Below are 193052 nucleotides of genomic sequence, written 5' to 3' on the forward strand. Positions count from 1 at the left end.
GCTCGGTCACGGGGGAAGCCTTCGGACATCGCCAGAAGGAGTCCGTCGGCGGAGACCACCACCGTGTGCGACACCCCGGGGGTGTTGTCCACGAAGTTCGTGATCAACCAGTTCAGATTCTGCGCCGCCTGGCTCATCGGGCTCAACTAACGCTCCTGCTGGTAAGTCGGGCCTACGCCGCGATCGTGATTGCCGTCCGGACCGGTTCCGGCCTGGCGGCCCTGCTGGATCCCCCGGCGGAGGTTGGTCAGCCTCCCGCGCACGTCATCGGGCGCGCGCGAAACCTGCGGTCCGATCGGACCGGATTGCTGCTGTGGCTGTGCGGCGCCTTCCACGAGATTCGCGCGCGGTACGCGGCGTGGCAAGCCGGACGACGTTATGCCGCCCGCCGCGGGCCCCTCGCGGAGCTGCTCGGCGCGGCGCCAGCGCTCGTCGTTCGGCGACGTACGCCAGTTGGACGCCGGGCTGGTGCCGTTCGCCCCGGGGCCGAAGCCGTTCGCGTTGGTCCCGGCGCCGTTCGCCGTGGTGCCGGCGCCGGATCCGGCGCCGATCCCCTGGCCGTCGCCGCTGTCCCGCCGCGGGGCGGGGGGCACGGCGGACGCGGGGCGGCCGGACTCCGGCGGCTCGGGGGCGAGCCGTTGGCCGCGGCCGAGGGACCCGCCGTCCTGCGAGCGGAACCAGTCCGACTCGATGGTGTCGAAGATCGGCGTCCGGCCGTCGCCGGGCCCCGCGGGCGGGAGCGAGCCGGGCGTCTCGGCGCCCCGGCCGCCCGGCCGCTGCGGCAGCGGGAACTCCCCGGTGCCGGAGTTCTGGTCGCGCCCGACGCCCGGACCGCCCTGGCGGTACGAGCCGGTGTCGGCCCCCGGCCGCGGGGCGCCCAGGTCGGGTCGGGCGAACTGGCCGGTGTCGCCGGGTCCGCGGCCGCCCTGTCCGGCGGGTTCGTTGAACCGGGGCTGGGGGAACTCGCCGGTGTCGCCCGGGCCGCGGCCGCCCTGCCCTGCCGGTTCGTTGAACCGGGGCTGCGGGAACTCTCCCGTGTCGCCCGGGCCGCGGCCGTCCATCCGGCCCGGCATGGCGTATTCGCCGGTGTCGCCGGGGCGGCGGCCGCCCTGCCCTGCGGGCTCGTTGAACCGGGGCTGGGGGAACTCTCCCGTGTCGCCCGGGCCCCGACCGAGGTCGGGTCGGGCGAACTGGCCGGTGTCGCCGGGTCCGCGGCCGCCCTGTCCTGCGGGCTCGTTGAACCGGGGCTGGGGGAACTCTCCCGTGTCGCCCGGGCCGCGGCCGCCCTGTCCTGCCGGCTGGCCGAACCGGGGCTGCGGGAACTCGCCCGTGTCACCCGGGGCGCGCCGCGGCTCGAACATGCTCGGGCTCTCGCCCAGCTGGGGCCGGGCGAACGGGCCGGTGGTGTCGTTCTCCTCGTGCCCGCGCGGCGCGTCCATCGCCTCGCGCGTGGTGGGCCAGTCGTCCTCGCCCGACCGGCGAGCGCCCCAGCTGGTGCCGGGCTGCTGCGGGCCGGGGAGTTCGGGCGCCGCGCCACGCGAGGGCAGCTGCGGACGGCCGCCCTGGTCGCCGGGGGAGTCCGCGCGCATCGGGGCGCCGGTCGGCGGGGCCACGGTCGGGCCTTCGCCGCGTCCGCCGCCGAACCCGTCCGGGCGCGCGTCGCCGCGCTGGGGGAGCGGGGGACGGCCGGCGAAGTCGCCGGGCGGGCCCGCCGGGGCGTTCCGCTGGGCCGGGGGCCGGTTGCCGCCCTCGAAGAGGTTCTGGCCGGAGGGGGCGCCGCCCGAGGGGGGCGCGCCCGCGCCCGCGCCGACGGGGCGGGTGGGCAGCCCACCGCCCCCGCTGCCGGGCAGCGCGGCCCGCGAGCCGGAGCCGGGAACCTGCCGCCGCGACGGCAGGGAGCCCAGCATTCCGGCCGAGCCGCCGCCAGGGACGCCGGGACCACCGGGACCACCAGGACCGCCGGGACCACCGGGGCCGCCCGGGCCACCCTGGCCCGCGTTGCCCGGCGCCGGAGCGCCCGGCTTGCGGCCGCCCTGGGCGACGTCCACCGGCAGCATGACCAGCGCCGTGGTGCCGCCCGAGTCGGACGGCCGCAGCTGGATCCGGATCCCGTGGCGCAGCGACAGCCGGCCGACCACGAACAGGCCCATGCGCCGGGAGACCGACACATCGACCGTGGGCGGGCTGGCCAGCCGCTCGTTGATCGCCGCCAGATCCTCGGGCGAGAGCCCGATGCCGGTGTCGTGGATCTCGACCAGCACCCGGCCGTCGGGCAGCGCGTGACCGGTGACCTTGACCTTGGTCTGCGGCGAGGAGAACGAGGTCGCGTTCTCCAGCAGCTCGGCGAGCAGGTGGACCAGGTCGTTGACGACCCGGCCGGCCACCTCGTTCATGGGGACGGAGCTGAGCTCGATGCGCTCGTACTGCTCCACCTCGGACGCCGCCGCGCGCAACACGTCGACCAGCGGAACCGGCCGGGTCCACCGGCGGCCGGGCTCCTCGCCCGCGAGGACCAGCAGGTTCTCGCCGTTACGGCGCATACGGGTCGCGAGGTGGTCGAGCTTGAAGAGCGAGGACAGCTGGTCCGGGTCGGCCTCGCGGCTCTCCAGCTCGGAGATGAGCGAGAGCTGGCGCTGGATGAGGCCCTGGCTGCGGCGCGAGAGGTTGGTGAACATCGCGTTGACGTTGCCCCGCAGCAGCGCCTGCTCGGCGGCCAGCCGGACGGCCTCGCGGTGCACGTCGTCGAAGGCCGCGGCCACCTTGCCGATCTCGTCCCGGCTGTGCACACCGACCGACTCGACGGAGGTGTCCACGTCCTGCGGGTCGGACTCGGACAGCTGCTTGACCAGCTCCGGCAGCCGCTTCTGGGCGACGTCCTGGGCGGTGTCCTGGAGCCGGCGCAGCGAGCGGACCATGGACCGGGCGACGACGAACGCGCCGACCAGCGTGACGCCGAGGACGAGCAGGATCAGGGCGCCGTTGAGGATCGCGTCCTGCTGGGCTTCCGCGCGTAGATCGCGGGCCTTCTGCTTCATCTCACCGAGCAGCGTCTGCTCGATCCGGGCCATCTCATCGATCTTGATGGAGTCCTGGTCGTACCAGTCGATGGCGGTGCGCTTCTCGGCCTGGAGCCCGTTGGGGTCGCGCACCGCGCGGTCGGCGTACAGCGTCGCCGCCTTGATGTCCGCGCGGCTGTCCAGCGGCTCCAGCAGGTCCTCGGAGTTGCCTTCGCGGATCTGGTTGAACCGCCGAAGCGCCTCCTCCTCCTTGTCCACCGCGGTTCTGGCGAAGCGGCGGTCGTTGGCGGAGAACTCGGCGCCCTTGGGGTCGGCCAGCGCGGCGCTGATGAGCGCGCGCTGGATCGAGGCGTACTCCTTGGCGGAGGAGAAGGTGGCCAGCGCACGGGTACTGTTGATCATGTCGCTGTTGCTGGTGGCCTGGGCCATGTCCTGGGACAGCAGCAGCAGTGAGTCGATCAGTTCGTTGTAGTCCTGGGCGGTCAGCGAGTAGTACTGATCGTCCTGGTAGGCGCCGTCGCGGATCTGGCTGATCTTGCCGAGCTGCTTGCTGATGTCCACGAGCGTGGACTGCACGCCGGCCAGCGCCTTGTCGCCCGGATCGAGGTCCTGGGTGGCCCGGTTGAACGCCGCCACCTCGCGGTCGGTCTTCTCGCGGGTGGCGACGATGCGGTCGTCCTTGGCGCTGGCCTTGCCGGCCAGCGGCGCGGCCGACTTGTCGCGCTCCTCCTGGAGCGCGCTCGCCAGCTGGGTCGCCTGCTGCGTCATCTCGGTGAGCAGCTTCATCCGGTCGAGCTGCTCGATGTTGTCCAGCGAGCTGTTGATACGCAGCGCGCCGAGGGTGGTCGCGGCGACCACGGGCAGCGCCAGCAGCGAGACCAGCCGGGTACTGATGCGCCAGTTGCGCAGGGCGAGCCGGGTGCCCGGTCCGCTGGGGGCCTTCGGCTTGGGTTGGTCTGTCGGCGCGGCCCCGGCTGAGACGCCGGTCTGCGCACCGGAATCCGGGCTCTGGTGGTCGGCCGGGGCTCGTCCGGTGACTTGGGCGCGCTGGGGCGAGGAGCCGCGGTCGGTCCCTCCGCGCGGCTCCGGGTCCGCCGAAGCTTCCCCTCGGCCCTGGTGGGCTGGGGGAGACCCCTTACCTTCCCTCTTGAAACGTCCCTGCACTAGTGTCGCAACCTCTGGACCAGGCGCTTCACCGGCGGTGCGGTGAAACGGTGTCGAGTCACGGGGGACGGTCAGGCCCCCCTGGCGGTCGTGAGTGACCGGCGCGCTTCCTTCCGTTCGAGAAGAGGAGCCACCGCCGCTCGGCGTCTCCCTCTCCTTGTGCCCCCTGCGCGCCGGCTGTGTCCGCGGCGGTCCCGGGAATTCCAGCACAGTGCCGGATGCTGCAACAAGGGCAAGCGAAAATGCTGTGACGGGTGTGACGCTCAGTACGGGATTTATTACCGGATGTAGAAAGCCATCTTGTCGATAACGGACTTTTTTCTGCGAGTTGCCCGCAAAGTGCTCGTGTCCGGGTGGCGATGATCAAGATCGGAACGTCGCATTCCGGGTGGCAATGTCCGTTTCGGGGAGTTGTGGGGGGTGTCGTCAATGCGGCATTTGCCCGGTGGCTGGTGAGGAAACTCACAGACCGATCGTGACTTCTTTCCCGGATCGGTGGGCAAAGGGGCCTCTAGCCTGACGCTTTACACAGCCGGTCAAAACGACAACAACACGAGGCATGACTCACGTGAAGACGACGATGATGGTCCGCACCATAGCCAACCCGCGGCGCACCACCCTGGCGCATCTGAAGGACGCCGGCGAGCTGAAGTCCGCGGCCGAGGAGCGGCCGGAGCACTCCGTCGACCTCCCGACGCAGACCGCGAACCCCAAGCGCACCATCCTGAACGAGGCCCCCAACAGCTGAGCCTGTCGCCCGCCCCGGGGGAAATGGGCGGGGATGCGCGGGACACGGAGCGATAGCCTGGAGCGTCAGTCTCCAGCCAGTCCAGTGAAGAGGCAGCAGCTTCCCGTGCGCATCGCCAGGTTCTCCATCGACGGCAGCGTCGCCTTCGGCGTGGTCGAGGACGGACCGTCCGCCCAGGACGGTCCCGTGATCGACATCATCAAGGGCCACCCCTTCGCCGAATTCGAGCGCTCGGGCCGGACGGTCCCGCTGAGCGAGGTCCGGCTGCTGCCGCCCGTCCTGCCCAACAAGATCGTGGCGATCGGCCGCAACTACGCCGAGCACGCCGCCGAGCTGGGCAACGAGGTCCCCGACGTCCCGGTCGCCTTCTTCAAGCCGTCCACCTCCGTGATCGGCCCCGGCGACCCCATCGTCTACCCCTCCTTCTCCGAGGACGTGCACCACGAGGCCGAGCTGGCCGTGGTCATCGGCCGGATGTGCAAGGAGGTGCCCCGGGAGCGCGTCAAGGACGTGATCCTCGGCTACACCTGCGCCAACGACGTCACCGCGCGCGATGTCCAGAAGCGCGAGAAGCAGTGGGCGCGGGCCAAGGGCTTCGACACCTCCTGCCCGCTGGGCCCCTGGGTGGAGACCGGCATCGACCCCGCCGACATCGGCGCGGGCCTGGGCATCGGCTGCACCGTGAACGGGGAGCAGCGCCAGCTCGGCCGCACGAGTGAGATGGTGCGTCCGATCGAGGATCTGATCGTGCACATCACCGAGGCGATGACGCTGCTCCCCGGCGACGTCGTCCTCACCGGCACCCCGGCGGGCGTCGGACCGCTCAGCGTCGGCGACGAGGTCGCCGTCACCATCGAAGGCATCGGCACTCTCACCAACAAGGTGATCAAGCGTGGCTAGCGCAACCCCCTCCGCTCCCGTGCGGGTACGTTTCTGTCCCTCGCCGACCGGCAACCCCCATGTCGGCCTGGTCCGTACCGCCCTGTTCAACTGGGCGTTCGCCCGTCACCACGGCGGCACCCTGGTCTTCCGTATCGAGGACACCGACGCCGCCCGCGACTCCGAGGAGTCCTACCAGCAGCTGCTGGACGCGATGCGCTGGCTGGGCCTCGACTGGGACGAGGGCCCCGAGGTCGGCGGCCCGCACGCCCCGTACCGCCAGTCGCAGCGCATGGACCGCTATCGCGAGGTGGCGGACCAACTGCTGGAGAGTGGTCACGCCTACCGCTGCTACTGCACCGCCGAGGAGCTGGAGGAGCGCCGCGAGGCGGCCCGAGCGGCCGGTCGGCCCTCCGGCTACGACGGCAAGTGCCGCACCGTGACCGCCGAGCAGCGCGCCGCGTACGAGGCCGAGGGGCGCTCGTCCATCGTGCGCTTCCGGATGCCGGACGAGCCGATCACCTTCACCGACCTGGTGCGCGGCGAGCTCACCTTCACGCCGGAGAACGTGACGGACTACGGCATCGTGCGGGCCAACGGCGCCCCCCTCTATACGCTCGTCAACCCGGTGGACGACGCGCTGATGGAGATCACGCATGTGCTGCGCGGCGAGGACCTGCTGTCCTCCACCCCGCGCCAGATCGCGCTCTACCGCGCCCTCGCCGAGATCGGCGTCGGAAGCGGCACCGTGCCCGCCTTCGGTCATCTGCCGTATGTGATGGGCGAGGGCAACAAGAAGCTCTCCAAGCGCGACCCGCAGGCCTCGCTGAACCTCTACCGGGAGCGCGGCTTCCTCCCCGAGGGTCTGCTCAACTACCTCTCCCTGCTGGGCTGGTCGCTGGCGCCCGACCGGGATGTCTTCCCGCTGGACGAGATGGTCGCCGCGTTCGACATCGCGGATGTGAACGCCAACCCGGCGCGGTTCGACCTCAAGAAGGCCGAGGCGATCAACGCCGACCACATCCGGCGGCTGGATGTGAAGGCGTTCATCGAGGCCTGCGAGCCCTGGCTGAAGGCGCCGCACGCGCCCTGGGCCCCGGAGGCCTTCGACGCGGAGGCCTTCGAGACGCTGGCCCCGCTGGCCCAGACCCGGCTGACGGTGCTGTCCGACATCACCGCGAACGTGGACTTCCTCTTCCTCGACGAGCCGGTGGCGGACGAGGCGTCCTGGACGAAGGCGATGAAGCCGGGCGCCGACGCGCTGCTCGCCTCGGTCCGCACCCGACTCGCCGAGGCCGACTGGAACGCCGAGACCCTGAAGGCGGCGGTCCTGGCGGCCGGCGAGGAGCACGGCCTCAAGCTGGGCAAGGCCCAGGCGCCGGTGCGAGTCGCCGTCACCGGCCGCACGGTCGGCCTGCCGCTGTTCGAGTCGCTGGAGGTCCTGGGCCGCGAGCGCACCCTGGCCCGTGTCGACGCCGCGCTGGCGAAGCTGACGGCGTAGGGCGGCAGCTCACGCGCGTACGAGGGCGGTCACCGGGCTCCGGTGGTCGCCTTCGGCGTCCGCGACGCGTCGATACTCGTTTTGGTGGCCCGTCCACCATCGGGTAATGTTCTTCCTGCGCCGCCCGGGCGGGCCGAGAGGCCGGACCGGGGCGCAAAACCAGACAACACCCCTCAAAGGGTGGAGTTTTGGTGGGGTATGGTGTAATTGGCAGCACGAGTGATTCTGGTTCACTTAGTCTAGGTTCGAGTCCTGGTACCCCAGCAAGGGATCTTTTCGGTACTTCCGTAAGTCTCTTGATCAGCAGGACCAAGCCCCCGTTGTGTAGCGGCCTAGCACGCTGCCCTCTCAAGGCAGTAGCGCCGGTTCGAATCCGGTCGGGGGTACGGATCTCTTCTTTACGGAGACGGAGATCGCTAGGGCCCCCGTTGTGTAGCGGCCTAGCACGCCGCCCTCTCAAGGCGGTAGCGCCGGTTCGAATCCGGTCGGGGGTACTGGTCTATACCATGGGCTATGGTGTAATTGGCAGCACGAGTGATTCTGGTTCATTTAGTCTAGGTTCGAGTCCTGGTAGCCCAGCGCAGTACTCAAGCCCCCGTTGTGTAGCGGCCTAGCACGCCGCCCTCTCAAGGCGGTAGCGCCGGTTCGAATCCGGTCGGGGGTACTTTATTGCGAAAGCCCTGCGTGTTTTTCACGGAGGGCTTTTTCGTGTCAGGAATCGGTGAAACGGCGGCCGGATTCCTCGGTTTCCGCGAGTCGCCGCAGGGCCAGCAGTACGGGTTCGTACAGCACCGTCAGCGCGACGACCGCCTCGATCCGCTCCGTGGGGGAGCCGCCGTACTTCTCGACCAGATCCAGGTCCGCGACGGCCAGTTCGGCGGCCAGGCGGGCATGCAGCAGCAGATGGTCGGTCTCGTGCGGATAGCCGAGACGGGCCAGCGAGGCGATGGCCGCCACCAGCATCCCGTACGCGGGAGAGGTGTCGCCGAGCTCCTGGCCGTACGTCCAGCCGAGCCGCTCCAGCAGGGTGTCGACCTGGTGCCGGGCGTCCGCCGTCTCGGGGTCGTCCTCGGCCGGCTCCGGGCCGTGCGGCAGCGCCCAGACCGCGGCACCCATGCGGGTGTTCTGGGGCAGTGACTCGTCCTCCGCGGTCTCCAGTACCTCCCGGGCCGTTGCCACCGGCACCCGGCCCACCTGGATCAGCGCCCGCACCAGCCGCAGTCTGCGCAGATGCTCCTCGCCGTACTCGGCCTGGGTGGCGCTGACGCGCTCGCCGGGCGGCAGCAGCCGCTCGCGCAGGTAGTACTTGATCGTCGCGGTGGGCACCCCGCTGCGCTGGCTCAGCTCCTTGAGACGCATCCACTTGCCTTCCTGGTTGGAGAGTGACACTATCCAATCATTGGATAGTGCCGCTATCCGAGATTACCGCGTTGTGAGGGATGAGGGGATCGCCATGGGTGCCAAGCCGATAGCCGGGCGCATGACCGCCGACGCCGAGGGCGGGGTGACCGTCTTCATGATCGGCATGCGGATCAACCGCTTCCGGGCGCTGCGCAGCTGGTGGCCGGTGTTCCGGGCGATGCCGCGGATGCTGCGCGAGCTGTCGCGGGACAAGGACAGCGGCATGCTGGGGTACCAGCTGCTGTTCGGCCCGCCGCGGCTGATCTACGTCGTCCAGTACTGGGAGTCGCACGAGAAGCTGCTGGCGTACGCGGCTGACCAGGGCAAGGCGCACCGGCCGGCCTGGGCGGCGTTCAACCGGCGGATGCGGGAGGGCCGGGGCAAGGTCGGCTTCTGGCACGAGACCTTCGTCGTCCCGGCCGGTGCGCACGAGGCCGTCTACATCAACATGCCGGAGTTCGGCCTGGCCAAGGCCACCGGCGTCATCCCGGTCGGCCGCCGCGGTGACCGCGCGGCCGACCGGCTCGCTCTTTGAAGGGCTCGGTTCTCCCCCGGCTGCCACCGGGCTGAGCGCCCGGCCGGGGGTCAGGCGCCCCGGCGGAGGGCGTCCGTCAGGCGCGCGGCCGCGTCGATGACCGCCTGGGCGTGCATCCGGCCCGGGTGCCGGGTCAGTCGCTCGATCGGCCCGGACACCGAGACCGCCGCGACCACGCGGTTGGACGGGCCTCGTACGGGCGCGGACACCGAGGCCACGCCGGGCTCCCGCTCGCCGATCGACTGGGCCCAGCCGCGCCGCCGTACGCCCGACAGCGCGGTCGCCGTGAAACGGGCCCCCTGGAGCCCGCGGTGCAGCCGCTCCGGCTCCTCCCAGGCCATCAGGATCTGGGCAGCGGAGCCGGCCTTCATGGGCAGCGTCGAGCCCACCGGCACGGTGTCCCGCAGTCCGGACAGCCGCTCCGCCGCCGCCACGCAGATGCGCATGTCGCCCTGGCGCCGATACAGCTGCGCGCTCTCCCCGGTCACGTCCCGCAGATGCGTGAGGACCGGGCCCGCCGTGGCGAGCAGGCGGTCCTCGCCCGCCGACGCGGCCAGCTCGGCCAGCCGCGGGCCGAGGATGAAGCGTCCCTGCATGTCACGCGCCACCATCCGGTGGTGCTCGAGCGCTACCGCGAGCCGGTGCGCCGTGGGGCGCGCGAGACCGGTGGCCCCGACCAGCCCGGCGAGGGTGGCCGGACCGGACTCCAGAGCGCTCAGTACCAGAGCCGCCTTGTCGAGAACGCCGACGCCACTAGAGTTGTCCATGAAACGATATTCGCGTCTCACACTGTGAAACGCAAGTTCAATTTACGAGGCGACGCGCCACTCTGTAATGGCGGGCCCATAGACCAGGGTGCGCAGCCACACGAGCAGGGCCGGCGATGTTGCCGGCCGGAGGGAAAGCGATGGGACGGACACTCGCGGAGAAGGTCTGGGACGACCATGTCGTCCGGCGCGCCGAAGGCGAGCCCGACCTCCTCTTCATCGATCTGCACCTGCTCCACGAGGTGACCAGCCCGCAGGCCTTCGACGGCCTCCGCAAGGCCGGCCGCCAGGTCCGTCGCACCGACCTCACCATCGCGACCGAGGACCACAACACCCCCACCCTGGACATCGACAAGCCGATCGCCGACCCGGTCTCCCGGGTCCAGTTGGAGACGCTGCGCAAGAACTGCGCGGAGTTCGGCGTACGGCTGCACCCGCTCGGCGACGTCGAGCAGGGCGTTGTCCACGTGGTGGGCCCCCAGCTGGGACTGACCCAGCCGGGCACCACCGTGGTCTGCGGTGACAGCCACACCTCCACCCATGGCGCCTTCGGCGCGCTCGCGTTCGGCATCGGCACCAGCCAGGTCGAGCATGTGCTGGCCACCCAGACGCTGCCGCTCGCGCCCTTCAAGACCATGGCGATCACGGTCGAGGGCGAGCTGCCCGAGGAGGTCACGGCCAAGGACCTGATCCTGGCGATCATCGCGAAGATCGGCACCGGCGGCGGCCAGGGCTATGTCCTCGAGTACCGGGGCTCCGCCATCGAGAAGCTCTCGATGGAATCCCGGATGACCGTTTGCAACATGTCCATCGAGGCCGGCGCCCGGGCGGGCATGATCGCCCCGGACGAGACCACCTTCGCGTATCTCCAGGGCCGCGCCCACGCCCCCCAGGGCGCCGACTGGGACGCCGCCGTGGAGTACTGGCGCACGCTGCGCACCGATGACGACGCGGTCTTCGACCGCGAGGTGGTCATCGACGCCGCCGAGCTCGCGCCGTTCGTCACCTGGGGCACCAACCCGGGCCAGGGCGCGCCGCTGTCGGCCCGCGTCCCCGACCCCGCCTCCTACGAGGACGCCAGCGAGAAGCTGGCCGCCGAGAAGGCCCTGGAGTACATGGGTCTGACGGCTGGTCAGGCGCTGCGGGACATCAAGGTCGACACCGTCTTCGTCGGCTCCTGCACCAACGGCCGTATCGAGGACCTGCGCTCCGCCGCCTCCGTCCTGTCCGGCCGTGCCGTGGCCGACGGGGTGCGGATGCTGGTCGTCCCCGGCTCCGTGCGGGTCGCCCTCCAGGCCGTGGAGGAGGGGCTTGACAAGGTGTTCACCGCGGCCGGCGCCGAGTGGCGGCACGCGGGCTGCTCGATGTGTCTGGGCATGAACCCCGACCAGCTGGCGCCCGGCGAGCGGTCGGCGTCCACCTCCAACCGCAACTTCGAGGGCCGGCAGGGCAAGGGCGGCCGCACCCACCTGGTCTCGCCGCAGGTGGCCGCTGCCACCGCGGTCCTCGGCCATCTGGCCTCGCCCGCCGATCTGTCCGACGCCGACGCAACCGTTCCCGTGGGGGCCTGAGCAGTCATGGAAGCATTCACCACGCACACCGGCCGGGCCGTCCCGCTGCGCCGCAGCAACGTCGACACCGACCAGATCATCCCCGCGCACTGGCTCAAGAAGGTCACCCGCGACGGTTTCGAGGACGGGCTCTTCGAGGCCTGGCGCAAGGACGCGGACTTCGTGCTCAACCGCCCCGAGCGCAAGGGCGCGACCGTGCTGGTCGCCGGCCCCGACTTCGGCACCGGCTCCTCGCGTGAGCACGCGGTGTGGGCGCTTCAGAACTACGGCTTCAAGGCCGTCATCTCCTCGCGCTTCGCCGACATCTTCCGTGGCAACTCCCTCAAGAACGGCCTCCTGACGGTGGTGCTGCCGCAGGAGACCGTGGACCGGCTGTGGAAGCTGGTCGAGGCCGACCCGTCGGCCGAGGTCGCCGTGGACCTGGTCGACCGCCAGGTTCGAGCCGAGGGAATCACGGCTGATTTTGAGCTTGACGAGAACGCCCGATGGCGACTCCTGGAGGGGCTGGACGACATCAGTCTCACCCTCCGGCAGGAGGCCGAGATCGCCGCGTACGAGGCCCGGCGGCCGACCTTCAAGCCGAGCACGGTTGAGGTCTGAGCCCCCTGGGTCTTCCCTGGACAGAGCATGTTTGACACGATGCGTCGCCGGTCCCCGGACCGGCGGCGCATCGGCATGTTGAGGCCCCCTGAAGCGACAACTCGCCTCAGATGGCACAATCAGTGCATGGAACGCGACGGCCAACTCGAGCTCTACGGGCTTGTCGCGGACCGGCTCAAGGAAGCGCACACAAGGGTGCGCTCACTGCAAGTCCCGGAGGGCGTACGGATGGCGCTGTCCCGGAAGCTGCTGGTCATCACGGCGGCGGCGAAACACGATCTCGCGGACGCAGCGCGGCGTCTCGAGCGGTTGATGAACGACCTCGACGAGGGACGTTTCCCCCAAGATCCCGACTCCGACGGACATCCATGACATCCGAGTGCGTTGCGGCACAAGGGTGATAAGCCCGTTTCGTGTTTGATTTGCGGTATATATCTGCCTAACGTGCGAAAAAGCTTGAACACATTCGTTCTGGCAATGTCTCCGAAGGGGAAGACGTGAACAAGGCGCAGCTCGTAGAAGCGATTGCCGACAAGCTCGGCGGCCGTCAGCAGGCGGCGGAGGCGGTTGACGCGGTACTGGACGCGATGGTCCGTGCGGTCGTCTCCGGGGAGCGAGTTTCGGTCACCGGATTCGGCTCGTTCGAGAAGGTCGAGCGTCCGGCTCGTTACGCCCGCAACCCGCAGACCGGGGAGCGCGTCCGGGTCAAGAAGACCTCGGTGCCCCGCTTCCGCGCGGGCCAGGGGTTCAAGGACCTGGTGAGCGGCTCGAAGAAGCTCCCGCGGGGCGGCGAGGTGGCCGTGAAGAAGGCCCCCAAGGGCAGCCTCCAGGTCGCGGCGAAGAAGGCGGCGGCCAAGAAGGCCGCGGCGAAGAAGGCCGCGCCCGCCGCGAAGAAGGTCGCCGCCAAGAAGGCCCCCGCGAAGGCGGCGGCGGCGAAGAAGGCGCCGGCGAAGGCCGCGGCGAAGAAGACCACGGTCAAGAAGGCGGCCGCCACGGCGAAGAAGGCGGCGGCGAAGAAGGCCCCGGCGCGCAAGACCACCGCGCGCAAGACCACGGCCAAGAAGGCCACCACCGCCCGGAAGCGCTGATCCGCGGGTCAGCGGCACGCAGGGCGGCGTCACGCGCCGGGCCGGGCTCCCAGGAGGAGCCCGGCCCGCGGTGTGTTCGGGAGGCTGGAGCGTCAGAAGGTGTGCAGGGTCACCAGGACGACGCGGCGCGCCTCGCTCTCGCCCTCCACCTCGATCCGCACCCGCTGCCCGGGGCGCAGCAGCCGCAGCCCTCCGGCGTCGAAGGCCGCCGCGTCGAAGGGCAACGGGGTCCCGTCGTCCAGCAGCACGCTGCCGGAGCGGGTCTCGGAGTCGTATGTGTACGCGGTCGCCTGCATACAACCAGCGTAGCGGCGGGGTTTTCCGGGCAGATCAAGCCCGTCCGGCGATTGAGGACCGGGGTCCGGGGCGGAGCCCCGGTTGTGGGCAGCCGCGCCGCGGGCTACGCGGGGCCCGGGACGGGGTGGCGCGCGGTGTGCGGGCCCACCCCGAGCGCCAGCGCGGCCCGCAGGTCCGCGCCCGTATCCACGTCGCGCCGCACCGAGTCGACCCCCCGCAGCCATATCTCCCGCGCCCCCGACGCCCGGTGCCGGGCCCGGGAGGGCCCGCCGAACGCGGGGGACAGCTCCACCCCAGGCGCCGCCGCGAGCAGCGTCGTGCCCACCCCCGCCGCATCCGCCAGAAAGGCCCGTGGAAAGGCGGAGGCGGCCTCGAGCACCTGCTCGAGCTCCTCCGGCCGCAAGGCCGGGAGATCGGCGTTCAGGGCCGCCACGGCGGCCGTGGGGAGCTGCTGCCGCACGGCCAGGGCGCCCTGCGTGAGCGCCGCGTTCAGGCCGCCGCCCGGCGGGTCCGGGAGGATCCGGGCGCCGAGGGCCGACAGCTCCCGCGCCGCGAGCGGGTCGTCCGTGACGACCGTCACCCCGCGCACCGCCCGGCACGCCAGGGCGGCGGCCACCGTGTCCTGCGCGAACGCCAGGGCGAGCCCCGGCCGCAGAGCGTCCCCCGCGGCGTCGGCGAGCCTGCTCTTGGCCTGGGACAAGGGCTTCAGCGGCACCACCAGCGTCCACGCCCCACGGACTCCATCGCTTCCCACGGGCCTCATTCTCGCCTGCTGTCGGAGCCGCCGGGGACGTGCGGGGTTACGGTGTGCTCGACAGACCGGGTGTCTGGGGCGACACTTGTGCGGCTGCCCGGACGGGCAGCAAAGCCAGCAGGTCAGCAGGGTCCAAGAGGAGGATGTTCCGAGTGTCCGGCCGCAGAATCGGCTTCTGGTACCGCTTGGCGGCGGTCCTGGTGAAACCGCCGCTCGTGGTCCTCTTCAAGCGGGACTGGCGCGGAATGGAGCACATTCCCGTCGACGGCGGATTTATCACCGCGATCAACCACAACTCACATCTCGATCCCTTCTCGTACGCCCACTTCCAGTACAACACCGGGCGCATGCCGCGCTTCCTGATCAAGGCCGGCGTCTTCAAGGGCGGCTTTGTGGGCGCCTTCCTGCGCGGGACCTCGCAGATCCCCGTCTACCGGGAGTCCACCGACGCGGCCAACGCCTTCCGGGCCGCCGTGGACGCCGTCAACAGGGGCGAGTGCGTGGCCTTCTACCCCGAGGGCACCCTCACCCGCGACCCCGGGCTGTGGCCCATGCGCGGCAAGACCGGCGCGGCGCGCGTCGCGCTGCTCACCAAGGCGCCCGTGATCCCCGTCGCGCAGTGGGGCGCCAACCAGGCGCTGCCGCCGTACGCCAAGCGGCCCCGGTTCTTCCCCCGCAAGACGCTGACGGTGCACGCGGGCCCGCCCGTGGACCTGTCCGCGTACTACGGCAAGGAGCCCACCGCCGAGGTGCTGCGGGCGGCCACCGACGACATCATGGCGGCGGTCGCCGAACTCCTCTCCGAGGTGCGCGGGGAGCCCGCGCCCACCGAGCGCTACGACTACCGGGCCGGTAAGTCCCGCGCCGCCGGGGAACCCCCCGCGGCCGAAGAGGAGAGCAAGTGACGCGCTGCGCCGTCTACGGCACCGGCTCCTGGGGCACCGCCTTCGCGATGGTGCTCGCCGACGCGGGCTGCGAGGTGACGCTGTGGGGCCGCAGGCCCGGCCCCGTGGAGGCCATCAACACCACCCGCGCCAACCCCGACTATCTGCCGGGGACCGAGCTGCCGCGGTCGGTACGGGCCACCACCGACCCGGCGGAGGCGGCCCGGGGCGCCGAGTTCACCGTGCTCGCCGTGCCCTCCCAGACGCTGCGCGGCAACCTCGCCGAGTGGGCGCCGCTGCTGCCCGCCGACACCGTGCTGGTCTCCCTGATGAAGGGCGTGGAACTGGGCACCGCCAAGCGGATGAGCGAGGTGATCGGGGAGGTCGCCGAGGCGCCCGCGGAGCGGGTCGCCGTGCTCACCGGGCCCAACCTGGCCAAGGAGATCGCGGCCCGCCAGCCCGCCGCCTCGGTGGTCGCCTGCCGCGACGAGGCCGTGGCGCGCCGCCTCCAGGCCGCCTGCCACACCCCGTACTTCCGCCCGTACACCAACACCGACGTGGTCGGCTGCGAGCTCGGCGGAGCGGTCAAGAACGTCATCGCGCTCGCCGTGGGCATCGCCGACGGAATGGGGCTCGGCGACAACGCCAAGGCGTCGCTGATCACCCGGGGACTGGCGGAAACGACCCGGCTGGGGCTCGCCATGGGCGCCGACGCGCACACCTTCGCGGGCCTGGCGGGCATGGGCGACCTGGTCGCCACCTGCTCCTCGCCGCTGTCCCGGAACCACACCTTCGGCACCAACCTCGGCCGGGGCATGACGCTGGAGGAGACCATCGCGGTCACCAAGCAGACCGCCGAGGGCGTCAAGTCGTGCGAGTCCGTGCTCGATCTCGCCCGGCGGCACGACGTCGACATGCCGATCACCGAGACCGTGGTGAGCGTCGTCCACGACGGCAAACCGCCGCTGGTCGCGCTGAAAGAGCTGATGTCGCGCAGCGCGAAGCCCGAGCGACACTGACCACGCCCGGACCGCAAGGTAATCTCAACGCGTTATGAGCAGCCAGAGCCCCGCCCCCAGCCCTGTCCCGCCCCCTTCCGGAGGGGAGCCGCGGAAGCTGCGCGTCGCCGTCGTGTTCGGCGGCCGCAGCTCCGAGCACACCATCTCGGTGGTCACCGCCGGCGCGGTGCTGCGCGCCATCGACCGCGAGAAGTACGACGTGCTGCCGATCGGGATCACGGGCGACGGGCGTTGGGCGCTGACCGTCGACGAGCCCGACCGGATGGCCATCGCGGACCGGGTGCTGCCCAGCGTCGAGGGGCTCGCCGAGTCCGAGGAGGGCTCGGTCCTGCTCCCGGTCGAGCAGGGCAACCGCGAGGTGGTCTACGCCGAGCCGGGCGCGGTGCCCAAGGCGCTCGGCGAGGTCGACGTGGTCTTTCCCATGCTGCACGGCCCCTATGGCGAGGACGGCACCCTTCAGGGGCTGCTCGAGCTGTCCGGCGTGCCCTATGTGGGCGCCGGAGTCCTCGCCTCCGCCGTCGGCATGGACAAGGAGTACATGAAGCGGGTGTTCGTCTCCTTCGGGCTGCCGGTCGGCCCGTACGAGGTGATCCGCCCCCGCGAGTGGGAGCAGGACCCCGCCGCCGCGCGCAAGAAGATCGTCGACTTCGCCGGTGAGCACGGCTGGCCGGTCTTCGTGAAGCCCGCGCGCGCGGGTTCCTCCATCGGCATCTCCAAGGTCGACGACATCTCCGGCCTGGAGGAGGCGATCGAGGAGGCGCGGCGCCACGACCCGAAGATCGTCGTCGAGGCGCTGCTGCGCGGCCGCGAGATCGAATGCGGTGTGCTGGAGTTCGAGGACGGCCCGCGGGCCAGCGTGCCCGCCGAGATCCCGCCGGTCTCCGCCCACGACTTCTACGACTTCGAGGCGAAGTACATCGACTCGGCGGACGGCGTGGTGCCCGCGCCGCTCACCGCGGAGCAGACCGAGCGGGTGCAGGAGCTCGCGGTGCGGGCGTTCGAGGCGACGTCCTGCGAGGGCCTGGTCCGCGCGGACTTCTTCCTCCAGGACAACGGCGAATTCGTGATCAACGAGATCAACACCATGCCCGGCTTCACGCCCATCTCGATGTACCCGCGGATGTGGCAGGAGAGCGGCGTGAGCTACCCGGAACTGGTGGACCGGCTCATCCAGGCCGCGCTGCGCCGCCCGACGGGGCTGCGCTAGGCGACGACGACGCCATGGCCCCGGGCGGCGCGCCCGGGGCCGGTGCGTACGGGGCCTCTCAGACCACGCCCTCGGGCACGCTCTTCTCGACGGCGCTCGCCAGATCGACGAGCGGGTTGACCTCCGGCGCGTACTTCCCGGGCACCGTCACCTCCACATACGCCCGGCGCAGCACGGTCGTGAAGCGGTAGCCGTCGTCCAGCTGCTCCGGCAGCCACTTCACGCCGTTGACCTCGGCCGAGTTGACGTACGGGTCGTAGTGTTCGGTGCCGGGTGTGAGCTTGAGGGGCTTCGCGACCCCGCAGCGCAGCTTTATGGCGGGGTCGCCCCAGGCGGCGGTGAGGTCCGAGGCGGGCTCGGGGGTGCGCCGCTTCAGCCCCTCCAGAGTCTTCGGCAGTTCCTTGTGCAGCGCCCGGCAGAGCCTGGCCGCCTCCGCCGTCGGCTTGGGAACCGAGAGGGACAGTGAACCGTCGGTGTCTCCGACGAGGGAGCAACCGGCCGCCGACAGCACGAGCAGCGCCACGGCGGCGGGCGTGGTGACGGCCCTGCGGCGGGGGCTACGGTGTGCGCAATTCACGGGCCGAGCATACGGGGAGTCACAGATGGACGACCGGGCAGGTCAGGGTGCGGGTGATGCCGTCCACTTGCTGGACCTTCGCGACCACCATGCGGCCGAGTTCATCGACCGTCTCCGCTTGTGCGCGCACGATGACGTCATACGGGCCGGTGACGTCCTCGGCCTGTATCACTCCGGGGATCTTGGCGATGACGTCGGCGACGGTCGACGCCTTGCCGACCTCGGTCTGGATCAGGATGTACGCCTGTACCACGGAACCTCCAGGGCGGCTACGAGGATCATGTGGGGAGAAGGGACGCCACGGTACCGCGTCGCCGAGCGACGCGGGGAGACCCGCGCGGCGTGCGCGGCGCGGCGGGCAGCGAGCGACAAGTGCGAAGGGGCAATGGGATGAAGGGCACCGTGGGCGAGTTGGGGGAGTTCGGGCTCATCAGAGAGCTCACCTCCCGGCTCACCACCACCCCGGCGGTACGGCTTGGGCCCGGCGATGACGCCGCGGTCGTGGCCGCGCCGGACCGGCGGGTCGTGGCCAGTACGGACGTACTGCTGGAGGGCCGGCACTTCCGCCGCGACTGGTCCACCGCCTATGACGTCGGCCGCAAGGCCGCCGCCCAGAACCTCGCGGACATCGCGGCCATGGGCGCGGTGCCCACCGCGCTCCTGCTGGGCCTGGTGGTGCCCGCCGAACTCCCGGTGACCTGGCCCGCCGAGCTGATGGACGGCATCCGCGACGAGTGCCAGGTGGCGGGCGCGGCCGTGGTGGGCGGCGATGTGGTGCGCGGCGACACCATCACCGTGGCCATCACCGCTCTGGGCGATCTGCGCAACCACGAGCCGGTCACCCGATCCGGTGCCCAGCCGGGCGACGTGGTCGCGGTCACGGGCTGGCTCGGCTGGTCGGCGGCCGGACACGCGGTGCTCTCCCGCGGCTTCCGCTCGCCGCGCGCCTTCGTGGAGGCGCACCGCCGCCCGGAGCCGCCGTACCACGCGGGGCCCGCAGCCGCCGGGCTCGGCGCGACCGCCATGACCGACGTCAGCGACGGGCTGGTCGCCGACCTCGGGCATATCGCGGAGGCCAGCAAGGTCCGGATCGATCTGCGCTCGGGGGACATCGACATCCCCTCCCAGATGTCCGACATCGGGCAGGCGGTGGGCGTCGATCCGCTTCAGTGGGTGCTCAACGGGGGCGAGGACCACGCGATCGTGGCCACCTTCCCGCCGGACGCGAAGCTGCCCGCCCGCTGGAAGGTGATCGGCGAGGTGCTCAACCCCTCGGCGCTGCCGCAGGTGACCGTGGACGGCGCGCCCTGGCCGCACGCGGGCTGGGACCACTTCGGCAAGGACAAGAGCGCCGACTAGAAGCGCCGACGGGAAGCACCGGCCGGAAGCACCGGCCGGAAGCGCCTTCGGGAAGCGCCCATCGGAACGCCGAGTAGATTCGGCGACATGGCGACTTCCCCCGCACCACCGCCCACCAGGCCCATGGCCCCGCCCCGCGTCCTCACCGTCGCCGGATCCGACTCCGGCGGCGGTGCCGGTATTCAGGCCGACCTGAAGGCGATGCTGGCCCTCGGCGTGCACGGCATGAGCGTGATCACGGCCGTGACGGCGCAGAATTCGCTGGGCGTGAGCGGTGCGTGGGAGCTGCCCGCCGAGGCCGTACGGGCCCAGTTCCGCAGCGTCGTCGACGACATCGGGGTGCAGGCGGTCAAGACCGGGATGCTGGCCACCGCCGAGCTGGTCGAGACCGTCGCCGGGCTGCTCGCGGACGTCTCCGCCCCGGTCGTGGTCGACCCGGTCGGGGTCTCCAAACACGGCGACGCCCTGCTCGCCGCGGAGGCCCTCGGCTCGGTCCGCACCCGGCTGCTGCCGGTCGCGACCGTGGCCACGCCCAACCTGGACGAGGTCGCCCAGCTCACGGGTGTGACGGTGGCGGGGGAGGGGGATCTGCGGCGGGCCGCGGGCGCGGTTCTGGAGTTCGGCCCGCGATGGGCGTTGATCAAGGGCGGCCATCTGGACGGCGACGCGGTCGACCTGCTGACCGACGGCACCGAGGAGCACTGGCTGCGCGCGCCCCGGCACGACAACCGCCATACGCACGGCACGGGCTGCACCCTCGCCTCGGCCATCGCCTCGCATCTGGCGCTGGGGGCCGGGGTGCCGGAGGCCGTCGCGGCGGCCAAGGAGTACGTCACGGGCGCGATCGCGGCCGGATTCCCGCTGGGCCGGGGGATCGGCCCGGTGGATCACGGCTGGCGGTGGCGCTGACCTCGGAGACGAGCCCGGGACTGGACCGGGAACTCAGGGCATGCGAAAAGCCGGTCCACCACGAGGTGGACCGGCTCGGCAACCGGAAGGGTCGCACTCGGCACGCGCACGGGGTCGCCCCCGCCCGCGCGGGAGATTCAGCGCGAAACCTTGCCGGCCTTGATGCACGAGGTGCAGACGTTGAGCCGCTTCGGGGTCCGACCGACCACAGCGCGCACCGTCTGGATGTTGGGGTTCCAACGACGGCGGGTGCGGCGGTGCGAGTGCGAGATGTTGTTGCCGAAGCCCGGCCCCTTGCCGCAGACGTCGCAGTTGGCAGCCACGGGTTACTCCAAAGACGGGTCAACCCCGCTGGCGCGAGGAGACAGACACTTACGGTGAACCCCGGCGCGCCGGGATCGTGAACGATCGGCGGTGATGCCAGGGGAATGGCCCGATTTTCATCGGGCAACCGGAGCAATATACAACGCCTGCTCCGCTACCCCGAAATTACCACGGTCGCCCGGGCCTGCGCCGGGGGTGGCGACTACCCTGCGATAACGGTCCCGCCCCCTGCCCTCCCGAGGAGGACGTACGTGCCGCACACGCTCGACGCCGATGCGGTACGCACCTGGTGCGCCCTGGCGCTGGACGCGCTCGGCCGCGCTCGCGAGGAGATCGACGCGATCAACGTCTATCCGGTCGCGGACGCGGACACCGGCACCAATCTCTATCTGACCGTCGAGTCCGCCGCCCAGGCCGTCGCCGCCGCGTTCGACGGCCACGCCGCGGCCCAGGGGACCGCCGCCCGCCCGAGCCTGCCCGAGGCGGTGCGCGCCATGGCCCACGGCGCCCTGATCGGGGCGCGCGGCAACTCCGGCACCATCCTGGCGCAGCTGCTGCGCGGCATGGCGGACGTCCTCGCGGACGGCGACGGCCCCAGCGGCGACGGAGGTGGCGACGGAGGCGGCGACGACGGTGGGGCGGACGGCCTGCGCCGGGCCCTGCGGCGCGCGGCCGAGCTGGCGTACCTGGGCGTGGCCCACCCGGTCGAGGGCACCGTGCTGACCGTGGCGCGGGCCGCGGCCGACTCCGCGGGGCGCGCCGAGGGAGACCCGGCCGCGGTGGCCCGCGCGGCGTACGAGGGCGCCCGGACCGCCCTGGAGGCCACCCCCGCTCAGCTCGGGGTGCTGGCCCGCGCGGGCGTCGTCGACGCGGGCGGCTACGGGCTGGTGGTGGTACTCGGCGCCCTCGCCGAGGCCACCTCGGGCCGGGCCCCGGCCGACGGGCCGGTCACGGCCCCCGGATGCTGCCCGGCCCCCGGGCCCGCGGCCGCCGCCGACGCCGGGCCCGACGGCGAGGGCGCCGACTGCGGACCCGCCTTCGAGGTGATCTATCTGCTGGAGGCGGACGAGCCGGCCGTCGCCCGGCTCCGTGAGCGGCTGGACGCGCTCGGCGACTCCCTGGTGGTCGTCGGCGGCGACGGGCTGTGGAACGTACACGTCCATGTGGACGACGCGGGAGCGGCCGTGGAGGCGGGCGTCGAGGCGGGCCGCCCGCACCGCATCCGCATCACCCACTTCGACACCGCCGCCGCCCGCCGGGCCCACGCCGACCAGCCCTACCCCCGGCCCCGCACGGCCGACACCGCCCGCCCGGACCGGCCGGGCGCCGCCGAGCCCCAGGGCGCCCGCGCGGAGCGCGCACCGCGCGCCGTGGTCGCGGTCGTCCCCGGCGAGGGCCTGGCCGCGCTGTGCGCCGAGGTCGGCGCGACCGTGGTCGCCGCGCGCCCCGGGGAGCGGCCGGCCGCGGGCGAGCTGACCGAGGCCGTCCGGCGGGCCGGCGCCCAGGAGGTCGTCCTGCTGCCGAACGACACCGAGCTGCGCCACACCGCCGCGGCCGCCGCCGCCCAGGCCCGCGCCGACGGCGTACGGGTGGCGGTCATCCCCACCCGCTCCCCGGTCCAGGGCCTCGCCGCGCTCGCCGTGCACGAGCCGGGCCGCAGCTTCGACGAGGACGTCGTGGCCATGACCTCCGCCGCGGGCGCCACCCGCTACGCCGAGCTGGCCGTCGCCGAGCGCCAGTTCTGGACCATGGCCGGGGTGTGCCAGGCGGGGGACGTACTCGGGCTCATCGACGGCGATGTGGCGGTGATCGGCGACGGCCTCGCGGGCACCGCCGAGACCGTGCTGGACCGGATGCTTGCCGCGGGCGGCGAACTGGTCACGCTGGTGCTGGGCGCGGACCTGCCCGACGGTGTCGCCGAGCACCTGGAGCGCCACGTACGGGAGGGGCACTTCGCCGTCGACACGGTGGTCTACCCGGGCGGCCAGTCCGATGTGCCGCTGATCATAGGCATCGAATAGCCCCGCACAGCAGGCGTCTCGTCGGACTCAATGGCCCCGCTTGTCGGTGCCGTGGTGTGCAATGGACTGCGTGCCCGCGCTGGATGAACCCCTGAAGAAGGTGCTCGGCGGCAACACCGCGAAGGTGATGGCCGACCACCTCGACCTGCACACGATCGGCGATCTGCTGCACCACTACCCCAGGCGGTACGCCGAGCGCGGCGAGCTGACCCGGCTGTCCGAGCTGCCCCTGGACGAGCATGTGACGGTCGTGGCGCAGGTCGCCGACGCCCGTGTGCACAAGTTCGACCGCGGCACCAAGCAGCGCCTGGAGGTCACCCTCACCGACGGCAGCGGCCGGCTCCAGCTGGTCTTCTTCGGCCGGGGCGTCTACGGGGCGCAGAAGGAGCTGCTCCCCGGCCGCCGGGGCATGTTCGCGGGCAAGGTCGGCGTCTTCCGCAATGTGCGCCAGCTCGCCCACCCCGCGTACGAGATGCTCGGCAAGGAGGACGGCGCGGAGGCCGTGGAGGCCTGGGCCAACCAGCTGCGGCCGCTGTATCCCGCCTGCGCCCAGCTGGAGTCCTGGAAGATCGAGAAGGCCGTCGGGACGCTGCTCGACAGCCTGGCGGCCACCGGCTGGGACGGCCTGGTCGACCCGCTGCCCGAGAGCCTGCGGCAGGGCCGCGGGCTGGCCGAGCTCCCCGAGGCGCTGCTGAAGATCCACCGGCCGCGCACCAAGACGGACATCGCCACGGCCCGGGACCGCCTGAAGTGGGACGAGGCCTTCGTGCTCCAGGTGGCCCTCGCCCGGCGGCGGCACGCCGACGCCCAACTGCCCGCGGTGCCGCGCGCCCCGGCCGAGGACGGTCTGCTGGACGCCTTCGACGCCCGGCTGCCGTTCACCCTCACCGACGGCCAGCGGAGCGTCAGCCGGGAGATCTTCGCCGACCTCGCCACCGAACACCCCATGCACCGGCTGCTCCAGGGCGAGGTCGGCTCCGGCAAGACCATGGTCGCGCTGCGCGCGATGCTGGGCGTCGTGGACAGCGGGGGACAGGCCGCGATGCTCGCGCCCACCGAGGTGCTCGCCCAGCAGCACCACCGCTCGATCACCGAGATGATGGGCGACCTGGCCGAGGGCGGCATGCTGGGCGGCTCCGAACAGGGCACCAAGGTCGTGCTGTTGACCGGCTCCATGGGCGCCGCGGCCCGCCGCCAGGCGCTGCTGGACCTGGTCACCGGCGAGGCCGGGATCGTGGTCGGGACGCATGCGCTGATCGAGGACAAGGTCCAGTTCCACGATCTGGGCCTGGTCGTGGTCGACGAGCAGCACCGCTTCGGCGTCGAGCAGCGCGACGCCCTGCGCTCCAAGGGCAAGCAGCCGCCGCATCTGCTGGTGATGACGGCCACCCCCATCCCGCGGACCGTCGCCATGACCGTCTTCGGCGACCTGGAGACCTCGGTCCTGGACCAGCTGCCGGCCGGGCGCTCCCCGATCGCCTCCCATGTGGTGCCCGCGAAGGACAAGCCGCACTTCCTGGCGCGGGCGTGGGAGCGAGTGCGCGAGGAGGTGGCGGCCGGGCACCAGGCCTATGTGGTGTGCCCGCGGATCGGCGACGACATCGGCGACGAGGGGGACGAGGGGGACGGGCCCAAGGGCGCTGCGCGCAAGCCGGCCAAGTCCGCGGCGAAGCCGTCCGCCAAGTCCTCCGCGGCGTCCCCCGAGGACGAGGCCGAGAAGCGGCCGCCGCTCGCGGTCCTCGACATCGCCGAGCAGCTCGCCAAGGGCCCGCTGCGGGACCTGAGCGTGGAGGTGCTGCACGGCCGGATGCAGCCGGAGGCGAAGGACGACGTGATGCGCCGCTTCGCCGCGGGCGAGGTGGACGTCCTGGTCGCCACGACGGTCATCGAGGTCGGGGTCAACGTCCCCAACGCCACCGCCATGGTGATCATGGACGCGGACCGCTTCGGCGTCTCGCAGCTGCACCAGCTGCGCGGCCGGGTCGGCCGTGGCTCGGCCGCCGGGCTGTGCCTGCTGGTGAGCGAGATGCCGGAGGGCAGCCCCGCCCGCGCCCGGCTCGGCGCGGTCGCGGCCACGCTGGACGGCTTCGAGCTGTCCCGGATCGACCTGGAGCAGCGGCGCGAGGGCGATGTGCTGGGGCAGGCCCAGTCCGGGGCGCGCTCCTCGCTGCGGGTGCTCGCGGTCATCGACGACGAGGAGGTCATCGCGGCGGCCCGGGAGGAGGCGGCGGCCATCGTCGCGGCCGACCCCGAGCTGACCGCCTTCCCCGAGCTGCGCACGGCGCTGGACGCGTTCCTGGACGAGGAGCGCGAGGAGTACCTCGACAAGGGCTGACAAGGGCTGAGTCGCGGGTGCCGGGCCTGGGCGGGGCCAGGGCCCCGGACGCCATATGGTGAAGGGGCAGCGGCTTCGTACGGCCCGCCGCTGCCCCCTCCCATCGCGAAGGACTGCGTCACCGATGACCCGCGTGATCGCCGGAGCCGCCGGCGGCCGCCGCCTGGCCGTGCCGCCGGGAAACGGCACCCGCCCCACCTCGGACCGGGCGCGCGAAGGCCTCTTCTCCACCTGGGAGTCGCTGCTGGGCTCGCTGCGCGGGGCCAGGGTGCTCGATCTGTACGGCGGCTCGGGCGCGGTCGGCCTGGAGGCGCTCTCGCGCGGCGCGGAGCATGTGCTGCTGGTGGAGTCCGACGCGCGCGCCGCCCGCACCATCCGGGCCAACATCCGGGCGCTGGACCTGCCGGGCGCCGAACTGCGCACCGGCCGGGCCGAGCAGACGATCGCCGGTCCGGTGCCCTCGACCGGCCCGTACGACGTGGTGTTCCTGGACCCGCCGTACGCGGTGGCCGACGACGAGCTGCGGGAGATTCTGCTCACACTCGCCGGTAACGGGTGGCTCGCGCCCGACGCGCTGGCCACGGTGGAGCGGAGCACGCGAGGCGGGGATTTCGGGTGGCCTGCCGGTTTCGAGGGCTTGCGGGCCCGTCGATACGGCGAGGGCACGCTTTGGTACGGTCGCGCCGCCTCGACGTGCGACAACGCGTCATGACCGGACCCGAGAGCGAGGAACCACCAGTGCGCCGCGCAGTCTGTCCGGGGTCCTTCGACCCCGTCACCAATGGGCACCTCGACATCATCGCCCGTGCGTCCAAGCTGTACGACGTCGTCTACGTCGCCGTGATGATCAACAAGTCCAAACAGGGGCTGTTCACCGTGGACGAGCGGATGGACCTGCTCCGCCAGGTCACCGCCGAGTACGGGAACGTCCGGGTGGAGTGCTTCCACGGCCTCCTCGTGGACTTCTGCAAGGAACGCGAGATCCCCGCCATCGTCAAGGGGCTGCGGGCGGTCAGCGACTTCGACTACGAGCTCCAGATGGCCCAGATGAACAACGGCCTCTCCGGCGTGGAGACGCTGTTCGTACCCACCAACCCCACCTACAGCTTCCTCTCCTCCAGCCTGGTCAAGGAGGTGGCGGCCTGGGGCGGCGACGTCTCCCACCTGGTGCCCCCGCTGGTGCTCGAGGCGCTGACCGAGCGGCTGCGCAAGCGCTGACCCGATGACGGCCGGGCCGGCGGGTTTTGGGCGGGGCCCGCTGGCCGTACAGTCGTCCCCGGTCGTTCCCGCCCGTTGCAGTTCTTTCCGTCAAGTTCCGTCAAGTCCCGTCAAGAGAGAGTGGCGAGCACCCAAGGTGGACGTGCAGAAGAAGCTCGACGAGATCGTCGACACCGTCGGCAGCGCCCGGTCCATGCCCATGTCGGCCTCGTGCGTGATCAACCGCGCCGAGCTGCTCGCCATGCTCGAAGAGGTGCGCGCCGCTCTCCCTGACTCCCTGGCCCAGGCGCAGGACGTGATCGGCGGCCGCGACCGCATGGTCGAGCAGGCCCGCCAGGAGGCCGACCGGATCATCGAGACTGCGCACGCCCACCGGGGCTCGCTGGTCTCGGACACCGAGGTGGCCAGAAAGTCCCAGGAGGAGGCGGACCGGATCCTGGAGGAGGCCCGCCGGGAGGCCGAGGAGATCCGCGCCGAGGCCGACGACTACGTCGACAGCAAACTCGCCAACTTCGAGGTCGTGCTGACCAAGACCATCGACTCCGTGGACCGGGGCCGGGGCAAGCTGCTGGGCCGTCCCTCGGACGGGGCGCCGGACGAGGTGGGGCAGCTGGAGGACGGTCCCGAGCGCAGCGCCGACCCCCAGACGCTGCGGCACCGCGCCGACGAATACGTGGACACCAAGCTCGGCGCGGTCTCGGCGGTGCTCACCAAGACGCTGGAGGCGGTAGGCCGGGGCCGCCAGAAGCTGCTCGGGGCCCAGGCGATCGATGAACTGGGCGCGCACCTGGCCGCCCAGGACGCCGCCGCCTCGCTCGGCCACCAGACCAGCGACGACGACTACCTGGCGGACCTGGCCCAGTCGCAGGCGCAGGTGACGGTGGCGCGGCCCGAGGCGGCGCCCGACGCCTCGTACTACACGGCCACGGCCGGCTATCAGCAGCAGGACGCGTACGGCTATCAGCAGCAGGGCTATGTGCAGCAGCAGGACCCGTACCCGGCCCAGGGCGGCTATCAGCAGCAGGACGCGTACGGCTGGCAGCAGCAGCCCCAGGGCTACGACCCGAGCGGCTACGCCCCCGAGCAGCAGCAGCAGCCGCAGCAGCTGGCGCTACCCCCGGCGCACCACCAGCCCCAGCAGCCCGCCGCGGCCCTCGACGAGACCAGCCTGTTCGACACCAGCATGATCGACCTGGATCAGCTGCGTCAGTACGAGCAGGGCCGCTGAGCCCGGCCTGACCTCAATCCACCGCCCCGGGGGCGGATTGGGTCTACGGCGGCCGGTCCAGTATCCTGGCTCTTCGGTCGCGTGTACGTCCGCGATCTCGGCTGCCCGTTTCGTAGTTTCGCGTCGGGTGGCCCGCCGCAGCCGTAGAAAGCAGGAAGCCCTGAACGCCCGCCTCGACCACCGTGCCCCTCTCGTGTTCGATACGCGCGAGCTGGGTCGTCGTCCCGGCGCGCTCAAAAGGCTCTCCCGCTCGGTCCCGGCCCCCAAGGACCTCGGTATCGAGGTCATCGGGGTGCGGGAGGGCGTGACCGTCGAGCTCGACCTCCGCCTGGAGTCGGTCATGGAGGGGGTGCTTGTCACAGGCACCGCCCTCGCACCGCTGACAGGGGAGTGCGTAAGGTGTCTGGAGCCGCTGGAGCGGGAGCTCGAAGCGGACTTCCAGGAGATGTACTCCTACCCCGACGCCGACGACCGGAGCCGCCCCGCGGACACCGGCGACGACGCCGAGGAGGAGGACACGCTCTTTCTCGAGGGCGATCTGTTCGACCTCGAACCCGTGCTGCGTGACGCGGTGGTGCTCGCACTGCCGCTGCAGCCGGTGTGCCGGGAGGACTGCCCCGGGCTGTGCGCCGAGTGCGGCGCGCGGCTCGAGGAGGACCCCGACCACCATCACGATGCCGTCGACATCCGTTGGGCGGCGCTGCAGGGACTCGCCGAGGCCGATTCGGGCGGCGAGAAGGACAACGCACCCCGCGAACGCGGGGATGACTCACAGGAGAAGTAGCCGTGGCTGTTCCGAAGCGGAAGATGTCGCGCAGCAACACGCGCCACCGCCGGTCGCAGTGGAAGGCTGCGGTCCCCACCCTGGTGGCGTGCGAGCGCTGCCACGAGCCGAAGCTGCAGCACATCGCGTGCCCCAGCTGCGGCACCTACAACCGCCGCCAGGTCCTCGAGGTCTGATCGGCGGGTGACAGGCTCTATGTCGGACGCCAACACGACTCCCCGTAAGCGTGCGGGAGAACCGGCCCAGGCGGACACGGCCTCGTCCCACACGATCCTGGAAGGGCGGCTCGGGTATCAGCTCGAGTCCGCCCTTCTGGTGCGTGCGCTCACCCACCGCTCCTTCGCGTACGAGAACGGCGGGCTGCCCACCAACGAGCGTCTGGAGTTCCTCGGGGACTCCGTGCTCGGTCTGGTGGTCACCGACACGCTGTACCGCATCCACCCCGACCTGCCCGAGGGCCAACTGGCCAAGTTGCGGGCCGCCGTGGTCAACTCGCGCGCGCTGGCCGAGGTGGGCCGCGGCCTCGACCTCGGCGCCTTCATCCGGCTCGGCCGGGGCGAAGAGGGCACGGGGGGCAGGGACAAGGCCTCGATCCTCGCCGACACTCTTGAAGCGGTCATCGGCGCCGTCTACCTCGACCAGGGGCTGGACGCCGCCGCGGAGCTGGTGCACCGGCTCTTCGATCCGCTGATCGAGAAGTCCTCGAACCTGGGCGCCGGCCTGGACTGGAAGACCAGCCTCCAGGAGCTGACCGCCACCGAGGGCCTCGGGGTTCCGGAGTATCTGGTCTCCGAGACCGGACCCGACCACGAGAAGACCTTCACGGCTGCCGCCCGCGTCGGTGGTGTCGCGTACGGCACCGGCACCGGCCGCAGCAAGAAGGAAGCCGAGCAGCAGGCGGCCGAGGCCGCCTGGCGCGCGATCCGCGCGGCGGCTGACGAGGCGGCCAAGGCCAAGGCCGAGGCCGAATCGGCCACCGCCGGGGGCACCGCCGCCGGCTCGGACGGCGAGGCCGCCGACACCGCCTCGCCGGCACACTGATCACACCCCTCGCCCTCCCTGCGACCGAGCGCGGCCCCGGCCGCCAGGGCCGCCGGGAGGGCGAGGGCTTTTGCCAAGGAGGCCCCCGTTGCCCGAGCTGCCCGAGGTCGAGGTGGTCCGCCGCGGTCTGGAGCGCTGGATCAGCGGCCGTACGGTCGCCGAGGCGCAGGTGCTGCACTCGCGCGCGGTACGCCGTCACCTCGGGGGCGGCGAGGACTTCGCCGCCCGCCTCAAGGGGCGCCGCGCCGGGGTGGCCCGCCGCCGCGGGAAGTACCTGTGGCTGCCGCTGGACGACGGCGATGAGTCGGTGCTGGCGCACCTCGGCATGAGCGGCCAGCTGCTCGTCCAGCCGCATGCCGCGCCGGACGAGAAGCACCTGCGCATCCGGGTGCGCTTCGCCGACTCCATAGGCACCGAGCTGCGCTTCGTCGACCAGCGCACCTTCGGCGGCCTCTCGCTGCACGAGGCCGAGCCCGGCGCGGCGGACGGGCTACCGGCGGCGATCGCGCACATCGCCCGCGACCCGCTGGACCCGGCGTTCGACGAGGCCGCCTTCCACACCGCGCTGCGCCGCCGCCGCACCACCCTCAAGCGGGCGCTGCTCGACCAGTCGCTGATCAGCGGGGTCGGGAACATCTACGCCGACGAGGCGCTGTGGCGCGCCCGGCTGCACTACGACCGGCCGACGGCCACCCTCACCCGCCCGCGCAGCGCCGAACTCCTCGGTCATGTGCGCGACGTCATGAACGCCGCGCTGGCCGTCGGCGGCACCAGCTTCGACTCCCTGTACGTCAATGTGAACGGCGAGTCGGGCTACTTCGAGCGTTCCCTGGACGCGTACGGCCGGGAGAACGAGCCCTGCCGCCGCTGTGACACGCCGATGCGGCGCCGCCCGTGGATGAACCGCTCCAGCTACTTCTGCCCGCGCTGTCAGCGCCCGCCGCGCCCGGTCGCGGCGCCCCGTACCGCCGTACCGCGCTCCTCGTCGTAGCGCGCCTGGGCGGTCAGCACCTCAGGCATCCGCTCCTCGACGAGGCCGATCAGCGCCAGCAGCCGCTCGGCGACGGCGTGGCCCAGCGGGGTCAGTTCGTAGTCCACGCGCGGCGGGTTGGTCGGCTGTGCCTCGCGGTGCACCAGGCCGTCGCGCTCCAGCGCGTGCAGCGTCTGGGACAGCATCTTCTCGCTGACGCCGTCGACCCGGCGGCGCAGCTCGTTGAAGCGGAGACTGCCCTGCTCGAGAGCGCCCAGGGTCAGGCCGCCCCACTTGCCGGTGATGTGCTCCAGCGTGCCGCGGGAGGGGCAGACGCGGGCGAACACGTCGAAGGCCAGGTCGTCATGTGCCGTTTCGGCGCCTGTCGGCGTGGCGCGGTCGCTCTCCATGCCATGACCATACTCCAGCGCAGCGCTGACCACCGGGTTGCGCTTTCGGAAAGTTAGTTAAGCGCCGGGCCGGGTACGGCGCACTCGCCGCCTGACGGGGAAGGGGTGAGGGCGCCGCACCCGGTGTGCGGCCCGGGCCTCAGGAACGGCTCAGTAGCCGAAGTCCTGGGTCCACCACGGGCCGTCCGCGCCGAAGTTCGCGCCGACGCCGAGGGTCTTGTAGCCGCAGTTGAGGATGTTCGCCCGGTGGCCGGAGCTGTTCATCCAGGAGTCCATCACCGCCTGCGCGTCCTCCTGGCCGCGGGCGATGTTCTCCCCGCCCAGGTTCACGATGCCGACCTGCTCCGCCCGCTCCCAGGGGGTGTCGCCGTCCGGGTCGAGGTGGTCGAAGAAGCCCCGCAGCGCCATGTCGTCGCTGAAGTCCTGGGCCAGCTGGGTCAGTTTCGGGTCGGCGGTCACCGGCGCGCAGCCGGCCTTCGACCGCTCCTCGTTGACCAGCGCCAGCACCTGCCGCGCGGCGGCCTTCTCGGCCTTGTCGGGGTTTCCGGGCGTGGTGTTGGAGTTTTCGCTCTGGCCCGGGGGCGTGGTGGGCTTCTGGGACGAGCCCTTGCCGTTCGAGCCTCCGTTCCCGTTTCCGTTGCCCCTGCCGTTCGCGTTGCCCTTCCCGTTTCCGTTCCCGGGGGCGGTGTCCGAGGAACCCGGCTGGGTCGAGGGGGTGGTGGAGGGCGTGGGGGAGGACTTGCCCGGGCTCTTCGAGGGTGTGGTGGACGGCGCCTGCGGCCGGTCCTCGCCGCGGTCCGCGGGGGTCGTGCCGCGGTCCACTGGCGAGGCCGAGGGGGAGCCCTGGGTCTCCAGGGACGGGCCGGACGGGCCGTCGGCGATCACCCCTCCGGCCGGGTCGTTGCTTCCGCTAAGGGTCGGTCCTCCCGGCAGCAGCCCGGTGGCCATGGCCACCGCACCCACCGCGACAGCGGCGGAAACACTCAGCAGTCCGGTCCGCACCGGTGCCAGGTGGCTCCGGCGGGCTCCCCGGTGGCGCCCGGCGCCGAGGGGTGTCGGCGCGGATCCGGGGGCAGATCGTCGATGGCGGCCCATCTCCTGCCTTCCTTGCAAGATCGGGGTCACATGCGTCACTCGTACGGGTGAGTATTGCGTTTGAGCCGGGACTGTACGCCATGACGGAGGTGGCTGAGGCGCCAGGGAGCGAATTGCTTGGTTTGCGTTCAGCTAGCGTGCCACTCATGAACGAGAGAGTGCGCCTCACCGCGTGGGTCCGCGGCCGGGTCCAGGGAGTCGGTTTTCGCTGGTTCACCAGGGCAAACGCACTGCGCATCGGAGGGCTGGCCGGGTTCGCCTCGAATTTGTCCGATGGCCGGGTCCAGATCGTCGCAGAAGGCGAACGCATGAACTGCGAACAGCTGCTCGACTGGCTGCGGGGTGACGACACGCCCGGCCGGGTCGAGGGTGTGACCGAGATCTGGGACACACCTCGGGGCGGCTACGAGAGCTTCGAGATCCGCTGAGAAACCCCGCCGCACCCGCCCGCCGAGAGCCCTCGCCGGGCGGGCTTTTTGCACCGCGCGTGAGCGGAAACAAGCTGATGGTTGCCAATGCGGGCGGTCCGTGGAAGGCTGCGGCGTAAGGGATGATCTCCTCGCTCCGACGGCCTGATCAATACGGGCTCGGCGGCATTCGCCGCCCGGTAAGCCCCCGGCCGCTGGGCCCCGTCGGCCTGTGATCGTGTTGACCCTCAAACCAATTGGTGAGACGCTGGAAGCCCCGCGCACCTTAACTGTTTGCCACTCAGCACGGTAGTAACGGCAGGCATCGCGGGTGCGAAATCCCTCACGACCCACCACCGCTTCGGTCGGTCACTCAGTGTGGAGGACCATCCATCATGGCAAAGGCGCTTCTCGGTTACGTCGGCGGCTCCGACCCCCGAGTCCTCGCCGAGATGCGACGGCTTCAGCAGCGCGTCCAGGACCTCGAATCCGAGCTCATTCGGATCCAGGCCGAGAACGACGCTCTGTCCGCCGCCGCTCACCACGGCGACTCGCTGCTCGAAAGCATCGACGTATCCCAGGCGGAGCCTGCGCTCGCCTGACCCGGCTCACGAGCCGGTCGGGCTGCACCGTCAGCCGCTTGAGAATCTGCAAGGGACGCCCATGGCGTCCCTTCGTCGTTTCCGCGGCGACCGACCGCGTTTCCCTTACCGTCTGATGTGCCCCTCCCCCTCACCGGTGAAACCGAGAAAAAACTCGAGAAACACCGAGCGAAGCAGAGGCGAGCGGAGACAGGCAGAGACAAGCGAAGACCCGCCTCGCGGCGCCACGGCCGAAGGACGGTGTCGTGTGAGACAGGGGAGGTAGAGTCCAAAGGCGTGCATCTCAAGAGCCTGACCCTCCGAGGCTTCAAATCCTTCGCCTCCGCCACGACGCTGCGCTTCGAGCCGGGTATCACCTGCGTCGTCGGCCCCAATGGTTCGGGCAAGTCCAATGTCGTGGACGCGCTTTCCTGGGTCATGGGGGAGCAGGGCGCGAAGTCGCTGCGCGGCGGAAAGATGGAGGACGTCATCTTCGCCGGCACCACCGGCCGTCCCCCGCTCGGCCGCGCCGAGGTCTCCCTCACCATCGACAACTCCGATGGCGCCCTGCCCATCGAATACGCCGAAGTCACCATCACGCGGATCATGTTCCGTAACGGCGGCAGCGAATACCAGATCAACGGCGACACCTGTCGTCTGCTGGACATCCAGGAGCTGCTCTCCGACTCCGGCATCGGCCGTGAGATGCATGTCATCGTCGGCCAGGGCCAGCTCGACTCCGTCCTGCACGCCGACCCGACCGGGCGCCGCGCCTTCATCGAGGAGGCCGCGGGCGTACTCAAACACCGCAAACGCAAAGAGAAGGCGCTGCGGAAGCTGGACGCCATGCAGGCCAACCTCGCCCGCGTCCAGGACCTCACCGACGAGCTGCGGCGCCAGCTCAAGCCGCTCGGGCGGCAGGCCGCGGTCGCCCGGCGGGCCGCCGTCATCCAGGCCGATCTGCGCGACGCCCGGCTGCGGCTGCTCGCCGACGACCTGGTGACCATGCGCGAGGCACTGCGCACCGAGATCGCCGACGAGGCCGCGCTCAAACAGCGCAAGGAGACCGCCGAGGCCGATCTGCGCGCCGCGCAGCAGCGGGAGGCGGCGCTGGAGGAGCAGGTCCGGCGGCTGGCGCCGCGGCTGCGGGACGCCCAGCAGACCTGGTACGAGCTCTCACAGCTCGCCGAGCGGGTGCGCGGCACCATCAGCCTGGCCGACGCCCGGGTCAAGAGCGCCGGCTCCGCCCCCGGAGAGGAGCGGCGCGGCCGGGACCCGGAGGACATGGAGCGCGAGGCGGCCCGGATCCGCGAGCAGGAGGCGGAGCTGGAGGCCGCGCTGGAGGCGGCGAGCCGGGCGCTGGACGACACCGTCGAGCACCGCGCCGAACTGGAGAGGGAGCTGGCGCTCGAGGAGCGCCGGCTGAAGGACGCGGCCCGCGCCATCGCCGACCGCCGCGAGGGGCTGGCCCGGCTCCAGGGCCAGGTGAACGCCGCCCGGGGCCGGGCGGGTTCGGCGCGGGCCGAGATCGACCGGCTGGCCGCCGCCCGCGACGAGGCCCGGCAGCGGGCGGTCGCGGCGCAGGAGGAGTACGAACAGCTCCAGGCCGAGGTCGACGGACTCGATGCGGGCGACGCGGAATTGGCGGAGCGCCATGAGGCCGCCAAACGGGAGCTGGCCGAGGCGGAGACCGCGCACCGGGCGGCCCGCGAGGCTCTGACGGCCGCCGAGCGCGAGCGCGCCGCGACCTCCGCCCGCCATGACGCGCTGGCCCTGGGCCTGCGCAGAAAGGACGGCACGGGCGTACTCCTCGGCTCCGCCGACCGGCTGACCGGCCTCCTCGGCCCGGCCGCCGAACTCCTCGACGTCGCCTCCGGCTTCGAGGTCCCCGTGGCCGCGGCCCTGGGCGCCGCGGCCGACGCGATCGCCGTCGCGGACCCCGGCACCGCGGCGGAGGCCATCCGCCTCCTCCGCAAACAGGACGCGGGCCGCGCCGCGCTCCTGCTCGGCGCCCCGGCGCCCGGGCGCCCCGACTCCATCGCGCCGCCGGGCGCGCCGGCCGGAGCGGACCCGTCCGCGCCGCGCCCGGACGCCCCGGCAGCCGGGGCTCGCGACCCGGGCGGTGCAGGCGGCGCCTTTGCGTCCGGGACCGCGGCGCCGGGCGCGCCCGGCGGCCCGATGGCCGGTCAGACCGGCTCCGTACGGCTGCCGCACCCGACCGAAGGCGGCGCGGACGGCGAGCGGGAGCGCGCGGACGCCTCCGGCGACTCACCCCTCGGCCTGGGCCCGTCGGGGCCGCCGCCCGGGCCAGAGCCCGGCGCGGCAGCGGCCGAATCTTCGGCGGGCGGCGGGGTTTCCGCCGACACGAGCATCATCGTTCCCGGCGCCAGACCCGGGGAGGCCGGAGGCGCGGTCTCCGGCGACGGCGCGCGCGGAGGGGGTCCAGCGGGCGCGGTCGGCCCGGTCTCCCGCCCCGAAGGCCGGGCGGCGGCGGTGGCCGAGGCCGGGCCCGTCGGCGAGCCCGGGCTGCGCCGCGCGGCCGAGCTCGTGGGTGGGCCCGCGGGGTTGCTGACCGCTGTGCGGTGGCTGCTGCGGGACGTCGTGGTGGTCGCGACGCTGGAGGACGCCGAGGAACTGGTCGAGCGGCGGCCGGAGTTGACGGCAGTGACCGCCGAGGGCGATCTGCTCGGGGCGCACTTCGCCCAGGGCGGCTCCGCCGGGGCGCCCAGTCTGCTGGAGGTGCAGGCCTCGGTCGACGAGGCGGCCGCGGAGCTGGAGGAGCTCGCGGTGCGGTGTGAGGAGCTCACCGCCGCGCAGCGGGCGGCGGCGGAGCGGCGGGCCGAATGCGCGGCGCGGGTCGAGGAGCTGGCGGCCCGGCGCAGCGCGGCCGACCGGGAGAAGTCGCAGGTGGCCCAGTCGCTGGGGCGGCTGGCCGGGCAGGCGCGGGCCGCGGCAGGCGAGGCCGAGCGGATGACGGCGGCCGCGGCCAAGGCGGAGGAGGCGCTGGCCAGGGCCACCGAGGAGGCCGAGGAGCTGGCGGAGCGGCTGGTCGTCGCGGAGGAGGAAGCCACCTTTGGTGAAGGAGGGGCTGAGGAGCCGGACACCTCCGTACGGGACCGGCTGGCGGCCGACGGGGCGAACGCCCGGCAGACCGAGATGGAGGCGCGGCTCCAGGTCCGTACGCACGAGGAGCGGGTCAAGGGGCTCGCGGGGCGGGCGGACGCGCTCGACCGGGGCGCGCGCGCCGAGCGCGAGGCGCGGGCGCGCGCCGAGCAGCGGCGGGCGCGGCTGCGGCACGAGGCGACCGTGGCCTCGGCGGTGGCCTCGGGCGCCCGGCAGCTGCTGGCGCATGTCGAGGTGTCGCTGGTGCGGGCCGAGGAGGAGCGGGACGCGGCCGAGCGGGCGAAGGCCGAGCGGGAGCGCGAGCTGGTCGCCGAGCGCAACCACGGGCGTGTGCTCAAGGGCGAGCTGGACAAGCTGACCGACTCGGTGCACCGGGGCGAGGTGCTGGGCGCCGAGAAGCGGCTGCGGATCGAGCAGCTGGAGACCAGGGCGCTGGAGGAGCTGGGCGTCGAACCGGCCGGGCTGATCGCCGAGTACGGACCTGACCAGCTGGTCCCGCCGTCCCTTCCTGCGGAAGGGGAGGTCCTGCCCGAGACTGCATCGGATAGCGGCTCCGCCGCGGGGGAACACCCGCGCAATCAGCCGGTGCCCTATGTCAGGGCGCAGCAGGAGAAGCGGCTGAGGGCGGCCGAGCGGGCGTATCAGCAGCTGGGCAAGGTCAACCCGCTGGCGCTGGAGGAGTTCGCGGCGCTGGAGGAGCGGCACAAGTTCCTGAGCGAGCAGCTGGAGGACCTGAAGAAGACGCGGGCCGATCTGCTCCAGGTGGTCAAGGAGGTGGACGAGCGCGTCGAGCAGGTGTTCACGGAGGCCTACCGGGACACGGCGCGCCAGTTCGAGGGCGTCTTCTCGCGGCTGTTCCCGGGTGGCGAGGGCCGGCTGGTGCTCACCGACCCGGAGAACATGCTGACCACGGGCGTGGATGTGGAGGCCAGGCCGCCGGGCAAGAAGGTCAAGCGGCTGTCGCTGCTGTCCGGCGGGGAGCGGTCGCTGACCGCCGTGGCGCTGCTGGTGTCGATCTTCAAGGCGCGGCCGAGCCCGTTCTATGTGATGGACGAGGTCGAGGCCGCGCTGGACGACACCAATCTCCAGCGGCTGATCCGGATCATGGAGGAGCTACAGGAGAGCTCCCAGCTGATCGTGATCACTCACCAGAAGCGCACGATGGAGGTCGCCGACGCGCTGTACGGCGTCTCCATGCAGGGCGATGGGGTGTCCAAGGTCATCAGCCAGCGGCTGCGGTAGACGCCTCAACACTTGGCACTTCAACACTTGAAGTCATGTGATCAAGGATGCCCAATCTGCCCCTGAAGGCAGCGCCGTGACTCCTTCGTCACACCCTATTGACTTCGGAACTTGAAGGCATAGTCTCGGCAACGTTGTTTTTACCTTCAAGTGGTGGCCCGACCCCACGGCCAAGCCCCGCTGGAAGGCCGCCCCCCACGTCCGGCGGTGCTGCCGGACGGCCACAGGAGTACACGTTGACCACCACCGTGCAGGCACCGGGGTCCGAGGGTCGCAGGGCCCAGCCGGCCCCCCTTGGCCGTGTCATCTTCATCACCGCCGCCGCCGCGATGGGCGGCTTTCTCTTCGGCTACGACAGCTCGGTGATCAACGGAGCGGTCGAGGCCATCCGTGGCCGCTACGACATCGGCTCCGCCGCTCTGGCCCAGGTCGTCGCCATCGCCCTGATCGGCTCGGCCATCGGCGCGGCCATCGCCGGCCGGATCGCCGACCGCATCGGCCGCATCCGCGTCATGCAGATCGCCGCCGTGCTGTTCACGGTCAGCGCGGTCGGCTCGGCCCTTCCCTTCGCCCTGTGGGACCTGGCCGTCTGGCGGGTGCTCGGCGGCATCGGCATCGGCATGGCCTCCGTGATCGGCCCGGCCTACATAGCCGAGGTCGCCCCGCCCGCGTACCGGGGTCGTCTGGCCTCCTTCCAGCAGGCCGCGATCGTCGTCGGCATCGCCCTGTCCCAGCTCGTCAACTGGGGCATCCTCCACCTCGCCGACGGCGACCAGCGCGGCAAGATCGGCGGCATCGAGGCCTGGCAGTGGATGCTCGGCGTGATGGTCGTCCCGGCCGTGGTCTACGGCCTGCTGTCCTTCGCGATCCCCGAGTCGCCCCGCTTCCTGATCTCCGTCGGCAAGACCGACCGCGCCAAGGAGGTCCTGGCCCAGGTCGAGGGCGAGGGCGGTCATCTCGACGCGCGCGTCGCCCAGATCGAGCAGGCCATGCGCAGCGAGCACAAGTCCACCTTCAAGGACCTGCTCGGCGGCCGGTTCGGGCTGCTGCCCGTGGTCTGGATCGGTATCGGTCTCTCGGTCTTCCAGCAGCTCGTCGGTATCAACGTGGCGTTCTACTACTCCTCGACGCTGTGGCAGTCGGTGGGCGTCGACCCGAGCGGCTCGTTCTTCTACTCCTTCACCACGTCGATCATCAACATCATCGGCACCGTCATCGCGATGGTCTTCGTCGACAAGATCGGCCGCAGGCCGCTCGCGCTGATCGGCTCGGCCGGTATGGCGGTCTCGCTCGGGCTGGTGGCCTGGGCCTTCTCGGCGCACCTCGTCGACGGCAAGCTGCCGCACGCCCAGGGCGTCCTGGCCCTGATCGCCGCGCACGGCTTCGTCCTCTTCTTCGCCCTCTCCTGGGGCGTGGTGGTCTGGGTGCTGCTCGGCGAGATGTTCCCGAACAAGATCCGCGCCGCCGCGCTGGGCGTCGCCGCCTCCGCGCAGTGGATCGCCAACTGGGCCATCACCGCCAGCTTCCCCAGCCTGTCCGACTGGAACCTGTCGGCGACCTACATCATGTACACCGTCTTCGCCGCGCTCTCGATCCCCTTCATCCTCAAGTGGGTGCCGGAGACCAAGGGCAAGGCGTTGGAGGAGATGGGCTGACCCCCGGCCGGCCCGCTCCTCGTTCTTCGAGGGTTCTGCCCCGCCTCATCGTTTGAGGCGGGGCAGAACGCGTTCCGCGAACAGTCGCAGCGAGCGCCACCCCTCCTCCACGGGCATCCCGCCGCACAGCGGATGCAGCACCAGGCCCGCCGCCTCGCCGCCCTCCTCGGCCAGCGCCACGCACTCCTCGGGCGTGACGATGCGGTAGACGCCCTCGTCGCGCAGCGCCGCCACGTCCTCGGCGCCGGAGCGGACGGCGGAATGGGCGGTGCCGCCCGACTGCCAGGAGCCGTACGTCCGCGCCTCGTGCAGCAGATGCGAGCCGTACGCCGCCCAGGCCCGCTCCGGGTCCTCCGCGACATGCAGCAGCGAGGTCCGCGCGGTGGGCATCAGGCACCAGCCCGGCGTCCCGTACTCCGCGCGCCGGGCGTGGTAGTACGCCTCCAGCTCCGGCAGATGGGCGCTGGGGAAGAACGGCAGGCCCAGCCGGGCGGCGCGGCGCGCGGCGGCCTTGGAGCTGCCGCCGACCATCAGGGTCGGGTGCGGCCGGGTGTACGGGCGCGGGGTGACCCGCACGGTGCGGCCCCGGTACTCGAAGGGCTCGCCGGTCCAGGCCGCCAGCAGCGTCTCGAGCGCCTCGTCCTGGAGTGCGCCGCGCCGCTTCCACTCCCGGCCGAGCCCGGCGTACTCCTCGGGCCGGTAGCCGATGCCCGCCACCGTGACCAGCCGGCCGCCGCTCACCAGGTCGAGCACGGCGATGTCCTCGGCCAGCCGCAGCGGGTCGTAGAGCGGGGCGATCAGCGCGGAGACGGTGACCGCGATCCGCCGGGTGGAGCCGAGCACCGCGCCCGCGAAGGTCAGCGGGGAGGGCAGCCAGCCGTTGGCTGCGCCGTGGTGCTCCTCGGTCTGGATGGTGTCGATGCCCTGGTCGTCGGCGAACGCGGCCATGTCGACGGCCGCCCGGTAGCGCCGGGACAGGGACTCGGGTGTGGCGTCGGGAGCGACGAGGTTGAGCCGTACGACCGTGACGGGCATGGCGGAGGTCCCCCTTCGCGGTGGGCGGGCGAGCACGGTATCTGACGGGCCGTCAAATAAACAGGGAGCGGCCCCTTCGGACGCGGCCTCTTGGGACGGCCGGGCAGGGGCGGGGCGGATGACTCATGCGCCTGGGACACAGGGCGGCTGACCGTAGGGGCAGGCCCGGCGAACCGGGCGTCGATTCCCGCCCTTGCGCGGACACAACCCGCCGCTCTGCGGACACAAGCCGCCGCCTTGCGGACACGACCCGCCGCCGTGCGGACACCAGAGGAGGGGCCCGTGACCATCACGACGGGAGATCCGGCCATCACCGGATCCGACATCGACGACCTGGTCATCCGGGTGCGGCAGGCCGCCGGCGACACCGCGGAACTCGAAGCCGCCAAGGCGTCGCTCTTCGGCACGGCCGGCGCCGCCCCGCCCGACGCCCAGCTCATCCGGCAGCGGCTGCTGACCGTCGCCCTGCACCACGGCGGCGACCTGCTGGCCAAACTGCTCACCCGGCTCGGGCCGCGCGAGACCGCGGTGGTCCGCCGCTACGCCCACCGGCTCGGCCACTTCCTGGAGACCCTGGAGATCTGGTCCGCCAAGCCGATCATGCTCACGCTGATGCGGTTCGGGGTGCCCTACATCGAGGCCGAGTCGATCGCCGTCGCCATCCTGCTGATCGTCTGGTAGCGCGACCCCGGAGGACGGGGCACGGCGGGACGGAACGCGGGTACGGGTCAGTCACCGGTTCGAGTGGGCGCGGGCCCGGCCGCACTTCACCCGCCCCACCGCGGGTAGTGCTGGGACCGGGAGAACCGGAAGCCCGCCGAACCGCGGAAGCGGAGCACCGGAGCACGAGGAGGTTGTCAGATGACCCCATCCCGGACCCGCCAGACCCGCCGGACCCGCCGGACCTCTGTGATGACCGTGCTCGCCCTGCTCACCGGCGCCGTCGTGGCGACCGCCCCGGCGGCGCCGGCCACCGCGGCGCAGGCCGCGGCGTGGCGCCAGGCCGGGCACTTCGACACCACCAGCGCCTGTCGCAAGGCAGGCCGGAACGGGATGGACGCCCGCAAGTGGAGTGAGTACAAATGCCGCCGGGGCCACAGCGACCACTACATCACGCTGTGGGTCAGGGGGCGGGGCACCAGCCACACCGCCGGACCGGCCCCGGCTCCGCCGGCAAGCCCGCCCTCGGCCACCGCCCCGGCCCGGGGTTCCGGGATGGGATGAGACGCGCGGTCCAGCCCAAGGACCGAGCCGTACAGGCCGCCGCCGGGGTGTCGGCCCTGTTCGTGGTGGTCCTCGCGGGCTGGCTGGCCGGCCTGCTGCGGGTGAACGACCAATGGCCGGCCCCGTCCTACCCGCAGCCGCGCGGCACCGCCGTGCTGACCCGCGTGGCCGTGGGCGTCCCGGTCCTCGGCGTCGGGGTGCTGCTGCTGGCCGAGCGCTCCGCCCGCCGCTACGGCAGCGTCCTGCTGGTCGCCGGCGCGCTGTGGCTGCTGCCCTCGGCCGCCGCCGACCTGCTGGACCTGGCCGACCTGGGCTCGGCGGGCGCGGTGGCCCAGCTGCTGATCTCGGCCGCCGGGATCGCCTGCCGCCCGCTGACCGTCCTGCTGCTGCCGCTGTGGCTGTTCCCGCGCGGCTCGCAGCGCCGGTGGCAGTGGTGGGCGATGAGCGCCGGCGCCTCCGCCTACTGGCTGGGCTACGCCGCGCTCTGGCTGGTGAGCGAGCCGCTGGCCGGCTCGGTCCCCAACCCCGTCTTCGGCACCGCCTGGGGCCAGTGGGCCTTCGACCACCTCGACACCTACTCCACGGCGGAGGAGTGGGTGCTGCGCGCCGTGGCCACCGCGGTCACCTGCGCGCTGTGCTGCCGCGCCGCCGCCGCCCACGGCGCGGAGCGGCGCAACTGGGCGCTGCTGGCCGCCGCCTACCCGGCCTGTGTCTTCCTGCTGCTCGCGGAGTGGACCGAGGGCATGCCCACGATCGTGGCGCGCACCCTCGGCAGCGCCGTCTGGGCCGCCGCGATCTGCCTGGGCGTCGCACGCACCGGCATATGGCGGCTGGACCGCGTCACCAGCCACCGCCTCGCCCGCGCCTTCGTCCTCACCTCCCTCGCGGCGGTCGTCGTCTGCACGGTCGTCGCCGTCCAGGCCGGACTGCCCTCCCTGCGCGGCGGGACGATCAGCACCGCCGTCGGCTGCGCGCTGCTGCTCGGCTGGGCCCTGCGGCCGACCGTGCGCTGGCTGACGCTGCGCGTCGAGCGCGCCTTCTACGGGCCGCGCGCCCGCCCCCACGAGGCCGCCAGCGCCCTGGCCGTACGCCTCCAGCAGGCGCCCCACCCCGGCGAGGTGCCCCAGCACATCTGCCGCAGCGCGGTCGAGGACCTCGGCGTCTCCGGCGCCGCCGTCAGCGTCGACACCCGCGCAGGACCCCGGCGGCTGGCCGCCGCCGGGGCACCGCTGACCGGCCCGGTCCAGGCGTTCGTGCTGCGCCACCACGGCCGTACGGTCGGCCGCCTCGAAGTCGCCCGGGACGGCTTCGGCACCCCCGCGGAGCGCGACAGCGGCCTGCTCTCCCTCCTCGCCGACCAGGCCGCCCCGGCGCTCGCCGCGCTGCGCCTGGCCGAGGAGGCCCAGGCCGCCCGCGAGCGGCTGGTGCTCGCCCGCGAAGAGGAACGCCGCCGGCTGCGGCGCGAGATCCACGACGGCCTCGGCCCCCAGCTCGCCGCCGTACGGCTGCGCCTGGACATCGCCCAGACCACCTGCCCGCCCGGGCACCCGGCCCGCCACCAGCTGCGCGAGGCCGCCGAGACCCTCGCCGAGGCCCTGGTCGAGGTGCGGCGGATCACCTCGGGGCTGGCCCCCGCCGCCCTGGCCGATCGCGGCCTGGCCAAGGCGGTACGGGACCTGGCGCGGCGGCTGGGCGGCGCCGGGCCCCGGGTGACGGTGGCCACCCGCCCGACCGCGCTGCCGCCGCTGTCACCCGGCGTGGAGACGGCCGCCTACCGGATCTCGGCCGAGTCGCTGACCAACGCGGTGCGGCACGCGCGGGCCCGGCAGGTCAGGATCGAGCTCACCGCGGGCCCCGACACGCTCGAGGTCAAGGTCACCGACGACGGGAGCGGGCTGCGGCGCGGCGCCGTGCCCGGCGTGGGGCTGGCCTCCGTGGCGGAGCGGGCCGAGGAGATCGGCGGCTCCTGCTCGGTGACCGGGTCCGCGACGGGCACGGTGGTGCACGCGATCCTGCCGCTCGCCGGGCCGGGGGAGGCCGACCCGCCCGCCGAGGAGAGCGCCGACCATGACGGCGCCGGCCATGAAGCGGCCGTTCACGCCGTACCCGAAGAGCACGGCCACGGCCGCGACCACGGAGAGGGGGTGCCGGGCCGGTGACGGCGGCGGGAGGGCCACAGTGGCGCGTCCTGCTCGTGGACGACCATCCGCTGTTCCGCGAGGGCCTGGCGGCCGCGGTCAACCTGGACGAGGCGTTCGCCGTGGTCGGCCAGGCCGCGTCCGCGGAGGAGGCGGTCACCGAGGCCGCGCGTACCGAGCCCGACCTGGTGGTCATGGACCTCGGGCTGCCCGGCCGGTCCGGCACGGAGGCCACCCGGCGGATCCTGTGCGCCCACCCGGACGCCCGGGTGGTCGTCATGACCATGTCCGAGGACGACGACAGCCTGCTCGCGGCCATGCGCGCCGGCGCCCGCGGGTATCTCCTCAAGGGCGCGGGCCGGGACGAGATCCTGCGCGCCCTGCACACCGTGGCGCGCGGCGGCGCGGTCTTCAGCCCGCGCATGGCCGAGCGGCTCGGCTCCCTGCTGGGCTCCTTCGGCACCGCCTCGGCCAAGGAGGCGTTCCCCACCCTCACCGCCCGCGAGCGCGAGGTCCTGGAGCTGCTGGCGGTCGGGCTCGGCTACCGACAGATCGCCCAGCGGCTGGTGGTCACGGACAAGACCGTGCGCAACCACGTCGGGTCCATTTTCGCCAAGCTCCAGGTCCGCGACCGCGCCCAGGCGATCGTCCGGGCCCGTGAGGCCGGGCTCGGAGGTGAATGACGCCCCGCACCGCGTTGGCTGATACTGGGTGCGTTATGGAACAAGTCATCCTTGCTGTAGTCATCGCTGTGATCGCGCTCGCCGCGGTCAGCGGGCTCGTGATCGGCAGCCGCAAGAAGAAGCGGCTGCCCCCGGCCCCGCCGAGCAGCCCGTCGGTCACCGCGCCGCCCGCCGAGCCGCAGGTCGGCGAGGAGGCGGAAACCACGCTGGAGGAACCGCGCAGATCCATCGAAGAGGTGGATCTCCCGGTCACCGAGGCACCGCCCGCACCCACCGTGCCCGCACAGCCGGCGGCGCCCGCGATCGAGGTGCCCGAGCCCACCGCCGGCCGGCTGGTGCGGCTGCGGGCCCGGCTGTCCCGCTCCCAGACCACCCTGGGCAAGGGGCTGCTCACCCTGCTGTCCCGTGAGCACCTCGACGACGAGACCTGGGAGGAGATCGAGGACACCCTGCTGACCGCCGATGTCGGCGTCACACCGACGCAGGAGCTGGTGGAGCGACTGCGCGAGCGGGTCAAGGTGCTCGGCACCCGCACCCCCGAGGACCTGCGCGGCCTGCTGCGCACGGAGCTGCTCCAGCTGATCGGCACCGAGGCCGACCGCACCGTGCACACCGAGAGCGGCGTGGGCGCGAACGGCGAGGAGAAGCCGGGCGTGGTCATGGTCGTCGGGGTCAACGGCACCGGTAAGACCACCACCACCGGCAAGCTCGCGCGGGTCCTGGTCGCCGACGGCAAGTCGGTGGTCCTGGGCGCGGCCGACACCTTCCGCGCGGCGGCCGCCGATCAGCTCCAGACCTGGGGCGAGCGGGTCGGCGCCCGCACCGTCCGGGGCCCCGAGGGCGGCGACCCGGCCTCGGTCGCCTTCGACGCGGTCAAGGAGGGCATCGCCGAGGCCGCGGACGTCGTGCTCGTCGACACCGCCGGCCGGCTGCACACCAAGACCGGCCTGATGGACGAGCTCGGCAAGGTCAAGCGGGTCGTGGAGAAGCACGGCGCGGTGGACGAGGTGCTGCTGGTGCTGGACGCCACCACCGGGCAGAACGGCCTGGTGCAGGCGCGGGTCTTCGCGGAGGTCGTGGACATCACCGGCATCGTGCTCACCAAGCTGGACGGCACCGCCAAGGGCGGCATCGTGATCGCGGTGCAGCGCGAGCTGGGCGTGCCGGTGAAACTGGTGGGCCTGGGAGAGGGCGCGGACGACCTCGCGCCGTTCGAGCCGGAGGCCTTCGTCGACGCCCTGATCGGCGACTGACCGCCCGCCATCTCCCCCCATCCGCCCCCACGCGCTTCAGGCGCCCTGAGACCTTCCCAGGGCGCCTGAAGCGTTTCGCGTCTTCGGGGACGGCACCGCAGAAGCGTTTCCGCCGGTATGGCTTCAGGAGGGGGCCGATCAGCCGCCCGCGCGATGGGCGGCGTACGCCAGCGTGCCCAGCAGCAGCCGCGCGTGCGGCGGCCGGCCCGCCTCGTCCAGTACCGGCGGGCGCAGCCAGCGGACGGGGCCGAGCCCGCCGAGGTCGCTGGGCGGGGCCGTGATGTGGTCGCCGGGCCCCAGACAGCGCAGGTCAAGACCGGCGTCGTCCCAGCCCATGCGGTAGAGCAGCTGCGGCAGCTGCTCGGCGGCGCCGGGGGCGACGAAGAACTGGGCGCGGCCGTGCGGCGTGGCGGTCACCGGGCCGAGCGGCAGTCCCATGCGCTCCAGCCGGACCAGCGCGAGCCGCCCCGCCTGCTCGGCGACCTCCAGCACGTCGAACGAGGTGCCCACGGGCAGCAGCACCGCGGCCCCCGGGACCTGCTCCCAGGCCGCCGTGGCGTCGTCCAGGGTGGCGCCCGCCGGGACGGCGGAGGCGAAGGCGAGGGGGTGCGCGCCGGGGGCGGCGCAGTCGGCCGCGCCGCATGAACATTCGTTTCTGCTGCCGTTCGCGCCGCGGGCCGCGCGGGCGCCCGGCACCACGTCCCACCCCCACAGGCCGGTGTACTCCGCCACCGTCGTGCACTCGGACGTACGGCTGCGGCGCCGCGCGCCCGGCCGCATGTCCCGGATGCCGCCGATCGTGAAGTCCATGCCCCCTCCAACGGGTCGACCTGTCGATGGTTACGAATCGAATGACGAAGAGAAGCGGCTCCGTGGCGCTCCGTAGCCGGATGCGGCACCACCGGTGCTGCTGCGGCTGCGGTGCGGTGGTGTGGCGGTGCAAGGGGTGGTGAGACGCTGTGCGCGCGCCCCGGTGTGCACCCTTCCACCTGTTTCCGGATGCCCGGTGTCAAGTGAATCGCGTGAATCGCCGGTGGCGTTCATTCGAAGGGGTGGCGAATGGTGGCGTTTCAGCGAACTTCCTCGCCGGAGGCGTGATCGTAAGATTACTTTCAGTGCATGACCCCCCGTCTCCCGTGATTGATGCGGCGGATCGCGGGGACAACCGACCGTGACAGAAGGCATTCTGGTCGCGGTGCGAGCGGAATCGTGGGATGGGGGCATTCCAGTGGGCGACAACGGCGGCGGTGCTGACAAGCGTCCCAACGCGCAGTTGGGTTCGTGGTTCGTGCGCAGCGGCTGGTCAAAAGGCGAGCTCGCGCGCCAAGTGAACCGCAGAGCACGCCAGTTGGGCGCCCACCACATCAGCACCGACACCTCGCGGGTGCGCCGCTGGCTCGACGGCGAGCAGCCGCGCGAGCCCATTCCGCAAATCCTCTCCGAGCTGTTCTCCGACCGCTTCGGCTGCGTGGTCGGAATCGAGGACCTCGGGCTGCGCACCGCCCATCGGTCACCGTCCGTGTCAGGCGTCGACCTGCCCTGGGCCGGTCCGGAGACCGTCGCGCTGATCGGCGAGTTCTCGCGCAGCGACCTGATGCTCGCCCGGCGCGGCTTCCTCGGCACCTCCCTCGCGCTGTCGGCGGGCCCCGCCCTGATCGAGCCCATGCAGCGCTGGCTGGTGCCCTCCCCCTCCGGTCGGCCCGGCGGCCGCACCCAGCCGGAGGCGGGCCGCTCCCGGCGGGTCTCCCGGCTCTCCGAGCCCGAGCTGGAGCTGCTGGAGTCCACCATCGTGATGTTCCGGAAGTGGGACGCCCAGTGCGGCGGCGGGCTCCGCCGCAAGGCGGTGGTGGGCCAGCTCCACGAGGTGACGGACCTGCTTCAGGAGCCGCACCCCGAGCCCGTCTCCAAGCGGCTCTTCAAGGTCGCGGGCGAACTGGCCGAGCTCGCCGGGTGGATGAGCTACGACATCGGGCTCCAGCCCACCGCCCAGAAGTACTTCGTCCTCGCCCTCCACGCGGCGAAGGAGTCCGGGGACCGGCCCCTGGGCTCGTACATCCTCTCCAGCATGAGCCGCCAGATGATCCATGTGGGGCGGCCGGAGGACGCGCTGGAGCTGGTCCACCTCGCCCAGTACGGCAGCCGGGAGAGCGCGACGCCGCGGACCCAGGCCATGCTGTATGCGATGGAGGCCCGCGCGTACGCCAATATGGGCCAGCCCAGCAAGTGCCACCGGGCCGTGAAGATGGCCGAGGACACCTTCGCCGAGAGCGTCGCGGGCGACGGGGACCCGGACTGGATCCGCTTCTTCTCCGAGGCCGAGCTCAACGCGGAGAACGCGCACTCGTACCGCGACCTCGCCTATGTCGCCGGCCGCAGCCCCACCTACGCCAAGCTGGCCGACCCCGTGATGCGCCGCGCGGTCGACCTCTTCGGCCAGGAGGCGGCCCAGGACGGCGGGCATCAGCGTTCGTATGCGCTCAACCTGATCGGCCTGGCCACCGTCCACCTGCTCCAGAAGGAGCCCGAGGAATGCGCGGCGGTCGCCGAGAAGGCCGTGCCGCTCGCCCGCCGGGTGCGCTCCGAGCGGGTCAGCAACCGGCTGCGCAAGACCGTGGACACGGCGATGCGCGACTTCGGAAGCGTTCCGGAGGTCGTTCAGCTCGGCGAGCGGCTCGCCGACCACCTGTCCGACGGGCCCGACGCGACGGAGGCGGCCCGGGCCGTCTGAGCCCCCCGCCCATGGTCGCGAGACGGTAACAAGGCCCTCCGGCCGTCCAGTGCCAGTTCATCCGTACGTAACACTCCCGCGCCCTTCGTCACTGCCGTGAAACATCGAGCGGCATCGACTGAAACGGCGCTGCGCCAACCTCGTGGCGAAAACCGGCCCACCTGAGTTCTGCCCGCACGGGCCGTCATTTCGAGGAGACGTCCACATTGAATGGCGCAAATACCGCGTTCGTATTGATCAGCGCCGCGCTCGTGATGCTGATGACCCCCGGCCTGGCCTTCTTCTACGGCGGCATGGTCCGGGTGAAGAGCGCCCTGAACATGCTGATGATGTCCTTCATCGCCCTGGGCGTCGTCAGCCTCCTGTGGGTGCTGTTCGGCTACTCCCTCACCTTCGGTGACGACATCGGCGGCGGGCTGCTGGGCAATCTGGACCACATCGGCTTCAAGGGCATCAACCCCGAGTCGCTGTGGGGCACCAAGCCCGACGCGATCCCGGTATTGGCCTTCGCCTTCTTCCAGCTGATGTTCGCGGTCATCACCCCCGCGCTGATCAGCGGTGCGGTCGCCGACCGGGTCAAGTTCGGCGCCTGGACGCTGTTCATCACCCTGTGGGTCACCGTCGTCTACTTCCCGGTCGCCCACTGGGTCTGGCAGGCCGACGGCTGGCTGTTCAAGAAGGAAGTCATCGACTTCGCGGGCGGCACGGCGGTCCACATCAACGCGGGCGCGGCCGGTCTCGCCGTGGCCCTGGTCCTCGGCAAGCGCATCGGTTTCAAGAAGGACCCGATGCGGCCGCACAACCTCCCCCTGGTGATGCTGGGCTCCGGTCTGCTGTGGTTCGGCTGGTTCGGCTTCAACGCCGGTTCCGCGCTCGCCGCCAACGGCACCGCCGCCAACATGGCGTTCAACACCCAGATCGCCACCGGCGTCGCGATGCTCGGCTGGCTCGCCTACGAGCGCATCCGGCACGGCGCGTTCACCACGCTGGGCGCGGCCTCCGGCGCCGTCGCGGGCCTCGTCGCCATCACCCCCTCCGGTGCGGCCGTCAACGCCTGGGGCGCGATCATCATCGGCCTCGTCGCGGGCGTCGTCTGCTCCTGGGCGGTCAGCCTGAAGTACAAGCTGGGCTACGACGACTCGCTCGACGTGGTCGGCGTGCACCTGGTCGGCGGCATCCTGGGCACCCTCCTGGTCGGCCTGCTCGCCACCGACGGCGTCGGCGGCCTGGACCAGCTGGGCAAGCAGGCGCTCGGCGCCTTCACGGTCCTGATCTACTCGTTCGTCGTCTCCTGGATCCTCGCCAAGGCGATCGACGTCACCATCGGCCTCCGGGCCACCGAGGACGAAGAGGTCGGCGGCCTCGACCAGGCCTACCACGCCGAGACGGCCTACGACTTCAGCGCCGTCGGAGGCGCGCACGTGGGGCGTTCTACGGTGTCCTCCATCCAGGACGAGACCGGCGCGGGCGCGCCGCAGAACAAGAAGGTGGACGCGTGAAGCTCATCACCGCGGTCGTCAAGCCCCACCGGCTGGACGAGATCAAGGAAGCCCTGCAGGCCTTCGGGGTGCACGGCCTGACCGTCACCGAGGCCAGCGGCTACGGCCGCCAGCGCGGCCACACCGAGGTCTACCGGGGCGCCGAGTACACCATCGACCTGGTGCCCAAGGTCCGTATCGAGGTGCTGGTCGAGGACGACGACGCCGACGACCTCATCGAGGTCGTGGTCAAGTCGGCCCGCACCGGCAAGATCGGGGACGGCAAGGTGTGGAGCGTCCCCGTCGACACCGCGGTGCGGGTCCGGACCGGCGAGCGCGGCCCCGACGCGCTCTGAGCCACCCCACGGTCCGGACGTCCTTCCCTGTGATCAAGGAGCCGAGTTGACGGAAAACGTCGAGACGAAGACGGAGACGACCGACTCGGCGCCCGGCGGCTATGCGGCGGCCCGACTGCGACTCCTCCAGGAGGAGTCGCGGTCCGGGCCGCCGCGCCGTACCGCCCTCGCCGAACTCACCGACCAGTGGCTGGCCGCGCTGCTGGCCGGCGGGGCACAGGAGGCCGGCCTCGCGAAGGGCGCCCAGGGCTCCCCGGGCGCCGAGGGCATCCAGGGCGTCGCCCTGGTGGCGGTCGGCGGATACGGGCGCGGCGAGCTGTCCCCGCGCAGCGACCTGGACGTGCTGCTGCTCCACGACGGCTCCGCGGACGCCTCGGCCATCGCCACGCTCGCGGACCGCGTCTGGTACCCGGTGTGGGACATGGGCCTGGCCCTCGACCACTCCGTACGCACCCCCGACCAGGCCCGCAAGACCGCGGGCGAGGACCTGAAGGCACACCTCGGCCTGCTGGACGCCCGGCACATCGCGGGCGACGCCGCGCTCACCGCGGGGCTGCGCACCGCGGCGCTCGCCGACTGGCGGGCCCAGGCCTCGAAGCGCCTGCCCGAGCTGCGCGAACTGGGCCAGGAGCGCGCCCGGCGCCACGGCGAGCTCCAGTTCCTGCTGGAACCGGACCTCAAGGAGGCGCGCGGCGGGCTGCGCGACGCGACGGCGCTGCGCGCCATCGCCGCGTCCTGGCTCGCCGACGCCCCGCGCGAGGGCCTCGCCGAGGCCCGCCGGCAGCTGCTCGACGTGCGCGACGCGCTGCACCTGACCACCGGGCGGGCCACCGACCGGCTCGCGCTCCAGGAGCAGGACCAGGTCGCGGCCGAGCTCGGCCTGCTGGACGCCGACACGCTGCTGCGCCAGGTGTACGAGTCGGCCCGGACCATCTCCTACGCGAGCGATGTCACCTGGCGCGAGGTCGAGCGGGTGTTGCGCGCCCGGTCCTCCCGGCCGCGGCTGCGCGGGCTCCTCGGCGGCCGAGGGCGGGGCGGCTCCGGGTCCGGCGCCGCGGACGCGGGGGAGCGCAGCCCGCTCGCCGAGGGCGTCGTCGAGCAGGACGGCGAGGTGGTGCTGGCGCGCGCCGCGCGCCCCGAGCGCGACCCGGTCCTGCCGCTGCGGGCCGCGGCCGCCGCCGCCCAGGCCGGGCTGCCGCTGTCGCTGCACGCCGTACGCCGCCTGGCCGCCGCCGCGCAGCCCCTGCCCGTACCGTGGCCGCCCGAGGCCAGGGAACAGCTGGTCACGCTGCTCGGCGCGGGCGAGTCCACCGTCGGGGTCTGGGAGGACCTGGAGGCCGAGGGGCTGATCACCCGGCTGCTGCCGGACTGGGAGCGGGTGCGCTGCCGCCCCCAGCGCAACCCTGTGCACCGCTGGACCGTCGACCGCCACCTCGTCGAGACCGCGGTGCGGGCCAGCGCCCTGAGCCGCCGCGTCGGCCGTCCCGACCTGCTGCTGGTCGCCGCGCTGCTGCACGACATCGGCAAGGGCTGGCCCGGGGACCACTCGGTCGCGGGCGAGACCATCGCCCGGGACGTGGCGTCCCGGATCGGCTTCGACCGCGCCGACGTCGCCGTCCTGGCCACCCTGGTCCGCCACCACCTGCTGCTCATCGAGACCGCCACCCGCCGCGACCTGGACGACCCCGCCACCGTGCGCTCGGTCGCCGAGGCCGTCGGCTCCCCCGCCACCCTGGAGCTGCTGCACGCCCTTACCGAGGCCGACGCGCTTGCCACCGGCCCCGCGGCCTGGAGCGCCTGGCGCGGCTCGCTCGTCGCCGACCTGGTCAAGCGGGTCGCGGCGGTCCTGGCCGGGGAACCGGCGGCGGATCCGTCCGTGCCCCAGCAGACCACCGCCGAGCAGGAGCGTCTGGCGATCGAGGCCTGGCGCACCGGCGGCCCCGTGCTGGCCCTGCACGCGCGCTCGGAGGCGCTGCCGCCGGGGAGCCGGGCCGACGGCACCCCCGAGGCCGCCGGACAGGCCGGGGCGGGCGAGGGGCCCGGCGTGGAGACCGGTGCGGAGACCGGCGCGGAGCCCATCGGCGTCGAGCTGCTGATCGCCGTCCCCGACCAGCCCGGCGTGCTGCCCGCGGCGGCGGGCGTGCTGGCGCTGCACCGGCTGACCGTACGGGCGGCGGACCTGCGCGCCGTCGAGCTGCCCGGGGAGCTGACCGGGGCGGAGCCTCGCCGGCCGGTATCCGCGGCGGGGCCCGGCGTGCTGCTGCTGAGCTGGCGGGTGGCCGCGGAGTACGGCTCGCTGCCGCAGGCCGCGCGGCTGCGCAAGGACCTGGTACGGGCCCTGGACGGCTCGCTCGACATAGTGGCCCGGCTCGCGGAGCGCGAGGCCGCGTACCGCAAATACCCGCGCCGCCGCGGTGTGCACGCCCCGCCACCGCGGGTGACCGTGGCGCCCGGCAGCTCCCAGCTCGCCACGGTGATCGAGGTGCGCGCCCAGGACGCCCCGGGGCTGCTGCACCGCATCGGCCGCGCGCTGGAGGACGCGGGGGTGACGGTGCGCAGCGCCCACGTCAGCACGCTGGGCGCCAACGCGGTGGACGCCTTCTACGTCACGGACGCCTCCGGCACCCCGCTCCAGCCGATGCGCGCGGCGGAGGTGGCCCAGCAGGTCGAGCGTGCGCTGAGCGCGTAGCGCCCCGGAGACCCCCGCGACGGCGCTGCCCCTCGGACGCGCCGCCTTCCCGGCATTCCGGCCTGTCCGGGGTGCTGCCCAGCGGTGGCGGGGAGAGCGACCACCGGGGTCCGGGGCGGAGCCCCGGTTTCGGGAAGGGGCGGGGAGGGGTCAAGGCCCCGCGGGGCGCGGCACCGGCCCGGGGGGCAGACCGTTCGGGCGGCGGGCGGATACCCTTGGAGGCCGACCGCCGACCCGACATCCGAGCGAAGGATTCGCGACCACCGTGTTCGATACCCTCTCCGACCGCCTCGCAGCGACTTTCAAGAACCTCCGGGGCAAGGGCCGCCTCTCCGAGGCGGACATCGACGCCACGGCGCGTGAAATCCGGATCGCCCTGCTCGAGGCGGACGTCGCGCTTCCCGTCGTCCGGGCCTTCATCAAGCAGATCAAGGAGCGGGGGCTCGGCGCCGAGGTCTCCCAGGCGCTGAACCCCGCCCAGCAGGTCATCAAGATCGTCAACGAGGAGCTGGTCGGCATCCTCGGCGGCGAGACCCGCCGCCTCCGCTTCGCCAAGCAGCCGCCGACCGTGATCATGCTCGCGGGCCTTCAGGGTGCCGGTAAGACCACGCTCGCCGGAAAGCTCGGCCGCTGGCTGAAGGGGCAGGGCCACGCGCCGCTGCTGGTCGCGTGTGACCTCCAGCGACCCAACGCCGTCAACCAGCTCTCGGTGGTCGCCGAGCGGGCCGGTGTCGCGGTCTACGCCCCGGAGCCGGGCAACGGCGTGGGCGACCCGGTGAAGGTGGCCAAGGACTCGGTCGAGTTCGCCAGGACCAAGCAGCACGACGTGGTGATCGTCGACACCGCCGGCCGCCTCGGCATCGACCAGGAGCTGATGCAGCAGGCCGCGGACATCCGCGACGCGGTCAGCCCCGACGAGATCCTCTTCGTCGTCGACGCGATGATCGGCCAGGACGCGGTGAACACCGCCGAGGCGTTCCGCGACGGCGTCGGCTTCGACGGCGTGGTGCTCTCCAAGCTCGACGGCGACGCGCGCGGCGGTGCCGCGCTGTCCATCGCGCATGTCACCGGCCGTCAGATCATGTTCGCCTCCAACGGCGAGAAGCTGGACGACTTCGACGCGTTCCACCCGGACCGCATGGCGTCCCGCATCCTGGGCATGGGCGACATGCTCAGCCTGATCGAGAAGGCCGAGCAGACCTTCAGCCAGCAAGAGGCCGAGAAGATGGCGGCCAAGCTGGCGAAGGGCCCCAAGGAGTTCACCCTCGACGACTTCCTGTCGCAGATGGAGCAGGTCCGCAAGATGGGCTCCATCTCCAAGCTGCTCGGCATGCTGCCGGGCATGGGCCAGATCAAGGACCAGATCAACAACCTCGACGAGCGGGACGTGGACCGCACCGCCGCGATCATCAAGTCGATGACCCCGGGCGAGCGCCAGGACCCGACCATCATCAACGGCTCGCGCCGCGCCCGTATCGCGCGCGGATCCGGCGTCGAGGTGAGCGCGGTCAAGAACCTGGTGGAGCGGTTCTTCGACGCGCGCAAGATGATGTCGAAGATGGCCCAGGGCGGGATGCCCGGCATGCCGGGCATCCCCGGCATGGGTGGTGGCGCCGCCAAGCGCAAGGGCAAGCCGCAGAAGAAGGTCAAGGGCAAGCAGCGCTCGGGCAACCCGATGAAGCGCAAGGCCGACGAGCAGGCCGCCGCGGCCCGTCGCGAGCAGGCGGGGCAGCCGGGCGGCGCGTTCGGCCTGCCCGCCGGCCAGGGCGGGCAGGACTTCGAACTGCCCGACGAGTTCAAGAAGTTCATGGGCTGAGCGGGACGCGAGGGCCGGGCGGGCCGAGGGGCCCGCGGGCCCTCACACCCGCGCGATCAGATAGCGCAGCACGTTCTCCATCCACACCGTGCCGTCCTGGCGCCGGTACGGATGGAGCGCCTCGGTGATCTCCTTGCGCACCTGGACGGCGTCGGTGGCCCGCTCCGCCGCGTCGAACAGCCCGGTCGACAGCAGCCCGCGCACCGCGCTGTCCATATCGGCGTATCCGAAAGGGCAGGCCACCCGGCCCGAACCGTCGGGCCGCAGCCCGGCCCGCTGGGCGAGGCGCTCCAGGTCGTCCCGGCCGCAGGGCCGCCAGCGGGCAGGGGAGCACATGGGGTCGGCCAGCCGCGCGCCCACCCGAAGCACCGCGGAGGTGGCGCACCGCTCCGGTGGGCCCCAGCCGGCCAGGACGACCGGGCTGCCGGGTTCGGCGAGGGCGGCGGCCGCGGTCAGCCGCTCGGCCAGGGCATCGGCGCCGCCGTCTGTTCCGAGGGCCGACAGCGGCTCGAAGGCGGTGACCACGGTGAAGCCGCTCGCCGCCGTCGCAGTCGCCGCCGTCAGGACGCTCTCCAGGCCGCCGTCGCCCAGCCGCTCGCGGGCGAGCGCCAGGCGCTCCTCGTCCGGGTCCACCCCGCAGACCGCGGCGCCGCGCGTCGCCGCCAGAAGGAGGGCCAGTCCCGAGCCACAGCCCAGGCCCAGCAGCCGGGTCCCGGCGCCCACCTCCAGCCGCTCGTACACGGCCTCGTACAGCGGCACCAGCATCCGTTCCTGTATCTCCGCCCAGTCGCGGGCGCGGGTGCGCGGTGGCGCCGTGTGCGATGGGGCGGGGTGCGGGGGGTACGGGAGGTGTTGCCGTACGAGCGTAGATGCCATGGAATGCGCCCCAATCCGACGAGAGCAGAGCAGTGTCATGAGCCCAGGCCTGTGTCACCGTTGTGCGCCGCGCGATCCACCCCCGTAGGCCAGGGAACTGCGCATCCGTCCGCGCGTCCAGAGCTTTCGCGGCCATGCTTGCGTGCCCCGGTTGTGCGCCCCCCCGGCGCGGGCCCTTGAAAACGAGCCCTTGGAACGGCCCCTGAAAAAAGCGGCCCTCACCAAACAGATTCACGGTTGGGCGCGCCGTCGCCGTACGATCGGCGCCATGGCGAAGGCTCCCGTTCTCACCCCCCAGGCGGAGGATTTTCCGCGCTGGTACCAGGATCTGATCAACAAGGCCGAGCTGGCCGACAACGGCCCGGTGCGCGGCACCATGGTCATCCGACCGTACGGCTACGGGCTCTGGGAGCGGATGCAGCAGGACATGGACGCCCGCATCAAGGCCGAGGGCGTGCAGAACGCGTACTTCCCGCTCTTCATCCCGCAGTCGTATCTGACCAAGGAAGCGGAGCACGTCGAGGGTTTCGCGCCCGAGCTCGCCATCGTCACCCACGGCGGCGGCAAGAAGCTCGAGGAGCCCGTGGTCGTCCGGCCCACCTCCGAGACGATCATCAACGAGTACTTCTCGAAGTGGGTGCAGAGCTACCGCGATCTGCCGCTGCTGATCAACCAGTGGGCCAATGTGGTGCGTTGGGAGCTGCGGCCGCGGCTGTTCCTGCGCACCTCCGAGTTCCTGTGGCAGGAGGGGCACACCGCCCACGCCACGTTCGAGGACGCCCGCGACTTCGCCGCCCGTATCCACCGGCACGTCTACGCGGACTTCATGGAGAACGTGCTGGCCATGGATGTCGTCCTGGGCCGCAAGACGGCCAAGGAGCGCTTCGCGGGCGCCATCAACACCCTCACCCTGGAAGGGATGATGGGCGACGGCAAGGCGCTACAGCTGGGCACCAGCCACGAGCTGGGCCAGAACTTCGCGCGGGCCTTCAACACCCAGTTCCTGTCCAAGGAAGGCAAGCAGGAGCTGGTCTGGCAGACCTCCTGGGGCAGCACCACCCGCATGATCGGCGCACTGGTGATGATGCACGGCGACGACAGCGGGCTGCGCGTTCCGCCGCGGCTGGCTCCCGTCCAGGTCGTCGTGCTGGCCATCAAGGGCGACGAGGCGGTGCTGGCCAAGGTCCGCGAGATCGGCGACCGGCTGGCGGCGGCCGGGGTGCGGGTCCGGGTCGACGACCGTACGGACACCCCGTTCGGCCGTCGCGCCGTGGACTGGGAGCTCAAGGGCGTGCCGGTGCGGGTCGAGGTCGGCCCGCGCGACCTGGAGGGCGGCACCGCGATGGTGGCGCGGCGGATTCCGGGCGGCAAGGAGCCGGTGAGCCTGGACGCGCTGCCGGATCTGCTGCCGAAGGTCCTGGAGGAGGACCAGGCGCTGCTGCTGCGCCAGGCGCGGGAGCGGCGCGAGTCCCGGACCGTGGGCGTGCGGACCGTGGAGGAGGCCGCCGAGGCCGCGGCGGCGGGCGGCTGGGCGCGGATCCGGTGGGCGGACCTCGGCCCGGAGGGGGAGGCGGCCCTCGCCGAGCAGGCCGTGTCCGTGCGGTGCCTGGTGGCCGAGGACGGGTCGGTGCCGGACGCGGATGATGCGCCCGGTAACGTCGCCTTTGTCGCGCGCGCTTACTGAGGAGGGCCCGGGGCGAGCGGGCGGGGCGTTACGTACCGCCTTGGTGCGCGGTGGGTGGCTCATCCACACATTTGCGCACCCGCCCTCCTCGGGGCGCATCAGCGCTGAACTGACTGGTACGTGCAAAATATTTGCGATGCCCCGGAATCGGAACACCGGGCGCTCCCCGCTCGTTATCACGACGTGAGCACGACACCACCTGTACTCGCCGCAGAGCTGGCGCAGGCGTGGGCCGATATTCAACGGCACCACCCCGAGCTGCCGGATCTCGCCGCGCCCGAATCGCTGATCGGAGAGTCGTCGTCCGCATGTGGCGCCGAGCTCTCCTTCGAACGGCTGCTGCACGAGGCAGTCCATGGCATCGCCGCGGCGCGAGGTGTCCGTGACACCTCGCGCGCCGGCCGCTATCACAACCGCCGATTCCTGGCCATCGCCGAGGAGCTGGGGCTGGACCATTCCGATGAGCCGCATCCGAGCAGCGGCTTCTCCCTGGTCACGCTCAGTCCCGAGGCGAGAAGGCGCTATCGGACGACCATCGACCGGCTCCAGCGCGCCCTCAAGGCGCACACCGTCGCGACCGCCGCCGACACCACCCGCACCTTCCGCGGGCCGGCCGCCCGGCATGGTTCGTCCGGCGGTGGGGTCCGTGTGAAGGCGGTCTGCGACTGCGGGCGCAATGTCCGCGTCGTGCCGTCGGTGCTGGCCCAGGCGCCGATCATGTGCGGGGGGTGCGGAAAGCCGTTCCGTATCCCGGAGCCGGTGGCCGCGGTCGGCTGAGCCGGTGCGGTGTGGCACAATGGTCAGCTGTACTCGACAGCCGACCAGGACCCCTCTCTCCTCCGGCTGACGCGTCCATCGGGCACTCGGGTACCGCAACCCCACGCGGCACTTCGCGGTGCTCAATCACGTCAAGACCAGGAGACACCACTCCCGTGGCAGTCAAGATCAAGCTGAAGCGTCTGGGCAAGATCCGTTCGCCTCACTACCGCATCGTCGTCGCCGACTCCCGTACCCGCCGTGACGGCCGGGCCATCGAGGAGATCGGTCTGTACCACCCGGTGCAGAACCCCTCGCGCATCGAGGTCGACTCGGAGCGTGCGCAGTACTGGCTGGGTGTCGGCGCGCAGCCGACCGAGCCGGTGCTCGCCATCCTGAAGGTCACCGGCGACTGGCAGAAGTTCAAGGGCCTGCCCGCCCCGGCCCCGATGCTCGTCGCCGAGCCGAAGGCCGACAAGCGCGCCCTGTTCGAGGCCGCCGCCAAGGACAGCGGCGCCGAGCCGAAGGGTGAGGCGATCACCCCGAAGGCGAAGAAGTCCGAGAAGAAGTCGGACGAGGCGGCCGCTGACGCGGCGGCCGAGTCGACCGCGTCGACCGAGGCCTGAGCATGCTCGAGGAGGCCCTCGAGCACCTGGTGAAGGGCATCGTCGACAACCCCGACGAAGTGCAGGTCGCCTCGCGCAACCTGCGGCGCGGGCAGGTGCTGGAGGTCCGGGTGCACCCCGACGATCTCGGCAAGGTGATCGGCCGTAACGGCCGCACCGCCCGCGCCCTGCGCACCGTCGTGGGCGCCATCGGCGGCCGTGGTATCCGCGTCGACCTCGTCGACGTGGACCAGGTTCGCTGAGCAGCGTCAAGAAGAGCACCGGCACGGGCCGGGGAGGGCTATGGGCCGTCCCCGGCCCGTGTGCGTGAAGGGAACTGGGAACAGTGCAGTTGGTTGTGGCGCGGATCGGCCGCGCCCACGGCATCAAGGGTGAGCTCACCGTCGAGGTGCGCACCGACGAGCCGGAGCTTCGGCTCGGCCCGGGTGCCGTTCTGGCCACCGAGCCCGCCTCCGTCGGGCCGCTGACCATCGAGACCGGCCGGGTGCACAGCGGCCGCCTGCTGCTGCGCTTCACGGGGGTCGCGGACCGCACGGCTGCCGAGGCGCTGCGCGGCACCCTGCTCATCGCGGAGGTCGATCCCGAGGAGACTCCTGAGGACCCCGAGGAGTTCTACGACCATCAGCTGATCGACCTGGACGTGGTCACGGTCGACGGCACGGAGGTCGGCCGGATCGCGGAGATCTCCCATCTGCCGTACCAGGACCTGCTGATCGTCCGGCGGCCCGACGGCAGCGATGTGATGATCCCCTTTGTCTCCGAGGTGGTGCCGGAGATCGATCTCGAGGAGCAGCGCGCCGTCATCGACCCGCCGCCCGGACTGCTCGACGAGACCGAGGCCGAGGTCGCCCGCGGCGAGGGCGGCGCCGAGCGCGGGGGCGCATGATGCGGCTGGACGTCGTCACGATCTTTCCGGAGTATCTGGAGCCGCTGAACGTCTCGCTGGTCGGCAAGGCGCGCGCCCGGGGACAGCTGGATGTACGCGTCCATGATCTGCGCGGCTGGACGCACGACCGGCACAACACCGTCGACGACACCCCGTACGGCGGCGGGCCCGGCATGGTCATGAAGCCCGAGCCGTGGGGCGAGGCGCTGGACGCGATCATCGAGTCGGGGAGCGGTGGACAGAACGCGGGGGACGGCGAGCCGGAGGGCACCGGAGGCGGGGCGGCGGAGCTGCCCGCGCTGGTCGTGCCCACCCCGAGCGGCCGCCCGTTCACCCAGGCCCTCGCCGTCGAGCTCGCCGAGCGCCCCTGGCTGGTCTTCACCCCGGCCCGCTACGAGGGCATCGACCGCCGGGTGATCGACGAGTACGCCGAGCGGCTGGATGTGTACGAGATCTCCATCGGCGACTATGTGCTGGCCGGCGGGGAGGCCGCGGTTCTGGTGATCACGGAGGCCGTGGCCCGGCTGCTGCCCGGGGTGCTGGGCAACGCCGAGTCGCACCGCGACGACTCCTTCGCCCCCGGCGCGATGGCCGATCTGCTGGAGGGGCCCGTCTACACCAAGCCGCCGGAGTGGCGCGGCCGGGGCATCCCGGAGGTGCTGCTCAGCGGCCACCACGGCAACGTCGCGCGCTGGCGCCGGGACGAGGCGTTCCGCCGCACCAGCCGCAACCGCCCGGACCTCATAGCGCGCTGCGACCCAACGGCGCTGGACAAGCACGACCGGAGGCTCCTGGCGGAACTGGGCTGGGAGGAAACGTCAGTGAGCGAGCCCAAGGGCGCGCCGCTGTCGAAAGGGCTGAGGAGGAGGGAGCGAGGGCTCGAATCCGATATGCCGCTCCGCGGCGTGGGCGACCGCGTGACGAAGCCCGTCGACAGGGGGCACCGCCCGGCGGTAGCCGGGGGAGGACCCGAGCGCCTGGAGGCGAGCGAACACAATAAAGAGCCCGGATTTGGGTGGCCGGGGCCGGTCGTGGAAGAATAGGCCGCTGCCGTACGTCCGGCGCGCGCCCCTGCCACAGGGGGATCGACGCCCGCCCGACCAGGCGGCATTCCGAATCATCATCCGATATACCGCTGATGACCTGTGGCATCGGCGAGGAAAGCAGACGATCATGTCTCACGTGCTCGACTCCGTCGACGCCGCGTCGCTGCGCAGCGACATCCCGACCTTCCGCCCCGGCGACACGGTCAACGTCCACGTCCGCGTCATCGAGGGCAACCGCTCCCGTGTCCAGCAGTTCAAGGGCGTCGTCATCCGCCGCCAGGGCTCTGGTGTCCGCGAGAGCTTCACCGTTCGCAAGGTGAGCTTCAGCGTCGGCGTCGAGCGTACCTTCCCGGTGCACACCCCGATCGTCGAGAAGATCGAGGTCGTCACCCGCGGTGACGTCCGCCGCGCCAAGCTGTACTACCTGCGTGACCTCCGCGGCAAGGCCGCGAAGATCAAGGAGAAGCGCGACAACTGAGTTTTGCGCGACAACTGAGCTACTGCCGGACGGCACAGGCGGGCCGGATAGGCTCTGGCCCGATGGAGACCGACGCACAGCTCCCGGAGCGCGATCGCTCCTCCGGCCCTCACGAGGGTCAGGAGGAGCGATCGCGCTCTTCGCGTACGGGCTCCGGGCCGGCGCTCGGGCGCGGGCTCCGGTGGCTCACCGGGGGCGGGCTCTGGCGGCGGGCCGGGGTGCTCGCGGCGGCCTGTCTCGCGTTCGTCCTTCTGCTGACCGCCTTCGTGGTGCAGCCTTTCCTGATCCCCAGCGGATCGATGGAGAACACGTTTCGGCTCGGAGACCGGGTCCTGGTGAACAAGCTGGCGTACCGTTTCGGTGACACGCCGCGCCGCGGTGACGTCATCGTGTTCGACGGCACCGGTTCCTTCGTCCAGGAGGAGCCGGACCGGAACTCGGTGGCGGCGCTGCTGCGGGAGGCGGCCGCGGCGGTCGGGCTGGCCGAACCGGCCGAGACCGACTACATCAAGCGTGTCGTGGGCGTGGGTGGTGACCGGGTCAGGTGCTGCGACAAGCGGGGGAGGATCGAGGTGAACGGGGAGCCGGTGGACGAGGACTACCTGTTTCCGGGGGATGCCCCGTCACAGGTCCCGTTCGACATCGTGGTGCCGGAGGGCAGGCTGTGGGTGATGGGGGACCACCGCAGTGATTCCAGGGACTCGCGGGACCACCTCGGCGACCCCGGCGGGGGCACGGTCCCGGTCGACAAGGTGATCGGACGCGCGGACTGGATCGGCTGGCCGGTCGGCCGCTGGACCGGAGTGGACCGCCCGGCGGCCTTCGGGCGCGTGCCGGAGCCGGCCGCGGGCGGGGCGCATGGGTAACCGTGGACGGTCCCGGCACGGGACCCGCAGCCCCGCTCCCGCGCACGGCGTGGGCGTGCCGCGCACCGGACCGCGTCTGGGCGGGCGTGCGGAGCGGCGAAAGGTGCAGCGCCGGATCAAGCGCAGACGGCGCCGTTCGGCCATGAAGGAGATCCCGATCCTGATCGGGGTGGCGCTGGTGATCGCCCTGGTGCTCAAGACTTTTCTGGTGCAGGCGTTTGTGATCCCGTCGGGCTCGATGGAGCAGACGATCAGGATCGGCGACCGGGTGCTGGTGGACAAGCTCACACCGTGGTTCGGCTCGAAGCCGTCGCGCGGCGATGTGGTGGTGTTCAAGGACCCCGGAAACTGGCTCGAGGCCGAGCGGAAGCCGTCCAAGGCGGATCCGGTGGTCATCAAGCAGGGCAAGGAGTTTCTGACCTGGATCGGGTTGCTGCCGTCCTCGAACGAGCAGGATCTGATCAAGCGGGTGGTCGGGGTCGGCGGCGATACGGTGGCCTGCTGTGACCAGAACGGGCAGGTGACGGTCAACGGCACGCCGCTGGACGAGCGGCGGTATCTGCACCCGGATAATGCGCCCTCGGAGCGCCGGTTCAAGGTGACCGTGCCTCAGGGGCGGCTCTTTGTGATGGGCGATCACCGGGCCAATTCGGCTGACTCCAGGGTCCACCTGGACGAGCCCGGCCAGGGAACCGTCTCGGAGGATCTGGTCGTCGGCCGGGCGATCGTGATCGCGTGGCCCTTCGGTCACTGGCGGAGCCTGGAAGAACCTGAGACATATGCCTCAGTGAAGGACGCGCCGAGCGGGGCGACGCAGGCACGCGGCTCGCCGCATAGGCTGTCCTCGGGCCAGCAAGGGTTGGTCCAGCTCCCGACCCCTGCGGAACTCCCGCTCGTTATGGGAGTGGTGGGCCTGCGCCGTTCGTGGCGCGGGCGGCAGAGCGGCGTGAGGAGTGAATGTGGGGGATTTGGCGGTCGGCGCTCGATCCGGTCACGAAGAGCCCGAAAGGCAACCGGGGGAGAGCGGAGAGCCACCCACGCACGAGGCGCGCCCAGCCGGTGCGCCTACGGGCGGGGCCCCCGAGACGCCGGAGGGCTCCGGTGCGACGGACGCCGCGGCTCCGTCGGCGGGCGGCGCACCGGACGCTCCGGGCTCTCCTGAATCTCCGGTCTCTCTCGGCAAGCCGGGCCCCTCGGACCCCCCTGGCGCAGGGGATTCCCCGGGCTCCTCGGATCCCGCGGATCCTTCCGATGCCGAGGGGAAGAAGGAGAGGGAGGGGGACAAGGACGGCCAGGACAAGGACAGAGACAAGAGCAAGGCGCAGCGCTCGTTCTGGAGAGAGCTGCCGATTCTCGTCGGTATCGCGCTGCTGCTCGCCCTGCTGATCAAGACTTTCCTGGTACAGGCGTTCTCCATCCCCTCCGACTCGATGCAGAACACTTTGCAGCGCGGCGACCGGGTGCTGGTGGACAAGCTGACGCCGTGGTTCGGCGCCGAGCCGGAGCGTGGCGAGGTCGTCGTCTTCCATGACCCGGGCGGCTGGCTCGGCGAGACCCAGCAGTCCGACTCGGGTCCGCTCGCCAGGGGCGTCCAGCGGGTGCTCAGCTTTATCGGCCTGATGCCGTCCGCGGAGGAGAAGGACCTGATCAAGCGGGTCATCGCGGTCGGCGGGGACACGGTCGAGTGCCAGAAGGGCGGGCCGGTCAAGGTCAACGGCAAGGCGCTGAACGAGAAGAAGTACATCTTCCCCGGGAACACGCCCTGCGACGACAAGCCGTTCGGCCCGATCAAGGTGCCCAAGGGCCGGATCTGGGTGATGGGCGACCACCGCCAGGACTCTCTGGACTCCCGTTACCACCAGAATCTGGACAATGGCACGGTCTCCGTGGACAAGGTAGTCGGGCGGGCCATCGTGGTCGCCTGGCCGATCGACCGCTGGTCCACCCTCTCCGTTCCCAGCACCTTCGACCAGCGTGGGCTGAGCGCGGCGGCCGCCGTGGCGCCCTCGGCGCTGGGGCTCGCGGGCGCGGCGCCGATCGTGCTGTGGCGCCGTCGGCGGCTCGTCCGCAAGGAGCGCGAAGCGACGACCGCCTGAGGTCCGTACCGGCGGGTAGGGTGCTGATCTACGCCTGATCTACGTCTGCTATGCGAGGCAGGAGCACTGGAATGAGCGGAGCCCGGCAGGTCGGAGGCGGCAAGGGGCTCGGGAGCGTGTTGTCCGGGCTGGCGGTCGGGGTCGGCTTCGTGCTCTTCCTGGGCGCGTTCGTCTGGGGAGCGGTGGTCTACAAGCCGTACACGGTCCCGACCGACTCGATGGCGCCCACCATCGGCCAGGGCGATCGCGTGCTCGCGGAGCGAATAGACGGCGACGAGGTGCGCCGTGGCGACGTGGTCGTCTTCAAGGACTCGGTCTGGGGCGATCTGCCGATGGTCAAGCGGGTCATCGGGGTCGGCGGGGACACGGTCGCCTGCTGCGACAAGCAGGGCCGGGTGACGGTGAACGGCAAGCCCCTCGAGGAACCGTATCTGCACAGCAAGGGACCGGCCTCGCCCACCACCTTCTCGGCCACGGTGCCCAAGGGGAAGCTGTTTCTGCTGGGCGACCACCGCAGCGACTCCCTGGACTCCCGTGTGCATCTGACCGACGGCACGGACGGGGCTGTTTCGCGCGGCTCGGTGAGCGGCCGGGTGGACGCCCGGGCCTGGCCGCTGGACCTGGGGCTGCTGGAGCGGCCGGAGGCGTTCGGGGCGCTGCCGGGCGGCGTCTCGCAGCCGGGGCCGCTGCGGCTCATCCTGATCTCCGCCGTGGTCGGCGCGGTGCTCATCCTGGGCGGCGCGGCGTACGGGCCGCTGGCGCGCCTGCGGGGGCGCGGCGGCAAGCGGCCCGCGCGGAAGGCGGAGGTGGCCGCCGATGTCTGACGGGACCCGCTCGGACGACCGCGGCGAGGGCCTGCGCAAGGTCGCGCGGGTGGTTCTGCTCGACTCGCGGGACCGAATTCTGCTGATACACGGCTTCGAGCCCGAGGATCCGTCGACGACCTGGTGGTTCACCCCCGGCGGCGGGCTGGAGGGCGACGAGAGCCGGGAGCAGGCGGCGCGCCGGGAGCTGGCGGAGGAGACCGGGATCACGGAGGTGGAGCTGGGGCCCGTGCTGTGGCGGCGGGTGTGCTCCTTCCCGTTCGACGGGCGGCGCTGGGACCAGGACGAGTGGTACTACCTGGGGCGTACGGAGCAGCCCGCGGCGTGGACCGGGGGCCAGACGGAGCTGGAGCGGCGCAGCGTCACGGGGCTGCGGTGGTGGACGCTGGAGGAGCTGGCGGAGGTGCGGGAGCCGGTGTACCCGACACGGCTCGTGGCGCTGTTGCGTAGGCTGCTTGACGAGGGACCCCCGACTGCGCCGGTGATCCTGGAGACTGAACGCGTCTGACGCACAATGGGGGGACGCACGGCTGAAGGGGAACATGCCATGAGCGCCGAGGACCTCGAGAAGTACGAGACCGAGATGGAGCTGAAGCTCTACCGGGAGTACCGCGATGTCGTCGGTCTGTTCAAATACGTGATCGAGACCGAGCGCCGTTTCTATCTCACCAATGACTACGAGATGCAGGTGCACTCGGTGCAGGGTGAGGTGTTCTTCGAGGTCTCCATGGCCGACGCCTGGGTCTGGGACATGTACCGACCGGCCCGCTTCGTCAAACAGGTGCGCGTCCTGACGTTCAAGGACGTGAATATTGAGGAGCTGAACAAGAGCGACCTCGACCTTCCGAGTGGCTGAGTTGTCCACAGGCGGCCGGTTGTCCACAAAGATCCAATAATTCGGCGCCGGGGCGTCACAGTCGGTGCCGGAGGTGGTGCCGAATGAACGCCCGAGGAGCGCTCGGACGCTACGGCGAGGATCTGGCGGCGCGCCGGCTGTCCGAGGCCGGGATGACCGTCCTGGAGCGGAACTGGCGGTGCCGGGACGGGGAGATCGACATCGTCGCCCTCGACGCCGGGGCGCTGGTGGTGTGCGAGGTCAAGACGCGCCGCGCGGGCGGGTACGAACACCCGATGGCGGCCGTCACCCCAGGCAAGGCCGACCGGCTGCGGCGGCTGGCCGAGCGCTGGCTGGAGCGGCGCGGCGGCCCGCCGCCGGGCGGGGTGCGGATCGACCTGGTCGGTGTGGTGCTGCCCGACCGCGGCGCGCCGGTGGTCGAGCATGTGCGGGGGGTGGCCTGATGGGGTTCGCCCGCACCTGCTCGGTCGCGCTGGTCGGAGTCGAGGGCGTGGTGGTCGAGGTCCAGGCCGACCTGGAGCCGGGCGTCGCCACCTTCACGCTGGTCGGGCTGCCCGACAAGAGCCTGGTCGAGAGCCGGGACCGGGTCCGGGCGGCCGTGGTGAACTCCGGCGTCGACTGGCCGCAGAAGAAGCTCACGGTGGGGCTCAGCCCGGCATCCGTCCCCAAGGGCGGCAGCGGCTTCGACCTGGCCGTGGCCTGCGCGGTGCTCGGCGCCGCCGAGCGCCTCGACCCACGGGCCATCGCCGATCTGATGATGATCGGCGAGCTCGGCCTGGACGGGCGGGTCCGCCCGGTGCGCGGGGTGCTGCCCGCGGTGCTCGCGGCCGCCGAGGCCGGATACCGGCAGGTGGTCGTCCCGGAGCAGACCGCGGCCGAGGCGTCCCTGGTGCCGGATGTCTCGGTGCTCGGCGTGCGGACCCTGCGCCAGCTGATCGCTGTGTTGACGGACGAACCGGTGCCCGAAGAGGAGGAGCTGTCCGAGGAGGGCCGTCCCGACCCGATGCTCGCCGGGCTGAGCGTCGCGGGCGCGGGCCTGGGCGTCGGCGTGGTGGCCGGCGCCGGGGCGGCCGCCGACCGCCGCCCCGATCTGGCCGAGGTCGCCGGGCAGCGGGCCGCCCGCAAGGCCCTGGAGATCTCCGCGGCCGGGAGCCACCATCTGTTTCTGGCCGGTCCGCCCGGCGCGGGCAAGACCATGCTCGCCGAGCGGCTCCCCGGGCTGCTGCCCCCGCTCACCCGGCGGGAGTCCCTGGAGGTGACCGCCGTGCACTCGGTGGCCGGGATCCTCCCGCCCGGACAGCCCCTGGTGGCCGCCCCGCCGTACTGCGCGCCGCACCACTCGGCCACCATGGCGGCCCTGGTCGGCGGGGGAAACGGGCTGCCGAGGCCGGGCGCGGTCTCGCTGGCGCACCGGGGCGTGCTCTTTCTGGACGAGGCGCCCGAATTCAGCGCCCGGGTGCTGGACGCGCTGCGGCAGCCCCTGGAGTCGGGCCATGTGGTGGTGGCCCGCTCGGGCGGCATGGTGCGCATGCCCGCGCGCTTTCTGCTGCTGCTGGCCGCCAACCCGTGCCCTTGTGGGCGCCACTCGTACGCCGGCGACGGGTGCGACTGCTCGCCCGCGATGGTCCGCCGCTATCAGGCGCGGCTCTCCGGGCCACTGCTGGACCGGGTGGATCTGCGGGTGCGGGTCGAGGCGATCAGCCGGGCCGAGCTCACCGGGGCGCCGGTGGCCGGGGAGAGCAGCGCGACCGTCGCCGCCCGGGTGCGCGAGGCGCGGGAGCGCGCCGCCGCGCGCTACGCCGACACCCCCTGGCACACCAATAGCGAGGTTCCGGGCCATGAGCTGCGCACCCGCTGGTACGCGCGGGCCGGGGCGCTCCGCGAGGCCGAGCGAGACATGGAGCGCGGGCTGCTCACCGCCCGCGGCCTCGACCGTGTGCTGCGGGTCGCCTGGACCGTCGCGGACCTGGCGGGCCACGATCGGCCGGAGGCCGAGGACGTGGCGCAGGCGCTCCAGCTGCGCACCGGCGTCAGCCGTGGCGTCCCGGCCGGGGCGGCGGGGTTCTGATGACCGGCCCCCTGGAGGGCGCCGGACCGGCGCCCGGCCGCGACCGCGCCGAGGCCGAAGCAGGGCCCGAGTCCGAGTCCCGCGCCGAGGCCGGGGCCGGGGGCGTGTCGGAGGAGGAGCGCCTGGCGCGGGCGGCGCTCACCCGGCTGGTGGAGCCCGGGGACGAGGCGGTGGGGCGATGGCTGCGCGAACTGGGGCCGGTGGCGCTGCGGCGGGCGCTGTGCGGGGCCGGAAAGCCGCCGCCCGGGGCGAGCGAGCAGCGCGTCGCCGGGTGCCGGCTGCGGGCCGAGGGCCTCGATCCGGCCGCCGACCTGGCCGCCGTGGCCGCGCGCGGCGGGCGGTTGGTATGCCCCGGCGACCTGGAGTGGCCCGGTCAGCTCGATGACCTGGGAGACGCCCGCCCGGTCGGGCTCTGGGTGCGCGGCCGGCCGTCGCTGCGGATATGGGCGCTGCGCTCCGTCGCCGTGGTGGGCGCCCGGGCATGCAGCGACTACGGCGCGCATGTCGCGGCGACCCTGGGCGCCGGGCTCGCCGAGCGTGGCTGGGTGGTGGTCTCCGGCGCGGCCCATGGCGTGGACGGCGCGGTGCACCGCGGGGCGCTGGCCGCCGCCGGGGCGACCGTGGCCGTGCTCGCCTCCGGCGTGGATGTCCCGTACCCCCGGGGCCACGCCGAGTTGATCGAGCGCATCGCGGAACAGGGGCTGGTGCTCGCGGAGTTGCCGCCCGGCGCGCATCCGACCCGCAGCCGCTTCGTGCTCCGCAACCGGGTCATCGCCGCGCTCACCCGCGGCACGGTCGTCGTCGAGGCGCAGTACCGCAGCGGGTCCCTGGTCACCGCGCGCCGGGCGGTGAAGCTCGGCCGCCACACCATGGGCGTGCCGGGCCCGGTCACCAGCGGGCTCTCCGCGGGCGTGCATGAACTGCTGCGCGGGGAGGCCGTTCTGGTCACCGACGCCGACGAAGTGGCCGAGTTGATCGGCGGCATCGGGGAGCTGGCCCCCGCCCGGCGGGGGCCGCTGGTGGAGCGGGACCTGCTCGATCCCGTGACGGCTCGCGTGCTGGAAGCGTTGTCGGCACAGGGCGGCAGCGACGGGCGCGAGGTCGCCCGCGAGTCCGGGACGAGCTGCGAGGAGGCGTTGAGCCGCCTGTATGAGCTGCTCGCCCTGGGTTTCGTCGAACGTCATGGCGACCGTTGGGAGTTGGCCCCGCCGACCGGCCGGAACGACGGCACACGGCGAGGCGGTCCTCAGATTTGGGGCAATCGGGTGAAAGGGTTGAGGCGATGACCGTATCCGCGCACCGTCGAGCCGACCCCCTTCGCATACCGCGATGGCTCAGTCACGCTACGCTCGCTAGGTTTCCGGCGGAAGCGCACGTCCTCACCCACGTCATGGCAGAACGGCACAAGGCGACGAATGCCCCAGCACATCTCCGGGTCTGACCGCGCGGCGCCGGCCCCTGCCCGCAGCGCGGTGCGTCCCGCCGCCCCGTCATCGCTCGACGAGCTGTGGCGGTCCTACAAGTCCACGGGCGACGGTCGGCTGCGGGAGCAGCTGATCCTCCACTACTCGCCGCTGGTGAAGTATGTGGCGGGCCGGGTCAGCGTCGGGCTCCCGTCCAATGTCGAGCAGGCCGACTTCGTCTCCTCGGGCGTCTTCGGACTCATCGACGCCATCGAGAAGTTCGAACCCGAGCGGGCCATCAAGTTCGAGACCTACGCGATCACCCGGATCCGTGGCGCGATGATCGACGAGCTGCGGGCGCTCGACTGGATCCCGCGCTCGGTGCGGCAGAAGGCCAGGGCGGTCGAGCGGGCGTACGCCACGCTGGAGGCGGCGCTGCGCCGCACCCCCTCCGAGGCCGAGGTGGCCGCCGAGATGGACATCGGCCTCGATGAACTGCACGGGGTCTTCAGCCAGTTGTCGCTGGCCAATGTGGTCGCCCTCGAAGAGCTGCTGCATGTCAGCGGGGAGGGCGGTGAGCGGCTCAGCCTCATGGACACCCTGGAGGACACCGCCGCCGACAACCCCGTGGAGGTGGCCGAGGACCGCGAGCTGCGCCGGCTGCTCGCCCGCGCCATCAACACGCTCCCCGAGCGGGAGAAGACCGTGGTCACCCTCTACTACTACGAGGGGCTCACCCTGGCCGAGATCGGGCAGGTCCTCGGGGTCACCGAGAGCCGGGTCAGCCAGATCCACACCAAATCCGTGCTCCAGCTGAGGGCCAAGCTCGCCGAGGTCGGGCGCTGAATCGTCCCGCCTGTATCGCTCCCACCACGGCGCCTTCCGTAAAGTGGGAACGTGCCCAGGATTCGAGCGGCCTCCGTGGCCGAGCACCGGACGATGCAGCGCGGCGCCCTGTTGGACGCCGCCCGCACCCTGCTGTCCGAAGGCGGTACGGAAGCCTTGACCTTCCCCGCCCTCGCCGAGCGCACGGGCCTCGCGCGGTCCTCCGTCTATGAGTACTTCCGCTCCCGCGCGGCCGTGGTCGAGGAGCTGTGCGCGGTGGACTTCCCGGTCTGGGCCGCCGAGGTCGAGGCGGCCATGGAGCGCGCCGACTCGCCCGAGGCGAAGATCGAGGCCTATGTGCGACAGCAGCTGGCGCTGGTCGGCGACCGCCGCCACCGGGCGGTCGTGGCGATCTCGGCCGGGGAGCTGGACGCGGGCGCCCGCGAGAAGATCCGGGCCGCGCACGGCGGGCTGATCGCCATGGTCGTCCAGGCCCTCGGCGAGCTCGGCCACGAGCAGCCGCGGCTGACCGCGGTGCTGCTGCAAGGCGTCGTGGACGCCGCGGTCCGCCGGATCGAGCTGGGCGCCGCCGAGGACCCCGGGCAGGTCACGGAGGCCGCCGTCGCCATGGCCCTGCGCGGGGTGTGCCCCTGACGGACACCACCCGGCCCGCGCCGGGCGCCGCGCGGCGCAGGCGCGCGCCGGCCCAGGCCGCCGCGGCGGCCAGCGCGGCGGACGGGGCCAGCTCCCCGGGACCGGGCGAGCGGTGGAAGGGGCCCGCGGCCCCCGCGGTCCGGGTGAGGGGCGCGCGGTCGCCGGCCGTGCGCGGCGCGGCGGTGACGCCCGCTCGCTCCCGTGGTCCTGGTCCCTCCCGCGCTCCCGCTCCCTCCGGCACTCCGAAGACCGGCAGCAGCCGCGAGGGGCCGTGGCCGCGCATCGACGGGTCGAGCAGGGACAGCGGGTCCAGATAGCGGTCCCCGCCGCGCAGCCCCCAGTGCAGACAGCCGGACGGGCAGTGGAAGGGGCCCGCGCCCAGGACGCCCACCACCTGTCCGGCCCGCACCCGCTCACCCTCGGCCACCACCGCCCGCACCGGCTCGTATGTCGTGCGCAGCGGCGGGCGGCCGGTGCCCGGCAGCTCGATGGCGAGCACCCCGCGCCCCGCGACCGGCCCTGCGAAGGACACCCGGCCCGCGGCCACCGCCCGCACCGGCCGGCCGGTGCGGGCCGCCAGATCCACCCCGCGGTGGCCCGCCGCCCAGGGCGCGGGCGGCGGCTCCCAGCCCCGCAGCACCGTCGGTCTGCCCGCGCCCGCCTCGTACTCCACCGGCCAGACCCGCCCGTCACGGCCCGGCGCGGCCCCGCCAGACGCCCCAGCCGGCGCCCCGGCCCCGGCAGGCCCCGCCGCCGTCGCCGCGGGCCAGGGCAGCAGCAGTGCGATCAGGCCGGACAGGACCACGAACAGCGAGGTCAGCCGCGGGGTCGGCGGGGGCGGGCAGGGGGCTGGGGCTCCGGTGTGCGGTCGCATGGAAACACGGTGACGCGGTCGCCCGATTCGTGTGGATCATGGACACGATCTGGGGACTACTCACGGGTTGTGGATATCGCCGTCACCCGGCACCGCACGGGTCCCGTACACTTCTTGTGGCGATCCGGGTCACCGGATCGACTTCGCACGCCCCGCCACCGGCACTCCGATCGGCATTGATCCACGCATCGGTCCCCTCGGACAGCACGGCGGCCGCGTCCCTCGGTCCTCGGTCGAGCCCTCCGCAAGGGCGCCGCCCGTGGCAGACGCGCCGGGGCGTCAGGCGCGGCGGCCGCCCGGCCGCCGTGGAACCGAGCACTTCAAGGAGTACGGCCATGGCCGTCGTCACGATGCGGGAGCTGCTGGAGAGCGGCGTCCACTTCGGGCACCAGACCCGCCGCTGGAACCCGAAGATGAAGCGTTTCATCTTCACCGAGCGCAACGGCATCTACATCATTGACCTGCTCCAGTCGCTGTCGTACATCGACCGCGCCTACGAGTTCGTCAAGGAGACCGTCGCCCACGGCGGTTCCATCATGTTCGTCGGCACGAAGAAGCAGGCGCAGGAGGCGATCGCCGAGCAGGCGACCCGCGTCGGCATGCCGTACGTCAACCAGCGCTGGCTGGGCGGCATGCTCACCAACTTCTCGACCGTCTACAAGCGCCTTCAGCGCCTCAAGGAGCTCGAGCAGATCGACTTCGAGGACGTGGCCGCCTCCGGCCTCACCAAGAAGGAGCTGCTGGTCCTCTCGCGCGAGAAGGCCAAGCTGGAGAAGACCCTCGGCGGTATCCGCGAGATGCAGAAGGTGCCGAGCGCCGTCTGGATCGTCGACACCAAGAAGGAGCACATCGCCGTCGGCGAGGCGCGCAAGCTCCGCATCCCGGTTGTCGCGATCCTCGACACCAACTGCGACCCGGACGAGGTCGACTACAAGATCCCGGGCAACGACGACGCGATCCGTTCGGTCACCCTGCTCACCCGCGTGATCGCCGACGCGGTCGCCGAGGGCCTCATCGCCCGTTCCGGTGCCGCCACCGGTGACCAGAAGGCCGACAAGGCCGCCGGTGAGCCGCTCGCCGAGTGGGAGCGCGACCTGCTGGAGGGTGAGAAGAAGGCCGACGAGCCCGAGGCGGCCAAGCCCGCCGAGGCCGAGCAGCCCGCCGAGGCCCAGGCCGAGCAGCCCGCCGAGGCCGCGGCTGAGCAGCCCGCCGAGGCCCCGGCCGCGGACGCCGAGCAGGCCTGATCACTCGGACCACGTGTGACGGCGGGGGAGGGTGCCTGGGCACCACCCCCGCCGTTCCCCCGTAGAGCTTTCGACTTTCGAGAAGAGATTCACAGATCATGGCGAACTTCACCGCCGCTGACGTCAAGAAGCTCCGTGAGCTCACCGGCGCCGGCATGATGGACTGCAAGAAGGCGCTGGACGAGGCCGAGGGCAGCGTCGACAAGGCCGTCGAGGTCCTGCGCGTCAAGGGCCAGAAGGGCGTGGCCAAGCGCGAGGGCCGCAGTGCCGAGAACGGCGCCGTCGTCTCCCTCATCGCGGACGACAACTCCTCCGGTGTGCTGGTCGAGCTGAAGTGCGAGACCGACTTCGTCGCCAAGGGCGACAAGTTCATCGCCGCCGCCAACGCCATCGCCGCCCACGTCGCCAAGACCTCCCCGGCCGACCTGGAGGCCCTGCTCGCCTCCGAGATCGAGCCCGGCAAGACCGTCCAGGCGTACGTCGACGAGGCCAACGCGACGCTCGGCGAGAAGATCGTCCTGGACCGCTTCGCGCAGCTCTCCGGCGGTTACGTCGCCGCGTACATGCACCGCACCATGCCGGACCTGCCGCCGCAGGTCGGTGTGCTGGTCGAGCTGGACAAGGAAGACGCCACGGTCGCCAAGGACATCGCGCAGCACATCGCCGCGTTCGCGCCGAAGTTCCTGAGCCGTGACGAGATCTCGGCCGAGGCCGTCGAGAACGAGCGCCGCGTGGCCGAGGCCACCGCCCGCGAGGAGGGCAAGCCCGAGGCCGCCCTGCCGAAGATCGTCGAGGGTCGCGTCACCGGCTTCTTCAAGGAGAACGTCCTGGTGGACCAGCCGTTCGCCAAGGACAACAAGAAGACCGTCCAGAAGATCCTGGACGAGGCCGGTGTCACGCTCAAGGGCTTCGCGCGCTTCCGCGTGGGCGTCTGAGCGTCGGCGTCCGAGCCGAGCAGCGAATGACCGGCGACCCCGATAGGGTCGTAGGCAGCCAACCGTCAACCGGTCGGCCGCAGATGTGACGAGGAGGCCATTGCCGCAGAGGTCGAACAAGGACCCGTCCGGCAGTGGCCTTCTTCGTATGTGCACGAGGAGATCTCCAATGAATCAGGGCGCGGGCGCCGGACAGGCCGCCGACGAGAAGAACGCTCAGGGCAGGGTCAAACGCCGTCGGTTCCTGCTGAAGCTCTCCGGCGAGGCGTTCGCCGGGGGCGGGGGACTCGGGGTCGACCCGGACGTCGTGCACGCCATCGCCCGCGAGGTCGCCGCGGTCGTCCGGGACGGCGCGGAGATCGCCATCGTCATCGGTGGCGGCAACTTCTTCCGCGGCGCCGAGCTGCAGCAGCGGGGCATGGACCGGGCCCGCTCGGACTACATGGGCATGCTCGGCACGGTCATGAACTGCCTCGCCCTCCAGGACTTCCTGGAGAAGGAGGGCATCGACTCCCGCGTCCAGACCGCCATCACCATGGGCCAGGTTGCGGAGCCGTACATTCCGCTGCGTGCGGTGCGCCATCTGGAGAAGGGGCGCGTGGTCATCTTCGGCGCGGGCATGGGCATGCCGTACTTCTCCACGGACACCACCGCGGCCCAGCGCGCCCTGGAGATCCACGCCGAGGCCCTGCTCATGGGTAAGAACGGGGTGGACGGGGTGTACGACTCCGACCCCGCCCGGAACCCGGACGCGGTGAAGTTCGACGCCCTGGAGTACGGCGAGGTGATCACCCGTGACCTCAAGGTCGCCGACGCCACCGCCATCACGCTCTGCCGCGACAACAAACTGCCGATCCTCGTCTTCGAGCTTCTCGCCGAAGGAAACATCGCGCGTGCGGTGAAGGGTGAGAAGATCGGCACGCTCGTGAGCGACCAGGGCTCCCGGGCCTGACGGCTCATACGGGGGATGGACAACGGCCTGCCGGTCGGACACCGTGCAGGAGAAGACGCACGCAGGGGCGAGGCTCTGCTTACTGATAACACCAGGAGCAAGTGGTGATCGAAGAGATCCTCCTCGAGGCCGAGGAGAAGATGGAGAAGGCCGTTGTGGTCGCCAAGGAGGACTTCGCCGCGATCCGCACCGGGCGTGCGCACCCGGCGATGTTCAACAAGATCGTGGCGGACTACTACGGGGCGATGACGCCGATCAACCAGCTGGCGTCGTTCTCGGTGCCGGAACCGCGCATGGCCGTGGTGACACCGTTCGACAAGAGCGCGCTGCGCAACATCGAGCAGGCGATCCGCGACTCCGATCTGGGCGTCAACCCGAGCAATGACGGCAACATCATCCGAGTGGTGTTCCCCGAGCTCACCGAGCAGCGCCGCAAGGAGTTCATCAAGGTCGCCAAGGGCAAGGGGGAGGACGCGAAGATCTCGATCCGCAGCGTCCGCCGCAAGGCCAAGGAGTCCATCGACAAGCTCATCAAGGACGGCGAGGTCGGCGAGGACGAGGGCCGCCGCGCCGAGAAGGAGCTCGACGACACCACCGCGAAGTATGTCGCGCAGGTGGATGAGCTGCTCAAGCACAAGGAAGCCGAGCTTCTCGAGGTCTGATGAACGACTCATCCTGGGGGGCTCCACCGAGGCCCCGCCTCTGGGGACCGGCCGACCAGGGGCCCTCTCCCTCGCTTCGCGGCGAGGTGCGCCCGGTCCCGGCGGGTCCCGCGCACGACGTGGGCGAGGCGGCGCAGACTCGGCCCATGCCCACCGTGCCCCACGCAGGCGGAGACCCTCGGGATGCCGCCGACCGTGATCGGGGGGCCGCTCGGCTGAGCGGTCCCCTGTTCCGCGACGACCGGGAGCCGGAGCGCGGTCCGCGGCCCCCCGCCGCGCCCCCGCCCACGCCCCCGGACGGCCCCGGCACCCCGCCGTCGGACGCCGCCCAGCCCGGCGGCACGGGGAGCACCAAGAAGAGCGCGGGCCGCAATCTGCCCGCCGCGATAGGGGTGGGCGTCGGCCTCGGCGTAGTGGTCGTCGCCTCGCTGTTCATCTACAAGCCGGTGTTCGTCGGCGTCCTGGCGGTCGCGGTGGTCATCGGGCTGTGGGAGCTGACCTCGCGGCTGGCCGAGCGCAAGGACATCCGCGTCCCGCTGGTGCCGCTCGCCGTGGGCGGCGTCGCCATGGTGGTCGCCGGTTACGTGCGCGGCGCGGAGGGCGCGTGGGTGGCCGTGTCGCTGACCGCCCTGGCCGTGCTCGTATGGCGGATGACCGAGCCGCCCGAGAACTACCTCAGGGACGTCACCGCCGGCGTCTTCGCGGCCTTCTACGTCCCGTTCCTGGCCACCTTCGTCGCCCTCATGCTCGCGGCCGACGACGGGCCGCGGCGGGTGCTGGTCTTCCTGTTGCTGACCGTGGTCAGCGACACCGGCGCGTACGCGGTCGGCTGGCGCTTCGGCCGCCACAAGCTCGCACCGCGCATCAGCCCCGGCAAGACCCGGGAGGGGCTGCTCGGCGCGATCGCCTTCGCGATGGTCGCGGGCGCGCTGTCCATGCAGTACCTGATCAAGGGCGGCGCGTGGTGGCAGGGGCTGCTGCTCGGGCTCGCCGTCGCGGTCAGCGCGACCCTCGGCGACCTCGGCGAGTCCATGATCAAGCGTGACCTGGGCATCAAGGACATGGGCAGGCTGCTGCCGGGGCACGGCGGGATCATGGATCGGCTGGACTCCCTGCTGCCCACCGCCCCCGTGGTCTGGCTGCTGATGGTGATCTTCGTAGGCGGCGGCTGACCGGCCCGTCACCCCGTCCGTACGGCCTCGCACCACGTGTGGCGCGAGGCCGTACGCACGTCTGCGACACTGGTGAGACCATGCCCAAGCCCGGAGAACTCACCTTTGTCGCGCCGCGCGGAGCCAAGAGGCCCCCGCGGCATCTCGCCGACCTCACGCCCGCCGAGCGCCGCGAGGCCGTCGCCGCCCTCGGCGAGAAGCCCTTCCGCGCCGGCCAGGTTTCGCGCCACTACTTCGCCCGCTACACCCACGATCCGGCCCAGTGGACCGACATCCCGGCCGCCGCGCGCGAGAAGCTGGCGGCCGAGCTGCTGCCGGACCTGATGAGCGTGGTGCGCCACATCAGCTGCGACGACGACACCACCCGCAAGACCCTGTGGCGGCTCTTCGACGGCACGCTCGTGGAGTCCGTGCTGATGCGCTACCCGGATCGGGTCACCATGTGCATCAGCTCCCAGGCGGGCTGCGGCATGAACTGCCCCTTCTGCGCCACCGGCCAGGCGGGCCTGGACCGCAATCTGTCCACCGCCGAGATCGTGCACCAGATCGTCGACGGGATGCGGGCGCTGCGGGACGGAGAGATCCCGGGCGGGCCCGCGCGGCTGTCCAACATCGTCTTCATGGGCATGGGCGAGCCACTCGCCAACTACAACCGCGTCGTCGGTGCCATCCGCAGGCTGACCGACCCGGAGCCGGACGGCCTCGGGCTGTCCCAGCGCGGCATCACCGTCTCGACCGTGGGGCTGGTCCCGGCGATGCTGCGCTTCGCCGACGAGGGCTTCAAGTGCCGTCTCGCGGTGTCGCTGCACGCGCCCGACGACGAGCTGCGCGACACCCTCGTCCCGGTCAACACCCGCTGGAAGGTCCGCGAGGTCCTGGACGCGGCGTGGGAGTACGCGGAGAAGTCGGGCCGCCGCGTCTCCATCGAGTACGCCCTGATCAGGGACATCAACGACCAGGCATGGCGGGCCGACCTGCTGGGCCGGCTGCTCAAGGGCCGCCGGGTGCACGTCAATCTGATCCCGCTCAACCCCACGCCCGGCTCCAAGTGGACCGCGTCCCGGCCCGAGGACGAGAAGGCGTTCGTGGCCGCCCTGGAGGCACACGGCGTGCCCGTGACCGTGCGGGACACCCGGGGGCAGGAGATCGACGGGGCGTGCGGACAGTTGGCGGCGGCCGAGCGCTGAGGCGCTGCTGATACGGTGCCCTGGCACCACCGCGTGCACACACGCGGCATCTCGTACAAGTGAACATTCCGACAGGGGAGCGCGAACAGCGCTGAGAGTGCGGCTCAGCCGCAGACCCTCGGACCTGATCCGGGTCATACCGGCGTAGGGAGTCAGCCTCATATGAACCGCCGTCTTCGGCATGCCGTCGTCGCCGCCCTCTTCGGCTCGCTCGGCCTCACCACCCTCGTCGCCTGCGGCGAGGACTCCTCCGGCTCCTCCGGCGGCTCCGGCTCCAAGACCGTGACGCTGGTCTCGCACGACTCGTTCGCCGCGTCGAAGGCCGTGCTCAAAGAGTTCACCCGGCAGACCGGCTACAAGGTGCGGGTGCAGGCCGGCGGCGACGCCGGGGCGGCGGTCAACCAGGCGATCCTGTCCAAGTCGCACCCCCAGGGCGACGTCTTCTTCGGTGTCGACAACACCCTGCTCTCCCGCGCGCTCGACAACGACCTGTTCACCCCCTACCGGGCCAAGGGCCTGGACAAGGTCCCGGCGGCCCTCCAGCTCGACCAGGCCTCGCACCGCGTCACCCCGGTCGACTACGGCGACATCTGCATCAACTACGACCGCAAGTACTTCGCCGACAAGAAGCTGGCCCCGCCGAAGACCTTCGACGACCTGACCAAGCCCGCGTACAAGAACCTCCTGGTCACCGAGAACGCGGCCACCTCCTCTCCCGGGCTCGCCTTCCTGCTGGGCACCGCCGCCCGGTACGGTGACGACGGCTGGCAGGACTACTGGAAGAAGCTCAGGGCCAACGGCGTCGAGGTCGTCGACGGCTGGGAGCAGGCGTACTACGACCGGTTCTCGGGCTCGGCGGGCGGCGCCAAGGGCGACCGGCCGCTGGTCGTCTCGTACGCCTCCAGCCCGCCCGCCGAGGTCGTCGACGCCAAGCCGCGCCCCGCGCAGGCCCCTACAGGGGTCGCGACGGGAACCTGCTTCCGCCAGGTGGAATTCGCGGGCCTGTTGAAGGGCGCGTCCAATACCAAGGGCGGCAAGGCGCTGCTGGACTTCCTGCTGAGCAAGACGTTCCAGGAGGACGTGCCGCTCAACATGTACGTGAACCCGGCCCGCGAGGACGCCAAGCTGCCTGAGCTGTTCACGCAGTACGGCGCGAAGATCGCCGACTCGGCCACCCTGGCCCCGCAGAAGATCGCCAAGAACCGTGACCAGTGGGTCAAGGCATGGTCCTCGCTCGTCCTGTAAAGCGGCCCGAGCCTCCCGCCAAGACACCGGGGGAACCCGGGGCGCGCCCCGGGCCGCGGCGCTCGAACCTCCGCGGGACGACGCTGCGGCTGGCTCTGATGGCCGTGCCCGCCGCGTTCTTCGCGCTGTTCTTCATCTACCCGGTGGCCGCCATCGTCGCCCGCGGGCTGCGCGTCGACGGCCAGTGGCGGCTGGGCCGGTTCGGCGAGGTGCTCACCGATCCGGCGGTCCTGGACATCCTGTGGTTCACCGGCTGGCAGGCGGCCGCCTCCACCGCCCTGACGCTGGCGGTCGCGCTGCCCGGCGCGTATGTCTTCGCCCGCTTCGCCTTCCCCGGCAAGCGGCTGCTGCGCGCCGTGGTGACCGTCCCCTTCGTGCTGCCGACCGTCGTCGCGGGCTCCGCGTTCCTGGCCCTGCTCGGCCAGGGCGGGCTGCTGGACGGGCTGTGGGGGGTGCGCCTGGACACCACCGTCTGGGCGATCCTCCTCGCGCATGTCTTCTTCAACTACGCGGTGGTCGTACGGACCGTCGGCGGGCTGTGGGCGCAGCTCGACCCGCGTCAGGAGGAGGCCGCGCGGGTGCTCGGCGCGAGCCGCCTGGCCGCGTGGCGGCGGGTGACACTGCCCGCGCTGGCGCCCGCCGTGGCGGCCGCCGCCCTGATGGTCTTCCTGTTCACCTTCACCTCCTTCGGCGTCGTCCAGATCCTCGGCGGCCCGCGGTACGCCACCCTGGAGGTCGCGATCTACCGGGAGACCGCCCAGCTGCTCGACCTGCCGACGGCCGCCGTGCTGACCCTGCTCCAGTTCGCGGCGGTGGCCGCCGTCCTGGCCCTGCACGCGTGGACCGTGCGGCGCCGCGAGGGCGCCCTGAAGCTGGTCGACCCCGAACAGACCGCGCGCCGCCCCCAGGGCGCGGCCCAATGGGCGCTGCTGTGGGGCGTGCTCGCCGTCGTGGCGCTGCTGATCCTGCTGCCGCTCGGAGTCCTGGTCGAGCGGTCCCTGGACGCCCCCGGCGGCTACGGACTCGACTACTACCGCGCACTCCAGTCCGCGGCGGACAGCGGCGGGACGTTTTTCGTCGCCCCTATGGACGCCGTCTGGAACTCCCTGCGCTACGCCGCCGTGGCGACCGTCTTCGCGGTCGTGGTGGGCGGTTTGGCGGCGGCCGCGCTCACCAGAAAATCGGGGCGGCTGGTGCGGGGCTTCGACGCGCTGCTGATGCTGCCGCTCGGCACCTCCGCCGTCACCGTCGGCTTCGGCTTCCTCATCGCCCTGGACGAGCCCCCGCTGGACCTGCGCGCCTCATGGATCCTCGTACCGCTCGCCCAGGCCCTGGTGGGCGTGCCCTTCGTCGTACGGACCATGCTGCCCGTGCTGCGCGCGGTGGACCACCGGCTGCGGGAGGCGGCGGCCGTGCTCGGCGCGTCCCCGCTGCGGGCCTGGCGGGAGGTGGATCTGCCGCTGGTCGCGCGGGCCCTCGGGGTCGCGGCGGGGTTCGCGTTCGCCGTCTCGCTCGGCGAGTTCGGGGCGACGGTGTTCATCGCGCGGCCCGACTCCCCGACCCTCCCGGTGGCCGTCGCCCGCTTCCTCGGCCGGGCCGGGCAGCTCAACTACGGCCAGGCCATGGCCCTGAGCACGATTCTGATGCTGGTGTGCGCGGGCTCCCTGCTGCTCCTGGAGCGGATTCGCACCGACCGTTCGGGGGAGTTCTGATGACGCTGCTGCGACTGGACGAGGTGACGGTCCGCTACGGCGAGCGCACGGCGCTCGACGCCGTGGACCTGGAGGTCGCCGAGCACGAGACGGTGTCGGTGCTGGGGCCGAGCGGCGGCGGCAAGTCCACGCTGCTGCGCGTGGTCGCGGGCCTGGAGCGGGCCCACACCGGCCGGGTGTGGCTGGCCGGCCGGGACCAGTCGGGGGTGCCCACCCACCGGCGCGGCGTGGGCCTGATGTTCCAGGACCACCAGCTCTTCCCGCAGCGCGACGTGGGCGGCAACGTCGCCTTCGGGCTGCGGATGCGCAACGTGGCGCGCGCCGAGGCGGAGCGCCGGGTCGCCGAGCTGCTGGAGCTGGTCGGCCTGCCGGGCGCGCAGCGGCGCGCGGTCGCCTCGCTGTCCGGCGGCGAGCAGCAGCGGGTCGCGCTGGCCCGCGCCCTGGCCCCGCGGCCCACGGTGCTGATGCTGGACGAGCCGCTGGGGCAGCTCGACCGGGGGCTGCGGGAGCGGCTGGTGGTCGAACTGCGCCAGCTCTTCGGCGAGCTGGGGACGACGGTGCTCGCGGTCACCCACGACCAGGGGGAGGCCTTCGCGCTCGCGGACCGGGTGGTGGTGATGGACGGCGGGCGCATCGCGCAGACCGGCACCCCGCTGGAGGTGTGGCAGCGGCCCGCCGACGAGTTCGTCGCCCGCTTCCTCGGCTTCGACAATGTGGTCGAGGCCGTCGTGAACGGCGAGAGCGCCGACACCCGCTGGGGCAAGCTGCCCGTCCCGGACGGCACCCCGCCGGGGCCGTGCCGGCTGCTGGTCCGCCCGGCCGGAGTGCGGCTCACCTCGCCCGAGCAGGGGCTGCCCTGCACGGTGACCGCGCGCACCTTCCGTGGCGACCGCGTGGCGCTCGTCCTCCAGCCCGGGGGCGCGCCGCGCCTGGAGGCGGCGTGCGCGCTGCGGGACGCGCCCGGTGAGGGGGAGCGGGTCGGCGTCGCGTTCGACGCGGACGACGTGGTGGTGCTGGGCGCGGGCGGCTGACGGCCCCGCGGCGCGCGGCCGGGGACCGGATGACCAGGCCCTCAGCCCTGGCCGTGATCCAGGGAGGAGCGTTCGCCCGGCAACCAGTGGAGGGCGAACCAGAGCTCCATGCGGACTTCGGGGTCCTGGAGGTCGACGTCGAGCAACTCCGAGACGCGGCTGATGCGTTGACGCACCGTATTGCGGTGGAGTCCGAGCGCCGCGGCGGTGCGGTCCCAGCTGCCGTACTGGGACAGCCAGGTGCGCAGCGTTTCCATGAGGACGGCGGGCCCTGGCGCCGGGGCGCGGTCGAGCGGCGCGAAGCGTGCGCGGGCGAGTGCCTTCGCCTCGCGGGGCGCGACGATGCTGTGCACGCTCTGTTCCACGGTGCGGTGATGCACCGTCGGCAGGCCGGAGGCCACGGCGCGGCGCAGCGCCCGCTCGGCCTGGGTGTCGGCGACGGGAAGGTCGGCTGTTCCCACCGGGGCGCTGAAGCCCAGGTGCCAGCCGAGCCGGGCGGCGTCGGCGGATTCTGTGGGCTGGGCACGGGCCGACCAGGGGATGAGGGCGCGCAGCACCGGGCCGGCCAGGTCGAGATACGGGGTGCCCAGTGCGGTGCCCAGCGCCGCCAGGTGGACCGGGTCGCCGCCGGGCTGTGCGCCGGGGCCGCGTGCCGACCGGGCGGGCCGGCCGTGCACCACGGTCCAGGCGGCGTCGTCCGGCGCGTCGGCGGGCAGCAGCATGGGCGCGATCTCGGCGGGGGCGCCGCCGAGCAGCAGCCTCACCACGGCGCCGGCGGTGCGGGTGTCGCCGCCCAGCGCGTGCCGGGGGTTGGTGAGCAGGGAGAGCAGCACGATCGCCGTGCCGGTCACGGACCGGTGCACCGGGGTGGGCCGGGAGGCGGCGACCAGGCCGAGGGCCAGGGGCCCGGTCGTGTCACCGCCGGGGACGGTGTGGACGGTCAGGTGGATCCCCGCGTGGTGCTGGGCGGCCGCCGTGGGCGGCCGAGACCCAGGCGCCGGCGTGCGGTCATGAGGCGCGGAGGGCTGCCGGGCCGCGGTGCGCGCGGCCAGCTCACACAACTGACGCGTGACCTGGGCGGCGGGCCGCGTACCGGCGGCCAGAAGTTCGGCGCCGTTGCCGTCGAGCAGCACGGCCCAGACGCCGAGGTGGACGGAGAGCTGGTGCAGCACGGCCGCGAGGGCATCCGGGCGGGCGGCGGCGGACGCGAGTGCGGACTGAGCCTCGGAGACCAGGCGCAGATCATGGGTGCGCGCCTCCGCCATGGCGGAGTGGGTGGCGCGGGCCACCGCGACGAAGGGGACGTCCTTCGGAACCAGCAGCAGCGGCAGGTCGTGCCGGTCGCAGGCGGCTATCAGGTCCGGCGGGACTTCCTCGTAGACCGGGACGATGCCGAAGCCCAGCGCGACCGTACCCGCTTCGACGACCCGGCGGACGTAGTCGTCGATGCCCTCGGAGGTCCGGGGCAGGAGCGATCCGGCGGTGAGGAGCAGTTCGCCGCCTATCAGGTACGGCGTCGGGTCCGCCAGCTCGGTGGTCCCCACCTGTTCGACGAAACGGTCCTCGTCCGGTCCCGCGATGCGCTTCAGCCCGAGACCGGGGTCGGCGAGCAGAACGCTGAGCGGAACGGTCGGCGTCCCCGGGGCCGGTGTGTGCCAGGGACCCCTCGGCGGGTCGGCTGATATCACGGCGGGCTCCTTCACGGGTGCGGAATCATCCATTGGGCGAGTGGATGATGGATGAATTCTGCACTTATTTCCTCGGTGGTGCGCGGATACGCTCCTGCGAAGCGGAGGGCAGGCGACCGAAGCGCCTGATCCCGCGGCAGGTCCGTCCTCGAACGGGCGCCCCGCCACCCCCCTGAACAGCGACGACGCTGTCATGCCCGCCTTCTTACCAGTGAGCCGTGGCCCCGCCGTCCCGCGCCACGGCCCATACCTGACCGGAGGACTCCATGGCCATCGACTACACAGTGATGATCGGGTACCTGCTAGGCATCGTAGGAGTCGGTTGGTGGGGCAAGAGGCGCGCCGCCTCCAAGAGCGATTTCCTGGTCGCCGGCCGCCGGCTCGGCCCCCTGATGTACACCGGCACCATGGCCGCCGTCGTCCTCGGCGGCGCCTCCACCATCGGCGGGGTGCGTCTCGGCTACACCTACGGCATCTCCGGGGCGTGGATGGTCATCGCGATCGGCATCGGCCTGCTCGCCCTGAGCATCGCCTTCTCCGCCAGGATCGCCCGGCTGCGCGTCTACACCGTCGCCGAGATGCTGTCACTGCGCTACGGGGACGCGGCGAGCATCATCTCCGGCGTGGTGATGTGGGTCTACACCCTGATGCTCGCGGTCACCTCCACCATCGCCTACGCCAGCGTCTTCGACGTGCTGTTCGACGTACCGCGCTGGGCCGCGGTGGTCATCGGCGGCTCGATCGTCGTCGGCTACTCCGCCCTGGGCGGCATGTGGTCCATCACCCTCACCGACATGGTGCAGTTCGTCGTCAAGAGCATCGGCGTGCTCCTCCTGCTGCTGCCCATCGCCGTGGTGAAGGCGGGCGGCTTCGCGGAAATGGCGGACAAGCTGCCGTCCGGCTACCTCTCGCCGATGTCCATCGGCGGCGAGACCATCTTCACCTACGTCCTGATCTACACCTTCGGGATGCTGATCGGCCAGGACATCTGGCAGCGGGTGTTCACCGCCCGCAGCGACAAGGTCGCCTCGTACGGCGGCACGGTCGCCGGCGTGTACTGCCTGCTCTACGCGGCGGCCGGGGCGGTCATCGGCATGGCGACCAAGGCGATCTACCCCAATCTGGCCAGCGCGGACAGCGCGTTCGCGACCATCGTCAAGCAGGCTCTGCCCACCGGCGTCAGAGGCCTCGTCCTGGCTGCCGCGCTGTCCGCGATGATGTCCACCGCCAGCGGCGCGCTCATCGCCTCCGCCACCGTCGCCAACAACGACATAGGGGGCCGGCTGAGGTCCCTCATGCGCCGCTCCGCCCCGAAGGCCGTCGCCGACGACCACGACGAGGTCCGCTCCAACCGCCTGGCCATCGTCGTCCTCGGCGTGATCTCGATCGCCATCGCGTGCGCTCTGGACGATGTGATCGCCGCCCTCACCGTGGCCTACAACCTGCTGGTCGGCGGCCTCCTGGTACCCATCCTCGGTGCCCTGATCTGGAGGCGTGGCAACTTCCAGGGCGCGCTCGCCGCCATGCTCGGAGGCGGCCTGACGGTGATCGTGATGATGCTGGACAAGGGCGTACTCGCCAACGAGCCGATCTACTACGGCCTGGCCGTGAGCCTGGTCGCGTACACCGCGGTCAGTCTCCTCACCAAGGCGACCGACAGCAGCGTGCTGGCGTCCTGGCACCGGCGCCTGGCCGGGGAGAGCCCGGAGGCGGCCGCGTCGGACCCGGCCGCGTCGGATCAGGCCACGACGCCCGCAGCCGTCTGAGTTCCCCCCCGTCCCCGAAATCCCCCGAAAGGAGCCATCTCCATGTCCAGTGCGTCGACCCCGCTCGCGCCGGCCATGCCGACCCCCGACCACGCCGCCGAGGAGCTCCGGCTGCGCCGCGAGCTGGCAGCCGTGTACCGCCTGGTCGCCCACTTCCGGATGACAGACCTGATCTTCACCCATATCTCGGTGCGGCTGCCCGGCCCCGAGCAGCACTTTCTGATCAATCCCTACGGGCTGCTCTTCGAGGAGATCACCGCCTCGAACCTGGTGAAGATCGACCTGGCCGGCAACCCCGTCGAGGACACGCCGTACCCCGTCAACCCGGCCGGCTTCGTGATCCACAGCGCGATCCACGCGGCGAGGCCGGACGCCCACTGTGTGCTGCACACCCACACCAAGGCAGGCTGCGCGGTCGCCGCCCAGCGCGACGGGCTGCTGCCGCTCAACCAGATGAACATGGAGTTCTACAACCGGGTGGGCTACCACGAGTACGAGGGTGTCGCCCTCAACCTCGACGAGCAGAAGCGCCTGGTCGAGGACCTCGGCGGCCATCCGGTGATGATCCTGCGCAACCACGGCCTGCTCACCGTCGGCGAGACGCCCGCCCAGGCCTTCCTGCGCATGTACTACCTGGAGAGGGCCTGCGAGATCCAGACCACCGCACAGGCCACCGGAGCGCCCCTGACCATGCCCTCGCCCGAGATCGCCGAGTACACCGCCCAGCAGCTGAACGCGGAGGACGTCTCCGACTTCCACGACGAGATGGCCCTGGACCTCGCCTGGTCCGCCCTGCTGCGCCTGGTGCGGCGAATCGCCCCGGACTACTCGGACTGACGCGCCGCGAGCGGCGACACAGCCGAAGAAGCTCCTTGATGCACGATCGGAACGCAGCCGCCCGTCAGGAGGGCATATGAGCACGGAACACATCGGAGGCGCCCCGGCCCGCATCGCGCTGGCGGACCCCTTCGCCGACCTGGAGGCGGTCCGCACCGCGCTCGGCGACGCACTGCCGCAGGCCGAGGTGCGGCTGGACCAGGTCGACGCCATTCCGCACGGACCCGGCATCGTCGGGCTCCTGGTGGGCCCCGAGGTGCCGATGAGCGCCGAGGATCTGGCCCTGCTGCCCGATCTGCGGGTGATCGCGGTGACCTCCACCGGCCACGACCACGTTCCGGTCGAGGCCGCCCGCGCGGCCGGGATCTGGGTGACCAGCAGCGCGGGCTACTGCACGAACGAGGTCGCCGACCACACCCTGGCGCTCGGTGTCGGCCTGCTGCGCGGCACCGTGGACCTGGACCGGGACGTCCGAAGCGGGATCTGGGACGTCGAGCGGGTGAGGCCACGGCGGATCGCGGGCACCCGCTGGGGACTGGTCGGCTTCGGCCGGATCGCGCGGGCCGTCGCGGAGCACGCGGCGGCGCTGTCGATGCCGGTCTCCGCTTGGGATCCCAAGGTCGCACCGGAGCACTTCGAGAAGGCCGGTGTGCGCCGGGTGGCGAACCTGACCGACCTGCTGGCCGGAACCGACCTGGTGAGCCTGCACATCCCGCTGACCCCGGAGACCGCGGACCTCATCGGTGCGGCCGAACTCGCCGCGATGCCGACGGGGTCCTTCCTGGTCAATGTCTCCCGCGGCGAGATCCTCGACCACGCGGCGTTGACCGCGGCCCTGGACTCAGGCCAGTTGAAGGGCGCCGCGCTGGACACACTGCCCGTGGAGCCGCCCGCCGCCGACGACCCCGCGCTGTCCCTGAAGTCCACGGTGCTCAACCCGCACGCCGCCTGGTACTCCGACGAGGCCAAGCGACGGGCCTACGCATGGGCCGGCGCCGCGGTCGGCGCGGTGCTCTCCGGCGGCCGTCCGGACGGCGTCGTCGCGGAGCCGCCGCACAGGCGTCAGCGGTAGCCCCGCAGACGTCGTCGCCGATCGGGGCGCGTCAGGGAGTGGGGCGGGGGCACCTCGTACCGGATGCCGGCCCCCACTCCTCAGCCCGCCGGGGACCCCGCCAGGGACATGAGCGCGCCCGGAGCCTCGTCCACCGAATCCACCAGCGCGATCCGGGCCCGCATGGGCCTGCCCTCGGCGAGCGCCTCGAGCAGCGGCCAGGTCGGCAGGCGGCGCGTCCAGTGGTCGCGGTCCACGAGCACCATCGGCGTCGGCTCGCCGCGCGACTCGTAGTAGTTCGGCGTCGCGTTGTCGAAGATCTCCTGCACGGTCCCGGCGGCGCCCGGGAGGAACACCACCCCCGCGTTCGACCGCGCCAGCAGGCCGTCCTCGCGGGTGGCGTTGGCGAAGTACTTCGCTATGTGCGAGGCGAACGCGCCGGGCGGCTCGTGCCCGTAGAACCAGGTGGGGATGCCCACCGACGCGCCGCCCTCCGGCCAGCGCTCGCGCACCGCGAAGGCCGCCTCGGCCCACTCGCCGACGGACGGCCGGAAAGAGGGGGTCTTGGCGAGCAGTTCGAGGGACTCGTCCAGCATCTCGTCGGCGAACGGGGCCGCGTACGCGCCCAGGTTGGCGGCCTCCATCGCGCCCGGCCCGCCGCCCGTGGCGACCGTGAGCCCGGACCGCGCCAGCGCCCGCCCCAGCCGGGCCGCGCCCGCGTACCCGTCGGACCCGCGCTCCAGGGCGTGACCGCCCATCACACCCACCACCCGGGCCCCGACGAGGAGTTCGTCGAGGGCGTCGGAGACGGCGTCGTCGTGGATGGAGCGCAGCATCGAGGAGAAGATGTCGCCGTCGGCCTTGGTGCGCTGGAACCAGGCGTACGCGAGGGCGTCCGGCGTCCCCGCGTACCCCCGCTCCGCCAGCCCCTCGAACAGCTCCCGGGGCGAGTAGAGGGTCCCGCGGTAGGGGTCGAACGGCAGCCCGGGCACCGGCGGGAAAACCAGCGCGCCCCCGGCCCGCACCTTCGCGGCGGCCTCCGGCTCCATCGGGCAGCCGAGGAAGACCGCCTCGGCGGTGTCCGTGTCGAGCAGCGCCCGCGTACGGCCCGTCAGGTCGACGGACTGGACGCGGTAACCGGCCAGGGTGCCGCGCGCCACAACCTCGTCGAACTCCCGCAGGGACTCGATCTCCCGGTCGGGGCACGGGTCTTGGGCGGCGGTGGAAGCGTCGTCGGTCAGCACGGCGCCATGCTACTGGCGGCGGTACGCGCGGTCCCGTCCCGCAGGTGAGCCGGCGAGAGCGGCCGGGAACCCGGCCGGCTCGGACGGTGAACGTCGCGCCCGGAGCGGGGGTCAGTGGTCGAACGGAAGCGTGCTCAGCTCGGCGACCGCCCAGGTCAGCGGCGTCAGCAGGACCAGAAGCGCCACCCCGCGCAGCGCCGCGGCGCTCCGCAGCAGCCGCAGGGACGCGCCCAGGCGCCGCAGCGCGTCCGTCGTCCTGCCCCGCGCGCTCTTCGCCTCGAGCGCCGCGGTGAGGGCCGAGGCGGTGGCGCACATCATGATCAGCGCGGCGCCCAGGCCGGTGAGCGGGCCGAAGGGGCGGGTACCCGACGGCCCGGCGCCGCTGCCGTAGAGCGCGACCGCGGCGTACGCGCCGGCGGCGACGGCGCACAGCACGCCCACCGAGTGCCCCAGGCGCCCCGCCTCCTGCTGCAACACCCGCCCGGCCAGCAGCCGCAGCGGGCCCGGACGCCCGGCGGACAACAACCTCCCGCACAGATGGGTGAGGCCGGGCCCGGCCAGCACCAGGCCGACCGCCGTCAGCACCCAGCCGCCCACCACGCCGGGCGGGCTGCCCCCGAGCCCGCCGGGCAGCGGCAGCAGCGCCTCGGGCGGAGGAGGCGGGCCGCTGTCCATACTGTTCGTGTACGCCTCCAGCGCGATTCCCGCCGCGATCAGCGCGATGCCCCAGGGCAGCCGCCGGGACGCGTGGTCCGGCGGCGCGGCGCCGCGCGGGCCTTCCTCCGCGCCCCTCGCCCGCGCCCGCCCGCCCGCCCGCGCGCCCCGCGCCCGCTGCGCTCCCCGGGGCCACAGCCGGACCGCGCAGGCCGCGGCCGCCACCGCCGGTACGACGGCAAGCAGCGTGACCATCGCGGCCCACGGCAGCGGATGCCCGGCGCCGAGCGGGCCGCTCGCCCTCCCGCTCGCGCCATCGGCCCACAGCAGCCATGAGCCGCCCAGATCGCCGCGGAGCTGGAGGAAGAGCAGCAGCGCCGGCACACAGCCCAGCGAGCACGACAGGGCGGCCGAGGCGGCCGAGAGCTGGGCGGACCTGGCCGGGCCGCCCCCGGCCGCCGCGAAGGCCGAGCCGAACGGCACGCTCGGGTCGGCCCGCGCCACCGCGACCGCGAGCTGGGCCATGGCGGCCAGCGGCACCGCGCACCACAACAGCCGCACGACCGCTCCGTCGGTCTGGTCGGGGTGTCCGGCCGCGTATCCCAGGGTGCACAGCAGCAGAAAGCCCGTGCCCGCCGCCGCGGTCGCGACCAGCGACCGCCGCAGCAGCGCCAGGGGCCGGGCGCCGCGGGCTAGGCGGAGACTGAGCACGCCGACCTGCCCTCGGCCTCGGAGGAGTGGGCCGCGCCCACGCGGCGGCCGTCCAGCAGCGCCACGGTGCGGTCCGCGAGGGTGGCCACCTCCTCGTCATGGGTGGCCAGGAGCACCGTGATGCCGTGCGAGCGGGCCGCCGTGGTCAGGGTGCGCAGCACCTGGGCGCGGTCGGCGCTGTGCAGCGGGGCGGTGGGTTCGTCGGCGAACAGCACGGCGGGCGCGGAGGCCAGCGCGCGGGCGATCGCGACCCGCTGACGCTGCGCCTGGAGGAGGGCGGCGGGGCGCCGCCGGGCGCAGTCGCCGACGTCGAGCCGGTCGAGCCACTCGTGCGCGGCGCTCTTGGCCTCGCGCCGCCCGGCCCCGCGCAGCATCAGTGGCAGCGCGGCGTTCTCCCAGGCGGTGAGCTCGGGGATGAGCCGGGGCTCGGTGTCGACCCACGCGAAGTGGTCGCGGCGCAGCTGTTCGCGGCCGAGCGGGGAGAGGGTGTGCACGGGGGCGCTGTTGAACCACACCTCCCCGTGGTCCGGGACGAGCAGGCCCGACAGGCACTTGAGCAGGGTGGTCTTGCCGCAGCCGCGCGGTCCGGTCACGGCCAGGATCTCGCCGTCGCGGGCGCCGATGGAGACATCGGCGAGCGCGGGCGACCCGCCGTAGGCGTACGTCAGGGTGCGTGTCCAGAGCACGTCGTTGTCCGGCGGAGCCACCATACGAAGCACCTCGCCTCAGCTGCGGTCGTCCGTCTGTTCCCCCGGTTGGGTGAACGAGCGCAGGGCCAATGGGTCACTGGCACGGTAAGGACTCCGCCTCCTGCGCGCGCCCAGGCTCGGCGCGGGCACGCTGTCATTTCCTCCGATCAGCCCTCTGTCCGCCCGGTACCGGTGGGATGGGCCGCGCCCCGGAGCCCTGATGTGACCGAGGCCCTCGCCGAACCTCTCGGTGGTGCGCAGGCCCGCGGACTACTGTGGGTGTCTCACCCATCGGACACCTGACAGGGAGGGGTGGCACGTGACCACCGAACTGCGTCGTCTGCGCAACTACATCGACGGAGAGTTCCGGGACGCCGCGGACGGGCGGACCACGCAGGTGGTCAACCCCACCACGGGCGAGCCCTACGCGACGGCGCCGCTCTCCGGCCAGGCCGACGTGGACGCCGCCATGGCCGCCGCCGCGGCCGCCTTCCCGGCCTGGCGCGACCTGGTCCCGGGCGAGCGCCAGAAGGCGCTGCTCAAGATCGCCGACGCCTTCGAGGCGCGCGCCGGGGACATGGTGGCCGTCGAGTCCGAGAACACCGGCAAGCCGCTCGCCCTCACCGCGAGCGAGGAGATCCCGCCCATGATCGACCAGATCCGCTTCTTCGCGGGCGCGGCGCGGATGCTGGAGGGGCGCTCGGCCGGCGAGTACATGGACGGGCTGACCTCGATCGTCCGGCGTGAGCCGATCGGGGTGTGCGCGCAGGTCGCGCCCTGGAACTACCCGATGATGATGGCCGTGTGGAAGTTCGCGCCGGCGCTGGCGGCGGGCAACACCGTCGTCCTCAAGCCCTCCGACACCACCCCCGCCTCCACCGTGCTGATCGCCGAGATCATCGGCGAGGTGCTGACGGAGCTGGGCCACCCGCGCGGCGTCTTCAACGTCATCTGCGGCGACCGCGAGACCGGCCGGCTGATGGTCGAGCACTCCGTGCCCGCCATGGCCTCGATCACCGGCTCGGTCCGGGCCGGTATGCAGGTCGCCGAGAGCGCCTCGAAGGACATCAAGCGGGTCCACCTGGAGCTCGGCGGCAAGGCGCCCGTCGTGGTCTTCGAGGACACCGACATCGCCAAGGCCGTCGAGGACATCTCGGTCGCGGGCTTCTTCAACGCCGGCCAGGACTGCACGGCGGCCACCCGCGTACTGGTCCACGAGTCGATCCACGACGAGTTCGTGGCCGCCCTGGCCAAGGCCGCCGCGGACACCAGGACCGGCGCCCCCGACGACGAGGACGTGCTGTACGGCCCGCTCAACAACGCCAACCAGCTGGCGCAGGTCAGCGGCTTCATCGAGCGGCTGCCCGCACACGCCAAGGTCGAGGCGGGCGGCCACCGCGTCGGCGAGAAGGGCTTCTTCTACGCGCCCACTGTTGTCTCGGGGCTCAGGCAGGAGGACGAGATCATCCAGAAGGAGGTCTTCGGCCCGGTCATCACCGTCCAGCCCTTCACCGACGAGGCCCAGGCCGTGTCCTTCGCCAACGGCGTGGAGTACGCGCTGGCGTCGTCGGTGTGGACCAGGGACCACGCGCGCGCGATGCGGATGTCCAAGGCCCTGGACTTCGGCTGCGTGTGGATCAACACCCACATCCCGCTGGTCGCCGAGATGCCGCACGGCGGCTTCAAGAAGTCCGGCTACGGCAAGGACCTGTCGGCGTACGGGTTCGAGGACTACACGCGGATCAAGCACGTGATGACCTCGCTGGGCTGACGCCTTGGACGGCACGGTTCCCGGTACGCGCCCGCCGTGTCCTGGGAACCGTGCCTATCGTTACACCGCACGGCCCCGCACCCGAAGCGCGGCGGGGAGGAGCACGGCCGTGACCATCGAGCTGACCGACAGGGTTGTACTGACCGACAGGATCGAGATGGCCGACAGCGGAGAGCTGACTCTGGACGACTTGTTCGAGCGGCTGGAGCAGATGCCAGTCCCCGAGGGCTACAAGGTCGAGATCGTCAAGGGGGCCATCTTCATGTCGCCGCAGCGGAGGAATCACTGGGACACGATCAGCGCTGTCTATGAGCAGTTGCGTGCCCAGTATGCGAGGAAGCGCCTGGCATCGGACGTCCGGTTCGACTTCCCGGACCTCAACGGCCTCTGTCCAGACCTGGTCGCCCTGAAGGAGGACGCGAAGGCGGACGACAAGGGCCGGTGCAGGCCCGAGGATATGGAGTTCGTCCTCGAGGTCATCTCCAAGTCGACGGCCGCCAACGATTACGGCGACAAGAAGGCGGTGTACGCCGAGGCCGAGGTGCCCGTGTACCTGATCGCCGATCCGTACACCGGCAGGTGCCACCTCTACACGCACCCCAAGGGGAGCGAGTATCTGAGCGAACTGACGGTCGCCTTCGGCGAACCGATCGACTTGACGGGCACGGTCGTCGGGCTCACCCTCACCACGGACGAGTTTTCCCGCGACTGACACCCAGCAGCGCACAGAGCGCCCCGATCCGGTTGGTCGTGATCGAGTCGACGCCCGCGTGCAGCAGCCGCGCCATGGACCGCCGGGTGTCGGCGGTCCAGGCGGAGACCAGCAGCCCGGCGGCGTGGTCGCGGGCGACCAGCTCCGGGGAGATCAGCCCGAAGCGGTAGTTGAGCCAGCGGGGGCGCAGCTCGGCGAGCAGCGTCGGGCGGGGCGGGGTCAGCGTGGTCCAGGTCAGGGCGATCTCGGCGTCCGGGTCCTCGCCGCGCACGGCGTACATGGCCGCCGGACCGCCGCAGTAGTAGGCGCGGTCGGCCGCCCCGGACTCGTGGACCTCGGTGACGGCGCAGTGCGCGGCCGAGGCGTCGGGGAGGTCGATCATCACGCGGGTCGAGTCGGCTGCGGCGAGGGCGTCCCGCAGAAAGGGGACACCGCCGCCGGTGAGCCGCCGCACCTCGTTGCCGGTCAGCGCGGCGAGGGGGCGGTCGTGCCCCCACAGCCGCTTGAGGGTCGCGTCATGGAGCAGCATCGGGACGCCGTCCTCGGTCAGCCGCACATCGATCTCCACGGCACCGGCCCCCGCGAGCACCGCGGAGCGGATCGAGGCCAGGGTGTTCTCGCGGCACACATACGGGTCGCCGCGGTGGCCGACCGCCGTGCACGCCGTGGCCGATGCGGTCATCGGCCCGCGGCCGCCGTGTAGCCGTCGATCTCGGCCGACAGCCGCGCCTTGTCCGCCGGTTCCATGAAGGACGCCTCGACCGCGTTCTTCGCGAGGGCCGCGACCCCCGCCGCGTCCAGGTCCAGCAGCCGGGCCGCCACCGCGTACTCGGTGTTGAGGTCCGTGCCGAACATGGGCGGATCGTCGCTGTTGATGGTCACCAGCACCCCGGCCTCGACCATCTCCCTCAGCGGGTGCTCGTCCAGCGTGGCGACCGCGCGGGTGGCGATGTTGGAGGTGGGGCACACCTCGAGCGGGATCCGGCGCTCGGCGAGGTGTGCGAGCAGCTTCGGGTCGCGGGTGGCGCTGGTGCCGTGGCCGATGCGCTCGGCGCGCAGCTCGGTGAGCGCGTCCCAGATGGTCTCGGGGCCGGTGGTCTCGCCCGCGTGCGGGACGCTGTGCAGCCCGGCCGCGATGGCGCGGTCGAAGTACGGCTTGAACTGCGGGCGCGGCACACCGATCTCGGGCCCGCCGAGGCCGAAGCCGACCAGGCCCGCCGGGCCCAGGTCACAGGCGATGCGGGCGGTCTCCTCGGCGGACTCGAGCCCCGCCTCGCCGGGGATGTCGAAGCACCAGCGCAGCACGGTGCCCAGCTCGGTCTCCGCGGCCTTGCGGGCGTCCTCGATCGCCTCGACGAAGGCGACGTCAGGGATGCCGCGCCGCGTCGAGCTGTACGGGGTGACGGTCAGTTCGGCGTAGCGGATGTTCTGCCGGGCCATGTCGCGGGCTATCTCGTAGGTGAGCAGCCGTACGTCGTCGGCGTCGCGCACGAGGTCGACGACGGAGAGGTAGACCTGGATGAAGTGCGCGAAGTCGCGGAAGACGAAATAGTCGGCGAGCGCCTCGGGGTCGGTGGGGACCTTGGAGTCGGGGTGGCGGGCGGCGAGCTCGGCCACGATGCGCGGGGACGCCGAGCCGACATGGTGCACATGCAGCTCCGCCTTGGGGAGACCGGCGATGAAGGTGGTGAGATCGGTCAACGGATCCTCCGGGAGGCGGCCGGCTGAGACGGGCTCCGGTCATCGTAATCGGGTGCCCGCCCGGGGTCGGCACAGGCCGGGTCGGGGGCTGGGTACAGGCCGCGGCGGGGCCCGGTCCGGGCCGCTACACGGGCCGGGCACAGGCCGTAGCATGGGCGGACATCACCTGGGGGGAGAGCATGGCCGACCAGCCTGAGCATTCCGGACAGCCGCCGCGCCCGGAGCCGCGCGAGAGCGATCCGTGGGCCCCGCCGGAGCAGCGGGTGCCGCTGGACAAGCCGACCGCCACGCCTTCGCCGGCCGCACCGTCGGTGGGCGCGTCGCCGCTGCCGGGACCACCGCCCGTGCCGGGCGCGCCGCTGCCGGGAGCGCCCCCCGTCCCGCCGCCGAGCCCGGTGATGGGGCCCGGCGCGGTACCCCCGCCGCCCCCGGCGCCGACCGGCCCCGGCACGCCGAGCGCCTACCAGCCCCAGCCCGGGCCGTACGGGGCGGGCCCGTACACGACCACCGGCTACGGTCAGCCCGGCTATGGCCAGCCCGGTTACGGTCAGCCCCCGTACGGAGCACAGCCCGCCTACCCCGGCTACCCGGGCTACGGCTATCCAGGCCCGGCCTACGGGCCCGCGCCCTTTGCCCCCGACAACGGCAACGGCACGGCCGCCCTGGTGCTGGGCATCGTCGGCGCCGTCCTCTTCTTCAGCATCGTCTTCGGCATCATCCTCGGCGTGCTCGCGATCATCTTCGGGGTGCTCGGCCGCGCCAAGGCCGCGCGCGGCGAGGCCGACAACGGCGGACAGGCCCTGGCCGGACTCATCCTCGGGGTGGTCGCCGTGGTCGCGAGCGTCGTGATCATCTTCGTCTATAACGCGACGGACGACTACGACCCGGACGCAGGCGGACCCGGCTACTCCGATGCGGCCGCCGTGGCCGTGTACTCTCCGGCCGACAGTCGCTGACGGGCCTCCATCAGCGCGAAGCCCAGCAGATTCAGCCCGCGCCAGCGGGCCGGGTCCTGGGCCCGCTCGTCGTCCGCCGCCAGGCCGATGCCCCAGACACGGTCCAGCGGGCTGGCCTCCGCCAGCACCCGCGCCCCCGTCCCCAGCAGGTACTCGCGCAGCCGCGGATCGGCGCCGAACTTGTGGACGCTGCCCTGGACCACCAGCTCGAAGCGGTGTCGCTCCCACTCCGCCTCGTCGAAGCCGAGCACCGAACGGCCCGCGTCCTTGGCCTGCTTGGGATGGACCGCCTCCAGCGCCCGCCGTTCCGCTTCCGCGTCGCCGAACAGCCGGGCCTTGCCCGCCATCATCCAGTGCTCTGCCGTGGCGTACCGGACGCCGTCGACGACGAACTCCGAGGGCCACCACTGGCTGAAACACCCGGGACCCACGCCCCCGCCACGCGGCGGCCGATGCCCCCAGAACCACACGTACTTGAAGCGCTCGCCACGCTCCACCCGCTCGGTCAGCTCCGCCACCGAACGCGGCCCCCCGTGCGCCGAATCCGAAACCGAATCCGAAACCGAACCCGAAACCGAATCCGTATCCCCGTTCGTCTCCATGCCCGGATTCTCGCATCCGCCACCGACAGCACGTGATGAGCTGCCGTAACGGCTTGTGCTTGTAGTTCCGTCAGCCCATAACATTGCACGGCACTTCATCAGGAGGGGAGACAACTCATGTCCGCAGCCAACCCACAGCCCGGCCCATACGACCCGAACCAGTACGGTGCGCCCCAGCCACCCGTCCAACCGCCCACTCAGCCGCCCGGCCAGCCCCAGTACTACCCCGGGGCCGGCTACCCCGCCGCGCCGCCCGTCTACCCGGGGGCCGCCGGGGCCGCCGGGATGCCCATGCAGCAGAGCAACGGCATGGGGACCGCCGCGCTGGTCTGCGGCATCGTCGGGCTGGTGTGCGGGATCACCTACTTCCTGTGGTTCTTCGCCATCATCCTGGGCATCCTCGCGATCATCTTCGGCGCCATCGGCAAGGGCAAGGTGGGCCGCGGCGAGGCCAGCAACGCCGGGTCGGCCACCGCGGGCCTGGTCTGCGGAATCATCGGCATGGTCGTCCCCGCCATCTACCTGATGGCCCTCGACGCCGCACTGGACTCCATCTTCTAGTCGGGTCCCGGGGACCGAAAGCGGTGACGTCGGCGCCGCCCCGATGACCTGGGCCATCGCTTGGCGATGGTCGGTGACGGGGTGGCGGGCCGACGGTGTGGAACACAGCCGTCGATGCGAACAGCGGGAGGCGGCACGGGAGTCGACCTGCGCTTGTAGGGTGACCGGGTGCATCGGGATCTCTTCGCGGCGTTGACGGCCGGACGTACCGAGCCCTTGCGGGACTGGCTCTCCCAGCAGGACGTCAGGACCAGCACGTTGAGAGCGCTGCCGCGCTGGGACGCGGAGGCTCCGAGGGACGGCGTGCCCACCAGCCGCAGACCTCCGGGCAGGAGAGTGGAAGCGGCGCAGGAAGTGGCCGTCCAATTGCCGCGGGCCGCGCGAGTCGCCGGCGGCCCGGCCCTCCTGCTGCTGTACATCCTCCTGGAAGTCGAGGAGGCATGGGAAGTCTCCTATCACTACCGCCCGTTGTGGGACACCTTGCGTGGTGCGCAAGACGCATTACGTGATCAGCCGCTGGGGCTCGCGGAGGGGGACCAGGCGGCCGCGGGGGCCGTTCTGGCGCTGATGGAGAGCCTGGACGCGCAAATCCTGACGGAAAACGCCTTGATGTGCGGGCGCCTGGCCAGTTGCGCCGACGCTGCCGAACTGGCAGTGGAAAAAGGGCGTGAAGCCGTGGATCTGGCCCTGCGGGCAGCCATCGGCCTCCCGGAATTGAGCACCTGGCTCGTGGCGGTGGCCAGGCGGTACTGCCTCTGGCATGAAGCGGTCGCCCGCGCCGCGCGGGCGATTGTGGCGTTCTTGGACACGGGCGCGTCGCTCGACGACGCGATTTCCGCCGTCGCGGAAGCGGAGCGGGCGATGGCCGGCCATCGCTGGCGCAGCGAACTGAGGGCCCATCGGGCCAGTCTCCTGGCGCTCAACCAGCACAAGGACGCCGAATGGTTGCGCATCGACCATGGAAGCGTGGTGTTCATCTATCCCTTCGCCGTCCGCGGGCTCACCCCCGAGCAGGTGGTGGCGGCGGGCGGCGATGCCGCCGGGTGGCGGTTGGCCGGGGCCGCTCCGCTCGATGTTCATGACGCACTCGACCTCGATGACATCTGGGACGGTTCGGACCCTTTGGGGCGGGGCTATGACGGCACTTTCCTCGAACTGCCCGACGTCGCCATCCGCAGTGTCGACGGAATCGAGCTCGGGACGCTCACCGCGCAGATTCTGTTCTCTCGCCTTGGAAATCACTATGTGAGATTCCATGCTGAACTCGTCGAATCCTCGCCCATGGACGTCCATGCCATGCTGATGCGCGCCGCACCGGAACACGGGGTCGTGCGCGTGGGATTTCGGGCCGCCGAGCCGGACGGGCAGGTCTGGCCCAGGCTCTCGGACTTCGCCATGCAGCTTGTGGACGATGTGAGCGTGGCACTCCAGGAGTCCGCAGGGGGGAACTCGGTCCGCAGCGTGGCCAGGCCGGGTATGTTTCAGGTTGTTGTCTCGGTAAACGAGGCCTCGAAGGCCTTGGGTCCGGCCGGGAACAGCGGCAGAAGTGAAGTGCTCACCGTCGAGGAATTCAATTCAGCGGTGGGAGCTCAGGTTCTCACCAGCCCGGTCGCCTCCGACATCGGATCCCTGGCCGAGTGGATCCGCTATCCGGCCCATGATTCGGCTGGGGTCGACGCGATGGGCCTGACCACGGACTGGACGGTGCGGACCTGCAACACCGTGCTCCTGGTGGCTCCCGGAACACCTGAATGGGTTACTGGAACCCGCAGCAGCATGGCCGAGTTCGTGGCCTCTCTCGATGGCCTGTTCGCGGGCTGGTCGCATGAGCTGGCCAGCCACTACACGAGGGCCAAGGAATTCCAGCGCAGGGTCGCCGAGGCGGGGGCGATGGACGATCTCCCGGCGGACGCGCTCGGCGATCTCTCCGCCCAGCTGGACGAGGAGCGGCTGCGGCTGAACAATTTCGCCGTCGAGGCCCGCTCAACGATGGCCCTGATACGTTCGCCTTCACTTGTTTCCTCCCCCGTGTGCGCCGCCATGCTCGGATTGCTGCTCGACCGGTCCGGATACCACGCGCGCGTCGAGGAGATCGTCCTGAAAATCGAAGAGGTCGCACACGAACAACTCGGCTTGGCGATCGAAAAACTGTCGCAGCAGCGTGCCGATCGGGAATCCAGGGAAGAAGTCAGAACTGAACGGCAGCAGCGTGCAAAGCTTGACACCATGCTCGCCGTCATCGCCGCCGTGGGCGTCTCGGGCCTCGGCCAGATATTGCAGGCCGGTTATGACATTCAGGCGGCAGGTGCGGTGGCGATCATCATGGTGATCGTGATTATGGCGGTTCTGGTGGGCGGCTGGTTCTGGCGGGCAGCCGGAAGAAGGGATTCGTAGGGTGCGTCCCGGGTTGCGTATGGTGCACGTGGGTGATGGCGATGACGCCCTGCTCTCGCGGGTGTACGGGGACCTGCTGCTCGCGTACTTCCCAGCGAACGAGCTCGAGTCGTTTGACGAACTGCGGTCGGGGCTGGCGAAAGATCTCAGACTCGTCACCACGATCGTGAACGAGGATTCTCTGCCCGTTGCCGTTGCTGTCGGCGACTGGTCACCCGAGTCGGGGGTGCTTCTGCTCGCGTACCTCGCCGTCCACACCGACGCCCGCTCCAGCGGACTCGGCGGCTGGTTGATGGAGGAGGTGAGCGGTGGTTGGCAACGTCGCTTCCGGCCCCGGCTGACTCTCACAGAACTCGAACATCCGCTGGCTCATGAAAGCGATGAGGTACTCGGCGACCCCGTGGCGAGGCTGCGTTTCTACGCACGATGCGGCGGCAGCGCTCTCGACGTGCCGTACTTCCAGCCGGCCCTGGGCGGCGGCATGGACCGGGTCTACGGGATGCTCCTCGTGATGCTGTCGGGCGGCGCCGAAGCGGATGAGCGGTCCGGTGCCAAGGTCCCCGCCGGTCCTGTACGGGAGTTCATGGAGCGGTATTTCCTCGACACCGAGGGCGCGATCCCCGTCGACCTGCCCGCCAGGCGATTGTGGCAGGCGATGGATCGCCCTGGAGGCATTCCTCTGCTTCCCCTCACCGACGTGCGGAGGCTACCCCTGTCCGTCCCCGGGCGACTCGGCCGCCCGTGACGGTGGGGCGGACGCCATCGCACGTTGCCCCCACCACAGCGCCCACAGCAGACAGCCGGACAGACACCAGCTCCCCGCCACGTCCAGCGGCCAGTGGTAGCCGCGCCGGACCAGCCCCACACCGACCGCGAGGTTCACCAGCACCACCGCCCCGATGAGCGCTCGGCGAAGCGGCAGGCCGCGGAGGTACGGGCGCAGCAGCAGAACGGCCGCGCCGTAGGCGACCGCGGCGGTGGCGGCGTGGCCCGAGGGGTAGAAGCCGGAGCCGTCGGCGAGGGGGCCGGGCGGGCCGGGGCGGTCGACCAGCGCCTTGACCGGGGCGACGAGGGCCGGCACCGCCGCCATCGCCGCGGCGGCGGCCAGCGGCGGCGGCCACCAGCGCACCGCCCCGGCGCGCCGCTCCCGCCACGCCGCCCAGCCCAGCACGGCCGCGAGCACCGGCAGGGCCACGGCCATGTTGCCGAGATCGGCGAAGAACTCGGCGGCGGGGGAGGGGAGGAGCGTGGGGCCGAGTCCTGAGGACGCGGTGAGCGCCCTGGCGAGCCGCTCGTCGAGGGAGTGCAGCGGGCCGTGGGCGGCCACCTGCCAGGTACACAGCGCGAACAGTGCCAACAGCGCCGCCGGCGCGAGGACGGGCGCGAGGGCTGCCCGGGAAATGATCGGCGGCCCCGGAACAGGGGGGGTGGTTCCGGGGCCGCCGTAGTGACCGGTGTACCGCGCGCCCCGGGGGGTTTGGGGCGGGCGGCCATCCGATCGGTGAGGAGATCCGGAGCCGGAGGCTCCAGTGGTGTGCGCGAGGGCACAGCCGGGTCGGGGCTGGGGAAGCACCGGCTCGGCGTCGCTCGCAGTCCCCTGCGAGCGGGGTGTTTCTCTCATCTGCCATGACCGTACGGCAGCGAAGGCGCGCCCGACAGGCCGATCACCCAGCTGTCATCGCCCTCGCACATCTTCTTCACGCCGCCCATCGATCACTCACAGTCACAGCAGCCCGAACGCCTCTTCGAGGATGTCCAGCCCCTCGTTCAGCAGCTCCTCGCCGATGACCAGCGGCGGCAGGAAGCGCAGCACATTCCCGTAGGTGCCGCAGGTCAGCACCAGCAGGCCCGCGGCGTGACAGGCCTTGGCCACCGCCGCCGTCGCCTCCGGGTTCGGGTCCTTGGTGCCGGACTTCACCAGCTCGATGGCGATCATGGCGCCGCGGCCGCGGAGGTCGCCGATGATGTCGTGCTTCTCCTGGAGGGCGGCCAGGCGGGTTTTCATGATGTGTTCGATGCGCTGGGCTTTGCTGTTGAGGTCGAGGTCGCGCATGGTCTGGATGGAGCCGAGAGCGGCGGCGCAGGCGACGGGGTTGCCGCCGTAGGTGCCGCCGAGGCCGCCGGTGTGGGCGGCGTCCATGATGTCGGCGCGGCCGGTGACGGCGGCGAGGGGGAGGCCGCCGGCGATGCCCTTGGCGGTGGTGATGAGGTCGGGGACGAGGTTTTCGTGTTCGCTGGCGAACCACTGTCCGGTGCGGCAGAAGCCGGACTGGATCTCGTCGGCGACGAAGACGATGCCGTTGGCGCGGGCGAAGTCGGCGATCTTGGGGAGGAAGCCCGGGGCGGGCTCGATGAAGCCGCCCTCGCCGAGGACGGGTTCGATGATGATGGCGGCGACGTTGTCGGGGCCGACCTGCTTGGTGATCATGTCGATGGCCTGGGCGGCGGCTTCGTCGGCGCAGTTGTCGGGGCCGGTGGGCCAGCGGTAGGGATAGGCGACCGGGACCCGGTAGACCTCGGGCGCGAACGGTCCGAAGCCGTGCTTGTACGGCATGTTCTTCGAGGTCAGCGCCATGGTGAGGTTGGTGCGGCCGTGGTAGCCGTGGTCGAAGACGACGACGGCCTGGCGCTTGGTGTAGGCGCGGGCGATCTTGACGGCATTCTCGACGGCTTCGGCGCCGGAGTTGAAGAGGGCGGACTTTTTGGGGTGGTCGCCGGGGGTGAGGGCGGCGAGTTCCTCGCAGACCTCTACGTAGCTCTCGTAGGGCGTGACCATGAAGCAGGTGTGGGTGAAGTCGGCGAGCTGGGCGGTGGCGCGGCGGACCACGGCTTCGGCGCTGGAGCCGACGGAGGTCACGGCGATGCCGGAGCCGAAGTCGATGAGGGAGTTGCCGTCCACGTCCTCGATCACCCCGCCGCCCGCCCGCACGGCGAACACCGGCAGAACGGTCCCGACCCCGTTCGCCACCGCCGCGGTCTTGCGCGCGAGCAGCTCCTGGGACTTCGGGCCGGGAATCGCGGTGACGACGCGGCGCTCCTGCGGGAGGGACGGGCCTCCGGACAATTCGGTCATGGGTGCTCCAGGTGGTCCAGGGGAAGAACGGCGGTATCAGCGGTATTACTCGCAGGCTAGGCGGGGTGGGGCGGGTGCGGCATGTTCCGTTCGGGAGCAGTGGGCGTGTTGCGTTGTCCTCGGCGGACATAGCGCGGAGCTCCGTCACTGCCGCTCGGTCGCGGCCCGCGGGACGCGGGTACCGCCGGGGTCGCTGAACTCCCCGGCCGGGAACACTAGATTGGACGCCGGCGCGTCAGTGCGCGTCAGCGCGGTGACACGAGGCAAAAGCACAGCAGGTCAGGGGTCAAGGGGCAGCAGATGGACACCGACGGCACGTTCGACTCACGCGGCACCCACCGCAACGCACCCCCACACCCGGCCGCCCCACCCCCGTTCTCCACCCCTCCGCCTTTCCCTGCTCCACCCGCCGGGCCGCCGCCCGCCGCGGGGCTGCCTGCGCATCCCCACCAGACGCCCCCGACCCCGCCTCAGCCGTTGGTCCCGCCGCCCGCAAGCCGTCCGGCGGGCCCGCCGCCGATGCCGCCGGGCCCGGCTGGGGCTCCGTCGGGGGACAGGCCATCCCTGATCGCCTGGCTGCGTACGTCCCGGCCTGAGGCCGCGCCGGGGGTGTGGACTTACGGGTACAGGCCCAAGGCGCCGGAGGATCCGGAGCGGATTCCTGACCGTCGGCTGGTTGCCGGGGCGCTCATCGCGGCGCTCTGCGGCTGGCTGGTGGGGGCGATGCTCTGGAACAACTATTTTGGCGGCTACTGGTTGTGGCCACTCGATTTGCTGACCCCCGACTCCTGGGCCGAGAACGGGGAGATGGCGTATGTCGTCGCGACGTACGCCTATTACGCGATCTTCGCCTTCGCCATCATCGTGATCTTCGGTCGCGTCGGCCACTGGGCCGAAGTCTGGCGCCGATACGTGGCCCCCCTCTTCCGCCGCGCATGGGACGACCCCGGCTCCTCCCCCGTCCCCACCGACCCCCAGGCCGACCCCGCCCAGTGGCCGGAGCTGCGCGCCTCCGGGGCGCACAGTGCGGCTGATCGGCTGGCGGAGGAGGCGCGGGCCGGGCGGATGAACGATGTGGATCACGCCCGGATCCAGCGGGCCTGGCAGACCGTGCGAGCCGGACGGGGCTCGCTCGCCGCCTTCACCGACACCGTGCTGCGCCAAGGCGCCGCCGCGCATACGCACCCTTCGGGCGCGCGCGACCTGCCCGCCCGTACGGCCGAGCACGACCTGGTCGCCCGCCAGGTCCGCATCGGCACCGCCGTCGACGACCTCCGCAACCCCTACCAGCACCGCGGTGTCGGCCTCGCCCTCGACCCCGATGTGCTCGGCACCTCCCTGCTGGCCGTCGGGCCGGCCGGGACGGGGAAGACCGGGCGGCTGGTGCGGCCCGTGGTGGAGGCGCTGTGCCTCCAGGCGCTCGCGGGGCAGGTGGCCGTGGTGGTCGTGGGGGCGGCGGGGTCGGGGCTCGGCGGCGACGAGGCGTTCGACGTCGTGGTGAAGGTCGGGCGCCCCGACTCCGTGTACGACCTCGACCTGTACGGCGGCACCAGCGACCCCGACGAGGCCGCGGGCGTCCTCGCCGAGGCCCTGATCGGTGATATGACGGCCTCGTTGCCGGGCGGGGACAGCCGCCGGGCGGCCACGGCGCTCGCCCAGCTGCTCGGCCCGTATCGCGCCGCCCACGGCCGTTTCCCGTCCGTGCCCGAGCTGCGCGAGCTGCTGGACGGCTCGAAGGTTGCGGTGAGCGCGCTCCGCGAGGCGCTGGACGCGGCCGGGCAGTCGGCGCAGGCGCGTGAGCTGGATGCGCGGGTGCGGCAGGCCGGTAGCCCCGGTGATGTGGGGGCGCTGCTCGCCGACCGGATCGCGCTGCTCGACCGGCCGGTGTTCGCCGACTTCTTCGACACGCGCGGCGACCGCCGTCCCTTCTCGCTGCGCGCCCTCGAGCACCCGCTGCGGGTGCGGATCGATCTGCCCGAGCGCGGCCATGTCGAGGCGTCCCGGATGCTGGCCCGCCTGGTCCTGGCGCAGTTCACCGAGTGCGCCGTGGGCCGCGCCGACCGGTCGCTCTTCGCCTGCCTGGTCCTCGACGACGCCTCGCACACCGTCACCCCCGAGGCGCTGCGCGGCATCCAGCGACTGCGCTCCGCCAACGCGGGCGTCGTCCTGACCCTGCGCACCCTGGACGATGTGCCCGAAATGCTGCGCAGCGCGCTGCTCGGCGCGGTCGGCTGCCGGATGGCCTACGCCGGGGTGACCACCTGGGACGGGGCGCGGTTCGCCGAGGTGTGGGGTACGGAGTGGGTCGAGGCGCGGGACGTCACCGACCGCCAGATCATCGCGGAGGAGCCCTTCACCAAGGTGTTGCACTTCATCCGGAAGGTGGTCACCGGCAAGGCCGTGACGACCCAGTCGGTGACCGTCCGGAAGGTCGAGCGCGAGCGCTGGTCGGCCTCGGAGCTCGCGCACGCGGTGCCCGCGGGGCACGCCGTGCTGTCGGTGACCTCCGTCCGGGGCGAGAGCGGCCCGCCGGTGCTGGTGGATCTGCGCGCCTGACTTCCATACGTGCGGGGGTGCGGGCACCCCGCCCCCGGCAGCCCTGGCGCCCCGTCCGCTCCCGCGCACAGCCGAAATTCGATGTTCCTCGATTTCCTGAATTCGTCCATTGAGGCAGAATCGGTTGCGGCCGTTCATACGGGACGGCAAAGTCTTCGTGCCGAAGTCGCACGGAAACCGCATCGAAGCCCACCGAAGGTGCCATGCCTCCCACCCTCGCCTCACTGGTCCACCACACCGCGCTGAAGCTGTCCGTGCTCGCGGGGGAGGACCGGCTGGAGACGCCCGTGCGCTGGGCACACGTCAGCGAGCTCGCCGACCCCGTGCCCTATATGGAGGGCGGCGAGCTGCTGCTGACCACCGCGATGAAGCTCGACGCCGAGGATCCGGAGGCGATGGGCCGCTATGTGCGGCGGCTGGTCGGAGCCGGGGTCGTGGGGCTCGGGTTCGCGGTCGGGGTCAACCATGACGAGGTGCCCGCCGCGCTCGTGACCGCGGCGAAGGAGGAGGGCCTGCCGCTGCTGGAAGTGCCGCGTCGCACCCCCTTCATCGCCATCAGCAAGGCCGTGTCCGCGGCCATCGCCGCCGAGCAGTACCGCGCGGTGACGGCCGGGTTCGAGGCGCAGCGCGAGCTGACCCGGGCCGCGATCGGCGCCGAGGGGCCCGCCGCGCTGCTCGCGCGGCTGGCCGCGCACCTCGACGGCTGGGCGGCGCTGTACGACGCGTCCGGCGCGGTGGTCGCGGCCGCCCCCGACTGGGCGGCCCGGCGCGCCGCCCGGCTCACCGCCGACGTGGAGCGGCTGCGCAGCCGCCCCGCCCCCGCGAGCGCCGTCGTCGGAGGCGGAGGCGGAGGCGGAGGCGGAGGCGGAGGCGGCGCCGGGGCCGGGGACGAGGACGACGGCGGCGACGGCGGGGCAAGCGGTGCTGCCGAGGGTGCGGATTCGGCCGATGAGGCGGTGGCGGACCGGGTGGAGCTCCAGTCGCTGGGCACCGGCCGCCGGACCCGCGGCGTGCTCGCGGTCGGCACGGGCGCGCCCCTGGGCACCGCCGAGCGCTATGCCGTGCACTCGGCGGTGGCGCTGCTGACCCTGACGACCGAGCGTTCCCGCGCCCTCCAGGAGGCCGAGCAGCGGCTCGGCGCCGCCGTGCTGCGGATGCTGCTCGCGGGCGAGCCCGACCATGCCCGGGCGGTCGCCGGGCAGCTGTACGGCGGACTGCTGGACGCGCCCTTCCGGATGCTCGTCGCCGAGGCCGCGCCGGGCGGCGGGTCCCAGCAGCCGGGCGCGGCGGCCGTGGCGGACGAGCCGGCGGCGGAGGGCCAGGTCGGCACGGGGCAGGCCGGCACGGGTCAGGCCGACGCGGCCCCCGGCGGTACGGGCGCGGGCGGCTCGGCAGCGGCCCGTAAGGGAACCGGGACAGCCAAAGGCACCGGCGCGGCACAGGCCGAGGCGGCCCCGGCGGACGACCCGCTCAGCGCGCTCGCCGACGCGATGGAGGCGGCCGCCGCCCGCGGCGGCGAGGCCGTGCTGGTGGTGCCCGACGGCGAGCGCCTCATCGTGCTGGCCCCCGACGGTGGCGCCGCGGTCTCCGCCTGCGGCGAGCACGCCGAGGCGGTCGAGAGCCGCCGCGGCACCGCGGCCCGCCCGCGCGACCGCAGCGCCGCGCCCCCGGGCGACGACCTCGGCGACCTCGTGATCGGGTTGTCCGCCCCGGCGGGCCCGACGGCCGCCGCGGCCGCCTACCGCCAGGCGGAGCAGGCGCTCTCGGTGGCCCGGCGACGCGGCCGGGTGCTGGTCGAGCACGAGGAGGTCGCCGCGGGCTCGGTACTGCCGCTGCTGGCCGACGACGCCGTACGGGCCTTCGCCGACGGCATGCTGCGGGCGCTGCGGGACCACGACGCGACGGGCCGCGGCGACCTGGTGGCCTCGCTGCGCGCCTGGCTGTCCCGGCACGGCCAGTGGGACGCGGCGGCGGCCGACCTCGGTGTCCACCGGCACACCCTCCGCTACCGGATGCGCCGCGTCGAGGAGATCCTCGGCCGCTCGCTGGACGACCCCGATGTGCGCATGGAGTTGTGGCTGGCCCTCAAGGCCACCGCGCCAGGAGCCCCGCACAGCTGAGCCCACCCACCCCAACCCCGTCCCCAGCCCGCACCCACCCCACCAATGCGGAGCGCGGCGGGGGCCGACTGCTACGCGCCGGACAAACCGCTTTCCGCCCGGCCGCGCCTACGGTGGAGGTGGAGACACCTCCGCACCATCACCCCACCACTTCCGGAAGGTCGGGATCCGCCGTGCCAGACACAAACGAAGCCGTCACTCACTCGTTCTGGCTCGCCGGCCGCGAGGCCACGGGCGAGAGCACCTTCGAGGTCAGGTCCCCCTGGGACGGCCGTCTCGTCGGCACGGTGAGTGTTCCCACCGAGGCCCAGGTCGAGGAGGCCGTCGCGGCCGCCGCGGCCGTCCAGGACGACTTCGCCGCCACCCCCGCGTACGTGAGGGCCGCCGCCCTCGACCATGTCTCACGGCGGCTCGCCGAGCGCGCCGAGGAGATCGCGGGGCTCATCTCCGCCGAGAACGGCAAGCCCCTGAAGTGGGCGCGCGGTGAGGTCGGCCGGGCCGTGTCCGTGTTCCGGTTCGCCGCCGAGGAGGCCCGCCGGTTCAACGGCGGAGACGCGCAGCGGCTGGACACCGACCCGGGCGGCACCGGTCGGCTGGCGCTGACCCGCCGCTTCCCGCGCGGGGCCGTGCTGGGCATCGCGCCGTTCAACTTCCCGCTGAACCTGTGCGCCCACAAGGTCGCCCCGGCGCTCGCCGTCGGCGCGCCGATCATCCTCAAGCCGGCCCCGGCCACGCCGCTGTCCGCGCTGCTCCTCGGCGAGCTGCTGGCCGAGACCGACCTGCCCGCGGGTTCCTGGAGCGTGCTGCCGGTGCCCAACGACCGGATGCCCGCGCTCGTCCAGGACGAGCGGCTGCCGGTGATCTCCTTCACCGGCTCCGACAAGGTCGGCTACGCCATCAAGGAGTCCGTGCCGCTCAAGCACTGCACGCTGGAGCTCGGCGGCAACGGCGCCGCGGTCGTGCTGGGCGACTACACCTCCGAGGTCGGCCTGCAGTGGGCGGCGGGCCGCATCGGGACCTTCTCCAACTACCAGGCCGGGCAGTCCTGCATCTCCGTGCAGCGGGTGATCGCGGACGCGTCCGTCTACGAGCGGCTCGTACCGAAGATCGTCGAGGCCGTCGAGGCCCAGGTCACCGGCGACCCCTCCGACGAGGCGACCGACGTCGGCCCGCTGGTCAGCGAGGACGCCGCCAAGCGCGTCGAGGCCTGGGTGGAGGAGGCGGTCCAGGGCGGTGCGAAGGTGCTGACGGGCGGCAAGCGCGAGGGCGCGGCCTATGCCCCGACGGTCCTCGCCGATGTGCCCGCCGACGCCCAGGTCTCCTGCGAGGAGGTCTTCGGCCCGGTGCTCATCGTCCGCAAGGTGGCGGGCGAGGAGGAGGCCTTCGCCGTGGTCAACGACTCCAAGTACGGGCTTCAGGCGGGCGTCTTCACCCACGATCTGCAGACCGCCTTCCGCGCCCACCGCGCGCTGGAGGTCGGCGGTGTGATCGTGGGCGACGTCCCGTCGTACCGCGCCGACCAGATGCCCTACGGCGGCACCAAGAAGTCCGGCGAGGGCCGTGAGGGCGTGCGCTACGCGATGGAGGACTACACGTACGAGCGGGTCCTCGTGCTCACCGGCCTCGACCTGTGAGCCGCGCCTGATGAGAGGCGCCTGACGAGGCGCGCCTGATGAGGCGCGCCCGACCTCATGACGAGCGCCCACGCGGAGGGTGACGTAGGTCCTCCGCGTGGGCGCGTGGCCCGTCATACCGGGCCGGGCCCGTGGTGTCGGGCCGGGCCCGTGGTGTCGGGCCGGGCCCGTCCTGTGGCGGCTCCGGACCCTCAACCGGAGAAGCCGAGACGGGCCAGTCTCAGGGCCCCGCGCAGCGTGATGTGCAGATCGTGCACGCCGGACGGGGGAGTGGGCAGGGCGGCGCCCACGGTGGTGTAGCGGTACGGGCCGCCGGTCGGCGGGATGGCGACCGTGGCGAGCGTGGTGTCGTCGGACAGGTGCAGCTCGACCGCCGCCGCCCCCGTGGTCTCCGCGTGCGCCGCCTCGACGGTGACGGTCCGCGCGCCCGCCCCGAAGTCGCAGCCGCGGAAGAGCAGCCGGCCGACCGTGTCGTCCCCACAGGCCACCGCGTCGCCGCGCACCTTGGTCAGATCCACCAGCGTGATCCCGTCCGCCGAGTCGAAGTCCGCGGCTGTCAGGCCCCGCTCCAGCACCGGGCGCGGGGCGGGCGGCGGGCCGTCGACGGTGATGGTGGCGGTGCGCCTGATGTCCGCGCTGGACGCGCCGGCATGGATCTCGTACGTGCCCGGATCGACGGCCCAGCGGCCGTGCGCCACGTCCCAGAAGCCCAGGGCCTCCTCGGCCGGGACGGTGAAGAACAGCCGCGCCGTCTCGCCCTGGCGCAGATGGACCCGGCGGTGGGCGATGAGCCGGCGGTGCGGGCGCGGAACGCGCGCCCCCGGGGCGCCGAGGTAGATCTGCACCACCTCGTCGCCGTCGCACGGGCCGACGTTGGTGATCTCGCACTCGACGGTGAGCGCGTCGGCCCCGCCCTCACTCTCGATCCGCTGTACCGACAGGTCCCCGTAGTCGAAGCGGGTGTACGACAGGCCGTGCCCGAACGGGAACAGCGGGGCGCCGTCGAAGTACAGATAGGTGGCGCGGGACGCGATGATGTCGTAGTCGAGCAGGTCGGGCAGCTCCTCCTCGGCGGCGTACCAGGTCTGCGGCAGCCGCCCGGCCGGTGAGACATCGCCGAACAGCACCCGCGCGAGCCCGGTCCCCGCCGCCTGCCCGCCGTGTGCCGTCCACAGCAGCGCGGGCAGCGCGTCGGCCGCCTCGCCCACCGCGTACGGATAGCTGGAGACCAGCACGAGCGCGGTGCGCGGATTGGCGGCGTGGGCGGCGCGCCACAGCCGCTCCTGCTGGGCGGGCAGCGCGAGGGTGGTGCGGTCCTCGGTCTCGCGCCCGTTGATGTGCGGGTCGTTGCCCGCCAGGACCAGCACGGTCGTGGCGCCCGCCGCGGCCCGCGCGACCGCGTCCTCGCCGCGCTCGACGACCTCCAGCGTGAAGACCGCCGGCCCGGCCGTCTCAGCCACCTCCGGCGCCCCGTCCGACCCGCCCGGCGCGGCAACCTTCAGGCCCTCGGCGGCGACACAGACGTACCCGCCCGTTCCCCTGTGCCGGAGGAGATGTCCCTCGCCGTGCCGCTCCAGCGTGAACGTCTCCTGGACCACCCAGCCCTCGGGCTGCTCGGCCGCGGCCCGTACGAACCCGTCCTCGGCCACGGTCAGATAGCGCCCCGACGGCGCGCAGAGCGTCAGCACGCCGCCGCCCCAGTCGGCCAGGGCCAGGTCGGTGGGCGCGGGGCCGAGGGTCACCGGCGGCAGATCGGTGCGCCCGGCCGTGTGCGCCGGGTTGAACGAGCCCTCCTGAGCCCGCTCCTCGACCGCCGTGTCGGGGACCCGCACCCACCCCGCCGCGGTGCGCAGCCGCACGGTGTCCGTCCCCTCCACGAACACCACGCGCTCCGCGCCGAGCCGTTCCACCAGCGCCTCGCGCGGTGTGCTGCGGCGGATCAGACTGCCGCTGTACCAGTCGAGCCGGCACGCGTCCGCGAGCGGGCCGACCACCGCGACGGTGCCCGCCGTGGCGTCGGACAGCGGCAGCAGCCCGTCGTTCTTGAGCAGGACGACCGCCTGCTCGGCGGCCTCCAGCGCGAGCGCCCGGTGGGTCGGGGTGTCGAAGCCGGCCGCCTCCGCCGGTTCGGCGGGCGGGTCGAACTCCCCCAGCGCGAAGCGCATGGTCAGCAGCCGCCGCACCGCGGCGTCGACGACCGACGCGTCGATCAGCCCGCGCCGCAGCGCGCCCCGCACCCGCTCGACGGTCTTCGACGCGTCCTGGTCGTGGTCGGTGAAGCTGTCCACCCCGGCCAGCAGGGCCGCGGCCACCGCCTCCTCATGGGTGTCGAAGTAGTGCTCGGAGTCCACCAGGTTGGAGGGCGCGCCCGCGTCGGAGCACACCACCAGCTCCTGCTCGGTCCAGGTGCGCAGCTGCTCCCGCAGATACGGGGAGACGTGGTTGGGCCGCCCGTTGACCAGGTTGTAGGCGGGCATCACGCCCGCCACCGCGCCCGCCCGCACGGCGCCGCGGAACGCCGCCAGGTCGTACTCGTGCAGCACGCGAGGCCGCACCGAGGAGGACGTGGTGTCCCGGCGGGTCTCGTTGTTGTGCGCCAGCCAGTGCTTGAGGACGGGCGCGGTGCGCCAGCGGTCCGGGTCGTCGCCGCGCAGCCCGCGGGTGTACGCGGTGGCCAGCGCCGAGGTGAGATACGGGTCCTCGGCGTAGCCCTCCTCGTTGCGGCCCCAGCGCGGGTCGCGCAGCAGATTCACCACCGGCGCCCACACATTGAGCCCGATCCGTTCGTCGTGGGCGTGCATGGCCCGTACCTCGTCGGCCACCGCCTCGCCGATCCGCCGCAGCAGCCCCGGATGCCAGGTCGCGCCCAGCCCGACCGCCTGCGGGAAGACCGTCGCGGGCCCCATCCAGGCCACCCCGTGCAGCGCTTCCTGCCCCGTACGGAAGGGCGCCAGGCCCAGCCGCTCCACCGCCGGCGCGAACTGGTGCAGCATCGCGATCCGCTCGTCGAGGGTGAGCCGCGTCAGCAGGTCCGCCACCCGCTTGCCGATCGGCAGCCGCGGATCACGGAAGGCCGGAAAGGGGGGTGTCGTCACATCGCTGGCCTGGCAGCCGCTCACGCGCGGATCCCCTCACGGAGGTCGGAGGTGTCATTCGAAGCGCTTCGATGCTGGTGCCGAGTCACCCGGATGTCAAGGCTCGAAGTGGCAACAACCCCATGGCATCGCGATGTTACGGGAATGTCACGATGAAGTGGGTGCACCCGCAGCCGCGTTGGACCTCAGGGGACCTCCGAGGAATCTTTTGGGTGCCACTCTTGCGCCACCCCACCCCCCGACTTAACCTCAGCGCAATATCGAAGCGCTTCGACCATCGGTCGCACGGCGGGTACGCCACGAAGGGTTGACGCAATGCCGAACTCCCAGGCTTCGGCCTCCACTTCCACTCCGAGCCGGAGAACCGTCCTGTCTTCCGCGGCCGTCGCCGCGGTGGCCGTCGCGGGAGGGGTCCCGCTGCTGTCCGCGTGCTCCACCGAGGAGAGCACCGGCAAGGGCGGCACGACATCCGGCAAGGATCTGAAGAAGCTGCTGCCGACCTATGCGGCCTCCCGGGTGGCGAAGCCGGACATCCCCGGCGTGAACGGCTCGAGCCCCGGATTCACCCAGGCCAAGCCCGCCGCCGAGCTGGTCGCCTCCGTCAAGGGCAAGCCGGGCCACGGCGGCAGCTACACCGTCTTCGAACCGCTGTGGGGCACCCCGCCGTCCAAGGACAGCGCCTACTACAAGGCCGTCAACGAGGCCCTCGGCGCGAAGATCACCTTCCAGCCGCAGGACGGCAACACCTACGGAGAGAAGCTCAGCGCCGTCCTGGCCTCCGGGGACATCGCGGACATCGTGATGATCCCGCAGTGGGAGATGGGCGGAAAGCTGATGGGCGCGATCAGCGCCAAGTTCGCCGACCTGGGCCCGTATCTGTCCGGCGACAAGGTCAAGAAGTACCCCAACCTCGCCGCCATCCCCACCGCCGCCTGGCAGATGTCGGTCTTCGGCGGCAAGCTCCGCGGTCTGCCCATGCCCGCCCGCCCGCTCAGCGGTGTGATCCCCTTCTACCGGGAGGACATCTTCAAGAAGGAGGGCTACGAGGTCCCCAAGAGCGCCGATGAATTCCTCGCCCTCGCCAAGGAGATCACCCGGCCCAAGAGCAAGGTGTGGGCGTGCGAGGACATGTGGTGGTCGGCGCAGATCATCTTCGGCTGCCCCGGGGAGAAGCCGTTCTACTGGGTGGAGAAGGACGGCAAGCTCGTCCACAAGGTCGAGCTGGACAACTATCTCGAGGCCCTGGAGTGGTGCCGCAAGCTCTTCAAGAGCGGCTATGTCCACCCCGACGCGGTCGCGGGCAAGGCCAACGACTCGCTCACCCGCTTCACCTCCGGCCAGTCGCTCATCATGAACGACGGCGACGCCAAGTGGTACGGCGCCACCTTCGAACAGGCCGAGCCCAACCCCGGCTTCAAGATCCAGGGGATGGACTACTTCGGCGCCGACGGCGGCGACCCCACCCTCTACCTGGGCCCGCCTGCCGCGATCTGGTCCTTCCTCAACAAGAAGCTCTCCAAGGAACAGATCGAGGAGATCCTGGCCGTCGCCAACTACATCGCCGCGCCCTACGGCACCAAGGAGCAGCGCCTGATCGACTACGGCGTCGAGGGCGTGCACCACACCATGAAGCACGGCGCCCCGGTCAAGAACTCCAAGGGCGTCACCGAGGTCCAGGACACCTACCGCTTCATCGTCTCGCCCGAGGCCACCGTCGCGTACCCGGACTTCCCGCAGATGGTGAAGGACTACTGCGGCTGGATGCAGCGCATGGGCAAGTTCGCCAAGAAGCCCCTCTTCTACGGCATGCAGATCCAGGAGCCCAACCGCTACGCCTCCCTCTACACCCCCTTCGAGGACCTGGCCAAGGACGTCGTACGCGGCCGCAAGTCCATCCGCGACGCGCAGAGCGCCATCAGCGACTGGCGCAGCGGTGGCGGCGACAAGCTCCGCGACTGGTACGCCGAGATCCTCGACAAGAACGGCAGCGGCGCCTGATGGCACTGGACACCGGAAGCCGGGCCGGTGAACCGCGCCGCGCGAGATCCGCGCGGCGCGGCGGCTCCGGCGGCCCCGACGACTCCGTCGCGTCCGCCCCGCCGCCCGCCGTGCCGGACGGCGGCATCCGGTGGTGGCAGCGGCTGCGCCGGGACCGCACCCTGCTGCTGATGGTGGCGCCCGCCGTCGGCCTGCTCGCGCTGTTCAACTACGTCCCGCTGATCTGGACCACGGTCGCCTTCAAGGACTACGACCCGTTCACCCAGGGCCTGTGGACCAGCCCCTGGGTCGGCCTCGACAACTTCACCCTCCTCTTCGAGGACAACCGCTTCTGGGACGCCTTCGCCAACACCCTCGGCATCACCTTCATCCAGCTGGTGCTCTTCTTCCCGGTCACCATCGGGCTCGCGCTGCTGGTGAACAGCGTGCTCAGCACCCGGATCCGCGGGCTGGTGCAGTCGATCCTCTACCTGCCGCACTTCTTCTCCTGGGTGCTGGTCATCACGGTCTTCCAGCAGATGCTCGGCGGGGCCGGGCTGCTCGCCCAGCAGCTGCGCCACCACGGCTACGAGGGCTTCGACCTGATGACCGACCCCGGGGTCTTCAAGTTCCTGGTCACCGCGCAGCTGGTGTGGAAGGACGGCGGCTGGGGCGTCATCGTCTTCCTCGCCGCTCTCTCCGCCGTCAGCCAGGACCTGTACGAGGCCGCGGCCGTGGACGGGGCCAACCGCTGGCGGCGGATGTGGCATGTGACGCTGCCCGCGCTGCGCCCGGTGATCGCCCTGCTGCTGGTGCTGCGCGTCGGTGACTCGCTCACCGTGGGCTTCGAGCAGATCCTGCTCCAGCGCGACGCGGTGGGGCCGGGCGCCTCCGAGGTGTTCGACACCTATGTGTGGTGGGTCGGTATCGCCAACACCGACTACGGGATCGCCGCCGCGGGCGGCCTGATCAAGGGCGTCTTCAGCCTGGTGCTCGTCCTGATCGCCAACAAGATCGCCCATATGCTCGGCGAGCAGGGGGTTTACCAGAAATGACGGTGATCGCGCAGAACGCGCCCGCGCCGCCCGCTGCGGCCGTGCGGCAGCGCCGCGACAGCAGACGCCCGGTGTGGGAGGAGGAGCCGGGCAAGGCCGGCCAGGGGCTCAAGGGCGCCACCCTGGTCGCGGTGTGCCTGGCGATCCTCGGGCCGCTGTGGGTGGTCGTCGTCACCAGCCTCTCCGACCAGAAGGCCATCACCGAGGCCGGCGGGCTGGTCATCGTGCCCAAGACGATCACCTTCCGCGCCTACTCCGAGCTGCTCGGCGGCGGCACGGTCACCCGCGCGGCGATCGTCAGCCTCGCCCTGACGGCCGTGGGCACGGTGATCAGTACGGTGGTCTCGATCCTGTGCGCGTACGGCCTGTCGCGCCGCGGGTCCTTCCTCCACCGGCCGATCCTGATGGTGCTGCTGGTCACCATGTTCTTCAACGCCGGTCTGATCCCGACCTATCTGCTGGTCACCGGGGTCGGCCTGGAGGGCAGCTACTGGTCGATGATCCTGCCCAGCGCCATCTCGGTCTTCAACATCCTGGTGCTGCGCTCCTTCTTCCAGACCACCGCGCCCGAGCTGATCGACAGCGCCCGGATCGACGGCGCGGGGGAGTGGCGGATCCTGCTCCAGATCGTGATGCCGCTCTCCAAGGCGGTCATCGCGGTCGTCTCCCTCTTCTACGCGGTCGGCTACTGGAGCCAGTGGTTCAACGCGATGCTCTACCTCAACGACCAGAACATGTGGCCGCTCCAGATGATCCTGCGCCAGCTCGTCATCAAGCAGCAGGCGCCCCAGGGCATGTCCCAGATGATCTCCAGCAGCCAGATCCCGGGCCTGGCGGTGCAGATGGCCGTCATGGTCCTCGCCCTGATCCCCGTCGTGGTCCTCTACCCGTTCGTCCAGAAGCACTTCACCAAGGGCATGCTCACCGGCGCCGTCAAGGGCTAGCCCGCAGCCGACCAGAGGCGAGAGCGAGAGCGAGTGCGAGAGCGAGTGCGATGCCCGAGCTGAGCGATGTCACCCGCGGCCGCATCCTCTACGGCGGCGACTACAACCCCGAGCAGTGGCCGCGGAGCGTCTGGCGCGAGGACGTACGGCTGATGCGCGAGGCCCGGGTCACCACCGCCACTGTCGGGGTGTTCTCCTGGGCCAGGCTGGAACCCCGCCCCGGCGCCCGCGACTTCGGCTGGCTCGACGAGGCGCTCGACCTGCTCCACGAGGGCGGCATCGAGGTGTGCCTGGCCACCCCCACCGCCTCCCCGCCGCCGTGGCTGGGCGCCCGCCACCCCGAGACCCTGCCGCGCGACGAGAACGGCGCCACCGTCTGGTACGGCTCGCGCAACCAGTTCTGCGCCTCCTCCCCGCTCTACCGCGAGTACGCGCTGCGCATCACCGAGGACCTGGCGGACCGCTACGGCGGCCATCCGGCGGTGCGCAGGTGGCACGTCGGCAACGAATACTCCACCCACTGCTGGTGCGACACCACCGCCGGCCACTTCCGCCGCTGGCTGCACGCCCGGTACGGCGGACTCGACGCGCTGAACGAGGCGTGGGCCACGGCCTTCTGGAGCCAGCGCTACGACTCGTGGGAGGAGATCATTCCGCCCCGTCGCGCCCAGTATCTGACCAACCCCGCCCAGGCGCTGGACTTCCGCCGCTTCACCAGCGACGCCCTGCTGGAGTGCTTCACCGCCGAGCGCGACGTGCTGGCCGCCCGCACCCCGCACATCCCGGTCACCACCAACTTCATGTCGATGTTCATCGGCCAGGACGGCTGGGCGTGGGCGGCCGAGGAGGACGTCGTCTCCGTCGACCTCTATCCCGACCCCAAGGACCCGCACGCCGCCGCCTACGGGGCGATGGTCCAGGACCTCACCCGCTCCCAGGCCGGCGGCCCCTGGGTGCTCATGGAGCAGGCGGCGGGCCCGGTCAACTGGCGCGGCGTCAACCACCCCAAGCCGCCCGGGCTGATGCGTCTGTGGTCGCTCCAGGCCGTCGCCCGCGGCGCGGACGGCGTCTGCTTCTTCCAGTGGCGGCAGTCGCGGCAGGGCAGCGAGAAGTTCCACTCCGGGATGGTCCCGCACGCGGGCGAGCACAGCCGCACCTTCCAGCAGGTGCGGGGGCTCGGCGCCGAGCTGCGCCTGCTCGACGGGGTCGTCGGCCGCGGCGTCCCCGCCCGCGTCGCGCTCCTGCACGACTGGCACGCCTGGTGGGCCACCGTCCAGGACGGCCGGCCCTCCGCCCGGCTCGACTACCCCCAGGTGGTACGCGCCTGGCACCAGGCCCTGTGGGAGGAGAACCTCACCACCGACTTCGCCCACCCGCACGCCGACCTCGGCGACTACGCCCTGGTCGCCGTCCCCCATCTGTATCTGCTCACCGACGAGGCGCTGGACAACCTGACCGGCTATGTTCGCGGCGGTGGCACGCTGGTCTGCGGCTTCTTCACCGGCGTCGCCGACGAGCACGACCGGGTCCGCCCGGGCGGCGTCGACCGGCGCCTGCGCGACCTCCTCGGCATCCGCACGGTCCACGAGTGGTGGCCGCTGGACGAGGGCGAGACCCTCACCGCCCACGGCCCCTCCTGGCCGGCCGGTTTCACCGTCACCCTCTGGTCCGAGGACCTGGAGCCCTCCACCGCCGAGACCATCGCCCGGATCAAGGGCGGCGAGCTCGACGGCGGGCCCGCCGTCACCCGCAACCGCCACGGCGCCGGCACCGCCTGGTACGTCTCCACCCTGCCCGAACCGGCCGCGCTGCGCGCGCTGCTGGCCCGCGCCGCCGGCGAGGCGGGGCTGCGGCCACCGCTGTCCGGCATCCCCGACGGCGTGGAGGCCGTGGCCCGCGGCGACCACCTGTTCCTCCTCAACCACGGCCGCACCCCCGCGGCCGTCCCCCTCCCGTCCGCGCGGACCGACCTGCTCACCGGCCGCGTGTACGACACACAGGTCCATCTCGACCGCTATGCGGCCGTGGTCCTGACTCCGCTCGAATCCCCCCCACCCGAAGGGAGCAGCACCGTGCACCGAGCCGCCCGAAAGCTCTTCCTGACCCCGCTGTTCGCGCTTCTCGCGCTCATCGGCTTCGCCGCCGCCCCCGCCCACGCCGCCACCTGGTCCTCCTCGGACCAGTGGGGCAACTGGTCCACCGGCGGCTACACGCTCTACAACAACATCTGGGGCTCCGGCGCCGGAGCCCAGACCATCTGGGCCAACTCGTACAGCGACTGGGGTGTGTGGGCCAACCACCCCAACACCGGGGGCATCAAGTCCTACCCCAACGCCAAGCGGGTCGTCGGCAAGAAGGTCAGCGCCATAGGCAGCCTGAACAGCAGCTACAACGTCACCGTGCCGTCCTCGGGCGCGTACAACACCTCGTACGACATCTGGGACACCAACTACGACTACGAGATCATGCTCTGGATGAACAAGACCGGCCCGGTCGGTCCGCTCGGCACCTCCCAGGGCAGCCTCACCCTCGGCGGCCACAGCTGGACCGTCTACAAGGGCAGCAACGGCGCCAATGAGGTCTTCTCCTTCATCCGCACCTCAAACTCCAATTCCGGCTCCGTGGACATCAAGGCCATCGTGAACTGGATCAAGAACACCAAGGGCTGGTTCGGCGATGTGACCATCGGCGACGTCCAGTTCGGCTACGAGATCACCTCCTCGGCCGGCGGTCTGGACTTCAAGACCAACAGCTTCGGCGTCTCCTTCAGCTGATCGCGCCCCCGGCCGACCGTGTGCCGCCGCTCCCCGGGGCGGCGGCACCCGTCGTACCCCTCCGGTTGTGGCCCCGGCGCCCGCGCGTACTCCCCGGGTTGCGGGGCGGGCACGCTCGTTCCGCCGTGCGGAGGAAGGACCCGTACGCGAGGCGGCCCTAGGCTGAAGGGCATGGTCCTCCTCGGCTCTTTCGCCCGTCTCCGGCCGCCGCGCGGCCGGTGGGCGGACGCGGCTCTGGTCGGTGGCGTCTTCGTGCTGGCGGCCGTCGGCGGCGCGGGGCCGTTCGTCGGCGAGCGCGAGGAGCCCTGGCCGGTCACCGTCTTCGGCCTGGGGATGACCGCCGCCGCCAGCGGCGCGCTCTGGTTCCGCCGCCGCCGACCCGTGGCCGTCGCCCTCGGCGTGCTGGCCGCCACCGTCGCGTACTACCTCATCAGCGTCCACGACGGTCCCCTCCTCGTCGCGTTCGTGGTCGCGCTGTACGCGGTCGCGGCCGAGGGGCTGCTGCGGGCGGCCGTCGCCCTCGCCGCGCTCTGCGTCGTCGCCGTCGGTGTCGGCATACTGGCGGGCAACGAGGACGTCGACGGGATCGCCCTCTTCATGCTCACCGGCTGGCTGGTCGCGGTGGTCGCGCTCGGCTGGGTGCGCCACAGCCGCCAGGCGTACGTCCACGAGGTGGAGCAGCGCGCGGCCGGTGAGGAGCGGCTGCGCATCGCCCGGGAGCTGCACGACGTCGTCGGCCACCACATCTCCCTCATCAGCGTCCAGTCCGCGGCCGCCCTGCACCGGATCGAGAAGGACCCGGCACAGGCCGAGACCGCCCTCGCCGCGATCAAGGCCTCCAGCCGCGAGGCGCTGCGCGAGCTGCGGGCGACCCTCGGGGTGCTGCGGCAGGTCGACGAGGATGCGCCCACGGCGCCGCCGCCGGGCCTGGCCCGGATCGGTGAACTCGTCGCGTCGGCGCGGTCGGCCGGGTTCGATGTGCGCACGCACACCACCGGCGAGCCGGAGCCGCTGCCCACCGAAGTGGAGCTGGCCGCCTACCGCATCGTCCAGGAATCGCTCACCAACGTGACCCGGCACTCCCGGGCCACCGCCGTCACCGTCCATGTCTCACACGCGCCCCGCGAGGTCCGGATCGAGATCACCGACAACGGACGGGGCCCGGCCCGCACCGTGTCCGGCAGCGGCATCAGCGGCATGCGCGAGCGCGCACGCGCGCTGGGCGGCGAACTGGCCACAGGCGGCGGCCCGGACGGCGGATTCGCCGTACGCGCCCGGCTGCCGCACGGGAACGGAGCGTCCCCGCAGTCATGATCACAGCCATGATCAAGGTCTTGCTCGCGGACGACCAGCGGCTGGTGCGGGCCGGGTTCCGCTCGATCCTCGAGGACGAGGACGACATCACGGTGGTGGCCGAGGCGGGCGACGGCGACGAGGCCGTCGCGGCCTGCCGCGAGACGCGCCCCGACGTGGCGCTGCTGGACATCCGGATGCCCGGGACCGACGGCCTTCAGGCGGCCCGGCGGATCACCGCCGACCCCCGCCTGGAGGGCGTCAAGGTGGTCATCCTGACCACCTTCGACCTGGACGACTACATCTACGGCGCGCTGCGCGCCGGCGCCACCGGCTTCCTGGTCAAGGACACCGAACCGGAGGAGCTGATCCACGCTGTACGGGTGGCGCACCGCGGCGACGCGCTGATCAGCCCCTCCGTCACACGGCGGCTCATCGCGGAGTTCGCCGGACGGGTCCGGGCCCCCGAGCCCGGCCCCAGGCTGCGCGCCCTCACCGACCGCGAGCGGGAGGTGATGGGGCTGGTGGCCGCCGGGCTGACGAACGACGAGATCGCCGCCCGGCTGGTGCTCAGCCCGGCCACCGCCAAGACCCACGTCAGCCGCATCATGACCAAGCTGGCCGTCCGGGACCGCTCCCAACTGGTGGTGCTGGCCTACGAGTCGGGCATGGTCAGCCCCCGCTGGCTGACGAGCTAGGCGCCCCCGCCCCTCCATGCGACCGGGGGAGTACGCCGGCGGGGCGCCCGACAACCGCTGGGGTACCGCGGGTGTCCGCCGGGGGCCGACGCCCCGGGGCGCACCGCGCCCGGATGCTGCGGGGTATGAGGGCATCCCGCATCTTCGCGAAGGCCGCGGACACGGTCGTCGGTCTGCTGGTCGGCGCCGCCGCGGGCTTTCTCCTGACGGGGGCCGCGGGTGCCTTCTCCTCCTTCGTCCTCGGCCGCCCGCTGCGCGCGGACGGCACCGGCGCGGCGCGGGCCGTGCTCCTCGCCGTGCCGGCGGTGTGCGCCGCGCTCGGCGCCGCCGTCGCGGCCCGCCGGGCCGGCCGGGGACCCGATCGGCAGAACCGAGGTTGATCATCATGTCTCCGCCGCGCGACACGACCGCGACCACCGGGCCCACCGAGCCCGCCGCGGGCCGGCCCCCGGGCAGCACGGGCACCTTCGGGCGCCTCGCCGCCTGGTCCCAGAACCACCGCTGGGGCGCCCTGCTGCTGTGGATCCTCGTGGTGGCCGCGATCACCGCCGGATCGCTGGCGGCAGGCAGCGCGTACCGCAACGACTTCGCCCTGCCGGGCACCGACTCGCAGACCGCCACCGATCTGCTGACCGAGCACGGCTCCCGGCAGGCGGGGGACAGCGTGCAGATCGTCTTCAAGGACGAGGGCGGGCTGCGCGCCGAGCGCGGTGCCATCGAGAAGACCCTCGACCGGGTCCGCGCCCTGCCCTCCGTCACCGAGGTGCGCGGCCCGTACGCGGACGCCTCCGCACTCTCCCGGGACGGCACCGTCGGTTACGCCACCGTCACCCTTGACGGCAAGGCGGAGGAGGTGCCCAAGGGGGACGTCACCCGGATCATCGACACCGCCAAGGCCGCCGGGAAACAGGGCCTGGAGGTCGCGCTCGGCGGTGAGGCGGTGCGCGGCGCCGAGGAGGAGGAGGGCGGCGCCGCGGAGGGCGCGGGCATGCTCGCGGCGCTGGTCATCCTCGTCCTGCTGTTCGGCTCGCTGGTGGCGGCGGCGCTGCCGCTGATCACCGCGGTGTTCGCGGTGGGCGGCGCCATCGGTCTGATCGCCCTGGCCTCACACCTGTTCACGGTCGCCGACTTCACCCCGCCCGTCATGATGCTCGTCGGGCTCGGGGTGGGCGTGGACTACGCGCTCCTGATCTTCTACCGCTACCGGCATGAACTCATCCGCGGCGCCGACCGGCACACCGCCACCCGGACCGCGCTGGACGCCGCCGGCCGTACGGTCTTCTTCGCCGGCTGCACCGTCATCATCGCGCTGCTCGGCCTGGTCGCCCTGGGTCTTGGCGCGCTTCAGGGCGTGGCGCTCGCCGTCGCGCTGACCGTGCTCGTCACCATGGCGGCCTCCCTGGTCCTGCTGCCCGCGCTGCTGGCCGTGCTCGGCGGGCGCGTCCAGCGCCAGGTGCTGCGGCGCGCCGACCGGGCCCGGGCCAAGGGGAAGGAGGAGGGCCGGCGCTGGCGGGCCCTGGCCGCCGCCGTGCAACGGCGCCCGCTGCCCGCGCTGCTGGCCGCCGTCGTCGCGCTGCTCGCGCTGTCCGCTCCGGCCCTGACCCTGCGCCTGGGCTTCGCCGACGCGGGCACCGACCCGACCACCTCGACCAGCCGCCGGGCCTACGACCTGCTCGCCGAGGGCTTCGGGCCAGGGTTCAACGGACCCTTGGTCGTGGTGAGTCGCGGCGACGCGGCGGCCGCCCGGGAGCTGCGGACCACGCTCGCCCGTACGGACGGCATCGCCGCCACCACACCGCCGCTGCCCTCCGAGGACGGCGCCGTCTCCACGGTCCTGGCTTTTCCCCGCACCTCCCCGCAGGACGAGGGCACCGCCGACCTCGTCCACACGCTGCGCGACCGCGTCCTGCCCGGGCTCGGTGAACGCACCGGCGCCGACTACCTGGTGGGCGGGTCCACGGCCGCCGCACAGGACTTCGCCGACTCCGTGGCCGACCGGATGCCGCTGTTCGTCGCCGTCGTCGTCGGCCTCTCCGCGCTGCTGCTCATGGTGGTCTTCCGCTCCCTGCTGATCCCGCTGAAGGCCGCGCTGCTCAACCTGCTGTCCATATCCGCCGCGCTGGGCGTGATCACGCTCGTCTTCCAGCACGGCTGGTTCGGGGCACAGCCCGGCCCGGTCGAGGCGTTCATCCCCGTGATGATCTTCGCGATCGTCTTCGGCCTCTCCATGGACTACGAGGTGTTCCTCGTCTCCCGCATCCACGAGGAGTGGGAGCGGACGAAGGACCACTCCCACGCGGTCCGCGAGGGCCTGGCGGCCACCGGCAAGGTGATCACGGCGGCGGCCGCCATCATGATCGTGGTGTTCGCCGCCTTCGTGCTCAGCCCGAGCCGCATGCTCCAGCAGTTCGGGCTGGGGCTCGCGGTGGCCGTCCTGCTGGACGCGGTGGTCATCCGCTGTCTGATCGTGCCGGCCGTCATGCGGCTGCTCGGCAGGCACGCCTGGTGGCTGCCCGCGCCCCTCGCCCGCCGGCTGCCGAAGGTGGCGCTGGAACGCCCAGACGCTGATGAGGCGACCTGAGGCGACCTGAGGCGATCTGAGGCGACCTGAGGCGACCTGAGGCGGGCGGGGGAGGGCGGGGCCGACGACGGACCGTCAGGGCTCCCGCACCGGCAGCCGCGCGCCGTCCCGCAGGAACAGCGGGATCCGGTCCAGCGGGGCGGGCACCGTCACCCTGGTGCCGCCCTCCCAGCTCTCGCCCGTCCAGGCGTCCGTCCAGCGCGCCCCCGCCGGGAGATGGACGGTCCGCTCGGTCGCGCCCGGCTCCAGGACCGGGGCGACCAGCAGGTCGGGGCCCAGCAGATAGGCGTCCGCGACGCCCCAGGCCGCCTCGTCCCCGGGGAACTCCAGGAACAGCGGGCGCATGGGCGGCAGCCCCTCCTCATGGGCGGTGCGCATCTGCGCCAGCACATACGGCTTCAGCCGCTCCCGCAGCCGCAGATACGCGCCGAGGATCCGCTCGGCCTCCTCGCCGTACGACCACACCTCGTTCGGGCCGCCGGTCATCCCGGGCCCGAGCGGCAGCCCCGGGTCGCGGAAGCCGTGCAGCCGCATGATCGGCGACAGCGCGCCGAACTGGAACCAGCGGATCAGCACCTCGCGGAACGCCGGGTCGTCCGGGTCCCCGCCGTGGAAGCCGCCGATGTCGGTGTTCCACCACGGGATGCCGGAGAGGGCGACGTTCAGACCGGCGGCGATCTGCCGGCGCAGCGTCGGGAAGTCCGTGCCGATGTCGCCGGACCACAGGGCGGCCCCGTAGCGCTGGCTGCCCGCCCACGCCGAGCGGTTGAGCGTCACCACCTCCTCCTCGCCCGCCGCGCGCAGACCCTCGTGGAACGCCCGGGCGTTCTCGCGCGGGTAGAGGTTGCCGACCTCCAGGCCCGGCCCCGCGTGGTAGCGCAGATTCGCCGGGTAGCCGGGCTTGATCTCCGGCTCGCAGGCGTCCAGCCAGAAGGCGTGGATCCCGTACGGCTCCAGGTAGTTCTCCCGCACCCGCGACCACACGAACTCCCGGGCCTCCGGGTGGGTCGCGTCGTAGAAGGCCACGTCGATCCGCTCGCCCGCGCGCACATCGGGCCAGTCGGCGTGCGCCGTGGGCCCGTACTCGGTGCCGACGAGGAATCCCCGCTGCTCCAGCGTGTCGTGGTTCTCGCTCAGCGGGGAGACCGAAGGCCACACCGAGACCACCAGCTTGATGCCCAGGTCGGCCAGTTCCCGCGTCATCGCGGCCGGGTCGGGCCACGCGGCCGGGTCGAACTTCCAGTCGCCCAGGCGCGTCCAGTGGAAGAAGTCGCAGACGATCGCGTCGATCGGCAGCCCGCGCCGCTTGTGCTCGCGGGCCACGGTCAGCAGCTCCTCCTGATCGCGGTAGCGCAGCTTGCACTGCCAGAAGCCCGCCGCCCACTCCGGCATCATCGGCGCGCGTCCGGTCGCCTCGGCGTAGCGGCGCTGCGCGGCCGCCGGGTCCCCGGCCGTGATCCAGTAGTCGATCTGGCGGGCGCTGTCGGCGACCCAGCGGGTGCCGGTCGCGGCCAGCTCGACCCGCCCGATGGCCGGGTTGTTCCACAGCAGGGTGTAGCCGCGGCTGGAGGTGAGGACCGGGATCGTCACCTCGGCGTTGCGCTGCACCAGGTCGATCACGGCGCCCTTCTGGTCCAGCAGACCGTGCTGGTGCTGGCCGAGGCCGTAGAGCCGCTCGCCCTCGTACGCCTTGAAGCGCTGCTCGATGCGGTGGTAGCCGTTGCCCGTGGCGGTGCGCAGCCGCGGCCCCGGCCACCAGAAGTGCGCGCGCTCCTCGGCGAGCAGCTCCCGGCCGCCTTCGGTGGTCTCGAACCGGATCATGCCGTCCGCGGTGATCCGGGCGGTGATCGCGCCGCAGGTCAGCGATGCCTCCCCGGCTCCGATCGCGATGCTCGGGACCGCCTTCGGCGGGTCGTCGAGGAGCGCGCCGGGCAGGTTCTCGAGCAGCGGCCCGCCGAGCCGGGCGCGGACCCGGACCGCGTCGGGTCCCCACGGCTCCAGACGTACGGTCTCCTGCCGCCCGGACCACTCCAGCGCGCCGTCGCGTTCGCTGAAGGTGCCGACGGTGACGGAGGACTGGGCGAGCGACGCTGAGGTGGTGGCCGGCGGCGATGGGTTCATCGGGGCGCTCCTCGGGTTGCGGCGGTGGACGTACGGGAGGTGAGAGCTTTACTGGCGTATCGCTTCGGGGACGTACGGCTCGGAGACGCTGCGAGGGCGGGACTTCGGGGACTTCGGGGGCTTCGGCGGGAGCGGGGGCTTCGGCGGGAGCGGGGCCGGGTCAGGGCGCGGCGGCAGGCGCCGGGCCCGAGCTCGCCCTTACGGTCAACTCGGGTGCCAGCAAGGTCACTTCGTCCGTGCCGTGCCCCTCCAGCTTGGCCACCACCAGATCCACCGCGCGCCGCCCCATCTCCTGCGCGGGGATCGCGACCGAGGTCAGCCGCACCGAGGCCTGGGTGGCCACCTGGTCGGGGCAGATCGCCAGTACCGAGATGTCCTCGGGGACCGCGCGGCCCTGCTGGCGCAGCAGGCTCAGCAGCGGGTCGATGGCGGCCTCGTTCTGCACCACGAAGCCGGTGGTGCCCGGCCGCTCGTCGAAGATCCGGGCCAGCGCCCCGGCCATCGACTCGTAACTGCCCTCGCAGGGGCGGTGCAGCAGGCGCAGGCCCAGCTCGTGGGCGCGGCCGCGCAGCCCCTCCAGCGTCCGTACCGCGAAGCCGGTGTGGCGCTCGTACACCGCCGCCGCCTCGCCGACCACGGCGATCTCGCGGTGGCCGAGCCCGGCCAGATGGTCGGCGCACAGCGCGCCGGTCGCCGTGAAGTCGAGGTCGACGCAGGTCAGTCCGACGGTGTCGGCGGGCAGCCCGATCAGCACGGTGGGCTGGCGGGCGTCCCGCAGCAGCGGCAGCCGCTCGTCCTCCAGCTCCACATCCATCAGGATCATGGCGTCGGCGAGCCCGCTGCCGGTGACCCGGCGCACGGCCGCCGGACCCTCCTCGCCGGTCAGCAGCAGCACGTCATAGCCGTGCGTGCGGGCGGCGGTGGCCACCGCGATGGCGATCTCCATCATGACGGGCACATACATATCGGTCCGCAGCGGCACCATCAGCGCGATGATGTTGGAGCGGCTGCTGGCGAGGGCGCGGGCGCCGGCGTTCGGGTGGTAGCCGAGCTCCTTGATGCTCTGCTCGACCCGCTCGCGGGTGGGGGCCGAGATCGAGCGCTTGCCGCTGAGCACATAGCTCACCGTGCTGGCGGAGACTCCGGCGTGCCGGGCGACCTCGGCGAGGGTGACCATGCGGACTCCGTCCGGATCATTGAAGCGCTTCGACTGAATTGCCGAACGGCTCTTTGCTGGCTGCGCGGATCGACAGTAGACCCGTCCACGTTCAGTGTCCAGATAGTCGAAGCGCTTCAACTGCCCCTTTTTCCGCCGTACTCCGCCGTCTGGTGCCGCACACTTTGCCGCCTCGCCCGACCGGAGGCACACTGGCACCGTACGTGCCGGTAATGTCACGAGATAGCCCATTTCGCGGCAAGGGAGCACCGATGACCGCATCATCCGTCAGGCCGGTGTCCGAGCGCGAGGCGCGCCGGGTCGCCGAGGCAGCCCGCGAGCAGGTTTGGCACAAGCCGAGCTTCGCCAAGGAACTGTTCCTCGGCCGCTTCCGGCTCGATCTGATCCACCCCCACCCCGCCTCCGCCCCGGACGATGTGCGGCGCGGTGAGAAGTTCCTCGAGAAGCTGCGCGAGTTCTGCGAGACGAGCATCGACTCCGCCCGCATCGAGCGCGAGGCCATGATCCCCGACGAGACCGTCCAGGGCCTCAAGGAGATCGGCGCGCTCGGCATGAAGATCGACCCCAAGTACGGCGGAGCCGGCCTCACCCAGGTCTACTACAACAAGGCACTGGCCCTGGTCAGCTCGGTGAGCCCGGCCATCGGCGCGCTGCTCTCCGCCCACCAGTCGATCGGTGTGCCGCAGCCGCTCAAGCTGTTCGGCACCCAGGAGCAGAAGGACGCCTTCCTGCCCCGCTGCGCGCGTACCGACATCTCGGCGTTCCTGCTCACCGAGCCGGATGTGGGTTCCGACCCGGCCCGGCTGGCCACCACCGCCGTGCCCGACGGGGACCACTACATCCTCGACGGAGTGAAGCTGTGGACGACCAACGGCGTGGTCGCCGACCTCCTCGTGGTCATGGCCCGCGTCCCCGCGTCCGAGGGCCACAAGGGCGGCATCACCGCCTTCGTCGTCGAGACGGCCTCCGCGGGCGTCACCGTCGAGAACCGCAACGCCTTCATGGGCCTGCGCGGCCTGGAGAACGGAGTGACCCGCTTCCACCGGGTCCGGGTCCCCGCCGCCAACCGCATCGGCCCGGAGGGTGCCGGGCTCAAGATCGCCCTGACCACGCTCAACACCGGCCGGCTCTCGCTGCCCGCGATGTGCGCGGGCTCCGGGAAGTGGTGTCTGAAGATCGCCCGTGAGTGGTCCGCGGCCCGCGAGCAGTGGGGCAAGCCGATCGCCCGCCACGAGGCCGTCGGCACCAAGATCTCCTTCATCGCGGCGACCACCTTCGCCCTGGAGGCCGTCATCGACCTCGCCTCCCAGATGGCCGACGAGGACCGCAACGACATCCGTATCGAGGCGGCGCTGGCCAAGCTCTACGGCAGCGAGATGGCCTGGCTGATGGCCGACGAGCTGGTCCAGATCCGCGGCGGCCGCGGCTTCGAGACCGCCGCCTCGCTCGCCGCCCGCGGCGAGCGGGCCGTCCCGGCCGAGCAGATGCTCCGCGACCTGCGCATCAACCGCATCTTCGAGGGCTCGACGGAGATCATGCACCTGCTGATCGCCCGCGAGGCCGTGGACGCCCATCTGTCCGTGGCGGGCGACCTCATCGACCCGGACAAGTCCCTGTCCGACAAGGGCAGGGCGGCCGCCAAGGCCGGCGGCTTCTACGCCCGCTGGCTGCCGGGCCTGGTCACCGGCGCCGGCCAGCTCCCGCGCGCGTACGCCGAGTTCCACCCGCCGCGCCACCGCGACCTCTCCCCGCACCTGCGCTATGTCGAGCGCTCGGCGCGCAAGCTCGCCCGCTCCACCTTCTACGCCATGTCCCGCTGGCAGGGCCGGATGGAGACCAAGCAGGGCTTCCTCGGCCGGATCGTCGACATCGGCGCGGAGCTGTTCGCCATGAGCGCCGCCTGCGTACGGGCGGAGATGCTGCGCACCACGGGCGACCACGGCGTCGAGGCGTACCAGCTGGCCGACGTCTTCTGCCGGCAGGCGCGAATCCGCGCCGAGGAGCTCTTCTCCCGGCTGTGGACCAACACCGACGAGCTCGACCGCAAGGTCGTCTCGGGCGTCCTGGCGGGCTCGTACGCCTGGCTGGAGGAAGGCGTGCTCGACCCCAGCGGCGACGGCCCCTGGATCGCCGACGCCACGCCGGGCCCGCCCACCAAGGAAAACGTCCACAGACGCGTCTGACCCGGCGGCCCCGGGCCCGTAGTTGCGCCCGGGTCCCCCATCCGGGCGCAACCATCAATTGAGCGACCCTCACGGCGAGCAACCAGGCCCGCGAGAGCGGCGCCGGTTTAGGCGCAGAGAGGGGCTAGGGCAACAATGGGGCAATGACGGATTCCCTCGCTGACCCGCACCTCCGCTTTCCGGCGGCCACCGCCGCCACCGGAGGCCCGCGCGACGTCGTGATCCTCGGCTCCACCGGATCGGTGGGCACCCAGGCCATCGACGTGGTGCTGCGCAACCCCGACCGCTTCCGGGTGACCGGGCTGTCCGCCGCCGGCGGGCGGGCGGGGCTGCTCGCCGAGCAGGCCCACCGGCTCGGGGTGCGGACCGTCGCGGTGGCCCGGCCGGAGGCCGTGCCCGAGGTGCGCGAGGCGCTGGCCGCGCTGTACGGGGCGGGGGAGCGGCAGCCGGAGGTCGTGGCGGGGCCCGACGCGGCCACCGAGCTGGCCCGCTCCGAGTGCGACACCGTGCTCAACGGCATCACCGGCTCCATCGGCCTGGCGCCCACCCTCGCCGCCCTCGAGGCGGGCCGGGTGCTCGCGCTGGCCAACAAGGAGTCGCTGATCGTCGGCGGCCCGCTGGTCAAGGCCCTGGCCAAGCCCGGGCAGATCGTGCCGGTCGACTCCGAGCACTCCGCCCTCTTCCAGGCGCTGCTCGGCGGCACCCGGCAGGAGGTCCGCAAGCTGGTGGTGACCGCGTCCGGCGGGCCGTTCCGGGGGCGTACGAAGCAGGAGCTGACCGAGGTCACGCCCGAGCAGGCGCTGGCCCACCCCACCTGGGACATGGGCCCGGTGATCACAATCAACTCCGCGACCCTGGTCAACAAGGGGCTGGAGGTCATCGAGGCGCATCTGCTCTACGACATTCCCTTCGACCGGATTGAGGTTGTGGTCCACCCGCAGTCGTATATCCACTCGATGGTCGAGTTCATTGACGGTTCCACGCTGGCGCAGGCGAGTCCGCCCGATATGCGGATGCCGATCGCGCTCGGTCTCGGCTGGCCGGACCGGGTGCCGGACGCCGCGCCCGGCTGCGACTGGACCAAGGCGCACACCTGGGAATTCTTCCCGCTGGACAACGACGCGTTTCCCTCGATCGGCCTCTCCCGCCACGTCGGAGCGCTCGGCGGCACCGTGCCGGCCGTCTTCAACGCGGCGAACGAGGAGTGCGTGGACGCCTTTCTCGCCCGGAAGCTGCCCTTCAACGGAATCGTCGATACGGTCGCCCAAGTGGTGGCCGAACACGGCACCCCCTCTGCGGGAACCCGGCTCACGGTGGAGGACGTCCTCCAGGCCGAGGAGTGGGCCCGCGCCCGCGCCCGTGAACTCGCCGCCCGCTCGGCGAACGCGACACCGGAGGCTCACGCATGACGACACTGATGATGACCATTCTCGGCATCGTCGTATTCGTCCTCGGACTGCTCTTCTCGATCGCCTGGCACGAGCTCGGCCATCTCTCCACGGCCAAGCTCTTCGGTATCCGGGTGCCGCAGTACATGGTCGGCTTCGGCCCGACGATCTTCTCCCGGAAGAAGGGGGAGACGGAGTACGGAGTCAAGGCGGTCCCGCTCGGCGGCTATATCCGCATGATCGGGATGTTCCCGCCCGGTGACGACGGGAAGATAACCGCGCGCTCCACCTCGCCGTGGCGCAGCATGATCGAGGACGCCCGGTCGGCCGCGTACGAGGAGCTGAAGCCCGGCGACGAGACCCGGATGTTCTACACGCGCAAGCCGTGGAAGCGCGTGATCGTGATGTTCGCCGGTCCGTTCATGAATCTGGTGCTCGCCGTGGTGATCTTCCTCGGCGTGATGATGAGCTTCGGCGTCAACACCCAGACCACCACCGTGGGCACCGTCCAGAAGTGCGTGGTTCCGGCCTCGTCCTCGACCGACAAGTGCCCCAAGGCCGCCAAGGACTCCCCGGCCAACGCCGCGGGGCTGCGGTCCCGCGACAAGATCGTCGCCTTCAACGGCGAGCCGACCTCGGACTGGAGCAGCCTCCAGCAGCACATTCGCAAGACCATCGGCCCCGCGACGATCACCGTCGAGCGCGACGGCGCCCGCAAGGATCTGCACGCGGTGCTCATCAAGAACCAGGTCGCCAAGTCGGACGGGAACGGCGGCTATGTGGAGGGGCAGTACGTCTCCGCGGGCTTCCTCGGCTTCACCCCGGCCAGCGGCGTGGTCAAGCAGTCCTTCGGCCAGTCGGTGGACCGCATGGGCAACATGGTCGAGGACGGCATCGACTCGCTGATCGCCCTGCCCTCGAAGATTCCCGACCTGTGGAACGCGGCCTTCGGTGACGGTGAGCGCAAGGCCGACTCCCCGATGGGCGTCGTCGGCGCGGCGAGGGTCGGCGGGGAGGTCGCCAACCTGGACATCCCGGCCTCCCAGCGGGTCGCCACCATGCTGTTCCTGGTGGCCGGCTTCAACCTCTCGCTCTTCCTGTTCAACATGCTGCCGCTGCTGCCGCTGGACGGCGGGCACATCGCGGGCGCGATCTGGGAGGGCGTGCGGCGACACACCGCCCGGCTGGTCCGCCGGCCCGACCCGGGGCCGTTCGACGTGGCCAAGATGATGCCGGTCGCCTATGTGATCGCCGGAGTGTTCATCTGCTTCACCCTGTTGGTCTTGGTGGCCGATGTGGTGAATCCAGTGAAAATTTCCTGATGATGAGAAATGCCCCGAAGTTCACCATTTGATGGACTTCGGGGCCGGAATGTGCTTGGCCCGGGCGTGGTGCCGTAACCTCGGACACCGGAGCCCGCCGATCTCGGGACCTTCATTCATGACCTTGGGGTTGCTCGCCAGATGACAGCCATTTCGCTGGGAATGCCGTCCGTTCCGATCAAGCTCGCCGACCGCAGAGTCAGCCGGAAGATCCAGGTCGGATCCGTGGCGGTGGGCGGGGACGCGCCGGTGTCGGTGCAGTCCATGACGACGACGGTGACCGCCGACATCGGGGCGACGCTTCAGCAGATCGCGGAGCTGACGGCCTCGGGGTGCCAGATCGTGCGGGTGGCCTGTCCGTCGCAGGACGACGCGGACGCGCTGCCGGTGATCGCGAAGAAGTCGCAGATCCCGGTGATCGCGGATATTCATTTCCAGCCGAAGTACGTATTCGCCGCGATCGACGCCGGGTGTGCGGCGGTGCGGGTGAATCCGGGGAACATCCGGCAGTTCGACGACAAGGTCAAGGAGATCGCGAAGGCCGCGTCGGAGGCGGGGGTGCCGATCCGGATCGGCGTGAACGCGGGGTCGCTGGACAAGCGGCTGCTGGCGAAGTACGGCAAGGCCACGCCCGAGGCGCTGGTGGAGTCCGCGCTGTGGGAGTGCTCGCTGTTCGAGGAGCACGGGTTCCGGGACATCAAGATCTCGGTGAAGCACAACGACCCGGTGGTGATGGTCAACGCGTACCGGCAGCTGGCGGCGCAGTGCGACTACCCGCTGCACCTCGGCGTCACCGAGGCCGGCCCCGCGTTCCAGGGGACGATCAAGTCGGCGGTCGCGTTCGGCGCGCTGCTGAGCGAGGGGATCGGGGACACCATCCGGGTGTCGCTGTCGGCGCCTCCCGTGGAGGAGATCAAGGTCGGCATCCAGATCCTGGAGTCGCTGAATCTGCGGCAGCGGCGGCTGGAGATCGTGTCGTGCCCGTCGTGCGGCCGCGCGCAGGTGGATGTGTACAAGCTGGCGGACGAGGTCACGGCCGGCCTGGACGGCATGGAGGTGCCGCTGCGGGTCGCCGTGATGGGGTGTGTGGTCAACGGCCCCGGTGAGGCGCGCGAGGCGGATCTCGGCGTGGCCTCGGGCAACGGCAAGGGCCAGATCTTCGTCAAGGGCGAGGTGATCAAGACGGTGCCCGAGTCGAAGATCGTGGAGACCCTGATCGACGAGGCCATGAAGATCGCCGAGCAGATGGAGAAGGACGGCGTCGCCTCCGGCGAGCCCCAGGTCTCCGTCACCGGCTGACCCCCGCTCCCACCGCCCGCGCGCACCACGGCCCCGCCGGTGAACGCGGGCGGTGGTCGGCGTGTCCCCCGGGGTACAGTGCGGAGAATCGAATCTTCTGGCCCTCGGCCGCAACCGGTGAGGCAATCCGACACGTGCTGACGACGTCCACCACCAGGGTGCTCGAGCCCCATGAGCTCGGCGCGGCCCTCGCGGTCCTGGACCGCGACCCGGTCTCCAACGCCTTCGTCGCCGCCCGGGTCCAGGTCGCCGGCCTCGACCCGTGGCGGCTCGGCGGCGAGATGTGGGGCTGGTACACCGGTGGCCGGCTCGAATCGCTCTGCTACGCCGGGGCCAACCTCGTCCCCATCTGCGCCACCCCTGAGGCCGTACGCGGCTTCGCCGAGCGCGCCCGCCGGGCGGGCCGCCGCTGCTCCTCCATCGTCGGCCCCGCCGACACCACCGCGGAGCTCTGGTCGCTGCTCGAGCCCACCTGGGGCCCGGCCCGCGACGTCCGCGCCCACCAGCCGCTCATGGCCACCACCGCCATGCCCGCGAACATCCCGCCCGACCCGCTGGTGCGCCGCGTCCGCAGGGACGAAATGGATGTGATCATGCCGGCGTGCGTGGCGATGTTCACCGAAGAGGTCGGCGTCTCGCCGCTCGCCGGCGACGGCGGGCTGCTCTACCAGGCCCGGGTCGCCGAGCTCGTCGCCACCGGCCGGTCCTTCGCCCGCATCGAGAACGGCCGGGTGGTCTTCAAGGCCGAGATCGGCGCCGCCACCCACCACGCCTGCCAGATCCAGGGCGTCTGGGTCGCCCCCGAATACCGCGGCCGCGGGCTCTCCGAGACCGGCATGGCCGCCGTCCTGCACTATGCGCTGAGCGAGGTCGCGCCAGTCGTCAGCCTGTACGTCAACGACTTCAACACGGCGGCCCGCGCCGCCTACCGCCGCGTCGGCTTCCAGGAGGTCGGCGCGTTCATGAGCGTGCTGTTCTGAACGAGTGTGCCGTTCTGAACTGATCGACGGCCCAGTAGGGTGCCGCCCATGCTGCATCTACCTGGCGAAGGGCCACCCGACCCGCACGGCGTCGTCGTCGGGCCGCTCGATCTCGCCGCGCGCGTGGACGAGGCCCTCGCCGTGCAGGCGGTCGCCTTCGGGCTCACCGTCGAGGAGATCGGCGTACGGCGCCACATCGTGCTGCGCCATCTCACCAGCCCCGGTGCCCGCGCGCTGGGCGCCACCACCCGCTCCGGACACCTCGTCGGCTTCGTCTACGGCATGCCCAACGACCGCACGCACTGGTGGTCCACCGTCGTCGAGCCGTATCTGCGCGACACCGGCCACGAGGGCTGGCTGGACGACTCCTTCGTCATCACCGAGCTGCATGTCCACCCCGACTACCAGCAGCACGGCATCGGCCGGTCACTGATCACCACCATCACCGACGGATCGCTCCAGCCGCGCTCCATCCTCTCCGCGATCGACGTCGAGAGCCCGGCCCGCCACCTCTACCGCGCCCTCGGCTACCGCGACCTCGCCCGCCCGGTGCTCTTCCCGAGCGCGCCGACCCCCTACGCGGTCATGGGCGCCCCGCTCCCGCTGCGCCGCTGACGCCGCCCCGGCGTTCATTTCCCGCCGCACAGCGGCAGCGGCTAATCTCCTGGTCATCCCATCTCGTACGCAGGAGAAGAACCATGGCCCACGTCCAGCGCATGTCCAAGTCGATGTTGAAGACGCTGCGCGAGGACCCGGCCGATGCCGAGACCGCCAGCCATAAGCTGCTCGTCCGCGCCGGCTATGTCCGCCGCACCTCCGCGGGCATCTGGACCTGGCTGCCCATCGGCAAGAAGGTCCTGGAGAACGTGGAGCGGATCGTCCGCGAGGAGATGGACGCCATCGGCGCCCAGGAGGTCCTCCTGCCCGCCCTGCTGCCCCGCGAGCCGTACGAGGCCAGCGGCCGCTGGGACGAGTACGGCGACCTGCTGTTCCGGATCAAGGACCGCAAGGGCGCCGACTACCTCCTCGGCCCGACCCACGAGGAGATCTTCACCCAGACGGTCAAGGACCAGTGCACGTCCTACAAGGACCTGCCCGTGATCCTCTACCAGATCCAGACCAAGTACCGGGACGAGGCCCGCCCGCGCTCCGGTGTGCTGCGCGGCCGCGAGTTCCAGATGAAGGACTCGTACTCCTTCGACACCACCGACGAGGGGCTGGCCGAGTCCTACCGGCTGCACCGCCAGGCCTACCAGCGGATCTTCGCCCGCCTCGGCCTCGACTACCGCATCGTCTCCGCGATCTCCGGCGCGATGGGCGGCTCGGCCTCTGAGGAGTTCCTGGCCCCGGCCGCGGCCGGCGAGGACACCTTCGTGGACTGTCCGAACTGCGACTACGCCGCCAACACCGAGGCCGTCAGCGTGGCCGTCACCCCCGTCGAGGGCGTCGAGCACGGCCCGGTCGAGGAGCTGGACACCCCCGACACCCCCACCATCGACACCCTCGCCGAGTTCCTGGACGTCCCGGCCTCCGCCACCCTGAAGAACCTCCTGGTCAAGGTCGACGGCGAGATCACCGCGGTGGGCGTCCCCGGCGACCGCGAGGTCGACCTCGGCAAGCTCGCCGAGCACCTCGCCCCCGCCGAGGTCGAGGTCGTCACCGCCGAGGACTTCTCCGACCGCCCCGACCTGGTGCGCGGCTACATCGGCCCGCAGGGCCTGGCCGGCACCTCCTTCCGCTACCTCGCCGACCCGCGCGTCGCCCCCGGCACCTCCTGGGTGACCGGTGCCAACAAGCCCGGCAAGCACGCGCGCAACGTCGTCTGCGGACGGGACTTCGAGGTCGACCAGTACCTGGACGTCGTGGTGGTCGAGCCCGGCGACCCCTGCCCCCAGTGCGGCGCGGGCATCCAGCTCGACCGGGCCATCGAGATCGGCCACATCTTCCAGCTCGGCCGGAAGTACGCCGACACCTTCCAGCTCGACGTGCTCGGCCAGAACGGCAAGCCGGTCCGGGTCACCATGGGCTCCTACGGCATCGGCGTCTCGCGCGCCGTGGCCGCGCTCGCCGAGCAGACCCACGACGAGTCCGGGCTGTGCTGGCCCCGCGAGGTCGCCCCGGCCGACGTCCACATCGTCGCGGCGGGCAAGGCGCTCCAGACCGAGCTGGCCCTGGACCTCGCGGACAAGCTGGGTGCGGCGGGCGTCCGCGTCCTGGTCGACGACCGCGCGAGCGTCTCCCCGGGCGTGAAGTTCACCGACGCCGAGCTGATCGGCGTGCCGACGATCCTGATCGTCGGCCGCGGCGCCAAGGACGGCGTGGTGGAGCTCAAGGACCGCCGCACGGGCGAGCGCGAGGAACTCCCCGTAGACGAGGCCCTCTCCCGCCTCACCGCCTGACGAACCCCTGGCCCCCCGCCCCGCCCCGGCCGACGCACGGCCCGGGGCGGCGCGCGTCGGCCCGTGCCGCCCGCGCCGTCGGGCCGGATCTTCCCTCGGCGGCTGGTGCGGGGTACCCCCGCAGCGCCCGGCGGGCGCGCCGGGGGCTCCGCTTCGGCCCCCTGCCGCGTCGGCCGCCGGATCGGCCCTGGGCGGGCCGGTGCGGGGCGTCCCCGCAGCAGTAGCCGGGGGCGCGGTCCAGGGGGCGCCGGGCGGTCCTGCGAGGGGCTTCGCCCCTGGGCCCCGGGGTCTGGGGCGGAGCCTCCCACGTGGCAGCGGGCGGGGTGGGGGGAAAGATCCGGGACACGGCCCGGCGCCGCCGCGAGGCGAGCCGTGGCCTACAGCCAGCCCGCGAACTCCAGCAGCAGTTCACCCCGCCGCCTGTCGCCGACCGCCGCATGCCGCAGCCCCGCCTCGACCGCCCGGAACAGCGTCCACCCCCGCAGCCGCTCCCGGTCGACGTCCAGGGAGTCCGCCAGCTTCGCGACCCGCCGCCGCACGGCCGCGGCCGGTCCCGACCCGGCGGCCAGGTCCTCAAAGCGGTCGAGCACCAGCTGCGCCAGGTCGTACGCCCGCTCGCCGACAAGCGGCGCGGGCCCGACCGCCAGCCACGGCGCGCGCTCCCCGGCCAGCACTTTCCCCTGCCGGAAGTCGCCGTGCAGCAGGACGTGTTCGGGCGCCTGCCCGGACAGCTCGGCGCGCCGCTCAAGCGCCTCGTCGAGCAGCGGCCGCGCGTCCGCCGCCCAGGTCCCCGCGGCGATCAGCCGCAGCGTCTCGACCCCCGCGCCGGTCCGGTCCGCGACCGAGGCGAAAGGGTGCCCCTCAGCGGGCGGCACCCACAGCCGGCGCATCGTGCCCGCCGCCTCCAGCAGCGCCTTGGCCTCGGGCAGCGAGCGCAGCGACACCGCGCTGTGCAGGCGCTCCAGCAGCAGCGCGCCGTCCTCCGGGTCGGCGCGCAGCAGCTGCGCCGCGCCCCAGCCGTTCCAGTGCGCCAGCGCGGCCCGCTGCTGCTCCGCGTGCGAGCCCGGAGAGGGGAACTTCAGCGCCGCGGGGGTGCCGTCGGCCTGCCGTACGAGCGCGATCAGGCTGCTGCGGCCGCCCGGGCTCGGCACCCGCTCCAGCGTCAGCTCCCAGTCGTGCAGCCGCCGCGCGACCAGCTCGGGCAGCCGGGCCAGCCAGGCGCGGCCCGGGCTCTCGGGGTCGTTGCTCAGCGAGTCCAGCAGCCGCTGCGGCAGGGTGATGGGGGCCGCTTCAGGGCCTCCGGGCTGCGGTGCCGATGCCATCGCCGAGCTGTCCCCTTCATCTCATCTTCATACGTTTCGCGCGCGGTCTGCCGCCGCACCCGTCCGTCCGCCCACCGGGCACACCATGATCCAACAGTCGTGGCCGACCGTCACAACTCGTCCGCGGCACCGCTCGGCGTCGCCGACGGACTTGCCGCGGCGGCGCGTTCGGCGAGCCCAGGGAAGGCTACGCCGCTGCCCCGCCAGCGCACCGCCCGGACCGCCGCCTCACGCAGCGCCCCGGCCGCCTCGCGGCGCAGGGCGCCCTCGGCGGCCCGGACCAGATCGGCGTAGACGGCGGCCACCCGGCTCTCCAGCTCCGCCGCGAGCCGCACCGCGGCCGCGGCGTCCGGCACCGCGAACGGCAGCGCGTACGCGGGCGCCGCGCCCTCGGGCGTGCCGCCCAGGTCGCGCACCGTGCGCGCGAGCGCGTCCCGCCGCGCCCGGTGCGCGGCGTACCCGTCCCGCGCCTCCTGGAGCCGGTCGTCGCCGATCCGCCCGCCGACCACGCCGTATCCGTAGACGGCGGCGTGCTCGGCGGCGAGCGCCGCCTGCGTGGCCTCCAGCGCGAGAGCGCGTGCCCCGCGGCGCGCGCGGGCCGTCGAGGCGGTCATGTCAGTCCCCTTCCGCGGCGGCGCGTGCCGCCGATCGGTGTGGAGGCGGCCGGGGTCATGAGCCGCCCGCCGTGAGGAGGTACGCGTGGGCGGCGCCGCAGGCGGCGACCGAGGCCAGGAGGCGGGCCAGCTCGGGAGGGGCGTCGCGGAGGGCGGCCGTGCGGGCGTCGGCGGTGCGGCGCTCGGCGCGGGCGAGTGCCGTCAGGGCCTGCTTCTCGTCCTTCGGCACGTCCGCGGCACGCGCCTTGCCCCCAGAGGCAGAAGCAGAGGGAGACGCAGACGCGGAGGCAGACGCGGGCCGGTCGGCCGAGCGGAAGGCCTCCAGGTGGCGGGCGGTCTCCTCGCGCAGCGGCCCCAGCCGGTCCGCCAGCCTCGGATGCACGTCCGCGGTCGCGTCGTAGCGTGCCAGGAGCGCGGCGGAGTCGCGCGCGCCCCGGGTCCGCAGCCGCTCCTCGTCCGACCGGGAGCCGGACGCGTCGGGCCGGGACCCGGAGTCGCCCGAGCAGCCGGCCAGCAGCGCGGCGCCCGCCGCCGCGCCGCCGCCCAGCAGAAGGTTCCGCCGACCAGACGAGAATCGGCCAAAGGAGAGCGGGCCAAAGGAGAGCACGCCGGAAGGGCGCGGGGGCGCGTCGGAGGGCAGGGGCGCGCCGGAAGGGCGCGGGTGGGGTGAGGGGGTCGTGATCGTCACGTTCCTCTTTCCGGGCTGCGACCGGTCCCGGCCGCCGTTGGTGATCACAGCAGGCGAGCGTACCCGCGCGCGGGCCGACCGCCGGGCACCAGCCACCGAATCGTCAGTCGGCCGCCGGAACGGATAGGCTTTGACCTGACACGCGACCTTCCCACAACAGCACACGCGGCCGAGGAGTCACCCGGATGAGCACCACCCAGAGCGAGAGGCTGCGCGGACTGCTGGAACCGCTGGTCAGCGCGCGGGACCTGGATCTGGAAGAGGTCGAGGTGACACCGGCCGGGAAGCGGCGCGTGCTCCGTATCGTGGTGGACTCCGACGACGGCGTGCAGCTGGACGCGTGCGCGGAGCTGAGCCGGGCGGTCTCGCAGACGCTCGACGACGCCGATGCGATGGGCCAGCACCCGTACGTCCTGGAAGTCACCTCTCCCGGCGCCGACCGCCCCCTGACCGAGCCGCGCCACTACCGCCGGGCCACCGGCCGGCTGATCAAGGCGCGGCTGGCGGAGGGCGGCGAGCTCGTCGCGCGGATCACCGCGGTGGACGACGAGGGGCTGGACGTGGAGGTGCCGGGCGTGAAGGGGCGCAGACCCACGGCCCGGCGGCTGGCCTTCAAGGAGATCTCCAAGGCGCGCGTGGAGATCGAGTTCAACCGCAAGCCCGCCGACAAGGCCGCGGGCGAGAGCGACGCGAGCAACGACGAGAGCAAGGAGGAGGCGTAGCCGTGGACATCGACATGAGTGCCCTGCGGGGTCTGGTTCGGGAGAAGGAGATCTCGTTCGACCTGCTGGTCGAGGCGATCGAGTCGGCCCTCCTCATCGCCTACCACCGCACGGAGGGGAGCCGCCGCCGGGCCCGTGTGGAGCTGGACCGGGCCACCGGCCATGTGACGGTGTGGGCCAGGGAGGACGCCGAGGACCTGGCGGAGGGCGAGGAGCCCAGGGAGTTCGACGACACCCCCTCCGGCTTCGGCCGGATCGCCGCGATGACCGCCAAGCAGGTCATCCTTCAGCGGCTGCGGGACGCCGAGGAGGAGATCACCTTCGGCGAGTACGCGGGGCGGGAGGGCGATGTCGTCACCGGCGTCGTCCAGCAGGGCAAGGACCCGAAGAACGTTCTGGTGGACATCGGCAGGCTCGAGGCGATCCTGCCGGTGCAGGAGCAGGTCCCGGGCGAGGACTACGCGCACGGCACCCGGCTGCGCTCGTATGTCGTACGAGTGGTCAAGGGGGTGCGCGGCCCGTCCGTCACCCTGTCGCGCACCCACCCGAACCTGGTGAAGAAGCTCTTCGCGCTCGAGGTGCCGGAGATCGCGGACGGCTCGGTGGAGATCGCGGCGATCGCGCGCGAGGCCGGCCACCGCACCAAGATCGCCGTTCGGTCCACCCGATCGGGCCTGAACGCCAAGGGCGCGTGCATCGGCCCGATGGGCGGCCGGGTCCGCAGCGTGATGGCCGAGCTGCACGGCGAGAAGATCGACATCGTGGACTGGTCCGACGACCCGGCGGAGCTGGTGGCGCACGCGCTGTCACCGGCTCGGGTGAGCAAGGTCGAGGTGGTGGATCTGGCGGCGCGCTCCGCGCGCGTCACCGTGCCGGACTACCAGCTCTCCCTCGCGATCGGGAAGGAAGGGCAGAACGCCCGGCTGGCCGCCCGGCTCACGGGCTGGCGGATCGACATCCGGCCCGACACGGAACAACCAGCCGATCAAGGCTGATTCACGGGATGGCCCCCGAGGATTCAGCCGAAAACATCTGACTGTTCGATCACATCCCCCAAGGGGTGAGGTCGGCTCAGGGAGGTAGACTTAAGCAGTGTCTGGCCGCGCGCGTGCTGGCGCATGCCCTGAGAGGACCTGTGTGGGTTGCCGGGAGCGGGCGGCCAAGGACGAACTGTTGCGGATCGTGACGGCCGAGGGCGTTTGCGTCCCCGACCGGCGCGGTACGCTGCCCGGCCGGGGTGCTTATGTACACCTCACACGGGTCTGCCTCGACCTGGCGGTTCGCCGCCGGGCTCTTCCTCGGGCCTTCAGGGGGCCGGGGCCGCTCGACACCACGGCACTGCGCCGCTACGTCGAGCACGCCGAGCAGGCAGCGGCGCAGTAAGAAGTTGCAAGAACGGCACGGGACACCGTGCGGTCAGGTACCTCGCGAGTCGGAAGTAGGTCGAGATTGCGATGAGCACTCGATGAGTACGCGATGAGTACGCCCATGAAGTAGCGACGGTCCGGCGGACGACCACCCCGGACCAGAAGGAGCGAAGTGGCTAAGGTCCGGGTATACGAACTCGCCAAGGAGTTCGGAGTAGAGAGCAAGGTCGTCATGGCCAAGCTCCAAGAACTTGGCGAATTCGTCCGTTCGGCGTCTTCGACGATCGAAGCGCCGGTTGTTCGCAAATTGACTGACGCTTTCCAGCAGGGCGGCTCCGGCCGGGCCGCTGGCAAGCCCTCGGCGCCGCGCAAGGCGGCGCCCGCCAAGCCGTCCGCGCCCACTCCGGCGTCGGCGGCACGTCCCGCTGGCCCCAAGCCCCCGATGCCCGGCCCCAAGCCGGTCGTGGCCGAGGGGCCCAAGACCATGCCGTCGGCGCCCACCCCGGGCCCGCGGCCCACCGCCGGTGCCCCTGGCGCCCCTGGCGCGCGGCCGACCCCCGGCCCCAAGCCGGCCCCGGCCCAGCCCGCGGCTCCGGCTCAGCCCGAGTTCACCGCCCCGCCGTCGCCGGCCCCGGCGGCGCCCCGGCCCACCGGCGCCAAGCCGGGCGGCCAGGCCAGGCCCGGCGCCGCTCCCGGCCCGCGCCCCGGCTCCCGTCCGGGCGGCCCGGGACAGGGCCGTGACCAGGGCCAGGGCGGGCGTCCCGGCGGCGCTCCGCGCCCCGGTGGCGAGCGCGCCCCGCGTCCGGGCGGTCCCCGTCCGGCCGGTCCGCGTCCGGGCAACAACCCCTTCACTTCCGGCGGCTCCACCGGCATGGCGCGCCCCCAGGCGCCCCGTCCCGGCGGTGCCCCGCGCCCCGGCGGCCAGGGCGGCGCCGGCCCGCGTCCGCAGGGCGGCCAGGGTGGCGGTCCCCGTCCCGGCGGCGGCCCCGGCGGTCACGGTGGCGGCCCCCGTCCCACCCCGGGCGGGATGCCGCGTCCGCAGGGCGCGCAGGGCGGTGGCCCGCGTCCCGGCGGTGGCCCCGGTGGCCCCCGTCCCAACCCGGGCATGATGCCGCAGCGTCCCGCCGCGGGCCCGCGTCCGGGCCCCGGTGGCGGCGGTCGCGGTCCCGGCGGTGCCGGTCGCCCCGGTGGTGGCGGCGGCGGTCGTCCGGGCGGCGGCGGCTTCGCCGGCCGTCCCGGTGGTGGCGGTGGCGGCGGTGGCCGTCCCGGCTTCGCCGGCCGTCCGGCTGGTCCCGGTGGCGGCGGTGGCGGCGGCTTCGGTGGCGGCGGTGGCCGTCCCGGCTTCGGCGGCCGTCCCGGCGGTCCCGGTGGCCGTGGTGGCACGCAGGGCGCCTTCGGCCGTCCCGGCGGTCCGGCGCGTCGTGGCCGCAAGTCGAAGCGGCAGCGTCGCCAGGAGTACGAGGCCATGCAGGCCCCGTCCATCGGCGGCGTGATGCTGCCGCGCGGCAACGGCCAGACGGTCCGGCTGTCGCGGGGTGCCTCGCTCACCGACTTCGCGGAGAAGATCAACGCCAACCCGGCGTCCCTGGTCCAGGTGATGTTCAACCTGGGCGAGATGGTCACCGCGACGCAGTCCGTCTCCGACGAGACGCTTCAGCTCCTCGCCGACGAGATGAACTACAACATCGAGATCGTCAGCCCGGAGGAGGAGGACCGCGAGCTTCTCGAGTCCTTCGACATCGAGTTCGGCGAGAACGAGGGCGGCGAGGAAGCGCTCGTCTCCCGTCCGCCGGTCGTGACCGTCATGGGTCACGTCGACCACGGTAAGACCCGACTGCTGGACGCGATCCGCAAGACGAACGTCATCGCGGGCGAGGCCGGTGGCATCACCCAGCACATCGGTGCGTACCAGGTCACCACCGAGGTCAACGGCGACGACCGGAAGATCACCTTCATTGACACCCCGGGTCACGAGGCGTTCACCGCCATGCGTGCCCGCGGTGCCAAGTCGACCGACATCGCGATCCTCGTGGTGGCGGCCAACGACGGTGTGATGCCCCAGACGGTCGAGGCGCTGAACCACGCCAAGGCGGCGGATGTGCCGATCGTGGTCGCGGTCAACAAGATCGACGTCGAGGGCGCGGACCCGACCAAGGTGCGCGGTCAGCTGACCGAGTACGGCCTGGTGGCCGAGGAGTACGGCGGCGACACCATGTTCGTCGACATCTCCGCCAAGCAGGGTCTGCACATCGACAGCCTCCTGGAGGCCGTCGTCCTCACCGCCGACGCCTCGCTCGACCTGCGGGCCAACCCCGTCCAGGACGCGCAGGGCATCGCGATCGAGGCGCACCTGGACCGCGGCCGCGGCGCCGTGGCCACCGTGCTGGTCCAGCGCGGCACCCTGCGGGTCGGCGACACGATGGTCGCCGGCGACGCGTACGGCCGCGTCCGGGCGATGCTCGACGACAACGGCAACGCCCTGGAGGAGGCTGGTCCCTCGACCCCGGTCCTGGTGCTCGGTCTCACCAACGTCCCGGGCGCGGGCGACAACTTCCTCGTCGTCGACGAGGACCGCACCGCCCGCCAGATCGCCGAGAAGCGCGCGGCGCGCGAGCGCAACGCGGCCTTCGCCAAGCGGACCCGCCGGGTCTCGCTGGAGGACCTGGACAAGGTGCTCAAGGCCGGCGAGGTGCAGCAGCTCAACCTCATCATCAAGGGCGACGCGTCCGGTTCGGTCGAGGCTCTCGAGTCCTCGCTGCTCCAGCTCGACGTCGGCGACGAGGTCGACCTGCGCGTGCTGCACCGCGGCGTGGGTGCGGTCACCGAGACCGACATCGACCTGGCGACCGGCTCCGACGCCATCGTCATCGGCTTCAACGTGCGCGCCGAGGGGCGTGCCACGCAGATGGCCGAGCGCGAGGGCGTGGACGTCCGCTACTACTCGATCATCTACCAGGTGATCGAGGAGATCGAGGCGGCCCTGAAGGGCATGCTGAAGCCGGAGTTCGAAGAGGTCGAGCTCGGTACGGCGGAGATCCGCGAGGTCTTCCGTTCGTCCAAGCTGGGCAACATCGCGGGTGTCCTCATCCGCTCCGGCGAGGTCAAGCGGAACACCAAGGCGCGCCTCCTCCGCGACGGCAAGGTCATCGCGGAGAACCTCAACATCGAGGGTCTGCGCCGCTTCAAGGACGACGTCACCGAGATTCGCGAAGGCTTCGAGGGCGGTATCAACCTCGGCAGCTACAACGACATCAAGATCGACGACGTCATCGCCACCTACGAGATGCGCGAGAAGCCGCGCGGCTGACGCGCTGCTGCTCATCCGGGGCCGGTCGGCGGAAGTATTTCCGTCGATCGGCCCCGGCCATTGCGTGTACGGTTTTGGAGTCTGCACAGCTGAGCAGGCACACGCCTAAGGCCCCACGGGTGGCTTGACCCGGACCGCATGTATGTAGGGACGCTGTCCTTCGACCTGCTCCTCGGCGACGTTCGGTCGCTCAAGGAGAAGCGCTCTGTCGTCCGTCCGATCGTCGCCGAACTGCACCGCCGCTATGCGGTGAGCGTGGCGGAGGTCGGCGATCAGGACCTCTACCGCAGGGCCGAGATCGGCCTCGCGGTGGTCTCCGGGGACGCGAGCCACCTCACGGACGTGCTCGACCGCTGCGAGCGCTGGGTCGCCGCACGGCCCGAGGTGGAGTTGCTGTCGGTGCGCCGCCGGTTCCACGGCGCTCACGATGAGTGACGCATGACCGCACGGCTGCTTGACCGCGTGACCGTCCCGACCGCGTGGCCGCCCGGACGGGTGAGCGCCCCCGATCACCGATTGTTGAACCGAAGAAGAGAGAAGAAGACGCATGACCGACACCGCGCGGGCACGCAAGCTGGCTGACCGCATCCGGGTCGTGGTCGCGGAGACCCTCCAGCGGCGGATCAAGGACCCGCGGCTCGGCTACGTCACGATCACCGACACCCGGGTCACCGGTGACCTGCGGGAGGCGACCGTCTTCTACACGGTCTTCGGTGACGACGAGGAGCGGGCGGCCTCCGCGGCGGCCCTGGAGAGCGCCAAGGGCGTGCTGCGGACGGAGGTCGGCCGGCAGACCGGCGTGCGCTTCACCCCGTCCCTGACGTTCGTCCCGGACGCCCTGCCGGACAACGCCCGGACGATCGACGACCTGCTGGCCAAGGCCAAGGCGGCGGACGCCCAGGTGCGCCAGGCCTCTTCGGGCGCCACGTACGCCGGTGACGCCGACCCGTACCGGAAGCCCGGCGAGGCCGCCCAGGAGGCCGAGGAAGCCGCCGAGGGCCCCGGCGCCGCAGGCGCCGACAGCACCGACGGCAAGGGCTCCCCGGACGCATGACGCGCAAGGAAAGGGCCCGCTCCACGGCCCCGGACGGCCTGGTGATCGTCGACAAGCCGGCCGGCTTCACCTCACACGACGTGGTGGCCAAGATGCGCCGCTTCGCCGGGACCCGGCGGGTCGGCCACGCCGGGACGCTGGACCCCATGGCCACGGGCGTGCTCGTGATCGGCGTGGAGAAGGCCACCCGGCTGCTCGGGCATCTGGCGCTGACCGAGAAGGAGTACGAGGCGACGATCCGGCTCGGCCAGTCGACGGTCACGGACGACGCCGAGGGGGAGATCACCTCCTCCTCCGGAGTCGCCGGGACCGCCCTGACCACCGTCGAGTCCGGAATCGCGGCACTGACCGGGGACATCATGCAGGTGCCCTCCAAGGTCAGCGCCATCAAGATCGACGGCAAGCGCTCCTACGCGCGGGCGCGGGAGGGCGAGGACTTCGAGATCCCGGCGCGGCCGGTGACGGTGTCGTCCTTCACCCTCCACGCGCACCGCGAGACCAAGGCCGAGGACGGCACGCCCGTCCTCGACCTGGACGTCACCGTGGTGTGCTCCTCGGGCACCTACATCCGGGCGCTGGCCCGCGACCTGGGCGCCGGGCTGGGCTCCGGCGGCCATCTGACCGCGCTGCGGCGCACCCGGGTCGGACCGTACGGGCTGGCCGCCGCCAGGACGCTGCCGCAGCTGGAGGAGTCCCTCCAGGTCATGCCCATCGCCGAGGCCGCGGCCGCCGCCTTCCCGCGATGGGACATCGACGCGGACCGGGCCCGGCTGCTGGGCAACGGCGTACGGATCGGCATGCCGGAGCGCGAGGAGGCCGGGCCGGTGGCGGTCTTCGGCCCCGAAGGGCGCTTCCTGGCCCTGGTGGAGGAGCACAAGGGCAAGGCGAAGAGCCTGGCCGTCTTCGCCTGAGACGCGCGCTCCTGTGGCCGCTCCGCACCGCGGGGCGGCCTTCGCCGTCCCGCGGTGCGTCGCGCCCCCTTTACCCCCCTGAGGTCTCTGTCCACCGCCGAGCCCGAATTCACCCCATCGGGCAGGCGCTCAGGTGGGTTCGAGGGTGTGGAAGGGGGCGCGTTCCGGTTCGCCCGGCGCCGCCGCCACCTGCGGGGACGCCGGTCCGGGCCGCCCGTCGTGCCCACCGATGCGAAGCACACGGCGACGACATGGCAGTCTTAGACCTGCGAAGTCGACATACATGAGTTCGGGCGAGGAGCGGGCACAGTGCAGCGCTGGCGTGGCTTGGAGGACATCCCCGAGGACTGGGGACGCAGCGTCGTCACCATCGGCTCCTATGACGGGGTGCACCGGGGGCACCAGGTGATCATCAGCCGTACGGTGGCGCACGCTCGTGAGCTGGGCGTCCCGGCGGTGGTGGTGACCTTCGACCCGCACCCGAGCGAGGTCGTACGGCCCGGCAGCCACCCGCCGCTGCTCGCCCCGCACCACCGGCGGGCCGAGCTGATGGCCGGGCTTGGCGTGGACGCGGTGCTGATCCTGCCGTTCACGGCGGAGTTCTCCCGGCTGTCGCCCGGCGACTTCGTGGTGAAGGTCCTGGTCGACAAGTTGCACGCGCGGGCCGTGGTGGAGGGCCCGAACTTCCGCTTCGGCCACAAGGCCGCCGGAAACGTCGCGTTCCTGAAGGAGCTCGGCACCACCTACGACTACGAGGTCGAGGTCGTCGACCTCTACCAGCGCGGGGCGGCGGGCGGCGGCGAGCCGTTCTCCTCCACCCTGGTGCGCAGACTGGTCGCCGAGGGGGACGTCGCGGGCGCCATCGAGGTGCTCGGCCGGCCGCACCGCGTCGAGGGCATCGTGGTGCGCGGCGCCCAGCGCGGCCGGGAGCTGGGCTTTCCGACGGCCAACCTGGAGACCCTGCCGCACACCGCGATCCCCGCCGACGGCGTGTACGCGGGCTGGCTGACCGCCCAGGGCGAGGCCATGCCGGCGGCGATCTCGGTCGGCACGAACCCGCAGTTCGAGGGCACCGAGCGCACGGTGGAGGCGTACGCCATCGACCGCGTGGGCCTGGATCTGTACGGCCTGCACGTGCAGGTGGACTTCCTCACCTATCTGCGCGGCCAGGAGACCTTCTCGTCCATCGAGGCGCTGCTGGAGCGCATGGCGGACGATGTGAAGCGGGCCCGCGAGCTGGTCGAGGCGGCCGGCTCCCCCGACACCGCCTTCCGGGCGGACGACGGCCACTGACGACCCCTCCGGCGGCGGCCCGAGCGGCCGACCGGAGCGGCAACCGACGTAGAACGCCGGACGGGCTGGATCCAGCCCGTCCGGCGTTCGCGTACCCGGCGCCCTGGCGGCTCAGCCGCCCTGCGGCCCGCCCGGCTGCTGTGGCTGCTGCCAGGCCTGGGCCGGCTGTCCGGCCTGCCATGGCTGTCCGGGCTGGTTCGGCTGGCCCTGCTGCCCGGGCGCCGCCTGCCCCGGCTGACCCGGCTGCGCCTGCTGGCCAGGGTGCGCCGCGCCCGGTTGGGGCTGCTGATACGGCTGCTGCTGCCATGCCTGTTGCTGCGCCCCCGGGTAACCGGGCTGGCCGGGCTGACCAGGTTGACCGGGCTGCGGATACATCGGCTGGCCCGGCTGGCCCGGCTGTCCGGGGTACTGGGGCTGTTGCTGCTGCGGGTACGGCGACGGCTGCTGTTGCTGCTGAGGCTGCTGCGCGTACCCGCCGCCGTACTGCTGCTGCCCCGGCATGGGCGGCGCCATCTGCGGCGGCTGTGTGTTGCCCTCCGCCGTCCACAGCCCCTGTGCCTGCTGCGCGCGGGCGAAGTCCTCGGCGACCATGGCGGAGAGGTTGAAGTACGCCTCCCGGGTCTTCGGACGCATCATGTCCAGGTCCACCTCGGCGCCCGCCGCGAGATGCTCGTCGAACGGCACGACGACCACACCCCGGCACCGGGTCTCGAAGTGCGACACGATGTCCTCGACCTTGATCGTCTTGCCGGTCTCCCGGACCCCGGAGATGACCGTGATGCTGCGGGCGACCAGATCCGCGTAGCCGTGGGCGGACAGCCAGTCGAGGGTCGTACTGGCGCTGCTGGCGCCGTCCACGGACGGGGTGGAGATGATGATCAGCTGGTCGGCGAGGTCGAGGACCCCGCGCATGGCGCTGTAGAGCAGGCCGGTGCCCGAGTCGGTGAGGATGATCGGGTACTGCTTGCCCAGGACGTCGATGACGCGCCGGTAGTCCTCGTCGTTGAAGGTCGTCGAGACCGCCGGGTCCACGTCGTTGGCGAGGATCTCCAGGCCGGAGGCCGCCTGGGAGGTGAACCGCCGGATGTCCATGTAGCTGTTGAGATACGGGATCGCGGTCACCAGGTCGCGGATCGTCGCGCCCGTCTCACGCCGCACCCGGCGGCCGAGCGTGCCCGCGTCCGGGTTGGCGTCGATCGCGATGACCTTGTCCTGCCGCTCGCTGGCGAGCGTGGAGCCGAGGGCGGTGGTGGTCGTGGTCTTGCCGACACCGCCCTTGAGGCTGATCACCGCGATCCGGTAGCAGGACAGGACCGGCGTACGGATCAGCTGGAGCTTGCGCTGCCGCTCGGCCTCCTCCTTCCGGCCACCGATCTTGAACCGCGAAGGCCCGCTGTTGTTGTTCTTCTTGGGCTTCTGCTTGCCGCGGATCAGCCGGTCCGAGGACAGCTCGACGGCGGCGGTGTAGCCGAGCGGGGCCCCCGCGCCCTGGCCCGCCGGGCGCTGCCGCTGCTCGGGGCTGATGACGGGCCAGCCGCCGGTGCGCGGGTCGAGGGGGGAGTCGTTGCCGCCGCTGGGCGCGCTCGCGCCGTCGCCGGGGCGCGGATAGCCGTAGCCGCCCTGCCCGGGCTGCTGCGGGTAGCCGTAACCGGCCTGCGGGCCGGGCGCGGCGGGGCCCGGCTGCCCGGTCGGCGTGCCGGGGGCGCCGGGCGAGCCCGGGCGCTGTACCGCGGCGGCGGGGACGCCGCCGGTGGGTGTGGGCTCGGCGGCCTCGGCGGGGCGCGGGAAGCCGTAGCCGTCCTGCGGGCCGGGTGCGGCCGGTCCCTGGCCGGGGTGGGGCTGCGGGTTCCCCGGGCCGCCGGCCGGCGCCGGGAAGCCGTAACCGCCCTGCTGGGCCGCCTGGTTCTGGCCGGGCATTCCGGGCTGCGGGTATCCGTAACCACGGTGGTCGGGACCCGGCTGGGCCGGGCCGCCCTGGCCGCCGGGGCCGCCTGGAGCGCCTGGACCACCGGGGCCGCCCTGCGGGAAGCCTCCGTGCGGGCCGGGCGCGTTCACGGCCTGGACAGGCCCGGCCTGCCCGGCGGCGGGGGTGCCGTCGGGGGGAGTGCTGCCGGCGGGGCGCGGGAAGCCGTAGCCGTCCTGCGGGCCGGGTGCGGCCGGTCCCTGGCCGGGGTGGGGCTGCGGGTTCCCCGGGCCGCCGGCCGGTCCCGGGAAGCCGTAACCGCCCTGCTGGGCCGCCGGGTTCTGGCCGGGGACCGCGGGCGAGGGCTGAGGGTTGACCGGGGTGCCGGGGGCGGGCTGCCCCTCGGCGCCCGGGGCAGGCGGCGGCCACGCGGCGGCCTGCTGCGCGAACGAGCCGTCCGGACCGGGCCCGCCGGGACCGCCGGTCGCGCCGGGCGGCTGCTGTGGGGCGTCCGTACGCTGCTGCGGCAGCGGCGCCGGACCCGCGGCACCGGCGCCCTGGCCCGCGGCGCTCTGCGGCGCGGCGGGCTGGAAGTCGGGCGGCAGCGGGGGCAGTCCGGCCTGCGGCGCGGCGGGCGGGGCCCACCCGGCGGGCTGCTGAGGGGGTTGCGGCGGCTGTGCGCCGGGCGGCGCGTCCTGAGGCCCGGCCTCGGCGCCCGCCGCTTCTGTGCTCTTGGCTCTGCGATCGGCGATGTCGCGGCGCAGCGAGGCCGTGGAGAACCGCAGCGTGCCCTCGCTGCGCACATCGCCGCTCTGGGGTCCCTCGGCGGGCGGGGCGGCGTCGGCGGGCGCGGGAGGCGCGTCAGCGGGAACGGTGTTGGACGGTTCGGGTGCGCCGGTGCCGCCGGCCCCGTCGCCCGCCCGATCCGCGATCTCGCGGTTCAGGGCGGCCGGGGAGAACCGCATCGTGGCGTGGGCGCCCAGATCGCCGGATGCGGAGCCGGACTCGGCGGCCTGTGCCGCCCCGTCGTCCCGGACGCCACCGGGAGCGGTGGCGGCCCCTGCGGCCGCGTCGTCCGCCGATGCGGCGCCCTGGCCACGGCCGCCGTCAGCGGCCTCGGGAGCCGCGGGCTCCTGGACCTCGGGGGTGTCGGCCGCCGCCGGGCGCTCCGCGTCGGCCCCGGACGGCGACGCCGCGTCAGTTGCCGGGGCGTCAGCCGCGGGGCGGGCGGGCGCGCTCGGCTGAAGCGTGAAGTCGGATGAATCCGACGAATTTGGCGGCGCACCCGGCGCTTGAGGGCGCTCGGCACCGGGCTCGCGCGCGGCCTCCGCCTGCGCCGCGCCACCCTGCGCGGCCTCCGCCACGGGGGTTCCGGCGGCAGGGGTTGCGGTCGCGGGAGTACTGGCGACGGGAGTTCCGGCGGCCGGGGTTCCGGACGCGGGAGTTCCGGTGGGTGGAGTTCCGGGAGCGGGCGCACCCGCCGCCGGCCACGCGGGCGTGAAGCCGTTCGGCTCGGGAACCCCGGGTGCGGCCACCGGGCCGCCCACCGGGGGCGGGGGCGGCGCCGACGCGCTCCCGCCGATCCCCGTCCCCGTACCGCCCGCCGCCGCCGACGACGAGGAGGCGTTCTGCGTGTACCAGGCAGGCGGGGTGTAATCGATGGTGAATTCGCCCGTGTGCTCGGTCTCCGCGTCGGACCGATCATCGCCGGGTGTGGTTCCGCCCGCGCGGATCTCGTCCCGATCGCTACTCACAATGCCTCCTGGTGTGGTCGAGCACCTTTAAAAATCTTGGCGAGGCCGATCGTTGCCGATCGTTACTGTCGTCCGACCGCTCGGCTTTCCCCGTTGCGACGCCGGGAACCCGAGATCAGGTTCTCCATCGTGCACACCAAGACTAATCACCATGGGCGCCGCAAGGGCAGGCCCGTCCCCGCCCTCAAACCTGTTCAGTACCTCGCGCACGCCTCACGGCAACATCCCGTATGCCGCGCACACACTCTCCCCATGACTTTCCCGGCATCAACGGAAGGCCGCGCGGCCGTCGGTGAGCCCCGGCGCCGGGTGATACAAAGATTCCCCGCTCGATTGCCGTTCGTACAGCGGGATCCCCGACCGACTCGCTCCTTTCCAGGAGGAACGGCCTTCTGGATCGCGGGGGGAGGCCGACCGGTCCGCGGATCCGGAAGAGGTGAGCGCGATGTCCCAGCCTCCCCAGCCCCCCGACCGGCCACCGTCGACGCCGTCGCCTGCGCCGCCACCGGCGGGCGCCGGACCCGAGCGCGGCAGACGGCGGAGGACCCTCGTGGTCGGTGCGGCCGTGGCCGCCCTGCTCGCGGCGGGAGCGGGCGTGTGGGCCATGGCGGGGGACGACGGCGAGCGGCCCGCCGCCGCGTCGAAGCCGTCCGGGACACCGAATACCAATCAAACCGGACAACACGCGAACACCCTCCCGCCCGGCACCACCAGTGGCCGGCACGGCGACAGCGGCGGCCCCGGCGAGGCGCGCCGACCGGGCGAGGCGAGGGTGCTGTTCCGGAAGCCCGCGCCCCGGGCTCTCAAGAGCGGCGCCGAACTCCCCGGCTTCTGGGCGATGGACGGCTATGTTGTGAAGCCCGTCCAGGACAGGGTCATCGCGTACGACGACCACGGCGGGCGGAAGTGGACCGTCAAGCTCGGCAAGGCGGTGTGCGCGGTCCCCGAAACCCCCACCGGCGGCAAGCTGGTCATCGCCTACGGAGGCCGCGGCAAGGACGGCTGCGGCCGGCTGGCGCTCATCGACCTCGACAAGGGCGCCAAGCTCTGGGACCGGCCCGCCCCCGCCGCGGGCGCACCCGGCAGCGATCACCTCGGCATGGGGCTGGCCCAGAGCGGTGATCTGGCCGGTCTCTCCTGGTACGGCGGCTCGGCCGTCATCAGGGTCGGCGACGGCCGCCGGGTCTCGCCGGGCGCACTGGACCGGGGCTGCGCCGTGGACGGCTTCGCGGGCGGCCGGTCCCTGCTGCGCGCCTACTCCTGCGACGACGGCAGCGCCGGGCTCCAGCGGATCAACACCCACACCGGCGCGGTCTCCTGGACGTACCCCGTGCGCAAGGGCTACAAGGTCAGCACCATCTTCTCCACCGCCCCCGTCGTCGTCGCCCTCGCCGACGCCCGCCACAAGTCGGGCGGGATCCTCGCGCTGTCGGACCGCGGCAAGCGGCGCTCCGCCCTCGAACTTGGCAAGCGCTCCTATCAACCCGAGTGCGGACTGGACCTCTTCGGTACGAAGCTGGGCGGCTGCCGGGGCATCGCGGTGTCCCCGGACACCTTCTACCTCCCGACCGAGCTGACGCTGAGCGGCAACGGGGTCCCGACCAGCGAGATCCACGCCTTCGACCTGCGGACGGGCAAGCGGAAGTGGGCGGCCAAGGTGCCCGGCCGGATGCTGTTTCCGCTGCGCGCGGACGGCGGGAACCTGATCGCGTACGAGGAGCCGACGGCCGGGGCGGCGGGCTCCGTCGTCAGCATCGGCGCGGGCGGCGGCAGGCCGAAGACGCTGCTGCGGCTGCCGAGCACGACCAGAGACGAGGAGGCCGGCCTCGCCTCCGCCACCCGGATCTACCGGAACGGCGTTTTCTACCTCGCCTCGGACCGGTTCGCGGGTTCGGGGGCGGCCGAGGAGATGATCATGGCCTTCTGCTCCTGACCGCCCGGCGAACCGCGCCTCACCGCGGGGCTTTACTGCAGGTCGAACTCGCCGTCCCGCGCGCCGAGCACAAAGGCGCGCCATTCGGCCTCGGTGTAGCGCAGCACCGTCTCGGTATCGGCGGAATTCCTCATGGCGACCGCTCCGCCCGGCAGATAGGCGATCTCCACCCGGTCTTCGGAGGCGCTGCCGGGCGCGCTGAGCCACTCGACATCGGAGATGTCGAGCGCGTACAGCTCGGCCTTCTCTTTGGCGTCGGCCATCGGTTCGTACGTCCCTTCGGAAACTGCGGAAACTGCGGAAACCAAGGTGCCCACGGGGGAAGCGGGGTGGACACTGTCGCCGACAGTGTCGTCGGCCGGACGCGCCGAAGCAATCGAACTTGACAGAGCTCCCCGGGCTCAGTCCATACGACGCGGCGTGCCCAGCAGACCCGACTCGGCGTCGGTCGGCTGCGTCGCCACGTACATCCGCGCATGGCGGGTGCACCAGAGGGTGACCCCGTCGGCCAGCGTGGACAGCGCGGACACGTCGACCGCGGGCAGCCCCATGATCCGGCCGATCTGCGTGGCCTCGTCCGGAGACACCCGCTGGACGCCGACCAGGCCCGCGTTCTCCATCAACCTGGGGGCGACCGGGCTCAGATACGGCAGCAGGGTCAGCACGGACTGCCAGGGACCCGCGGTCACCCGGCCGCGCGGCGGCCGCATACCGGCGTCCCGGACGACCAGCACCGGGCTGCTGACCGAGGCGCCCTGCGGCGGCACCCGCCCCACGTCGTGCAGGGTGATGCACTGCTGGTTGTTGTTCGCCGCCTGGGCCAGCGATGTCCACATCTGCTGACGGCCGGTCTCCACGGTCACCCGGGCGCCCGTGGCGACCGCGCGCAGGCCGATCACCTGCGCCGTCCACAGGCCGCCGACCAGCAGGATGTTGAAGGGAGCGGGGCGGTGCAGCCCCAGCACCGCGGGCTGTCCCTGCCCGTCCGCGCCGATCACGATGCCGTCGTCGCCGATGGGCAGCGCGAGCGACTCCAGCTGCTCGGGCGGCACCTCATGGCGCTGGCGGCGCGGCCCGAGCAGCCCGAAGCCGGACCACTGCTTGCGCGGCGGGGCGGGCGCGGGATCCGGCTCGGGGGGCTGTCCGGGGCCGACGGCCGAGGGGAAGCCGGGGGTGGGGCCGGAGCCGGGGAAACCGGGGGTGGGGCCGGGGTGAACGGCCCCGTTCGGGGCGGTCGTGGGCGTGGCCATCAGCGGGTCCCTCCCAGGGGCAGAGTGGCGAGGACGCCGGGCACCTGCTCGCGGTCCAGCCGCACCAGCCCGATCCGCACCCCGCGCGCCGCACGCTCCAGCTCCTTGCGGATGGTGACCAGCTCGTCGGCGCTGCGGCCGGTGATCCGCACATGGCCGCTGATGGTCGGCGCGTGCCGGCCGCCCAGCTTGCCACCGCGGCGCAGGGTGAGGCTGAGGGTCGTCGACAGCGCGGGCAGCGAGGTCAGCAGCGCGACCAGCTGGGGGAGCGGAGCCGTCGCCGGGTCCAGCAGCGGCCAGCGGCCGACCCAGTAAGCGGTGTGCCAGCGGTCGTCGCACCGCCAGGCCCGCGCGCTCTCCAGGGTGCGGCGGTTGAGCGTGTCCCGCCGCCCGGCCTGTGCGGTGGCCCGCTGGTTGGCGCTCGCCGCGGTCGCGACCGCGGCGGTCAGCGACTCCTCCGTCAGCACCGTCACCCCGAAGCCGGCCCCCTGCAACCTGCTCGCCAGCTGGTCCGCGGCGCGCAGCAGACACCGCTGCGCGCCGCCCAGGCCGCCGCCGCGCGCGGCCACGGCCTCCGGGCACAGCTCCGGGTCGAACTTCAGCGCCACCCACGTCATCCGGACCGCGGGCGCGCCGGTCTGCGCCTGGAGCGGCGCGTAGTTGCGCAGGGCCAGCGACTGGGCCGGCAGATGGTACGCGGGCGCGGGCAGCGTGTGCTGGACCACCTGCACCGACTCCAGCAGGATCCCGTCCACCTCCATGGCGTCCCGCAGCAGGGACAGCGGAAGCGGCCGCTGGGCGCGCTGCGGCCGCAGCGGCGCGTCCACCGCCTCCACCTGAAGCACCGCCGTCAGGAAAGTGCCGTCACCGACCATGCCCACTGCGCGCCGGTCGCGGTCGATGAATGTCAGGGTCCGCAGGGCCGGTTCGCACTCCACGGCGATCGCGAAGCCCGGATCCGTGCCCGCGTCGAGCGGCTTCGCCGCCAGCCGCTTGCGCCGCCGCAGCGAGGCGGCGGTGCTCAGCCACTCCGATATGGGCTGCTGCCGGCGGCGTACGACAGCCAGCAGCACCAGCACCAGGCCCACTACCGCGGCCGGCACCAGCAAGAGCTCGTCGACGACCCATGCGACCAGCACGACCGCCGCCGCCACCTCGATCAGCACCAGCTGCTGGAGCCGCACCGGCCCGAAACTGCCCGAATGGGAAGCCACCCGCGGCGTGACGGAGCCCGCCGCACCGCTCGCGCCGGGTGTGGCGGCGGATGCCGGAGCGGGCGGAGAGCCGGAGGGTGTCCCCGAGCGGGACTCGCCCGACCTCCTCCGGCCGGATCCGCTCCCCGCGGTGCGTGCGCGCGTGGCGGCAGCCATCCCCGTCAGCCCCTTAAAGTCCGAAACACACCCGAAAGACCCGGCGGACGTCCGTGGCCGGATCGTCCCCGAGCGACACGAGCCAATTCCTTCCCGGCATAGTAGAGGGTCGGTACGACACCCGGACCGAGGGCAGTGCCCGACGGCCGAGGCCGAAAAGCGGGGAGAAACGGCTAAAGATGGCATCACGGCGGGATGAGCTCAACGCCTACACATTCGCGAAGAAGCGGACAGTCGCCGCGTTCTTGCAACCCTCACCGAGCGGTACCGAGGAGGGCGCCCCGCGCCCGCTGCGCACGGTCCTCCCCGGTGTCGTCATAGGCGCGCTGATCCTCGCCGGGTTCGGCGCCTGGGGCATGTTCAAGCCGATCGCGCCCAAGGGCTGGGACCAGGTGGGCGCCCATGTCATCGTCGGCTCCAACTCGACCACGCGCTATGTGATCCTGAAGACCGACGGCAAGGTGCAGTTGCACCCCGTCCTCAACTTCGCGTCCGCCAAGCTCGTCCTGTCCGGCGACAACTCCAGCGTCGTCAAGGTGAAGGAGTCCGAGCTCGACAACGGCCACATCCCGCGCGGCCCGACGATCGGAATCCCCTACGCCCCCGACCGCCTCCCCGGCGCGGAGGAGGCCAAGGCGCAGAAGGAATGGGCCGTCTGCGAACAGCCCGGCGGCAACGGAAAGACCACCCAAAAGGCGGTTTTCCTCTTCTCCGACCGGGACCCGAAGGGCAAGAAGCTGCGCGGCTCGCAGCGGCTGAGCGGCGCCCAGGCCCTCTACGTCCAGGGGCGGGACGGCGCCCGCTACCTGGTCGACCCCCAGGGCACCAAGTACCTGATCGGCGGCACCAAGTGGAAGCAGCTGCCGCCGAAGGACTACGACCTCCTGCTCCGCACCATCTTCCGGGACGGAGCCAAGCCGCAACGGGTCACCGACGACTGGCTGGCCACCTTCCCGGACGGCGCCCCCCTCGTCTTTCCCGAGGTCCCGGGCCAGATCGGCGCCGGTGCCGGAGTGAACACCCTCCCGGAACGGGCCAACCACGTCGGCATGGTCCTCGAAGCGAACACGGGAACCAGCACCCAGAACTACGTCGTTCTCCAGGGCAAGGTGCAGCGCATCTCGGAATTCGTCGCCAAGTTGCTCCTCAACAGCGAGAAGCTCAAGGACCTCGGCCAGACCGGCAGTGCGCAGCGGGTGAGCACCGCGTCCTTCACGCCGGAGGGGGACTTCTACGGTGAGTACGAGTGGCCGATGCAGGTCCCGGAGCAGGTCAACTCGATCGAGCAGCAGCAGATCGCGGGCAGCGCCGAGCGGGACACCGTCTGCAGCATCATGAGCGGAATGACCTCCAAGCGCACCCCCAGGCTCGCCACCTGGGCGGGCACCGACTTCCCCGCCACCATTCCGGACGGGGCCACCAGCGCCTATGTCACCCCGGGCTCCGGCCTCCTCTACCGCCAGGTCACCGGCCGCCAGACCACGAGCGGCGCCGTCTTCCTGGTCACCGACACGGGCCTGCGTTACGGGATCCAGTTGAACAACGACAGCGGAACGGACAAATCGAAGATCGGTGCCGATGACTCCGACAAGTCGGGAACCGACTCCGCGCAGCAGGAGGCCGATCAGGCTCGGATAAAGCTCGGCTACAAGGACGTCATTCCGGTTCCGGTACCCGCCAACTGGTCGGAGTTCCTGCCGAGGGGACCGCGCCTGGACACCAACAGCGCCAAGCAGCCGCAGGGGTCGTAGCCGATGAGGAACAAGCAGAAGCGGCCCGCCCCGACAACGCGGCGGAACGCGAAGAAGGCGCTCTTCCTGTCGACAGCAGCTGCCCTCACGGCCCTCTCGGCAGCCCAGGGCCCGGTGATTCCGGCGGCTCCCCTCTCCCTCGCGGGCGCGGGCGAGTGCACGTACCCCGCGAAGCAGATCAAGGGCACCCCGTGGTCTCTACAGCGCGTGCTGCTCGACCAGCTGTGGCAGGACACCAAGGGCATCGACAAGAAGACCAGGCGCCCGGTCCTCGTCGCCGTCATCGACACGGGAGTCGACAACAAGAACCCGCAGCTCAAGGACGCGGTCGACACCAAACTCGGCTTCGAGGTCCGCAAGTCCGGCAAGAACGCCCTGGAGAAGGGCAAGAAGGGCGACGGCACGGACGACCTGGTCGGCCACGGCACCAAGGTCGCCGGCATCATCGCCGCCCGCCCCCGCTCCGGCACGGGCTTCGTCGGCCTCGCCCCGGAGGCCAAGATCCTCCCGATCCGCCAGAACGACGAAAAGGGCTCGGGCACCACCGACACGATGGCGGACGCCATCGACAGGGCGGTCGCCAAGGGCGCCCGGATCATCAACATCTCCCAGGACACCGTCAAGCCGCTGCAAGCCAACAACAACCTCCAACGCGCCATCAACGACGCGCTGGAGAAAGACGTCGTCGTGGTCGCCTCCGCCGGCAACGACGGCATTGACGGCAAGGTCAAGAAGACCTACCCCGCCGCCTACGAGGGCGTCCTCGCCGTCGGCTCCTCCGACCGGAACAACGAGCGCGCCCCCTTCTCCCAGGCCGGCGACTTCGTCGGCGTCGCGGCCCCCGGCGTCGATATGGTCTCCACCGTCCCCGGCGGCGGCCAGTGCGTCGACAACGGCACCAGCTTCTCCGCCCCCTACGTCGCCGGCGTCGCCGCCCTCATCCGCGCCAAGCACCCCGACTGGAAGCAGAACCAGGTCGTCGCCCAGATCGAGCAGACGGCCGAGCGCTCCGTCAACGCCCATGACGCCTATGTCGGCTGGGGCGTCGTGGACCCCGTCCGCGCACTCACCGAGGACGACCACCCCATCGACCACGTCACCCTCGACAAAGGCGCCGCCCACAACGTAGACGCCCCCACCCCCGCCCCCCTCACCCTCGGCGAAACCCCTCAGGAACGCCGAGAGCGCCTCGCCACCTACACCCTGGGCGGCGGAGCCCTCCTCGTCGCGATGATCACCGGCACGGCGGTCGTACTCCACGAACACAAGCGGCGCCGCCGAGCTGCGTAGTTGAGTACGAGTACTCACGCTGAGTCGAGCATGATGACTTAGAGTCGTGCCCCGTTGTCATCGTTGTCCTGGCCCGTCGGTAAGGTTGCTCCGCTGGTTTCCGTGAAGGGGGAATCGTCATCCATGGAACCGCTGCGCTCGGACGACCCCCGGCGGATCGGACCGTATGACGTCGTCGCCCGGTTCGATACGGATGGCGGCCAAGTGCCGGTCCCTGAGCGCCGCTTCATCGCATGGCTGTCGGGCGGGGACCGTACGGTCGTGATCAGCACGCCGCTGCCCGGCGTGGACGCGGGGCGCTTCGCAGTGGAGGCGGCGGCCGCCCGGCAAGGGCTGCCCGGGCCCTGGATCGCACCCGTGGTGGAAGTCGGCGGCACGCCCCGAGCCCCCTGGTACGCCTCGCCGTACCTTCCCGCGCTACCACTGACGGAGGCGCTCGCCGCGCATCGGGGCCCTCTCCCGGAGCGCACGGTCCGCGTGCTGGGTGCCGCCCTCGCGGAGGCCCTCGCGGCGTTACACGCGGCGGGCGTGACACATGGCGGCCTCTCACCCACCACAGTGCTGCTCACCGCCGACGGCCCCCGTCTGACCTGCTTCGGCGCGGTACGGGCCGCGGGCCCGGACGGTGAGCAGCGATCGGGACTGCCGGGGCTCGCCTCGGGCAGTCTGCCTCCAGAGCAGATCGCGGGCGGTCGGCCTCGGCCGCCGGGCGACATCTACGCTCTGGGCTCGGTGCTGGCGTACGCCGCGACGGGGCACCTGGTCCCCGAACGGCGCGAACTTCCGGAGGGGCTGCGCAGGACGATCGCGCTGTGTCTCACCCGGGACGCCGCATCCAGGCCGCAAGCGGTCCAGCTGCTCGACGAGTTGCTGCCCGCGCAGGCGCTCGCCGGGATGACGGGGTCCGGCTTCGCGTCACACGGGACCGTTCTGGACGGCGCGGTGAGCCGGGCCTCCGCGGCTCTCGGACCCGGCTGGCTGCCGGGACGGGTCATCGCGGCACTCGCCCGGCAGTCCGCAGAGCTCCTGGCCACGGAGGCCGCGGCACCGAGCCCGTATGCCCCTGTCGCCGGTCTGGACGCGGACAGCATGGTGAGCCATATCCCAGCCCCGCAGCCGTACCCGCCGGCGGCCCTCGGATCGGCGTACCCGCCCCCGGCCTCCACCGGCTTCCCCGTCTCTCCCGCCTCATAACGCCCGCGCGCCGCCCGCGCCCTCACCGTGGACCGACCTGATGGCCCTTCCCCTGACCCATGACGACCCTCAGCAGCTCGGCCCGTTCCGGCTCATAGCCCGGCTGGGCGGTGGCGGTATGGGCACCGTCTATCTGGGCCGCTCACCGCGCGGACGCACGGTCGCGCTGAAGACCATGCATGAGCGGATCGCCTCCGAGGCGACGTACCGCACGCGGTTCCAGCTCGAGATCGATGCCGCCCGCGTCATGGGCGCGCGGTACGGCGCCGGGGTCGTCGACGCCGACCCCTTCGCGGCCGTCCCCTGGCTGGCCACCGAGTACGTGCTCGGCCCGCCGCTGGACGACACGGTGGCCCTCTGCGGCCCGCTCCCGGAGCCGTCGGTACGGGCCCTAGGCGCCGCACTCTGCGCCGCGCTCGGGCAGCTGCACCGTTCGGACGTCGTGCACCGCGACCTCAAGCCCTCCAACATCCTGATCACCGCCCTCGGGCCGAAGGTCATCGACTTCGGTATCGCGCGGGCCATCGGGGACGACAGGCTCACCAGCGTGGGGGTGACCGCGGGCACCCCCGCCTTCATGTCGCCGGAGCAGGCGATGGGCGGGGAGCACACCGCCGCGGGCGATGTGTTCGCACTCGCGGGAGTACTGATCTTCGCGGCCACCGGGCACGGCCCCTTCGGCAGCGGCCAACCGGCCGACCTCCTCTACCGCGTCCGCTTCGCGGAGCCCGACCTCGGCGGGGTCCCCGCGGGGCTGCTGCCAGTACTGAGCCGCAGCCTGAGCAAGGACCCGGCTCAGCGCCCCGGCATGGCCGAGCTCGCAGACCAGCTGAACCATGAAGAAGCCGAATTCACCGACCACCTGCCCGAGGCGGCCCTCGCGGAGATCGGCCGACGGGCCACTGAGGTATGGCAGATCCAGCCGACGCGGCTGCCCGCACCACCCGGGTCCGTCGATGAGGCGGCTCCCCGTCCCGGCATGTCCAGACGGAAGCTCCTGACTCTCTCCGGCGGCGCGGTTCTTGGCGCAGCTGCCGCGGGCGTCGGGACGTGGGCATGGCTGACCCGGCGCGGACAGCACCGCGACACCGTCGGGCCACGGCCGAGCTCCACCGCCCGCCCGGCAAATATCCCTTCACAGGCGGTGTGGTGGGTGAAGGTCAACAGGACGGATGAGACTTTTGTCCCGACTCCGGTCGGGGATCTGATCCTGGTGATGATCGATGACGGCCTTGTGGGGCTGGACGCGAAGACCGGAGAAAAGCGATGGTCCCGCAAGTGGGAAACCTTGTCCGGCGCACAGATCGCCTGGCAAGTCGTCTCGGATGGCGAGCGAGCCTATGCCTTCATACCCGAAACCTCAACCGCGGAAGGGCTGGCAGTTCACTCGATCGACCTCGGGAACGGTAAGCCGAAGCCCCTGATAGGACCGTTCCGGGACTTCTTCGGATCTCGCACGGAGCAGGCGCAACCGCTGACTGTCGCTGACGGAGTGATCTATCTGGTGGCCCAAAGATGGAAGGCGGGCCCCGTGGATAACGAAAAGGGCTGGCATGTGATGGCCGCCGATCTCCAGAGCGGCAAGGAGCTTTGGCGCCAGCCGATCACGGGAGCCTATTATCCGGTCAGCTCCGACGACGGCATTGTCGCCAAGGCCGTCGGCAACTGTCTGGCCGTCACCCGACGAGTCGGCGTGCTCGACATCGTGGACGGGATCGGCGGCCGGGACACCCGTACGGGCCGGATGCTCTGGTCCTGGGACCTGCCCAGGGAACGGCTGGACTCCAAGTCCTACCTTGAGCCGGGCCAACTCGTGGCGGACAACGATCGTGTCTACTTTGGGACCGGGCGGCTCTACGCGTTCCGGCTCTCCAATGGAGACAAGGCCTGGGTGTTCGGCGAAGGCCGGGACAAGGGCGACATCGAGAAGGACACGCGTCCGTACGGCAGACCCGCGGTGAAGGATGGCGTGGTGTATGTGGCCGAGGGAACCCGCGGACTCGTCGCCGTGGAGGCAGACAGTGGCAAGCTGCTGTGGGAGACGAGTTTGGGCGGTGTACCCAGTCTCCTGGTCACGCCCGTTATCGGCAGGAAATACGCCTACGTCGCCATGGACGGCAACGCGAGGATCAGCGCTGTGGACCTGCATACACACAAAGTCGCCTGGACCTTCCGTGTCCCCGATATTTTCGATGGCGCGTTCGTGGCTCACGAGCGTGCTGGAACTCTCGTGTTGATGAGCGGCGATTTCGTGTACGCCCTCCCCTTCGAGTGACCCAACTCACTTACGACATCCGAAAAACCACGGCACCTGACAACTCGGCAGGGAGACATTCACCCCATGAACCCTCTCGGTCCCGGCGACCCCCTTCGCCTTGGCCCGTACCGCCTTGTTGCCGTACTCGGCGATGGCGGTATGGGCAGGGTCTATCTCGGGCGGGACGCAGCCGGCCGGGCTGCCGCGGTCAAAGTCCTCCGGCAAGAGCTCGCGTATGACCAGAACATGGCGCAGCGTTTTGTCCGCGAGGCGCAGGTCGCGCAGGCCGTCACCGGAACCGGCATCGCGCGCGTACTCGGAGCGTGGTACGAAGGGGGCTGGCCGTGGATGGCGACGGAATTCCTGGCGGGACCGACGCTGGACCAGCACATCGAAGAGTACGGGCCCTTCGACGACCAAGGTGTCCGCGAACTGGCCACAGCCCTCGCCCGTGCGCTCCAGGACATCCACGCCGCAGGACTGGTCCACCGTGACCTCAAGCCGTCCAACATCGTGATGACCTCCTCGGGCCCCCGCATCATCGACTTCGGCATCGCGCGCCCCGAGCACGGCCTCACCCTCACCATCACCGGCCAGATACCGGTCACGCCCGGTTACGGCGCACCCGAGCAAGTGCTGGGACAACGTGTCGGCCCGCCCGCCGATGTCTTCTCTCTGGGAGCGGTGCTTGCGTACGCGGCGAGTGGAGAGCGTGCGTACGACGGCGGACACGTAGCGACGGTGCAGTACGAAGTGGTCCACGGAGAGCCCAACCTGTCCGAGGTACCGGAGCCGGTACGCGTGCTCGTTGCTCCTTGCCTCGCCAAGGATCCCACTTACCGGCCTCTTCCCGAGCAGATCGCTGCGGTCTTCGCCCCGCCGCCCGGCTCCAAGCCCGGAGCCAAAAAAATCTGGCAGCTGGGAGAGTTGGCCGCCGACATCAAGCTGCGCGAGGCAGCCGCGAAGAAGTTGATCAGTCTTCCGGAAGCGCGTACACCCTCCGTTCCCTCCCGGCGCCGTCTCATCACCGCGCTCGCGGCGGGTGGCGGCACCGTACTGGCGGCGGGCGGCGGAGGACTCGGCTGGTGGCTGCTGTCCAAGGACACCGGAGCGGGGGAGGCCCGCAAACCGACTGAAGAGGAGAGCGCGGCGCCACCGAAACCGTGGGATGCGAAGCGTCTGACAGCTTCGCAGTACAAGGACGGAACCGCGCCGCCATCGCTGTGGGGGCCGCAGGACGGCCCCTCCCCGGTTGTTATCCAGCCCCTGCCTGTGCGCGATCTCGTCGTGGTCCACGAGGGAGGAAGCAGCAATCTGGGCGCCTATAACGTGATCGAAGGGACACGTAAATGGGGCACTGACTGCGGCTCGTATGCCCACTACGTCGCGCCCTCCGACGAACTCGTTGTGACCGTTGGCCCTTTGACCGGCGACCATAAGGGAGGGCTTCTCGCCCTCGACAGTGCTACCGGCAAGGAGAAGTGGACGGCCCCTGCCAACGCCGTCCATGTCATCGCCGCGGACACCGAGAGCGTCTATTTCACGGCTAGGAGGGACTGGGCATCGACCGATGTCAGCCTCCTAGGCGCCTTCGACATCGCCTCGCGCACCACCCGCTGGACGGTTCCGATGCCTGTGGAGTGCTCACTGGTCACTCCACCCGAGGCGGCAACGGACAGCGGACGCTTGGTTCTCTGCGGCCAAAACGGCAAGGTGGCCACACTCGACACCCAGACGGGGAAACAGGTCTGGACGCTGCCGCGGCAGGCAGTGGCTATCGTGCCCATCGCCCCTGCCGTCTCCGAAGGGATCGTCTACTTGGGTGGGAAATCCCTGACAGCCCGTAAGCTCAAGGACGGAGAAGAGATATGGTCGGTGCCTGCCAGAAGCGAGTTTAAGAAGACGTACGGAGGCTGGGGCGCGCCGACGCTCGACGGCGATGCGCTGTACGCCCTGGACGGCGAGGAGATCAGCCGTCGCGACAGAAGACACGGGAATGCTGACTGGACGCGTTCTCTCGGCGATGTCCTCCAGCGGCTCTATCCTCCAGTGGTCCAGGGTGAGACCCTTTGGGCGAACGTTGACAGTATCGATGAGGGTGGTATCGCGGTCCTGCACAAGGACACAGGTAACCCGGCGTGGACCTATGCTCGGAACGGCAGGGGCGAGTGGGGGATGGCGGCTTCGGGAAACCGTGTGTTCTTGGTGCACAACGGCAAATTGACGGCGATGCCGGTGTTTTAACGTCGTAAGTTCAATGAGCTGCTTGGCAATGTGACGTCGCGGTGCGTGACGGCCCCGCGTCGTGCTTGCTGTGCGAACGGCGACCGCTGAGGATCTTGCGAAGCTGCTTCACGCACGCCAGGACCAATTTGGACCGCAAGGGCACGATCGCGATGGGCTTCTTCAAGTAGGTGGGACTCGTGCCGCAGCGGTGCGTCGGTGTCACCCGGCCGGCTCAACTCGCCCGGGAGCACGGTTTTTCGATTCTGACCGTCAACTGCTGCGCGTTCGTGGACCTGGACGCCCTGGCTCAGCACGCATCGGATCCGTCCACTTCGCTGGAGCGTCCTCTACCGGCAGGGGACGGCCACTTCAACCTTGACGGCGCCATGATCCGCACCGATCACGACGCGACCGCTGGCCCCAGGTGCACCACTCCCCCGGCCGGCTGGTCGCCGTGGGTCTCCTCAGCCAGACCGAGCTGCGGAGGCGCCACCACTTGCACCTGCCCATCCTGGCTGACCTTGGCTACTGGAATGCCTGGCCCAGCTTCCGTCAAGAGGGGAAGTGCGGGTTTACCGGGCGTGAACTGCAAACGTCGCCGGGTGTCGCGTCCCCTGTAGCCGGAGCGTAGACCGATGATTGAGGGGGCGGCGGCTGCCTGGGGTCCGCTGAGTAGCGATCTGTTACAGAGTCGTCGAACTACCTTGACGATATGATAGTTGGGCCACGCAGGCGCGATCGCTAGAGTGGTTCAGGACATCGTTGGTGTCATACGGGGAGGATGCGGTGGCGAAACCAGTCGACCCAGGCGGTTCGGCTCCACAGTCGCACTTGTTCGGCAAGGGCATGGCCAAGGAAGCCGAGACTCTCGCGAAGTTCAAGAGCCGGATTGACAAGGTTTTGTCCGATCTTGAGAAGTCGCCTGCGTCCAAGACGAAACTTGATGAGCAAACTATCTCCCGGGCCGCCTATGGCGACGGAACCCTCACATCTGCCGATAAATTGTCGGAGTTGTACGACCAAGTTCACGAGAAGATCAAGATTTACTCCAAGACCTTCGGTGACCAGCTTGAGGCAATGGGCCTCGCGGCCCTGATCGCCGAAAACGGATACGACGGTATCGACGCCGAACAAAGGCGCCGAATGCAGGAGATCCAGGCCGAGGCGCAGAAGTACTACCGTGCCCCGAACGCCGATCAGTCGGGGGCGTCGGGCAACTCGCCGCAGGATGGTAAGTCCGTTGGCCCGGACGCAAGCTGAGGGGGTAGACGCAGATGAGCGAGGAAAGTTCCATCGAGTACGATGGAATGAGTCACTATCGGCTCTACCAAATAGTACAGGGCGCCGATCCGATCAAGTTGAGCGATGCCAGTTCTGCACTGATGGACGCGTGGACCGATTTGACGGCCATCGCGGACGAGATGCGGGCACACGCTGAGAACGTCAAATGGAAAGGTGAGGGAGCCGACGCCTTCCGTGATTGGGTTGAAGAACTGTCCAAGCAGACTCTGAGCTTGGCCAGCTACACGTGGGGGGTTGGCAACAACATAGGGGTTGCTGCCCTGGGGCTAGCCGATGTCAAGTCGTCCATGCCGAAGCCGGACTCTCCCGGGGCGAAGCTGGTCCCCATGTGCTACGTGGATGAGGAAAAAGAGAAGGCTCGGCTGAAGAACGAGCCCGACCGGCAAGAGGCCATCAAGCAGATCGCCAAGCTGGACTCGTATTACGAGACGGCCCACGGGTTTCTGGACAAGGCGCTTGTGGAGCCGAACTTCCCTCCTCTTCCTGGTGATGTGGTATCGCAGGACGCTTACGACGCGTACGAGACCCCGCTGGGAACGTCGTCTTCATCGAGTGGAGCCACGCCTGCAGTAAGAGGCGGTCATGCCACCCCGCTGTCTGCCGCCGACCTCAATGGCGCAGGCCCGAAGGCCGCGCCTGTACTACCTGCTGAAACAAGGCCCCACACGCCCTTGACCCCGAACGGCGGCGGTGCGATCCCCGGCGTGGGCGTCCCGGACCCGACCAACACGGCTATCGACTCCGTCAAGACTCCGCCGGCGCCGGACACAATCAACAGGCCCAACACCCTTCCTCCGATGCCCGACGACGTTCCCAACGTCCCATCGAATGGCCCCAAGATGCCTCCGGTCACCGGCCTTCCCGGGCCGCGGCCGGTCATTCCCACTGCTCCGCCTGTTGGCCGAACCGCACCGATCCCCGGACCGGGGCAACTCGGCAAGCTTCCCCCGAGCGCACAAAGCGCACCTCGGACCTCGAGTGTGCCCCCGCGTATTCCGACGAATGACGGAATCGTCGGCGGCAAGCGGAGTGTCGGACCGACCAACACTCCGCGGATTCCGCGCGGCATGGTGGTCGGGGAAGAGCCGCACTCCCCGATGGCTCGTGGCCCCGTCGGACCGGGTACCTACTTCGGGCACGGACCGAACACACCTGGGGGTGGCGGTCCCGGGCGACGTCTTGGTTCGGAGCCGGGAGGCGTCGTCGACCGCCCGAAGGGAACGAACCCGGCCAACCGGAGTCTGCCGCGCAGCATGGTCGTGGGGGAGGAACGAGGTGTTCTGCCTCGTGGCCCCGTGGGAGGGGGAGTTCACCCGGTTGACGGCGGTGCACACGGTTCCGGCGGTGCTGGCTCGGGCCGACGGTTGACGTCGGAGCCTGGTGGAGTCACCGGAGGGCCGCGCGTCCCGCGTGAGGGACGCTCCGAATTCACTCAGGGGGGATCGGGGCTCGTGCGCGGGAGCCATGGCCCTGTAACGGCGCCGCACTCCACATCCCTTCCACACGGTGGAAACCAGCGCAATGCCGGGGCCAGGCCGGACTACCTCGAAGAGGACGAGGAGACCTGGTCCGGCGGGCGGCGCAACACCGTTCCACCGGTCATCGAATAGCCTACGGAAGTCGCTCACCTGAGGAGTTACCACTACATGCTGCTTTCATCCCCTGGAGTGCGGCGTCGGGCCCTGTTGGCTTTGGCCGGTGCTCTACTTGTTTCCGCGGGCGGTATCGCGCCGCCCGCGGAGGCGCAGGATGTCCGCTCACGGCAGTGGTATCTCACCGCAATGAAGGCGGACGACATGTGGAAGGTGAGCAAGGGCAAAGGGGTGACTGTCGCAGTCATCGATACAGGGGTCGATGATTCCATCCCCGAATTGCGTGGCCAAGTGTTGGGAGGCGCCGATGTGTCTAATAACCCGACAGGCGCGCGCGCGGACAAGGAGGGTCATGGCACGAACATGGCAGCCTTGATCGCCGGCACGGGAGCCGGAGGGGGAATTCAAGGGGTTGCCCCCGAAGCCAAGATCCTTCCCATCAAGCACATTGCAGATAGGAAAGTAGACTCCGTCGACGGGATTGAGGCGCGGGCAATTCGCTATGCCGCCGATCACGGTGCACGTGTCATCAATATCTCGGCTGGATCGGTGACTGATGGGTCACAGCTCCCCAAAACACAGTCAGCTGTGGAGTACGCGCTCAAGAAGGGAAGCCTGATCTTTGCTGCGGTAGGAAATAATGGCGATGCCGGGAATCAAAAATCTTATCCCGCTGGATTTCCCGGAGTTGTTGGAGTAGGAGCGATCGACCGCAATGGCAACGTAAGCAAGTGGTCAACCTCTGGAGATCAACTTTCACTTGTCGCTCTGGGCGATAACATCCCCATCCACTGCACCAAGACAGAGGGTATCTGCACCTCCGGTGGTACGAGCCAAGCCACCGCCATTGCTTCCGCCTCAGCAGCCCTTATCTGGTCCAAGCATCCCAAGTGGACCAACAATCAAGTCCTACGTGTCATGATGCAGACTGCGGCCAAGCCCACCACCGGCGAGATTCCCAGCATCTATGTCGGCTACGGCTCCATCCGTCCCCGTAAGGTCCTCCTCGACGGAGAGGGAGCCCCCGGCCCCGCCGACGTCAACCCCTTGCTGGCCCGCGAGGGCGCCACGAAGCCGGACCCCTCTGCGTCGGCGTCTGCCTCCGAGTCCCCAAGCACCGACCCACAGTCGACGCCCACGGCCACGGACGACAAAAAGGGCGACAAGAAAACCATCGCGGAGCCCAAGAAAAACGACAACAGTAGCAGTACTCTCTGGATCGCCATTGGCGCAGGCATCGCCGTTCTCCTAGCGGCTGCCGTCGCGATCGCGCTTGTCCGCCGCCGCGGCAGTGCATCGGCCAGCCTATGACGAGCCGTCACTGCCGTGTACCGGACCGGGAACTCCGCCAAGACGCCCCTGGGGAGCCGGGGTGCTGCCGAGCACCTAGCTCTCGTTCAACAAATGAAATAAGCGTGAACGTTGAGCGAGGTGTTGCGGACGCTTACTACAATGTGTAGGACACCTAAAAGCAGTACGATGAACCCCAAGGGGTTCGTGCACAGCGGTGAGTTGAAGAGCGAAACCCCATGTCAACTCACCAACAATTCATGGGGGAAGGTGGAAAATGGGCAAGCAGCGGGTTAGCGACTCAGCGTTCCAGAAATTCACGCAGGAGCTCGACCAGTCCATCCAGGGCTTCGGCAGCAACATGAAGCTCATGGCGGACATCCTCGCCACGGTGGACGCGGGTTGGCAGGGCCAGGGTGCCGGCGCCTTCAAGAAGGCGCAGATGGACCTGGAGCAGGACCACGACGCCGTCCGCCGCCTGGTCGAAGGCATCCGCGAGGCAGTCGCACTGACCCACCGTTCCGGTGGCGCGAACGATGACGACATCGCTGGTCAGCTCAAGAGCATCGACGTCAACGGCTCGGCCGCCGGCGGACACATCACCCCGGGCAGCAGTGTTGGCGGCCTTGGCGCCGGCACCGACGCCCCGATCGCTTCGCACTCGAGGGTCGACGGCTTCTAAGCCACGCAGAACGCAGAAGAGGGTGCCTGGTGGCACCGTGGCACCCCTTCGGAGCCTGACAACAACGCACACAGAACTATCGAGTTGGGGGACACGTGTCTCTGCAAGACGGAATCCTCGTCGATTACGAGTCGGTACAGCAGCTCGCCTCGCAGCTCCGCACCGCGGCTGGCAACGTCCGCAAGGAGATGGACGACATCCAGGCCGCCGTGAAGCGAGTCACCGAAGGCTGGGAGGGTGAGGCCCACCAGGCCATGCTCGCGGCCGAGAAGCAGTTCCAGGCCCGGGCCGACCACATCCAGGGGCTCGTGACGAAGGTCGCGGCGCTGGTCGAGTCGGGTAAGGACTCGTACCGCGAGACCGACGTGAAGGCGTCGAAGCTGTTCAGCCTGGGTTTCTGAGCGATTCGCCTCCGCGATGGGGTGGGCAGCGGTGAGCACCGCCGCCCACCCCATCAGCGTTCTCAGGGAGTCCACGTACGTGCTGGACAGTGACCGGTCCACGCGCCACATGCAAAAGCCGCCGGTGGGGCAGAAGCCCTCACCGGCGGCCGGCAGAAAGAAATAAGGCAGCTCAACCCGCGAGCCAAGCGGAACCCAGGCTTATCGGCTCATTAGTCCAGGTAAATAAGGGCTTCCGTCCGCGCGCTGTCGTAACGTTCCTGCCCGGAGCCGACGAGATGCCGTGACAGACCGGTGTCGACACCGTGGCCGTTCGCCTGAGCCCACCCCGAGACCAAGTGGTTCACCTGCTTCTGTCCGGTGGTGAAGTGATACTCGGTCTCCTGCGCCGCCGCAGCGTTCGCCTGAGCGATCTGGTCCTCTTTCCAGTCATAGGCCCCCGCGTAGAGGATGCGGTAGACGGCATCCGAGATGAACCCGATGGGCTGGCCTTTGAGCGCACTGGCGGCAGCCTGCATACCGCCGGTGATGACGAACTCGGCCGTCTGGGCATGGTTGGCAAACGAGACGGCGTCGTTCTTCTTGTCGCGCGCGATGTCGGAGCTGATGCCGTCGTAAAAACCGAAGACATGCGAAGCACCTTCGATGGCCGCGGCACGTTCGTTGGGGTTGGCGAAGTCCGTCTGGGAAAGGGTCCCAGCGGCGTAGAACCGCTCGGCCTCGAACATCTCGCCGAACGCCTTACCGTCATCCGCCACACCACGCATGATGCGTGTCAGGCTCTCCTTCGGGACGGACATATGGGAATCCTTGCCACCCGTGCCGTCGTGCCACACGCCGTCCTTGTCCATGTATGGACCGGTGCCGGTCAGGATCTCATGGGTTTCGGGCGTGTAGTCGACGAGCATGCGGCCCAGGTTCGTCCGCAGGTTGTCGGGTATATGGGTTCCCTTGCGGCCGTCGTCGAGGATCGTGATCGTGTCGTGCATCACCCGGGACTCGGCTTCGGTGTGATAGCCGAGAACGTGGTCCGCGCCCGGGACATCCCCGGTGGCGGCCGCCTCCAGCGCCGCGCCAAAGCCCACACGGTTGAAAGGGAGGTCGGACGTGTGGACCGATATGCTGCTGGGCGTGGCCGTTGTCGGCCAGTCACGATCCTTGAGTAGATATTTCAGGTGATCGTTCTTTCCGTCTGCGCCGGGGTCGAGGAACGATGTCGCAACGTTCGGCTGCTGGCTCATGATGCCGAGCAGGCTGTCGAGCGGGTCGGCCGCTATGCCCTTGTGGGGGGCCAAACCGGCGCCCTGCCACATGGTCCACCTGCCGGTCCCGTACTTGTCGCTCTTCTCCAGGGCGATGATGTCGTTGCCAACATCGGTCAGGAACTGCTTCCCGTAGTTCTTTCCGTGAGTCATCAGCTCCACGAACGACTGATAACCGTAGAGCGGGACCGTCCCCCCGTCGAAGTCCTTCGCACCCGCCTTGCGCAGGCCCTCGCGCCACTTGTTGTAGAAGGGGTCGGAGGGTGACTTGGTCGCGGTGGCCAGCGAGGTGGCGACGCCTTCCTGGAGGGCGCGGAAGTCCTTCTCGTTGTCGCCCTTGGCTCGGTCGTTGAACTTGAGGTTCAGATCGATGACGCCCTTGGGGCCGATACCGTCCAGAAACGTCTGACTGAACGCCTTGTTGTACTCGTTGTCCCGGAACAGCCGCTTGAACTCGGCCATCTCCTTGTCGCTGAGCTTGTCGCCGGAGTTGATTCTGGTCGCGAGCTCCTCGGCTTCCTTGCCCTCGACCTTCTCGATGTCGCCTTCAGCCTTGTTGTTGAACCCGTTGACTGCGCCGTCGATGGGATTGGGGTCCTCCACGGCTGCCTTGAGCGCGAGCTTCACGCCCTGGTCCGCGTCGTCGACGGCTCTGACCGCCGCCTCGATGTGCCGGGTCCACGACTGCTCGATGTTGCGCAGATCCGGGTCATGGCGCGCGGCATTCGCATCGGCCGTGCTGGCCTTCGAGTAGTCGTAACTCGCGATGCCGGCGTCCGAGACCTTCATCCCGGCCTTCTCCGCGTCCGCGACCGCGGACTTCACCTTCCCGCGCAGCTCCACGAACTGGCTGTGCGCGTCCCGTAGGATCGAGGCGATGGCGCGGGCTTCCTTGGGCGCCGCGGTGAATTGGTCATGGGTCAATTGCATGTTGGGGCGCGCGACGATGTACGCCTGACCGGACCAGTTTCCGTCGGTCGAGACCGTTTTGACCTTGCTGTCGTAGATTCTCTGGACTGCCTCGAACTTCTTGGCGGCCTCGTCCCATTTGGTGGCGGCCGTCTCGAGGAGGGACAGGTCGATGGTCATGACCTGGTGGTACGTGAGCAACGAGCCCCCCTAGCGGTAGTAGTCCGAGATGCGAGACGAGAACGGAACGTTGTCCGAGGACTGGGTGGGCGGAACGGCCGTGGTGAGATCCGACCCGACGAGGAAGTCATTGGTCAGGAAATACTTGTTGGTCCCACTCAGTGCGGACTTCTCCTGCGTGAGGCGTGTCTGAAGCGCCTTGACCGAGGTGTGCCACCCCTTGAGGGCATCAGTGATCCCACTCCCGGTGGCCCAGTCCTTGAACTCCTTCTCGGCCTTCTCGGTTGATTCGTCGACGCACTCGCCGGCCGTCTTCGTCTGCGGCTGGACATCGTCTTCCAAGGCCTTGGCGGCGCTCTTCTTCTTGGATGCGCTGGACTTCAGGTTGAGCGATCCAGGCAGGCTCGGGCCAGGGGGGTCGGTCTGGTTGAGCCGCATGTGGGTGGACTTCTGCCCCGCCACAGCATCGGTGCGGAGCTTGGACCACTCGTCCTCAAAAGTCATGATTCCCCCATGGCTAGGCATCAAGTGGCGCGTCGCATAAGGCGATTAGCCTTCCGAAGTTAGCACGCTGGTGCCTTGTTATTCACCCCTTTCCGGGCACACTGGTCGAACGATCGGTCGGTTTGTGTGCTTCGGCCCTTGCCTGCACCGGTTCTCCTTGCGGAGGATGACGTAACGACTACGCCGTGTACCGGAGGCTCGAACCAGGGGTGTCCGAAGGGGAAACTTACGGGGTTAGACGCGAGTTCGTCTACGCGGGTTCCAGGTTGAACTTCATTCACAGGTTACGAGTTGCCTGCGGCCCTGGTGTTGGCCTGGACCTTAAGTCATCGCGTCCGTGCTGTGGGTTAGCGGAGTGTTAAGTTGAGGGCGCTTCTTGTTCTGTGCCCTCAGTTGAGAGTGTCCGCCGCGGCAGCATAGACGAAGGCGCGCCAGGCGGCAGCGCTGAATGAGGTGTGGGCAAGGTCGGGGCGCTTGGAGTCCCTGACCAGTATGTGCTCGTCGGCTATTGCGAACCCAACACCGTCATCGTTACCTCCGCTCTGCGAATTCTTCTTCCAGCGAGTCCCTTCGGAGCGAAATGCTGCACGTGTGGTGTTAATGTTCTTCATTTTGTAGCTCCTTTGCAATTGAACTGAATCCCAAGCGCGCGGTCCCGTAGTTGGTCGAAAACCTCGATGTACCGGTCCACATCCTCCGGGTCCACAAAGTAGACGGTGTGAGGTTCTCGGACCACACTACTTCGGGAGTTGGCGTGGGAAAATCCATGACCATGAACGATCCATAGAGGCCGGCATGCGCGCCGGCTGCGAAGGGCAGGAACTGGATGGTGATGCGCGGATACTCTGAGGCATGCGCCAGTCGCTCCAGTTGCTGTCGCACTACCTCTGTCGAGCAGACGTGGTGCCGGATTGCAGCTTCGTTGATGACTGCCCACAGCTTGGACGCGGACGGTATACGGATCACTTGTTTCGCCACGAACACCGCAGGCCATCCGATTGCCGAGCTGGAGCTCCGTCATTGGCTGCGGGGCCGCGCGGAGGACCGGATCCGTGCCGCCCGGGGCATCGGCCTGCGGCACCTTCCCCTGCACGCGGCCGCGCAGAACCGGGTGTGGCTGGAGATCGTGCAGATCGCGCTCGTCCTGCTGGCCTGGATGCCCATGCTCGCCCTGATCGGCAAAGCCCATCACTGGGAGCCCTATCGCCTGCGGCTCCGCGTGTGGTAAGCGCGGCCGGACAACTCGTCACCACCGGCCGCCGCCGGATCCTCCACCTTGCCGGCCACTGGCCTTGGGCTCACGACATCGCGGCCCTCGACCGGCTCGCTCAACTCCCGAACCCCGGCTGACCGACACTTTCCCCGTCCCGGCAACCTATCCGACTCGGAGCAGTGGATTCCGGCACCCGCCCGGTGCGACAACCGGGCCGCTGACTTGCCCAACGTCAACCACACAAAGCGAAACGGTCCACCGACTCCGTTGGCAGACCGTCACGAAAGATCGAGGTTAGCGAACGGCTGGCTTGTCCCAGTGGATGGTTACGGGGCCGTCCGGCAGTTTGTCGGCTCCGGGGCACCTGAACCAATTCTGGGTCAGGTCACGGACCGCCTGAGCGGTAAATGCGGCTAAGGAAGACAGTCCGCTGGTCGACTCGTCCAGCTTACTTCCTGCCTCCAGTTTGTCCTGCACAACGGAGGCGTTTGTGCCTATAAGAATTGTATTTGAAACCGATCTCGGGATCGACTTGCAGGATAAATATAGTTCAATGCTACCCCTGGGTGACATATATCCGTAGGCGTCACCGAGGGAGACAGGGATCTCCTTGCGCTGGGCGCGTTTCTCTCCTAGAGCATCCTCATATGTTACGGAAATTGTCTCTCCGCCACTTTTGATGATGCAGTGTCCCAGAGATGTCCATGCATTGAAGTTATAGGTGTCCTCCTGTGGCTTCGTCCCCTTGTTGGGCAATAGGGGCTCTGCCCTATCTCCAGATATGCGATGATTGCAGAGGGTTTCAGGGAAACTTGTGGTGTCGCTGTCTGAGTGTGAATCGTAGATAGCCCACCATGCCCCGGTTCCGGCGGTCAGCAAGATCAGGGCGGCTGTAATTCCTCTGCCTAGGCCTGAGTTCGATGATCTGAGCAGCATCTACAAAATACCTGCTTTCTTCAGGAATTCTCGCCGGAATTTGCTTCGTATGCCGAGTTGTAAACGCTGTCGGCGGCATTCTTTACGTTGTCGCTTTTCATGTTAAGGCCTGCGTCTCTCGCTGCAAGGAGGAACGCCTTTGTTGATGCCTGGCCTATGCGATCGTGCTCGGTATCCAGGAATGCTTTCCGATTCCTTTCGAGCTGCTTGACTACATCGTCTGAACTCTCTACCTGATGGCCCAGGATGGCTTCCCGGAAGTCCTCGATTACCCATCCTGCAACTTCGCCGGCCACTGGGATGTTATCTAGGGTACTCATCCCTAGGTCCACGAATCGACCGAGCCATGCGTCTCCGCGTTCCAGTGACTCGTTGTATTCATCGATCTTCTCTAGGCTGTTGTCGGCTGCCGCTATCGCATGGGCTCGACCCTCGGCGGTGACGCCCTCGAGTCGCGCTCCCGCGGCGGCGGCAATCGCGGCAACGCCCTTGAGGTCCTTGCTGTCTCCGCACTGTGCTACTACTTCGCGGAACATTTCAGTTGTCACGGCCTGCTGGGCGTGTGTGATGGTTGAGTATGCCTTGGGATCCTCTGCAGTTGTTTCCAAGAACAGGTCCAGTGCACCCCTTTCTCTTGTGAAATCTGGCTCAGCTCCAGTGTGTCTGATGTAACCACTATGATCTCCGCCCGCGTAAACTCGCTGAATATCGTGCATGTATTCAGCCGACATATTTCCAAGGCTGCCGACGATCGGAGTGAATTCGCCGTCACTCTTGAAGAGCTCTGGGTTTGCGGCCACCTTTTTCACGATCGAGCGGAAGACATCTGCCTCCGCCTGCGTGTGGTCTTTTGAAGGGGCGTCGCCGCCGTACGGGTCCCCGGATGTGGCGGACTCAAGGGCGTGCCCTAGCGCTTCCATGCCGTAGATCTTGTCCTCGGCGTCCGGGGAGCCCGTTCCGCCTGTGGCGTCGGGGAGCCACTGACGTGCGTTCTCTCCGTGCTTGTCGCCCAGGAAGTAGTCGAGGTTGCTGAGCTTCTCGAGGCCGTCGGTCGTGCCTTCACCCGTGGAGTCGCCAAAGAACTTCGTCGATGCTTCTGGGTTGTGCGCGAGACTTTCCAGAAGCCCGGTCATGGGGTCCCATCCAGGGCCGCCCTTCTTGTCGAGATTGAGTCCGAATTTCTCCATTCCGTCACCAGCGTATGCGTTATCCGCCCATGCCCACGCCCTCGGGTGCTTGCGCTCGAAGGTGACCATGTCCTCTGCGATGGGAGTGAGGAACTCTTTGTCGTAGTTTCCGTGGCGTAGCAGGGTCGAGAGCACTTGATAGCCCCGTGGTTCAACCCGTGCGTTATTCATAGAGAGTCGGAGTCGCTCGCGGCCAATCTGCTTGAGTTCTGTCTGCCACGACTTCCCGAGGTAGTCCTTGTCCTCGCGGAAGGCGGTGTTGGGGTCGTCCTTCCCGGTGGGGGGCCGAGTCGCCGTTGCGAGGCTCTCGCCCATGCTCGTCTGAATGCTTTGGGCGAGCTTGAGCTGTGTTTTGTCGCCCTCTGCCGAAGCGTCGAGGGCGATCTGGGCCTGAAAGCGCAGGGCATCCTTCGGGCCTAGGGCCTTGTAGAAATCGACAGCGAACTCGCGGTCCTTGGAGTTCTGTGCGAATAGCCGCTTGAGCTCGGCGAGTTCCGTGATGCTGAGCTCACCACCGTCCCGGTACTTAGCGAGGCTTTTCCTGGCAAGCTGAACTGCCCGCGCGGACTGGGCATCGTCCAGGGAATCGTATTTCGCGTGGCCGAAGTTGTGGCTGTCGTTGCCGTGAATCCTATTCAGGGCGCTTGACGCGGAGTTGTCGATCTCATCAGCCTGAGCGATGAGTTTGATGATCCGGCGCTCCAAGCGGTCTTTGTAGTCGAGCTGCGCCTGCGTCTGCACGTCATTGGTGTCGCGTCGATGCACATAAACACACGACACCGTGCCGTCCGGTAGACCGGTGACCTGAATGAACTTGTTCTTGGCGTCGACGTCCACGGCCTCCTTGAGTGATGATTGGAGTGCCACGAGTTCCTCGTGGGCGTCGCGGAGAATAGCCCAGATGGCTTTGGCCTCGGCGTGGGCGTCGCCGAACTCTTTGCCGGTCTTGCGAACGAAGGGCCTGGTGACATCGGCGTTGACGCCGGCCCAACGGGCGGCCTCGGACTGTTTCACCATGCCGTCCCTGGCATCCGTAGCCAGGGTTTCGAGTTGGTCCATCATCTCCTTCCAGTCGTCGGCTGCTGAGCCGAGGCCGGCGAACGAGACGTGATACAGGTCGTCGAAAGTCAGGCTTGCCATGTGCGGTCCCCCTCCCGTCCCCTACTTGTAGTACTTGGAAATCTCGGAGACCGGCATGGCGGTCCCGTCCCGGCGTGCCATGTCAGTGGCGATCTTCGCGTCCGTATGGGCCTGCGAGCTCTTCGAGTAGTCGAGGTGGTTGGAAATATGGGCGCAGGCCTGTAACAGCGTCTTGAGCTGGTCGTTCCAGATCACGGCCATGTTGGTGAGGGCGCCGCCCAAGGTGAAGTGATGGGTGGTGAGCGAACTGGCGGCCTTGGCGGTCGAGCCGTCGTCCTTCGCTCCACGGGTCATGTCGCCCGCCTTCTTGAGACGGTCGTGGAGTAAGAAGGCCTCGTGGCCGACCCGTCCCAGATCGTCTTGGTGCACGATCAGGTCGCCGGAGCCGCCGCCACCCCCGGACGAGCCCTTGCCGGCTTCGTTGAGACGCATGCGCGTCGTCGCCTCGGCCCGGAGTCCGTTCCACTCTTCTTCGAACGACACGCTTCTCTCCCCTGGTGTGCGTGTTCGAGCGTCAAAGTCATAAGTCACGCTCAGCTTAGGGGAGTTGACCGTACGTGTGGGTAGCCGGCGGGGCGTGTCGCCGTACAAAAAGACCTCTGCCCCGGGCCGGCGGCCCAGGGCAGAGGTCTGTGGTTGCTCGAAGGTGCAGGCTTACTGGTCCGGGAGCCATCCAAGCTGCACCAGCGGCGTTCCCCGCTTGCGGGAGACGAAGAAGCCGCGGCCCGGGGGCATGGGGCGGGGGCGGACGCCGCCCAGGAGGTCGCCTTCCGTCGGGTCGCCGGAGAGCAGTACGCCCTGGGCGCCGAGTTCCTTGATGCGCTGCATGAAGGATTCGAACATCGATCGGGAGGCGCCCGCGGAGTTACGGGCGATGATGAAGCGCATGCCGACGTCGCGCGCGAAGGGGAGGTTGTCGGTGAGGACGGCCATGGGGTTGCCGCTGCTGGTGGAGACGAGTTCGTAGTCGTCGATGATGACGAAGAACTGCGGTCCGCTCCACCAGCTGCGGTCGCGGAGCTGCTGGGGGGTGATGTCGGGCTTGGGGGCGCGGCGTTCCATGAGGCCGTTGAGGGCGGTGGTGTGGACCTGGAGGGCTGAGGCGATCGGCGCGTATTCCAGGAGGTGGGTGTCGGGGATGACGTCGAGCAGGGAGCGGCGGTAGTCGCCGACCACGATCTTCGCCTCGTCCGGGCCGTAGCGTTCGGTGATCTGCTTGGCGATGAGGCGCAGCAGAGCCGTCTTGCCGGATTCGCTCTCGCCGAAGACGAGGAAGAAGGGGTCGGATTCGAAATCGACGAAGACGGGTTCGAGGTTGGTCTCGTCGATGCCGATCGCGATGCCGTGCTGCGGGTATTCGAAGCCCTTGGGGAGGTCTTCGGCGCGGAGCCGGCGGGGGAGGAGGCGTACGCGGGGGGCGTGCGGGCCGTTCCAGCCGCTGCGCACCGCGCTGATGAGCTCGCCGAGGGCGTCCGTGATGTCGTCGGGGTCGCTGCCCGAGTCGATACGCGGCTGGGCGCCCATGAAGTGGAGCTTCTCCGGGAGCTGGCCGCGGCCGGGGACGCCCGGGGGCACGTTCGCGGCGACCTTACGGTCGAACTCGGAGTCCATGGTGTCGCCGAGGCGCATCTCGAGGCGGTTGAGGAGCTGGTCCTTCAGAGAGGCGCGGACTTCCATGTTGCGGGAGGCCGTGACGACGATGTGGATGCCGTAGCCGAGGCCGCGGCTCGCGATATCGGCTACGACCCCTTCCAGCATGTCGTACTCCTGCCGGAAGTTGGCCCAGCCGTCGATGACGAGGAAGACGTCGCCCCAGCCCTGTTCCGTGTGCTCACCGCGGGACCGCTGCCGCCGGTAGGTGGCGATCGAGTCGACGTTCTTGGCGCGGAAGTACTCCTCGCGCCGGGCCAGGATGCCCGCCACCTCGGCGATGGTGCGCCGTACCCGCTCCGGGTCCAGCCGGGAGGCGACGCCGCCCACATGCGGCAGGTCGGCGACGGCGCTCATGCCGCCACCGCCGAAGTCCAGGCCGTAGAACTGCACCTCGGCGGGGGTGTGGGTGAGCGCGAAGGCGGCGATCAGGGTGCGCATCAGCGTGGACTTGCCGGACTGCGGGCCGCCGACGACCAGCATGTGACCGGCGGCGCCGGAGAAGTCGCGGTAGAGCACGTCACGCCGCTGTTCGAAGGGCTTGTCGATGAGGCCGAGCGGAACGACGAGGTTGCCCAGGCGGGGGTATTCGGGCGCGGTGAGACCCCGGCCCTCGACCGGGGACAGCGGCGGCAGCAGCTGGTCCAGCGAGGGCGCCTCGTCCAGCGGCGGGAGCCAGACCTGGTGGGCCGGGGCGCCCTGGCCCTCCAGCCGGCGGACGATGACGTCGAGGACCGTGTCGGCCAGCGCGTCGTCCTCCTGGCGGGACGGGGTGGTCAGCGCCGCCGGGTCCGGGGTGGTGTAGGTGACCGGGACCGGGGAGGCCGTGAAGAGCACCGGCCGGCGCTCGATGGGCAGCGAGGTGCCGTCGAAGTCGGCGCGCGCCGCCCCCGTGCGGTACACGCCGGAGACGTACGCGGCCTTGAAGCGCGTCATTTCGTCCGTGCCGAACTTCAGATAGCCGGAGCCGGGGACGGACGGGAGGTGGTACGCGTCCGGCACGCCCAGCGCCGTACGGGACTCGGCCGCGGAGAAGGTCCGCAGACCGATGCGGTACGACAGGTAGGTCTCCAGGCCGCGCAGCCGGCCCTCCTCCAGCCGCTGCGAGGCCAGCAGCAGATGCACACCCAGGGAGCGGCCGATGCGGCCGATCTGGATGAACATGTCGATGAAGTCGGGCTTGGCCGTCAGCAGCTCGCTGAACTCGTCGATCACCAGGACGAGTGAGGCCACGGGCTCCAGCGGGGCGCCGGCCGCCCGCGCCTTCTCGTAGTCGTGGATGTTCGCGTAGTTGCCGGCCGCGCGCAGCAGCTCCTGGCGCCGCTGGAGCTCACCGGTGATCGAGTCGCGCATGCGGTCGACGAGCGTCAGGTCGTCCGCGAGGTTGGTGATGACCGCCGCCACGTGCGGCAGGTGTGACATTCCCGCGAAGGTCGCACCACCCTTGAAGTCCGCGAGGACGAAGTTCAGCGTCTCGGACGAGTGGGTGACCGCGAGCCCCAGCACCAGGGTGCGCAGCAGCTCGGACTTGCCGGAGCCGGTGGCGCCGACGCACAGGCCGTGCGGGCCCATGCCGTCCTGCGCCGCCTCCTTGAGGTCCAGCATGACCGGCGAGCCGTCCTCGCCAACCCCGATCGGCACCCGCAGCCGCTCGGCCACCGAGCGCGGCCGCCAGGTGCGCGTGACATCCACCGAGCCCGCGTCGCCGAGCCCCAGCAGATCGGTGAAGTCGAGGTTGGCCAGCAGCGGTTCGTCGTCGTCGCCCCCGCCCATCCGCAGCGGCGCCAGCTGCCGGGCGAGCGCGTCCGCGGCCTCCAGCGACAGCAGGTCCGGGACGCCGTCGTACGCCGCGACCTGCGACAGCAGCTCGAGCTTCCCCGGCCGCACGATCACCGAGAGACCGCCGCGCAGCTCGTCGAGGTCGCCCGGCACCACCTCGAGGACGGTGACACCCTGAAGGCCCTCCTGCGCCGCGAACGCCGACTCCGGCGGCACCATCCCGCCGTCCAGCACGACCACCACATGCGGCTGGTCGAGCAGCGGCTGCGCGTCCTTGCTGAACCGGGACCGCCCCTCCAGGCGCCCCTTGAGCAGCTCCTCCAGCTCCGCGAGGGAGTCGCTGAACAGCCGTCGCGAGCCGGCCCCGTCGATCGCGCCCGGCACCTGGAGGTGCGGCAGCCACTTCGTCCAGTCCCAGTAGGGCGCCGCGCTGCGCGGCGCGACCACCGCGATGACGAGGTCCTCGGGCGAGTGGAGGGTGACCAGGTGGGCGACCAGCGCCCGCGCCGCGGCCCGCACCGAATCCGGCTCCCCGGACACCGTCACGTGGTAGAAGGCGCGCAGCGACACCGCCATCGGCATCTGCTCGAGCGATCCCTGGGTCGCCAGGAACTTCTGCATGGCGCCCGCCGTCAGCGGCTCCAGGTCGTCGACCGCGGCCGTGTCGGGGGCGACCAGCGGGGTGGACAGCTGCTGTGAGCCGAGCCCGATCCGGATCTGCCCGAAGTCGTTGTCGCTCGCCCGCCGTTCCCACACCCGGCTGCCCTGGGCCACGATCGACCACAGCTGGTCGGGGGAGGGGTGCAGATAGAACTGCGCGTCGCGCTGCGACCGTGCGGTGCGCCGGATCGTACGGCGGGTCTGCGCGAGGTACTTGAGGTAGTCGCGGCGCATGTCCGCGAGCTGCCCCTGGGAGCCCTGCCGGTGCCGGATGAACATCGCCACGGTCATGCCGAGCGTGGAGAACATCATCATCACGCCCATGATCTTCATCATCGGCGCGGCGCCGGGCATGAAGAAGTAGACCATCGACGAAGCCATGCCCAGCGTGGGCAGCAGCTGCATCAGAACGCCCTCTTGCTGGCCACGCGGCAGCTCAGGGGGCGATTCGAGGCGGAGTTCCTCGCTCGGCACCTCGGGCGGGAGGGCCCGCGGTTGGCGCTTGACGACGACCTGGCTCACCGGATCCCTCAACCCCTCCACGCAGATGAACAGTTCCTCTCCGGCACCCCCGTGGCGACGGACTCCCTCTGCGAGACGGCGATCCTACCGACGTATGAGCCGCTCGGCCCCGGTAGGGTGGCCGCCGCGCGTGCGGTGCCGTGCGCCGCTCCACAGCGAACAGGGGGCCATAAAGGTGAGTACGTCCGCTACGACCGGCTTCTGCAGGGTGACCGTGGTCGCGCCTGACAGTCGGATCGATGTGGCTCTTCCGGAGGACATCGCCGTCGCCGACGTCTACCCCGAGATCCTCCGCCTGACCGGACAGACCCAGCCCGTGGGCGCCCCCACCGGCTACCACCTCGTACGCCGCGACGGCACCGTCCTGGACGGCTCGCTGTCGCTGGGCGCCCAGCAGGTGCTCGACGGCGAGCTGCTGTCCCTGCGTCCCTTCGCCGAGTCGCTGCCGCCCGCCGTCTACGACGATGTGTCGGACGCCATCGCCTCCGCCGTCACCCGCGACCGGACCCTGTGGAGCGACGGGTACCTGCGCGCCTTCGGGCTGTTCGGCGGCTCCCTATTGCTGGTCCTCATGGGCTTCGTGCTTTGGTTCGCCGATCCGCTCAAACATGACATGCACGGTCTGCCGGGCATCATCGCCGCCGCCGTCGCGGTGCTGCTCGCGGCCCTTGCGGGGGTACGGGCGCGGGTCTACGAGGATCGCGCCTCCGCGATCGCGCTCGGCCTCGCTGCCCTGCCACACGCCATGATCGCGGGCTCGGGGCTGCTCCCCCTCGACCCGGGCGAGGGCATCGGCCGCCTCCAGTTCCTGCTCGGCTGTGTCGCCGTCCTCGTCGTCTCGGTCGCCCTGGTGGTCGCCATGCCCACCGGCGACGCCCCGTTCGTCGCCGCGGTCTTCGCGTCGACCGTCGGCACCCTCGCCACCTTCTGCGCGATCCTCACCGAGGTCAGCCCCACGGAGACCGCCGCGGTGTGCGCCGCCGTCGCGATCGGCGCCGTCGCGTTCCTGCCGGGCCTGTCGGCGCGCGTCGCCCGCCTGCCCATCGGATACGCCGCGCCGCGCTCGGCGGCCGAGGACGACGAGTTGGACTCCGGGTCCGCGCCCGCCCCCGAGCCCGTCGACGCCGACCGCATCGCCGCCCAGGCCCGCCGCGGCCACGAGATGCTGCTCGGCCTGGTCGGCGGCTGCTCCGCCATCGTGGTCGGCGCCTCGTCCGTGCTCGGCTTCGCCGACAACGTCTGGGGCCAGGTGCTCGCCCTCGTCTCCGGCCTCGCGATGCTGCTGCGCGCCCGACTCTTCCGCTACACCGCCCAGGTCGCCGCCGTTCTCTCCGCCGGCCTGATCGGCCTGGGGCTGCTCGTCCTCGGGCTGTCCCTGAACCCGCCGGCCGACGCCATGTTCAAGCTGCTGGTCCAGCACGACAGCGGCCCGCTGGACGTCCGTACGATCTGGCTCGCCGCCTCCGTCACGGCGGGCGCCGCGCTGATCACCGGCATTGCGCTGATCATTCCGAAGAAGGGGCTCTCGCCTTTCTGGGGCCGCTTCTCCGACCTGGCCGAGAGCGCCCTGCTGCTCTCCCTGGTGCCCCTCGCCCTGGCCGTGCTGGACGTCTACAGCTCCGCGCGCAGCCTGACCAGCGGGTGATGCGCGGCCTGACCAGCGGGTGATGCGCGGCCTGACCAGGGGATGTAGGTCGGCGGTCAAAGGGGTGGCCGTCGGCTGGTAGGGTGTGCGACGGCCGTTTGTGTACGCGCCCCCGGAGCTCTCGTACGAGCACTCTGGAGACAGCGCCCAGCGGACCTCGCCTCCCGAGTCACGGAAGCTCCCCTGAGACCAAGACCAGGGGCACTCGGTGGCCGAACAGAAGAACCTGAAGGAGTACCGCGTGTCGCTCGACGCCGCTACGAAGAAGCAGATCATGTCCGAGTTCGCCACCAAGGAGGGCGACACCGGTTCCCCCGAGGTCCAGGTCGCGCTGCTCTCGCGCCGCATCTCCGACCTGACCGAGCACCTCAAGACCCACAAGCACGACCACCACTCCCGTCGTGGTCTGCTGCTCCTGGTCGGCCAGCGCCGCCGCCTGCTCCAGTACCTGGCGAAGAAGGACATCACGCGCTTCCGTGCGCTGGTCGAGCGCCTGGGTATCCGCCGCGGCGCGGCGGGCGCCAAGTAAGACGCCGTGGCAGGGAGCGGTTCCCGGGACAGGGGACCGCTCCCTTTGCCGTACGTGCCGCGGACTGGCGGCCGTACGCGCCACAGAACCGCTGCCGCACGGGCGGCGGAACCCGCGCGGCGCGCCGCGCACCGGGACCGGCCGCCGTCCGCGCACCTCGCCCACCGTCGGCACCGATATCCACAGCCGTCGTGAGGACGGGCGAAGCTTTGTAGTCTGGTCCCAACAACGTCACAACGAACGAGGAGGAGCGCCTCATTCCCGTGGCACCGGCGCCATAGGAGCCGGTCCTCGGTAGTGGCTCCCGGAACTGGCAATTCCGGTAGCTTCGATCGAAGACCGGCCCGGCCGCCGGAGCAAGGCCAGGGGCGCTGCTCCACCACCGTTCCTCCGTCACACGGACGAGGGACGCAGAAGAGGAGATTTTCCTGGTGGAGAACGAGACCCACTACGCCGAGGCCGTCATCGACAATGGCGCCTTCGGCACCCGCACCATCCGTTTCGAGACGGGCCGCCTGGCCCGTCAGGCCGCCGGCTCCGCCGTGGCCTACCTGGACGACGACACCATGGTGCTGTCGGCCACCACCGCATCCAAGAACCCCAAGGACCAGCTCGACTTCTTCCCGCTCACGGTCGACGTCGAGGAGCGGATGTACGCCGCCGGGCGCATCCCCGGTTCGTTCTTCCGTCGTGAGGGCCGCCCGTCCGAGGACGCGATCCTCACCTGCCGCCTGATCGACCGCCCGCTGCGCCCGTCCTTCAAGAAGGGCCTGCGCAACGAGATCCAGATCGTCGAGACGATCATGGCGCTCAACCCCGACCACCTCTACGACGTGGTCGCGATCAACGCCGCCTCCTGCTCCACGCAGCTGGCCGGCCTGCCCTTCTCCGGGCCGATCGGCGGCACCCGGGTCGCCCTGATCAAGGGCCAGTGGGTGGCCTTCCCGACCCACTCCGAGCTCGAGGACGCCGTCTTCGACATGGTCGTGGCCGGCCGCGTCCTGGAGGACGGCGACGTCGCGATCATGATGGTCGAGGCCGAGGCCACCGAGAAGACCATCCAGCTGGTCAAGGACGGCGCCGAGGCGCCGACCGAGGAGGTCGTGGCAGCGGGCCTCGAGGCCGCGAAGCCCTTCATCAAGGTGCTCTGCAAGGCCCAGTCGGACCTCGCCGCCAAGGCCGCCAAGCCCACCGGCGAGTTCCCGATCTTCCTCGACTACCAGGACGACGTCCTGGAGGCGCTCACCGCCGCCGTCCGTGACGAGCTCGCCCAGGCGCTGACCATCGCGGGCAAGCAGGAGCGCGAGACCGAGCTGGACCGCGTCAAGGGCCTGGCCGCCGAGAAGCTGCTGCCGCAGTTCGAGGGGCGCGAGAAGGAGATCTCCGCCGCGTACCGGTCGCTGACCAAGGCCCTGGTGCGCGAGCGCGTGATCAAGGAGAAGAAGCGCATCGACGGCCGCGGCGTCACGGACATCCGTACGCTGGCCGCCGAGGTCGAGGCGATCCCGCGGGTCCACGGCTCGGCGCTGTTCGAGCGCGGCGAGACCCAGATCCTGGGCGTCACCACGCTGAACATGCTCCGCATGGAGCAGCAGCTGGACACGCTGTCGCCCGAGACCCGCAAGCGCTACATGCACAACTACAACTTCCCGCCGTACTCCACCGGCGAGACCGGCCGCGTCGGCTCCCCGAAGCGTCGCGAGATCGGCCACGGCGCGCTGGCCGAGCGGGCGCTGACCCCGGTGCTGCCGTCGCGCGAGGAGTTCCCGTACGCCATCCGCCAGGTCTCCGAGGCGCTCGGCTCCAACGGCTCGACCTCCATGGGGTCGGTCTGCGCCTCGACCATGTCGCTGCTGAACGCCGGTGTGCCGCTGAAGGCCCCGGTCGCCGGCATCGCCATGGGCCTGATCTCCCAGGAGATCGACGGCGAGACCCACTACGTCACCCTCACCGACATCCTCGGTGCGGAGGACGCCTTCGGCGACATGGACTTCAAGGTCGCCGGCACCAAGACGTTCGTGACCGCCCTCCAGCTGGACACCAAGCTGGACGGCATCCCGGCGTCCGTGCTGGCCGCGGCCCTGAAGCAGGCCCGCGACGCCCGGCTGCACATCCTCGATGTGATGAACGAGGCCATCGACGTCCCGGACGAGATGTCGCCGAACGCGCCGCGGATCATCACCGTCAAGATCCCGGTGGACAAGATCGGTGAGGTCATCGGCCCCAAGGGCAAGATGATCAACCAGATCCAGGAGGACACCGGCGCGGACATCACCATCGAGGACGACGGCACGATCTACATCGGTGCCGCCGACGGCCCGGCCGCCGAGGCCGCCCGCACCACCATCAACGGCATCGCCAACCCGACGATGCCGGAGGTCGGCGAGCGCTACCTGGGCACGGTCGTGAAGACCACCACCTTCGGTGCCTTCGTCTCCCTGCTCCCGGGCAAGGACGGCCTGCTGCACATCTCGCAGATCCGCAAGCTCGCCGGCGGCAAGCGCGTGGAGAACGTCGAGGACGTGCTGAAGGTCGGCGCCAAGGTCCAGGTCGAGATCGCCGAGATCGACCAGCGCGGCAAGCTCTCGCTGATCCCGGTCATCGAGGACGAGGCGGGCTCGGACGCGAAGGACGCCAAGGACGAGCCGAAGGACGAAGCCGCCCAGTGACGTCCCGTGTTCACGCGGCGACGGCCCGCCCCTCCTCGGAGGGGCGGGCCGTCGCCCGTACCCAAACGCTTCTCAAGGGCGAGAACGGCATCGGGACGGTCCGCAGGACCACGCTGCCCGGGGGCCTGCGCGTCGTCACCGAAACCCTGCCGTCCGTGCGCTCGGCCACCTTCGGGATCTGGGCACACGTCGGCTCCCGCGATGAGACCCCGGTGCTCAACGGCGCCACCCACTACCTGGAGCATCTGCTCTTCAAGGGCACCCGGCGGCGCACCGCGCTCGACATCTCCTCCGCCATCGACGCGGTCGGCGGTGAGATGAACGCCTTCACGGCTAAGGAATACACCTGCTACTACGCGCGGGTGCTCGACACCGATCTGCCACTGGCCATCGATGTCGTCTGCGACATGCTGACCGGCTCGCTGATCGACGCCGCGGACGTGGACGCCGAGCGCGGCGTCGTCCTGGAAGAGATCGCGATGACCGAGGACGACCCGGGCGACTGTGTGCACGATCTGTTCGCGCACACCATGCTCGGCGACACTCCCCTCGGCCGCCCGGTCCTCGGCACCGTTGACACGGTCAACGGGCTCAGCCGCGACCAGATCGCCCGCTTCTACAAGAAGCACTACGACCCCACCCACCTGGTGGTCGCCGCCGCGGGCAATGTGGACCACGCCGCGGTCGTCCGCCAGGTGCGCAAGGCGTTCGACAAGGCGGGCGCCCTGTCCCGTACGGACGCGGTCCCCGTCGCCCCGCGCGACGGCACCCGCACTATCCGCGCGGCCGGTCGCGTCGAGGTGCAGGGCCGCAAGACGGAGCAGGCGCATGTCGTCCTCGGCATGCCGGGGATCGCGCGCACCGACGACCGGCGCTGGGCCCTCGGCGTCCTCAACACGGCGCTCGGCGGCGGCATGAGCTCCCGCCTGTTCCAGGAGGTGCGGGAGAAGCGCGGGCTCGCCTACAGCGTCTACTCGTACACCTCGGCCTTCGCCGACTGCGGCCTGTTCGGCGTCTATGCGGGCTGCCGCCCGAGCCAGGCGCCGGACGTCCTCAAGATCTGCCGTGACGAGCTCGACCACGTCGCCCAGCACGGGCTCACCGACGAGGAGCTGCGGCGCGCGGTGGGCCAGCTGAGGGGCTCCACGGTGCTGGGCCTGGAAGACACCGGCGCGCTGATGAACCGCATCGGCAAGAGCGAGCTGTGCTGGGGCGACCAGATGTCGGTGGACGACATGCTGGCCCGGATGGCGGCCGTCACCCCGGACGAGGTGCGCGAGGTGGCCCGCGATGTACTGGGGCAGCGTCCTTCGCTGTCCGTCATCGGCCCGCTGAAGGACAAGCAGGCGGCGAGCCTGCACGAGGCCGTCGCCTAGCCCGGCGGCCGCGCAAGAGCGCACGATCAGCACGATCTTCAGGTAGCAGAGGGAAGCGAACGATGAGCAAGCTGCGCGTGGCCGTTCTCGGCGCCAAGGGCCGGATCGGCTCCGAGGCCGTACGAGCCGTGGAAGCCGCCGAGGACATGGAGCTGGTCGCCGCGCTCGGCCGGGGCGACAAGCTGGAGACGATGGTCGAGGCGGGCGCCGAGGTCGCGGTGGAGCTGACCGATCCCGACTCGGTGATGGGCAATCTCGACTTCTGCGTCCGGCACGGCATCCACGGCGTCGTGGGCACCACCGGCTGGACGGACGACCGCCTGGCGCTGCTGCGGGGCTGGCTCGAGGCCGCGCCGGGCACCGGTGTGCTCATCGCGCCGAACTTCTCCATCGGCGCCGTGCTGACCATGCGGTTCGCCCGGCAGGCCGCCCGCTTCTTCGAGTCGGTCGAGGTCATCGAGCTGCACCACCCGAACAAGGCGGACGCCCCCTCGGGCACCGCGGCCCGCACCGCGCAGCTGATCGCGGAGGCCCGGGAAGAGGCGGGGTGCGCGCCGCAGCCGGACGCGACGAGCACGGCGCTGGAGGGTGCCCGCGGCGCCGATGTGGACGGGGTGCGGGTGCACTCGGTGCGGCTGCGCGGGCTCCTGGCCCACCAGGAGGTACTGCTGGGCGGCGAGGGCGAGACCCTCACCATCCGCCATGACTCCACACACCACAGCAGCTTCATGCCCGGCGTGCTGCTGGGGGTGCGCCGCGTGGTGTCCGCTCCCGGCCTGACCCTCGGCCTGGAACACTTCCTCGATCTGGACTGAGACAAGCGGTGCGCGCAAAGATCACGTATTTCGTCCTCGCGGCCGTCCTGGTCGTGTACTTCGTCCTGGTCGGCAGCCGGGGCGTCCTGCTCATCGAGCAGGGCACGCCGCTGACCGTGGCCTTCGGCGCTGCCGTGCTGGTGCTGCCGGTCATCGGCGGCTGGTTCCTGTGGAAGACCACGGTGTTCGCGCGCAGCGCGAACCGGCTGGCCCGCGAGCTGGAGGCCGAAGGCGGCCTCCCGGTCGACGAGCTGGTACGGACGCCCGGCGGGCGGATCGACCGGGACTCCGCGGACGAGGTCTTCGCCAAGCGGCGGGCCGAGACCGAGGAGTCGCCGGACGACTGGCGCTCCTGGTTCCGGCTGGCCGTCGCCTACTACGACGCGCGTGACACGGTGCGCGCCCGCAAGGCGATGCAGCGCGCCATCGCCCTGCACGACGGCCGGCCGGTGCGGGCCCAGGGCTGACCCCGGGCCCGGTGGCTCAGCGCCCGGTGCCGCCGGCTCAGCGGTACCGGGCCGCCGAGCCCTCGATCGCGTCGGCCGCCATGGCGAAGGACTCGGGGCGGCCGAGGAAGTCGGCGCTGTGGTCGGTGACGGCCACCCGGGGGGAGGAGCCTCCCGCCACCTCGATGAGCACCGCCTGTCCCTGGACGCTTCGCGGCAGCCCCAGCCACCGCACCGGCTGCTGGGTCGTGCGTATCGCGGTGATCTGCGACCAGCGCATCGTCGTGGCCGAGAAGAGGCCCGTCAGCCGCAGCCCCTCCTCGTCCATCCACACGCCGGCCCGCACCAGTCGGACGGCGCACACGATCACCAGCGCGGCGACCGCCACACACACGCCCGCGGCGGGCACCGAACCGGCGAGGGCGATGATCATCGCCGAGAACAGCACATACGAGGCGAGCAGCAGCAGGAGCGCGGCTCCGCCGACCCTCCAGGGACCCGGCCGGTACGGGCGCCGCCTGCGGCCCGGGTCCTCGTAGGGGAGGGCCGCTCCGGCCTCCGGCCCCTCGTCGTCAAGGGCGCGGTCCGCTGTCAGGAAGGGCAGGGGCACGAATGGTCCTCACTCACACACATGTCCGGATGGGCCTGTGGTGGGTGAGGCTATCCCAGGGACTCAGCGTCCGTCCGACGCCTCCGACTGCTGCGTCTGGTGCGTGGTCCGCGGCCCGCTCTCGAGCGCGGGCAACCCGAACATCAGCGAGCCCACGAACCCGGCGACGATCGTGAGGGTGATGAGGGTGCGGCCCGCTAGCTGCGACGGGGTGGCGCGGGGGCGGGGCGGCGGGGTGACATTGCTGCGGAACCGGTCGGCTTCAGCGACGAAGGCGAAGGGCACGGACTCGCGCCGGCGGAACATGATGGGGGCTCTCCTTGGAACCTCGAACGTGGGCACTTCAGTAGGTAGGACGCATGAACGGGTGGTGAGGTGCCCTTTTTCATCGACTTCTGTTGAGATTTTCAGGGTTGTGACCGGTCGGAGGGGATGTCGGTGGCGGCCCGTAAGCTGGGCGAGCCCTGAGCGAGAAAGACATGGAAGGACCCGCCGGTGACCGATATCCCCGCCGAGAGCGAGAAGGCCAGTTTCCGCAGCGACGTGACCGTCGAGCTGGTCAAGCACAGCGCGGCCGACTCCGATGTGCTGTGGGCCGCCCGGGTGTCCACCGCCGGTGAGCAGTCCCTCGAAGAGCTCACCAAGGACCCGGAGCGCTCCAAGGGGCTGATCAACTACCTGATGCGGGACCGGCACGGCAGCCCCTTCGAGCACAACTCGATGACCTTCTTCATCAGCGCCCCGATCTTCGTCTTCCGCGAGTTCATGCGGCACCGCGTGGGCTGGTCGTACAACGAGGAGTCCGGTCGCTACCGCCGGCTCGAGCCTGTCTTCTACATCCCCGGGGAGGCCCGCAAGCTGGTCCAGCAGGGCCGTCCGGGCAAGTACGAGTTCGTGGAGGGCACCCAGGCGCAGCACGAGCTGACCGGCCGCGTGATGGAAGACGCCTACCGCCACGCGTACGAGGCGTATCGGGAGATGCTGGCGGCCGGAGTCGCCCGTGAGGTGGCCCGCTCCGTCCTGCCCGTGGGCCTGTTCTCCTCCATGTACGCGACGTGCAACGCGCGCTCGCTGATGCACTTCCTCGGTCTGCGCACCCAGCACGAGCAGGCCGCGGTGCCCTCCTTCCCGCAGCGGGAGATCGAGATGGTGGGCGAGAAGATGGAGGAGTTCTGGGCCGGGCTGATGCCGCTCACCCACGCAGCCTTCAACGCGAATGGACGCGTCGCCCCGTAGCGCTCCCTGGACACTCCTCGGATACTCCCCGGACGGGCCATGCGTGAGAGGTGTCCGTATTGCGGCGTTTCGTGAAGTTCATCTAGGCTGAACAAACGGATCCGGCACTGCCTGAACCCCCGAGCAGGCAGTGCCGGGTCCCATACCGCCGCCCCCGGTCGCCGCCCCGAGCGAGCACGGCGAGGCGCGCTACGAGTAGCGTGGGACCCATGGCACCGACATCCACATCGCAGACCCCCTTCGGGCGGGTGCTGACCGCCATGGTCACGCCATTCACCGCTGACGGCGCGCTCGACCTCGATGGCGCTCAGCGGCTCGCCGCCCACCTGGTGGACGCCGGCAATGACGGCCTGATCGTCAACGGCACCACCGGTGAATCCCCGACCACCAGCGATGCGGAGAAAGCCCAGCTCGTACGAGCCGTGGTGGAGGCGGTCGGCGACCGCGCCCATGTCGTGGCAGGAGCAGGCACCAACGACACCCGGCACAGCGTCGAGCTCGCCCGTGCCGCCGAGCAGGCCGGCGCCCATGGCCTCCTGGCTGTCACGCCGTACTACAGCAAGCCCCCGCAGGAAGGCATCTTCCGGCACTTCACCGCCATCGCCGACGCCACCGACCTGCCGGTCATGCTCTATGACATTCCCGGCCGCAGTGGTGTGCCGATCAGTACCGAGACCATCGTGCGGCTCGCCGAGCACCCGCGCATCGTCGCCAACAAGGATGCCAAGGGCGACCTCGGCCGTGCCAGCTGGGCCATCGCGCGCTCCCGACTGGCCTGGTATTCCGGCGATGACATGCTGAACCTGCCACTGCTGTCCGTCGGTGCCGTCGGCTTCGTGTCCGTGGTCGGCCACCTCGTCACTCCCGAGCTGTGCGCGCTGCTCGAAGCCCACACCTCGGGCGACGTGGCGAAGGCCACCGAGATCCACCAGAAGCTCCTCCCGGTCTTCACCGGGGTGTTCCGCACTCAGGGCGTCATCACGACGAAGGCCGCGCTCGCCCTTCAGGGCCTGCCGGGCGGGCCGCTGCGCCTGCCGCTCGTGGAGCTCACCGCCGAGGAAACGGAGCAGCTCAAGCGCGATCTGGCTGCTGGCGGGGTACAGCTGTAAACAGAGGCGATTTTCGCAACTTCGTACTTCACAAGTTCATACAGACACATCAAGCAAGTGCACGAATGTCACGCGCGCCATGTGCCCCACGGGGGCACGTGGCGTGTGTGGTGAGGAGAGTCTTTTGAGTCATCCGCATCCTGAACTCGGCCCTCCGCCGAAGCTCCCCGAGGGGGGACTGCGCATCACCCCGCTCGGCGGGCTCGGCGAAATCGGCCGCAACATGACGGTCTTCGAGTACGGCGGCCGGCTGCTGATCGTCGACTGCGGAGTGCTCTTCCCCGAGGAGGAGCAGCCCGGAGTCGACCTGATCCTGCCGGACTTCACGTGCATCCGGGACCGTCTCGACGACATCGACGGCATCGTGCTCACGCACGGCCACGAAGACCACATCGGCGGCGTCCCGTTCCTGCTCCGCGAGAAGCCGGACATCCCGCTGATCGGCTCCAAGCTGACCCTCGCCCTGATCGAGGCGAAGCTCCAGGAGCACCGCATCCGCCCGTACACGCTCGAGGTGGAGGAGGGGCGGCGCGAGCGGATCGGCCCCTTCGACTGCGAGTTCGTGGCGGTGAACCACTCCATCCCGGACGCCCTCGCCGTCGCCATCCGCACCCCGGCCGGCATGGCCGTGCACACCGGCGACTTCAAGATGGACCAGCTGCCGCTCGACGGCCGCCTCACGGACCTGCCCGCCTTCGCGAAGCTCGGCGAGGAAGGCATCGACCTTCTGCTCTCCGACTCCACGAACGCCGAGGTCCCCGGCTTCGTCCCGCCTGAGCGCGACATCTCCGGCGTGCTGCGCCAGGTCTTCGCCGACGCGCAGCGGCGGATCATCGTCGCGAGCTTCGCCAGCCATGTGCACCGCATCCAGCAGATCCTCGACGCGGCCCATGAGTACGGGCGCCGGGTCGCCTTCGTCGGCCGCTCGATGGTCCGCAACATGGGCATCGCGCGCGACCTCGGCTATCTGCGGGTACCGGCCGGGCTCGTGGTCGATGTGAAGACGCTCGACGATCTGCCGGACGACGAGATCGTGCTCGTCTGCACCGGTTCCCAGGGCGAGCCCATGGCCGCGCTGTCCAGAATGGCCAACCGCGATCACCAGATCCGGATCGTCCAGGGCGACACGGTGATCCTGGCGTCCTCGCTCATCCCTGGCAACGAGAACGCGGTCTACCGCGTGATCAACGGCCTGAGCCGGTGGGGCGCGACGGTGGTTCACAAGGGCAACGCCAAGGTCCATGTCTCCGGGCACGCCTCGGCCGGGGAGCTGCTGTACTTCTACAACATCTGCAAGCCCCGGAACCTGATGCCGGTGCACGGCGAATGGCGACATCTGCGCGCCAACGCCGAGCTGGGCGCGCTGACCGGTGTGCCCAAGAACCGCTGCGTCATCGCCGAGGACGGGGTGGTGGTCGACCTGGTCGACGGCATCGCGAAGATCGTCGGCAAGGTGCAGGCGGGCTATGTGTACGTCGACGGACTCTCAGTCGGCGACGTCACGGAGAGCTCGCTCAAGGACCGCCGCATCCTCGGTGAGGAGGGCATCATCTCGGTCTTCGTGGTCGTGGACAGCACGACCGGCAAGATCGTGGGCGGCCCGTACATCCAGGCGAGGGGCTCCGGTATCGAGGACTCCGCCTTCTCCGCGGTCATCCCGAAGATCGAGGAATCCCTGGCCAAGTGCGCCTCGGACGGCATCGCCGAACCGCACCAGCTACAGCAGCTGATGCGGCGCTCGGTGGGCAAGTGGGTGTCCGACAGCTACCGCCGGCGCCCCATGATCCTGCCTGTGGTCGTCGAGGTCTGACGCCGGCTCAGCGCCCGCCCGGCGCCTAGCCACGAGCGGGGCTCCCCGATTTGCATCCGGGAGCCCCGCTCCAGTACGTTTACGGCTCCGCCAGAAGGGGAACCCCGAGCACTCAGCGTGCGAGGGAGGACCCGGAAGGCGGGTGGGAATCCGGCTCAGAGAATTCTGATAAAGTCGGAGACAGCCGAAAGGCAAAGGCCACTCCAATGGCCACCAGAAATGGGAATTCGGACCGGGAACGGACCGGAAAACGGATCTGGTAAGGTTGGAAACACCGAAGGGAAGCGCCCGGAGAAACCGGTGAAACGGTTTCAAAG

The 193052-nt window shown here is 71.2% G+C and carries 158 protein-coding genes, 5 tRNA genes, 5 pseudogenes and 1 riboswitch; of the genes and pseudogenes, 124 read left to right on the forward strand and 44 right to left on the reverse strand.

Translation table 11 applies throughout. The features are described from left to right. Both ACZ4WQ_RS45195 and ACZ4WQ_RS45200 read right to left on the reverse strand, forming a co-directional pair. A partial coding sequence (locus ACZ4WQ_RS45195) for a roadblock/LC7 domain-containing protein (RefSeq protein WP_210606506.1) occupies positions 1-137 on the reverse strand: 137 nt, incomplete at its 3' end. 9 nt (positions 138-146) lie between these two features. Beyond that, positions 147-4181, reverse strand: a complete 4035-nt coding sequence (locus tag ACZ4WQ_RS45200) for a sensor histidine kinase (RefSeq protein WP_398377047.1) — start codon at positions 4179-4181, stop codon at positions 147-149. 568 nt (positions 4182-4749) lie between these two features. Here ACZ4WQ_RS45200 and ACZ4WQ_RS45205 point away from each other — a divergent pair. From ACZ4WQ_RS45205 to ACZ4WQ_RS45240, 8 genes are all read left to right on the forward strand, one after another. Then, on the forward strand, positions 4750-4929 hold the full coding sequence (locus ACZ4WQ_RS45205) for a hypothetical protein (protein ID WP_398377052.1): 180 nt from the start codon (positions 4750-4752) through the stop codon (positions 4927-4929). A 105-nt stretch (positions 4930-5034) separates the two neighbouring features. Beyond that, entirely contained in the window at positions 5035-5829 is a 795-nt protein-coding gene (locus ACZ4WQ_RS45210) for a fumarylacetoacetate hydrolase family protein (RefSeq protein ID WP_311727838.1), read from the forward strand. Next, complete coding sequence (gltX, locus tag ACZ4WQ_RS45215) at positions 5822-7309, forward strand: glutamate--tRNA ligase (RefSeq protein WP_358847597.1); 1488 nt, start codon at positions 5822-5824, stop codon at positions 7307-7309. The genes ACZ4WQ_RS45210 and gltX overlap by 8 nt, the downstream gene beginning before the upstream one ends. 192 nt (positions 7310-7501) lie before the next feature. Next, positions 7502-7573, forward strand: a tRNA-Gln gene (locus ACZ4WQ_RS45220). A 49-nt stretch (positions 7574-7622) separates the two neighbouring features. Then, positions 7623-7695, forward strand: a tRNA-Glu gene (locus ACZ4WQ_RS45225). Positions 7696-7730: 35 nt separating this feature from the next. Then, positions 7731-7803, forward strand: a tRNA-Glu gene (locus ACZ4WQ_RS45230). A gap of 13 nt (positions 7804-7816) precedes the next feature. Then, positions 7817-7888 (forward strand) — tRNA-Gln (locus ACZ4WQ_RS45235). A 12-nt stretch (positions 7889-7900) separates the two neighbouring features. Next, positions 7901-7973: transfer RNA gene (locus ACZ4WQ_RS45240), tRNA-Glu, on the forward strand. A gap of 47 nt (positions 7974-8020) precedes the next feature. Here ACZ4WQ_RS45240 and ACZ4WQ_RS45245 read toward each other — a convergent pair. Further along, a complete protein-coding gene (locus ACZ4WQ_RS45245) occupies positions 8021-8668 on the reverse strand; it encodes a MerR family transcriptional regulator (RefSeq protein ID WP_398377051.1) in 648 nt (215 codons plus the stop codon). 94 nt (positions 8669-8762) lie between these two features. Between ACZ4WQ_RS45245 and ACZ4WQ_RS45250 the strand changes: the two genes are divergently transcribed. After that, positions 8763-9245, forward strand: a complete 483-nt coding sequence (locus ACZ4WQ_RS45250; protein WP_398377046.1) for a DUF4188 domain-containing protein — start codon at positions 8763-8765, stop codon at positions 9243-9245. A 50-nt stretch (positions 9246-9295) separates the two neighbouring features. Here ACZ4WQ_RS45250 and ndgR read toward each other — a convergent pair whose 3' ends face one another. After that, positions 9296-10012 (reverse strand): IclR family transcriptional regulator NdgR, encoded by a 717-nt coding sequence (gene ndgR, locus ACZ4WQ_RS45255; RefSeq protein ID WP_089510951.1) that lies wholly within the window; start codon positions 10010-10012, stop codon positions 9296-9298. A gap of 140 nt (positions 10013-10152) precedes the next feature. Between ndgR and leuC the strand changes: the two genes are divergently transcribed. From leuC to ACZ4WQ_RS45275, 4 genes are all read left to right on the forward strand, one after another. Continuing rightward, positions 10153-11583 carry a 3-isopropylmalate dehydratase large subunit gene (gene leuC / locus ACZ4WQ_RS45260; RefSeq protein WP_311727834.1) on the forward strand — a complete coding sequence of 477 codons (1431 nt, stop codon included), beginning with the start codon at positions 10153-10155 and terminating at the stop codon, positions 11581-11583. A gap of 6 nt (positions 11584-11589) precedes the next feature. Next, positions 11590-12183 (forward strand): 3-isopropylmalate dehydratase small subunit, encoded by a 594-nt coding sequence (leuD, locus tag ACZ4WQ_RS45265; protein ID WP_398377045.1) that lies wholly within the window; start codon positions 11590-11592, stop codon positions 12181-12183. 126 nt (positions 12184-12309) lie between these two features. Then, positions 12310-12555, forward strand: a complete 246-nt coding sequence (locus ACZ4WQ_RS45270) for an SCO5555 family protein (protein ID WP_311727832.1) — start codon at positions 12310-12312, stop codon at positions 12553-12555. 125 nt (positions 12556-12680) lie between these two features. Continuing rightward, on the forward strand, positions 12681-13271 hold the full coding sequence (locus ACZ4WQ_RS45275) for an HU family DNA-binding protein (RefSeq protein ID WP_311727831.1): 591 nt from the start codon (positions 12681-12683) through the stop codon (positions 13269-13271). A gap of 92 nt (positions 13272-13363) precedes the next feature. On the opposite strand, the gene ACZ4WQ_RS45280 is transcribed toward ACZ4WQ_RS45275, so the two are convergent. Further along, a complete protein-coding gene (locus ACZ4WQ_RS45280; RefSeq protein WP_311727830.1) occupies positions 13364-13567 on the reverse strand; it encodes a hypothetical protein in 204 nt (67 codons plus the stop codon). 104 nt (positions 13568-13671) lie between these two features. Further along, the gene (cofC, locus tag ACZ4WQ_RS45285; protein WP_385350166.1) at positions 13672-14331 is read right to left on the reverse strand and encodes a 2-phospho-L-lactate guanylyltransferase; all 660 of its coding nucleotides are present in this window, start codon (positions 14329-14331) and stop codon (positions 13672-13674) included. 143 nt (positions 14332-14474) lie between these two features. Here cofC and ACZ4WQ_RS45290 point away from each other — a divergent pair, with 143 nt between their 5' ends. Genes ACZ4WQ_RS45290 through ACZ4WQ_RS45300 form a run of 3 tightly spaced genes read left to right on the forward strand, consistent with a single transcriptional unit; the run spans position 14475 to position 17432 of the window. Further along, positions 14475-15227, forward strand: coding sequence for a lysophospholipid acyltransferase family protein (locus ACZ4WQ_RS45290; protein ID WP_358847599.1), 753 nt, complete (start codon positions 14475-14477; stop codon positions 15225-15227). Beyond that, positions 15224-16225, forward strand: a complete 1002-nt coding sequence (locus tag ACZ4WQ_RS45295; RefSeq protein ID WP_385350162.1) for an NAD(P)H-dependent glycerol-3-phosphate dehydrogenase — start codon at positions 15224-15226, stop codon at positions 16223-16225. The genes ACZ4WQ_RS45290 and ACZ4WQ_RS45295 overlap by 4 nt, the downstream gene beginning before the upstream one ends. 34 nt (positions 16226-16259) lie before the next feature. After that, entirely contained in the window at positions 16260-17432 is a 1173-nt protein-coding gene (locus ACZ4WQ_RS45300; protein WP_352133729.1) for a D-alanine--D-alanine ligase family protein, read from the forward strand. Between the two features lie 58 nt (positions 17433-17490). Here ACZ4WQ_RS45300 and ACZ4WQ_RS45305 read toward each other — a convergent pair whose 3' ends face one another. Next, the gene (locus tag ACZ4WQ_RS45305; protein ID WP_311727826.1) at positions 17491-18009 is read right to left on the reverse strand and encodes a DUF3515 domain-containing protein; all 519 of its coding nucleotides are present in this window, start codon (positions 18007-18009) and stop codon (positions 17491-17493) included. A gap of 19 nt (positions 18010-18028) precedes the next feature. After that, a complete protein-coding gene (locus ACZ4WQ_RS45310) occupies positions 18029-18262 on the reverse strand; it encodes an Lrp/AsnC family transcriptional regulator (protein ID WP_014176096.1) in 234 nt (77 codons plus the stop codon). 137 nt (positions 18263-18399) lie between these two features. Here ACZ4WQ_RS45310 and ACZ4WQ_RS45315 point away from each other — a divergent pair, with 137 nt between their 5' ends. Together ACZ4WQ_RS45315 and thiD are read left to right on the forward strand one after the other, a co-directional pair. Beyond that, positions 18400-19368 (forward strand): thiamine-phosphate kinase, encoded by a 969-nt coding sequence (locus ACZ4WQ_RS45315; RefSeq protein WP_311727825.1) that lies wholly within the window; start codon positions 18400-18402, stop codon positions 19366-19368. 87 nt (positions 19369-19455) lie between these two features. Then, on the forward strand, positions 19456-20277 hold the full coding sequence (gene thiD, locus ACZ4WQ_RS45320) for a bifunctional hydroxymethylpyrimidine kinase/phosphomethylpyrimidine kinase (RefSeq protein ID WP_311727824.1): 822 nt from the start codon (positions 19456-19458) through the stop codon (positions 20275-20277). Positions 20278-20489: 212 nt separating this feature from the next. On the opposite strand, the pseudogene rpmB reads toward thiD, so the two are convergent. Continuing rightward, positions 20490-20600, reverse strand: a pseudogene (gene rpmB, locus ACZ4WQ_RS45325) (50S ribosomal protein L28); the annotation flags it as partial. A gap of 252 nt (positions 20601-20852) precedes the next feature. Between rpmB and ACZ4WQ_RS45330 the strand changes: the two are divergent. From ACZ4WQ_RS45330 to mutM, 9 genes are all read left to right on the forward strand, one after another. Next, positions 20853-22622 carry a DAK2 domain-containing protein gene (locus ACZ4WQ_RS45330; RefSeq protein ID WP_398377044.1) on the forward strand — a complete coding sequence of 590 codons (1770 nt, stop codon included), beginning with the start codon at positions 20853-20855 and terminating at the stop codon, positions 22620-22622. Positions 22623-22683: 61 nt separating this feature from the next. Next, the gene (gene recG / locus ACZ4WQ_RS45335) at positions 22684-24957 is read left to right on the forward strand and encodes an ATP-dependent DNA helicase RecG (RefSeq protein ID WP_311727822.1); all 2274 of its coding nucleotides are present in this window, start codon (positions 22684-22686) and stop codon (positions 24955-24957) included. A gap of 124 nt (positions 24958-25081) precedes the next feature. Continuing rightward, positions 25082-25669 carry a 16S rRNA (guanine(966)-N(2))-methyltransferase RsmD gene (rsmD, locus tag ACZ4WQ_RS45340; RefSeq protein ID WP_311727821.1) on the forward strand — a complete coding sequence of 196 codons (588 nt, stop codon included), beginning with the start codon at positions 25082-25084 and terminating at the stop codon, positions 25667-25669. Next, positions 25666-26175 carry a pantetheine-phosphate adenylyltransferase gene (coaD, locus tag ACZ4WQ_RS45345; protein WP_311727820.1) on the forward strand — a complete coding sequence of 170 codons (510 nt, stop codon included), beginning with the start codon at positions 25666-25668 and terminating at the stop codon, positions 26173-26175. Before rsmD ends, coaD begins: the two co-directional genes overlap by 4 nt. A 136-nt stretch (positions 26176-26311) precedes the next feature. Next, the gene (locus ACZ4WQ_RS45350) at positions 26312-27403 is read left to right on the forward strand and encodes a cell division initiation protein (RefSeq protein ID WP_398377043.1); all 1092 of its coding nucleotides are present in this window, start codon (positions 26312-26314) and stop codon (positions 27401-27403) included. 193 nt (positions 27404-27596) lie between these two features. Beyond that, positions 27597-28187, forward strand: coding sequence for a YceD family protein (locus ACZ4WQ_RS45355; RefSeq protein WP_398377042.1), 591 nt, complete (start codon positions 27597-27599; stop codon positions 28185-28187). Positions 28188-28189: 2 nt separating this feature from the next. Next, complete coding sequence (gene rpmF / locus ACZ4WQ_RS45360; protein ID WP_065965136.1) at positions 28190-28363, forward strand: 50S ribosomal protein L32; 174 nt, start codon at positions 28190-28192, stop codon at positions 28361-28363. A 19-nt stretch (positions 28364-28382) separates the two neighbouring features. Beyond that, positions 28383-29228, forward strand: a complete 846-nt coding sequence (rnc, locus tag ACZ4WQ_RS45365) for a ribonuclease III (protein ID WP_311727846.1) — start codon at positions 28383-28385, stop codon at positions 29226-29228. An 88-nt stretch (positions 29229-29316) separates the two neighbouring features. Then, on the forward strand, positions 29317-30219 hold the full coding sequence (gene mutM / locus ACZ4WQ_RS45370) for a bifunctional DNA-formamidopyrimidine glycosylase/DNA-(apurinic or apyrimidinic site) lyase (protein WP_352133738.1): 903 nt from the start codon (positions 29317-29319) through the stop codon (positions 30217-30219). On the opposite strand, the gene ACZ4WQ_RS45375 is transcribed toward mutM, so the two are convergent. Beyond that, positions 30159-30608 carry a winged helix-turn-helix transcriptional regulator gene (locus ACZ4WQ_RS45375; RefSeq protein ID WP_311727816.1) on the reverse strand — a complete coding sequence of 150 codons (450 nt, stop codon included), beginning with the start codon at positions 30606-30608 and terminating at the stop codon, positions 30159-30161. The genes mutM and ACZ4WQ_RS45375 overlap by 61 nt on opposite strands. Before the next feature lie 150 nt (positions 30609-30758). Then, positions 30759-31610, reverse strand: coding sequence for a CAP domain-containing protein (locus ACZ4WQ_RS45380; protein WP_398377041.1), 852 nt, complete (start codon positions 31608-31610; stop codon positions 30759-30761). A 239-nt stretch (positions 31611-31849) separates the two neighbouring features. On the opposite strand from ACZ4WQ_RS45380, the gene ACZ4WQ_RS45385 reads away from it, so the two are divergent. From ACZ4WQ_RS45385 to ACZ4WQ_RS45400, 4 genes are all read left to right on the forward strand, one after another. Next, positions 31850-32131: an acylphosphatase gene (locus tag ACZ4WQ_RS45385; protein ID WP_311727814.1), complete on the forward strand. Its 282-nt coding sequence runs from the start codon at positions 31850-31852 to the stop codon at positions 32129-32131. Positions 32132-32505: 374 nt separating this feature from the next. After that, positions 32506-32712 carry a hypothetical protein gene (locus tag ACZ4WQ_RS45390; RefSeq protein WP_311727813.1) on the forward strand — a complete coding sequence of 69 codons (207 nt, stop codon included), beginning with the start codon at positions 32506-32508 and terminating at the stop codon, positions 32710-32712. 276 nt (positions 32713-32988) lie between these two features. After that, complete coding sequence (locus ACZ4WQ_RS45395; protein WP_398377040.1) at positions 32989-37056, forward strand: AAA family ATPase; 4068 nt, start codon at positions 32989-32991, stop codon at positions 37054-37056. Positions 37057-37292: 236 nt separating this feature from the next. Then, positions 37293-38711 carry a sugar porter family MFS transporter gene (locus ACZ4WQ_RS45400; RefSeq protein ID WP_311727811.1) on the forward strand — a complete coding sequence of 473 codons (1419 nt, stop codon included), beginning with the start codon at positions 37293-37295 and terminating at the stop codon, positions 38709-38711. 45 nt (positions 38712-38756) lie between these two features. Here the strand turns inward: ACZ4WQ_RS45400 and ACZ4WQ_RS45405 are convergent, their stop codons facing one another. Continuing rightward, positions 38757-39746 (reverse strand): LLM class flavin-dependent oxidoreductase, encoded by a 990-nt coding sequence (locus ACZ4WQ_RS45405; protein WP_361186643.1) that lies wholly within the window; start codon positions 39744-39746, stop codon positions 38757-38759. A 282-nt stretch (positions 39747-40028) separates the two neighbouring features. Here ACZ4WQ_RS45405 and ACZ4WQ_RS45410 point away from each other — a divergent pair, with 282 nt between their 5' ends. The 5 genes from ACZ4WQ_RS45410 to ftsY all read left to right on the forward strand — a co-directional run bounded on the left by ACZ4WQ_RS45410 (position 40029) and on the right by ftsY (position 45044). Further along, positions 40029-40427: a hypothetical protein gene (locus ACZ4WQ_RS45410; protein WP_311727809.1), complete on the forward strand. Its 399-nt coding sequence runs from the start codon at positions 40029-40031 to the stop codon at positions 40425-40427. A gap of 180 nt (positions 40428-40607) precedes the next feature. After that, on the forward strand, positions 40608-40970 hold the full coding sequence (locus ACZ4WQ_RS45415) for a hypothetical protein (protein WP_398377039.1): 363 nt from the start codon (positions 40608-40610) through the stop codon (positions 40968-40970). Continuing rightward, positions 40967-43129 carry a sensor histidine kinase gene (locus tag ACZ4WQ_RS45420; RefSeq protein WP_398377037.1) on the forward strand — a complete coding sequence of 721 codons (2163 nt, stop codon included), beginning with the start codon at positions 40967-40969 and terminating at the stop codon, positions 43127-43129. Before ACZ4WQ_RS45415 ends, ACZ4WQ_RS45420 begins: the two co-directional genes overlap by 4 nt. Continuing rightward, a complete protein-coding gene (locus ACZ4WQ_RS45425; RefSeq protein ID WP_311727806.1) occupies positions 43126-43791 on the forward strand; it encodes a response regulator transcription factor in 666 nt (221 codons plus the stop codon). Before ACZ4WQ_RS45420 ends, ACZ4WQ_RS45425 begins: the two co-directional genes overlap by 4 nt. 35 nt (positions 43792-43826) lie before the next feature. Continuing rightward, positions 43827-45044, forward strand: coding sequence for a signal recognition particle-docking protein FtsY (gene ftsY / locus ACZ4WQ_RS45430; protein ID WP_311727805.1), 1218 nt, complete (start codon positions 43827-43829; stop codon positions 45042-45044). A 138-nt stretch (positions 45045-45182) separates the two neighbouring features. Here ftsY and ACZ4WQ_RS45435 read toward each other — a convergent pair whose 3' ends face one another. Then, entirely contained in the window at positions 45183-45854 is a 672-nt protein-coding gene (locus ACZ4WQ_RS45435) for a bifunctional DNA primase/polymerase (protein WP_358847611.1), read from the reverse strand. 418 nt (positions 45855-46272) lie between these two features. Here ACZ4WQ_RS45435 and nsdA point away from each other — a divergent pair, with 418 nt between their 5' ends. The 5 genes from nsdA to ffh all read left to right on the forward strand — a co-directional run bounded on the left by nsdA (position 46273) and on the right by ffh (position 54111). Further along, positions 46273-47772: a transcriptional repressor NsdA gene (gene nsdA, locus ACZ4WQ_RS45440; protein WP_311727845.1), complete on the forward strand. Its 1500-nt coding sequence runs from the start codon at positions 46273-46275 to the stop codon at positions 47770-47772. Between the two features lie 206 nt (positions 47773-47978). Next, complete coding sequence (locus tag ACZ4WQ_RS45445; protein WP_311727803.1) at positions 47979-49271, forward strand: ammonium transporter; 1293 nt, start codon at positions 47979-47981, stop codon at positions 49269-49271. Further along, a complete protein-coding gene (locus ACZ4WQ_RS45450) occupies positions 49268-49606 on the forward strand; it encodes a P-II family nitrogen regulator (protein WP_014176070.1) in 339 nt (112 codons plus the stop codon). The genes ACZ4WQ_RS45445 and ACZ4WQ_RS45450 overlap by 4 nt, the downstream gene beginning before the upstream one ends. Before the next feature lie 46 nt (positions 49607-49652). After that, the gene (locus tag ACZ4WQ_RS45455; RefSeq protein ID WP_398377036.1) at positions 49653-52295 is read left to right on the forward strand and encodes a [protein-PII] uridylyltransferase; all 2643 of its coding nucleotides are present in this window, start codon (positions 49653-49655) and stop codon (positions 52293-52295) included. A gap of 265 nt (positions 52296-52560) precedes the next feature. Then, on the forward strand, positions 52561-54111 hold the full coding sequence (gene ffh / locus ACZ4WQ_RS45460) for a signal recognition particle protein (RefSeq protein WP_311727800.1): 1551 nt from the start codon (positions 52561-52563) through the stop codon (positions 54109-54111). Positions 54112-54153: 42 nt separating this feature from the next. On the opposite strand, the gene ACZ4WQ_RS45465 is transcribed toward ffh, so the two are convergent. Further along, positions 54154-54987 (reverse strand): methyltransferase domain-containing protein, encoded by an 834-nt coding sequence (locus tag ACZ4WQ_RS45465; protein ID WP_311727799.1) that lies wholly within the window; start codon positions 54985-54987, stop codon positions 54154-54156. Between the two features lie 268 nt (positions 54988-55255). On the opposite strand from ACZ4WQ_RS45465, the gene proS reads away from it, so the two are divergent. The 18 genes and pseudogenes from proS (at position 55256) to ACZ4WQ_RS45555 (ending at position 70055) form a co-directional block, all read left to right on the forward strand. After that, entirely contained in the window at positions 55256-56671 is a 1416-nt protein-coding gene (gene proS, locus ACZ4WQ_RS45470) for a proline--tRNA ligase (RefSeq protein WP_398377033.1), read from the forward strand. 183 nt (positions 56672-56854) lie between these two features. Beyond that, positions 56855-57448 carry a hypothetical protein gene (locus ACZ4WQ_RS45475; protein ID WP_311727797.1) on the forward strand — a complete coding sequence of 198 codons (594 nt, stop codon included), beginning with the start codon at positions 56855-56857 and terminating at the stop codon, positions 57446-57448. 155 nt (positions 57449-57603) lie between these two features. Next, entirely contained in the window at positions 57604-58053 is a 450-nt protein-coding gene (gene rpsP / locus ACZ4WQ_RS45480; RefSeq protein ID WP_311727796.1) for a 30S ribosomal protein S16, read from the forward strand. A gap of 2 nt (positions 58054-58055) precedes the next feature. Next, on the forward strand, positions 58056-58295 hold the full coding sequence (locus tag ACZ4WQ_RS45485) for an RNA-binding protein (RefSeq protein ID WP_030011889.1): 240 nt from the start codon (positions 58056-58058) through the stop codon (positions 58293-58295). A gap of 83 nt (positions 58296-58378) precedes the next feature. Beyond that, the gene (gene rimM, locus ACZ4WQ_RS45490) at positions 58379-58939 is read left to right on the forward strand and encodes a ribosome maturation factor RimM (RefSeq protein WP_311727795.1); all 561 of its coding nucleotides are present in this window, start codon (positions 58379-58381) and stop codon (positions 58937-58939) included. Continuing rightward, a pseudogene (trmD, locus tag ACZ4WQ_RS45495) lies at positions 58939-59778 on the forward strand (tRNA (guanosine(37)-N1)-methyltransferase TrmD); the annotation flags it as partial. The gene rimM and the pseudogene trmD, both read left to right, overlap by 1 nt. 334 nt (positions 59779-60112) lie before the next feature. Continuing rightward, positions 60113-60463, forward strand: a complete 351-nt coding sequence (gene rplS / locus ACZ4WQ_RS45500; protein WP_311727793.1) for a 50S ribosomal protein L19 — start codon at positions 60113-60115, stop codon at positions 60461-60463. Between the two features lie 62 nt (positions 60464-60525). Beyond that, on the forward strand, positions 60526-61329 hold the full coding sequence (gene lepB, locus ACZ4WQ_RS45505) for a signal peptidase I (protein ID WP_468022894.1): 804 nt from the start codon (positions 60526-60528) through the stop codon (positions 61327-61329). Further along, complete coding sequence (gene lepB, locus ACZ4WQ_RS45510; RefSeq protein WP_394816825.1) at positions 61322-62491, forward strand: signal peptidase I; 1170 nt, start codon at positions 61322-61324, stop codon at positions 62489-62491. Before lepB (ACZ4WQ_RS45505) ends, lepB (ACZ4WQ_RS45510) begins: the two co-directional genes overlap by 8 nt. Before the next feature lie 187 nt (positions 62492-62678). Continuing rightward, a complete protein-coding gene (lepB, locus tag ACZ4WQ_RS45515; RefSeq protein ID WP_468022896.1) occupies positions 62679-63425 on the forward strand; it encodes a signal peptidase I in 747 nt (248 codons plus the stop codon). 71 nt (positions 63426-63496) lie between these two features. Next, on the forward strand, positions 63497-64249 hold the full coding sequence (gene lepB, locus ACZ4WQ_RS45520) for a signal peptidase I (protein ID WP_358848876.1): 753 nt from the start codon (positions 63497-63499) through the stop codon (positions 64247-64249). Continuing rightward, positions 64242-64757, forward strand: a complete 516-nt coding sequence (locus ACZ4WQ_RS45525) for an NUDIX hydrolase (protein WP_311727788.1) — start codon at positions 64242-64244, stop codon at positions 64755-64757. The genes lepB (ACZ4WQ_RS45520) and ACZ4WQ_RS45525 overlap by 8 nt, the downstream gene beginning before the upstream one ends. A 39-nt stretch (positions 64758-64796) precedes the next feature. Beyond that, positions 64797-65105, forward strand: a complete 309-nt coding sequence (locus ACZ4WQ_RS45530; RefSeq protein WP_004944840.1) for a DUF2469 domain-containing protein — start codon at positions 64797-64799, stop codon at positions 65103-65105. An 83-nt stretch (positions 65106-65188) separates the two neighbouring features. Continuing rightward, complete coding sequence (locus ACZ4WQ_RS45535; RefSeq protein WP_311727786.1) at positions 65189-65548, forward strand: YraN family protein; 360 nt, start codon at positions 65189-65191, stop codon at positions 65546-65548. Continuing rightward, positions 65548-67173 (forward strand): YifB family Mg chelatase-like AAA ATPase, encoded by a 1626-nt coding sequence (locus tag ACZ4WQ_RS45540; protein WP_352133759.1) that lies wholly within the window; start codon positions 65548-65550, stop codon positions 67171-67173. Before ACZ4WQ_RS45535 ends, ACZ4WQ_RS45540 begins: the two co-directional genes overlap by 1 nt. Then, the gene (gene dprA / locus ACZ4WQ_RS45545; RefSeq protein ID WP_398377030.1) at positions 67173-68459 is read left to right on the forward strand and encodes a DNA-processing protein DprA; all 1287 of its coding nucleotides are present in this window, start codon (positions 67173-67175) and stop codon (positions 68457-68459) included. Before ACZ4WQ_RS45540 ends, dprA begins: the two co-directional genes overlap by 1 nt. Before the next feature lie 129 nt (positions 68460-68588). Continuing rightward, positions 68589-69422, forward strand: a complete 834-nt coding sequence (gene whiG / locus ACZ4WQ_RS45550) for an RNA polymerase sigma factor WhiG (RefSeq protein WP_398377029.1) — start codon at positions 68589-68591, stop codon at positions 69420-69422. A gap of 75 nt (positions 69423-69497) precedes the next feature. After that, a complete protein-coding gene (locus ACZ4WQ_RS45555; protein ID WP_311727844.1) occupies positions 69498-70055 on the forward strand; it encodes a TetR/AcrR family transcriptional regulator in 558 nt (185 codons plus the stop codon). On the opposite strand, the gene ACZ4WQ_RS45560 is transcribed toward ACZ4WQ_RS45555, so the two are convergent. Next, complete coding sequence (locus ACZ4WQ_RS45560) at positions 70009-70929, reverse strand: murein hydrolase activator EnvC family protein (protein WP_311727782.1); 921 nt, start codon at positions 70927-70929, stop codon at positions 70009-70011. The genes ACZ4WQ_RS45555 and ACZ4WQ_RS45560 overlap by 47 nt on opposite strands. A gap of 335 nt (positions 70930-71264) precedes the next feature. On the opposite strand from ACZ4WQ_RS45560, the gene rpsB reads away from it, so the two are divergent. From rpsB to ACZ4WQ_RS45605, 9 genes are all read left to right on the forward strand, one after another. Further along, entirely contained in the window at positions 71265-72173 is a 909-nt protein-coding gene (gene rpsB, locus ACZ4WQ_RS45565) for a 30S ribosomal protein S2 (protein WP_361186617.1), read from the forward strand. A gap of 98 nt (positions 72174-72271) precedes the next feature. After that, positions 72272-73108 carry a translation elongation factor Ts gene (tsf, locus tag ACZ4WQ_RS45570; RefSeq protein ID WP_311727780.1) on the forward strand — a complete coding sequence of 279 codons (837 nt, stop codon included), beginning with the start codon at positions 72272-72274 and terminating at the stop codon, positions 73106-73108. Between the two features lie 169 nt (positions 73109-73277). Next, positions 73278-74060: a UMP kinase gene (pyrH, locus tag ACZ4WQ_RS45575; RefSeq protein WP_065965195.1), complete on the forward strand. Its 783-nt coding sequence runs from the start codon at positions 73278-73280 to the stop codon at positions 74058-74060. A 104-nt stretch (positions 74061-74164) separates the two neighbouring features. Next, complete coding sequence (gene frr, locus ACZ4WQ_RS45580; RefSeq protein WP_311727779.1) at positions 74165-74722, forward strand: ribosome recycling factor; 558 nt, start codon at positions 74165-74167, stop codon at positions 74720-74722. Further along, positions 74722-75894: a phosphatidate cytidylyltransferase gene (locus ACZ4WQ_RS45585; protein ID WP_311727778.1), complete on the forward strand. Its 1173-nt coding sequence runs from the start codon at positions 74722-74724 to the stop codon at positions 75892-75894. Before frr ends, ACZ4WQ_RS45585 begins: the two co-directional genes overlap by 1 nt. An 80-nt stretch (positions 75895-75974) precedes the next feature. Next, entirely contained in the window at positions 75975-77081 is a 1107-nt protein-coding gene (gene rlmN, locus ACZ4WQ_RS45590; RefSeq protein WP_311727777.1) for a dual-specificity RNA methyltransferase RlmN, read from the forward strand. Positions 77082-77144: 63 nt separating this feature from the next. Beyond that, positions 77145-77249, forward strand: a riboswitch (TPP riboswitch). After that, positions 77244-78326, forward strand: coding sequence for a thiamine ABC transporter substrate binding subunit (locus ACZ4WQ_RS45595; RefSeq protein ID WP_398377027.1), 1083 nt, complete (start codon positions 77244-77246; stop codon positions 78324-78326). (Overlaps the previous riboswitch by 6 nt.) 98 nt (positions 78327-78424) lie before the next feature. Then, entirely contained in the window at positions 78425-80038 is a 1614-nt protein-coding gene (locus ACZ4WQ_RS45600; RefSeq protein WP_398377026.1) for an ABC transporter permease, read from the forward strand. After that, on the forward strand, positions 80038-81069 hold the full coding sequence (locus ACZ4WQ_RS45605; RefSeq protein ID WP_311727774.1) for an ABC transporter ATP-binding protein: 1032 nt from the start codon (positions 80038-80040) through the stop codon (positions 81067-81069). Before ACZ4WQ_RS45600 ends, ACZ4WQ_RS45605 begins: the two co-directional genes overlap by 1 nt. A gap of 41 nt (positions 81070-81110) precedes the next feature. Here ACZ4WQ_RS45605 and ACZ4WQ_RS45610 read toward each other — a convergent pair whose 3' ends face one another. Beyond that, a complete protein-coding gene (locus tag ACZ4WQ_RS45610; protein ID WP_311727773.1) occupies positions 81111-82757 on the reverse strand; it encodes a PucR family transcriptional regulator ligand-binding domain-containing protein in 1647 nt (548 codons plus the stop codon). Positions 82758-83023: 266 nt separating this feature from the next. On the opposite strand from ACZ4WQ_RS45610, the gene ACZ4WQ_RS45615 reads away from it, so the two are divergent. The 3 genes from ACZ4WQ_RS45615 to ACZ4WQ_RS45625 all read left to right on the forward strand — a co-directional run bounded on the left by ACZ4WQ_RS45615 (position 83024) and on the right by ACZ4WQ_RS45625 (position 86432). After that, the gene (locus tag ACZ4WQ_RS45615; RefSeq protein WP_398377025.1) at positions 83024-84523 is read left to right on the forward strand and encodes a sodium:solute symporter; all 1500 of its coding nucleotides are present in this window, start codon (positions 83024-83026) and stop codon (positions 84521-84523) included. A gap of 42 nt (positions 84524-84565) precedes the next feature. Then, positions 84566-85360: a class II aldolase/adducin family protein gene (locus ACZ4WQ_RS45620; protein WP_311727771.1), complete on the forward strand. Its 795-nt coding sequence runs from the start codon at positions 84566-84568 to the stop codon at positions 85358-85360. Positions 85361-85436: 76 nt separating this feature from the next. Beyond that, complete coding sequence (locus ACZ4WQ_RS45625; RefSeq protein WP_398377024.1) at positions 85437-86432, forward strand: NAD(P)-dependent oxidoreductase; 996 nt, start codon at positions 85437-85439, stop codon at positions 86430-86432. An 80-nt stretch (positions 86433-86512) separates the two neighbouring features. Here the strand turns inward: ACZ4WQ_RS45625 and ACZ4WQ_RS45630 are convergent, their stop codons facing one another. From ACZ4WQ_RS45630 to ACZ4WQ_RS45640, 3 genes are all read right to left on the reverse strand, one after another. Next, positions 86513-87655, reverse strand: coding sequence for an SLOG cluster 4 domain-containing protein (locus tag ACZ4WQ_RS45630; RefSeq protein ID WP_311727769.1), 1143 nt, complete (start codon positions 87653-87655; stop codon positions 86513-86515). Positions 87656-87766: 111 nt separating this feature from the next. Further along, a complete protein-coding gene (locus ACZ4WQ_RS45635) occupies positions 87767-89020 on the reverse strand; it encodes a hypothetical protein (protein ID WP_398377023.1) in 1254 nt (417 codons plus the stop codon). Next, positions 89002-89730, reverse strand: a complete 729-nt coding sequence (locus tag ACZ4WQ_RS45640; RefSeq protein WP_352133774.1) for an ABC transporter ATP-binding protein — start codon at positions 89728-89730, stop codon at positions 89002-89004. The genes ACZ4WQ_RS45635 and ACZ4WQ_RS45640 overlap by 19 nt, the downstream gene beginning before the upstream one ends. A 298-nt stretch (positions 89731-90028) precedes the next feature. On the opposite strand from ACZ4WQ_RS45640, the gene ACZ4WQ_RS45645 reads away from it, so the two are divergent. Both ACZ4WQ_RS45645 and ACZ4WQ_RS45650 read left to right on the forward strand, forming a co-directional pair. Beyond that, positions 90029-91480, forward strand: a complete 1452-nt coding sequence (locus ACZ4WQ_RS45645; protein WP_398377022.1) for a gamma-aminobutyraldehyde dehydrogenase — start codon at positions 90029-90031, stop codon at positions 91478-91480. Between the two features lie 157 nt (positions 91481-91637). Further along, the gene (locus tag ACZ4WQ_RS45650; protein ID WP_398377049.1) at positions 91638-92192 is read left to right on the forward strand and encodes a Uma2 family endonuclease; all 555 of its coding nucleotides are present in this window, start codon (positions 91638-91640) and stop codon (positions 92190-92192) included. On the opposite strand, the gene ACZ4WQ_RS45655 is transcribed toward ACZ4WQ_RS45650, so the two are convergent. Together ACZ4WQ_RS45655 and ACZ4WQ_RS45660 are read right to left on the reverse strand one after the other, a co-directional pair. Further along, positions 92164-92874: a glycerophosphodiester phosphodiesterase gene (locus ACZ4WQ_RS45655; RefSeq protein WP_398377021.1), complete on the reverse strand. Its 711-nt coding sequence runs from the start codon at positions 92872-92874 to the stop codon at positions 92164-92166. The two genes, ACZ4WQ_RS45650 and ACZ4WQ_RS45655, sit on opposite strands and share 29 nt — an antisense overlap. After that, positions 92871-93893 carry an adenosine deaminase gene (locus ACZ4WQ_RS45660; protein WP_311727764.1) on the reverse strand — a complete coding sequence of 341 codons (1023 nt, stop codon included), beginning with the start codon at positions 93891-93893 and terminating at the stop codon, positions 92871-92873. The genes ACZ4WQ_RS45655 and ACZ4WQ_RS45660 overlap by 4 nt, the downstream gene beginning before the upstream one ends. A gap of 179 nt (positions 93894-94072) precedes the next feature. On the opposite strand from ACZ4WQ_RS45660, the gene ACZ4WQ_RS45665 reads away from it, so the two are divergent. Continuing rightward, positions 94073-94849 (forward strand): DUF4190 domain-containing protein, encoded by a 777-nt coding sequence (locus ACZ4WQ_RS45665; RefSeq protein WP_398377019.1) that lies wholly within the window; start codon positions 94073-94075, stop codon positions 94847-94849. Here ACZ4WQ_RS45665 and ACZ4WQ_RS45670 read toward each other — a convergent pair. Then, a complete protein-coding gene (locus ACZ4WQ_RS45670; protein ID WP_311727762.1) occupies positions 94798-95451 on the reverse strand; it encodes an NADAR family protein in 654 nt (217 codons plus the stop codon). The two genes, ACZ4WQ_RS45665 and ACZ4WQ_RS45670, sit on opposite strands and share 52 nt — an antisense overlap. Positions 95452-95568: 117 nt before the next feature. Between ACZ4WQ_RS45670 and ACZ4WQ_RS45675 the strand changes: the two genes are divergently transcribed. The 3 genes from ACZ4WQ_RS45675 to ACZ4WQ_RS45685 all read left to right on the forward strand — a co-directional run bounded on the left by ACZ4WQ_RS45675 (position 95569) and on the right by ACZ4WQ_RS45685 (position 99151). After that, the gene (locus tag ACZ4WQ_RS45675) at positions 95569-96012 is read left to right on the forward strand and encodes a DUF4190 domain-containing protein (protein ID WP_398377018.1); all 444 of its coding nucleotides are present in this window, start codon (positions 95569-95571) and stop codon (positions 96010-96012) included. Between the two features lie 336 nt (positions 96013-96348). Beyond that, positions 96349-98406: a hypothetical protein gene (locus tag ACZ4WQ_RS45680; protein ID WP_398377017.1), complete on the forward strand. Its 2058-nt coding sequence runs from the start codon at positions 96349-96351 to the stop codon at positions 98404-98406. Positions 98407-98425: 19 nt separating this feature from the next. Further along, positions 98426-99151: an N-acetyltransferase gene (locus ACZ4WQ_RS45685; protein ID WP_398377015.1), complete on the forward strand. Its 726-nt coding sequence runs from the start codon at positions 98426-98428 to the stop codon at positions 99149-99151. Here ACZ4WQ_RS45685 and ACZ4WQ_RS45690 read toward each other — a convergent pair. Continuing rightward, positions 99113-99763 (reverse strand): phosphatase PAP2 family protein, encoded by a 651-nt coding sequence (locus ACZ4WQ_RS45690; RefSeq protein WP_398377014.1) that lies wholly within the window; start codon positions 99761-99763, stop codon positions 99113-99115. The two genes, ACZ4WQ_RS45685 and ACZ4WQ_RS45690, sit on opposite strands and share 39 nt — an antisense overlap. Before the next feature lie 366 nt (positions 99764-100129). Beyond that, a complete protein-coding gene (gene gabT, locus ACZ4WQ_RS45695; protein ID WP_398377012.1) occupies positions 100130-101479 on the reverse strand; it encodes a 4-aminobutyrate--2-oxoglutarate transaminase in 1350 nt (449 codons plus the stop codon). Between the two features lie 300 nt (positions 101480-101779). Here gabT and ACZ4WQ_RS45700 point away from each other — a divergent pair, with 300 nt between their 5' ends. The 3 genes from ACZ4WQ_RS45700 to ACZ4WQ_RS45710 all read left to right on the forward strand — a co-directional run bounded on the left by ACZ4WQ_RS45700 (position 101780) and on the right by ACZ4WQ_RS45710 (position 107789). Next, positions 101780-104035, forward strand: a complete 2256-nt coding sequence (locus ACZ4WQ_RS45700) for an ATP-binding protein (protein ID WP_398377011.1) — start codon at positions 101780-101782, stop codon at positions 104033-104035. 203 nt (positions 104036-104238) lie between these two features. Beyond that, positions 104239-106155 carry a PucR family transcriptional regulator gene (locus ACZ4WQ_RS45705; protein ID WP_398377010.1) on the forward strand — a complete coding sequence of 639 codons (1917 nt, stop codon included), beginning with the start codon at positions 104239-104241 and terminating at the stop codon, positions 106153-106155. A gap of 173 nt (positions 106156-106328) precedes the next feature. Next, positions 106329-107789: an aldehyde dehydrogenase family protein gene (locus ACZ4WQ_RS45710; RefSeq protein WP_358847638.1), complete on the forward strand. Its 1461-nt coding sequence runs from the start codon at positions 106329-106331 to the stop codon at positions 107787-107789. 191 nt (positions 107790-107980) lie between these two features. Here the strand turns inward: ACZ4WQ_RS45710 and ACZ4WQ_RS45715 are convergent, their stop codons facing one another. After that, the gene (locus ACZ4WQ_RS45715) at positions 107981-110908 is read right to left on the reverse strand and encodes a glycoside hydrolase family 3 C-terminal domain-containing protein (RefSeq protein ID WP_398377008.1); all 2928 of its coding nucleotides are present in this window, start codon (positions 110906-110908) and stop codon (positions 107981-107983) included. 291 nt (positions 110909-111199) lie between these two features. On the opposite strand from ACZ4WQ_RS45715, the gene ACZ4WQ_RS45720 reads away from it, so the two are divergent. The 9 genes and pseudogenes from ACZ4WQ_RS45720 (at position 111200) to ACZ4WQ_RS45760 (ending at position 122206) form a co-directional block, all read left to right on the forward strand. After that, positions 111200-112882 carry an extracellular solute-binding protein gene (locus tag ACZ4WQ_RS45720; protein ID WP_398377007.1) on the forward strand — a complete coding sequence of 561 codons (1683 nt, stop codon included), beginning with the start codon at positions 111200-111202 and terminating at the stop codon, positions 112880-112882. Beyond that, a complete protein-coding gene (locus ACZ4WQ_RS45725) occupies positions 112882-113916 on the forward strand; it encodes an ABC transporter permease (protein WP_398377006.1) in 1035 nt (344 codons plus the stop codon). Before ACZ4WQ_RS45720 ends, ACZ4WQ_RS45725 begins: the two co-directional genes overlap by 1 nt. Continuing rightward, entirely contained in the window at positions 113913-114860 is a 948-nt protein-coding gene (locus tag ACZ4WQ_RS45730; RefSeq protein ID WP_398377005.1) for a carbohydrate ABC transporter permease, read from the forward strand. The genes ACZ4WQ_RS45725 and ACZ4WQ_RS45730 overlap by 4 nt, the downstream gene beginning before the upstream one ends. 50 nt (positions 114861-114910) lie before the next feature. Beyond that, a pseudogene (locus ACZ4WQ_RS45735) lies at positions 114911-116899 on the forward strand (beta-galactosidase); the annotation flags it as partial. 99 nt (positions 116900-116998) lie between these two features. After that, a pseudogene (locus tag ACZ4WQ_RS45740) lies at positions 116999-117634 on the forward strand (GH12 family glycosyl hydrolase domain-containing protein); the annotation flags it as partial. Positions 117635-117805: 171 nt separating this feature from the next. Continuing rightward, on the forward strand, positions 117806-118948 hold the full coding sequence (locus ACZ4WQ_RS45745) for a sensor histidine kinase (RefSeq protein WP_398377003.1): 1143 nt from the start codon (positions 117806-117808) through the stop codon (positions 118946-118948). Between the two features lie 8 nt (positions 118949-118956). Further along, entirely contained in the window at positions 118957-119625 is a 669-nt protein-coding gene (locus ACZ4WQ_RS45750) for a response regulator transcription factor (protein WP_311727744.1), read from the forward strand. 125 nt (positions 119626-119750) lie between these two features. Then, positions 119751-120005, forward strand: a complete 255-nt coding sequence (locus ACZ4WQ_RS45755; protein ID WP_311727743.1) for a hypothetical protein — start codon at positions 119751-119753, stop codon at positions 120003-120005. A gap of 5 nt (positions 120006-120010) precedes the next feature. After that, the gene (locus ACZ4WQ_RS45760; protein WP_358847630.1) at positions 120011-122206 is read left to right on the forward strand and encodes an MMPL family transporter; all 2196 of its coding nucleotides are present in this window, start codon (positions 120011-120013) and stop codon (positions 122204-122206) included. Between the two features lie 75 nt (positions 122207-122281). Here ACZ4WQ_RS45760 and ACZ4WQ_RS45765 read toward each other — a convergent pair whose 3' ends face one another. Together ACZ4WQ_RS45765 and ACZ4WQ_RS45770 are read right to left on the reverse strand one after the other, a co-directional pair. Continuing rightward, the gene (locus tag ACZ4WQ_RS45765; RefSeq protein ID WP_398377000.1) at positions 122282-124327 is read right to left on the reverse strand and encodes a glycoside hydrolase family 31 protein; all 2046 of its coding nucleotides are present in this window, start codon (positions 124325-124327) and stop codon (positions 122282-122284) included. Between the two features lie 160 nt (positions 124328-124487). Next, positions 124488-125504: a LacI family DNA-binding transcriptional regulator gene (locus ACZ4WQ_RS45770; RefSeq protein ID WP_398376998.1), complete on the reverse strand. Its 1017-nt coding sequence runs from the start codon at positions 125502-125504 to the stop codon at positions 124488-124490. 251 nt (positions 125505-125755) lie between these two features. Between ACZ4WQ_RS45770 and ACZ4WQ_RS45775 the strand changes: the two genes are divergently transcribed. The 7 genes from ACZ4WQ_RS45775 to ACZ4WQ_RS45805 all read left to right on the forward strand — a co-directional run bounded on the left by ACZ4WQ_RS45775 (position 125756) and on the right by ACZ4WQ_RS45805 (position 135075). Next, positions 125756-127687 carry an acyl-CoA dehydrogenase family protein gene (locus tag ACZ4WQ_RS45775; RefSeq protein WP_311727739.1) on the forward strand — a complete coding sequence of 644 codons (1932 nt, stop codon included), beginning with the start codon at positions 125756-125758 and terminating at the stop codon, positions 127685-127687. Positions 127688-127830: 143 nt separating this feature from the next. Next, positions 127831-129096, forward strand: coding sequence for a 1-deoxy-D-xylulose-5-phosphate reductoisomerase (gene dxr, locus ACZ4WQ_RS45780; RefSeq protein ID WP_311727738.1), 1266 nt, complete (start codon positions 127831-127833; stop codon positions 129094-129096). Next, positions 129093-130397, forward strand: a complete 1305-nt coding sequence (locus tag ACZ4WQ_RS45785) for a M50 family metallopeptidase (RefSeq protein WP_398376996.1) — start codon at positions 129093-129095, stop codon at positions 130395-130397. Before dxr ends, ACZ4WQ_RS45785 begins: the two co-directional genes overlap by 4 nt. A gap of 141 nt (positions 130398-130538) precedes the next feature. Further along, on the forward strand, positions 130539-131696 hold the full coding sequence (gene ispG, locus ACZ4WQ_RS45790) for a flavodoxin-dependent (E)-4-hydroxy-3-methylbut-2-enyl-diphosphate synthase (RefSeq protein ID WP_311727736.1): 1158 nt from the start codon (positions 130539-130541) through the stop codon (positions 131694-131696). A 134-nt stretch (positions 131697-131830) separates the two neighbouring features. Then, positions 131831-132676 carry a GNAT family N-acetyltransferase gene (locus ACZ4WQ_RS45795; RefSeq protein WP_311727735.1) on the forward strand — a complete coding sequence of 282 codons (846 nt, stop codon included), beginning with the start codon at positions 131831-131833 and terminating at the stop codon, positions 132674-132676. A 48-nt stretch (positions 132677-132724) separates the two neighbouring features. After that, entirely contained in the window at positions 132725-133291 is a 567-nt protein-coding gene (locus ACZ4WQ_RS45800; protein WP_311727734.1) for a GNAT family N-acetyltransferase, read from the forward strand. A gap of 83 nt (positions 133292-133374) precedes the next feature. Continuing rightward, positions 133375-135075: a proline--tRNA ligase gene (locus tag ACZ4WQ_RS45805; RefSeq protein ID WP_398376994.1), complete on the forward strand. Its 1701-nt coding sequence runs from the start codon at positions 133375-133377 to the stop codon at positions 135073-135075. Positions 135076-135452: 377 nt separating this feature from the next. Here ACZ4WQ_RS45805 and ACZ4WQ_RS45810 read toward each other — a convergent pair whose 3' ends face one another. The 3 genes from ACZ4WQ_RS45810 to ACZ4WQ_RS45820 all read right to left on the reverse strand — a co-directional run bounded on the left by ACZ4WQ_RS45810 (position 135453) and on the right by ACZ4WQ_RS45820 (position 137699). Next, positions 135453-136397 (reverse strand): aminoglycoside phosphotransferase family protein, encoded by a 945-nt coding sequence (locus tag ACZ4WQ_RS45810; protein ID WP_358847624.1) that lies wholly within the window; start codon positions 136395-136397, stop codon positions 135453-135455. A 110-nt stretch (positions 136398-136507) separates the two neighbouring features. Further along, a complete protein-coding gene (locus ACZ4WQ_RS45815; RefSeq protein ID WP_311727730.1) occupies positions 136508-137011 on the reverse strand; it encodes a ferritin-like domain-containing protein in 504 nt (167 codons plus the stop codon). 55 nt (positions 137012-137066) lie between these two features. Beyond that, a complete protein-coding gene (locus ACZ4WQ_RS45820; RefSeq protein ID WP_398376991.1) occupies positions 137067-137699 on the reverse strand; it encodes a hypothetical protein in 633 nt (210 codons plus the stop codon). 185 nt (positions 137700-137884) lie between these two features. Here ACZ4WQ_RS45820 and rimP point away from each other — a divergent pair, with 185 nt between their 5' ends. From rimP to ACZ4WQ_RS45860, 8 genes are all read left to right on the forward strand, one after another. Then, positions 137885-138421, forward strand: coding sequence for a ribosome maturation factor RimP (rimP, locus tag ACZ4WQ_RS45825; protein WP_358847622.1), 537 nt, complete (start codon positions 137885-137887; stop codon positions 138419-138421). Positions 138422-138423: 2 nt separating this feature from the next. Then, entirely contained in the window at positions 138424-139416 is a 993-nt protein-coding gene (nusA, locus tag ACZ4WQ_RS45830; RefSeq protein ID WP_311727727.1) for a transcription termination factor NusA, read from the forward strand. 97 nt (positions 139417-139513) lie between these two features. After that, positions 139514-139804 (forward strand): YlxR family protein, encoded by a 291-nt coding sequence (locus ACZ4WQ_RS45835; RefSeq protein WP_311727726.1) that lies wholly within the window; start codon positions 139514-139516, stop codon positions 139802-139804. A gap of 156 nt (positions 139805-139960) precedes the next feature. Beyond that, positions 139961-143095 carry a translation initiation factor IF-2 gene (gene infB / locus ACZ4WQ_RS45840; protein WP_361186560.1) on the forward strand — a complete coding sequence of 1045 codons (3135 nt, stop codon included), beginning with the start codon at positions 139961-139963 and terminating at the stop codon, positions 143093-143095. A gap of 138 nt (positions 143096-143233) precedes the next feature. Then, positions 143234-143530 (forward strand): DUF503 domain-containing protein, encoded by a 297-nt coding sequence (locus tag ACZ4WQ_RS45845; RefSeq protein ID WP_398376988.1) that lies wholly within the window; start codon positions 143234-143236, stop codon positions 143528-143530. 112 nt (positions 143531-143642) lie between these two features. Further along, complete coding sequence (gene rbfA / locus ACZ4WQ_RS45850; RefSeq protein WP_311727723.1) at positions 143643-144149, forward strand: 30S ribosome-binding factor RbfA; 507 nt, start codon at positions 143643-143645, stop codon at positions 144147-144149. Beyond that, positions 144146-145060, forward strand: a complete 915-nt coding sequence (truB, locus tag ACZ4WQ_RS45855) for a tRNA pseudouridine(55) synthase TruB (RefSeq protein ID WP_398376987.1) — start codon at positions 144146-144148, stop codon at positions 145058-145060. The genes rbfA and truB overlap by 4 nt, the downstream gene beginning before the upstream one ends. A 309-nt stretch (positions 145061-145369) precedes the next feature. Further along, positions 145370-146353, forward strand: a complete 984-nt coding sequence (locus ACZ4WQ_RS45860) for a bifunctional riboflavin kinase/FAD synthetase (RefSeq protein WP_311727721.1) — start codon at positions 145370-145372, stop codon at positions 146351-146353. A gap of 111 nt (positions 146354-146464) precedes the next feature. Here ACZ4WQ_RS45860 and ACZ4WQ_RS45865 read toward each other — a convergent pair whose 3' ends face one another. After that, positions 146465-150010 (reverse strand): SCO5717 family growth-regulating ATPase, encoded by a 3546-nt coding sequence (locus ACZ4WQ_RS45865; RefSeq protein ID WP_398376984.1) that lies wholly within the window; start codon positions 150008-150010, stop codon positions 146465-146467. Between the two features lie 550 nt (positions 150011-150560). On the opposite strand from ACZ4WQ_RS45865, the gene ACZ4WQ_RS45870 reads away from it, so the two are divergent. Continuing rightward, a complete protein-coding gene (locus ACZ4WQ_RS45870) occupies positions 150561-151943 on the forward strand; it encodes a hypothetical protein (RefSeq protein ID WP_398376982.1) in 1383 nt (460 codons plus the stop codon). Between the two features lie 32 nt (positions 151944-151975). Here ACZ4WQ_RS45870 and ACZ4WQ_RS45875 read toward each other — a convergent pair whose 3' ends face one another. The 3 genes from ACZ4WQ_RS45875 to eccE form a co-directional block, all read right to left on the reverse strand. Next, positions 151976-152206, reverse strand: a complete 231-nt coding sequence (locus tag ACZ4WQ_RS45875; RefSeq protein WP_311727718.1) for a DUF397 domain-containing protein — start codon at positions 152204-152206, stop codon at positions 151976-151978. A gap of 138 nt (positions 152207-152344) precedes the next feature. After that, positions 152345-153193, reverse strand: coding sequence for a hypothetical protein (locus ACZ4WQ_RS45880; RefSeq protein ID WP_398376980.1), 849 nt, complete (start codon positions 153191-153193; stop codon positions 152345-152347). Beyond that, on the reverse strand, positions 153193-154563 hold the full coding sequence (eccE, locus tag ACZ4WQ_RS45885; RefSeq protein ID WP_385347736.1) for a type VII secretion protein EccE: 1371 nt from the start codon (positions 154561-154563) through the stop codon (positions 153193-153195). Before eccE ends, ACZ4WQ_RS45880 begins: the two co-directional genes overlap by 1 nt. A gap of 179 nt (positions 154564-154742) precedes the next feature. Between eccE and eccB the strand changes: the two genes are divergently transcribed. From eccB to ACZ4WQ_RS45930, 9 genes are all read left to right on the forward strand, one after another. Then, positions 154743-156314 (forward strand): type VII secretion protein EccB, encoded by a 1572-nt coding sequence (eccB, locus tag ACZ4WQ_RS45890; protein ID WP_385347733.1) that lies wholly within the window; start codon positions 154743-154745, stop codon positions 156312-156314. Between the two features lie 3 nt (positions 156315-156317). Further along, on the forward strand, positions 156318-157604 hold the full coding sequence (mycP, locus tag ACZ4WQ_RS45895; protein ID WP_398376977.1) for a type VII secretion-associated serine protease mycosin: 1287 nt from the start codon (positions 156318-156320) through the stop codon (positions 157602-157604). A 123-nt stretch (positions 157605-157727) separates the two neighbouring features. Beyond that, a complete protein-coding gene (locus ACZ4WQ_RS45900) occupies positions 157728-158798 on the forward strand; it encodes a serine/threonine protein kinase (protein ID WP_398376975.1) in 1071 nt (356 codons plus the stop codon). 40 nt (positions 158799-158838) lie between these two features. After that, a complete protein-coding gene (locus ACZ4WQ_RS45905) occupies positions 158839-161073 on the forward strand; it encodes a protein kinase domain-containing protein (protein WP_398376974.1) in 2235 nt (744 codons plus the stop codon). A 66-nt stretch (positions 161074-161139) separates the two neighbouring features. After that, positions 161140-163299 (forward strand): protein kinase domain-containing protein, encoded by a 2160-nt coding sequence (locus ACZ4WQ_RS45910; RefSeq protein WP_398376973.1) that lies wholly within the window; start codon positions 161140-161142, stop codon positions 163297-163299. A gap of 768 nt (positions 163300-164067) precedes the next feature. Next, positions 164068-164541 (forward strand): hypothetical protein, encoded by a 474-nt coding sequence (locus tag ACZ4WQ_RS45915; protein ID WP_398376972.1) that lies wholly within the window; start codon positions 164068-164070, stop codon positions 164539-164541. 1688 nt (positions 164542-166229) lie between these two features. After that, positions 166230-167486: a type VII secretion-associated serine protease mycosin gene (mycP, locus tag ACZ4WQ_RS45920; RefSeq protein WP_398376971.1), complete on the forward strand. Its 1257-nt coding sequence runs from the start codon at positions 166230-166232 to the stop codon at positions 167484-167486. 256 nt (positions 167487-167742) lie between these two features. Beyond that, positions 167743-168147, forward strand: coding sequence for a WXG100 family type VII secretion target (locus ACZ4WQ_RS45925; RefSeq protein ID WP_385347710.1), 405 nt, complete (start codon positions 167743-167745; stop codon positions 168145-168147). 95 nt (positions 168148-168242) lie between these two features. Then, the gene (locus tag ACZ4WQ_RS45930; RefSeq protein ID WP_358847801.1) at positions 168243-168548 is read left to right on the forward strand and encodes a WXG100 family type VII secretion target; all 306 of its coding nucleotides are present in this window, start codon (positions 168243-168245) and stop codon (positions 168546-168548) included. 212 nt (positions 168549-168760) lie between these two features. Here the strand turns inward: ACZ4WQ_RS45930 and ACZ4WQ_RS45935 are convergent, their stop codons facing one another. The 4 genes from ACZ4WQ_RS45935 to ACZ4WQ_RS45950 form a co-directional block, all read right to left on the reverse strand. After that, the gene (locus ACZ4WQ_RS45935; protein WP_398376969.1) at positions 168761-170899 is read right to left on the reverse strand and encodes a hypothetical protein; all 2139 of its coding nucleotides are present in this window, start codon (positions 170897-170899) and stop codon (positions 168761-168763) included. 30 nt (positions 170900-170929) lie between these two features. Further along, positions 170930-171403 carry a hypothetical protein gene (locus ACZ4WQ_RS45940; protein ID WP_398376968.1) on the reverse strand — a complete coding sequence of 158 codons (474 nt, stop codon included), beginning with the start codon at positions 171401-171403 and terminating at the stop codon, positions 170930-170932. Between the two features lie 389 nt (positions 171404-171792). Beyond that, positions 171793-172014: a DUF397 domain-containing protein gene (locus ACZ4WQ_RS45945; RefSeq protein ID WP_398376966.1), complete on the reverse strand. Its 222-nt coding sequence runs from the start codon at positions 172012-172014 to the stop codon at positions 171793-171795. After that, a complete protein-coding gene (locus ACZ4WQ_RS45950) occupies positions 172001-172387 on the reverse strand; it encodes a Scr1 family TA system antitoxin-like transcriptional regulator (RefSeq protein ID WP_468022895.1) in 387 nt (128 codons plus the stop codon). The genes ACZ4WQ_RS45945 and ACZ4WQ_RS45950 overlap by 14 nt, the downstream gene beginning before the upstream one ends. Here ACZ4WQ_RS45950 and ACZ4WQ_RS45955 point away from each other — a divergent pair. Continuing rightward, positions 172347-172753 (forward strand): annotated as a pseudogene (locus ACZ4WQ_RS45955) (transposase); the annotation flags it as partial. The gene ACZ4WQ_RS45950 and the pseudogene ACZ4WQ_RS45955 sit on opposite strands and share 41 nt — an antisense overlap. A gap of 157 nt (positions 172754-172910) precedes the next feature. Here ACZ4WQ_RS45955 and ACZ4WQ_RS45960 read toward each other — a convergent pair. From ACZ4WQ_RS45960 to eccCa, 4 genes are all read right to left on the reverse strand, one after another. Continuing rightward, entirely contained in the window at positions 172911-173552 is a 642-nt protein-coding gene (locus ACZ4WQ_RS45960; protein WP_398376963.1) for a hypothetical protein, read from the reverse strand. 20 nt (positions 173553-173572) lie between these two features. Then, positions 173573-175879 carry a hypothetical protein gene (locus tag ACZ4WQ_RS45965; RefSeq protein WP_398376962.1) on the reverse strand — a complete coding sequence of 769 codons (2307 nt, stop codon included), beginning with the start codon at positions 175877-175879 and terminating at the stop codon, positions 173573-173575. A 21-nt stretch (positions 175880-175900) separates the two neighbouring features. Next, complete coding sequence (locus ACZ4WQ_RS45970; protein ID WP_398376961.1) at positions 175901-176362, reverse strand: hypothetical protein; 462 nt, start codon at positions 176360-176362, stop codon at positions 175901-175903. 171 nt (positions 176363-176533) lie between these two features. After that, the gene (gene eccCa / locus ACZ4WQ_RS45975; RefSeq protein WP_398376960.1) at positions 176534-180490 is read right to left on the reverse strand and encodes a type VII secretion protein EccCa; all 3957 of its coding nucleotides are present in this window, start codon (positions 180488-180490) and stop codon (positions 176534-176536) included. Between the two features lie 175 nt (positions 180491-180665). Here eccCa and eccD point away from each other — a divergent pair, with 175 nt between their 5' ends. From eccD to ACZ4WQ_RS46005, 6 genes are all read left to right on the forward strand, one after another. Further along, positions 180666-182135 carry a type VII secretion integral membrane protein EccD gene (gene eccD, locus ACZ4WQ_RS45980; RefSeq protein WP_311727696.1) on the forward strand — a complete coding sequence of 490 codons (1470 nt, stop codon included), beginning with the start codon at positions 180666-180668 and terminating at the stop codon, positions 182133-182135. A 241-nt stretch (positions 182136-182376) separates the two neighbouring features. Further along, complete coding sequence (gene rpsO / locus ACZ4WQ_RS45985) at positions 182377-182664, forward strand: 30S ribosomal protein S15 (RefSeq protein ID WP_030288085.1); 288 nt, start codon at positions 182377-182379, stop codon at positions 182662-182664. A 431-nt stretch (positions 182665-183095) separates the two neighbouring features. After that, positions 183096-185333: a polyribonucleotide nucleotidyltransferase gene (locus ACZ4WQ_RS45990; protein WP_311727695.1), complete on the forward strand. Its 2238-nt coding sequence runs from the start codon at positions 183096-183098 to the stop codon at positions 185331-185333. Beyond that, positions 185330-186709, forward strand: a complete 1380-nt coding sequence (locus ACZ4WQ_RS45995; protein WP_352135243.1) for a M16 family metallopeptidase — start codon at positions 185330-185332, stop codon at positions 186707-186709. Before ACZ4WQ_RS45990 ends, ACZ4WQ_RS45995 begins: the two co-directional genes overlap by 4 nt. A 62-nt stretch (positions 186710-186771) precedes the next feature. Beyond that, positions 186772-187524: a 4-hydroxy-tetrahydrodipicolinate reductase gene (gene dapB, locus ACZ4WQ_RS46000; protein ID WP_311727693.1), complete on the forward strand. Its 753-nt coding sequence runs from the start codon at positions 186772-186774 to the stop codon at positions 187522-187524. An 8-nt stretch (positions 187525-187532) separates the two neighbouring features. Then, positions 187533-187991 carry a tetratricopeptide repeat protein gene (locus tag ACZ4WQ_RS46005; RefSeq protein ID WP_358847787.1) on the forward strand — a complete coding sequence of 153 codons (459 nt, stop codon included), beginning with the start codon at positions 187533-187535 and terminating at the stop codon, positions 187989-187991. A 37-nt stretch (positions 187992-188028) separates the two neighbouring features. Here ACZ4WQ_RS46005 and ACZ4WQ_RS46010 read toward each other — a convergent pair whose 3' ends face one another. Both ACZ4WQ_RS46010 and ACZ4WQ_RS46015 read right to left on the reverse strand, forming a co-directional pair. Further along, the gene (locus tag ACZ4WQ_RS46010; RefSeq protein ID WP_311727691.1) at positions 188029-188580 is read right to left on the reverse strand and encodes a hypothetical protein; all 552 of its coding nucleotides are present in this window, start codon (positions 188578-188580) and stop codon (positions 188029-188031) included. A 63-nt stretch (positions 188581-188643) separates the two neighbouring features. Continuing rightward, on the reverse strand, positions 188644-188886 hold the full coding sequence (locus ACZ4WQ_RS46015; protein ID WP_311727690.1) for a hypothetical protein: 243 nt from the start codon (positions 188884-188886) through the stop codon (positions 188644-188646). Between the two features lie 189 nt (positions 188887-189075). Between ACZ4WQ_RS46015 and thyX the strand changes: the two genes are divergently transcribed. From thyX to ACZ4WQ_RS46030, 3 genes are all read left to right on the forward strand, one after another. Further along, entirely contained in the window at positions 189076-189816 is a 741-nt protein-coding gene (thyX, locus tag ACZ4WQ_RS46020; protein WP_398376958.1) for an FAD-dependent thymidylate synthase, read from the forward strand. Between the two features lie 209 nt (positions 189817-190025). After that, a complete protein-coding gene (gene dapA, locus ACZ4WQ_RS46025) occupies positions 190026-190925 on the forward strand; it encodes a 4-hydroxy-tetrahydrodipicolinate synthase (protein WP_311727688.1) in 900 nt (299 codons plus the stop codon). A 124-nt stretch (positions 190926-191049) separates the two neighbouring features. Then, positions 191050-192735, forward strand: a complete 1686-nt coding sequence (locus ACZ4WQ_RS46030; protein ID WP_311727687.1) for a ribonuclease J — start codon at positions 191050-191052, stop codon at positions 192733-192735. The last annotated feature ends 317 nt before the right edge of the window (positions 192736-193052 follow it).

Source organism: Streptomyces sp. NPDC028305 (assembly GCF_055569495.1).

What these genes read in the sequence shown, in the direction of transcription:
- ACZ4WQ_RS45245 (WP_398377051.1), bottom strand. Translation starts at nt 8,668, where the DNA reads ATGCGTCTCAAGGAGCTGAGCCAGCGCAGCGGGGTGCCCACCGCGACG.
- ACZ4WQ_RS45250 (WP_398377046.1), top strand. Translation starts at nt 8,763, where the DNA reads ATGGGTGCCAAGCCGATAGCCGGGCGCATGACCGCCGACGCCGAGGGC.
- ndgR (WP_089510951.1), bottom strand. Translation starts at nt 10,012, where the DNA reads ATGGACAACTCTAGTGGCGTCGGCGTTCTCGACAAGGCGGCTCTGGTA.
- leuC (WP_311727834.1), top strand. Translation starts at nt 10,153, where the DNA reads ATGGGACGGACACTCGCGGAGAAGGTCTGGGACGACCATGTCGTCCGG.
- leuD (WP_398377045.1), top strand. Translation starts at nt 11,590, where the DNA reads ATGGAAGCATTCACCACGCACACCGGCCGGGCCGTCCCGCTGCGCCGC.
- ACZ4WQ_RS45270 (WP_311727832.1), top strand. Translation starts at nt 12,310, where the DNA reads ATGGAACGCGACGGCCAACTCGAGCTCTACGGGCTTGTCGCGGACCGG.
- ACZ4WQ_RS45280 (WP_311727830.1), bottom strand. Translation starts at nt 13,567, where the DNA reads ATGCAGGCGACCGCGTACACATACGACTCCGAGACCCGCTCCGGCAGC.
- cofC (WP_385350166.1), bottom strand. Translation starts at nt 14,331, where the DNA reads ATGAGGCCCGTGGGAAGCGATGGAGTCCGTGGGGCGTGGACGCTGGTG.
- ACZ4WQ_RS45300 (WP_352133729.1), top strand. Translation starts at nt 16,260, where the DNA reads ATGAGCAGCCAGAGCCCCGCCCCCAGCCCTGTCCCGCCCCCTTCCGGA.
- ACZ4WQ_RS45315 (WP_311727825.1), top strand. Translation starts at nt 18,400, where the DNA reads ATGAAGGGCACCGTGGGCGAGTTGGGGGAGTTCGGGCTCATCAGAGAG.
- thiD (WP_311727824.1), top strand. Translation starts at nt 19,456, where the DNA reads ATGGCGACTTCCCCCGCACCACCGCCCACCAGGCCCATGGCCCCGCCC.
- recG (WP_311727822.1), top strand. Translation starts at nt 22,684, where the DNA reads ATGGACTGCGTGCCCGCGCTGGATGAACCCCTGAAGAAGGTGCTCGGC.
- rsmD (WP_311727821.1), top strand. Translation starts at nt 25,082, where the DNA reads ATGACCCGCGTGATCGCCGGAGCCGCCGGCGGCCGCCGCCTGGCCGTG.
- coaD (WP_311727820.1), top strand. Translation starts at nt 25,666, where the DNA reads ATGACCGGACCCGAGAGCGAGGAACCACCAGTGCGCCGCGCAGTCTGT.
- rnc (WP_311727846.1), top strand. Translation starts at nt 28,383, where the DNA reads ATGTCGGACGCCAACACGACTCCCCGTAAGCGTGCGGGAGAACCGGCC.
- ACZ4WQ_RS45375 (WP_311727816.1), bottom strand. Translation starts at nt 30,608, where the DNA reads ATGGAGAGCGACCGCGCCACGCCGACAGGCGCCGAAACGGCACATGAC.
- ACZ4WQ_RS45385 (WP_311727814.1), top strand. Translation starts at nt 31,850, where the DNA reads ATGAACGAGAGAGTGCGCCTCACCGCGTGGGTCCGCGGCCGGGTCCAG.
- ACZ4WQ_RS45390 (WP_311727813.1), top strand. Translation starts at nt 32,506, where the DNA reads ATGGCAAAGGCGCTTCTCGGTTACGTCGGCGGCTCCGACCCCCGAGTC.
- ACZ4WQ_RS45405 (WP_361186643.1), bottom strand. Translation starts at nt 39,746, where the DNA reads ATGCCCGTCACGGTCGTACGGCTCAACCTCGTCGCTCCCGACGCCACA.
- ACZ4WQ_RS45415 (WP_398377039.1), top strand. Translation starts at nt 40,608, where the DNA reads ATGACCCCATCCCGGACCCGCCAGACCCGCCGGACCCGCCGGACCTCT.
- ACZ4WQ_RS45420 (WP_398377037.1), top strand. Translation starts at nt 40,967, where the DNA reads ATGAGACGCGCGGTCCAGCCCAAGGACCGAGCCGTACAGGCCGCCGCC.
- ftsY (WP_311727805.1), top strand. Translation starts at nt 43,827, where the DNA reads ATGGAACAAGTCATCCTTGCTGTAGTCATCGCTGTGATCGCGCTCGCC.
- ACZ4WQ_RS45435 (WP_358847611.1), bottom strand. Translation starts at nt 45,854, where the DNA reads ATGGACTTCACGATCGGCGGCATCCGGGACATGCGGCCGGGCGCGCGG.
- ACZ4WQ_RS45465 (WP_311727799.1), bottom strand. Translation starts at nt 54,987, where the DNA reads ATGGCATCTACGCTCGTACGGCAACACCTCCCGTACCCCCCGCACCCC.
- proS (WP_398377033.1), top strand. Translation starts at nt 55,256, where the DNA reads ATGGCGAAGGCTCCCGTTCTCACCCCCCAGGCGGAGGATTTTCCGCGC.
- ACZ4WQ_RS45485 (WP_030011889.1), top strand. Translation starts at nt 58,056, where the DNA reads ATGCTCGAGGAGGCCCTCGAGCACCTGGTGAAGGGCATCGTCGACAAC.
- rplS (WP_311727793.1), top strand. Translation starts at nt 60,113, where the DNA reads ATGTCTCACGTGCTCGACTCCGTCGACGCCGCGTCGCTGCGCAGCGAC.
- lepB (WP_468022894.1), top strand. Translation starts at nt 60,526, where the DNA reads ATGGAGACCGACGCACAGCTCCCGGAGCGCGATCGCTCCTCCGGCCCT.
- lepB (WP_394816825.1), top strand. Translation starts at nt 61,322, where the DNA reads ATGGGTAACCGTGGACGGTCCCGGCACGGGACCCGCAGCCCCGCTCCC.
- lepB (WP_358848876.1), top strand. Translation starts at nt 63,497, where the DNA reads ATGAGCGGAGCCCGGCAGGTCGGAGGCGGCAAGGGGCTCGGGAGCGTG.
- ACZ4WQ_RS45525 (WP_311727788.1), top strand. Translation starts at nt 64,242, where the DNA reads ATGTCTGACGGGACCCGCTCGGACGACCGCGGCGAGGGCCTGCGCAAG.
- ACZ4WQ_RS45530 (WP_004944840.1), top strand. Translation starts at nt 64,797, where the DNA reads ATGAGCGCCGAGGACCTCGAGAAGTACGAGACCGAGATGGAGCTGAAG.
- ACZ4WQ_RS45535 (WP_311727786.1), top strand. Translation starts at nt 65,189, where the DNA reads ATGAACGCCCGAGGAGCGCTCGGACGCTACGGCGAGGATCTGGCGGCG.
- ACZ4WQ_RS45540 (WP_352133759.1), top strand. Translation starts at nt 65,548, where the DNA reads ATGGGGTTCGCCCGCACCTGCTCGGTCGCGCTGGTCGGAGTCGAGGGC.
- dprA (WP_398377030.1), top strand. Translation starts at nt 67,173, where the DNA reads ATGACCGGCCCCCTGGAGGGCGCCGGACCGGCGCCCGGCCGCGACCGC.
- whiG (WP_398377029.1), top strand. Translation starts at nt 68,589, where the DNA reads ATGCCCCAGCACATCTCCGGGTCTGACCGCGCGGCGCCGGCCCCTGCC.
- ACZ4WQ_RS45560 (WP_311727782.1), bottom strand. Translation starts at nt 70,929, where the DNA reads ATGCGACCGCACACCGGAGCCCCAGCCCCCTGCCCGCCCCCGCCGACC.
- rpsB (WP_361186617.1), top strand. Translation starts at nt 71,265, where the DNA reads ATGGCCGTCGTCACGATGCGGGAGCTGCTGGAGAGCGGCGTCCACTTC.
- tsf (WP_311727780.1), top strand. Translation starts at nt 72,272, where the DNA reads ATGGCGAACTTCACCGCCGCTGACGTCAAGAAGCTCCGTGAGCTCACC.
- pyrH (WP_065965195.1), top strand. Translation starts at nt 73,278, where the DNA reads ATGAATCAGGGCGCGGGCGCCGGACAGGCCGCCGACGAGAAGAACGCT.
- ACZ4WQ_RS45585 (WP_311727778.1), top strand. Translation starts at nt 74,722, where the DNA reads ATGAACGACTCATCCTGGGGGGCTCCACCGAGGCCCCGCCTCTGGGGA.
- rlmN (WP_311727777.1), top strand. Translation starts at nt 75,975, where the DNA reads ATGCCCAAGCCCGGAGAACTCACCTTTGTCGCGCCGCGCGGAGCCAAG.
- ACZ4WQ_RS45595 (WP_398377027.1), top strand. Translation starts at nt 77,244, where the DNA reads ATGAACCGCCGTCTTCGGCATGCCGTCGTCGCCGCCCTCTTCGGCTCG.
- ACZ4WQ_RS45600 (WP_398377026.1), top strand. Translation starts at nt 78,425, where the DNA reads ATGGCCGTGCCCGCCGCGTTCTTCGCGCTGTTCTTCATCTACCCGGTG.
- ACZ4WQ_RS45605 (WP_311727774.1), top strand. Translation starts at nt 80,038, where the DNA reads ATGACGCTGCTGCGACTGGACGAGGTGACGGTCCGCTACGGCGAGCGC.
- ACZ4WQ_RS45615 (WP_398377025.1), top strand. Translation starts at nt 83,024, where the DNA reads ATGGCCATCGACTACACAGTGATGATCGGGTACCTGCTAGGCATCGTA.
- ACZ4WQ_RS45620 (WP_311727771.1), top strand. Translation starts at nt 84,566, where the DNA reads ATGTCCAGTGCGTCGACCCCGCTCGCGCCGGCCATGCCGACCCCCGAC.
- ACZ4WQ_RS45625 (WP_398377024.1), top strand. Translation starts at nt 85,437, where the DNA reads ATGAGCACGGAACACATCGGAGGCGCCCCGGCCCGCATCGCGCTGGCG.
- ACZ4WQ_RS45640 (WP_352133774.1), bottom strand. Translation starts at nt 89,730, where the DNA reads ATGGTGGCTCCGCCGGACAACGACGTGCTCTGGACACGCACCCTGACG.
- ACZ4WQ_RS45650 (WP_398377049.1), top strand. Translation starts at nt 91,638, where the DNA reads ATGGCCGACAGCGGAGAGCTGACTCTGGACGACTTGTTCGAGCGGCTG.
- ACZ4WQ_RS45655 (WP_398377021.1), bottom strand. Translation starts at nt 92,874, where the DNA reads ATGACCGCATCGGCCACGGCGTGCACGGCGGTCGGCCACCGCGGCGAC.
- ACZ4WQ_RS45665 (WP_398377019.1), top strand. Translation starts at nt 94,073, where the DNA reads ATGGCCGACCAGCCTGAGCATTCCGGACAGCCGCCGCGCCCGGAGCCG.
- ACZ4WQ_RS45670 (WP_311727762.1), bottom strand. Translation starts at nt 95,451, where the DNA reads ATGGAGACGAACGGGGATACGGATTCGGTTTCGGGTTCGGTTTCGGAT.
- ACZ4WQ_RS45675 (WP_398377018.1), top strand. Translation starts at nt 95,569, where the DNA reads ATGTCCGCAGCCAACCCACAGCCCGGCCCATACGACCCGAACCAGTAC.
- ACZ4WQ_RS45685 (WP_398377015.1), top strand. Translation starts at nt 98,426, where the DNA reads ATGGTGCACGTGGGTGATGGCGATGACGCCCTGCTCTCGCGGGTGTAC.
- gabT (WP_398377012.1), bottom strand. Translation starts at nt 101,479, where the DNA reads ATGACCGAATTGTCCGGAGGCCCGTCCCTCCCGCAGGAGCGCCGCGTC.
- ACZ4WQ_RS45700 (WP_398377011.1), top strand. Translation starts at nt 101,780, where the DNA reads ATGGACACCGACGGCACGTTCGACTCACGCGGCACCCACCGCAACGCA.
- ACZ4WQ_RS45705 (WP_398377010.1), top strand. Translation starts at nt 104,239, where the DNA reads ATGCCTCCCACCCTCGCCTCACTGGTCCACCACACCGCGCTGAAGCTG.
- ACZ4WQ_RS45720 (WP_398377007.1), top strand. Translation starts at nt 111,200, where the DNA reads ATGCCGAACTCCCAGGCTTCGGCCTCCACTTCCACTCCGAGCCGGAGA.
- ACZ4WQ_RS45725 (WP_398377006.1), top strand. Translation starts at nt 112,882, where the DNA reads ATGGCACTGGACACCGGAAGCCGGGCCGGTGAACCGCGCCGCGCGAGA.
- ACZ4WQ_RS45730 (WP_398377005.1), top strand. Translation starts at nt 113,913, where the DNA reads ATGACGGTGATCGCGCAGAACGCGCCCGCGCCGCCCGCTGCGGCCGTG.
- ACZ4WQ_RS45745 (WP_398377003.1), top strand. Translation starts at nt 117,806, where the DNA reads ATGGTCCTCCTCGGCTCTTTCGCCCGTCTCCGGCCGCCGCGCGGCCGG.
- ACZ4WQ_RS45750 (WP_311727744.1), top strand. Translation starts at nt 118,957, where the DNA reads ATGATCAAGGTCTTGCTCGCGGACGACCAGCGGCTGGTGCGGGCCGGG.
- ACZ4WQ_RS45755 (WP_311727743.1), top strand. Translation starts at nt 119,751, where the DNA reads ATGAGGGCATCCCGCATCTTCGCGAAGGCCGCGGACACGGTCGTCGGT.
- ACZ4WQ_RS45760 (WP_358847630.1), top strand. Translation starts at nt 120,011, where the DNA reads ATGTCTCCGCCGCGCGACACGACCGCGACCACCGGGCCCACCGAGCCC.
- ACZ4WQ_RS45765 (WP_398377000.1), bottom strand. Translation starts at nt 124,327, where the DNA reads ATGAACCCATCGCCGCCGGCCACCACCTCAGCGTCGCTCGCCCAGTCC.
- ACZ4WQ_RS45770 (WP_398376998.1), bottom strand. Translation starts at nt 125,504, where the DNA reads ATGGTCACCCTCGCCGAGGTCGCCCGGCACGCCGGAGTCTCCGCCAGC.
- ACZ4WQ_RS45775 (WP_311727739.1), top strand. Translation starts at nt 125,756, where the DNA reads ATGACCGCATCATCCGTCAGGCCGGTGTCCGAGCGCGAGGCGCGCCGG.
- dxr (WP_311727738.1), top strand. Translation starts at nt 127,831, where the DNA reads ATGACGGATTCCCTCGCTGACCCGCACCTCCGCTTTCCGGCGGCCACC.
- ACZ4WQ_RS45785 (WP_398376996.1), top strand. Translation starts at nt 129,093, where the DNA reads ATGACGACACTGATGATGACCATTCTCGGCATCGTCGTATTCGTCCTC.
- ispG (WP_311727736.1), top strand. Translation starts at nt 130,539, where the DNA reads ATGACAGCCATTTCGCTGGGAATGCCGTCCGTTCCGATCAAGCTCGCC.
- ACZ4WQ_RS45800 (WP_311727734.1), top strand. Translation starts at nt 132,725, where the DNA reads ATGCTGCATCTACCTGGCGAAGGGCCACCCGACCCGCACGGCGTCGTC.
- ACZ4WQ_RS45805 (WP_398376994.1), top strand. Translation starts at nt 133,375, where the DNA reads ATGGCCCACGTCCAGCGCATGTCCAAGTCGATGTTGAAGACGCTGCGC.
- ACZ4WQ_RS45810 (WP_358847624.1), bottom strand. Translation starts at nt 136,397, where the DNA reads ATGGCATCGGCACCGCAGCCCGGAGGCCCTGAAGCGGCCCCCATCACC.
- ACZ4WQ_RS45815 (WP_311727730.1), bottom strand. Translation starts at nt 137,011, where the DNA reads ATGACCGCCTCGACGGCCCGCGCGCGCCGCGGGGCACGCGCTCTCGCG.
- rimP (WP_358847622.1), top strand. Translation starts at nt 137,885, where the DNA reads ATGAGCACCACCCAGAGCGAGAGGCTGCGCGGACTGCTGGAACCGCTG.
- ACZ4WQ_RS45845 (WP_398376988.1), top strand. Translation starts at nt 143,234, where the DNA reads ATGTATGTAGGGACGCTGTCCTTCGACCTGCTCCTCGGCGACGTTCGG.
- rbfA (WP_311727723.1), top strand. Translation starts at nt 143,643, where the DNA reads ATGACCGACACCGCGCGGGCACGCAAGCTGGCTGACCGCATCCGGGTC.
- truB (WP_398376987.1), top strand. Translation starts at nt 144,146, where the DNA reads ATGACGCGCAAGGAAAGGGCCCGCTCCACGGCCCCGGACGGCCTGGTG.
- ACZ4WQ_RS45875 (WP_311727718.1), bottom strand. Translation starts at nt 152,206, where the DNA reads ATGGCCGACGCCAAAGAGAAGGCCGAGCTGTACGCGCTCGACATCTCC.
- ACZ4WQ_RS45880 (WP_398376980.1), bottom strand. Translation starts at nt 153,193, where the DNA reads ATGGCCACGCCCACGACCGCCCCGAACGGGGCCGTTCACCCCGGCCCC.
- eccE (WP_385347736.1), bottom strand. Translation starts at nt 154,563, where the DNA reads ATGGCTGCCGCCACGCGCGCACGCACCGCGGGGAGCGGATCCGGCCGG.
- eccB (WP_385347733.1), top strand. Translation starts at nt 154,743, where the DNA reads ATGGCATCACGGCGGGATGAGCTCAACGCCTACACATTCGCGAAGAAG.
- mycP (WP_398376977.1), top strand. Translation starts at nt 156,318, where the DNA reads ATGAGGAACAAGCAGAAGCGGCCCGCCCCGACAACGCGGCGGAACGCG.
- ACZ4WQ_RS45900 (WP_398376975.1), top strand. Translation starts at nt 157,728, where the DNA reads ATGGAACCGCTGCGCTCGGACGACCCCCGGCGGATCGGACCGTATGAC.
- ACZ4WQ_RS45905 (WP_398376974.1), top strand. Translation starts at nt 158,839, where the DNA reads ATGGCCCTTCCCCTGACCCATGACGACCCTCAGCAGCTCGGCCCGTTC.
- ACZ4WQ_RS45910 (WP_398376973.1), top strand. Translation starts at nt 161,140, where the DNA reads ATGAACCCTCTCGGTCCCGGCGACCCCCTTCGCCTTGGCCCGTACCGC.
- mycP (WP_398376971.1), top strand. Translation starts at nt 166,230, where the DNA reads ATGCTGCTTTCATCCCCTGGAGTGCGGCGTCGGGCCCTGTTGGCTTTG.
- ACZ4WQ_RS45925 (WP_385347710.1), top strand. Translation starts at nt 167,743, where the DNA reads ATGGGCAAGCAGCGGGTTAGCGACTCAGCGTTCCAGAAATTCACGCAG.
- ACZ4WQ_RS45935 (WP_398376969.1), bottom strand. Translation starts at nt 170,899, where the DNA reads ATGACCATCGACCTGTCCCTCCTCGAGACGGCCGCCACCAAATGGGAC.
- ACZ4WQ_RS45940 (WP_398376968.1), bottom strand. Translation starts at nt 171,403, where the DNA reads ATGACTTTTGAGGACGAGTGGTCCAAGCTCCGCACCGATGCTGTGGCG.
- ACZ4WQ_RS45945 (WP_398376966.1), bottom strand. Translation starts at nt 172,014, where the DNA reads ATGAAGAACATTAACACCACACGTGCAGCATTTCGCTCCGAAGGGACT.
- ACZ4WQ_RS45960 (WP_398376963.1), bottom strand. Translation starts at nt 173,552, where the DNA reads ATGCTGCTCAGATCATCGAACTCAGGCCTAGGCAGAGGAATTACAGCC.
- ACZ4WQ_RS45965 (WP_398376962.1), bottom strand. Translation starts at nt 175,879, where the DNA reads ATGGCAAGCCTGACTTTCGACGACCTGTATCACGTCTCGTTCGCCGGC.
- dapB (WP_311727693.1), top strand. Translation starts at nt 186,772, where the DNA reads ATGAGCAAGCTGCGCGTGGCCGTTCTCGGCGCCAAGGGCCGGATCGGC.
- ACZ4WQ_RS46015 (WP_311727690.1), bottom strand. Translation starts at nt 188,886, where the DNA reads ATGTTCCGCCGGCGCGAGTCCGTGCCCTTCGCCTTCGTCGCTGAAGCC.
- dapA (WP_311727688.1), top strand. Translation starts at nt 190,026, where the DNA reads ATGGCACCGACATCCACATCGCAGACCCCCTTCGGGCGGGTGCTGACC.